This is a genomic window from Pseudomonas sp. HS6-2 (assembly GCF_049325675.2).
Lineage (GTDB): Bacteria > Pseudomonadota > Gammaproteobacteria > Pseudomonadales > Pseudomonadaceae > Aquipseudomonas > Aquipseudomonas putida_N.
This window is the reverse complement of the sequence record NZ_CM143906.1, coordinates 1751183-1981868: the sequence shown is the minus strand read 5'-3', so window position 1 is coordinate 1981868 and position 230686 is coordinate 1751183. Positions and strand designations below refer to the sequence as shown.

The 230686-nt window shown below is 63.4% G+C and carries 202 protein-coding genes and 1 other RNA gene (1 of these 203 only partly in view); 75 read left to right on the top strand and 128 right to left on the bottom strand.

From position 1 onward, the window contains the following. From ACOKS3_RS09220 to ACOKS3_RS09190, 7 genes are all read left to right on the top strand, one after another. Positions 1-832: the final stretch of an extracellular solute-binding protein gene (locus ACOKS3_RS09220; protein ID WP_422763272.1), read on the top strand. 998 nt of this gene lie to the left of the window's left edge; only the last 832 of its 1830 coding nucleotides appear in the window; its start codon lies off the left edge, out of view; it ends in the stop codon at positions 830-832. Beyond that, positions 829-2655, top strand: coding sequence for an extracellular solute-binding protein (locus tag ACOKS3_RS09215; RefSeq protein ID WP_422763271.1), 1827 nt, complete (start codon positions 829-831; stop codon positions 2653-2655). The genes ACOKS3_RS09220 and ACOKS3_RS09215 overlap by 4 nt, the downstream gene beginning before the upstream one ends. 1 nt (position 2656) lies before the next feature. After that, positions 2657-3730: a microcin C ABC transporter permease YejB gene (locus tag ACOKS3_RS09210; RefSeq protein WP_103446638.1), complete on the top strand. Its 1074-nt coding sequence runs from the start codon at positions 2657-2659 to the stop codon at positions 3728-3730. A gap of 1 nt (position 3731) precedes the next feature. Further along, the gene (locus ACOKS3_RS09205; RefSeq protein WP_422763270.1) at positions 3732-4751 is read left to right on the top strand and encodes an ABC transporter permease; all 1020 of its coding nucleotides are present in this window, start codon (positions 3732-3734) and stop codon (positions 4749-4751) included. A gap of 1 nt (position 4752) precedes the next feature. Beyond that, entirely contained in the window at positions 4753-6351 is a 1599-nt protein-coding gene (locus ACOKS3_RS09200) for an ABC transporter ATP-binding protein (RefSeq protein WP_422763269.1), read from the top strand. A 264-nt stretch (positions 6352-6615) separates the two neighbouring features. Beyond that, positions 6616-9546: an aminotransferase gene (locus tag ACOKS3_RS09195; RefSeq protein WP_422763268.1), complete on the top strand. Its 2931-nt coding sequence runs from the start codon at positions 6616-6618 to the stop codon at positions 9544-9546. A gap of 63 nt (positions 9547-9609) precedes the next feature. Beyond that, on the top strand, positions 9610-10515 hold the full coding sequence (locus tag ACOKS3_RS09190) for a LysR family transcriptional regulator (RefSeq protein WP_103446634.1): 906 nt from the start codon (positions 9610-9612) through the stop codon (positions 10513-10515). 134 nt (positions 10516-10649) lie between these two features. On the opposite strand, the gene ACOKS3_RS09185 is transcribed toward ACOKS3_RS09190, so the two are convergent. The 14 genes from ACOKS3_RS09185 to ACOKS3_RS09120 form a co-directional block, all read right to left on the bottom strand. After that, positions 10650-11345, bottom strand: coding sequence for a response regulator (locus ACOKS3_RS09185; RefSeq protein WP_103446633.1), 696 nt, complete (start codon positions 11343-11345; stop codon positions 10650-10652). Beyond that, positions 11342-13996, bottom strand: coding sequence for a DUF4118 domain-containing protein (locus ACOKS3_RS09180; RefSeq protein ID WP_422763267.1), 2655 nt, complete (start codon positions 13994-13996; stop codon positions 11342-11344). Before ACOKS3_RS09180 ends, ACOKS3_RS09185 begins: the two co-directional genes overlap by 4 nt. A 123-nt stretch (positions 13997-14119) precedes the next feature. After that, positions 14120-14665 carry a potassium-transporting ATPase subunit KdpC gene (kdpC, locus tag ACOKS3_RS09175; protein WP_103446631.1) on the bottom strand — a complete coding sequence of 182 codons (546 nt, stop codon included), beginning with the start codon at positions 14663-14665 and terminating at the stop codon, positions 14120-14122. Positions 14666-14675: 10 nt separating this feature from the next. Further along, the gene (kdpB, locus tag ACOKS3_RS09170) at positions 14676-16730 is read right to left on the bottom strand and encodes a potassium-transporting ATPase subunit KdpB (protein WP_103446630.1); all 2055 of its coding nucleotides are present in this window, start codon (positions 16728-16730) and stop codon (positions 14676-14678) included. A 10-nt stretch (positions 16731-16740) separates the two neighbouring features. After that, positions 16741-18435, bottom strand: coding sequence for a potassium-transporting ATPase subunit KdpA (gene kdpA / locus ACOKS3_RS09165; RefSeq protein WP_103446629.1), 1695 nt, complete (start codon positions 18433-18435; stop codon positions 16741-16743). A gap of 9 nt (positions 18436-18444) precedes the next feature. Next, positions 18445-18534 carry a K(+)-transporting ATPase subunit F gene (gene kdpF, locus ACOKS3_RS09160; RefSeq protein WP_033696222.1) on the bottom strand — a complete coding sequence of 30 codons (90 nt, stop codon included), beginning with the start codon at positions 18532-18534 and terminating at the stop codon, positions 18445-18447. Positions 18535-18651: 117 nt separating this feature from the next. Next, entirely contained in the window at positions 18652-19698 is a 1047-nt protein-coding gene (locus ACOKS3_RS09155) for an AI-2E family transporter (protein WP_103448223.1), read from the bottom strand. Positions 19699-19710: 12 nt separating this feature from the next. After that, entirely contained in the window at positions 19711-20505 is a 795-nt protein-coding gene (locus ACOKS3_RS09150; protein WP_103446628.1) for a DUF4892 domain-containing protein, read from the bottom strand. A 109-nt stretch (positions 20506-20614) separates the two neighbouring features. Further along, positions 20615-21469, bottom strand: a complete 855-nt coding sequence (locus ACOKS3_RS09145) for an alpha/beta hydrolase (protein ID WP_103446627.1) — start codon at positions 21467-21469, stop codon at positions 20615-20617. Then, positions 21466-22257: an alpha/beta fold hydrolase gene (locus tag ACOKS3_RS09140; protein WP_103446626.1), complete on the bottom strand. Its 792-nt coding sequence runs from the start codon at positions 22255-22257 to the stop codon at positions 21466-21468. Before ACOKS3_RS09140 ends, ACOKS3_RS09145 begins: the two co-directional genes overlap by 4 nt. A 92-nt stretch (positions 22258-22349) precedes the next feature. Further along, the gene (locus ACOKS3_RS09135) at positions 22350-22736 is read right to left on the bottom strand and encodes a hypothetical protein (RefSeq protein WP_374755297.1); all 387 of its coding nucleotides are present in this window, start codon (positions 22734-22736) and stop codon (positions 22350-22352) included. A 98-nt stretch (positions 22737-22834) separates the two neighbouring features. Continuing rightward, positions 22835-23293: a phosphohistidine phosphatase SixA gene (gene sixA, locus ACOKS3_RS09130; RefSeq protein WP_103446624.1), complete on the bottom strand. Its 459-nt coding sequence runs from the start codon at positions 23291-23293 to the stop codon at positions 22835-22837. Further along, positions 23290-23637: a DUF4389 domain-containing protein gene (locus ACOKS3_RS09125; RefSeq protein ID WP_103446623.1), complete on the bottom strand. Its 348-nt coding sequence runs from the start codon at positions 23635-23637 to the stop codon at positions 23290-23292. The genes sixA and ACOKS3_RS09125 overlap by 4 nt, the downstream gene beginning before the upstream one ends. Before the next feature lie 15 nt (positions 23638-23652). After that, a complete protein-coding gene (locus ACOKS3_RS09120) occupies positions 23653-24678 on the bottom strand; it encodes an NAD(P)H-dependent glycerol-3-phosphate dehydrogenase (RefSeq protein ID WP_103446622.1) in 1026 nt (341 codons plus the stop codon). A 442-nt stretch (positions 24679-25120) separates the two neighbouring features. Here ACOKS3_RS09120 and ACOKS3_RS09115 point away from each other — a divergent pair, with 442 nt between their 5' ends. The 5 genes from ACOKS3_RS09115 to fabB all read left to right on the top strand — a co-directional run bounded on the left by ACOKS3_RS09115 (position 25121) and on the right by fabB (position 32036). After that, a complete protein-coding gene (locus ACOKS3_RS09115) occupies positions 25121-27268 on the top strand; it encodes a TonB-dependent receptor plug domain-containing protein (RefSeq protein WP_181004465.1) in 2148 nt (715 codons plus the stop codon). Next, the gene (locus ACOKS3_RS09110) at positions 27268-28158 is read left to right on the top strand and encodes an ABC transporter substrate-binding protein (protein WP_103446620.1); all 891 of its coding nucleotides are present in this window, start codon (positions 27268-27270) and stop codon (positions 28156-28158) included. Before ACOKS3_RS09115 ends, ACOKS3_RS09110 begins: the two co-directional genes overlap by 1 nt. Continuing rightward, positions 28155-30086, top strand: a complete 1932-nt coding sequence (locus ACOKS3_RS09105) for an ATP-binding protein (RefSeq protein WP_422763266.1) — start codon at positions 28155-28157, stop codon at positions 30084-30086. The genes ACOKS3_RS09110 and ACOKS3_RS09105 overlap by 4 nt, the downstream gene beginning before the upstream one ends. Positions 30087-30288: 202 nt before the next feature. Next, positions 30289-30804, top strand: coding sequence for a 3-hydroxyacyl-[acyl-carrier-protein] dehydratase FabA (gene fabA, locus ACOKS3_RS09100; RefSeq protein WP_012315334.1), 516 nt, complete (start codon positions 30289-30291; stop codon positions 30802-30804). Between the two features lie 11 nt (positions 30805-30815). Then, positions 30816-32036, top strand: a complete 1221-nt coding sequence (fabB, locus tag ACOKS3_RS09095) for a beta-ketoacyl-ACP synthase I (RefSeq protein WP_103446618.1) — start codon at positions 30816-30818, stop codon at positions 32034-32036. 65 nt (positions 32037-32101) lie between these two features. Here the strand turns inward: fabB and ACOKS3_RS09090 are convergent, their stop codons facing one another. Beyond that, positions 32102-33106, bottom strand: a complete 1005-nt coding sequence (locus tag ACOKS3_RS09090; protein ID WP_103446617.1) for an amidohydrolase family protein — start codon at positions 33104-33106, stop codon at positions 32102-32104. Positions 33107-33221: 115 nt separating this feature from the next. Here ACOKS3_RS09090 and ACOKS3_RS09085 point away from each other — a divergent pair, with 115 nt between their 5' ends. Then, positions 33222-34085, top strand: a complete 864-nt coding sequence (locus ACOKS3_RS09085) for a pirin family protein (RefSeq protein ID WP_103446616.1) — start codon at positions 33222-33224, stop codon at positions 34083-34085. Between the two features lie 31 nt (positions 34086-34116). Here ACOKS3_RS09085 and ACOKS3_RS09080 read toward each other — a convergent pair whose 3' ends face one another. The 4 genes from ACOKS3_RS09080 to ACOKS3_RS09065 form a co-directional block, all read right to left on the bottom strand. Next, the gene (locus tag ACOKS3_RS09080; RefSeq protein ID WP_103446615.1) at positions 34117-34842 is read right to left on the bottom strand and encodes a dienelactone hydrolase family protein; all 726 of its coding nucleotides are present in this window, start codon (positions 34840-34842) and stop codon (positions 34117-34119) included. Positions 34843-34905: 63 nt separating this feature from the next. Then, on the bottom strand, positions 34906-36813 hold the full coding sequence (gene htpG / locus ACOKS3_RS09075; protein ID WP_103446614.1) for a molecular chaperone HtpG: 1908 nt from the start codon (positions 36811-36813) through the stop codon (positions 34906-34908). A gap of 69 nt (positions 36814-36882) precedes the next feature. Then, positions 36883-37365, bottom strand: coding sequence for a PaaI family thioesterase (locus ACOKS3_RS09070; RefSeq protein ID WP_103446613.1), 483 nt, complete (start codon positions 37363-37365; stop codon positions 36883-36885). Beyond that, the gene (locus ACOKS3_RS09065; protein WP_103446612.1) at positions 37362-37838 is read right to left on the bottom strand and encodes a PaaI family thioesterase; all 477 of its coding nucleotides are present in this window, start codon (positions 37836-37838) and stop codon (positions 37362-37364) included. The genes ACOKS3_RS09070 and ACOKS3_RS09065 overlap by 4 nt, the downstream gene beginning before the upstream one ends. A 154-nt stretch (positions 37839-37992) precedes the next feature. Between ACOKS3_RS09065 and ACOKS3_RS09060 the strand changes: the two genes are divergently transcribed. Then, the gene (locus tag ACOKS3_RS09060; protein ID WP_016393105.1) at positions 37993-38268 is read left to right on the top strand and encodes a hypothetical protein; all 276 of its coding nucleotides are present in this window, start codon (positions 37993-37995) and stop codon (positions 38266-38268) included. 66 nt (positions 38269-38334) lie between these two features. Here ACOKS3_RS09060 and ACOKS3_RS09055 read toward each other — a convergent pair whose 3' ends face one another. From ACOKS3_RS09055 to sdhC, 11 genes are all read right to left on the bottom strand, one after another. Further along, the gene (locus ACOKS3_RS09055) at positions 38335-39084 is read right to left on the bottom strand and encodes a DUF599 domain-containing protein (RefSeq protein WP_103446611.1); all 750 of its coding nucleotides are present in this window, start codon (positions 39082-39084) and stop codon (positions 38335-38337) included. Positions 39085-39266: 182 nt separating this feature from the next. Then, the gene (brnQ, locus tag ACOKS3_RS09050) at positions 39267-40580 is read right to left on the bottom strand and encodes a branched-chain amino acid transport system II carrier protein (protein WP_103446610.1); all 1314 of its coding nucleotides are present in this window, start codon (positions 40578-40580) and stop codon (positions 39267-39269) included. Positions 40581-40952: 372 nt separating this feature from the next. Then, on the bottom strand, positions 40953-41837 hold the full coding sequence (gene sucD, locus ACOKS3_RS09045; protein WP_016393102.1) for a succinate--CoA ligase subunit alpha: 885 nt from the start codon (positions 41835-41837) through the stop codon (positions 40953-40955). Beyond that, complete coding sequence (gene sucC / locus ACOKS3_RS09040) at positions 41837-43003, bottom strand: ADP-forming succinate--CoA ligase subunit beta (RefSeq protein ID WP_003254205.1); 1167 nt, start codon at positions 43001-43003, stop codon at positions 41837-41839. Before sucC ends, sucD begins: the two co-directional genes overlap by 1 nt. Positions 43004-43175: 172 nt before the next feature. Beyond that, positions 43176-44612 (bottom strand): dihydrolipoyl dehydrogenase, encoded by a 1437-nt coding sequence (gene lpdA, locus ACOKS3_RS09035; RefSeq protein WP_010954949.1) that lies wholly within the window; start codon positions 44610-44612, stop codon positions 43176-43178. Between the two features lie 93 nt (positions 44613-44705). Beyond that, positions 44706-45926: a 2-oxoglutarate dehydrogenase complex dihydrolipoyllysine-residue succinyltransferase gene (gene odhB, locus ACOKS3_RS09030; RefSeq protein ID WP_103446609.1), complete on the bottom strand. Its 1221-nt coding sequence runs from the start codon at positions 45924-45926 to the stop codon at positions 44706-44708. Positions 45927-45968: 42 nt separating this feature from the next. Beyond that, positions 45969-48800 (bottom strand): 2-oxoglutarate dehydrogenase E1 component, encoded by a 2832-nt coding sequence (locus tag ACOKS3_RS09025; RefSeq protein ID WP_103446608.1) that lies wholly within the window; start codon positions 48798-48800, stop codon positions 45969-45971. 246 nt (positions 48801-49046) lie between these two features. Next, the gene (locus ACOKS3_RS09020) at positions 49047-49751 is read right to left on the bottom strand and encodes a succinate dehydrogenase iron-sulfur subunit (RefSeq protein WP_012315348.1); all 705 of its coding nucleotides are present in this window, start codon (positions 49749-49751) and stop codon (positions 49047-49049) included. 11 nt (positions 49752-49762) lie between these two features. Then, complete coding sequence (gene sdhA / locus ACOKS3_RS09015) at positions 49763-51535, bottom strand: succinate dehydrogenase flavoprotein subunit (RefSeq protein WP_103446607.1); 1773 nt, start codon at positions 51533-51535, stop codon at positions 49763-49765. Between the two features lie 3 nt (positions 51536-51538). After that, the gene (sdhD, locus tag ACOKS3_RS09010; protein WP_027921320.1) at positions 51539-51907 is read right to left on the bottom strand and encodes a succinate dehydrogenase, hydrophobic membrane anchor protein; all 369 of its coding nucleotides are present in this window, start codon (positions 51905-51907) and stop codon (positions 51539-51541) included. Beyond that, the gene (gene sdhC / locus ACOKS3_RS09005) at positions 51901-52287 is read right to left on the bottom strand and encodes a succinate dehydrogenase, cytochrome b556 subunit (RefSeq protein ID WP_012315350.1); all 387 of its coding nucleotides are present in this window, start codon (positions 52285-52287) and stop codon (positions 51901-51903) included. Before sdhC ends, sdhD begins: the two co-directional genes overlap by 7 nt. A gap of 351 nt (positions 52288-52638) precedes the next feature. On the opposite strand from sdhC, the gene gltA reads away from it, so the two are divergent. Next, a complete protein-coding gene (gene gltA / locus ACOKS3_RS09000; protein WP_054899921.1) occupies positions 52639-53928 on the top strand; it encodes a citrate synthase in 1290 nt (429 codons plus the stop codon). A gap of 68 nt (positions 53929-53996) precedes the next feature. Here the strand turns inward: gltA and ACOKS3_RS08995 are convergent, their stop codons facing one another. The 9 genes from ACOKS3_RS08995 to ACOKS3_RS08955 all read right to left on the bottom strand — a co-directional run bounded on the left by ACOKS3_RS08995 (position 53997) and on the right by ACOKS3_RS08955 (position 60939). Beyond that, the gene (locus tag ACOKS3_RS08995) at positions 53997-54602 is read right to left on the bottom strand and encodes an START domain-containing protein (protein WP_103446606.1); all 606 of its coding nucleotides are present in this window, start codon (positions 54600-54602) and stop codon (positions 53997-53999) included. 33 nt (positions 54603-54635) lie between these two features. Next, the gene (locus tag ACOKS3_RS08990; protein WP_103446605.1) at positions 54636-54890 is read right to left on the bottom strand and encodes a YkgJ family cysteine cluster protein; all 255 of its coding nucleotides are present in this window, start codon (positions 54888-54890) and stop codon (positions 54636-54638) included. A 124-nt stretch (positions 54891-55014) separates the two neighbouring features. Next, entirely contained in the window at positions 55015-55479 is a 465-nt protein-coding gene (locus tag ACOKS3_RS08985; RefSeq protein WP_103448222.1) for a hypothetical protein, read from the bottom strand. A 67-nt stretch (positions 55480-55546) separates the two neighbouring features. After that, a complete protein-coding gene (locus ACOKS3_RS08980) occupies positions 55547-56989 on the bottom strand; it encodes an aminotransferase-like domain-containing protein (RefSeq protein ID WP_027921315.1) in 1443 nt (480 codons plus the stop codon). Between the two features lie 197 nt (positions 56990-57186). Next, positions 57187-57999: an OmpA family protein gene (locus ACOKS3_RS08975; protein ID WP_103446604.1), complete on the bottom strand. Its 813-nt coding sequence runs from the start codon at positions 57997-57999 to the stop codon at positions 57187-57189. Next, positions 57996-58349 carry a DUF4398 domain-containing protein gene (locus ACOKS3_RS08970; protein WP_422763265.1) on the bottom strand — a complete coding sequence of 118 codons (354 nt, stop codon included), beginning with the start codon at positions 58347-58349 and terminating at the stop codon, positions 57996-57998. Before ACOKS3_RS08970 ends, ACOKS3_RS08975 begins: the two co-directional genes overlap by 4 nt. 9 nt (positions 58350-58358) lie before the next feature. Further along, positions 58359-59180 (bottom strand): substrate-binding periplasmic protein, encoded by an 822-nt coding sequence (locus tag ACOKS3_RS08965; protein WP_103446602.1) that lies wholly within the window; start codon positions 59178-59180, stop codon positions 58359-58361. 79 nt (positions 59181-59259) lie between these two features. Next, positions 59260-60189 carry an electron transfer flavoprotein subunit alpha/FixB family protein gene (locus ACOKS3_RS08960; protein ID WP_103446601.1) on the bottom strand — a complete coding sequence of 310 codons (930 nt, stop codon included), beginning with the start codon at positions 60187-60189 and terminating at the stop codon, positions 59260-59262. Further along, positions 60190-60939 (bottom strand): electron transfer flavoprotein subunit beta/FixA family protein, encoded by a 750-nt coding sequence (locus tag ACOKS3_RS08955; protein WP_103446600.1) that lies wholly within the window; start codon positions 60937-60939, stop codon positions 60190-60192. A gap of 531 nt (positions 60940-61470) precedes the next feature. Between ACOKS3_RS08955 and ACOKS3_RS08950 the strand changes: the two genes are divergently transcribed. Further along, positions 61471-63153, top strand: a complete 1683-nt coding sequence (locus tag ACOKS3_RS08950; RefSeq protein WP_103446599.1) for an electron transfer flavoprotein-ubiquinone oxidoreductase — start codon at positions 61471-61473, stop codon at positions 63151-63153. Between the two features lie 71 nt (positions 63154-63224). Here ACOKS3_RS08950 and ACOKS3_RS08945 read toward each other — a convergent pair whose 3' ends face one another. The 3 genes from ACOKS3_RS08945 to ACOKS3_RS08935 form a co-directional block, all read right to left on the bottom strand. Further along, on the bottom strand, positions 63225-64550 hold the full coding sequence (locus ACOKS3_RS08945) for an MFS transporter (RefSeq protein ID WP_103446598.1): 1326 nt from the start codon (positions 64548-64550) through the stop codon (positions 63225-63227). 70 nt (positions 64551-64620) lie between these two features. Beyond that, positions 64621-65100: a histidine kinase gene (locus ACOKS3_RS08940; protein WP_103446597.1), complete on the bottom strand. Its 480-nt coding sequence runs from the start codon at positions 65098-65100 to the stop codon at positions 64621-64623. 170 nt (positions 65101-65270) lie between these two features. Beyond that, positions 65271-65747, bottom strand: a complete 477-nt coding sequence (locus ACOKS3_RS08935; protein WP_103446596.1) for a sigma-70 family RNA polymerase sigma factor — start codon at positions 65745-65747, stop codon at positions 65271-65273. A 204-nt stretch (positions 65748-65951) separates the two neighbouring features. On the opposite strand from ACOKS3_RS08935, the gene ACOKS3_RS08930 reads away from it, so the two are divergent. The 3 genes from ACOKS3_RS08930 to ACOKS3_RS08920 are packed head-to-tail and all read left to right on the top strand — an operon-like array spanning position 65952 to position 70502. Next, positions 65952-67118: an efflux RND transporter periplasmic adaptor subunit gene (locus ACOKS3_RS08930; RefSeq protein WP_103446595.1), complete on the top strand. Its 1167-nt coding sequence runs from the start codon at positions 65952-65954 to the stop codon at positions 67116-67118. Next, the gene (locus ACOKS3_RS08925; RefSeq protein WP_103446594.1) at positions 67119-69083 is read left to right on the top strand and encodes a MacB family efflux pump subunit; all 1965 of its coding nucleotides are present in this window, start codon (positions 67119-67121) and stop codon (positions 69081-69083) included. It begins immediately after the preceding gene. A 3-nt stretch (positions 69084-69086) separates the two neighbouring features. Further along, positions 69087-70502, top strand: coding sequence for an efflux transporter outer membrane subunit (locus ACOKS3_RS08920; protein ID WP_103446593.1), 1416 nt, complete (start codon positions 69087-69089; stop codon positions 70500-70502). A gap of 39 nt (positions 70503-70541) precedes the next feature. Here the strand turns inward: ACOKS3_RS08920 and ACOKS3_RS08915 are convergent, their stop codons facing one another. From ACOKS3_RS08915 to ACOKS3_RS08880, 8 genes are all read right to left on the bottom strand, one after another. Further along, a complete protein-coding gene (locus ACOKS3_RS08915; protein ID WP_103446592.1) occupies positions 70542-71933 on the bottom strand; it encodes an aspartate aminotransferase family protein in 1392 nt (463 codons plus the stop codon). 216 nt (positions 71934-72149) lie between these two features. Continuing rightward, positions 72150-73472, bottom strand: coding sequence for an ATP-binding protein (locus ACOKS3_RS08910; RefSeq protein ID WP_103446591.1), 1323 nt, complete (start codon positions 73470-73472; stop codon positions 72150-72152). Next, entirely contained in the window at positions 73469-74164 is a 696-nt protein-coding gene (locus ACOKS3_RS08905) for a response regulator (protein WP_103446590.1), read from the bottom strand. The genes ACOKS3_RS08910 and ACOKS3_RS08905 overlap by 4 nt, the downstream gene beginning before the upstream one ends. 249 nt (positions 74165-74413) lie before the next feature. Then, complete coding sequence (locus ACOKS3_RS08900; RefSeq protein WP_103446589.1) at positions 74414-74980, bottom strand: nucleotidyltransferase family protein; 567 nt, start codon at positions 74978-74980, stop codon at positions 74414-74416. Next, on the bottom strand, positions 74977-75948 hold the full coding sequence (locus ACOKS3_RS08895; RefSeq protein WP_103446588.1) for an XdhC family protein: 972 nt from the start codon (positions 75946-75948) through the stop codon (positions 74977-74979). The genes ACOKS3_RS08900 and ACOKS3_RS08895 overlap by 4 nt, the downstream gene beginning before the upstream one ends. Before the next feature lie 3 nt (positions 75949-75951). After that, positions 75952-77163, bottom strand: a complete 1212-nt coding sequence (locus tag ACOKS3_RS08890; protein WP_103446587.1) for a cytochrome c — start codon at positions 77161-77163, stop codon at positions 75952-75954. A gap of 2 nt (positions 77164-77165) precedes the next feature. Further along, entirely contained in the window at positions 77166-77702 is a 537-nt protein-coding gene (locus ACOKS3_RS08885) for a (2Fe-2S)-binding protein (RefSeq protein WP_103446586.1), read from the bottom strand. Beyond that, entirely contained in the window at positions 77695-80526 is a 2832-nt protein-coding gene (locus ACOKS3_RS08880) for a xanthine dehydrogenase family protein molybdopterin-binding subunit (protein WP_422763264.1), read from the bottom strand. Before ACOKS3_RS08880 ends, ACOKS3_RS08885 begins: the two co-directional genes overlap by 8 nt. A gap of 284 nt (positions 80527-80810) precedes the next feature. Between ACOKS3_RS08880 and dsbD the strand changes: the two genes are divergently transcribed. From dsbD to dsbG, 3 genes are read left to right on the top strand one after another with little or no spacing between them, the layout of a single operon-like run. Then, complete coding sequence (gene dsbD, locus ACOKS3_RS08875) at positions 80811-82523, top strand: protein-disulfide reductase DsbD (RefSeq protein ID WP_103448221.1); 1713 nt, start codon at positions 80811-80813, stop codon at positions 82521-82523. Further along, positions 82523-83359 (top strand): TlpA family protein disulfide reductase, encoded by an 837-nt coding sequence (locus ACOKS3_RS08870; RefSeq protein WP_103446584.1) that lies wholly within the window; start codon positions 82523-82525, stop codon positions 83357-83359. Before dsbD ends, ACOKS3_RS08870 begins: the two co-directional genes overlap by 1 nt. A gap of 1 nt (position 83360) precedes the next feature. Further along, entirely contained in the window at positions 83361-84119 is a 759-nt protein-coding gene (gene dsbG / locus ACOKS3_RS08865; RefSeq protein ID WP_103446583.1) for a thiol:disulfide interchange protein DsbG, read from the top strand. A gap of 133 nt (positions 84120-84252) precedes the next feature. On the opposite strand, the gene ACOKS3_RS08860 is transcribed toward dsbG, so the two are convergent. Continuing rightward, the gene (locus ACOKS3_RS08860) at positions 84253-97194 is read right to left on the bottom strand and encodes a non-ribosomal peptide synthetase (protein WP_463581476.1); all 12942 of its coding nucleotides are present in this window, start codon (positions 97192-97194) and stop codon (positions 84253-84255) included. A 295-nt stretch (positions 97195-97489) separates the two neighbouring features. Between ACOKS3_RS08860 and ACOKS3_RS08855 the strand changes: the two genes are divergently transcribed. Beyond that, the gene (locus ACOKS3_RS08855) at positions 97490-98020 is read left to right on the top strand and encodes an RNA polymerase factor sigma-70 (protein WP_422763262.1); all 531 of its coding nucleotides are present in this window, start codon (positions 97490-97492) and stop codon (positions 98018-98020) included. Between the two features lie 54 nt (positions 98021-98074). Here ACOKS3_RS08855 and ACOKS3_RS08850 read toward each other — a convergent pair whose 3' ends face one another. Together ACOKS3_RS08850 and ACOKS3_RS08845 are read right to left on the bottom strand one after the other, a co-directional pair. Beyond that, positions 98075-99088 carry a GNAT family N-acetyltransferase gene (locus tag ACOKS3_RS08850; RefSeq protein ID WP_103446580.1) on the bottom strand — a complete coding sequence of 338 codons (1014 nt, stop codon included), beginning with the start codon at positions 99086-99088 and terminating at the stop codon, positions 98075-98077. A gap of 65 nt (positions 99089-99153) precedes the next feature. Next, positions 99154-99954, bottom strand: a complete 801-nt coding sequence (locus tag ACOKS3_RS08845) for a substrate-binding periplasmic protein (RefSeq protein ID WP_103446579.1) — start codon at positions 99952-99954, stop codon at positions 99154-99156. A gap of 163 nt (positions 99955-100117) precedes the next feature. On the opposite strand from ACOKS3_RS08845, the gene ACOKS3_RS08840 reads away from it, so the two are divergent. Both ACOKS3_RS08840 and ppnP read left to right on the top strand, forming a co-directional pair. Further along, the gene (locus tag ACOKS3_RS08840) at positions 100118-100669 is read left to right on the top strand and encodes a 3'-5' exonuclease (protein WP_103446578.1); all 552 of its coding nucleotides are present in this window, start codon (positions 100118-100120) and stop codon (positions 100667-100669) included. A 76-nt stretch (positions 100670-100745) separates the two neighbouring features. Further along, complete coding sequence (gene ppnP, locus ACOKS3_RS08835; protein WP_103446577.1) at positions 100746-101030, top strand: pyrimidine/purine nucleoside phosphorylase; 285 nt, start codon at positions 100746-100748, stop codon at positions 101028-101030. A 64-nt stretch (positions 101031-101094) separates the two neighbouring features. Here the strand turns inward: ppnP and ACOKS3_RS08830 are convergent, their stop codons facing one another. After that, positions 101095-101787, bottom strand: a complete 693-nt coding sequence (locus ACOKS3_RS08830) for an alpha/beta family hydrolase (RefSeq protein WP_422763261.1) — start codon at positions 101785-101787, stop codon at positions 101095-101097. A gap of 51 nt (positions 101788-101838) precedes the next feature. On the opposite strand from ACOKS3_RS08830, the gene ccoN (ACOKS3_RS08825) reads away from it, so the two are divergent. The 16 genes from ccoN (ACOKS3_RS08825) to ACOKS3_RS08750 all read left to right on the top strand — a co-directional run bounded on the left by ccoN (ACOKS3_RS08825) (position 101839) and on the right by ACOKS3_RS08750 (position 117395). After that, a complete protein-coding gene (gene ccoN, locus ACOKS3_RS08825; RefSeq protein ID WP_060508208.1) occupies positions 101839-103263 on the top strand; it encodes a cytochrome-c oxidase, cbb3-type subunit I in 1425 nt (474 codons plus the stop codon). A 13-nt stretch (positions 103264-103276) separates the two neighbouring features. After that, entirely contained in the window at positions 103277-103885 is a 609-nt protein-coding gene (ccoO, locus tag ACOKS3_RS08820) for a cytochrome-c oxidase, cbb3-type subunit II (RefSeq protein ID WP_054884101.1), read from the top strand. 5 nt (positions 103886-103890) lie between these two features. Continuing rightward, entirely contained in the window at positions 103891-104097 is a 207-nt protein-coding gene (locus tag ACOKS3_RS08815; protein ID WP_054884102.1) for a cbb3-type cytochrome oxidase subunit 3, read from the top strand. Then, positions 104094-105035, top strand: a complete 942-nt coding sequence (gene ccoP / locus ACOKS3_RS08810; protein WP_422763260.1) for a cytochrome-c oxidase, cbb3-type subunit III — start codon at positions 104094-104096, stop codon at positions 105033-105035. The genes ACOKS3_RS08815 and ccoP (ACOKS3_RS08810) overlap by 4 nt, the downstream gene beginning before the upstream one ends. 424 nt (positions 105036-105459) lie before the next feature. Then, entirely contained in the window at positions 105460-106902 is a 1443-nt protein-coding gene (gene ccoN, locus ACOKS3_RS08805) for a cytochrome-c oxidase, cbb3-type subunit I (RefSeq protein WP_085677877.1), read from the top strand. Next, the gene (gene ccoO / locus ACOKS3_RS08800) at positions 106902-107510 is read left to right on the top strand and encodes a cytochrome-c oxidase, cbb3-type subunit II (RefSeq protein WP_054884105.1); all 609 of its coding nucleotides are present in this window, start codon (positions 106902-106904) and stop codon (positions 107508-107510) included. Before ccoN (ACOKS3_RS08805) ends, ccoO (ACOKS3_RS08800) begins: the two co-directional genes overlap by 1 nt. Before the next feature lie 5 nt (positions 107511-107515). Continuing rightward, the gene (locus ACOKS3_RS08795) at positions 107516-107707 is read left to right on the top strand and encodes a CcoQ/FixQ family Cbb3-type cytochrome c oxidase assembly chaperone (protein ID WP_027921276.1); all 192 of its coding nucleotides are present in this window, start codon (positions 107516-107518) and stop codon (positions 107705-107707) included. Next, positions 107704-108684 (top strand): cytochrome-c oxidase, cbb3-type subunit III, encoded by a 981-nt coding sequence (gene ccoP, locus ACOKS3_RS08790; protein WP_422763259.1) that lies wholly within the window; start codon positions 107704-107706, stop codon positions 108682-108684. The genes ACOKS3_RS08795 and ccoP (ACOKS3_RS08790) overlap by 4 nt, the downstream gene beginning before the upstream one ends. Positions 108685-108993: 309 nt before the next feature. Continuing rightward, a complete protein-coding gene (gene ccoG / locus ACOKS3_RS08785; protein ID WP_422763258.1) occupies positions 108994-110409 on the top strand; it encodes a cytochrome c oxidase accessory protein CcoG in 1416 nt (471 codons plus the stop codon). Between the two features lie 17 nt (positions 110410-110426). Then, positions 110427-110957 (top strand): FixH family protein, encoded by a 531-nt coding sequence (locus ACOKS3_RS08780; protein WP_103446572.1) that lies wholly within the window; start codon positions 110427-110429, stop codon positions 110955-110957. Positions 110958-111038: 81 nt separating this feature from the next. Further along, the gene (locus ACOKS3_RS08775) at positions 111039-113510 is read left to right on the top strand and encodes a heavy metal translocating P-type ATPase (RefSeq protein WP_422763257.1); all 2472 of its coding nucleotides are present in this window, start codon (positions 111039-111041) and stop codon (positions 113508-113510) included. After that, the gene (gene ccoS / locus ACOKS3_RS08770; RefSeq protein WP_103446570.1) at positions 113492-113707 is read left to right on the top strand and encodes a cbb3-type cytochrome oxidase assembly protein CcoS; all 216 of its coding nucleotides are present in this window, start codon (positions 113492-113494) and stop codon (positions 113705-113707) included. Before ACOKS3_RS08775 ends, ccoS begins: the two co-directional genes overlap by 19 nt. Beyond that, positions 113700-114383, top strand: coding sequence for a sulfite exporter TauE/SafE family protein (locus ACOKS3_RS08765; RefSeq protein WP_422763256.1), 684 nt, complete (start codon positions 113700-113702; stop codon positions 114381-114383). Before ccoS ends, ACOKS3_RS08765 begins: the two co-directional genes overlap by 8 nt. A 105-nt stretch (positions 114384-114488) precedes the next feature. Then, complete coding sequence (gene hemN, locus ACOKS3_RS08760; protein ID WP_422763255.1) at positions 114489-115871, top strand: oxygen-independent coproporphyrinogen III oxidase; 1383 nt, start codon at positions 114489-114491, stop codon at positions 115869-115871. A gap of 185 nt (positions 115872-116056) precedes the next feature. Further along, complete coding sequence (gene fnrA / locus ACOKS3_RS08755; RefSeq protein WP_060508220.1) at positions 116057-116791, top strand: Crp/Fnr family transcriptional regulator FnrA; 735 nt, start codon at positions 116057-116059, stop codon at positions 116789-116791. A 55-nt stretch (positions 116792-116846) separates the two neighbouring features. Next, complete coding sequence (locus ACOKS3_RS08750; RefSeq protein WP_009683910.1) at positions 116847-117395, top strand: adenine phosphoribosyltransferase; 549 nt, start codon at positions 116847-116849, stop codon at positions 117393-117395. 35 nt (positions 117396-117430) lie between these two features. Here ACOKS3_RS08750 and recR read toward each other — a convergent pair whose 3' ends face one another. The 3 genes from recR to dnaX form a co-directional block, all read right to left on the bottom strand. Next, complete coding sequence (recR, locus tag ACOKS3_RS08745; protein WP_054884114.1) at positions 117431-118033, bottom strand: recombination mediator RecR; 603 nt, start codon at positions 118031-118033, stop codon at positions 117431-117433. Positions 118034-118180: 147 nt separating this feature from the next. After that, on the bottom strand, positions 118181-118516 hold the full coding sequence (locus tag ACOKS3_RS08740; protein WP_027921266.1) for a YbaB/EbfC family nucleoid-associated protein: 336 nt from the start codon (positions 118514-118516) through the stop codon (positions 118181-118183). 64 nt (positions 118517-118580) lie between these two features. Further along, a complete protein-coding gene (dnaX, locus tag ACOKS3_RS08735; protein WP_422763254.1) occupies positions 118581-120593 on the bottom strand; it encodes a DNA polymerase III subunit gamma/tau in 2013 nt (670 codons plus the stop codon). A gap of 123 nt (positions 120594-120716) precedes the next feature. Here dnaX and ACOKS3_RS08730 point away from each other — a divergent pair, with 123 nt between their 5' ends. The 3 genes from ACOKS3_RS08730 to ACOKS3_RS08720 all read left to right on the top strand — a co-directional run bounded on the left by ACOKS3_RS08730 (position 120717) and on the right by ACOKS3_RS08720 (position 122454). Beyond that, complete coding sequence (locus ACOKS3_RS08730) at positions 120717-121484, top strand: substrate-binding periplasmic protein (RefSeq protein ID WP_103446566.1); 768 nt, start codon at positions 120717-120719, stop codon at positions 121482-121484. A gap of 580 nt (positions 121485-122064) precedes the next feature. Then, positions 122065-122256, top strand: a complete 192-nt coding sequence (locus tag ACOKS3_RS08725; protein WP_103446565.1) for a hypothetical protein — start codon at positions 122065-122067, stop codon at positions 122254-122256. An 18-nt stretch (positions 122257-122274) separates the two neighbouring features. Continuing rightward, complete coding sequence (locus tag ACOKS3_RS08720) at positions 122275-122454, top strand: hypothetical protein (RefSeq protein ID WP_103446564.1); 180 nt, start codon at positions 122275-122277, stop codon at positions 122452-122454. Between the two features lie 73 nt (positions 122455-122527). Here the strand turns inward: ACOKS3_RS08720 and ffs are convergent. The 5 genes from ffs to ACOKS3_RS08695 form a co-directional block, all read right to left on the bottom strand. After that, an RNA gene (ffs, locus tag ACOKS3_RS08715) (signal recognition particle sRNA small type) lies at positions 122528-122624 on the bottom strand. 197 nt (positions 122625-122821) lie between these two features. Next, a complete protein-coding gene (gene ligA / locus ACOKS3_RS08710; RefSeq protein ID WP_422763253.1) occupies positions 122822-125152 on the bottom strand; it encodes an NAD-dependent DNA ligase LigA in 2331 nt (776 codons plus the stop codon). 100 nt (positions 125153-125252) lie between these two features. After that, positions 125253-126143 carry a cell division protein ZipA gene (zipA, locus tag ACOKS3_RS08705; protein WP_103446562.1) on the bottom strand — a complete coding sequence of 297 codons (891 nt, stop codon included), beginning with the start codon at positions 126141-126143 and terminating at the stop codon, positions 125253-125255. Positions 126144-126347: 204 nt separating this feature from the next. Further along, positions 126348-129836: a chromosome segregation protein SMC gene (smc, locus tag ACOKS3_RS08700; protein WP_422763252.1), complete on the bottom strand. Its 3489-nt coding sequence runs from the start codon at positions 129834-129836 to the stop codon at positions 126348-126350. 3 nt (positions 129837-129839) lie between these two features. Beyond that, positions 129840-130499, bottom strand: coding sequence for a GntR family transcriptional regulator (locus ACOKS3_RS08695; RefSeq protein WP_103446560.1), 660 nt, complete (start codon positions 130497-130499; stop codon positions 129840-129842). A 267-nt stretch (positions 130500-130766) separates the two neighbouring features. Between ACOKS3_RS08695 and xdhA the strand changes: the two genes are divergently transcribed. The 4 genes from xdhA to guaD all read left to right on the top strand — a co-directional run bounded on the left by xdhA (position 130767) and on the right by guaD (position 136847). Then, a complete protein-coding gene (xdhA, locus tag ACOKS3_RS08690; RefSeq protein ID WP_103446559.1) occupies positions 130767-132221 on the top strand; it encodes a xanthine dehydrogenase small subunit in 1455 nt (484 codons plus the stop codon). Continuing rightward, entirely contained in the window at positions 132214-134613 is a 2400-nt protein-coding gene (gene xdhB, locus ACOKS3_RS08685) for a xanthine dehydrogenase molybdopterin binding subunit (protein ID WP_422763251.1), read from the top strand. Before xdhA ends, xdhB begins: the two co-directional genes overlap by 8 nt. A gap of 73 nt (positions 134614-134686) precedes the next feature. Continuing rightward, positions 134687-135532, top strand: coding sequence for a xanthine dehydrogenase accessory protein XdhC (gene xdhC / locus ACOKS3_RS08680; protein WP_103446557.1), 846 nt, complete (start codon positions 134687-134689; stop codon positions 135530-135532). A 10-nt stretch (positions 135533-135542) separates the two neighbouring features. Then, complete coding sequence (guaD, locus tag ACOKS3_RS08675) at positions 135543-136847, top strand: guanine deaminase (RefSeq protein ID WP_422763250.1); 1305 nt, start codon at positions 135543-135545, stop codon at positions 136845-136847. On the opposite strand, the gene aqpZ is transcribed toward guaD, so the two are convergent. Then, complete coding sequence (aqpZ, locus tag ACOKS3_RS08670; protein ID WP_103446555.1) at positions 136844-137542, bottom strand: aquaporin Z; 699 nt, start codon at positions 137540-137542, stop codon at positions 136844-136846. The genes guaD and aqpZ overlap by 4 nt on opposite strands. Positions 137543-137697: 155 nt before the next feature. Beyond that, positions 137698-138453: a GntR family transcriptional regulator gene (locus tag ACOKS3_RS08665; RefSeq protein ID WP_103446554.1), complete on the bottom strand. Its 756-nt coding sequence runs from the start codon at positions 138451-138453 to the stop codon at positions 137698-137700. A gap of 284 nt (positions 138454-138737) precedes the next feature. Between ACOKS3_RS08665 and ACOKS3_RS08660 the strand changes: the two genes are divergently transcribed. After that, entirely contained in the window at positions 138738-140087 is a 1350-nt protein-coding gene (locus tag ACOKS3_RS08660; protein ID WP_103446553.1) for an NCS2 family permease, read from the top strand. A 242-nt stretch (positions 140088-140329) separates the two neighbouring features. Here the strand turns inward: ACOKS3_RS08660 and uraH are convergent, their stop codons facing one another. Beyond that, entirely contained in the window at positions 140330-140683 is a 354-nt protein-coding gene (uraH, locus tag ACOKS3_RS08655; RefSeq protein ID WP_054884130.1) for a hydroxyisourate hydrolase, read from the bottom strand. 376 nt (positions 140684-141059) lie between these two features. Between uraH and puuE the strand changes: the two genes are divergently transcribed. The 7 genes from puuE (at position 141060) to ACOKS3_RS08620 (ending at position 148066) form a co-directional block, all read left to right on the top strand. After that, complete coding sequence (gene puuE, locus ACOKS3_RS08650; protein ID WP_422763249.1) at positions 141060-141986, top strand: allantoinase PuuE; 927 nt, start codon at positions 141060-141062, stop codon at positions 141984-141986. Next, a complete protein-coding gene (uraD, locus tag ACOKS3_RS08645) occupies positions 141986-142501 on the top strand; it encodes a 2-oxo-4-hydroxy-4-carboxy-5-ureidoimidazoline decarboxylase (RefSeq protein WP_103446552.1) in 516 nt (171 codons plus the stop codon). The genes puuE and uraD overlap by 1 nt, the downstream gene beginning before the upstream one ends. A gap of 52 nt (positions 142502-142553) precedes the next feature. Beyond that, entirely contained in the window at positions 142554-143057 is a 504-nt protein-coding gene (locus tag ACOKS3_RS08640) for an ureidoglycolate lyase (RefSeq protein ID WP_054884133.1), read from the top strand. Positions 143058-143102: 45 nt separating this feature from the next. Beyond that, positions 143103-144431, top strand: a complete 1329-nt coding sequence (locus ACOKS3_RS08635; RefSeq protein WP_103446551.1) for a urate hydroxylase PuuD — start codon at positions 143103-143105, stop codon at positions 144429-144431. A 214-nt stretch (positions 144432-144645) separates the two neighbouring features. Next, positions 144646-146001 (top strand): nucleobase:cation symporter-2 family protein, encoded by a 1356-nt coding sequence (locus ACOKS3_RS08630; protein WP_103446550.1) that lies wholly within the window; start codon positions 144646-144648, stop codon positions 145999-146001. 144 nt (positions 146002-146145) lie between these two features. Continuing rightward, the gene (locus tag ACOKS3_RS08625) at positions 146146-146931 is read left to right on the top strand and encodes an outer membrane protein OmpK (protein ID WP_103448220.1); all 786 of its coding nucleotides are present in this window, start codon (positions 146146-146148) and stop codon (positions 146929-146931) included. Between the two features lie 352 nt (positions 146932-147283). After that, complete coding sequence (locus ACOKS3_RS08620) at positions 147284-148066, top strand: outer membrane protein OmpK (protein WP_103446549.1); 783 nt, start codon at positions 147284-147286, stop codon at positions 148064-148066. Between the two features lie 67 nt (positions 148067-148133). Here the strand turns inward: ACOKS3_RS08620 and ACOKS3_RS08615 are convergent, their stop codons facing one another. Beyond that, positions 148134-148445 (bottom strand): hypothetical protein, encoded by a 312-nt coding sequence (locus ACOKS3_RS08615; protein ID WP_103446548.1) that lies wholly within the window; start codon positions 148443-148445, stop codon positions 148134-148136. A gap of 152 nt (positions 148446-148597) precedes the next feature. Between ACOKS3_RS08615 and ACOKS3_RS08610 the strand changes: the two genes are divergently transcribed. Continuing rightward, positions 148598-150541 carry an LTA synthase family protein gene (locus ACOKS3_RS08610; RefSeq protein ID WP_103446547.1) on the top strand — a complete coding sequence of 648 codons (1944 nt, stop codon included), beginning with the start codon at positions 148598-148600 and terminating at the stop codon, positions 150539-150541. A 4-nt stretch (positions 150542-150545) separates the two neighbouring features. Here the strand turns inward: ACOKS3_RS08610 and ACOKS3_RS08605 are convergent, their stop codons facing one another. Then, the gene (locus tag ACOKS3_RS08605; RefSeq protein WP_103446546.1) at positions 150546-151460 is read right to left on the bottom strand and encodes a DUF808 domain-containing protein; all 915 of its coding nucleotides are present in this window, start codon (positions 151458-151460) and stop codon (positions 150546-150548) included. Between the two features lie 306 nt (positions 151461-151766). Here ACOKS3_RS08605 and ACOKS3_RS08600 point away from each other — a divergent pair, with 306 nt between their 5' ends. From ACOKS3_RS08600 to ACOKS3_RS08590, 3 genes are all read left to right on the top strand, one after another. Continuing rightward, positions 151767-152852 (top strand): NAD/NADP-dependent octopine/nopaline dehydrogenase family protein, encoded by a 1086-nt coding sequence (locus ACOKS3_RS08600; protein ID WP_146048965.1) that lies wholly within the window; start codon positions 151767-151769, stop codon positions 152850-152852. Positions 152853-152860: 8 nt separating this feature from the next. Then, positions 152861-153742, top strand: a complete 882-nt coding sequence (locus ACOKS3_RS08595; protein WP_103446544.1) for a DMT family transporter — start codon at positions 152861-152863, stop codon at positions 153740-153742. 92 nt (positions 153743-153834) lie between these two features. Then, positions 153835-154446, top strand: a complete 612-nt coding sequence (locus tag ACOKS3_RS08590) for a TetR/AcrR family transcriptional regulator (RefSeq protein WP_422763248.1) — start codon at positions 153835-153837, stop codon at positions 154444-154446. A gap of 107 nt (positions 154447-154553) precedes the next feature. On the opposite strand, the gene ACOKS3_RS08585 is transcribed toward ACOKS3_RS08590, so the two are convergent. Continuing rightward, positions 154554-154994, bottom strand: a complete 441-nt coding sequence (locus ACOKS3_RS08585; protein WP_008091653.1) for a GlcG/HbpS family heme-binding protein — start codon at positions 154992-154994, stop codon at positions 154554-154556. Positions 154995-155251: 257 nt separating this feature from the next. On the opposite strand from ACOKS3_RS08585, the gene gcl reads away from it, so the two are divergent. The 8 genes from gcl to ACOKS3_RS08545 all read left to right on the top strand — a co-directional run bounded on the left by gcl (position 155252) and on the right by ACOKS3_RS08545 (position 164649). Next, entirely contained in the window at positions 155252-157027 is a 1776-nt protein-coding gene (gene gcl, locus ACOKS3_RS08580; RefSeq protein ID WP_103446542.1) for a glyoxylate carboligase, read from the top strand. 54 nt (positions 157028-157081) lie between these two features. Further along, on the top strand, positions 157082-157864 hold the full coding sequence (gene hyi / locus ACOKS3_RS08575; RefSeq protein ID WP_103446541.1) for a hydroxypyruvate isomerase: 783 nt from the start codon (positions 157082-157084) through the stop codon (positions 157862-157864). 49 nt (positions 157865-157913) lie between these two features. Next, positions 157914-158807: a 2-hydroxy-3-oxopropionate reductase gene (locus ACOKS3_RS08570; RefSeq protein WP_103446540.1), complete on the top strand. Its 894-nt coding sequence runs from the start codon at positions 157914-157916 to the stop codon at positions 158805-158807. Between the two features lie 136 nt (positions 158808-158943). Next, positions 158944-160218, top strand: a complete 1275-nt coding sequence (locus tag ACOKS3_RS08565) for a glycerate kinase type-2 family protein (protein WP_103446539.1) — start codon at positions 158944-158946, stop codon at positions 160216-160218. After that, the gene (gene pyk, locus ACOKS3_RS08560; protein ID WP_103446538.1) at positions 160215-161630 is read left to right on the top strand and encodes a pyruvate kinase; all 1416 of its coding nucleotides are present in this window, start codon (positions 160215-160217) and stop codon (positions 161628-161630) included. Before ACOKS3_RS08565 ends, pyk begins: the two co-directional genes overlap by 4 nt. A 182-nt stretch (positions 161631-161812) precedes the next feature. After that, complete coding sequence (locus ACOKS3_RS08555) at positions 161813-162685, top strand: urea transporter (RefSeq protein ID WP_422763247.1); 873 nt, start codon at positions 161813-161815, stop codon at positions 162683-162685. Between the two features lie 45 nt (positions 162686-162730). Further along, positions 162731-163555: an ion transporter gene (locus tag ACOKS3_RS08550; RefSeq protein ID WP_103446536.1), complete on the top strand. Its 825-nt coding sequence runs from the start codon at positions 162731-162733 to the stop codon at positions 163553-163555. A gap of 92 nt (positions 163556-163647) precedes the next feature. Continuing rightward, entirely contained in the window at positions 163648-164649 is a 1002-nt protein-coding gene (locus ACOKS3_RS08545) for a sulfate ABC transporter substrate-binding protein (protein WP_103446535.1), read from the top strand. Between the two features lie 60 nt (positions 164650-164709). Here the strand turns inward: ACOKS3_RS08545 and ACOKS3_RS08540 are convergent, their stop codons facing one another. Together ACOKS3_RS08540 and ACOKS3_RS08535 are read right to left on the bottom strand one after the other, a co-directional pair. After that, positions 164710-165636 (bottom strand): class I SAM-dependent methyltransferase, encoded by a 927-nt coding sequence (locus ACOKS3_RS08540; protein ID WP_103446534.1) that lies wholly within the window; start codon positions 165634-165636, stop codon positions 164710-164712. Positions 165637-165669: 33 nt separating this feature from the next. Continuing rightward, the gene (locus ACOKS3_RS08535) at positions 165670-166566 is read right to left on the bottom strand and encodes a DMT family transporter (protein ID WP_422763246.1); all 897 of its coding nucleotides are present in this window, start codon (positions 166564-166566) and stop codon (positions 165670-165672) included. A 133-nt stretch (positions 166567-166699) separates the two neighbouring features. Here ACOKS3_RS08535 and ACOKS3_RS08530 point away from each other — a divergent pair, with 133 nt between their 5' ends. The 3 genes from ACOKS3_RS08530 (at position 166700) to ACOKS3_RS08520 (ending at position 169872) form a co-directional block, all read left to right on the top strand. After that, positions 166700-167137 carry an Lrp/AsnC family transcriptional regulator gene (locus ACOKS3_RS08530; protein ID WP_103446532.1) on the top strand — a complete coding sequence of 146 codons (438 nt, stop codon included), beginning with the start codon at positions 166700-166702 and terminating at the stop codon, positions 167135-167137. Positions 167138-167594: 457 nt separating this feature from the next. Continuing rightward, complete coding sequence (locus ACOKS3_RS08525; protein ID WP_422763245.1) at positions 167595-169127, top strand: NCS1 family nucleobase:cation symporter-1; 1533 nt, start codon at positions 167595-167597, stop codon at positions 169125-169127. A 16-nt stretch (positions 169128-169143) separates the two neighbouring features. Further along, positions 169144-169872, top strand: a complete 729-nt coding sequence (locus ACOKS3_RS08520) for an aspartate/glutamate racemase family protein (protein WP_103446530.1) — start codon at positions 169144-169146, stop codon at positions 169870-169872. A gap of 102 nt (positions 169873-169974) precedes the next feature. Here ACOKS3_RS08520 and ACOKS3_RS08515 read toward each other — a convergent pair whose 3' ends face one another. From ACOKS3_RS08515 to ccmA, 17 genes are all read right to left on the bottom strand, one after another. Further along, positions 169975-171168 carry a D-amino acid dehydrogenase gene (locus ACOKS3_RS08515; RefSeq protein ID WP_103446529.1) on the bottom strand — a complete coding sequence of 398 codons (1194 nt, stop codon included), beginning with the start codon at positions 171166-171168 and terminating at the stop codon, positions 169975-169977. A 44-nt stretch (positions 171169-171212) separates the two neighbouring features. Further along, positions 171213-171875 (bottom strand): histidine phosphatase family protein, encoded by a 663-nt coding sequence (locus ACOKS3_RS08510; protein WP_422763244.1) that lies wholly within the window; start codon positions 171873-171875, stop codon positions 171213-171215. A 577-nt stretch (positions 171876-172452) separates the two neighbouring features. Beyond that, entirely contained in the window at positions 172453-172791 is a 339-nt protein-coding gene (locus ACOKS3_RS08505; RefSeq protein WP_422763243.1) for an FKBP-type peptidyl-prolyl cis-trans isomerase, read from the bottom strand. 39 nt (positions 172792-172830) lie between these two features. Next, positions 172831-173772 (bottom strand): DMT family transporter, encoded by a 942-nt coding sequence (locus ACOKS3_RS08500; RefSeq protein WP_422763242.1) that lies wholly within the window; start codon positions 173770-173772, stop codon positions 172831-172833. Between the two features lie 97 nt (positions 173773-173869). Next, positions 173870-174277, bottom strand: a complete 408-nt coding sequence (locus ACOKS3_RS08495; protein WP_422763241.1) for a GFA family protein — start codon at positions 174275-174277, stop codon at positions 173870-173872. Between the two features lie 77 nt (positions 174278-174354). After that, positions 174355-175143: a PhzF family phenazine biosynthesis protein gene (locus ACOKS3_RS08490; protein WP_103446525.1), complete on the bottom strand. Its 789-nt coding sequence runs from the start codon at positions 175141-175143 to the stop codon at positions 174355-174357. Between the two features lie 47 nt (positions 175144-175190). After that, positions 175191-176129: a 2-hydroxyacid dehydrogenase gene (locus ACOKS3_RS08485; protein ID WP_422763240.1), complete on the bottom strand. Its 939-nt coding sequence runs from the start codon at positions 176127-176129 to the stop codon at positions 175191-175193. A gap of 235 nt (positions 176130-176364) precedes the next feature. Beyond that, entirely contained in the window at positions 176365-176784 is a 420-nt protein-coding gene (locus tag ACOKS3_RS08480) for a hypothetical protein (RefSeq protein WP_103446523.1), read from the bottom strand. 12 nt (positions 176785-176796) lie between these two features. After that, the gene (gene ccmI / locus ACOKS3_RS08475; protein ID WP_103446522.1) at positions 176797-177987 is read right to left on the bottom strand and encodes a c-type cytochrome biogenesis protein CcmI; all 1191 of its coding nucleotides are present in this window, start codon (positions 177985-177987) and stop codon (positions 176797-176799) included. Then, complete coding sequence (locus tag ACOKS3_RS08470) at positions 177980-178456, bottom strand: cytochrome c-type biogenesis protein (RefSeq protein WP_103446521.1); 477 nt, start codon at positions 178454-178456, stop codon at positions 177980-177982. The genes ccmI and ACOKS3_RS08470 overlap by 8 nt, the downstream gene beginning before the upstream one ends. After that, a complete protein-coding gene (locus ACOKS3_RS08465; protein ID WP_103446520.1) occupies positions 178453-178989 on the bottom strand; it encodes a DsbE family thiol:disulfide interchange protein in 537 nt (178 codons plus the stop codon). Before ACOKS3_RS08465 ends, ACOKS3_RS08470 begins: the two co-directional genes overlap by 4 nt. Next, positions 178986-180959, bottom strand: a complete 1974-nt coding sequence (locus tag ACOKS3_RS08460) for a heme lyase CcmF/NrfE family subunit (RefSeq protein ID WP_181004515.1) — start codon at positions 180957-180959, stop codon at positions 178986-178988. The genes ACOKS3_RS08465 and ACOKS3_RS08460 overlap by 4 nt, the downstream gene beginning before the upstream one ends. A gap of 11 nt (positions 180960-180970) precedes the next feature. Further along, positions 180971-181426, bottom strand: coding sequence for a cytochrome c maturation protein CcmE (gene ccmE, locus ACOKS3_RS08455; RefSeq protein WP_103446518.1), 456 nt, complete (start codon positions 181424-181426; stop codon positions 180971-180973). Then, positions 181423-181599 carry a heme exporter protein CcmD gene (gene ccmD, locus ACOKS3_RS08450; protein ID WP_103446517.1) on the bottom strand — a complete coding sequence of 59 codons (177 nt, stop codon included), beginning with the start codon at positions 181597-181599 and terminating at the stop codon, positions 181423-181425. Before ccmD ends, ccmE begins: the two co-directional genes overlap by 4 nt. Next, a complete protein-coding gene (locus tag ACOKS3_RS08445; RefSeq protein WP_103448219.1) occupies positions 181596-182363 on the bottom strand; it encodes a heme ABC transporter permease in 768 nt (255 codons plus the stop codon). The genes ccmD and ACOKS3_RS08445 overlap by 4 nt, the downstream gene beginning before the upstream one ends. Before the next feature lie 45 nt (positions 182364-182408). Further along, the gene (gene ccmB / locus ACOKS3_RS08440) at positions 182409-183086 is read right to left on the bottom strand and encodes a heme exporter protein CcmB (protein WP_371263234.1); all 678 of its coding nucleotides are present in this window, start codon (positions 183084-183086) and stop codon (positions 182409-182411) included. Beyond that, on the bottom strand, positions 183074-183706 hold the full coding sequence (ccmA, locus tag ACOKS3_RS08435; protein WP_103446516.1) for a cytochrome c biogenesis heme-transporting ATPase CcmA: 633 nt from the start codon (positions 183704-183706) through the stop codon (positions 183074-183076). Before ccmA ends, ccmB begins: the two co-directional genes overlap by 13 nt. A gap of 132 nt (positions 183707-183838) precedes the next feature. On the opposite strand from ccmA, the gene fliK reads away from it, so the two are divergent. The 4 genes from fliK (at position 183839) to ACOKS3_RS08415 (ending at position 191486) form a co-directional block, all read left to right on the top strand. Beyond that, entirely contained in the window at positions 183839-185398 is a 1560-nt protein-coding gene (gene fliK / locus ACOKS3_RS08430) for a flagellar hook-length control protein FliK (protein ID WP_103446515.1), read from the top strand. Further along, positions 185395-185736 (top strand): EscU/YscU/HrcU family type III secretion system export apparatus switch protein, encoded by a 342-nt coding sequence (locus ACOKS3_RS08425; RefSeq protein ID WP_103446514.1) that lies wholly within the window; start codon positions 185395-185397, stop codon positions 185734-185736. The genes fliK and ACOKS3_RS08425 overlap by 4 nt, the downstream gene beginning before the upstream one ends. A 71-nt stretch (positions 185737-185807) precedes the next feature. Then, positions 185808-188564: a dermonecrotic toxin domain-containing protein gene (locus ACOKS3_RS08420; RefSeq protein ID WP_422763239.1), complete on the top strand. Its 2757-nt coding sequence runs from the start codon at positions 185808-185810 to the stop codon at positions 188562-188564. 72 nt (positions 188565-188636) lie between these two features. Then, entirely contained in the window at positions 188637-191486 is a 2850-nt protein-coding gene (locus ACOKS3_RS08415) for a dermonecrotic toxin domain-containing protein (protein ID WP_422763238.1), read from the top strand. Between the two features lie 60 nt (positions 191487-191546). Here ACOKS3_RS08415 and ACOKS3_RS08410 read toward each other — a convergent pair whose 3' ends face one another. The 41 genes from ACOKS3_RS08410 to ACOKS3_RS08210 all read right to left on the bottom strand — a co-directional run bounded on the left by ACOKS3_RS08410 (position 191547) and on the right by ACOKS3_RS08210 (position 230505). Continuing rightward, on the bottom strand, positions 191547-191942 hold the full coding sequence (locus ACOKS3_RS08410) for a DUF2802 domain-containing protein (protein ID WP_103446511.1): 396 nt from the start codon (positions 191940-191942) through the stop codon (positions 191547-191549). A gap of 1 nt (position 191943) precedes the next feature. Beyond that, positions 191944-192423 carry a chemotaxis protein CheW gene (locus tag ACOKS3_RS08405; RefSeq protein WP_016393802.1) on the bottom strand — a complete coding sequence of 160 codons (480 nt, stop codon included), beginning with the start codon at positions 192421-192423 and terminating at the stop codon, positions 191944-191946. Between the two features lie 43 nt (positions 192424-192466). Beyond that, complete coding sequence (locus ACOKS3_RS08400) at positions 192467-193351, bottom strand: CheW domain-containing protein (RefSeq protein ID WP_103446510.1); 885 nt, start codon at positions 193349-193351, stop codon at positions 192467-192469. Then, positions 193348-194139 (bottom strand): ParA family protein, encoded by a 792-nt coding sequence (locus tag ACOKS3_RS08395; RefSeq protein WP_103446509.1) that lies wholly within the window; start codon positions 194137-194139, stop codon positions 193348-193350. Before ACOKS3_RS08395 ends, ACOKS3_RS08400 begins: the two co-directional genes overlap by 4 nt. Positions 194140-194311: 172 nt before the next feature. After that, positions 194312-195157: a flagellar motor protein MotD gene (gene motD / locus ACOKS3_RS08390; protein WP_103446508.1), complete on the bottom strand. Its 846-nt coding sequence runs from the start codon at positions 195155-195157 to the stop codon at positions 194312-194314. Positions 195158-195160: 3 nt separating this feature from the next. Then, a complete protein-coding gene (locus tag ACOKS3_RS08385; protein WP_103446507.1) occupies positions 195161-195901 on the bottom strand; it encodes a flagellar motor protein in 741 nt (246 codons plus the stop codon). Then, positions 195901-197031 (bottom strand): protein-glutamate methylesterase/protein-glutamine glutaminase, encoded by a 1131-nt coding sequence (locus ACOKS3_RS08380; RefSeq protein WP_103446506.1) that lies wholly within the window; start codon positions 197029-197031, stop codon positions 195901-195903. Before ACOKS3_RS08380 ends, ACOKS3_RS08385 begins: the two co-directional genes overlap by 1 nt. A 47-nt stretch (positions 197032-197078) precedes the next feature. Further along, a complete protein-coding gene (locus ACOKS3_RS08375) occupies positions 197079-199298 on the bottom strand; it encodes a chemotaxis protein CheA (protein ID WP_422763237.1) in 2220 nt (739 codons plus the stop codon). A 12-nt stretch (positions 199299-199310) separates the two neighbouring features. Beyond that, complete coding sequence (locus tag ACOKS3_RS08370; RefSeq protein WP_422763236.1) at positions 199311-200099, bottom strand: protein phosphatase CheZ; 789 nt, start codon at positions 200097-200099, stop codon at positions 199311-199313. A gap of 18 nt (positions 200100-200117) precedes the next feature. Further along, entirely contained in the window at positions 200118-200492 is a 375-nt protein-coding gene (locus tag ACOKS3_RS08365) for a chemotaxis response regulator CheY (RefSeq protein ID WP_103446503.1), read from the bottom strand. A 104-nt stretch (positions 200493-200596) separates the two neighbouring features. Continuing rightward, positions 200597-201337: an RNA polymerase sigma factor FliA gene (gene fliA / locus ACOKS3_RS08360; protein WP_103446502.1), complete on the bottom strand. Its 741-nt coding sequence runs from the start codon at positions 201335-201337 to the stop codon at positions 200597-200599. Then, positions 201334-202167 carry a flagellar synthesis regulator FleN gene (gene fleN / locus ACOKS3_RS08355; RefSeq protein WP_103446501.1) on the bottom strand — a complete coding sequence of 278 codons (834 nt, stop codon included), beginning with the start codon at positions 202165-202167 and terminating at the stop codon, positions 201334-201336. Before fleN ends, fliA begins: the two co-directional genes overlap by 4 nt. Before the next feature lie 93 nt (positions 202168-202260). Beyond that, entirely contained in the window at positions 202261-203568 is a 1308-nt protein-coding gene (gene flhF, locus ACOKS3_RS08350) for a flagellar biosynthesis protein FlhF (RefSeq protein WP_103446500.1), read from the bottom strand. An 11-nt stretch (positions 203569-203579) separates the two neighbouring features. Then, entirely contained in the window at positions 203580-205709 is a 2130-nt protein-coding gene (flhA, locus tag ACOKS3_RS08345) for a flagellar biosynthesis protein FlhA (RefSeq protein ID WP_103446499.1), read from the bottom strand. Between the two features lie 216 nt (positions 205710-205925). Next, complete coding sequence (gene flhB / locus ACOKS3_RS08340) at positions 205926-207068, bottom strand: flagellar biosynthesis protein FlhB (RefSeq protein ID WP_422763235.1); 1143 nt, start codon at positions 207066-207068, stop codon at positions 205926-205928. A gap of 2 nt (positions 207069-207070) precedes the next feature. Beyond that, positions 207071-207847 carry a flagellar biosynthetic protein FliR gene (fliR, locus tag ACOKS3_RS08335; RefSeq protein ID WP_103446497.1) on the bottom strand — a complete coding sequence of 259 codons (777 nt, stop codon included), beginning with the start codon at positions 207845-207847 and terminating at the stop codon, positions 207071-207073. Between the two features lie 7 nt (positions 207848-207854). Then, on the bottom strand, positions 207855-208124 hold the full coding sequence (gene fliQ / locus ACOKS3_RS08330; RefSeq protein ID WP_103446496.1) for a flagellar biosynthesis protein FliQ: 270 nt from the start codon (positions 208122-208124) through the stop codon (positions 207855-207857). 21 nt (positions 208125-208145) lie between these two features. Then, complete coding sequence (gene fliP / locus ACOKS3_RS08325; RefSeq protein WP_103446495.1) at positions 208146-208901, bottom strand: flagellar type III secretion system pore protein FliP; 756 nt, start codon at positions 208899-208901, stop codon at positions 208146-208148. Continuing rightward, positions 208901-209347, bottom strand: a complete 447-nt coding sequence (gene fliO / locus ACOKS3_RS08320) for a flagellar biosynthetic protein FliO (RefSeq protein WP_181004514.1) — start codon at positions 209345-209347, stop codon at positions 208901-208903. The genes fliP and fliO overlap by 1 nt, the downstream gene beginning before the upstream one ends. A 12-nt stretch (positions 209348-209359) precedes the next feature. Then, positions 209360-209824, bottom strand: coding sequence for a flagellar motor switch protein FliN (gene fliN / locus ACOKS3_RS08315; protein ID WP_103448218.1), 465 nt, complete (start codon positions 209822-209824; stop codon positions 209360-209362). 47 nt (positions 209825-209871) lie between these two features. After that, the gene (gene fliM, locus ACOKS3_RS08310; protein WP_027921190.1) at positions 209872-210840 is read right to left on the bottom strand and encodes a flagellar motor switch protein FliM; all 969 of its coding nucleotides are present in this window, start codon (positions 210838-210840) and stop codon (positions 209872-209874) included. Positions 210841-210849: 9 nt separating this feature from the next. After that, on the bottom strand, positions 210850-211347 hold the full coding sequence (fliL, locus tag ACOKS3_RS08305) for a flagellar basal body-associated protein FliL (RefSeq protein WP_103446493.1): 498 nt from the start codon (positions 211345-211347) through the stop codon (positions 210850-210852). Between the two features lie 172 nt (positions 211348-211519). Continuing rightward, a complete protein-coding gene (locus tag ACOKS3_RS08300; RefSeq protein WP_103446492.1) occupies positions 211520-212824 on the bottom strand; it encodes a flagellar hook-length control protein FliK in 1305 nt (434 codons plus the stop codon). Positions 212825-212895: 71 nt separating this feature from the next. Beyond that, positions 212896-213243, bottom strand: coding sequence for an Hpt domain-containing protein (locus tag ACOKS3_RS08295; RefSeq protein WP_103446491.1), 348 nt, complete (start codon positions 213241-213243; stop codon positions 212896-212898). Positions 213244-213303: 60 nt separating this feature from the next. Continuing rightward, positions 213304-214995 carry a fused response regulator/phosphatase gene (locus ACOKS3_RS08290; protein WP_103446490.1) on the bottom strand — a complete coding sequence of 564 codons (1692 nt, stop codon included), beginning with the start codon at positions 214993-214995 and terminating at the stop codon, positions 213304-213306. A gap of 8 nt (positions 214996-215003) precedes the next feature. After that, positions 215004-215309 (bottom strand): STAS domain-containing protein, encoded by a 306-nt coding sequence (locus tag ACOKS3_RS08285; RefSeq protein ID WP_103446489.1) that lies wholly within the window; start codon positions 215307-215309, stop codon positions 215004-215006. A gap of 169 nt (positions 215310-215478) precedes the next feature. After that, positions 215479-215931, bottom strand: a complete 453-nt coding sequence (gene fliJ, locus ACOKS3_RS08280) for a flagellar export protein FliJ (protein WP_103446488.1) — start codon at positions 215929-215931, stop codon at positions 215479-215481. A gap of 6 nt (positions 215932-215937) precedes the next feature. Further along, complete coding sequence (gene fliI, locus ACOKS3_RS08275) at positions 215938-217296, bottom strand: flagellar protein export ATPase FliI (RefSeq protein WP_103446487.1); 1359 nt, start codon at positions 217294-217296, stop codon at positions 215938-215940. After that, positions 217286-218047 (bottom strand): flagellar assembly protein FliH, encoded by a 762-nt coding sequence (fliH, locus tag ACOKS3_RS08270; protein WP_103446486.1) that lies wholly within the window; start codon positions 218045-218047, stop codon positions 217286-217288. The genes fliI and fliH overlap by 11 nt, the downstream gene beginning before the upstream one ends. A 54-nt stretch (positions 218048-218101) precedes the next feature. Beyond that, entirely contained in the window at positions 218102-219121 is a 1020-nt protein-coding gene (fliG, locus tag ACOKS3_RS08265) for a flagellar motor switch protein FliG (protein ID WP_060508302.1), read from the bottom strand. After that, positions 219114-220889, bottom strand: a complete 1776-nt coding sequence (fliF, locus tag ACOKS3_RS08260) for a flagellar basal-body MS-ring/collar protein FliF (protein WP_103446485.1) — start codon at positions 220887-220889, stop codon at positions 219114-219116. The genes fliG and fliF overlap by 8 nt, the downstream gene beginning before the upstream one ends. A gap of 15 nt (positions 220890-220904) precedes the next feature. Then, complete coding sequence (gene fliE, locus ACOKS3_RS08255; RefSeq protein WP_103446484.1) at positions 220905-221237, bottom strand: flagellar hook-basal body complex protein FliE; 333 nt, start codon at positions 221235-221237, stop codon at positions 220905-220907. 107 nt (positions 221238-221344) lie between these two features. After that, complete coding sequence (locus ACOKS3_RS08250; RefSeq protein WP_422763234.1) at positions 221345-222721, bottom strand: sigma-54-dependent transcriptional regulator; 1377 nt, start codon at positions 222719-222721, stop codon at positions 221345-221347. Next, the gene (locus ACOKS3_RS08245; RefSeq protein WP_103446482.1) at positions 222721-223938 is read right to left on the bottom strand and encodes a sensor histidine kinase; all 1218 of its coding nucleotides are present in this window, start codon (positions 223936-223938) and stop codon (positions 222721-222723) included. The genes ACOKS3_RS08250 and ACOKS3_RS08245 overlap by 1 nt, the downstream gene beginning before the upstream one ends. A gap of 141 nt (positions 223939-224079) precedes the next feature. After that, positions 224080-225555, bottom strand: a complete 1476-nt coding sequence (fleQ, locus tag ACOKS3_RS08240; protein ID WP_103446481.1) for a transcriptional regulator FleQ — start codon at positions 225553-225555, stop codon at positions 224080-224082. A gap of 167 nt (positions 225556-225722) precedes the next feature. Beyond that, entirely contained in the window at positions 225723-226019 is a 297-nt protein-coding gene (locus ACOKS3_RS08235; protein WP_103446480.1) for a flagellar protein FliT, read from the bottom strand. Positions 226020-226033: 14 nt separating this feature from the next. Beyond that, positions 226034-226429 carry a flagellar export chaperone FliS gene (gene fliS, locus ACOKS3_RS08230; RefSeq protein ID WP_103446479.1) on the bottom strand — a complete coding sequence of 132 codons (396 nt, stop codon included), beginning with the start codon at positions 226427-226429 and terminating at the stop codon, positions 226034-226036. Between the two features lie 134 nt (positions 226430-226563). Next, positions 226564-227964 carry a flagellar filament capping protein FliD gene (gene fliD / locus ACOKS3_RS08225; RefSeq protein ID WP_103446478.1) on the bottom strand — a complete coding sequence of 467 codons (1401 nt, stop codon included), beginning with the start codon at positions 227962-227964 and terminating at the stop codon, positions 226564-226566. 78 nt (positions 227965-228042) lie between these two features. Next, on the bottom strand, positions 228043-228402 hold the full coding sequence (locus ACOKS3_RS08220) for a flagellar protein FlaG (RefSeq protein WP_103446477.1): 360 nt from the start codon (positions 228400-228402) through the stop codon (positions 228043-228045). Between the two features lie 71 nt (positions 228403-228473). After that, the gene (locus ACOKS3_RS08215) at positions 228474-229316 is read right to left on the bottom strand and encodes a flagellin domain-containing protein (RefSeq protein ID WP_103446476.1); all 843 of its coding nucleotides are present in this window, start codon (positions 229314-229316) and stop codon (positions 228474-228476) included. 253 nt (positions 229317-229569) lie between these two features. Continuing rightward, positions 229570-230505: a ketoacyl-ACP synthase III gene (locus ACOKS3_RS08210; protein ID WP_103446475.1), complete on the bottom strand. Its 936-nt coding sequence runs from the start codon at positions 230503-230505 to the stop codon at positions 229570-229572. Positions 230506-230686: the final 181 nt, after the last annotated feature.

Below are 230686 nucleotides of genomic sequence, written 5' to 3'. Positions count from 1 at the left end.
CTTCAGCGACCCCAGGGTGCGCCAGGCGCTGGGCCTGATGCTCGATTTCGAGTGGACCAACCGGGCGCTGTTCAGCAGCGCGTACCGCCGTGCCACCAGCTACTACCCCAACAGCGAGCTCGCCGCCAGCGGCGTGCCCACCGGTAAGGAATGGCTGCTGCTGGCACCGTTCCGTGACCAGCTGCCCGACAAGCTGTTCACCCAGCCCTACCAGGTCAGCCACACCGACGGGCGCGGCATTGGCCGCCAGACCCTGCGCCAAGCGCTGGGCCTGCTCAATCAGGCTGGCTGGAAGCTCGACGGCCAGCGCCTGGTCAACGCCAAGGGCCAACCGTTCAGCATGGAGCTGCTGCTGGTGAACCCAAGCCTCGAACGCATCCTGCAACCTTATGTCGAAAACGTGGCCAGCATCGGTATCGATGCGCGCTTGCGCACGGTGGACCGTGCCCAGTACAAACAACGCCTGGACCAGTTCGACTTCGACATGATCCTGATGACCTTGAACCAGACCTTGAGCCCGGGCCTCGAACAGTGGCTGTACTTTCATTCCAGCCAGGCCTCGACCAAAGGCAGCAAGAACTATGCAGGGGTCAAGGACCCGGTGGTCGACCACCTGCTCAACAATTTGCTGGCCGCACGCACCCGCGACGATCAGGTCGCCGCCGCCCGCGCCCTGGACCGCGTGCTCTCATGGCAGTACTACATGATCCCCAACTGGTACCTCGACAATCACCGCCTGGCCTACCGCAACCGGTTCGCCTTCATCACCACGCCGCCCTACACCCTCGGGCTGAATACCTGGTGGATAAAGCCTTCGGAGAAAGCCCAATGAAGCCGACGCTACGCCTGGCCTGCAGCCTGCTGTTCGCCTGCCTGAGCCTGCCCGCGCTGGCTGCGCCGCAACACGCGCTGACTTTGTACGACGAGCCGCCGAAATACCCGGCCGACTTCAAGCACTTCGACTACGTCAACCCCGACGCGCCCAAGGGCGGCACCTTCCGTCAGTCCAGCTTCGGTGGCTTCGACAGCCTCAACCCGTTCATCAACAAAGGCATCTCGGCCGACAACGTCAGCATCATCTACGACACCCTGATGCGTCAGAGCCAGGATGAGCCGTTCACCGAATACGGCCTGGTCGCCGGCAAGATCGAGAAGGCCCCGGACAACAGCTGGGTGCGCTTCTACCTGCGCCCCGAGGCACGCTTCCACGATGGCCACCCGATGCGTGCCGAAGACGTGGTATTCACCTTCAACACCCTGATCAAGGACGGCGCCCCGCTGTACCGCCAGTACTACGGGGATGTGGCTGAAGTGGTCGCAGAAGACCCACTCAAGGTGCTGTTCAAGTTCAAGCACAACAATAACCGCGAGCTGCCGCTGATTCTCGGCCAGCTGCCGGTGCTGCCCAAGCATTGGTACGAAGCCCGCGAATTCACCCGTGGCAACCTCGAACCGCCGCTTGGCAGCGGCCCGTACAAGGTCGCCGAGGTCAAGGCCGGGCGCTCGATCCGCTACGAGCGGGTCAAGGATTACTGGGCCAAGGACCTGCCGATCAACCGCGGGTTCTACAACTTCGACGCCATGACCTTCGATGTCTACCGTGACACCAACGTGGCGCTGGAGGCACTCAAGGCCGGGGCCTTCGACTACGAACTGGAGATGAGCGCGAAGAACTGGGCGACCGCGTACGACGTTCCCGCCGTACGCGATGGCCGCCTGATAAAGGAAGAAATACCCAACGGCAACCCGGTGGGCATGCAAGGCTTCGTCTTCAACCTGCGCAAGCCGGTGTTCCAGGACGTGCGTGTACGCAAGGCACTCAGCCTGTTGTTCGACTTCGAATGGACCAACAAGCAGCTGTTCAACGGCGCCTACATTCGCACCGACAGTTACTTCGAGAACTCCGAAATGGCCGCCAGTGGCCTGCCCTCGCCGGCCGAGCTGAAAATCCTCGAACCGCTGCGCGGCAAGGTCCCCGAGCAGGTGTTCACCGAGGCCTTCGCCAACCCGACCAGCGACGGCAGCGGGATGATCCGCGAGCAACAGCGCCAGGCCTACAAGCTCCTTCAGGAAGCCGGCTGGAAGATCGTCGACGACAAGATGGTCGACAAGGATGGCAAACCGGTCAGCATCGAGTTCCTGCTGGCACAGACCCAGTTCGAACGCGTGCTGCTGCCGTTCAAGCGCAACCTCGCCGACTTAGGGATAGGCTTCGAGATCCGCCGCGTGGACGTCTCGCAATACATCAACCGCCTGCGCTCGCGTGACTTCGACATGATCGTTGGCGGCTTTGCGCAATCCAATTCGCCCGGCAACGAACAGCGCGAGTTCTGGTCCAGCTCTGCCGCCGACAACCCCGGCAGCCGCAACTTCATCGGCCTGCGCGACCCGGCCATCGATCAACTGGTGGAGGAACTGATCAATGCCGACTCGCGCCAGAGCCTGATCGACCACTGCCGCGCCCTCGACCGCGTGCTGCAATGGGGTTACTACGTGGTGCCCAACTGGCATATCAAGACCAATCGGGTGGCCTACTGGAACCACATCGGCCACCCCAAGGTATCGCCCAAGTATGACGTCGGCATCGACACCTGGTGGGTCAAACCGGACGTGACACCAGCGGTCACCGAAGCCCCTGCGGACGAGGCCAACTGACATGCTGGCCTATATCCTGCGCCGCCTGCTGCTGATCATCCCGACCCTGTTCGGCATCCTGATCATCAACTTCATCATCGTCCAGGCCGCCCCCGGCGGCCCGGTGGAGCAGATGATCGCCAAGCTCGAAGGCTTCGAGGGCGCCACCAGCCGCATCGCTGGCGGCGGCGCCGAAGTTTCGGTGGCCGGTTCCAACTACCGCGGCGCCCAGGGCCTGGACCCGGCGCTGATCGCCGAGATCGAGCATATGTACGGCTTCGACAAGTCAGCGCCCGAACGCCTGTGGATCATGGTCAAGAACTACGCCACCCTGGACTTCGGCAACAGCTTCTTCCGTGACGCCAAGGTCATCGACCTGATCGCCGAGAAGATGCCGGTGTCGATCTCGCTGGGGCTGTGGAGCACGCTGATCATGTACCTGGTGTCGATCCCGCTGGGCATCGCCAAGGCCGTGCGCCACGGCAGCCACTTCGACGTCTGGACCAGCTCGGCGATCATCGTCGGCTACGCCATCCCGGCGTTCCTGTTCGCCATCCTGCTGATCGTGCTGTTCGCCGGTGGCAGTTACTTCGACTGGTTCCCGCTGCGCGGCCTGACCTCGAACAACTTCGAGGAGCTGTCCACCACGGGCAAGGTGCTCGATTACTTCTGGCACCTGGTGCTGCCGATCACCGCCCTGGTGATCGGCAACTTCGCCACCATGACCCTGCTGACCAAGAACAGCTTCCTCGACGAGATCAACAAGCAGTACGTGGTTACCGCCAAGGCCAAGGGCCTGAGCCGGCCGCGCGTGCTGTATGGGCATGTGTTCCGCAATGCCATGCTGCTGGTGATCGCCGGCTTCCCGTCGGCGTTCATCGGCATCTTCTTCACCGGCTCCCTGCTGATCGAGGTGATCTTCAGCCTCGATGGCCTGGGCCTGATGAGTTTCGAAGCGGCCATCAACCGCGACTACCCGGTGGTCTTCGGCACCCTGTTCATCTTCACCCTGCTCGGGCTGGTGGTGAAGCTGATCGGCGACCTGACCTACACCCTGGTCGATCCACGCATCGACTTTGCCAGCCGGGAGCACTGACATGGCCCTGTCCCCCCTCAACCGCCGGCGCTTCGAGCGTTTCAAGGCCAACCGCCGAGGCTGGTGGTCACTGTGGCTGTTCCTGATCCTGTTCGGCCTGAGCCTGGGCGCCGAGCTGATCGCCAACGACAAACCGATTGCCGTGCGCTACGAAGGCTCGTGGTACTTCCCGGCATTCAAGCGCTACCCGGAAACCACCTTCGGCGGTGAATTCCCGCTGGAAGCCAACTACAAGAGCCCGTACATCCGCGACCTGCTGGAGAAAAAAGACAGCTTCGTGGTCTGGGCGCCGATCCCGTTCAGCTACCAGAGCATCAATTACGACCTGCGCGTACCGGCTCCGGCGCCGCCCTCGGCGGACAACTGGCTGGGTACCGACGACCAGGGCCGCGACGTGCTGGCGCGAGTGATCTACGGCTTCCGCGTGTCGGTGCTGTTCGCACTCACCCTGACCGTGCTCAGTTCCATCGTCGGCGTCATTGCTGGCGCCCTGCAGGGTTTCTACGGCGGCTGGGTGGACCTGGCCGGGCAGCGCTTCCTGGAAATCTGGTCCGGCCTGCCGGTGCTGTACCTGCTGATCATCCTCGCCAGCTTCGTGCAGCCCAACTTCTGGTGGCTGCTGGGTATCATGCTGCTGTTCTCGTGGATGAGCCTGGTGGACGTGGTACGCGCGGAGTTCCTGCGCGGGCGCAACCTTGAATACGTGCGCGCGGCCCGAGCCCTGGGCATGCGCAACGGCGCGATCATGTACCGGCACATCCTGCCCAATGCCATGATCTCGACCATGACCTTCATGCCGTTCATCCTCACCGGTGCCATCGGCACCCTTACCGCGCTGGACTTCCTCGGCTTCGGCCTGCCCCCCGGCGCACCGTCGCTGGGCGAGTTGGTGGCGCAAGGCAAGTCCAACCTGCAAGCCCCGTGGCTGGGCATCAGCGCCTTCGCCGTGCTGGCGATCATGCTGAGCCTGCTGGTGTTCATCGGCGAATCCGCCCGCGATGCCTTCGACCCGAGGAAGTGAAATGAGCGAACAGAACCTGATCGAAGTGCGCGACCTGGCGGTGGAGTTTGTCACCGGCGAGCAGGTCAACCGGGTGGTCGACGGCATCAGCTTCGACATCCGCAAGGGCGAGACCCTGGCCCTGGTCGGCGAAAGCGGCTCGGGCAAATCCGTCACCGCGCACTCGATCCTGCGCCTGCTGCCCTACCCCCTGGCCCGCCACCCCAGGGGCAGCATCCGCTATGAAGGCAAGGACCTGCTGCAGCAGAACGAGAAGACCCTGCAACGTATTCGCGGCAATCGCATCGCGATGATCTTCCAGGAACCGATGACCTCGCTGAACCCACTGCACTGCATCGAGAAGCAGATCAACGAAATCCTCCTGCTGCACAAGGGCCTGACCGGCAAGGAAGCCACAGCGCGCACGCTTGAGCTGTTGGAAATGGTCGGCATCCCTGAACCGCGCAAGCGCCTGAAGGCCCTGCCTCACGAACTGTCCGGCGGCCAGCGTCAGCGGGTAATGATCGCCATGGCCCTGGCCAACGAGCCGGAGCTGCTGATTGCCGACGAGCCGACCACGGCGCTGGATGTGACTGTGCAGTTGAAGATCCTCGACCTGTTGAAAAAGCTGCAGGCAAAGTTAGGGATGGCCTTGCTGCTGATCAGCCACGACCTCAACCTGGTACGGCGCATCGCCCACCGCGTGTGCGTGATGCAACACGGGCAGATCGTCGAACAGGCCGAGTGCGCCACGCTGTTCAGTGCCCCGCAGCATCACTACACGCAGATGCTGATCAATGCCGAGCCCAGCGGGTTGCCGGCGCATAACCCGGTAGGGGCGCCGCTGCTGGAGGTGAATGACCTGAAAGTCTGGTTCCCGATCAAGAAGGGGCTGCTGCGCAAGACGGTTGACCACGTGAAGGCGGTGGACGGGATCAACTTCAGCCTGCCCCAGGGGCAGACGCTGGGGATTGTTGGCGAATCCGGGTCAGGCAAGTCGACTCTGGGGCTGGCGATTCTGCGGTTGATCTCCAGCCAAGGCGGTATCCGCTTTCATGGCCAACAGCTCGAAGGGATGAACCAGAAGGCAGTGCGGCCGCTGCGGCGGGAAATGCAGGTGGTGTTCCAGGACCCCTTTGGCAGCCTGAGCCCGCGCATGTGTGTGGCGGATATCGTCGGCGAAGGGCTGCGGATTCACAAGATCGGCACGCCGGAGGAACAGGAAGCCGCAATCGTTGCGGCGCTGGAGGAAGTGGGGCTGGACCCGCGCACTCGCCATCGCTACCCCCATGAGTTTTCCGGTGGTCAGCGCCAGCGGATCGCCATTGCCCGCGCGTTGGTGTTGAAGCCGGCGCTGATCCTGCTGGATGAGCCGACCTCAGCGCTGGACCGCACGGTGCAGCGTCAGGTGGTGGAATTGCTGCGCAATCTGCAGGCCAAGTACAACCTGACATACCTGTTCATCAGCCATGACCTGGCGGTGGTGAAGGCGCTAAGCCACCAGTTGATGGTGATCAAGCATGGGCATGTGGTGGAGCAAGGCGATGCGCGGGAGATCTTCCATGCGCCGCAACACGTTTATACGAAACAATTGTTGGAAGCGGCATTTTTGGGGGAGTGATACGGGGGCCTGCCTGCAGAATGCATGAAGCTCTATTAGATCGAGCGCCGCGCGGACGGCGCTCGATCTCAGCTACTCTGCAAAAACCAAGGCATGCACCTGTCAGCCCTACTGCAATCCCTTGGCAGGCCCACTCACCGGCAAGCGAACACCGGAACTCAGACGGTTTCAGTCATCAGAAATTCTGATCACGATCGTCTTTCATCATCAGCCAGATCGGGAATAGATTCTCCACCGTCAACCCCAGCAGCAACGGTAGAGCCCATGCCCAGCCCACAACAAAAACCCGCCTCCCCTGCCCTCGACACGCTGATCCAGCGTTCTGGCCTGCCCAGCCCCACTCTCAGCGAAGCCCAGGCGCATACACTGCTGCAAGCGCACTACGGCCTGGATGGCGACCTGACAGCTCTGGGCAGCCAGCAGGACCTGAACTTCCGCGTGGACACAGCGCAAGGGCGCTTCGTGCTCAAGGCCTGCCATGGCAGCTATGCCGAGGTCGAACTGCAGGCGCAGCATGCCGCCCTGACCTACCTGCGCGAGCGGGGCTTGCCAGTACCCGCCGTGCAAGCTGCGCAGGATGGCGAAACCTTGCTGGCAATGGACATCGACGGGCAACCCCTGCGGGTGCGCCTGCTCGACTACATCGACGGCCAGCCACTGACCCGCCTCAAGCACATGCCGCCACGCCTGATGGCTGAACTGGGCAGGCTGTGCGCACGGCTCGACCAGGCCTTGGTCGGTTTCGACCACCCTGGCCTGGAGCGCACCCTGCAATGGGACCCGCAACATGCCCAGGCGCTGATCGAACACCTGCTGCCAGTGCTGCAGGATGCCAGCCAACGCACCCGTATCGAGCAGGCCACGCGCCTGGCCAGCAAGCGCCTGGCACCCTTGGCGCAGCGGCTGCCGACCCAGGCCGTGCACCTGGATATCACCGACGACAACACCGTGTGGGCCCGCGACGAGCAGCGCCAGTGGCAACTGCAGGGCGTGATCGACTTCGGCGACCTGTCGCGCACCTGGCGCATCGCCGACCTGTCAGTGACCTGCGCAGCCTTGCTGCACCATGCCGAAGGCGACCCGCTGCGTATCCTGCCGGCGGTCAGCGCCTACCAGGCCCTCAACCCACTGACCGAGGCTGAACTGCGTGCCTTGTGGCCGTTGGTACTCAACCGTGCAGCGGTGCTGGTGCTGAGCAGCGCGCAGCAACTGGCCGTGGACCCGGACAACCAGTACACCCGCGACAACGTCGCCCATGAGTGGGAAATCTTCGATACCGCCACCGCCGTGCCATTCGCCTTGATGGAGGCGGCCATTCTCCAGGCGGCCGGTCTGCAGGCCGATGCCGCCGACCTGACGGGCTGTGCGCCGCTGCTCCCCGAGTTGGCCGGGCAAGCGGTCAGGCGAATCGACCTGGGCGTGCTCAGCGCGCACTGCGAAGCCGGCAACTGGGAACAGGCGGGCTTCGACCAGCAGCTGCTGAGCTCGCAACCTGCACCGGCCTGCAGCCTGCACGGCCAGTATCGCCTGTCACAAACCCGTGTCGATCGCCCCGAAGAGCCTGCCACCTGCGCGCTGGGCGTGGAACTGCATGTGTCCAATGGCAGCCCGGTTCAGGCGCCGGAAGCAGGCATCTGGCAACGTCACGGCGACGGTCGCGGCTGCCTGCGCACGCCACAATGGGCCTTGTGGTTACAAGGCCTGGAAGAGGCCCCGGCGGATGGCCAGACCGTGACGAAAGGGCAATCGCTGGGCAGCAGTTGCGGCTTTCTCAGTGTCCAGCTGTGCCTTGACACCCACATCCAGCCGCCGTTCTTCGCTACTCCGTCGCAAGCTGACGCCTGGCTGGCCCTGTGCCCGTCGCCTAGCGCGCTGCTGGGCTTCGATTGCGACGCCGAACCATTGCCCGACCCACAGGCCCTGCTGGCCCGTCGCGATGCCAGCTTCGCCCGCTCGCAGAAGCACTACTACACGCAGCCGCCGCAGATCGAACGCGGCTGGCGCAATTACCTGATCGACCTGCAAGGTCGCTCGTACCTGGACATGCTCAACAACGTCGCCGTGCTCGGCCATGGCCACCCACGCATGGTCGCCGAGTCGGCACGCCAGTGGTCGCTGCTCAACACCAACTCGCGCTTCCATTACGCCGCCATCACCGAGTTCTCCGAGCGCCTGCTCGACCTCGCACCCGAGGGCTTCGACCGGGTGTTCATGGTCAACAGCGGCACCGAGGCCAACGACCTGGCGATCCGCCTGGCCTGGGCCTACAGCGGCGGCCGCGACCTGCTCAGCGTGCTGGAGGCCTACCACGGCTGGTCGGTGGCCACCGATGCCATTTCCACCTCCATCGCCGACAACCCCCAGGCCCTGGAAACCCGCCCCGACTGGGTGCACCCGGTGGAGGCACCGAACACCTTCCGCGGCCGCTTCCGCGGTGCCGACACGGCGACCGACTACCTGCGCGATGTCGACGCCAAGCTGGCCGACCTCGATGCCCGTGGCCGCCAGCTGGCCGGCATCATCTGCGAACCGGTGTACGGCAATGCCGGGGGCATTTCGCTGCCGGCCGGTTACCTGCGCCAAGCCTATGCCAAGGTCCGCGCCCGCGGTGGCGTGTGCATCGCCGACGAAGTGCAGGTCGGTTATGGCCGCCTGGGCGAGTACTTCTGGGGCTTCGAGGAACAGGGCGTGGTGCCCGACATCATCACCATGGCCAAGGGTATGGGCAACGGCCAGCCGCTGGGTGTGGTGATCACCCGCCGCGAGATCGCCGAGGCACTGGAGGCCGAGGGTTACTTCTTTTCCTCGGCCGGCGGCAGCCCGGTGAGCTGCCGCATCGGCATGGCGGTACTGGACGTGATGCAGGAGGAAGGCCTGTGGGACAACGCCCGCGACACCGGGCGCTATTTCAAGGCGCGCCTGCAGGCGCTGGTCGACAAGCACCCGCTGGCTGGCGCGGCGCATGGTTCGGGCTTCTACCTGGGGCTGGAGCTGGTGCGCAACCGTGAAACCCTGGAGCCGGCGACCGAGGAAACCATGCTGCTGTGCGACCGCCTGCGCGAACTGGGGATCTTCATGCAGCCGACCGGCGACTACCTGAACATCCTCAAGATCAAGCCGCCGATGTGCACCACCCGGGCGAGCGTCGACTACTTCGTCGACAGCATTGACCGGGTGCTTGGCGAAGGCCTGTAAGGGGGCTGTCAAGCGGGCCGGCGAGTGTTCATACTTTCCGGCCTCCTTCTCAGGTTTGCGGACATGGCCTTCAGCAGCGACTCCCTGGCAATTTTCCTCGCAGTGCTGGAAGCGGGCTCATTCTCTGCCGCCGCGCGCAAGCTGGGGCGGGTGCCGTCGGCCGTGAGCATGGCCATCGCACAACTGGAGGCAGAGCTGGACCTGGCTCTGTTCGACCGCGCTACACGTAAAGCCTTGCCCACCAGCGCCGCCCTGGCGCTGGAGCCGCAAGCCAGGCAGGTGATCTGCCAGCTCAACCTGCTCGACGCCCAGGCCCTGCAACTGCATCAGGGGCTGGAAAAACGCCTGACCATCGCCATGGCCCCGGAGCTGCAGACCGGCCGCTGGAGCCAGCCGCTGGAAACCCTGGCGAAGGAGTTCCCCAGCCTGGAGATCGAAGTGCGCTCGGCGACCCAGACCGAGGCGGTGCGCTTGCTGCATGAGGGCAGCGTGCAACTGGCGCTGGTGTTCGAACGCCCGGGGATCGATGAGCGCGAGTCCTTTCTCGAAGCGGGCAGCCAGTTGCTGGTGGCTGTCGCTTCACCGCGTCATCCTGCAGGCAGCAACAGTGGCACGCCGCTGCCTGAAGAAGCGTTTGCCGAACAGCGGCAGATCATCGTGGCTTCGGGCAAGGCCACCGGCTCGGACCCGCGCATGGTGCTGTCGCGGCGGATATGGTTGACCGACAGCTATCTGGCGACGCTCGACCTGGTGCAGTCCGGCCTGGGCTGGGCCTACTTGCCGCAGCCGCTGGTGGAGCCGTTGATCGCTTCGGGGGCACTGGCCGAGGTGCGGTTTGACAACATGGCCAGCCGGTTGCGGCTGTGGGTGGACATCATCTGGCTGAAGCCGCGGCCGTTGGGGCTGGGTGCCAGGCGCTATCTGGAAGTCATGCGCCAGCTGTTCGAGAAAGAACCCCCCAGGGCTTGATATCACGCATATCTCCTGTAGGAGCGGGCTTGCCCCGCGAACACCGGCGGAGCCGGTGCCATGCATATCACGGGATGGCACCGGCTCCGCCGGTGTTCGCGGGGCAAGCCCGCTCCTACAGGGTGCTGCTTCATTCATGAAAGCGGGGCCACCAGGCGGTAGCCCACCCCGGCCTCGGTAATGATGAAGCGTGGCGCCGTCGGGTCATCGCCAAGCTTCTGCCGCAAATGCCCCACCACGATCCTCAGGTAGTGGGTGTCGTCGACATGGGTCGGTCCCCAGATGTCCTTGAGCAATTGCTGCTGGGTAATCACCCGCCCTGGATGCCCCGCCAGCTGCGCCAGCAGTGCGTACTCCTTGCGCGTCAGCGCGATCTCCACACCCTCCAGGGTCACTTTGCGGAAGGCGAAATCCACCACCAGCGGCCCGAAGCTCGCCGTCACTTCGCTGCCGCCCGACTGCGGCACCTGGCGTAGCAGCGCACGCACGCGGGCCAGAAACTCCTGGATGCCGAAAGGCTTGGTCACATAGTCATTGGCGCCGCCATCCAGCGCATCGACCTTCTGCACCTCGCTGGCCCGCACCGACAACACCAGCACCGGCACCGCGCTCCACTCGCGCAACTCGCGCAGCACCTGCTGGCCGTCCATGTCGGGCAGGCCGAGGTCGAGCACCACCAGGTCGGGCTTGGCCAGCGCGGCCTGGGCCAAGCCTTCGCTGCCGGTGGCGGCTTCGATCACCTTGTAGCCCTGGGAGCTGAGGCTGATGCGCAGGAACTTGCGGATCTGTGGTTCGTCGTCGATGACCAACAGGGTGGCGGACTGGCTCATGGTGTTTCGCTTTCGGCTTCGGGTTGCTGGGGCAGCGGCAAGCATAGAGTGATGCAGGTGCCGTGGCCATCGATGCCTTCGCCTACCAGGATCTGCCCGCCGTGGGCACCGATCATGCCCTGGCAGATCGCCAGGCCCAGGCCGGTGCCCTGCCCACCACGGTCGCCACGGGCAGCGGTGTAGAACATGTCGAAGATCTTCTCGCGTTCGGCCACCGGGATACCGGGGCCCTGGTCGCTGACGGCGAAGTGCAGCTGCTCGTCGTGCACCGAAACCTGCAGGTCCAGGCGACCTTGCGCGGGCGAGAAGCGTGCGGCGTTTTCCAGCACATTGATCAGCGCCTGCTCGATCAGCGCGGCGTGCACGAACAGCAACGGCAGCTCGCCGGGCACCTCGGTGTGTACGTGCAACGGCGCCAGCACCGCGCGCAGCCGGTTGAGGGCACTGCCGACAATATCAGCCGGGGCCACCCAGTCGCGGGCAAGCTTGAGGCCGCCGTGGCCGAGGCGGGTCATGTCGAGCAGGTTCTGGATGTAGCGGTCCAGGCGTTCGGCTTCGTTGCGCGTGCCTTCGAGCAGCTCGCGGCGATCTTCAACGGGGATCGCCTCGCCAAGCGCCAGCAGGCTGTCGATACTGCCGCGCATGGCTGTCAGTGGGGTGCGCAGGTCGTGGGACACGGAGGCGAGCAAGGCACTGCGCAGCTGCTCGGTTTCGCCGTGCAGGCGGGCGGCTTCGAGCTGTTCGGCCAGCCTGGCACGAGCCAGGGCCTGTGCCAGGGGTTGGCCAAGGGCCATCAGCAAGCGCCGACGCTGGGCAGTCAACGGCTCGCCAGAGCGTGGGCGCACCCCGAGCAGGGCCAGGGGCTGATCGTCAACTGCCAGCGGCCACCACCACCAGCGCCCGTTGGGCAAGGTATCACTGCCGTGGCCTGCAGCCTGGCCATGCTGCCAGGCCCACTCGGCGGCGGCACGTTCGTTATCGCTCAAGACCTGGGTTTCACCGCTCGCCAGGTGCAGCAGCCCTTCGCTGTTGCGCTCCAGCAGGCACACCTGCACGTCTTTCCAGCCATTGAGGTGGCGACCGGCGGCGTTGAACACAGCCTGGCGGTCAGTGGCCACGGTCAGGCGACGCGACAGGTCGAGCAGCTGGTTGGTCTGCGCCTGGGTTTCGCGCAGGGCCTGCAACTGGCTGCGCTGGCGGGCCGCGAGGTTGCCGGTGAGGGCCGCCATGAGCAGGAAGAACACCAGCGTCAGCACGTCTTCCTCGCGCTGGATGCTGAACGAGAAGTTCGGCGGAATGAACAGGAAGTCGTAGGTCAGGAACGACAGCGCCGCACAGGCCAGCGCCGGGCCCAGGCTGCTGCGCACGGCCACCAGCAGCACGGCGGCGAGGAACACCAGCGAGATGTTGGGCAGCGCCAACACGCTCGACACGCCCCAGGCCAGGCCGGCGGCCAGCACCGTGGCCACCAGCGCCAGCAAGTAATGACGCCAGACCCACACCCGGCTGACCGCCGCACGCGCCGGCCGTGCCTGGCTGTCGCGGTCGAGCACATTGATCTCCAGGCCATGGCTTTCGCGCAGCAGCCGGGTGGCGACGCCGGCGCCGAACAGGCGACGGCGCAGCCGGTCACGGGATTGCCCGACCAGCACCAGGCTGGCGCGACGCTCGGCGGCGTGCTGGATCAAGGTCCGCGCCACCTCGCCGGCACGCAGCAACACCACCTCGCCCCCCAGGCGCTCGGCCAGTTGCTGGGCCGCCTGCAGGCGCTGGCGGGCAGCTTCGTCACGCAAGCGGCCGTTGTCGACGTGCACCAGGCTCCACGGCAGATGACGGCGCTGGGCTACACGGCTGGCGTGGCGCACCAGGCGCTCGGCCTGCTCATCGCCATCGACGCCCACCAACAGGCGCCCACGCAAGGCAGGCGCCGCTTCGCCACGCAAACGGTAACCGTGGGCCAGGTCGGCATCGACCTGGGCGGCGGCGGTCTGCATGGCCAGCTCGCGCAGGGCAGTAAGGTTGGTTTGCGAGAAGTACGCATCGATGGCGGCCCGTGCCTGCTCCGGCACATACACCTTGCCTTCGCGCAGGCGTTCGAGCAGTTCGCGCGGCGGCAGGTCGATCAACACCAGCTCGAAGGCTTCCTGCAGCACCCAGTCCGGCAGCGTTTCGCGCACATGCACGCCGGTAATGCCGCGGACCTTGTCGTTGAGGCTTTCCAGGTGCTGGACGTTGACCGTGGTGTACACGTCGATGCCGGCGGCGAGCAGCTCTTGCACGTCCTGCCAGCGCTTGGCGTGACGGCTGCCGGGGGCGTTGGTGTGGGCCAGTTCGTCGACCAGGACCAAGGTCGGCGCGGCCTTGAGCAGGCCGTCGAGGTCCATTTCCTCGAGGGTGACACCGCGGTATTCGCTGCGCAGCAAGGGCTGCTGGAGCAGGCCGCCAAGCAGCGCTTCGGTTTCGCTGCGGCCATGGGTTTCGACTACCCCGGCCAGCACTTGCACGCCTTGGCGTTGCTGGGCGTGGGCGGCCTGGAGCATGGCAAAGGTCTTGCCCACGCCTGGGGCGGCACCGAGGAAGACCTTGAGCCGACCGCGACCGCTGCGTGGGAGGGTGGCCAACAGCGCGTCTGCGCGGGTGGAGTCACTCATGTTTCATCCTTTGTTCTGCACTTACGTCTCGGACCTCATCGCGAGCTTTGCTCGCTCCTACGGGCGAACGCATTCCCCCGTAGGAGCGAGCAAAGCTCGCGATGAGGCCCGCAACCTAGCCCATTAGAGGCGATCAAGCGCCTGGTTCAAGGCCAGCACATTGACCACCGGTGGCCCGATCAATGGGTGGAGGGTGGCCTCTTCCAGCAAGGCTTGCAAGCGCTCCACCGGTATCTGCCGCGCCGCCGCTACCCGAGGAATCTGGTAGGCCACCGCTTGCGGTGGCAAGTGCGGGTCGAGGCCGCTGCCGGAGGTGGTCAGCAAGGCCTGCGGCACCGGCCCCAACTGTGCCTGGTATAGCGCTGCAGCATCGCCCTTGACCCGTTCGGCCAGAGCCGGATTGCTCGGTGCCAGGTTGCTGGCGCTGCTGGCCACGGTGGCAAAAGCACCCGCCGAAGGCCGTGAATGGAACCAGCCATCGCCCTGGAAATCCTGGGCGATCAAGGCCGAACCCCGCACCTGCCCGCGCTCATCGCGCACCAGGCTGCCATTGGCCTGCTCGGGGAATGCCAGCTGGGCAACCCCGGTCACCGCCAGCGGGTACAGCGCGCCAGTGACGACCGTCATCAGCAGGATCAGGCTCATCGCCGGGCGTACGTAACTGTTCATGGTGGCCTCCTCAGACCAGGTGCAAGGCATTGAGCAGCAGGTCGATCAGCTTGATCCCGGCAAACGGCACGATGATGCCGCCCAGCCCGTAGATCAGCAGGTTGCGCCGCAGCAGGTGCGCCGCGCTCGCCGCCTGCACACGCACACCGCGCAGTGCCAGCGGGATCAGCACGATGATGATCAACGCGTTGAACACGATGGCCGAGAGGATCGCGCTCTGCGGGCTGGCCAGGTGCATCAGGTTGAGCACGCCGAGTTGCGGGTAGATGGCAGCGAACAGCGCCGGCAGGATGGCGAAGTACTTGGCCACGTCATTGGCGATGGAGAAGGTAGTCAGCGCTCCGCGGGTCACCAGCAGCTCCTTGCCCACCTGCACCACGTCCAGCAGCTTGGTCGGGTCGCTGTCCAGGTCGACCATGTTGGCCGCCTCGCGCGCCGCTTGGGTTCCATCGTTCATGGCCATGCCGACGTCTGCCTGGGCCAGCGCCGGGGCGTCGTTGGCGCCGTCGCCGCACATCGCCACCAGGCGGCCGTCGTTCTGCTCCTGGCGGATGCGTGCCAGTTTCTTCTCCGGCGTGGCTTCGGCGAGCACATCGTCCACGCCGGCCTCGGCCGCGATGGCTGCGGCGGTCAGCGGGTTGTCACCGGTCACCATCACAGTGCGGATGCCCAGCTTGCGCAGCTCGGCAAAACGCTCGCGGATGCCCGGCTTGACCACGTCCTTGAGGTGGATCACGCCGAGCAGGCGTTTATCCAGGCACACCAGCAACGGGGTGCCGCCGCTCTGTGCGATCCTCTCAACTTCACGGGCCAATGCGGTGGGCAGGTCCAGGCGCTGCATACCGACGAAGGCCAGCACGGCATCGACGGCGCCCTTGCGATAGCGGTGCTGCTGGAAGTCGATGCCCGACAGGCGCGTCTCGGCGCTGAAGGCGATGGCCTGGTACTGCCCAGCTGACGGTTCGATGAAGTCGTGCAACTGGCGCAGGTACTCGACGATCGACTTGCCCTCGGCAGTGTCGTCGGCCAGCGAAGCGAGCAAGGCACCCTCCCCCAGCTCCTTGGCGGTCACGCCCTGGGCCGCGTGCAGGGCGCTGCAGCGGCGGTTGCCGAAGGTGATGGTGCCGGTCTTGTCGAGCATCAACGTATGCACGTCGCCGGCCGCCTCCACTGCGCGGCCGGAGCGGGCGATCACGTTCAGGCGCACCAGGCGGTCCATGCCGGCGATGCCGATGGCCGAGAGCAGGCCGCCAATGGTGGTGGGGATCAGCGTCACCAGCAGCGCGGCGAGGAAGATCAGCGGCAGGCTGCCGCCGGCGAAATGGGCGAATGGTTGCAGGGTCACCACCACGATCAGGAAGATCAGGGTCAGACCGATCAGCAGGATGTCGAGGGCGATTTCGTTGGGGGTCTTCTGCCGCTTGGCGCCTTCGACCAGGGCGATCATGCGGTCCAGGGTCGACTCGCCGGGGTTGCTGGTGATGCGGATCAGCAGCCAGTCGGAGACCAGCCGGGTGTTGCCGGTAACGGCTGAGCGGTCACCGCCGGATTCACGGATGACCGGCGCGGACTCGCCGGTGATGGCCGCTTCGTTGACCGCCGCGATACCTTCGAGCACCTCACCGTCGCCGGGGATCATCTCGCCAGCCACCACACGCACCACATCGTCTTTGCGCAGCGCCGTGGCCGCGACGCTCTCGAAACTCCCATCGCGTTTGCGGCGCTGTGCCGTCAGCCCCTGGCTACCGGCCTTGAGGCTATCGGCGCGAGCCTTGCCACGGCCCTCGGCGAGGGCCTCGGCAAAGTTGGCGAACAGCACGGTGAACCACAGCCACAGGGCAATCTGCACGGCAACACCGGTGCTGACGCCATTGCCAGGCGCGAAGCACAGCGCGGTGGTGAGGATGGCCGTCAGGGCGACCACCAGCATCACCGGCGCCCGTTTTAGCTGGCGCGGATCGAGCTTGACGAAGGCCTGCACCAGCGCCGGCCGCCACAGGGCCGCAAAGCGGGTCTGGTCCTTGGCACTGTGTGAGGCTTTCACTTCAGGAATGGGCATGTTCATGGATGATTCCTCAGAAACCCAGGCTCAGTTGTTCGGCGATTGGCCCGAGGGCCAGGGTCGGCAGGAAGGTCAGGCCACCGACCAGCAGGATTGTCACCAGCAACAGGCAAGCGAACAGCGGGCCATGGGTGGGGAAGCTGTTGCTGCCCTGGGGCACGCTCTTCTTCGCCGCCAGGCTGCCGGCCAGGGCCAGGATCGGCAGGATGTAGCCGAAGCGGCCGATCAGCATGGCCAGGCCGATCATCACGTTGTGATACACCGTGTTGGCGCCAAACCCGGCGAACGCCGAGCCATTGTTGGCGGTGCCTGAGGTGTAGGCGTACAGCAACTGACTGAAGCCGTGGGCGCCCGGGTTGCTCACTGCACCTGCCGGGCCTGGCAGGCTGGCGGCGATGGCGCCAAGCACCAGCACGCCCACCGGCATCACCAGCAAGGTCGCCACCAGCAGCTGCACCTCCCGCGCTTGCAGCTTCTTGCCCAGGTATTCTGGCGTGCGGCCAATCATCAATCCGGCCAGGAACACGGCGATCAGCACGAACAGCAGCATGCCGTAGAGCCCGGCGCCGACGCCGCCGAAGATCACTTCACCCACCATCATGTTGACCATCGCGACCATGCCGGTCAGCGGGTTGAGGCTGTCGTGCATGGCATTGACCGAGCCATTGGAGGCCGCTGTGGTGGTCACGGTCCACAGCACCGAGCCGGTGGTGCCGAAGCGGCTCTCCTTGCCTTCCATCGGCGCGCTCTGCTGCACCTGGGCGCTTTCCAGCGCCGTATTCGGCTGGTATTCCGACCACAGCGCCGTACCGCCACCCAGCAGGAACAGCGCGAGCATACAGGCGATGATGGCGCGGCTCTGGCGCAGGTCCTTGACGTAGTGCCCGAAGGTGAACACCAGCGCCACCGGGATCAGGATGATCGAGGCCACCTCGAACAGGTTGCTCCAGGCCGTGGGGTTTTCGAACGGGTGAGCCGAGTTGACGCCGAAGAAGCCGCCACCGTTGGTGCCCAGCTGCTTGATGGCGATCTGGCTCGCGGCCGGGCCCAGTGGGATGGTCTGGTCGGCGCCTTGCAGGGTCACGGCATGGGCGTAGTCGGCGAAGGTCTGCGGCACGCCCTGCCATACCAGCAGCAGCGCCAGCAGCAAGCACAGCGGCAGCAGGCCGTAGAGGGTAGCGCGGGTCATGTCGACCCAGAAGTTGCCCAAGCTGGTGGTAGAACGGCGGGCGATGCCGCGGCACAGCGCAACCAGCACGGCCAGGCCAGTGGCAGCGCTGACGAAGTTCTGCACGGTCAGTCCGAGCATCTGGCTCAGGTAGCTGACCGACGCTTCACCGCTGTAGGCCTGCCAGTTGGTGTTGGTGACGAAGCTCACCGCTGTGTTGAAGGCCAGCGACCACTCTTGGCCAGGCAGGTGCTGCGGGTTGAGTGGAAGGTAGCCTTGCAGCAGGAGCACGCTGAACAGCAGCAGGAAGCCGGCCAGGTTGAAGGCCAGCAGGGCCAGCATGTACTGCTTCCAGTTCTGCTCCTGGTCGGCGCGCACGCCAGCCAGGCGGTAGCAGCCCTGCTCAACCGGGCCAAGCACGGGCGTCAGCCAGGTGCGCTGCCCTTCCATGACCTTGTAATAAAAGCGCCCAAGCCAGGGTGCTGGCAGCAGCACAATGGCGAAGAAGGCCAGCAGCAAAAGGTAATCGTAACTGTGCATGGCCGCTCCCTAGCTGCGATCGGCGCGCAGCAGCGCTACCAGCAGGTAAACCGCCAAGGCCACTGCCAACAGCAGTGACAACCCGTCGAGCATGTACATGAGTGGAACTCCCCCGTGGTGCGGCCAGGGCCGCTTTGGGGGAATTGTCTGAGGGATGGGCGTAAAGGGACGAGACCAGAGGGTGGGACTGGCTATAAAGAATGCGTAAAAACAGCCTTACTGTGGGGTTTGCGCCGAGTTACGGCTCCAGTCCAGCAGCAGGCTGTAACCGACTGCCAACAAGGTCGGCCCGATGAACAGGCCGATAAAGCCAAAGGCAAGCAAACCACCAAACACACCCAGCAGCACGATGACCAGCGGCAGGTTGCCGCCGCGGCTGATCAGGTACGGTTTGAGCACGTTGTCCACGCCGCTGATGACGAAGGTGCCCCAGATACCGAGGAATACCGCCATGCCGTATTCGCCCTTCCACACCAGCCAGCCCGTCGCCGGGATCCAGGCCAATGGCGGCCCCATCGGGATCAGGCTGAGCATGAAGGTCACCAGGCCCAGCACGATTGCCCCAGGCACTCCGGCAATCAGGAAACCAATCAGTGCCAGCAGCGCCTGGGCTGCCGCCGTGCCAATCACACCGTTTACTACCCGCTGGACGGTCCCGGCCACCAGCTCCAGGTAGTAATCGGCCCGCTCGCCCACCAACCGGTGCAGCAGCCGCAGCACGAAAGCCGACAACCGCGGCCCGTCACGGTAGAAGAAGAACACGAACACCAGGCTCAGGGTCAGCTCCAGCACTCCGCTGCCGATCTGCGCACTGCGCGCCAGCAGCCAATTGCCGACCTGCCCCAGGTACGGCTTTATCGACTGCAGCAAAGCCGCGCCTTGCTGATCGAGGGATTGCCACCAACTGACCAGGCGCTCGCCCACGAAGGGAATGCCGCCCAGCCAGTCAGGTGCATCGGGCAGGCCATCGACCTGCACGTCACGCACAAAGGCGGTGGCGTCGCGGATGTGGTCGGCCAGGTTGAAGCCCAGCCACACCAGCGGCAAGGCAACGATCAGGATCCAGGCCGTGGTCAGCAGGCTGGCGGCCAGGGTTTCACGCCCCCCCAGCACACGCGTCAGCAGGCGCATCAGCGGCCAGCTGGCGAACGCCAGGATAGCCCCCCACAGCAGCGCGGAGATGAACGGTGCCATGACCCACAGGGCGGCACCCAGCAGCGCCAGCAGCAGAATCTGGATCAGCAGGCGGTCATTATTGGCCATGGCGGCGCTCACTCAACGAATCAGTTCCAGGTGCAGGCCATCGGTGGGTGCATTGCCGACTTCGAGGCGGCCATCACGCACACCTGCCTTCACCAGTTGCTCGCGCCAGGCCTCGGCCTGGACGCCACTCAGGCTCGCGCGCATGGTGCTGTCGAGGTTCAGGCTGCGCGCCAGCAAGGTCACCCAGCTGTCCTGCGGCGCAGCCAGGTCAGGGTAGTCGAGCTTGCCGGTGTCACGCATTTCGCGCAGCACCGTGGCGGCGGTGGGCAGTATCTCACCCAGCGGGCTGCTGGCGACGAACTCTTCCACATGCAGATAGGCGCGACGGTTGCCACGGGTGACGCTGTACAGTGCAACCAGGGTGTCGGCCTCCTCGGCCGAGCGGCGCAGCAGGATGAACGCCTGCTGCTCGTCACCGCCGTTCAGCCGGGCATTGGCAAACACGTCGTTGGCCCACAGGCTGCCTTCGCCGCAATCGCGGCCCTGGCACCAGAACAACGGATAGCCACCGTCATGCTGCAGCGCCTCGCGGGCGCTGGTGAAGGCTTCGCGGGCGCTGCGCTCGACCGGCAGCTCGTAGGTGACCGAACTGACCTGGCCACGGCTTTCGATCTTGTCTTCGACACGCAGGCGGCCACTGATCTTGCGCAGCGGGCCCATGGGGTAGACACGTTCCTGCTCCACGGCCGGGCGCTGGTCGACCACCTTGGCGTCCACAGGCACGGGCAGGCTGCCGGCCCACAGCAAGGGGCTGGCCAGTGCGAGGCAGGTGGCGATGGCAGTACGCATGGAAACGGGGGCGCTCATCGGCGACCCAAGCGGCGCGGCGCGCCGGGTTGAAGCTCCAGGATGTCTGGCAGTTGCATGGTTGTCTCCCTGTTCAACCCGCCAAGCCTCGACACTTGTCCGGTGCAAGTCAAGCAAAGCCAAAGAAGCGATTGAAACAGTCTGCGACAAGGGCCGCGCCCTCTTCGTCGTTCAGGTGCAGGTGATGCCCACCGGGCAGCACGGTCTGCTCAAAGGGTAGCTGCTCCAGCAGTTCGGTGTGGCGCACCAGCATGCCGTCGGCCGCCACCACCAGGCTGGCAGGGCAGCTCACTCGCCGCACGTAGGCCATGGCCTGGCCCTGGCTCAGGCGTACCGGCGATGGAAGGGTCAGACGGCTGTCGCTGCGCCAGCTGTAACCACCGGGCACCGGCATCAGGCCGCGCTGGGCCAGGCGCTCGGCGGCTTCGCGGCTGACCGCGACCATGCCCTTCATGCGCGCCTGCACGCCCTCTTCCAGGGTCGGGTAAACGGACTTGCGCTTGCCATCGAGGCGCAATTGGGCCTGCAGGGCCATGCCCAGGCGCTCACCGGCATCCTGCTCGGCGCCGGTCGGGGGGATGACACCATCGATCAGGGCAAGGTGGCTGACCCGGTCTGGCAAGGCGCCGGCCAGTTGCACCGAAATGATCGCGCCCAACGAATGCCCGAGCAGGGCAAAACGCTGCCAGCCCAGTTGCTCGGCCACCCGCAGCACATCGTGGGCGTAATCGGCCAAGGCATAACCCGCGCCCAATGGGCGATGCTCGGAGTATCCGTGCCCGGCCAGATCGAGGGCGACGATGCGCAGGCCCTTCAACTGCGGGGCCAGGCGGGAGAAGCTGTTGGCGTTGTCCAGCCAGCCGTGCTGGGCGATCACCGGCAGGCCATCCTCCGGGCCGAACAGGTGCGCGGCCAGCTCGATGTGGCCCAGGCTCAGGCGCACTTCCTCGACCTGCGTGCTCATGCCTGGCTCCAGCGATCGAACAGGCCCTTGATCAGGCTGGCCGTGTCGGTCGGCCGTTCCAGCGGGAACATGTGCCCGCCCGGCACACTATGGTATTCGCCCCGCGGCATGCCGCGCACCGCCAGTGCGTGGTGGCGGCGGATGACGTTGCTGCGCTCGCCACGTACCATCGCCAAGGGCACCTGCAACTGGCGTGCAGGCGCCGGGCTGGCGTGCGGGATATTGCGGTAGATGCTGATCTCCGTGGCCGGGTCGAAGCGCAGGCGCAAGCCTCCTACATCCGCTTGCAGACCATGTTCGAGGTAGGCTTCCAGGCAATCCGGGTCAAAGTGGCGGAACAGCGACTTGCTGGCAAAGTAGGCGCGCGCGCTGTCACGGTCGGCAAAGGCTTCACGCCGCCCCAGGGTACGGCCGGCCGGTGTGATACGGTCGATGAAGCCAAAGCGCTTGGCGGTGCGCAGCAGCCACTGGTCTGCGCGGGTCAATACCGGTGAGTCGAGCATCACCACGCCGCGGTACAACTCGGGCCGGCGCAAGGCGGCGTGCAGGTGCAGCACGCCGCCCAGCGAATGGCCGACGCCCCACACCGGCGCCGCCGCCTGCTGCACCAGGTGATGCAGCAGTTCGTCGACCAGCTGCTGCCAGTTGTCGTCCACCGGAAAGCGCGGGTCATGGGCGTGCTGGGCCAGATGACTGACCTGATAATCCGGCGCCAAGGCGGCGAACAGTTTGCCGTAGGTGGCCGAGGGAAAACCGTTGGCATGAGCGAAGAAGATCTGCTGCGACATGGCGCCTGGTCCGGACGGGGATGATGGCTCATTGTCGGCATCGCGCCGGCACTCGGCAACGTCTGTAAATGTCATCGCCAAGGGCAATCAGGTCATGCCGACTGGTCGAAACTGGCCAGCGAGCGGCGCAGGCAGGCTTGCATGTAGGCAATCTGCCCTTCCAGTGCCTCACGGGCCAGGCGTTGGTCCCGGACATCGAGTTGCAGCCGGCGCAGGGCCAGGCAGCTGGTCTGCAGCAGGTGGGACATGCGTACGCAGGACTGCTGCAGTTCGTGCAGGTCCTGCTCGACCAGCAGGTTGTCCATGGGGCGCTGCTCGACTGTGTTACGCACTCTGCCCATCAGGTGATGGAACTTGGCGTCGGCGGCCTCGCGCAACAGGGCGTACCGGGCGAAATCGAGACGGTTGTCACGCTGTACGGCTTCGATAGTGGGCTGCAGATCCAGAGAGCGCAACAGCTCGTGCATCAACCCGCTCATTCAACGCTCCCTGCCCTGTCATCTACTGATCAAATTGGCGCCAAGCATCCGTTTGATCCAAATGGCTGGCAACTGGCAAAAATGCCAGTTGCTCCCGATCACTCTGGCGAACTAAGCACGCGCAACGTCATCAGCCCAGCCAGGGGCCAGTCGCCTTCCAGCTCCGCCAGACTGGCAGTGCTCATGGGCGCCGGTTGCTGAACATGGCCATGCTCGAGCATGCCGACCAGCGAGCCCACCAGTGGCTGGTGGCTGACCAGCAACACATGCTCCAGGCCCAGGCGTTCGACCTCGCCGATCACCTGCCGCACGTCGCTTTCAGGTGTCAGCCATGGCACGGTGCGAACGGGCTCGGCGAAGCCCAGGGTGTCATGCACCAGCGCCGCCGTCTGCTGTGCCCGCACATACGGGCTGGCGATGATCGCCTGCAACGGCTGGCCAAGCAGCCGGGCCGCGCTGTGCAGCACCTGCTCGCGGCCATGGCCGGTCAGGCGCCGCTCAGCGTCGGTGTTGGCGCGCGGCTCCGCCTCGCCGTGGCGCAACACCCACAGCTTCACAGCTTGGGCTCCTCGTCACGTACCGGGTGCGGTGCCGGGGCCACGGCGTGGGGCGCCTCGCCTTCCGGGGCACGGGCTGCCGGCCAGTCGGCGAACGGCCAGGGTTTCTGATCCGTGTGGAAGGTACCAAAACGGCCAATCTGCGCCAGGTACTGGCTCAGGCTGTCACCGAAGTTCATCAGGCTGGCGCTCGGTGCGCCATACACCAGGCGGTAGATCAGCTGCACCAGTACCAGGCCGCCGAGCAGCAGCTCGGCCAGTTGCCAGACCACCAGGAACACCAGCATCCACAGCACCCGCAGGATGATCGACTCGCGCTGGGCGCGCTCGGGGGTATCGTTCATGTGCTGCTCCTTCGCTTAGTTGAAACCACTGATGGAAATGAAATCGACGTCGGTCTTGGGCTCGGCGCGCATCAGTTGCTCGATCACCTGGTTCAGCGTGCAGCCTTCGAACAGGATGGCGTGCAGGCCGGCCACCAGCGGCATGTAGACCTGCACTTGCTGGGCCTTGGCCTTGAGCACCTTGAGCGTATTGACCCCTTCGGCCACTTCGCCCAGGCGACTGACGGCCTGCTCCAGGCTCAGGCCCTGACCCAGGGCGTGGCCGACCTGGTAGTTGCGGCTCTTGGGCGACGAGCAGGTGACGATCAGGTCACCGACACCCGCCAGGCCCAGGAACGTCATGGGGTTGGCACCCTGGCTGACGGCAAAGCGGGTCATCTCGGCCAGCGCACGGGTGATCAGCATGCTCTTGGTGTTTTCGCCCATGCCCAGGGCCACAGCCATGCCGGCAATGATGGCGTAGACGTTCTTCAGCGCACCGCCCAGCTCGACGCCGAAACGGTCGCTGCTGGCGTAGACCCGGAACGTGCGCCCGTGCAGCACGGCCTGCACGCGCTGGCACAGCTCATCGTCTTCACTGGCGACCACGGTGGCGGTCAGTGCATGCTCGGCAATCTCGCGAGCCAGGTTGGGGCCGGAGAGCACACCGATGCGGGCTTCGGGGGCGATTTCCTCGAGGATCTGGCTCATCAGCTTGAAGCTCTGCGCTTCGATGCCCTTGGTCAGGCTGACCAGGTATTTGCCACGCAGCAGCTCGGCATGGGGCGCCAGCACGCTGCGCAAGGCACTCGAAGGCAGCGCGACGAAAATCAGGTCGCTGGCTTGCAAGGTGGCCAGCAGGTCGTTGACCGGCTCGACCCCGTCCTGCAGGCGGATACCCTTGAGGTAGCGCGGGTTCTCGCGATTGACCCGCATCGCCTCGGCCTGCTCGGGGTCGCGCATCCATTGGCGTACCGGCACGCCATTCTCGGCCAGCAGGTTCGCCACGGCGGTGCCGAAGCTGCCGCCTCCCAGAACTGCAACAGGTTGCTGTTCAGTCATATTCAATCCGTTAAAGCCATTAAGTTAAGTGGCGACCCACTCATTATACGGGTCGCCTGCTACAGAACCAGTGGTGGGTTCTTGGGTTGGGCGGGGGATTTTCAGCGCCTGTGAGATCGAGCGCCGCCCGCGCGGCGCATCGCGAGCTACGCTCGCTCCTACGTTTGTTTTTGGCCAGTAACGCCTGTGGCAGGCGCGCGCGTCGGCCTTGTTGGTACGACGTGATAGCGCGCCATGCGCCAAGGCGTCCGCGCGCAAATCCCACTGGAGGCATTGGCCTGAAATAAACGTAGGAGCGAGCGCAGCTCGCGATGCGCCGCGCGGGCGGCGCTCGATTTGTGCCCCACTGCAAATCCCAAGGCAGGCACCTCCCAATCCAAACACCATCACCAGCCCGCAAATCCAACGCAGCCCACTGGCAAAACCCCCAAGGTCAGTTACCATGCCTGTTTCAATCCTGAGACAAGGCTGTCCTGTGTTCCCTGGCCCGCCCCCTTACCCTCACCTGCTGCTGCTGACAGCCCTGATCGGCGGCTCGGCCATGGCCGACGATTTGTTCATCGACAACACCGACCTGCCGCAGGTTCTGACCGCCACGCGCCTGAAACAATCCCCGGCGGCGGTACCAGGTAGCATGACCGTACTCGACAACGAGCTGATTCGCGCCAGCGGTGCCCGCGACATCCCCGAACTGCTGCGCCTGGTACCGGGCATGATGATCGGCTACGGCGCCGGCAACCAGCCGACCGTCAACTACCACGGCAGCAACGTCAACGATGCACGGCGCATGCAGGTGCTGATCGACGGCCGCTCGGTGTACCGCGCAGGCCTGGCCACGGTGGACTGGAGCGACATCCCGGTCGCCATCGAGGACATCGAACGAATCGAGGTGTTCCGCGGCCCCAATACCGTCAGTTACGGCGCCAACGCACTGATGGCAGTGGTCAACATCCTCACCCGCAACCCGGCCGACAGCCACGGCACGCGCATGAAACTGACCCGCGGCCAGGATGGCATCAACGACTATTACCTCAGCCACGGCTTCGGCTGGGACGGTGGCGACATGCGCCTGTCGGTGTCCGGCCAGCAGGACGATGGCTTCGACAAGAACCAGTTCGGCCAGGACTACCGTGACAGCCGCCGCCTGAACCGTTTCAACCTCAGTGTCAGCCACGTCCTGGCACCAGACCAGACCCTGGAATGGCAACTGGCGGCCAAGGAAGGCAGCAACCAGCGGCCGTATACCTACCAGCCGGTGTTCCCCTACGTCACCCAGGCCGGCGACAACGCCGACGTCAATGCCAAGGACTATGCCGGTTCGGTACGCTGGAACATCGACTTCAACCCCGAGCACAGCCTGTATGTGCAGGGTTCGGCCCAGCTTTTCGATCGCCAGCAGGTCTGGCGTGCCTGCGATGCGGCGCTGTCGTTCAGCCCCGAGTTGACCCGCCTGTGGCAGATGAATCCCGACTTCGCCGAAAAGGTCGCCCGCGGGGCGAACAACCCGCCAAGCAGCAGCAACCCCGAAGAACAGGCGCTGGTCGATGCGATCAAGGACCAGTGGAACAATCAGGGTGGCAAGAATGTAGTCTGCGGCGATGTCGACCAGAGCACCCGCGAGACCCGCTATGACCTGGAAGTACAGGACACCCTGAGCCTGACAGACAGCCTGCGCCTGCTCAGCGGCATGAATTACCGCTATGACCGCGCCGATTCGCAGACCTACTTCGACGGCAGCATCGACGACCAGACCTGGCGCCTGTTCGGCCAGCTGGAATGGCGCGCCGACGAGCACTGGATTCTCCAGGGCGGCGCGATGTTCGAAGACTCGCGCCTGTCCGGCAGCTCGCTGACCCCGCGCATGGCGGTCAACTACCTGATCACGCCGCGCCACGGCCTGCGTGCAGTGTACTCCGAAGCCGTGCGCTCGCCGGACATGTTCGAGAACAACGTCAACTGGAGCTACACGGTCAAGAACCTGAGCCCCGCTGCATTCGGCCAGCGCAATGCCGAATACTTCGTCAAGACCCGCGGCCCTGGCGACCTCGAACAGGAACGCATGCGCTCGCGCGAGCTGGGCTATAACGGCTACTTCAGTGACTTCGACCTGAGCATGGATGTGAAGCTGTTCTACGACGAGATCACCGGAATGATCAGCGAGCCCCTGAAGAACAACCAGTACATCGCCAGCAATGCCAACAAGGCCCGCTTCAGCGGCAGCGAGGCGCAACTCGACTGGCGCCTGGCGCCACGCGACCGCCTGCGCCTGACCTATGCCTATGTCGATGCCTGGGCCAGCAACCCCGCCGACCGTCGCCTCAGCGCCCGCAACAGTGGCTCGGCCGGCTGGATGCGCGAATGGGGCGAGGGTTGGTCGAGCGCGCTGTTCTATTACGGTGATGACGCCCTCAACACGTACCGCTACGAACGCGTTGACCTGCGCGTGGCCAAGCGCTTCCGTATACAGGACAGCACCCTGGAGCTGGCCGCGCTGTGGCAGCAACGCCTGGACGACCAGCCCACCACGGTGGAGCAGAACCGTTATGACAGCCGCCACCGCCTGAGCGTCAGCGCGGAGCTGGAGTTCTGATGGCCCGGCTGCTACGCCTGCTGCTGTTCTGCCTGTGGCCACTGGGTACGCTGTCTGCCAGCGAAATCCTGCTGGTCGGCGGCGACGACCAGCCTGGCTTTCGCAGCTTTGTCGAAGCCCTGCAAGCCCGCCGCAGCCATGACCAAGTGCGTTTCAAGAGCATTGCCGCACTGCCCCGCCCCGCTCAGCTCAAGGCCGACGTGCGCCTGGTGCTGCTCGACAACAGCGCGCTGGAGTGGCGCCTGAGCGACAACAACGGGCCACCTGCGCTGGCCATGCGCGTCAGCCGGGTACAGGCTGAACAACGCCTGGGAAAGTCGCGCCCTGCTTACCTGACCCTGCTGTGGAGCGACGCGCCGCTGGCACGGCAACTGCGCCTGGCCCACTACCTGTTGCCACAGGCCCAGCGCATTGGCGTGTTATACGGTAAGCACAGTCAGTTTCTGCTCGACGAACTGCGCCAGGCGGCACGCCCGCTGGGCCTGGAGATCGTCGCCCAGGACTGGCCGGACCAACGCGACAGCCGCCCCCTGCAACACCTGCTGGCCAGCAGCGACGTGCTGTTGGGCCTCGATGACCCCGACCTGTACAACTCCAAGACCGCGAAGAACCTGCTGCTTAGCAGCTACGGCCGACAGATGGCGCTGATCGGCCCGAATGCCGGCTTCGTGCGCGCTGGCGCACTGGCCAGCACCTACAGCGACCAGGACGACTGGCTGGCAGTGCTCGACCGGTTGCTCGACCAGCCTCCGGCCCACTGGCCGCGCAGCCTTTACCCGGCGCTCTATGCCGTCAGCGGCAACCAGCAGGTAGCGCGCGCCCTGGGCCTTGAACCGATCGATCCGAACGCCACCGCCAAGGCCTTGGCCGAAGGAGAACCCACCCCATGAGCAAACGCCTGAGCTGGGACATCCATACCCGCACCCAGATCATCAGCCTGGGCCCGGCATTGTTGCTGACCTTGCTGTTGATCAGCTTTTTCACCTTCGTACGGATCCAGGATTTGCGCCAGGAGCTGAACCACACCGGTCAGCTGATTGCCAACCAGCTGGCACCGGCATCCGAGTACGGTGTGATCTCCGGTAACAATGAAGTCCTCGAAGGCCTGATGCGCGCCACCCTGAGCATCCCTCACGTACGCTTCCTCGAAGTACAGGACAGCCGCAACCACATCCTGGTGTACGTCGAGCAGCAGGACGAGAGCAACAACCGGGCGCAGCAGGTGGAAGTGTTCCAGGCGCCGATCCGCCTGCAGCAGATCCGCCTGGACAGCGACTTCCTGCAACAAGGCAAAGCGCCGACACCGGCCATTGGAGACGACTACCTGGGCCGGGTGATCGTCGGCATGTCGGACGATGCCTTCAGCCAGCGCCAGCAGGAAATCGTGATCAAGGCGGCCATCCTGGCGCTGTTCGCCCTGCTGTTCACCTTCCTTCTTGCCCGCCGCCTGGCCATGAGCCTGGCCAAGCCGATCAGCGACATGAGCCATGCGGTCAAGGCCATCCAGCAGGGCGAATACAACGCACCGCTGCCGGTGGTCGACGACAGCGAACTCGGCCACCTGGCGCGGCATATCAACAACCTCGCCAATGCCCTGGACCAGGCCAGCGCCGAACAGAAGCAGGCCATCGCCCAGCTGATCCAGGCGCGCGAGGAAGCCGAAGAGGCCAACGGCGCCAAGTCGGAGTTCCTGGCCATGATGAGCCACGAATTGCGCACCCCCATGAACGGCGTGCTGGGCATGCTGCAATTGCTGGAGACCACCCAGCTGACCAGTGAACAGGCGGATTACACCGCGGTGGCCAGCGAGTCCACCGGGCATTTGCTGAAGGTCATCAATGACATCCTCGACTTCTCGCGTATCGAACGCACGACGCTGCAGCTTGAGCACATCGACTTCAACCTGGTTGAGCTGATCGCCAGCAGCGTGCAGTCGTTCCAGCACAGCGCCCAGCAGCGCGGCCTGGAACTGCACCTGCAGTTGCCGGCAGAGGGCACACAGCCGCAGGTGGTCGGCGACCCGACGCGCATCCGCCAGATCCTCCTCAACCTGATCGGCAATGCCCTGAAGTTCACCGAGCGCGGCCAGGTGCAGGTCGAGGCGCACTGGCAACTGCTCGACCGGCAATTGCTGTGGATCACCTGCAGCGTACGTGACACCGGTATCGGCATCGACAGCGAGCGCCTGGAAATGATGTTCGTCGCCTTCCAGCAGGCCGACAGCTCGATTTCGCGGCGCTATGGCGGCACCGGCCTGGGCCTGTCGATCGCCCGTACCCTGGCTGAACGCATGGGCGGCAAGCTGCGCGGTGAAAGCCGCGAAGGGCTGGGCTCGACCTTTACCCTGGAAATGCCACTGCCGCTGGCCAGTACCACATCGGCAACGCTACCCGGCAGTTCGGCGGCCAATGCACCGCTTGAGGTCGGCAAACGCATCCTGCTGGTGGAGGACAATCCGGTCAATCAGAGCGTCATCGAAGCCATGTTGCGCAGCCTGGGGATGGAGGTCAGCGTGGCCCACGACGGGCTTCAGGCGGTGGAGCAGGTCAGCCAGCAGCCGTTCGCCGCGGTGCTGATGGATTGCCGCCTGCCCCATATGGATGGCTATGAAGCGACCCGGCGTATCCGCCTGTTGCCGGCCTGCGCCCAACTGCCGATCATCGCCTTGACCGCCAATGCCCTGCAGGGCGACCGCGAACGTTGCATGGCCGTCGGCATGAATGATTACCTGAGCAAACCGTTCCGCCGCACCGAGTTGCAGCGGGTATTGCAACGCTGGTTGCCTGGACGGACAGCAGCGACTGGCGATAAATGCTAAAGTGCGGCAGTCTTAAGTACTGGACAGGACCTTGTTCGGACCTGAAAATAGACGTTTCAGTGCACACCTGTACTTCTTTCGCCAGGTGCACTGTGACTTTCACCACAACGCAATAGTCTACCTGTAGGCTGCCGTCCCAGAAGCAAGAAGGGTCGGCCGGGAAGATTCATCCCCTGCCACAGGGGGTTATTGAGGAGCTCGCATGACCAAACAACACGCCTTTACTCGGGAAGACCTGCTGCGCTGCAGTCGCGGTGAGCTGTTCGGCCCAGGTAATGCGCAACTGCCCGCGCCGAACATGCTGATGGTCGATCGCATCACCCATATCAGTGAAGAAGGCGGCAAGTACGGCAAAGGTGAATTGGTCGCCGAGCTGGATATCACCCCGGACCTGTGGTTCTTCGCCTGCCACTTCGAAGGCGACCCGGTAATGCCGGGCTGCCTGGGCCTCGACGCCATGTGGCAGCTGGTCGGCTTCTTCCTCGGCTGGCAAGGCCTGCCGGGCCGTGGCCGCGCGCTGGGTTCGGGCGAAGTGAAATTCTTCGGCCAGGTACTGCCGACCGCCAAGAAAGTCACCTACAACATTCACATCAAGCGCGTCCTGAAGGGCAAGCTGAACATGGCCATCGCCGATGGCTCGGTCAGCGTTGATGGCCGCGAGATCTACACTGCCGAAGCCCTGCGGGTCGGCGTGTTCACCTCCACTGACAATTTCTAAGGGTTATTCGCATGCGCCGCGTCGTTATCACTGGTCTGGGCATCGTATCGTGCCTGGGCAATGACAAAGCTACCGTCACCGAAAACCTGCGCAACAGCCGTCCGGGTATCCGTTACAACCCGGAATACAAGGAACAGGGGCTGCGTAGCCAGGTTTCCGGCTCCATCGACCTCAACCTCGAAGAACTGATCGACCGCAAGGTCTACCGCTTCGTCGGCCACGCCGCTGCCTACGCCTACCTGGCAATGCAGGATGCGATCAAGGACTCGGGCCTGACCGAAGAGCAGGTTTCCAACCCGCGTACCGGCCTGGTTGCCGGCTCCGGCGGCGCCTCGACCCTGAACCAGATGGAAGCGCTGGATACCCTGCGCGAGAAAGGCGTCAAGCGCGTCGGCCCGTACCGCGTCACCCGCACCATGGGCAGCACCGTTTCGGCGTGCCTGGCCACCCCGTTCAAGATCAAGGGTATCAACTACTCGATCTCGTCGGCCTGTGCCACTTCCGCACACTGCATCGGCACCGCCCTGGAGCAGATCCAGTGGGGCAAGCAGGACATCGTCTTCGCCGGTGGCGGTGAAGAAGAGCACTGGAGCCAGTCGTTCCTGTTCGATGCCATGGGCGCACTGTCGACCAAGCGCAACGAAACCCCGGAAAAGGCTTCGCGCGCCTACGACGCCGACCGTGACGGCTTCGTCATCGCTGGCGGCGGCGGCATGGTCGTGGTCGAAGAGCTGGAACATGCCCTCGCCCGCGGCGCCAAGATCTACGCCGAAATCGTCGGCTACGGGGCCACTTCCGACGGCTACGACATGGTCGCACCGAGCGGCGAAGGCGCCATCCGCTGCATGCAGCAGGCGCTGTCCACCGTCGACACCCCGATCGACTACCTGAACACCCACGGCACCTCCACCCCGGTCGGCGACGTCGCCGAGATGAAAGGCGTGCGTGAAGTGTTCGGCGACAAGGCACCGAAAATCAGCTCGACCAAGAGCCTGTCGGGCCACTCGCTGGGCGCCGCCGGTGTGCACGAGGCGATCTACTGCCTGCTGATGATGGAAAACAACTTCATCGCCGGCTCCGCCAACATCGACGAGCTGGACCCTGAAGTTGCCGACCTGCCGGTACTGCGCAAGACCGAAGAAAACGCCAAGATCGACACGGTCATGAGCAACAGCTTCGGCTTCGGCGGCACCAACGCCACTCTCGTGCTCAAGCGCTGGACTGGCAAATAAGACGCTGCTGCGGTAACTGAAAACGCCCCGACTGGTTCGGGGCGTTTTCATTTGTATAGCCTGTACTACTTGTTCCTGGGCAACACCGCCAGAAAGTTATCCCGGGCCACTTTGTTGGCCACCTCTTCGGGCAAAGCATCCAGAAACGGCACAAACCCGTGCATCTGCTCCCCCAGGCTGCCAAACCGGCCCACCACATCCGAGCCCAGCATGAACCGGTCCGGATACCGTTCGACCAGTGCCAACCACTCTTTGCGCGGCACGCCCTGCTCGTCCAGCAGATACGGCTGCAGCACACTCCACGACAGATCCACATACAGGTTCGGATAGTCCGCCAGCAACCGCGTCAGCACCGGCAGAAGAAACTCCATGCAGATCTGGTGTCGATGAATCTCCGCGCTGCTCCCCGCATGCGCCCAGATGAAGCGGGTATGCGGATGATTGCGCAGCGGCTCTTCGATCTCCGCCAGGTACAGCGGATTGCGCTCTCGCTTGGAGGTGATGTTCGAGTGCAGCAACACCGGCATGTCGCGCTCCGCCGCCAGGTGGTAAATGCGGGTCATCGCTTCGTTGTTGGCCCGCGGTGTATCGCCACTTGTGAGCGCGGTCAGGTCGTCATGGCGCGTGAAAACCTCACCGATCCCCTGCCACAGCCCAGGGTTGAGTTCGAGCATGCGCTCGATATGGCTGACGGCATTCTTGTCTACCGGATTGAAACCGGTCAGAAACGGATGGAAACGCTTTCGCTGCTCGGCCGGTAATTTTTCCAACGCGGCAGCTACGTAGGTATCGGTCGCGCTGTACCAATAGGCCTCGGCATCGTCGCCAGCGTAGTAGCGCGGGCGCTTGGGTTCGTCTTCATGCCATTTCTTGGCCACCGGAATACCGGAAATCATCGAATGCTCGACACCAGCATCATCCATGGCCTTGATCAGCGCCGGCATGCCTTCGGTTTCCTGAAAGAAATCCACGTAGTGCAGATGAGCATCGCTGAAGCGATAGTCACGGGCCTGCGCCGCCTGGCATAGCCAGCCAGACAACAGCATGCAGGCCAGCGTTCTGGCAATCATGGGCAACCTCCTTTTGCGGGCATCAGCAGGGTAGACCGGGCCGCCAGCGCAACGGTTCAGCATTGCCCGGCAAACCGCTATGCTTGGGGCATTTCCACCTCGCCTGGAGCCCGCCATGAGCAGCCCCCTGATCATCCGCCCACGCGCCGAATCGGTCGAGGGCCAGCCGATCCTGCGCCCGCTACCCTCGGCCCAGTGCCGCAGCGTCGGCCCGTTCGTGTTCTTCGACCATATGCTTGAGACCGACTATGCACCGGGCCATGGCATGGATATCCGCCAGCATCCGCATATCGGCCTCTCCACCCTCACCTACCTGTTCGAAGGCGCGATCCTGCACAAGGACAGCCTCGGCTCGGAGCAGCGCGTGCTGCCGGGTGATGTGAGCTGGATGACCGCCGGCAAAGGTGTGGCGCATGTCGAGCGCACGCCTGAGGACGCCTTGGCCCATGGCTCACGCTTGCACGGGCTGCAGGTGTGGCTGGCCTCGCCACAGCCGCTCGAACAGGGCGAGCCGAGCTACAGCCATCATCCGGCGGCAAGCCTGCCGGTCAGTGATAACCTGGGCGTGCGCATCTGCATGATTGCTGGCAGCGGGTTCTGCCTGGAATCACCGGTGCCGGTGCTCTCTCCTACGCTCTATGCACATGTGCTGATGCAGCCGGCTACCACGCTGGTGGTGCCTGAAGAACATGTGCAACGGGCGCTGTACCTGCTCGACGGTGAGCTGTTCATGGGCGGTGAATCGGTCGAGACCTGTAGCCTGGTCGTACTGCCAGAGGGGGAAGCGGTCACGCTGTATGCCGAGGAAGAATGCCAGTTGGTGCTGATAGGCGGGGACCCGCTGGATGGGCCGCGGCGTATGAACTGGAATTTTGTGGCCAGTGATGGGGAGCTGATCGAGCGGGCCCGGGCCAGGTGGGCTGCGGGGGATTGGCCAGTCGTGCCCGGGGAGACTTCGAGAATCGAGTTGCCTCGCTAGACTGGGGCCGCGCTGCGGCCCCAAAGAGCGATCAGCGCTGGAACACTTCGCTGAGCAGGTTGTGCATCGAGCGGAACGCCCGCTCCGAAGTACGGCGGTCGTACTGCATCTTGCCCGGCACATTGGCACTCGGATCAGTGAACGAGTGCACCGCGCCACCGTAGCTCAACAGCTGCCAGTCCACCTTGGCCGCGTTCATTTCGACTTCGAACGCCGGCAATTGCTCCTTCGGCACCAACGGGTCGGAAGCACCGTGCAGTACCAGCACCGAGCCCTTGATACGCTTGGCATCTTCCGGGTTCGGAGTGTCCAGCGTGCCGTGGAATGACACCGCCGCTTTCAGGTCGGCCCCGGTACGGGCCAGCTCCAGGGCACAGCAGCCACCGAAGCAGAAGCCGAATGTGGCCACCTTGCCCGGCTCCAGCAGCGCCTTGGACTGCCCCAGCAACTGGTCCAGCGCTTCCTTCATGCGCTTGCGCAGTTCTCCGCGGTCGTCCTTCAGCGGCATCATCGCCGCCCCTGCCTCCTCGGCATTAGAGGGACGCACCGACTGCCCATACAGGTCGGCAATCAGTACCACATAGCCCTTCTCGGCCACTTCCTTGGCGATACGCTCGGCACCTTCGCCGATGCCCATCCAGTTCGGCGCCATCACCAGGCCTGGGCGGCCCAGAGCACCTGGCTCGTAGACCAGGCGGCTTTCATAGGCCTTGCCGGACAGGTGATAGACCAGCGATTCGACGATTACCTTGCTCATCAAGCACTCCTTAGGCACTCACTAAAAAAAAGCCCGCCGAAGCGGGCTTTCCTGTGCATCAACTCAAGCAGACAGCTCGACCAGCAGCTTGTTCAGGCGACGAACGTAAGCCGCCGGGTCCTTCAGGCTGTCACCTGCCGCCAGCGCGGCCTGATCGAAGAGGATGTGCGACAGTTCGGCGAAGCGGTCTTCGCTCTGCTCGTTGTCCAGCTTCTCGATCAGCGGGTGAGTCGGGTTGAACTCGAAGATCGGCTTCGAATCCGGCACCTTCTGGCCGCTGGCTTCAAGGATCTGACGCATCTGAAGGCCCAGGTCCTGTTCGCCGATGGCGAGGATCGCCGGCGAGTCGGTCAGGCGGTGCGACACGCGCACTTCGGCGACGCTGTCACCCAAGGCACCTTTCAGGCGCTCGACCAGGCCTTCCTTGCCCTTGGCCACTTCTTCCTGGGCTTTCTTGTCCTCTTCCGAGTCCAGCTTGCCGAGGTCCAGGTCGCCACGGGCAACGTCGACGAAGGCCTTGCCATCGAACTCGTTGAGGTAGCTCATCAGCCACTCGTCGATGCGGTCGGTCAGCAGCAGGACCTCGATGCCTTTCTTGCGGAAGACTTCCAGGTGCGGGCTGTTCTTGACCTGCGCGTAGGACTCGCCGGTGAGGTAGTAGATCTTGTCCTGACCTTCCTTGGCGCGCGCCAGGTAGTCAGCCAGGGCAACGCTCTGCTCGCCGCTGTCGTCCTGGGTGGAGGCAAAGCGCAGCAGGCCGGCGATCTTTTCCTTGTTGGCGAAGTCTTCAGCCGGGCCTTCCTTCAGTACCTGGCCGAAGTTTTTCCAGAAGCCCTTGTACTGCTCAGGCTCGTTTTTCGCCAGCTTCTCCAGCATATCCAGCACACGCTTGGTCAGCGCGGTCTTCATCGAGTCGATGATCGGGTCTTTCTGCAGGATCTCGCGGGAGACGTTCAGCGACAGGTCATTGGAGTCGACCACACCCTTGATGAAACGCAGGTACAGCGGCAGGAACGACTCGGCCTGGTCCATGATGAACACGCGCTGAACATACAGCTTCAGACCGCGCGGCGCTTCGCGCTGGTACAGGTCGAACGGTGCACGGGCCGGCACGTACAGCAGCGAGTTGTATTCGAGCTTGCCTTCGACCTTGTTGTGGCTCCAGGCCAGCGGGTTCTCGAAATCATGGCCGATGTGCTTGTAGAACTCCTGGTATTCCTCGTCCTTTACCTCGGAGCGCGAACGGGTCCACAGGGCGCTGGCGCGGTTGACGGTTTCCCATTCCTGCGCTGGCTTTTCTTCACCTTCGGCGGCTGCAGCCTGCTCTTTGGGCAGCTCGATCGGCAGGGCAATGTGGTCGGAGTACTTCTTGACCACGTTGCGCAGGCGCCAGCCATCGGCGAACTCCTGCTCGTCCTTCTTCAGGTGCAGGACGATGCGGGTGCCACGCTGCGGCTTGTCGATGGTGGCGACTTCAAATTCACCCTCGCCCTTCGACGACCAGTGCACGCCTTCGGTAGCTGGCAGGCCGGCACGGCGGCTGTACACATCGACCTTGTCGGCAACGATGAAGGCCGAGTAGAAGCCAACACCGAACTGACCGATCAGGTGCGAGTCCTTCTTCTGGTCACCGGTGAGGTTCTTCATGAAGTCGGCGGTGCCGGACTTGGCAATGGTGCCCAGGTGGGCAATGACATCTTCACGGCTCATGCCGATGCCGTTGTCCTCGAGGGTGACGGTACCGGCGTCCTTGTCGAAGCTCAGGCGGATCTTCAGGTCGGCGTCGGTCTCAAGCAGCTCTGGCTTGGCCAGGGCCTCGAAACGCAGCTTGTCGGCGGCGTCGGAGGCGTTGGAGATCAGTTCACGCAGGAAGATTTCCTTGTTCGAGTACAAGGAGTGAATCATGAGGTGCAGCAGCTGCTTTACCTCGGTCTGGAAGCCTAGTGTTTCCTTTTGAGCCTCAACACTCATGGTCTTCAAAACTCCGATCTGATGGCAGTGACGCCTAGCGGCCGACATGGCCTGCTTTAACGGCGGATGTCATGCAGATGGGGGCTGCCCGGACGATTTCAAGGGCTTTTCCGGCTCGATCTTGAAATGCGCGCGGGCGGTGGCGATCGGCGACTGTCGATCTGCCTGCCAGGCGGTGATGGCAACGTTGGTCACCCGCCGCCCCTGACGCCACAGCTGGCACTGGGCGTAGGTGTCACGAAAATGCCCGGCGCGCAGGTAGTCGATGGAGAAATCAATGATCTTCGGAATGCTCGCGCTCTCGCTATAGATCAGCAGATACAGGGCTGCGGAAAGCTCCATGAAGCCAGCAATGACACCACCATGGATGGCCGGCAGCAACGGGTTGCCGATGTTGTCCTGGCTGGCCGGCAAGCGGAACAGCAGGTCGTCGCCCTCGCGCTGGCACTCGATGCCGATCAGCCCGGCGTAAGGGATCAAGGCCAGCAAGGGGCCATAGTCGCCGACCGCGTGGGCTGCGTTCAATTGCTGACGAACGTGTTCAGGGATCATGCCCCACCCTCCTTCAGGCTGTTGCCGAAACGGATGCCACCCTTGATCTCCTGGCCCAGGCGCATGAAGGTGCCGACCACCTGGCAGATCGGCTGCTCGGGGTCGTCCTGGTAGGCGGTGCCGCGGGTGAAAATGACGTCACGGGTCACGCGATAGCAATGTGCATGGCCGTAGATCGGCTTGCCGGGGGCGGACGGGTGCATGTAATCGATGCGCAGATCGAGCGTCGGGCACACCTCGAAGCGCGGCAATACGCACAACGTGGCCATGCCGCAGGTGGTATCCATCAACGTGGTCAGAGCACCACCGTGCACCGCGCCGGTCTGCGGGTTGCCGACGATCGCTGGCGACCAGGGCATGACCAACGTCATACCTTCACTGTCAGCATGGGCAACGCGCATCTGCAACCGTTGGCAATGTTTCAATGCCGAGAGAAAACGCTCAGCCATGGCCAACAAGCTTTGATCGTTCATAGGCGAGGTCCATAAGCACTGCCGCAGCGGCATAAAATCAATAAAAAGTCTATATACAACGGGGTGTTATATATCTGTAACCTCTGCGGAACTTATTCCGCATGGCTGAACTCGAAGGAACAAGTCAATTATTCCACCAAGGAGAAACACCCCCATGCGTAAACCTTTTGCTTTTGCTCTGATGCTGGCTGCTGCCATGGGCCTGGCTGCTTGCGATAAAGCGAGCGAAGACAAAGCCCAAGACGCACAGCAACACGCCGAGCAAGCCCAGGAAAAGATGGGCGAAGCTCAGGATAAAATGAACGACGCAGCCAAGGAAAACGCCGAAGCCGCCAAAGATCAGGCTGAAGCCGAGAAGAAGGCCGCCGAAGAGGCCGCCCCGGCTACTCCGGCGCCGGAAACCGCGCCTGCCGAACCTGCCAAGCAGTAATCGAGCGAATAAAAAAACCCGACATTGTCGGGTTTTTTTGTGCTTGCCTTTAGTAGATTAAACGTTTCAGTTAATACTACTGGAACTTTCCCTGGGCATGTCTGTCAGTGCACTTTCGGTTGGCGTGAACACCATGACGTCCAATACATCGGAATGGAACTCACGGCGATACAGAATCAGCACTACACCGACACTCACGACCATGAACAGCCAGGGGCTGATGAACCAGGTCAGCATGGCCATGCCGAAGTAATAAGAGCGCAGGCCAAAGTTGAACTGGTTGGCTGCCAGCGACAGCACCCGTGCGGCACGCGAGGCAAAGGCCTTGCGCTCCTGCTCGTTGACCTGGCGCTCGCCGATCATCGGCGCGGACCCCACCAGCACGGCAGCAAAGTTGTATTGACGCATGCACCAGCTGAAGGTGAAGAAGGCGTAGACGAACACCATGGCCAGGCACAGCAGCTTGATCTCCGACATGCCCTGGGACGCCTGCTGCACCAGCGGCAGGTCGGCGAGCAACGACAGCGCGCGATCCGAAGCGCCCAGTACGGTGAGGATGCCGGCGAGGATGATCAGGGTACTGGAGGCAAAGAACGACGCATTGCGCTCCAGGTTGCCGATCACGCTGGCGTCGGCGATACGGTTGTCGCGCAGCAGCATGCGGCGCATCCAGTCTTCCCGGTACAGGTGCAGCACGCTGGCCAGGCACGCGGTGTCGCGGCCTTTCCAGATGGCATAGCGGGTGTAGCCGCCCCAGCAGAGGGCGAACCAGCAGACGGCCAGGAGGTTGTGGAGGTTGCTTTGGATGAAATTCATGCAGGATTCCCGAGGGCCAGGTGCATAAAGAATAGTGACCGGGTTTCGACGCCCACAAGCGGCAAAAGGCACACACTGAAACGAAAAAGCCCCGCATCCTGTCAGATGCGGGGCTTTCGAGTCTCCACCCTTGGCGAGCACCCTACGGCTTGTGGCCGGTGCCGACCTCAGGCTTCAACGTCTCAGGCCAACGCTTCGCGCGGCTTGCCGAGCATGCGGTCGCAGGCCACGGCGCCAACCAGCGTCACCACCGATGGCACCAGCCAGGCAAGGCCCTGATCGCTAAGCGGCAGGTGCGCCAGAACGTCCGGCAACACATGGGCAATATCGCTCCCTTTGATCGCGTCGACCATGCCGAACACCAGCGACACCAGCATCACCGGGGCCAGGATGCGGGTCGGCGAATTCCACAGGTCCTTCACGAAGCTCAGGCCCACCACCACGATGCATGGCGGATAGATGGCGGTCAACACCGGGATCGAGAACATGATCAGCTTGGTCAGGCCCAGGTTGGAGATCAGCAGCGAGAAGCCTGCCAGGATCACCACCAGAGCACGGTACGACAGCGGCAAAATCTGGCTGAAGTACTCGGCGCAAGCGCAGGTCAGGCCCACCGCCGTCACCAGGCACGCCAAGGCGATCAGCACCGCGAGGAAGCCGCTGCCCAAGGAGCCGAACGTGTGCTGCACGTAGGCGTGCAGAACGGCTGCACCGTTGGTGGCATCAGCGGCGATGTCGTGGCTAGTGGCGCCCAGGCGGAACAGGCTGACGTACACCAGCGCCAGGCCGACACCGGCAATCAGGCCGGCGATGATGGCGTAGCGGGTGATCAGCTTCGGCGACTCAACACCGCGCGAGCGGATGGCGTTGACAATGACGATACCGAACACCAGGGCACCGAGGGTGTCCATGGTCAGGTAGCCATCGGAGAAGCCCTTGGAGAACGCAGCGGCGGCATAGGCCGGCTGCGCTTCACCAATGGTCCCGGCCGGCAGGGCGAAGGCCGCGATGCCCAGCACCGCCAGGGCGATGATCTTCAGCGGCGCGAGGAAGCGGCCAACGGTGTCGAGCAACTTGCCCGGGTACATGGACACGGCCAGTACCACGGCGAAGTACACCAGGCTGTAGATGAACAGCGCCGTCGGGCTTTCACCCGTCAGCGGTGCCACGCCCACTTCGAACGATACGGTCGCAGTACGCGGTGTCGCGAACAGCGGGCCGACCGACAGGTAGCACACGGCCGCCAGCAGGCCACCGAAGAACTTGCCGATCGGGCTGCTCAAGGCGTCCATGCCACCACCGACCTTGGCCAGGGCGACCACGGTGATGACCGGCAGGCCGACGGCAGTGACCAGGAAGCCCAGGGCCGCCATCCACACGTGCGGGCCAGACTGCAGACCGACGATAGGCGGGAAGATGATGTTGCCAGCGCCTACGAAAAGCGCAAACGTCATAAAGCCAAGCGCCAGGATATCCTGGCCTTTGAGAACTTTCATTTAAGGTAGTACCACACTGCTGAAATCGGGATTCGAGAGGGGATTTCCCTTTGGATGAGGGAAATGCTGCCCGGCTTGATAGGCCAGACCCGTTTAGCGTGTCGTTCCCTTTTGGGGTACGGGCACAGAGTGAACGCGTAGATTAACCGTTTTACCCGGTAAACGCACTGATACAGTGCTGCTTGTCCGATGTGCGTATATGTTTGTCGTCTGTGTGACCGGAGACAGTAGGAATTATCACCATATTGAAACTTTCGTCTGCGCGAAAATTCCTATCAAACCCATCGAAAAACCTAACTGCCTGTTCGACCTGCAGAAACGACAAAGGCCACCCGAAGGTGGCCTCTGTGCGCGTGGGGGGTGTAGCAGGTATTACTTCTTGGCTTCCCAGCCGGTCAGCTCGGCCAGGGCCTTGCCGATGTCAGCCAGGGAACGCACGGTCTTCACACCAGCGTCCTGCAGCGCGGCGAACTTCTCGTCCGCAGTGCCTTTGCCACCGGAGATGATGGCGCCAGCGTGGCCCATGCGCTTGCCCGCAGGTGCAGTAACACCGGCGATATAGGAAACGACTGGCTTGGTGACGTTAGCCTTGATGTAGGCCGCCGCTTCTTCTTCAGCCGAACCGCCGATCTCACCGATCATGACGATCGCTTCGGTCTTCGGGTCTTCCTGGAACAGCTTCAGGATGTCGATGAAGTTGGAGCCTGGGATCGGGTCGCCGCCGATGCCCACGCAGGTCGACTGGCCGAAGCCGGCGTCGGTGGTCTGCTTGACCGCTTCATAGGTCAGGGTGCCGGAACGCGAAACGATACCGACCTTGCCCGGCAGGTGGATGTGGCCTGGCATGATGCCGATCTTGCACTCGCCCGGAGTGATGACGCCTGGGCAGTTAGGGCCGATCAGGGTCACGCCCAGCTCGTCGCACTTGACCTTGGCATCCAGCATGTCCAGGGTAGGAATGCCTTCGGTGATGCAGACGATCAGCTTGATGCCGCCGAAGGCAGCTTCCAGGATCGAGTCCTTGCAGAAAGGAGCCGGAACGTAGATGACCGAAGCATCAGCGCCGGTAGCTTCCACGGCTTCCTTGACGGTGTTGAACACCGGCAGGCCCAGGTGGGTGGTGCCACCCTTGCCTGGAGTAACGCCGCCGACCATCTTGGTGCCGTAGGCGATGGCTTGTTCGGAGTGGAAAGTACCCTGCGAGCCGGTGAAGCCCTGGCAGATGACTTTGGTATCTTTATTGATCAGGACGCTCATTACTTGCCCTCCGCAGCTTTGACAACTTGTTGAGCAGCGTCGGTCAGGCTGGTGGCCGCAATGATGTTCAAACCGCTTTCTGCCAGTACTTTAGCGCCCAGTTCGGCATTGTTGCCTTCAAGGCGAACGACAACCGGAACCTTGACGCCGACTTCTTTCACTGCGCCGATGATACCTTCGGCAATCATGTCGCAGCGAACGATGCCGCCGAAGATGTTGACCAGAACGGCCGCGACATTGCTGTCGGACAGAATGATCTTGAACGCTTCGGTAACGCGCTCTTTGGTAGCACCGCCGCCCACGTCGAGGAAGTTGGCTGGCTTGCCGCCGTGCAGGTTGACGATGTCCATGGTACCCATGGCCAGGCCGGCACCGTTGACCATGCAGCCGATGTTGCCTTCGAGGGCAACGTAGTTCAGTTCGAACTTGGCAGCGTGGGCTTCACGGGCATCGTCCTGCGACGGGTCGTGGAAGGTCTTCAGCTTAGGCTGACGGTACATGGCGTTGGCGTCGATGTTGATCTTGGCATCGAGGCAGTGCAGGTCGCCGTCGGCCTTGATCACCAGCGGGTTCACTTCCAGCAGGGCCAGATCGTGATCCTTGAACAGCTTGGCCAGGCCAACGAAGATCTTGGCGAACTGTTGAACTTGCTTGCCTTCCAGACCCAGCTGGAACGCCAGTTCACGACCCTGGAACGGCTGAGCGCCAACCAGTGGGTCGATGGTAGCCTTGAGGATCTTCTCAGGAGTTTCGTGAGCAACTTTCTCGATGTCCACGCCACCTTCGGTGGAAGCCATGAACACGATACGGCGGCTCGAACGATCCACTACAGCGCCCAGGTACAGCTCTTTGGCGATGTCAGTGCAGGATTCGACCAGAATCTTGGAGACGGGTTGACCGTTGGCATCGGTCTGGTAGGTAACCAGATTCTTGCCCAACCACTGTGCAGCGAACGCCTTGGCGTCTTCCTTGCTGCGAACCAGCTTGACGCCGCCCGCTTTACCGCGACCACCCGCGTGAACCTGGGCTTTTACTACCCACTCGTTCCCGCCGATCTTGTCGCAGGCTTCTGCAGCTTGCTCAGGGGTATCGACAGCGAAACCCTTGGAAACTGGCAGGCCGTATTCAGCGAACAGCTGCTTACCCTGATACTCGTGAAGATTCATGCTTTTTACCGTCTTCGTTAGGTACTGCGCTTCGGCGCTGCGCCATTGCTGGCGCCGCACCACCTGTGACCATTGACCCCGGGTTTTCCCGTGTAGTCCGGTCCGGCGGACGTTCCGCGGTGAGTCATGCGCGCAAGACTCACGACGGGCAGCCCGCCGTGGTTTCTTATAATTAACGCTTCTTACGGTTGGCCACGTGAATGGCGCCGCCATTCACTGCCAGCGCTGCTTCATGCAACGCTTCGGACAGGGTTGGATGGCTGAAGACCATCATGCCCAGATCCTCGGCACTGGTGCCGAATTCCATTGCGATTGCGCCCTGCTGTACCAGTTCGGCAGCCGATGGGCCAATCACGTGAACACCCAGGACGCGGTCGGTCTTGGCGTCGGCGATGACCTTGACGAAACCACCGGTATCGTTGGCTGCCATCGCACGGCCGCTGGCCGCGAACGGGAAGGTGCCTACGTTAACCTCAACACCCTCGGCCTTCAAGGCTTGTTCGGTCTTGCCGACCCACGCGATTTCCGGGTGGGTGTAGATGACCGACGGGATCAGGTCGTAGTTCATCTGAGCCTTGTGGCCCTTGATGCGCTCGACGACCATGATGCCCTCTTCCGAGGCCTTGTGCGCCAGCATCATGCCACGCACCACGTCACCGATGGCGTATACGCCCGGAACGCTGGTAGCGCAGTAGTCATCGACGAAGATGTAGCCACGCTCGTCGATGGTCACGCCGCTGTCGGAAGCCAGCAGATCGGTGGTCACCGGACGACGGCCGACCGCGACGATCAGCTTGTCGAAGGTGATCTTCTGCTCGCCTTCGGCGTTGGTGTAGGTCACTTCGACTTCGTTGCCGTTGACTTTCGAGCCAGTGACGCGAGCGCCCAGCTTGATGTCCAGGCCTTGCTTGGTCAGGGTCTTCTGGGCTTCTTTCGACACGGCGGTGTCGGCAGCCATCAGGAAGGTGTCCAGGGCTTCCAGGACGGTGACTTCAGCACCCAGGCGGGCCCATACCGAGCCCAGCTCCAGGCCGATCACGCCTGCACCGATCACGCCCAGGCGCTTCGGTACGGCCTGGAACTCCAGGGCGCCGGTGGAGTCGACGATGACGTTCTGGTCGACCGGAGCCGGCGGAATGTCGATCGGACGCGAGCCGGAAGCGAGGATCACGTTCTCGGCTTCGATGACTTCGGTGGTGCCGTCAGCCTTGGTGACTTCGACCTTCTTGCCAGCCAGCAGCTTGCCGTGGCCCTGGATCGAGGTAACGCCGTTGGCCTTGAACAGAGTGGCAACGCCACCGGTCAGGTTCTTCACGATGCCAGCCTTGCGGCCGACCATCGCGGCGACGTCCATCTTCACTTCGCCAGTGGAGATACCGTGGACGTTGAAGCTCTCTTTGGCTTCCTTGTACTTCCAGGAGCTGTCCAGCAGCGCCTTGGACGGGATGCAACCTACGTTCAGGCAGGTGCCGCCCAGGGCCAGCTTGCCCTCGGCGTCGGTGTACTTCTCGATACAGGCAGTCTTCAGACCAAGTTGTGCGGCCTTGATGGCAGCAACATAGCCGCCAGGACCAGCACCGATTACCACTACGTCGAATTTCTGGGTCATAAAAGATTCCTTATCAGCTACAAGCTACAGGCCGCGAACCGCGCGGCATGGCTTCTCGCGAAGCCAGGGCCGGCACGGTACGCAGCCAGAGGGTTAGATGTCCAGCAGCAGGCGAGACGGATCTTCCAGCAGGTTCTTGATGGTGACCAGGAAGGTTACCGCTTCCTTGCCATCGATCAGGCGGTGATCGTAGGACAGTGCCAGGTACATCATCGGGCGGATAACCACTTGGCCGTTGATGGCCATCGGACGCTGGATGATGTTGTGCATGCCGAGAATCGCGGCCTGCGGCGGGTTGACGATCGGAGTCGACATCATCGAACCGAAGGTACCGCCGTTGGTGATGGTGAAGGTGCCGCCGGTCATTTCTTCGATGGCCAGCTTGCCGTCACGAGCCTTCTTGCCGAAAGTGGCGATGCCGTTTTCGATTTCAGCCAGGCTCATCGATTCGGCGTTACGCAGTACCGGCACCACCAGGCCACGGTCGCTCGACACGGCAACGCCGACGTCGGCAAAGCCGTGGTAGACGATGTCGTTGCCGTCGATCGAGGCGTTGACTGCCGGGAAGCGCTTCAGGGCTTCGGTGGCGGCCTTGACGAAGAACGACATGAAGCCCAGGCGTACGCCGTTGTGGGTCTTCTCGAACAGGTCCTTGTACTTCGAACGCAGGGCCATGACTTCGGTCATGTCGACTTCGTTGAAGGTGGTCAGCATGGCCATGTTCGACTGGGCTTCGACCAGACGCTCGGCGATCTTGGCGCGCAGGCGGGTCATCGGCACGCGCTTCTCGGTGCGGTCGCCAGCGGCAACGACAACCGGGGCAGCAGCGGCAGCAGCAGGCTTGGCCGCAGGAGCCGGAGCCGACTTCTTGTTGGCGACGGCGGCGACGACGTCTTCCTTGGTGATGCGACCACCTTTGCCGGTGCCGGCGACGGTAGCCAGGTCGATACCGCTCTCTTCAGCCAGCTTGCGAGCGGCTGGAGCAGCGATCGGGTCGTCTTCGCCAGCGTCGGCGGCAGCAGCGGCAGCCGGGGCAGCAGCGGCCGGAGCAGCAGCTGGAGCAGCGGCGGCAGCACCACCTTCAACGATCGAACCCAGCACTTCGTCGGACAGGACGGTGTCGCCCTCACCCTTGACGATCGCGCCCAGCACGCCGTCGGCGGTGGCCAGCACTTCCAGGACGACCTTGTCGGTCTCGATGTCGACGATCAGCTCGTCACGCTTGACGGCATCGCCCGGCTGCTTGTGCCAGGTGGCAACGGTGCCATCGGCAACCGATTCCGGGAAGGTTGGGGCTTTGATCTCGATAGCCATTATCTGTGTTTCCTTAAATTCGGTTTCAGGTGCGCGAAGGCATTAAACAGTGAAGGCGTCTTGCAGCAGTTTTTCCTGCTGTTCGGCGTGCTTCGATGCGTAACCACAGGCTGGCGCGGCGGAAGCGTCGCGGCCGGCGTATTCCAGGACCAGCGCCTTGTTGTGGCGGCCCAGAATACGGCGCATGTGGTGCTGACTGCTGTACCAGGCGCCCTGGTTCATCGGTTCTTCCTGGCACCAGACCGCATGCTTGAGGTTGGTGTATTGCGCCAGGATTTCGACCAGGTCGTCTTCCGGGAACGGATACAGCTGCTCCAGACGCAGGATCGCGATGTCTTCACGGCCTTCGGCACGGCGTTTTTCCAGCAGGTCGTAGTAGACCTTGCCGCTGCACAGGACCAGGCGTTCGACCTTGGCCGGATCGAGGCTGTCGATTTCCGGGATCACGGTCTGGAACGAGCCTTCTGCCAGGTCTTCCAGGGTCGAGATGGCCAGCTTGTGGCGCAGCAGCGACTTCGGCGTTAGGACCACCAGCGGCTTGCGCAGCGGGCGAATGACCTGGCGACGCAGCAGGTGGTAGATCTGTGCCGGGGTGGTTGGTACGCAGACCTGGATGTTGTGCTCGGCGCACAGCTGCAGGTAACGCTCCAGACGCGCGGAGGAGTGCTCCGGGCCCTGCCCTTCATAACCGTGTGGCAGCAGCATGGTCAGACCGCACAGGCGGCCCCACTTGTGCTCACCGCTGGTGATGAACTGGTCGATCACTACCTGGGCACCGTTGGCGAAGTCGCCGAACTGGGCTTCCCAGATCACCAGCGCGTTCGGCGTGGTGGTCGAGTAGCCGTATTCGAAGGCCAGTACTGCCTCTTCCGACAGGAAGGAGTCGTACAGGTCGAAACGTGGCTGGCCCGGGAACAGGTTCTTCAGCGGTACGTAGGTGCTGGCGTCCTTCTGGTTGTGCAGCACCGCGTGACGGTGCGAGAAGGTGCCACGGCCGATGTCCTGGCCGGTCATGCGGATCGGGTGACCTTCGAACTGCAGGGTGGCGTAAGCCATGGTCTCTGCATAACCCCAGTTGATCGGCAAGCCACCGGCCTGCATCTTCTGGCGATCTTCGTAGATCTTCGCGACCTGACGCTGGACGACGAAGCCTTCCGGCAGTTCCAGCAGCTTGGCCGACAGGTCCTGCAGGGTCTTGAGGTCGAAGCGGGTGTCGTGACGCGCGGTCCAGGCATGGCCCAGGTACGGGCGCCAGTCAACGAACAGCTCGCGGTTCGGCTCCTTGACCAGGCTCTTCACCACGTGCAGGCCGTTGTCCAGGGCGTTGCGATATTCGTCGATCTTGGCCTGAGCACGCTCGGCGTCGATGCGACCGGCCTGGATCAGCGCCTCAGCGTACAACTCACGAGTCGTGCGCTGCTTGGTGATCTGCTGATACATCAGCGGCTGGGTGCCGTTCGGCTCATCGGCCTCGTTGTGGCCGCGACGACGGTAGCAGACCAGGTCGATGACCACGTCACGCTTGAACTGCATGCGGTAATCGATGGCCAGCTGGGTCACGAACAGTACCGCTTCCGGATCGTCACCGTTGACGTGCAGGATCGGCGCCTGAATCATCTTGGCGACGTCGGTGGCGTACTCGGTGGAACGTGCGTCCAGCGGGTTGCTGATGGTGAAACCAACCTGGTTGTTGATCACGATGTGCACGGTTCCGCCGGTCTTGAAACCGCGGGTCTGCGACATCTGGAAGGTTTCCATGACCACGCCCTGGCCGGCGAATGCAGCGTCGCCGTGGATCGAGATCGGCAGAACCTTGTCACCCACGGTGTCGTTGCGACGGTCCTGACGGGCGCGCACCGAACCTTCCACCACTGGCGAGACGATTTCCAGGTGGGACGGGTTGAACGCCATGGCCAGGTGAACTTCGCCACCCGGGGTCATCACGTTCGAAGAGAAGCCCTGGTGATACTTCACGTCACCGGAGCCCAGCTCGTTCATCTTCTTGCCTTCGAACTCGTCGAACAGCTCGCGCGGGTTCTTGCCGAAGGTGTTGACCAGCACGTTCAGACGGCCGCGGTGGGCCATGCCGATCACGACTTCCTTGGTGCCATAGGAGCCGGAGCGCTGGATCATCTCGTCCAGCATCGGGATCAGGCTTTCGCCGCCCTCGAGGCCGAAACGCTTGGTGCCTGGGTACTTGGTGCCCAGGTATTTCTCAAGGCCTTCACCGGCAGTCACGCGCTCGAGCAGGTGCGTCTGCACGTCGACCGAGAATTCCGGACGGCCACGCACGCTTTCCAGGCGCTGCTGGAACCAGCTGCGCTGCTCGGAATCGACGATATGGGTGAACTCGGCGCCAATGGTGCGACAATATGTCTTCTGGAGTGCCTCGAAGATGTCGCGTAGGCTCGCCTCCTCTTTGCCGATGAACAGGTCGCCGGCACGGAAGGTCGTATCAAGATCGGCATTGGTCAAGCCGTAGTGATTGATCGACAGGTCTACAGGCGCAGGTCGCTGCCACAACCCCAACGGGTCGAGCTTGGCAGCCTGATGGCCGCGCATACGATAGGCCTGGATCAGTCGCAGAACTTCAACCTGCTTCTTCTCGTGTTCTGTGCTCACGCTCCCGGCGGAAACCGGTTGGGCGCGGCGCTGGTTCTTTGCCAGCAGTACGAAATGGTCGCGGATCGTCGAGTGCGATACATCGGTAGCGGTGCTGCCGTCGGCTGGCAACTTCTGGAAGTAAGTGCGCCACTCTTCTGGCACAGCGTTAGGGTCGTGCAGGTAGAGCTCGTAGAGCTCTTCCACATATGCAGCGTTACCACCTGAAAGGTGGGCGCTATCCCACATGCGCTGCATCACGCTTTCTTGCATGCTTGGTCACCCTCGGTTAGGGGACTGATCGGCGAGAGCCACAGCAAACCTGGAAAAGTCCGAATAAAGCGACTGAGCCACGCCACTTGGATCCTGCTGATTTTCCGGGTACCAGCCCGGAAAGCCCCTGCTGGTCTCATATCTTCATAGGTATCGAGCGCGGGCTTTGTGGGCCCTTGCTCAGGTTTTACCTCAGTGCGGGCTCACCACCCGCACCTCGGCTTACTGCAGTTACAACGCTTTGTATCAGGTGCCGCTTTGCAGCAGCATGTTACGTACGTGACCGATTGCCTTGGTAGGGTTCAGACCCTTCGGGCAAACGTTGACGCAGTTCATGATCCCGCGGCAGCGGAATACGCTGAACGGGTCATCCAGGGACGCCAGGCGCTCCTGGGTCTTGGTGTCACGGCTGTCGGCCAGGAAGCGATAGGCCTGCAGCAGGGCGGCCGGGCCCAGGAACTTGTCTGGGTTCCACCAGAACGACGGGCAGGAGGTCGAGCAGCAAGCGCACAGGATGCACTCGTACAGACCGTCCAGCTTGTCGCGGTCTTCCGGCGACTGCAGACGCTCGATGGCCGGAGCCGGGGTGTCGTTCTGCAGGAACGGCTTCACCTTCTCGTACTGCTTGTAGAAGATGCTCATATCGACCACCAGGTCACGAATGACCGGCAGGCCTGGCAGCGGACGCAGAACCAGCTTGTTGCCCTTGACCACGCCCGACAGCGGGGTGATGCAGGCCAGGCCGTTCTTGCCGTTCATGTTCATACCATCGGAACCGCAAACGCCTTCACGGCAGGAGCGACGGTACGAGAATCCCTCGTCCTTCTCCTTGATCAGCGCCAGCACGTCCAGCACCATCAGGTCCTTGCCGCCGGTATCGACGTCGAACGACTCCATCTTGGGCGCCGAGTCGGTATCCGGGTTGTAACGATAAACTTCGACTTTCAACATAGCAGCCACCCTTAGTAAGTCCGGACTTTTGGTTCGAAGGCTGGAACAGTCTTCGGCGCAAAGTTGACGCCACGCTTGGCGACGCGCTTCTCACCCGGGTAGTACAGGGTGTGGCACAGCCAGTTTTCGTCGTCACGGTCTTCGAAGTCTTCACGGGCGTGAGCGCCGCGGGACTCTTTACGGGCTTCGGCCGCAATGGCGGTAGCTTCGGCGACTTCCAGCAGGTTCTGCAGCTCCAGCGCTTCGATACGCGCGGTGTTGAAGGCCTGGGACTTGTCGTTGATCTTGACGTTGGCGATGCGCTCGCGCAGGCCGGCCAGCTGCTCGATACCCTTCTGCATGTATTCGCCAGTGCGGAATACACCGAAGTAGTTCTGCATGCAGCTCTGCAGCTCGCGCTTCAGGCTGGCAACGTCTTCGCCGGATGTACGCTCGTTGAGCTTGTTCAGGCGGTTCAGCGCAACATCGATGTCGGTGTCGCTGGCGTCGAGGTGTTCGATGCCATCGCTCAGCGCCTTCTCCAGGTGCAGGCCGGCAGCACGGCCGAACACCACCAGGTCGAGCAGCGAGTTGCCGCCCAGGCGGTTGGCGCCGTGTACCGATACGCACGCCACTTCACCTACGGCGAACAGGCCAGGAATGATGTGATCCTTGCCTTCTTCGTCCATGGTGATGGCCTGGCCATGAATGTTGGTGGCTACACCACCCATCATGTAGTGGCAGGTTGGAACGACCGGCACCGGCGCGACGACTGGGTCGACGTGGGCGAAGGTCTTGGACAGTTCGCAGATACCTGGCAGGCGGCTGTGCAGCACTTCCTCGCCAAGGTGGTCCAGCTTCAGCAGTACGTGGTCCTTGTTCGGGCCCACGCCATTGCCGGCGATGATTTCCTTGACCATGGAACGGGCAACCACGTCGCGGCCGGCCAGGTCTTTGGCGTTCGGCGCGTAACGCTCCATGAAGCGCTCGCCGTGGGCGTTGATCAGGTAGCCACCCTCACCGCGGCAGCCTTCGGTGACCAGTACACCGGCGCCGGCGATGCCGGTCGGGTGGAACTGCCACATCTCGATGTCCTGTACCGGTACGCCTGCACGCAGGGCCATGCCGATACCGTCACCGGTGTTGATCAGGGCATTGGTGGTGGAGGCGTAGATACGGCCTGCACCGCCAGTGGCCAATACGGTGGCCTTGGACTTGATGTACATGGTTTCGCCGGTTTCGATGCAGATCGCGATCACACCGACAAAGGCGCCTTCCTGGTTCTTCACCAGGTCAACGGCGTAGTACTCGTTGAGGAAAGTGGTACCGGCTTTCAGGTTGCCCTGGTACAGGGTGTGCAGCAGCGCGTGACCGGTACGGTCGGAAGCGGCGCAGGTACGGGCGGCCTGGCCACCTTTACCGAAGTCCTTGGACTGGCCACCGAACGGACGCTGGTAGATACGGCCGGTTTCGGTACGCGAGAACGGCAGGCCCATGTGGTCCAGCTCGAAGACCGCAGCCGGGCCTTCCTGACACATGTATTCGATAGCGTCCTGGTCACCGATGTAGTCGGAACCCTTGACGGTATCGTACATGTGCCAGCGCCAGTCGTCGTTCGGGTCAGCCGAAGCGATGGCGCAGGTGATGCCGCCCTGGGCGGATACAGTGTGCGAACGGGTCGGGAAGACCTTGGTGACTACGGCAGTCTTGTGACCGCCCTGGGCCAGCTGCAGCGCTGCGCGCATGCCGGCGCCGCCGCCACCGATGATGATGGCGTCGAAGGAAATGGTTGGAATGCTAGCCATGGATCAGATACCCCAGAGAATCTGCACACCCCAGACGAAGTAAGCGAACATCGCAACGCCGCATACCGCCTGGAACAGGAAACGAATCGCAGTCGCCGACTTGCCGAACGACATCGGCGTCAGGTAGTCGGTGGCGATGGTCCACATGCCGACCCAGGCGTGGGCGCCCAGGGCAACGAGGGCCAGCAGACTGAAAATGCGCATCGCGTTGTTGGAGAACAGACCATGCCACTGGGTGTAGTCGATGCCTGGGTGGCAGACCACGTAGCCGATCAGGAAGATGAAGTAAGCCGCGAGAACGACCGCCGATACGCGCTGCGCCATCCAGTCATAGAGGCCCGAACGCGACAGGTTCGTGACATTGGTTACCATACCCAAACTCCCACCAGAACGATCAGCACCACGGAGATGACGATCACGATTTTCGAGCCCAGCTTGCCGCCTTCCAGCGTCTCACCGATACCCATGTCCATGATCAGGTGGCGTACACCTGCCACGAGGTGATAAAGCAGGGCGGACAGCAGACCCCAGGTCACGAACTTGGCCAGCGGACTGGTCAGACACGCCTTCACCTCACCGAAGCCTTCCTCGGAACCCAGCGACTTGCCCAGTGCATAAAGCATGATGGCAAGGCCGAGGAACAGGATGACGCCGGAGATACGGTGCAGAATGGACGTGTACGCAGTGACAGGAAGCTTGATGGTCCTTAGGTCTAGGTTTACAGGTCGTTGGCTTTTCACGGCTTTTTTCACACTGAAGAGCCCCTAGCGAATCAGGGCAAAGTTGTTGGTAAGTGTACTGGTCAGGTACCCACCACCCAGGGAACGGCGACCCCCAGCAGTTCGGGCTTGCAAGCCCCTGGGAGTCGGGTGCCGAGTATAGACAGTTAGGCTGCTTATGACAACGTGACGGGGTAGCCCAAATAGCGGATTGCCTTTAGCGAGCAAAAGGCGTAAACGGGCGAGAAATTCTAGAAAAAACAGGCTTCAGAGGGGCTTTCAACCAGCCTTTAGGCAAATTGACATTCGAATTTACTTCTCTATAGTGGTGCGGGCCCTGCGTGGGGGGCTGTCTGATGATTTCAAGCATTAATAGGAGGCCACATGGCTGACAAAAAAGCGCAGTTGGTCATCGAGGGCGCTGCCCCCGTCGAGCTGCCCATTTTAACCGGCACCGTTGGTCCTGATGTAATCGACGTCCGCGGGTTGGGGGCCACTGGTCACTTCACCTTCGACCCTGGTTTCATGGCGACCGCCTCGTGCGAGTCGAAGATCACCTACATCGACGGCGACAAGGGCGTGCTGCTGCACCGCGGCTACCCGATCGAACAGCTCGCCGAGAAATCGGACTACCTGGAAACCTGCTACCTGCTGCTCAACGGCGAACTGCCGAATGCCGAGCAGAAGGCCCAGTTCGTCAGCACCGTCAAGAACCACACCATGGTTCACGAGCAGCTGAAGTCCTTCTTCAACGGTTTCCGCCGCGACGCTCACCCGATGGCGGTGATGTGCGGTGTGGTCGGCGCCCTGTCGGCGTTCTACCACGACTCCCTGGACATCAATAACCCGCAACACCGCGAAATCTCCGCGGTGCGCCTGGTCGCCAAGATGCCGACCCTGGCCGCGATGGTTTACAAGTACTCCATGGGCCAGCCGATGATGTACCCGCGCAACGACCTGTCGTACGCGGAAAACTTCCTGCACATGATGTTCAACACCCCGTGCGAGATCAAACCGATCAGCCCGGTGCTGGCCAAGGCAATGGACCGGATCTTCATCCTCCACGCCGACCACGAGCAGAACGCCTCCACCTCCACCGTGCGCCTGGCAGGCTCCTCGGGCGCCAACCCGTTCGCCTGTATCGCTGCTGGTATCGCCGCACTGTGGGGCCCGGCCCACGGCGGTGCGAACGAAGCGGTCCTGACCATGCTCGATGAAATCGGCGATGTCTCGAACATCGACAAGTACATCGCCAAGGCCAAGGACAAGAACGACCCGTTCAAGCTGATGGGCTTCGGTCATCGCGTCTACAAGAACCGTGACCCGCGCGCCACCGTGATGAAGAAGACCTGCGACGAAGTCCTGGGTGAACTGGGCATCAAGAACGATCCGCAGCTGGAACTGGCCATGCGCCTGGAAGAGATCGCCCTGACCGATCCGTACTTCATCGAGCGCTCGCTGTACCCGAACGTCGACTTCTACTCGGGCATCATCCTGAAAGCGATCGGCATTCCGACCAGCATGTTCACCGTGATCTTCGCCCTGGCACGTACTGTCGGCTGGATCTCGCACTGGAAAGAAATGCTCTCCAGCCCGTACAAGATCGGCCGCCCTCGCCAGCTGTACACCGGCGAACTGCAGCGCGACATCGTCGAGCTGAAGGACCGCAAGTAAGCCTTACCCGCCGAACGCAAAAAAGGCTGCCCCATGGCAGCCTTTTTTATTGCCTTGCCGGGCCGAGCTCAGTTCTTCTCGGCCAGTTCACGCAAGCCTTTGAGGGTATTGAACGGCGAATCGACCACGAACTTGTTGGCGATCATCGATGGCACGCTACCGCCCGGTTCGGTGTGCACCTGGTAAGTCACTTCAGTGCTGTCACCCTTGGGTACCAGCTTCCAGAAGCCCTGCACCTTGGCCACCCGTACGAAGCCTTTCTCTTCCGGGATGTAGGTCGGTTCTTCGACCAGATTTCGGGTCAGGCTGCCGTCAGCCCCCTTGATGGTGGTGACACGCAACACGGAGTCACGCGGCGTCACCGGCCACGGCGTATTGAACTGGGTGTAGGTCCAGCTCTGGTCGCCTTCGTGCTTGAGCAACTTCTGCGACTTGCACTCGTGAATCCACTTGCAAGCCCCAGCCACGTCTTCCTGTAGCGCCTGGACCTTGGCCAGCGGCGCCTTGATCAGGGTCACGCCCTGGTAGGCCTTGTACTTGGAGCCCGGCACCTCACTGAGCGAGACCTTGATGCCCTCCTCGTCCTTGGCCACCTGCCAGTTTTCGGCCCAGGCAGCCGGCGCCAGCAGGACACCCATGCCACACAGCAGTGCAATACGCTTGAACGATCTCATCATGTTTATCCTTGTTGTCGAAGATCCAGCCTCTCACGCCGCCGTTATCTGCTCCCACCAACCAAGAATCCTGATTGCCTCGTCGCGGTCATTGCCGCACACCTCGATATCCGCCTTGAAACCGCCACACACCGCCGGCCGCTCGGGCTTACCGAACAGGTCGCAGAGGTTTTCCGCTGTCAGGTGCAGGCAGCGCTCGCCCGCCGGCTTGCCCTGGGGCATGCGCGGCAGCGCCGAGCTGATGGACGGGGCAATGCAGCAGGCACCACAACCCTCACGACACTTCATGGCTGAATCAGGACTCCCTGGAGCAAAACGGGACGATCGTCCCTGGATAGTAACCGCTCAAACATGCGTTTTAAATTGGCAACCCGATGAAAACGGCCGTGACCCGGCAGTCAGTTGAGCAAGCTCAGTTGCGGAACTGGAAATCGATCGCCGCGCCTTCCACATCGTGCCGGCTTTCGTTGCGCAGCTGCAGCTGCATCTCATTGCTTATCAACCGGCCGTTGAGCTGAAACGGGCTGTCGTTGGTTTCCGGCTTTTCCGTGAACATGGCGGGCAGCAAAGGTTTGCGGCGGGTCGAAGGATCGCCCACTTCAGGCTCGAGATTGTTCACCATCTCGGTCGGCAGACTCAGGTCCAGCTTGGCTTTGGGCAATGGTTGCGTGACCGACTTGCTGACCGGTTTCTTGGGCTTGGGCTTGGGCTTGGGCTTGGGCTTGGCCTTGGCGACCGCTGGCTTGGCTTTGGCTACAGGCTTTGCCGCCTTGTCATGCCCTGCTTGCGCCTGGGCAGCAGCCTGCGCAGCCTGGACTACAGGCAGGCACAACGGCGCAATACAGATCATCAGGGCGACACTACGCAACAGATTCATGGACATCAACAGGCAGGCGGAATTGTAAAAGTGCGTATGCTCCCTGTTCCGCCCGCTACTGGCAAGCCTACAAAAGTGAGGGCTGCGATTCTCTGCACAATTGCTGGGCCAAAAGCCCGAGCGTGATGACCGCCCGCTCGGCCTCCTTGTTCCATGGAATGCCACAGTTGAGCCGGATGCAGTGGTTGAACTGCTCGGTGTTACTGAAGATCAGCCCAGGCGCGATACTGATGCCCTGCTCCAGTGCACGCACATGCAGTTCCTGCGTGTTCACCCGCCCCGGCAGGCTGACCCAAAGGATGAAACCGCCGGTTGGCCGGGTCATCTGGGTACCTTCCGGGAAGTGCTGCTGAACCGCCAGCTGGTAGGCACTGAGGTTCTTGCGATACTCCTGGCGGATATATCGCAAATGCCGGTCGTAGCCACCGTTCTCCAGGTACGCCGCCACACCCATTTGCGTCACGCTGCACGCCGAGTGGGTAGTGAACGTCTGCAGGCGCTGGATTTCATCCTGATAACGCCCCGCCACCATCCAGCCGACCCGCACCCCGGGCGAAAGGGTCTTGGAAAAGCTCGAGCAGTAGATGACCCGGTCCAGCCGATCGAAGGCCTTGAGCGCCTTGGTCTTGCCCTGCTCGAACATCAGTTCGCCGTAGATGTCATCTTCGACGATCTGGATATCGAAGTCCGATGCCAGGCGCAGCAACTGCTTCTGCCGCTCCTCTGGCACAGTGCCGCCCAATGGATTGCTCAGGCGCGTGGTCAACACCAAGGCCTTGATCGACCACTGATTGGCGGCCAGTTGCAAAGCTTCAAGGCTGATGCCGGTGGACGGGTCACTGGGGATCTCGATCACCTTCAACCCCAACAGGTCCGCCAACTGCAGGAGCCCGTAATAGGTTGGCGACTCGGCCGCGATCAGATCACCCGGGCGGGTCAGCACCCGCAGCGACATCTGCAACGCATCGACACAGCCATGGGTGACGATCACCTCACGCGGGTCGACCAGCACGCCGGCATCACGCATGCGAATCGCGATCTGCCGGCGCAGTGGCTCGAAGCCGGGGCTGAACATGTAGCTGAAGGCACGCGGGCTGTGGAAGCGGGTGACCTTGGCGATCTGCTGGTGCAAGGCGCGCACCGGCAGGTAATCGACGTGCGGCACCGCAGCGCCGAATGGGAACACGCCATCGCGGCGCGCCTCGGTCAACACCTGCTGGATGATGCTGGCACGCGTGACCAGGCCAGGGCGCTCGACCCGGGCGATGTCCGGCGTCTGCGCGGTCAGGGCGGGCGTCTGATGCACGTAGTAGCCCGACTGCGGCCGGGCACGGATCAGCCCCTGATCCTCGAGATTGGCGTAGGCCTGCAACACCGTGGCATGGCTGACGTTGAGCTGGGCGCTCATCTTGCGCACGGACGGTACGCGCTCGCCTGGCTGGTAGACACCGCGACGGATGTCGTCGGCCAGTTGCTGGGCGATACGCTGGTACAGCAGCAGGTTGGTCATGGCGGTATCTCGACGCGCAGGCGGCTCGTTATTCTTGTACGACTCACTGACGGTAGAGCATACCGTAACAGTTGCAAAGTGTACTGGGACAGATGGCTAAGTAGTCAACAATACCGTTGCGTGACACCTGTCGAAACGATTAATCCGCGCCATGCCGATGGAAGCCGGGGCCGCTTTGCGGCCCCTTTTCAAGGTGTTCAGCGCGCTGGCGCGAGTCTACCCTTATCGTCAGAGAAGACGATTTCCACCCGGCGATTCTGCGCCCTGCCCCGCTCCGAAGCATTGGCCTCGATCGGGTACTGGTCGCCATAGCCTTCGACCTGCAGGCGTTTCTCGTCGATCCCCAGGTCGACCAGCATGTCTGCCACCGACTGGGCACGATCACGCGACAGCTTGAGGTTATCTTCTGGCGTACCGGTGCTGTCGGTATAGCCCTCGATCCGCACCACGCGACGCGGATTGAGCTGGAGGAACTGCACCAGCTTGAGCACGGTGCGGCTGGCAGAATTTTTCAGGTCGGCACTGCCGGTGTCGAACAGCACGTCACTCAGGGTCATCACCAAGCCTCGGTCAGCCTGCTCCGAGGCCAACGCGGCAATCTGGTTCTCCACCCATTTGCCCTGCTGCTGCACACTGGCCAGCTTGGCCTCGCGCAAGGCCAACTGCAGGCGCTGGCGTTCGAGGTCGAGCTTGGCCCGACGCTCCTCGCTCAGCGCCAGCTTGGCGTGCTCGCTGGCAATCTCGCTGTAGCGCTGGCTCAGGTAGGCATAATGGCGCACATCGCTGCCCGTACCGATGTAGCCGGAAAGGCGCTCGGCGCGGGACAGCGACTCACCGGCACGGATCACGTCACGCGGGGCGCTGCGCAGCACGTCGGCATCGTCCTTGACCTTCTGGAAGGCCACGGTCGCGTCATCCAGTGCCGCCGAACTGCGCTGGCTGGCGCAACCCTGCAAGCCGGCCGTCAGCACCAGCAGTGCAAGCGCGGTTTTCGCATTCAGACGCATCATGGCTGCACCTCCAGTTGCTTGCGCAGGCGCTTGACCCGCGTTTGCAGCAGCTGAAGCTGCTCTTCGCTCTTCTGGTTCAGCACCTGCGCCTCGGCCAGACGGGCATCCAGCTCGGCCTGTTCGGCACGCAGGCGTGCGTCACGGTAGTCCTCGGTCAGCATGTTGGTCTTGGCCCGGGCGAACTTGTCTTCGGCCAGCTTCAGCGCTTCGACCTGGTCGGTGGCACCGACTGCCTTGGCCTGCTCCAGCGCCTGCTCGGAAATTCGCATCTGCTCATTGGGCGCCGGGTCATTGGCGCAGCCGGCCAGGCCGAGCATGGCCACGGCTAGGATCAGGGATTGGGTTCTCACGCACTCTTCCTAATGTTTTGGGGCGTCCGCCTGCACTTGCATCTGCGCTTTCCAACGCTCGACATTACGTTGCAGCACGGCTTCGGACGCACCGGAGATCGGCAATTCTGTCAGCTTTTTCGCCAATTGCCCACGCAACCACGCGTCATTGCAGGCCGAATTGTGCGACAAGGCCAGGTACAGGCCCGGGCGGTCCACTGGCAAGCCACGCGCGATGAGGTTGTTGCTCATGCCCAGGCTTTGGGTCATGGCCATGCCCGAGTAGCGCCCGGCCAATACATAATCGACCTGGCCCAGCACCAGTTTCTGGAAGGCCTGGGTGAGGTTCTGCGCCGACACCAGCTTCAGCTGGGCCTTGGCGAAGGCAGTGAACGCCGGGGTCAGGCGCGCACGCTCGGACAGGCTGCCCTGATACTTGGCCAGGTCGGCCGGACCTTCGAACGCCAGCGTGGCGTCGTGGCGCGTCCAGACCAGGTATTCATTGAGCTGCAAGGGCGGGTGGATGTAGTCCAGCGCCGTCAGCTGCTCCACTTGCATGGGGGTATCGAGCAGCAGATCCATGCGCCCACTGCGCACCTCTTCCAGCGCCTGGTCGCGCCGGCCGGCACTGAGCACCTCGACTTTCACCCCCAGCTCGCCAAGTACCTGGCGCAGCAGGTCGACATTGGCGCCGATCAGGTGCTTCGGGTCGCTCGGGTCTTGCCAGGCATACGGCGGTGCGTCCGGGCTGCCGGTTGCCACCAGTCGCTCGCACTTGCCTGCCGCCATCACCACCGGCGACAGCAGCGTCACCATGCATGCCAGCACCCTGCCCGCTTCGCGCAACACCATCCTTCACTCCTTGCCCGGCAACAAAAAAGCCCGGCCCTCAGTGCGAGGGCCGGGCTTCTTTATAAGTGAAGCAGGCGGATCAGACCAGCTTTTCCAGCTCCGGAACGGCTTCGAACAGGTCGGCGACCAGGCCGTAGTCGGCTACCTGGAAGATCGGCGCTTCTTCATCCTTGTTGATCGCGACGATCACCTTGGAGTCCTTCATGCCGGCCAGGTGCTGGATCGCGCCGGAGATACCGACGGCGATGTACAGCTGTGGCGCAACGATCTTGCCAGTCTGGCCGACCTGCATGTCGTTCGGCACGAAGCCTGCGTCCACCGCGGCGCGCGAGGCACCGACGGCAGCGCCAAGCTTGTCGGCCAGGCTGTACAGGTGCTTGAAGTTGTCACCGTTGCCCATGCCACGGCCGCCGGAAACGACGATCTTGGCAGCGGTCAGCTCTGGGCGGTCGGACTTGGCCAGTTCTTCGCCAACGAAGGCCGAGATGCCGGCGTTGTGCGCAGCAGCCACCGCTTCAACGGCAGCCGAGCCACCTTCGGCGGCCACGGCGTCGAAGCCGGTGGTACGCACGGTGATGACCTTGACCGAAGCGCTCGATTGCACGGTGGCAATGGCGTTGCCGGCGTAGATCGGGCGCTTGAAGGTGTCGGCCGATTCAACCGAGATGATCTCGGAGATCTGGTCAACGTCCAGCAGCGCGGCAACGCGTGGCAGGATGTTCTTGCCGTTGGTGGTGGCCGGGGCCAGCACGTGGCTGTAGCCTTTCGCCAGCTCGACGATCAGCGGCGCGACGTTTTCTGGCAGGGCGTGGGCGTAGGCGGCGTTATCGGCAACCAGCACCTTGGCCACGCCAGCGATCTTGGCAGCGGATTCGGCGACGCCGCCGACGTTTGCGCCTGCGACCAGCACGTGGATATCACCACCGATCTTGGCGGCAGCGGCGACGGTGTTCAGGGTGGCCGGGGCTACGGCACCGTTCTCGTGTTCAGCGACAACCAGGATAGTCATTTAGATTACCTTCGCTTCGTTCTTCAGCTTCTCGACCAGTTCGGCCACCGATTTGACCTTGATGCCAGCGCTGCGGGCAGCCGGCGCTTCGACTTTCAGGGTCTTGTTGGTGGAGGCGAGGGACACGCCCAGCGCGTCTGGAGTCACGGTCTCCAGCGGCTTTTTCTTGGCCTTCATGATGTTCGGCAGCGACGCGTAGCGTGGCTCGTTCAGGCGCAGGTCGGTGGTGACGATGGCCGGGAGGTTCAGCGAAACGGTCTGCAGGCCGCCGTCGATTTCACGGGTGACGTTCAGCTTGTCGCCAGCGACTTCGACCTTGGAGGCGAAGGTGCCCTGGGCAAAGCCGGTCAGCGCGGCCAGCATCTGGCCGGTCTGGTTGTTGTCACTGTCGATGGCCTGCTTGCCGAGGATCACCAGTTGCGGCTGCTCCTTGTCGACAACGGCTTTCAGAGCCTTGGCCACGGCCAGGGAATTCAGCTCGTCAGCGACTTCGACCAGGATCGCGCGGTCGGCACCCAGGGCCAGGGCAGTACGCAGCTGCTCCTGAGCGGTGGTCGGGCCGACGGAGACGACGACAATCTCGGTCGCGACGCCCTTTTCCTTCAGGCGTACGGCTTCTTCCACGGCGATTTCGCAGAAGGGGTTCATGGACATCTTGACGTTAGCAAGGTCGACGCCGGAGTTGTCCGCCTTGACGCGAACCTTGACGTTGTAGTCGACCACTCGTTTGACAGCTACAAGAACCTTCATGGATTCCTCGTTACTCTCCGGTGAATAGATAGTCGCCTGGGGCAGAGCCCGGCGATGCGCGTGGGTACAAGGGCACCTCTGAAAACGTACCGGGAGGAGCAAACTTCATGGTGACCGAACAGTCTTGTCGCGACTGTTGCGGCAAATACCCACGGGTCATTTTCTGTGGTGGCGTGTAAACTCCACTACAAACCGGCCAAAGGCCGCAAAACCCTGCTTCACACCTGGTCTTTAGAGGTGTACCTGCGCCAGGCTGCAAGCCTACGGCGAACGTAAAACCGCTCGTATCTTGACCGCAACACCCAATCCGGTCAATACGGCAAATCGGTCACCTTCCAGCCGCGTTCCAGTGATTTTACTGGGCTCCGGCAAATTCAAACAAACGTTTGTATTGGACCCGTTAAGTGGTGTAGATATAATGCGCGCCAAGACAAAACGGTGTAGTCCGCCCTTTGCGTAGCTACAGTTTCGCGCCAGTGAAGCGCCGCTGCACGCAAGCACCCATAAGACAAAGCAACAGCACGAGCCTTGATGAGTAGGAGAGAACCTGTGGAACGCGAATACATGGAATTCGACGTGGTCATCGTCGGCGCAGGCCCTGCGGGCTTGTCCGCCGCCTGCCGCCTGAAGCAGAAGGCCGCCGAAGCCGGTAGCGAGATCAGCGTCTGCGTGGTGGAAAAAGGCTCCGAAGTAGGTGCTCATATTCTTTCCGGCGCGGTGTTCGAACCCCGCGCCCTGAACGAGCTGTTCCCCGACTGGAAGGAACTCGGCGCGCCGCTCAACACCGAAGTGAAGCGCGACGATATCTATGTGCTCAAGGACGCCGGCAGCTCGACCAAGGTCCCAGACCTGTTCGTGCCCAAGACCATGCACAACCACGGTAACTACATCATCTCCCTGGGCAACCTGTGCCGCTGGCTGGCCCAGCAGGCCGAAAACCTTGGCGTAGAAATCTACCCGGGCTTCGCCGCCCAAGAAGCGCTGTTCGACGAAAACGGCGTAGTCCGCGGTATCGTCACCGGTGACCTGGGTGTCGACCGTGAAGGCAATCCGAAGGACGGCCTGTATACCCCAGGCATGGAACTGCGCGCCAAGTACACCCTGTTCGCCGAAGGCTGCCGCGGCCATATCGGCAAGCAACTGATCAAGCGCTTCAACCTCGACAACGAAGCCGACGTCCAGCACTACGGCATCGGCCTGAAGGAAATCTGGGAAATCGACCCGGCCAAGCACGAGCAGGGCCTGGTGGTGCACACCGCTGGCTGGCCGCTGGACGTGACCAGCAAGGACAACACCGGCGGCTCGTTCCTCTATCACCTGGAGAACAACCAGGTGGTGGTCGGCCTGATCGTCGACCTCTCCTACGCCAACCCTTACCTTTCCCCGTTCGACGAGTTCCAGCGCCTCAAGCACCACCCGGTGATGAGCCAGTACCTCGAAGGCGGCAAGCGCATCAGCTACGGTGCCCGCGCCATCTGCAAAGGCGGCCTGAACTCGCTGCCGAAAATGGTCTTCAACGGCGGCGCGCTGATCGGTTGCGACCTCGGCACCCTGAACTTCTCCAAGATCAAGGGCAGCCACACCGCGATGAAATCCGGCATGCTCGCCGCCGAGGCAGTAGCTGATGCACTGGCTGCCGGCCGCGAAGGTGGCGACCTGCTCGACGGCTACGTCAGCGCCTTCAAGGCCAGCTGGCTGTACGAAGAACTGTTCGCCAGCCGCAACTTCGGCCCGGCACTGCACAAGTTCGGCCCGCTGCTCGGTGGCGCCTTCAACTATGTCGACCAGAACTGGTTCAACGGCAAGCTGCCGTTCACCCTGCACGACACCAAGCCAGACTATGCCTGCCTCAAACTCGCTGCCGAGTCGAAGAAGATCGACTACCCGAAACCGGACGGCAAGCTCAGCTTCGACAAGCTCAGCTCGGTATTCCTCTCCAGCACCAACCACGAAGAGGAACAACCCTGCCACCTGAAGCTGACCGACCCGAACGTGCCGATCGCCAGCAACCTGCCGCTGTACGACGAACCGGCCCAGCGTTACTGCCCGGCGGGCGTGTACGAAGTGGTCAGCCAGGAAGACGGCAGCAAGCGCTTCCAGATCAACGCGCAGAACTGCGTGCACTGCAAGACCTGCGACATCAAGGACCCGGCCCAGAACATCACCTGGGTCACCCCTGAAGGCGCTGGCGGGCCGAACTACCCGAACATGTAAGGCCACTGCCCTTGCAGCAACAAAAAGCCCCCGGCTCGAGAGAACCGGGGGCTTTTTCGTATCGGCTGCTGCTACTTGTCAGCACATATGATCGGCATCGGCTCGGCGGCAAATGCCAATGGTTCACGACGGCCGAAATACGAGGCCGTCAGCAGCCCCACCGAGCCCATGATCAGGCAGAAGCCGACACACACCCACGGGCTCCACGGCATCAGTGCAATCAACGCCAGCGGCGTGGTACTGGCCCACAGGGCGTAAGCCACGTTGTACGTGAAGGAAATCCCCGAAACGCGGATCTCGGCAGGGAACAGCCCGACCATCACCGACGGCACCACGCCCACCACACCGCAGGCCAGCCCAGCCAGCGCGTAGGCCAGCCAGGTCATGCCCCACTGCCCCACCAGGCTGGCGTACAGCGCAGCGATGCCCAACGGCAGCATCACGCTGTAGATCATCAGTGCGCGCCAGGCGCCCAGGCGGTCGACCAGCAACCCGGCCAGCACACAGCCGATATTGAGGAAGACGATGCCCACGCTGCTCAGGGCGAAGGTATGCCCCGCCGTCATGCCAAAGCGTTGCTGCATCACAGTCGGGGTAATCACCACCAGCACCACGACTGCGGAAGTCAATACGCAGGTCAGCAGCGCCGCCGGGATCAACGCCGAGCGGTGCTCGCCCAGCACCCGTCGTAGCGGAAACTTGACTGGTTGCTCCTGACGTTCGCGCAAGGCCAGGAACACCGGGGTCTCGCTGAGCCAGCGGCGCAGCCACACACCGATCACGCCAAACACCCCACCGAGCAGGAACGGATAACGCCAGGCGTAATCGAGAATCTCCTGCGGCGTGAACACGTGAGCCAACAGTGTGGCCGTCAGCGCACCCAGCAGGTAACCGAAAGTCAGCCCTGCCTGCAGGAAGCCCAGGGCATAGCCACGACGACCGTTTGGCGCATGCTCGGCGACGAAGGTCCACGCGCTCGGCACTTCACCACCTACAGCGGCGCCTTGCAGGATGCGCAGGGCCAGCAGGATCAGCGGGGCCGCATAGCCGATGTCGGTATACGTCGGCATCACCCCGATCAGCAGGCACGGCAAGGCCATCATCAGGATGCTCAGGCTGAACACCCGCTTGCGCCCGAGGTGGTCAGCGAAATGCGCCATCAGGATGCCGCCCAGCGGTCGCGCCAGGTAACCGGTGACGAAGATGCCAAAGCTCTGCAGTAGGCGCAGCCACTCGGGCATTTCCGGCGGGAAGAACAGCTGGCTGAGGGTCAGGGCAAAGAACACGAAGATGATGAAATCGTAGATTTCCAGCGCGCCGCCCAGTGCCGCCAGGCCCAGGGTCCGGTGGTCGCCGCGGCTGAACCGGGGCGGGCGAGCGGTATCGATGGCAGTCATGGCAGGGGTCCGCAGATCGGCAAAGGGCAAGAGGATAGCAAATGCCCGCAGCCTTGCCCCAGCCACGCCACTAACGGCTGAAGACGGTGTGGCCGAAGTTCCTGGGCTTGCGCGTATAGGCCGCGCCACCCGCCAGCCCGGAAGGCAGGGCAATCTTGCCGACCAGCACCGGGCTGTCGATGATCGCCATGAACGATTGCAGCGCGTCGTTATCCGGCACCTGTGGCAGGCTCACGCTGACAGCCTGGCGCTCGGTCTGTGGCACGACAGGCACTTTCAGGTGTTGCGAATGGTAAAGCAGGGCATGCTGGATCTGCGTGCTGACCCGGCAGAAGCGTGCCAGGTCGACGCCAGCATGGCTGGCCAGCTCGATGTTGCCCAGCAGCAGGTTGAACGGTTGCAAGGCGCACTGCACCAGGCGCTGCAACTCTTCAAACGACTCGACCGGGGCAATCCGGTAATAGCCGAGGCCATTGAGCAGTTTTTCCAGCTGCAGGCGCTGCTGCGGGTGCTCATCGGCAATCAGGATGCGCAGGGTCTTGTTTGTCATTGTCGGACCTGGGCCGTCAGGTGAAAAGGGACAGCTCCCTGACCAAACTGCGCCAGAAACAGGCAACCACCAAGGCTGTACCTGGAGGGGTCAATTTAGATACTTGTCGGGAAAGCGAGAGAAATCAAGTGGCCATCACACAGAATTTTCACTTGCCCTTCACCCCACGTTCAGGACTCCCACTGCCGCATGCGCACACGGCAGTGCTTCATGGCGTTGACGATGTGCTTTTCCACCAGGCTGCGCGAGATGCCCAACCGCTCTGCAATCTGCTGGTGTGACAGACCATCGAGCTTGCGCAACAGAAAGCAGTCGCGGCACACCTTGCTCAGCTCATCCAGGGCCTTTTGCATCATGGCCAGGCGCTGGTCGAGTTGCATGTCCTGCTGCAGTTCTGCGCTGAGAAAGCGCCCATCGGCCTCCAGCGCATCCAGTGATTCGGCCTGGCGCACCTGATGGCGCCGGTGCCGGTCGACCACCAGGTTAAGTGCCGTACGGTAGAGAAACGCCCGCGGATGCTCGATCTGCCCGCTGTCGGTCCGCTCAAGTACCCGCAGATAGGCATCGTGGGCAACGTCCTCCGCAGCTTGGCGGTTGCCCAGGCGGGCACAAAGGAAGCTCACCAGTTCGCGATAATAATGTTCCACAACAGCACCTGAAATCGTCCTTGCAACCCACGTGCGGGACTGAGTGATACCGGGCTGTGATAGTACAAATTATAACTATTCTCAGCAACACGCCCTCCACCCCCTCATTCAGGCTAAATCCGCCTGCTCAGCCTTCGTTTATCTGGGACTTCGGTGCGCACCTCGATTGGCAGCGCGTGACCACTACCCAGGCTGGAAGTCCGCATGAGCCGTTTAACCTCCCCCCGCCGCCAGCTCATCCTCGCTGGCGTGGGCCTGCTGAGCCTGGGCTGCCTGCTAGCCTGGCAAGCCCTGCCCGTCGGCGCACAACCGCTCGGTACCGTCACGGTCACGCGGGCAGACATCGAAAGCAGCGTGACCGCCCTGGGCACCTTGCAGCCCCGGCGCTACGTGGATGTGGGCGCCCAAGCTTCGGGGCAAATCCGCACACTGCACGTGGAAGCGGGCGACCCGGTGCGCAAGGGCCAACTGCTGGTCGAGATCGACCCCTCCACCCAGCAGGCTCGGCTGGATGCCGGGCGCTTTTCGATCGACAACCTCAAGGCCCAGCTCGCCGAGCAGCGTGCGCAGTTCGAGCTGGCCAACCAGCAGCTCAAGCGCCAGCGCAAGCTTGCCGCCGCAGGCGCCACCCGCGATGAGGACGTCCAGGCCGCTGCTGCCCAGCTCAAGGTCACCCAGGCGCGCATCGACATGTTCCAGGCGCAGATCCGCCAGGCCCAGGCCAGCCTGCGCAGCGACGAGGCGGAACTGGGCTACACGCGCATCTATGCGCCGATGGACGGCACCGTGGTAGCCGTCGACGCCCGCGAAGGCCAGACCCTCAACGCCCAGCAACGCACGCCGCTGATCCTGCGCATCGCCAAGCTGTCACCCATGACCGTCTGGGCCCAGGTCTCCGAAGCCGACATCGGCAAGGTCAAGCCAGGGATGACCGCCTACTTCACTACCCTGTCCGGCGGCAAGCGCCGCTGGAGCAGCACGGTGCGGCAGATTCTGCCGATCCCGCCCAAGCCACTCGAACAAGCCAGCCAGGGCGGTGGCAGCCCGGCCAGTGCTGGCAGCACCGGCAACCAGGTGGTGCAGTACACCGTGCTGCTGGATGTCGACAACCCGGATGGTGCGCTGATGGCCGACATGACCACCCAGGTGTTCTTCGTCGCCGGCCAGGCCAGCCAGGTCCTTACCGTGCCACTGGCCGCGCTGGACGAACACGGCGGCCTGTTCATGGCACGGGTGCTCGACCGGCACGGCAAGGTGGTGCAGCGCCAGGTGCGCACCGGCCTCAGCGACCGCCTGCGCGTTCAGGTGCTGGACGGGCTCAGCGAAGGCGAGCAACTGCTGATGGGCGCCCCCAGCGCCAGCGGAGGCTGAATGACTGCGCCGCTGATCGAACTGGTCGATATCCGCAAGTCCTACGGTGGCCAGGACAGCCCCAAGGTCGATGTGCTGCGCGGCATCAGCCTGTGCATCCACCCCGGCGAGTTCGTCGCCATCGTCGGTGCATCCGGCTCGGGCAAGTCGACCTTGATGAACATACTCGGCTGCCTCGACCGCCCGACGTCCGGCAGCTACCGCTTCGCCGGCAAAAACGTGGCCAAGCTGGGTAGCGATGAACTGGCCTGGCTGCGCCGCGAGGCGTTCGGCTTTGTGTTCCAGGGCTACCACCTGATCCCTTCGGGCTCGGCCCAGGAGAACGTCGAGATGCCGGCCATTTATGCCGGCACACCCGCCAGCGAGCGGCATGCCCGCGCCGCCGCCCTGCTCGCCCGCCTGGGCCTGGCCAGCCGCAGCGCCAACCGCCCGCACCAGCTCTCGGGTGGCCAGCAGCAACGGGTGTCGATCGCCCGGGCGCTGATGAACGGCGGTCATATCATCCTTGCCGACGAGCCCACGGGTGCGCTCGACAGCCACAGCGGCACCGAAGTCATGGCGCTGCTCGACGAACTGGCCAGCCAGGGCCATGTAATCATCCTGATCACCCACGACCACAAAGTGGCGGCGCGGGCACAGCGGGTGATCGAGATCCGCGACGGCCAGATGATCAGCGACACCGCGACCGACCAGGCGCCCAGCGCTCCGCGCCAAGCCTTGCAAGCCGTCGACCTGCGCCAGCGCCTGGACCGTGGCGCGACCCAGCGCGGGGCCTGGAAAGGTGAGTTGGTCGAAGCCCTGCAAGCCGCCTGGCGGGTCATGTGGGTAAACCGCTTTCGCACCGCCCTGACCCTGCTCGGCATCGTCATCGGGGTCGCCTCGGTGGTGGTCATGCTGGCCGTCGGCGAAGGCAGCAAGCGCCAGGTGATGGCGCAAATGGCCGCCTTCGGTTCGAACATCCTCTACCTCAACGGCAAGCCCGCCACCCTGGGCGAACCCGCTGGCACCATTACCCTCGACGACGTCGCCGCCATCGGCCAGCTGCCGCAGGTCCGGCAGATCATGCCGGTGCTGGGCGAAAAGGTGATGGTGCGCCACGGCAACAACAGCCAGCGCTTCTACGTGGGCGGCAACAACAACCAGTTCCCGCTGATCTTCAACTGGCCGGCGGTCGAAGGGGCGTTCTTCACCGATGCCGACGAAGCCAGTGGCGCGGCAGTGGCCGTGATCGGCCAGAAAGTCCGGGAAAAGATGCTCGCAGCTGACCGCGACCCACTTGGCCAGTACCTGCTGATCGGCAATGTGCCGTTCCAGGTCATCGGCATTCTCGCCGGCAAAGGTGCCAGCTCCGGCGACCAGGATGCCGACGGGCGCATCGTGGTGCCTTACTCGGCAGCGGCAATCCGCCTGTTCGGCCAGCGCGACCCCGATTACATCACCGTCGCCGCCGTCGACGCGGCACGGGTCGATGAAACCGAAGCTGCCGTCGACCGCCTTCTACGCCGGCGCCACCAGGGCCGTCACGATTTCGAGCTGACCAACTCGGCCGCGCTGATCCAGGCCGAGGCGCGCACCCAGAACAACCTGTCGCTGATGCTCGGTGCGATTGCCGCGATCTCGCTGCTGGTCGGTGGCATCGGGGTGATGAACATCATGCTCATGACCGTGCGCGAGCGCACCCGCGAAATCGGCATCCGCATGGCCACCGGCGCACGCCAGCACGACATCCTGCGCCAGTTCCTCAGCGAAGCGGTGATGCTGTCGATGGTCGGCGGCATGGCCGGCATCGGCTTGGCCCTGCTGACCGGTGGTGCATTGATGATGGGCAAGGTTGCCGTGGCCTTCACCCTGCCCGCCATGCTCGGTGCGTTCTCCTGCGCCGTTCTCACCGGCATCGTGTTCGGCTTCATGCCGGCCCGCAAAGCCGCCCGACTCGACCCGGTCAAAGCCCTTACCAGCGAATAGTCCATGACCCTGCCAAGCCGCATCAGCCTGTTGTCCCTGTGCCTAGGCCTCGCCGCCTGCAGCCTGACGCCCGCGCCATCCAGCGGCATCGCTGCACCCACCGCCTGGCAAGGCGAAACCCTCCAGCCCTCTGCCAGCCTGCCTTCGGCGCAGTGGTGGCAGGCCTTTGACAGCACCGAACTGGACCACCTCATCGAACGCGCCCGGTCGAATGCCCACGACCTTGCCGCCGCCGCTGCGCGCGTGCGCCAGGCCCAAGCCAAGGCGGTGATCGCCGGAGCGCCGCTGCTGCCGGAGCTCAGGTTCGAGCTCGACGGCAGCCGCCAGCGCCTGCTGCATGGCGAGGGCTATGACCAACTCGATGTCAGCAAGTACGAGCGAACCAGCACGTCGTTCGGCATGCAGCTGGTCGCCAGCTACGAGATCGACTTCTGGGGAGGCCTGCGCGCTGCGCGCTCGAGCGCCCTGTACAGCCTCGACGCCAGCCGCTTCGATCGCCAGACGGTCGAACTGACGCTGGTCAGCAGCGTGGCCAACAGTTACCTGCAGGGCCTGGCCCTGGAAGAACAGCTGCGCATTGCCCGCCTCAACCTGCGTAACGCCCGTGATGTCCTGGCGCTGGTCGAGACACGTCAGCGCGCCGGCTCCGCGACGCGCCTGGAACTGGCCCAGCAGCGCAGCCTGGTGGCCGCTCAGGAGCGGCAAGTGCCGCTGCTCGAACAGCAGTGGCAGGACAACCGCGTTACCCTGGCCACACTGCTAGGCGACCCGGTCCAGGCCCTGCCCACCACGGCTGAAGCGCTGGCAACCGTGAACTGGCCGCGCATTGGCAGCGGCATACCCAGCGAACTGCTCGCCCGCCGTCCGGACATCGCCGCTGCCGAAGCACGCCTGGCCGCCGCCCACGCCAATGTGCAGGTGGCCAGGGCCGCCCTGCTGCCGAAAGTGACCCTAGGCGCCAACATTGGCACCGGCGCACGCACCCTGCCCGAGGTCTTCGACAGCTCTTATTACACCCTGACCGCCGGCCTGGTCGCGCCGATCTTCAATAATGGCCGGCTGCGAGCGGCGCAACAATTGGCCCAAGCCCAGCAGGACGAGCTGCTGGAAAGCTACCGCAGCAGTATCCTGGCCGGCTTCGCCGATGTCGAGAAGGCCCTCAATGCCATCCACGGTGTTGAGCAGCAGCGCCACTGGCAGGACCAGGAGGTCGAACAGGCACGCCTGGCCTTCGACCTGGCCCAACGGCGCTACGCGGCCGGGGCCGAGACCCTGCTGAGCGTGCTCGAAACCCAGCGCACGCTCTATCTCGCACAGGACCAGCAGGCACAGTTACGCCTGGCTCGCCTGCAGGTCAGCGTGGCGCTGTACAAGGCGCTGGGGGGTGGCTGGCAGGTAGCGAACGCGGACAACGGTTGATTCGCCGTACGAGAGGGCCGCGGCGCGGCCCTCCCGGACTCAAATGGAGGCGGCCACTGCTTCGGCAAAGCGCTGCGCCACCTCGTCTACCTGTTGCGCACTGATGATCAGTGGCGGCAGGAAGCGCACCACGGCGCCATGGCGCCCGCCCAGTTCGAGGATCAGCCCACGCTTGAGGCATTCGCGCTGGACCTTCGGTGCCAGCACCCGATTGGCAGGCGGGTGGCCAAGAGTATCCGGCTGACCTTGTGGGTCGACCAACTCCACCCCAAGCATCAGGCCACGGCCACGGATATCACCCAGTTGTGGATAATCCCGTTGCAGCCGCTGCAGATGCTCACGCAAGCGCAGGCCCATGGCCTCGGCATGTTCGGCCAGGCGGTGCTCGACCAGGTAGTTGATCACCGCCGAACCGGCGGCCATGGCCATCTGATTGCCGCGGAAGGTGCCGGCATGGGCGCCTGGCTTCCAGGTATCCAGCCAGTCGCGGTACACCACCACCGCCAGCGGCAGGCTGCCACCAATGGCCTTGGACAGCGTGACCACATCCGGCACGATGCCGGCATGCTCGAAAGCAAACATCCGCCCGGTCCGGGCGAAGCCGCTCTGGATCTCGTCGACGATCAATGCCACGCCAGCCTGTTCGGTGATGCGCCGCACAGCCTTGAGCCACTCGATGTCGGCCGGGATCACCCCGCCCTCACCTTGCACAACTTCAAGGATCACCGCCGCCGGCAGCGGCACGCCGCTCTCCGGGTCCAGCAACAGGTTTTCCAGGTAATGCAGGTTGGCCTTGACCCCGGCTTCACCGCCCAGGCCGAACGGGCAACGGAAGTCGTAGGGGTACGGCATGAACTGCACGCCATTGCTCAGCAGCGCGCCCAGTGGCTGCTTGGGACCGTGGCTACCCATCAGGCTCAGCGCACCTTGGCTCATGCCGTGATAGGCGCCCTGGAAGGCCAGCACGGTACTGCGCCCGGTGGCACCGCGCACCAGCTTGAGCGCCGCTTCCACCGCGTCGGTGCCGGTCGGCCCGCAGAACTGCACCTTGGCCTCGCGGCGCAAGGCCTCGGGCAGGATACCGAACAGGTCCTGGACAAAACGGTCCTTGACCGGCGTGGTCAGGTCCAGGGTGTGCAGCGGCAGTTCGTCAGCCAGCACGCGCTGAATAGCCTCGATCACTACCGGGTGGTTGTGGCCCAGGGCCAGGGTGCCGGCGCCGGCCAGGCAGTCGATGAACTGGCGGCCTTCGACGTCCTCGACGTGGATGCCACGGGCGCGCTTGAGCGCCAGCGGGATGCGCCGAGGGTAGCTGCGGGCGTTGGATTCCTGTTGCTGCTGGCGCAGCAGCAGGGGCGATTCCCTGAATTCGTACAAAGGATGCGGCGCTCTGGCCGGCGGGACCTGGGCAAGGCTGGTAGCGGTGGACATGGGTGAATCCTCGCAAGCAAGCGAATGGGCAGTTATCGCTTGGGAAACGCTTGAGTGCGGGGAGGATTTAGCGGTTGTTGCGGGAATTTCCTCAGCCTGTACCGGCCTCTTCGCGGGACAAGCCCGCTCCTACAGGTACTGCACAGGGCTGGAGGTGCATGCCGTACCTGCAGGAGCGGGCTTGTCCCGCGAAGGGGCCGGCACAGGCATTGAAGATCAGCTGGCCGAACGCGCAGGCACCTGCAGCAGAACCCGCAACCCATCTTGGCGACTGTCGAACCTGAGGCTGCCGGCACAGCGCTGCACGATCGCCTGAACGATCGCCAACCCCAGCCCACACCCCCCACTCTGCCCGTTGCGCCAGAAGCGCTCGGTCAGGTGCTGCAGATCGCCATCCGCAATGCCCGGCCCATGGTCGCGCACCATGAAGCCCACCTGCCCATCGGCCATTTGCACTTCCAGCTCCACCTCGGTATCGCCGCCATGGCGCAGGGCGTTGTCCAGCAGGTTGCGCAAGGCCGCTACCGCCAGCGGCGCAGGCATGCCCAGGTAAATCTGCGTGGCCTCCTGCGGCAGGTGCAGGACGATGCGCCGATTGTCACCGCCGCCAGCATCCTGCACCGCCTGGCGGGCAACCTGCTCGGCGCTGCACTGCACACCGTCCTCGAACGACAGGCTGCCCTCGACCCGCGCCAGCATCAGCAGCTGTTCCAGGGTCCGGTGCATGCGGTCGGTGCCTTGCTCGGCATGTTCCAGCGCCTGCTCGCGCACCGCGCCATCGGTCATTCGCGCCACCTGCAGGTGGGTCTTGATCGCGGTCAGCGGGCTGCGCAGTTCGTGGGCGGCATCGTCGGTCAGGCGCCGTTCGCGCTCGATGGTCTGGGCGATGCGCAGGAACAACTGGTTCTGGGTGTCGAGCAAGGGTTGCAGCTCGCTGGGCAAACCGGCCACCTGCAGCGGCTCGACACTGTCGGCACGCCGCCGTCGCAGAGAGTCGCGCATGCGATTGAGCGGTTCCAGGCCTTTGCCCAGGCCGATCCACAGCAGCCCGAGGCTGCCGAGCAAGGCCATCAGCACCGGTGCCGAGGCGGCCAGCAGAATCGACTGGTTCAGTGCCTCGCGCTCCATGTGCCGGTCGGCGGTGGTGATGCGCACGTCACCGTGGTTGTAGGTGAAGGTGCGCCACAACGCACCATCGATGGTCTGGTCACGGAAGCCGCTGCGCTGGTCGTCCATGGCGCCGTCATGCTTGTGGTTGCTGGCGAGGATCTCGCCGCGCAGGGAACTCACCTGGCAGGCCATGCCGTCGGGCACGCTCAACTGGTCGGCGGAAAAGTGCGCGTCCTCGCCCTTGGCCGCCAGCGGTTGCGGCAGCTGGTCGATCAGCCCGGCGACCATGCGCGCCGACGCCACCAGGCGCTGATCGAGGGAGAACATCATCTGCTGGCGCAGGTCGCGCAACATCCACGCCGCTGCCAAGGCCCAGATGATGATGAAGGCGCTACCGAGGATCAGGCTGAGGCGTACCCGCAGGCTCATGATGCGCTTCTCTTGGAGGTTTGCTCTGGCGCCTGTGCCGGCCCCAGGCGATAACCCAGGCCACGCACGGTCTCGACGATGCTGTTGCCAAGCTTTCGCCGCAGGTGATGGATATGCACATTAAGCGCGTTGCTCTCGACTTCGTCGCTGAAGCCGTACACGCAGTCCTTCAGCTGTTCACTGGACAGCACTCGGCCGGGGTTCTGCAGCAATGCCTGGAGCAGCGCCTGTTCACGTCGCGACAGGTCGACCGGCTGGCCGGCCAGGGTCGCCTCGCAGCTGCTCGGGTCGTAGCGCAGCGGGCCATGCTCGATCACGTTGACCGCCCGCCCCGCCACCCGGCGTAACAAAGTGTGCAGGCGCGCCGCCAGTTCGCGCAGGTCGAAGGGTTTGAGCAGGTAGTCGTCGGCGCCGGCCTGCAGGCCATCGACCCGGTCGGTGACCGCATCGCGTGCGGTGAGCACCAGCACGGGCAGGTCCACACCTTGCTGGCGCAGGCGGCGCAGCAGTTTCAGCCCGTCTTCGTCGGGCAGGCCGAGGTCGAGGATCATCACGTCGAACTGCGCCGCTTGCAGCAGGGCCCGGGCGCTAGCGGCATTGGCCACACGGTCGACGGTGAGGCCCTGGGCGGTGAGGCCGGCGCAGATGCCGCTGGCGATCAGGTCGTCGTCCTCGCAGAGCAGAACGTGCATGGTGGGGCTCCCGGAGTGGTGTGGCAGGGATTGCACTATGGAGGGATTAAGAGGGGATTATGGACCCTTGCAGGTTGATTGGGGATGAGCCAAGAGCTGGCCCATCACTCTAAATAGACTTTTCCTAGAACTGACTCAGGAACTTCCGAGCCCGCTTCATGATGTGATTATCACTGCACAAAACTGGCATCGCCGAGCAGATGGCAATGCTCGTCGCCGGCAACGCCCTCAGATGAGTAGAACCGACGCTCATTGGCGCAGTGCATCGGGCGTATCGACATCCCGCAGCACACCAGCATCCTCGACCGCCAGCCTGACGCAACGGTCCGGATGGGCCCTCACGACCGACCGCGCCCCTTCATCGCCCGTCAGCCGCGCAAGCGCTGGCCAAAAATCACGCCCGAACAGCACCGGATGGCCCTGCTGCCCGTCATGACACGGCAGAACAATCGTCGACCCACCGGCCTCGCGTGCAAGCAAGCCCAGGGTCGCGGGCTCCACCCAGGGCATGTCACCCAACAGGATTGCCACCGCCTGTGCCTCGCTGTCGACCAGCGAAGCGGCGCCAGCCGCCAGGCTATGGCCCAAGCCCTGCGTGAAATCGGCACTGCCGATGACCCGGCAAGCCGACGGCAACCCCAGCTCCTCTCCCCGCTCGCCGTCACGCAACACTACCCGCACGTCATCGAACACCGTGCAGGCACGTTCGACACTGTGCACCAGCAAGCTGCGACCATCCGCCATCAGCGCGCGGCGCTTGTCAGCACCGAAACGCACGCTGCTGCCAGCCGCCAGCACCAGCGCCACCACACTCACAGCGCCGCCCGCCCGATGCCGTTGCGCAGGCGCAGGATATCGGCGAGCACCGCCAGGGCAATCTCGGCCGGAGTCTTGCTGCCCAGGTTGAGGCCGATTGGCGCGTGAATCCGCGCCAGTTCATCGTCGCCCAGGCCGCCGATGCGCTGCAAACGTTCGCGACGCTTGTCGGAGGTGGCCTTCGAGCCCATCACGCCAATGTAGAACGCTTCGGTCCGCACCGCTTCAAGCATGGCCAGGTCATCGATTTTCGGATCATGGGTCAATGCAACCACCGCCGTGTCGGCATGGCAACCGCCATTGGCGATGAACTCCGACGGCAGCTCACGGCGCACCTCGACGCCGTCCAGCACCACGCCTTCAAGCACCTCGTCACGCGGGTCACAGAGGATGACTTCAAAGCCCATGCCTTTACCGAACTCGGCACAGAAATGCGCGACGCTGGAATACCCAGCCAGCAGCAGGCGCTGGGCGGCACCGACACGCAAACGCACGCGGCCGCTTTCACGCTCCACGCGCGGGCCCTGGCGGTGGTCGTCGCTGAGCTGGCGATCACCTTGCGGCAGGCTCACCTCGCGCAGCAACCGGCGCTGCCCGCGCAGTGCACCTTCCAGCTCACGCAGGTGGGCCTGCACGTCACAGTCAGCCGGCAGGTTCTCCACCAGCACCTCGAGCACGCCGCCACAGGGCAGGCGAATGCTCGAACGCGGGTCGCTACCATCGCCATAGCGCACGATGGCAATCGGCTCGGGAAACTCACCCCGCCCCACACGTTCGAGGAAATCATCCTCGACGCAACCGCCCGACAGCGAACCCAGCCACTGGCCGCTGGCGTTGACCGCCAGCAGCGAGCCCGGCGCACGCGGCGCCGAGCCGTACGTAGCGAGCACCGTGCACAACCACACCCGCTGGCCATTGCACGACCACTGCAGCGCCTGGCTGATCACCTGGAGATCGAGATGCTGCACGGTTTACTCCGCCTTCAGCTCGGCGAGCTGCTGTACGGTCAGGTCGCCGGGCAATCCACCCCAGGCCTGGCGCAGGTAGTTGACCATGTCCGTCACTTGCTGATCGTCAAGCTTGTCGGCAAAGCCCGGCATCGGCTGCATGCGCTCGAAGCCGGTGAACTGCTGCTCACGGATGCCGTCGCGGATGGCCTTGACCAGGTTGCGCGAGTCGCTCTGGCGCAGCACCGTGTTGCCGTCCATGGCCACCGCAATGTGTGGCTTGCCCTTGCCGTCGACACCATGGCAGCCGGCGCAGACATTGAGGTACTGCTGATGGCCGCGCTTGGCGCTGTCACTCATCTGCTCCAGGGCAACGGCCTTGATCTGCTTGGCCGGCGGCGGCTGGTCGCCGAGCAGGTAGGTGGCCATGGCCGCCAGGTCGGCGTCTTGCAGATGCTGGGTGCTGTGGTGCACCACCGGGAACATTTCGTTGAACATGCTGCCCTGGGCACTGATACCGTGCTTGAGGAAGGTAGTCAGGTCCGGCTGGGTCCAGCCGCGGTCGGCCAGGTCCTGGGCCAGCAGGCTCGGCGCCAGGTAGCCACCGAGCAAGCCACCGCTCAGGCGCTGGTCCTGCTGCAGCGCACCGATAGGGTTGCGCGGCGTGTGGCACTCGCCGCAGTGGCCCATGACCTCGACCATGTACTGCCCGCGCTGCCAGGCCGGGCTTTTGCCCTCGGTCGGCTGCAGTTGCACGCTCTTGCCATAGAGCATGTTCCAGCCGGTCAGCCCCAGGCGCACGTTGAACGGGAAGCTCAACGCCGTCTGCGGCGCCGGGCGATTGATCGGCGGTACGGTCATCAGGTAGGCGAGGATCGCATCGGAATCCTCGCGCTTGATCAGGTGGTACGAGGTGTACGGCATCGCCGGGTAGAGGTTGGCGCCATCCTTGCGCTTGCCCTCGGTGACTGCGGCGAAGAATTCGTCGGCCGTATAGTTGCCGATACCGTACTGCTTGTCCGGGGTGATGTTGCTGCCATAGATGGTGCCGAACGGCGAATGGATCGGCAGGCCACCGGCGAACGGGGCACCGCCTTCGGCCGTATGGCAGGCCATGCAGTCGGCGGCACGGGCCAGGTATTCACCGCGCTTGACCTGCGCCACATCGGCCGCCTGGGCCAGTGAAGCGACGGCAAGGCCCAGGGCCAGCGCGAGCGTGCTACGAACGATGCCCATGCTCAACCCTCCTTGACCAGGCCAAGGTCATTGAGCACCGTGCGGGTAGCGTCGTAGTAACGCACGTACCCGGTGCAGCGGCAGATGTGGTGGCCGAGGCTGGCTTCAATACGGTCTTCCACTTCGCTCTTCTTCAGCGGCTGGCGCTGGGCGGTTTCCACCAGCACCGTGGCGGCGTTGACGAAGCCCGGCGCGCAATAGCTGCACTGGAAGGCGAACAGGTCGACGAACTTCTGCTGGATCGGGTTCAGCGTCAGGTCACCGGCCTCGTCCTGCTTGGCATGGCCTTCGATGGTGCGGACCTTCTTGCCCTCGAAGTAATGCGCGCCGGTGATGCAGGTGCGCACTTCCTCACTGGTGCCGTCGGGGTTGTCGACGATCACCACGCAGGCATGGCAGATGCCCTGGCCGCAGCCCAGGCGCGAACCTGTAAGGTTCTGGTGTTCGTGCAGGTAGTCGATCATCGCCAGGTCATCAGGGACCTCGACCGGGCCGACCGGTTGACCGTTGAGGGTCAGTTGCAGTGGACGGTTAGCCATTGAGGGCCTCCTTGATACGGGCTGGGGTGATGGGAAGATCGCGCACGCGCTTGCCAATGGCATGCGCCACGGCGTTGCCGATGGCACCGACGACCGGGATCATCACCACTTCGGCGATGCCCTTGGACGGGTCGGTCGGTGACAGCGGCGGGAGGATTTCGCTGGTCTGTTTCCACACCGCCACATCCCGTGCGTGCGGCAGGCGGTAGCGGTTGAAGTTCCAGTCGCCCTCCCCGGGCCCGCCCTCGTACAACGGCATTTCTTCGGTCAGTGCATGGCCGATACCCATGGCGATACCGCCTTCGAGCTGGCCCTTGACCAGTTCCGGCACCAGTACACGGCCACACTCGACCCAGCTGTGGTGGTTGAGCACCTCAACCTCGTGGGTGCCCTTGTTGACCTTGACCTCGACGATGGTCGCCACCGGGCTGTAGTAAGTGACCATGGCATTGTTCAGCTGAGTATCCGGGTAGGCGGCGTTCTGCCGGTCGAGCAGGTGGTAGCCATGGCTGCTCATCTGCGCCTTCTTGGCATTGACCGCGCCGTCGCCGTACTTCACCGCCACGGCATCGAGCGGGAAGCGCTCGCGCACGCCGTCGATGACGAAGTCGGCCTCGGCCCAGCTCCAGCGGTTGAAACCGTGCACGCTGACGCCAGTGACCAGCCCCATCTCATGGGCCTTCTGTGCCAACTGGGCGAACGGGATCGGCGACAGGCCATTGCCTGTAAGCTCGCCGTTGACCCACACCGCGTTCTCGCGACGCACCACCAGCGGGTTGGCTTGGCCGCCGTACGGGCCCTGGCTCCAGATGGCCATCGCCGCCGGCCACAGGCCATGGTTGAACAGCACGCGGGCCGCTTCACGGGTGGCGTGGCTGAAGTAGAACGCCGAGTTGGTCGCCGACGATGGCGAAGCCAGCTTGCCGACCCAGCGCGGGTTGCGCAGCGCGCTGTCCTGCTCGGGCTGGCTGATCAGATAAGGGTTGCCGCTGGTGGTCAGCTGCAACTCCGGCCATTCGGTGACTGCCGTCTTCACCTCGTCGGCCGAGCGGCCGAGGAAGTCGCTGACCACCAGCGCCTGGGAGGTGGACATGCCAGTGCCCAGTTCGGTGCCGATGTGGCGCAGGCTGATGCGCCCATCAGCGGTGAACTCGACGCTGGCCATCGGCGCCTCGGAGCCGGTACCGAAATCCTTCTGGCAGATGGCGAAGCCGACGCCGTACCAGTGGTCCGGATCCTTGGCGTCTATCTGCTGCTTGCGGGCATCGCGATTGCGCCACCAGTCGTGCACGGCGGCCTTGTCAAGGATCTCGTACAAACGCAGGGCACCGGCCGGGACCGCTCCCTGAGTGTTCTTCATGCCCGACTTCAGTGCGTTGGCACGGCGCAGGTCGATGGCATCGACGCCCAGGCGACCGGCGATTTCATCCACCATCATCTCGGTGGCGGCCATGCTCTGCAGGGTGCCGTAACCGCGCATGGAGCCTGCCTCGACGCCGCGCGAGTAGTAGGCAGTCACCGACAGGTCGTTCTGCGGCATGTAGTAGATCGACTGCGCCGCAGTGGCGCCCACCGCAGCCACCGACGGGCTGTAGTTGATGCGCCCGCCGCCGTCGCAGCTCATGTCGGCGCGGAAGATCTTGAAGCGGTTGTCCTTCTTGTCCACGGCCAGCTGATAGCGGATGTCGAAGGCATGGCGCTTGATGCCGCTCTGGAACTGCTCGTAGCGGTCGTTGGCCAGGCGGATCGGCACACCGGCGCCATACAGTGCGGCCACGGCGGCGTAGAAGACGAAGATGTTGTTGTCTTTTGAGCCGTAGCCCACGGTGTAGCCAGGGTGCATGTTGAGCGTGTTCAGGGCGAAGCGCGACGGTTTGATCATGTGCACGCATTCCTGCGCCACTTCGAACGGGCACTGGGTCGCGACCACGAAGTGCAGCGTGCCGGTCGCCGGGTCGTACCAGCCGTTGCCGTTGTCTGGCTCCAGCGCGGCAGGCTCGATCAACGGCGTCTTGTAGCGCTCGTCGAACACCAGCCAGTCCTCGGGCGGGTTGTCCAGTTGCTCGCCCATGCGCTTGGCGTAGAACAGGCCCTGCTCGGTCAGGTCGCCATGCTGGTTGGGTTGCTTGGACCACACCGGTTTGCGATTGAGGATGGTCGGGAACAGCATGGAATTCTTCAGGCTGGAGAATTCATCGTCGTCGAACGGCGTGGCGCCGCCCACACGCACGAAGCGGAAGCTGCCATAGGGGTCACGCTGGTACAGCGGAGCCTGGGCGCCGTACTGGATCGCCTTGTCATTGAACTGCAGCTTGCGCTTGGCCTGCCGGAAGCGCTCGAAGTCGTGCCAGATCAGGATCGCCACCGGGTGGCCGATGAACATCGGCACCTGGCCGGGCGGCAGCAGCGGGTCGGGCGAATGGGCCTCGGGCCAGGCGATGCCATCCTTGGCCAGGTCGGCGGCGGTGACGACACGGTCTGGCTGCAGGTCAGCGCCGAGCAGGCTGAGGTCATGGCCGGCATAGATGCGGTCGACCTTGGTTGCCTTGAGCAGCAGCGCATGGCCTTGCTGGGTCGGCCAGCCGGGCATGTCCTTGGCGCGGATGTCGCGGGCGAAGACCTTGTTGCCACAGACCTTGGACAGCGCGTCGTTACGGAAACGCGCCTTGCCGTCATGGTTCATCCACTTTTGCGGCGAGGTGGTGACGCGCTCCTCCATCAGGGCGGCGAACGCCTGGCTGCCGAGTGGCGCCATGGTCACGCCGACACCAGCGATCAGGCCGCCTTGCAAGAAGGCGCGCCGGGAAATATCACGGTTGGACATGCTTGATCCTCTGGGCAGAAGAGTTTCTGCCCATGCTTTTTTTGATTCTTGTGCGGGGGACTCGGAAGGGTGAGAACCTTGTCACGCGGGCCAGGAAAAAACTGACTTGTGCGTCAACTTTACAACAAGAATATGGGCATAAGCAAAGTCAAGCCGACAATATGTCGCGGCGTGTCGAGGAGCGACATGCGGCACCGTCGCAACAGCGTCGGCAGGAACGGTTAACCTTGGGTTAATCAATCGCAGCCAGCATGGCCACCATTCCGTATTGCCAAGGCGAAGACATGCGCATCCTTTTGCTCTTCCTGACGTTTCTCCTGGCTGGCCCGTTGCAGGCCAACCCGTTCGACGCCAAACCCGACTTCCTGCCGGTCAACCAGGCGTTCGTGCTCACTCACGACCGCCAGGCCGATGGCCAGATGCGCCTGTATTTCCAGATCAAGCAGGGTTACTACCTGTACCAGAAGCGCTTGAAATTCGACGGCTTGACTGCTGAGCAGCAGCCGCAACTCCCCCCCGCCCTTAATCACCATGACGAGTTCTTTGGTGACAGCGCGGTCTACCGCGACCAGCTCGAACTGCTGATACCAGCCAATGCCCAGGGCCAGTTGCGCCTGGGCTGGCAGGGCTGTGCCGATGCCGGCCTGTGCTACCCGCCGCAGACCACCGCCATTGACCTGGGCGGCAGCGCGACCCCGGCCGCCGAACAAGCCAGCGACCAGGCACTGGCCAGCGGCCTGCAAAGCGCCAGCCTGGCCTGGAGCCTGCTGGCGTTCTTCGGCCTCGGCCTGCTGCTGGCCTTCACCCCTTGCTCGCTGCCGATGCTGCCGATCCTCGCTGGGCTGGTCCTGGGCAACGGCGCCAGTGCCCGGCGTGGCTGGCTGCTGGCAGGGGTGTATGTGCTGAGCATGGCGCTGGTGTATGCGGCCCTGGGTGTGGTCGCGGCACTGCTGGGGGCCAGCCTGCAGGCATGGCTGCAGCAACCCTGGCTGCTGGGCAGCCTGGCCGGCTTGTTCATCGTCCTCGCCCTGCCGATGTTCGGTGCTTTCGAACTGCAACTGCCGGCCGCCCTGCGCGATCGCCTCGACCGCGCAGGCCAAGGCACCCGTGGTGGCAACCTGTACGGCGCAGCGCTACTGGGCGCCCTTTCCGGCCTGCTGCTCGGCCCCTGCATGACCGCGCCACTGGCCGGTGCGCTGCTGTTCATCGCGCAAAGCGGCGATGTGCTGCAAGGTGCGCTGGTGCTGTTCAGCCTCGGCATGGGCATGGGCGTGCCGCTGCTGTTGCTGGTGACCCTCGGAAATCGCTACCTGCCGCGCCCGGGCGCATGGATGAACCGAGTCAAGGGCGTGTTCGGCTTCGTGTTCCTGGCCATGGCCCTGTACACCGTGCGCAGCCTGCTCGCCGCCCCCGTGTTGCTGGCACTGAGCGGTGCCTGGCTGATCGCCCTGGGCTGGGCCATGTGGCCGGCGTTGCAGCGCTTGCCGGCGCTACGTGCCGTCCCGCTGCTGGGCGCCTTGTGGGGTGGCCTGCTGCTGGTCGGCGCTGCTGCGGGGGGCGACGATCTGTGGCAACCGTTGCGACCGTTCGCCGGTGGCACCGCAGTCGCTACCGTGCAGAAGGCCGACGAGCACTTCGTCACGGTCAGCAGCCCCGAAGCCCTGCAACGCGAACTGGATGCCGCCAAGGCACGCGGCCAGTGGGTGATGGTCGACTACTACGCCGACTGGTGCGTGTCGTGCAAGGTCATGGAAAAGCAGGTGTTCACCCGCCCCGACGTGCAAACCAGCCTGGCCGGCGTGCACCTGCTGCGCCTGGACGTGACCGCCGACTCCGCCGCCAGTCGCGCCCTGCTGCAGCGCTACCAGGTACCCGGCCCGCCGAGCATCATCTGGCTCGGCCCGGAAGGCGAAGAGCGCCGCGCACGGCGCATCACTGGTGAGGTGGATGCCGCCGCGTTCCTGCAACACTGGACCCAGACCCGGAGCCAAGGCTGATGCTGACGGTAACCCTCGGGCCGCTGACAATGGCCCTCAACCACCTGCTGATGCTCGCCGCCCTCGGCGTGGCCTGCCTGGTCGGCTGGTGGGTCGCGCGGCGGGGCGGCGAAAGCCCGGAATCTGCGCTGTTCAACCTGTTTCTGGTCGGATTGCTGTGCGCCCGCCTGGGGTTCGTGCTGGCCTACTGGCCGATGTACCGCGACGACCTGGTGCAAGTCATCGACATCCGTGACGGCGGCTTCCTGCTCTGGTCGGGCCTGGTCGGCATCGTCCTCGCCACCCTCTGGCAGGGCTGGCGCCAGCCTGGCCTGCGGCGCCCGCTGGGCTGGGCACTGTTCAGCGGTGCGCTGTTCTGGGGCCTGACCAGCCTGGGCAGCCACCTGTACAGCAAGGGCACCGCACTGCCCGAATTGAGCCTGCGCAATGCCACTGGCCAGTCGGTGGCCCTGCACAGCTACCGTGGCAAGCCGCTGGTGATCAATATCTGGGCCACCTGGTGCCCGCCCTGCCGCCGGGAAATGCCGGTGCTGCAACAGGCCCAGGGGGAATACCCCCACGTGACCTTCATCTTCGTCAATCAGGGCGAAACACCGGAAAACGTCACGACCTTCCTCGCTACCACCGGGCTGAGCCTGACCCATGTGCTGTTCGACGGCACCGGCGCGCTGGCCCAGCGGGTCGGCTCGATGGCCCTGCCCACCACCTTGTTCTACGACGCCGACGGCCGCCTGATCGGCAGCCACCTCGGCGAGCTGTCGCGGGCCAGCCTGCGTCATGCCCTGGAACCTTTCGAGCGGGCCAAGCTGCCCGCCCCTGCCGCACAAGGAAACTGACATGCGATTGACTGCCCTGCTGCCCCTGTCCCTGGCCCTGCTGGCCGCCCCGCTGGTGCAGGCCGAAGACCTGCCCAAGGCGATCCAGCAACTGCAAGCCAAAGGCGCCGAGATCAAGGGCAGCTTCGATGCGCCCAACGGCCTGACCGGCTATGCCGCCGAGTACCAGAACAGTGCCCTGGCGCTGTACCTGACGCCAGACGGCAAGCACGTGCTGGTCGGCAGCCTGTTCGACGAACAGGGCAAGGACCTCAGCGCCGAGCCGCTGCAGAAGCTGGTGTATGCGCCGATGAGCAAGGCAATCTGGGCGAAGATGGAGAAAACCGCCTGGATCGCCGACGGCAAGGACAGTGCGCCGCGCAAGGTATACCTGTTCAGCGACCCCAACTGCCCGTACTGCAACATGTTCTGGGAGCAGGCGCGGCCCTGGGTAGAGTCGGGCAAGGTGCAGTTGCGCCATATCATGGTCGGCATCATCCGCGAGGACAGCCCGGGCAAGTCGGCAGCCCTGCTGGCCGCCAAGGACCCGGCCAAGGCGCTGCATGAGCATGAAAAAGCGGGCAAGGCGAGTGCCTTGAAGCCGCTGGACAAGGTGCCAGATGCCGTGCAGCAGAAGCTGGCGGCGAACATGGCGTTGATGGATGAGATGGGGCTACAGGCAACCCCGGCGATCTTCTATCAGGATGAGCAAGGCAATCTGCAGAGCCAGCAAGGCGCACCTCGGCCCGAATTGCTCGGGAAGATTCTCGGCAAGCGCTGACACCTCGATTGCCTGAGCCGGCCCTTTCGCGGGACAAGCCCGCTCCTACAGAAACCCCACAAAATTCAAGCCTTGCGGAGTACCTGTAGGAGCGGGCTTGCCCCGCCAATGGGGCGCAAAGCGCCCCCCCGATCTACAGCCCTTCCAGCTCGGCCATCAGGTCACTGAGCCGATCAGCCTTCGCCTCATCCACCACGCTACCCTGCAACCCGCGCACATACTCGGCCAACTCCTCCACCGTGCTGCACTCGAACATCGCCCGCAACGGCACGTTCAGCTGCAACTGCTTCTGCACCCGCGAGGCGATTTGCGTGGCCAACAGCGAATGCCCGCCGAGCTCGAAGAAGTTGTCATGCACCCCGACCCGCTCGGCCTTGAGCACGTCGGCCCAGATACCGGCCAGCACTATCTCCAGTTCATCCCGCGGCGCCTGGTAAGCCTGGCTGTGCTGCCCACCGATCTCGATGGCCGGCAACGCCTTGCGATCAAGCTTGCCGTTGGCGTTGTGCGGCAGGCTGGCGAACCAGCCCCAGTGCAACGGCACCATGTACTCCGGAAGCTCCCCGCGCAGGCGCTGCTTGACCAGTTCCAGCAACGCGGCATCGGCGACCACACCCTGGTGCGCCACCAGATAGCCAACCAGATGCTTGCCATTGGCACCTTCCTGTACCCCCACCGCCGCATCACGAATCTCGGCCTGCTCGTGCAGGCGCGCCTCGATCTCGCCCAGCTCGATACGGTAACCGCGGATCTTTACCTGGTGGTCGATGCGCCCGACATACTCCAGCACCCCGTCCGGGCGCTGCCGCGCCAGGTCACCGGTACGGTACAAGCGTTCACCCGGCGCCCCGTGCGGGTGCGGGATGAACACCAGTGCCGTGCGCACCGGGTCGCCAACATAGCCACGGCCGACGCCAGTGCCGGCCACGCACAACTCGCCCACCGCCCCCAGCGGGACCAGGGTCTGGTCCTCGCCGTACAGGTACAGCCGGTTGTTGTCGGTCGGCGTGCCAATCGGCAGGTAGCTGCCGCGGGTCGAAGCCATGTCGACGCGGAAGTAGGCCACGTCATCCGAGCACTCCGCCGGGCCGTAGGCATTGACCAGGCCGATCTGCGGATAACGTTGCAACCATTGCGCAGCCAGCTCCGGCGGCATCGCCTCGCCAGTCGGCAACATCCAGCGCAGGCTATCGAGCGCCTGATGATCGCTGGCCAGCATGCCCTGGATCAGCGATGGCACGCTTTCCAGCACCGTGATGCCGGTGGCCTGCACATGCGCCAGCAAACCTTGCGGGTCATGGGCGATGGCGTTCGGCACGATCTCTACCCGGGCGCCGAACAACGGCGCGGCGAGGAATTGCCAGACCGAAATGTCGAAGCTCTGCGAGGCGGTCTGGGCGATCACGTCATGCTCGCTCAAGGCCAGGTACGGCACCTTGCTCAGCTGGTTGTTGAGCATACCGTGCTGCTCGACCATCACGCCCTTGGGCAGCCCGGTGGAACCGGAGGTGTAGATGACGTAGGCCAGGTTGTCCGGCCCACTGTGGATGCCCGGGTTGTGGCTGGCGATGCTGCTGCCCTGTACCTCTTCCCATACCAACAACTGCGGCCGCGTCCCCCCCTCAAGTTGTCCCAGCAACTGGCGCGCTTGCTCGGCACAGGCCGCGCTGCACACCAGCACCGGCGTGCGGCTCAGCTCGACGATACGTTGCAGGCGCGCCGATGGCAGGCCCGGATCCAGCGGCAGGTAGCCGGCGCCGGCCTTGAAGCTGCCGATAATCATGCCCAGCAGCGGCAAGCCACGTTCGGCCAGCAGGGCAACCGGCTGGTCGATGGCCACGCCCGCAGCAACCAGGGCATGGCCCAGGCGGTTGGCCGCGAGGTTCAGCCCGGCATAGTCATAAGACGCTTCGAGGCATCGAGCGACGGTTCGCTCAGGGTGGGCAGCCACTTGCGCTTCGAAAAGTGCCACGTAGCTCTGTTCCAGCGGATAAGCGTGCCCGGTGCGGTTGCAGTCGTCGAGCAGGAAGCGCTGTTCGTCCTCGCCCAGCAACGGCAGCTCACTCACCTCCCCTTCAAAGCCTTGCACCAGCGCCAGCAGCAGGCGCTTGAACTCGGCCAGCAGGCGCTCGACGGTCGGGTAGTCGAAGTAGCGCTGGTCGAATGACAGGTGCAGGCCCAGGTCATCGCCCGGGTAGCACACCGCCGTCAACGGGAAGTTGGTGTGGGTGCGGCCGGAGTCGGAGCTGGCGTTGAGGTGCTGGGCGTGGTCGAGCACCGCCGTTTCCACCGGGGCGTTCTCGAACACGAACAAGCTGTTGAACAGCGGATGGCCCTTGGGCAGTTCACTGCAGTCCTGGATCGCCACCAGCGGCAGGTACTCGTACTCGCGCAGCTCCATGTTGCGCTCCAGCACGCCCTGCAGCCACTGGCGCACGGTGCGGCGCTGGCCTGGTTCGGGCAGTTGCACGCGCAGGGCGATACTGTTGATGAACAGACCGACCGTGCGCTGCATCTGCGGCAGGCTCGCCGGGCGCCCGGCCACGGTCACGCCGAAGGCCACGTCGCGATCACCGCTGTAGCGCGCCAACACCAGCGCCCAGGCCGCCTGGGCGAAGGTGTTGATGGTCAGCTGATGGGCCTGGGCCAGTTCGCGCAGGCGCACGCCATCACTCACCTCCAGGCGGGTGTAGCAGTCGCCCACCAGCATGCCGTCACCGGCGTGGTCATTGCGCAGCGGGCGGTCGCTGGGGAGTGCCGTGGCGCGCTCGAAACCGGCCAGGTTGGCCTGCCACCAGCTGCGCGCTTCGTCCATGTCCTGGCGTTGCAGCCAGCCGATGTAGTCGCGGTAGCGCGGCGGCACCGGCAACGAGGCCTGACGGCCTTCGCCGAGGGCCTGGTAGAGCACGAAAAAATCGTTCATCAACAACGAACGGCACCAGGCATCGATGAGAATGTGGTGGTTGCTCATCATGAACCAGTAGCGCTCGTCATCCACCCGCACCAGGCGCAGGTGGAACGGCGCCTCCTGCAGCAGGGCAAAGCCGGCTTCCCGCTCCTCTTTGTGCAGGGCCTGCAGGCGCGCCTCCTGGGCCGCCTCATCAAGGCCGCGCCAGTCCTGATAGTCCACCGGCGTGTTGCCCGGCTTGTGGATGATCTGCAGCATGGTCTCGCCAGCATTCCAGCTGAACGAGGCGCGCAGGGCTTCGTGACGTGCCACCACGGCCTGCCAGGCCTGGGCGAAACGTTGCGGGTCGAGGGCGCTGTTGATGCGGTAGCGGTCCTGCATGTAGTACAGGCCGGTGCCTGGTTCCAGCAGGGTATGCAAGAGCATGCCCTCCTGCATCGGCGTCAGCGGGTAGACGTCTTCGATCTGCGCGGCGGGAACCGGCAGCGCGTCGATCTGCTGCTGGCTCAGGTGCGCCAACGGGAAGTCCGAGGGCGTGAAACTGCCGTTGCCATCGGCCAGGCAGTGGCTGACCAGCGCCAGCAGCTCCTGGCGATAGGCTTCGGCCAACTGCGCGATGGTGCGCTCGTCATAGCGCTCGCGGCTGTAAGTCCAGCGCAGTTGCAGGGCACCGCCATAGACCTGGCCGTCGATGCTGAGCCAGTTCGGCAGCGGCGCATCCAGATCATGAGCCAGGCCGGCCGGCGCATCCAGCGGCAGGAACAAGGCGGCCTCGTCGAACTGCTGGTCGAACTGGCCCAGGTAGTTGAAGGTGATGCGCGCTTGCGGCAACGCCGCCATGCTTTCGCGGCTGACAGCATCGCCCAGATAGCGCAGCACGCCGTAGCCCAGCCCCTTGTGCGGCACCTGACGCAGCTGTTCCTTGATGTGCTTGATCGAGGTGGCACGCGCGGCATCGTCGTCGCCGGCCTGCGGGTTGAGGCGCAGCGGGTAGGCGTTGGTGAACCAGCCGACGCTGCGGGTCAGGTCCATGTCTTCGAACAGGCCATCACGGCCGTGGCCTTCGAGTTGCACCAGCACTTCCTGGTCACCGCTCCAGCGGCACAGGGTGCGGGCCAGCGCGGTCAGCAGCAGGTCGTTGACCTGGGTGTGGTAGGCCGCCGGCGCCTGTTGCAGCAACTGCCGGGTCTGCCCCGCGTCCAGGGCGATTGCCAAGGTGTCGGCATGCCGGTGCAGGTTGCCACCCTGCGGGTGATCGCACGGCAGCTCATGGCGCACGCCGCCAAGCTGGCCTTGCCACCAGTCCAGCTCGTCGCGCAGCGAATCGCTGACGGCGTAGCTGGCCAGGCGCGCGGCCCAGTCGGCCATGGCGTGGGTCTTGGCCGCCAGTGGCTGGCCGCGATACAGCGCCTGCAGGTCTTCGAGCAGCACGCGCCAGGACACACCGTCGACCACCAGGTGGTGGATCGCCAGCAGCAGGCGCTGGGTGCCCTGCCCGTCACTGACCAGCAAGGCGCGCAACAGCGGGCCCCGTTCCAGGTCGAGGCTGCGTTGCACGTCGGTATACAGCGCCTGGCAGTCGGCGAAGTCGGCGACCGTGGCGGTCCACAACAGTTGCTCGGCAGACACCGCAGCGAAGGCCGCCTGCCCCTGGGTGAAGCGCAGGCGCAGGCTGTCGTGGTGCGCTACCAACGCCGCCAGGGCCTGCTCCAGGGTGGCGCGGTCCAAGGGTTGGCGTGCCTCCAGCAGCACCGCTTGGTTCCAGTGCTGCGGCTGGGCCACAGCACTGTCGAAGAACCACTGCTGAATCGGCGTGAGGCCGCTGCGCCCTTCGCGCGGGCGCTGTTCGATGCTGCTCGGCGCGGCGCTGCGGCTGACCACGGCCGCCAGGGTCTGGATGGTCTGGTGCTGGAACAGGTCACGCGGGGTGAACTGCAAGCCCAGTTGGCGCGCGCGGCTGACCACCTGAATGGACAGGATCGAGTCGCCACCGAGTTCGAAGAAGTTGTCCTGCACACCCACACGGGACAGGTTGAGCACTTCGCGCCAGACGTGCGCCAACTGCTCCTCCAGCTCATTGGCCGGGGCCTGGTAATGCTGGCGGGCCTGCTCCAGGTCCGGTGCCGGCAGTGCGCGGCGATCGAGCTTGCCGTTGCCCATCAGCGGCAGGCGCTCCAGCAGCACCAGGTGCGCGGGCACCATGTAGTCCGGCAGATGCTGACGGGCATCGGCCTTGACCGCTTCGCGCAGTGCGGACTGAGCCTCGCTGTCGGCAGTGGCCTGCTGGCACACCAGGTAACCGACCAGTTGTTTGCCACCTGGCAGGTCGAGGGCCAGGACCACGGCCTCGTCGACATCGGCATGGTCCTGCAGGCGGCTTTCGATTTCGCCCAGCTCGATACGGAAGCCGCGGATCTTCACCTGCAGGTCGGCACGGCCGACGTATTCCACCAGACCATCGGCACGCAGGCGCACCAGGTCGCCGGTGCGGTACAGGCGCCCGCCATCGCGGCTGAACGGGTCGGCGACAAAGCGCTCGGCGCTGAGGCCCGGGCGGTCGTGGTACCCCTGGGCCAGGCCCGCACCGCCGACGTAAAGTTCGCCGATTCCCCCTTGCGGCAGCAAGGCCAGGTCCTCGTCGAGGATGTACGCCGTGCGGGCACCGATCACCCGGCCGATTGGCACGCTGCCAGCGTCGGCGGGCATCACCTCCGGCGCCAGGCAGGCCAGCGGCATGACCACGGTTTCGGTGGGGCCGTAGGCGTTGAAGAACTGCTGCGGGGCAAAGGCCTGACGAATGCGCTGCAGGTGCTCGCCAGTCAGCGCTTCGCCGCCAGTGATCACTAGCCGCACTGGCAACTGCTCGCCCTGGCCGGCCAGGTACTGGGCCAGCTGGCTGCCGTAGCTCGGGGTGAAACCGAGCACGCTCACCTGCTGCTCGCGCACCAGCTGGCAAATATCTTCGGCACCCCACTGGCCCTGAGCGCGCAGCACCACGCGGGCGCCGCACAGCAGCGGTACCAGCAAGCGTTCGCTGGCCGCATCGAAGTTGATCGAGTAGAAGTGCAGCTCGCAGTCATCGCTGCGCATGCCGAAGGCGTCGATCACCGCCTGGCAGTGCATGGCGATTTCACCGTGGCTGACCACCACGCCCTTGGGCTTGCCGGTGGAGCCGGAGGTGTAGATCAGGTAGGCCTGATGCTGCGGCAGGTTGAGGTTGTCCAGCGGCGCATCGCTGTAGGCACACAGGCTCGCGGCGTCGTCTTCCAGGCTCCAGCGCGCCACGCCGTCAGGCAGTTCAGCAAGGGTTTCGAGCAGCGCGCGCTGGCTCAGCAGCAGGCCGATGCGACTATCCTCGATCATGTAGCGCAGGCGGTCGAGCGGGTACTCTGGGTCGAGCGGCACATAGGCGCCACCGGCCTTGAGAATGGCCAGCAGGCCGACCACCATCTCCAGCGAACGCTCCAACGCCAGGCCCACCCGCACCTGCGGGCCAACCCCACGTTCACGCAGGGCACGGGCCAGGCGGTTGGCCTGCTGGTCGAGCTCGGCGTAGGTCATGTGCTGGCCGGCGAAGGTCAGTGCACCCGCTTTCGGCGTACGCGCAGCCTGGGCGGCAAACAGGCCGTGCAGCGTCTGGTCGAGGGCGAAGCCCTGTTCGCCCTGCAACTGGCCGACCAGCACTTGCTGCTCGGCATCGGCCAGCATCGGCAGTTCGCACAGGCGCTGCTGCGGGTTGTCGAGCAGGCCGACCAGCAGCTGCTGCCAGTGCTCGGCCATGCGCGCGATGCGCGGCTCGTCGAACAGGTCGCGGCTGTAGGTCAGGCAGCAGCCCAGGCGGCCGTCGAGGTCGGTGACCTCCAGGTACAGGTCGAACTTGGTGGCGCTGGCATCGTTGACCAGGTAATCCACCTGCATGCCGGCCAGCTCACGGCTCTGCTGGAAGGCCCAGCGCTGCACGTTGCACATCACTTGGAACAGCGGGTTGTAGGCGCTGCTGCGCGGCGGCTGCAAAGCCTCGACCAGCTGGTCGAATGGCAGGTCCTGGTGCGACTGGCCTTCGATGGCGGCCTGGCGCACCTGGTCGAGCAGGGCGGTGGCGGTCATTTGCCCGTCCAGTTCGCAGCGCAGCACCTGAGTGTTGAGGAAGGCGCCGATCAGGCCTTCGCTTTCCGGGCGGATACGGTTGGCCACCGGTGCGCCGATGCGCAGGTCGCGCTGGCCGCTGTAGCGGTGCAACAAGGCAGCCAGCGTGGCAGTCATGGTCATGAACAGGGTCAGGCCGCGCTGATTGTTGAACGCATGCACGCGGGCGACCAGTGCCGGGTCGAGGTCGAAGCGGTACAGCTCGCCACGGTGGCTCTGCACGGCCGGGCGTGGGCGGTCGGCGGGTAGCGCCAGCACCGGGTGCTCATCGCCGAGGCGGGCTTTCCAGTAGGCCAGCTGACGTGCGCCCTCGCCGCTTTCCAGCCATTGCCGCTGCCACACGCTGTAGTCCAGGTATTGCACTGGCAGCGGCGTCAGTGGCGACTCGCGGTCATCGACGAAGGCTTCGTATAGCTCGCCCAGTTCGCGGGCGAAGATGTCCATGGCCCAGCCCTCGGTGACGATGTGGTGCAGGGTCAGCACGAAGTAGTGTTCACGGTCCTCAGTCTTGGCCAGGCAGGCGCGTAGCAGCGGGCCGCGCTCCAGGTCGAATGGCTGGTGGGCCTGGTCGTCAGCCAGTTGCTGCAAGCGCCGCTGACGGCTATCGGCCGGCAGGGCCGTGAAGTCATGCCAGTCCAGTTGCAGCCCGCTGTCGTCGGCCACGCACTGGTACGGCACGCCATCGATGCTGGGGAAGGTGGTACGCAGGGTCTCATGGCGCACGATCAGCGCCTGCAGGGCGCGTTCGAAGGCATCCACATGCAGCGTTCCACGTAAACGCGCCATGCCGCCAACGTTGTAGGCGGGGCTGTCCGGCTCCATCTGCCAGAGGAACCACATACGCTGCTGCGAGTACGACAGCGGCACGGCCTGGCGGCGGTCGACCCGGACGATTTCACCTTGCTGGTTGCGCTCACCGGTAGCGCGGATGCGGGCGATCTCCTCACAGAACGCGGCCAGTTCGCTGGCCTCGAACAGCGCCTTGAGCGGCAGCTCGACATCACAAGCCAGGCGGGTGCGCGAGACGATCTGGGTGGCCAGCAGCGAGTGACCACCGAGGGCAAAGAAGTCGTCATGCAGGCCGACCTGCTGCAGATTCAGCACTTCGCGCCAGATGGCCGCCACCTGCTGCTGCAGTGCAGTCTGCGGTTCGACATGTTGGCGTTGCTGCCAGACGGGTGCAGGCAGCGCTTTGCGCTCGACCTTGCCACTCGGGCCCAGCGGCATGTGCTCCAGGCCGATCAGTTGGGCCGGCACCATGTACGCCGGTAACTGCTTGGCCAAGGCGGCCAGCAAGACCTCGGACGGTGCGCTGCCGCTGTAGTAACCGACCAGCTGTGCACCGATCGCGTCCTGGTGAATCAGCACCAGTGCCTGTTCGACACCCGGCTGAGCCAGCAGGCATGCCTGCACTTCTTCCGGCTCGACGCGGAAACCCCGCACTTTGACCTGCTGATCGAGACGCCCGAGGTATTCCAGGGCTTCACTCTGCGCCTGCCAGCGGGCGCGGTCGCCACTGCGGTACAGGCGCGCGCCGTTACCATCGGCCTGGGGCACGAAACGTTCGGCAGTCAGGCCCGGGCGGCCCAGGTAACCCCGGGCCAGACCGGCACCGCCCAGGTACAGCTCACCCGGCACGCCAGGCGCAGCCAGCTCAAGCTCATCGTCCAGCACCCGGCAGAGCACGTTAGCCAGCGGGCGACCGATCGGCGAGCGCTCGCCATCTTCAGCCTGGCAATGCCAGTGGGTGACGTTGATGGCGGTTTCGGTCGGCCCGTAGCGGTTGTGCAACTGCACCTGTGGCAGCAACTGCAGCACACGGTCACGCAGCTTCGAAGGCAGCGCCTCGCCACCGGAGAACAGCCGGCGCAGGCTGCTGCAGCCAGCGGCCAGCGGCTCCTGCACGAACACCTGCAGCAGCGGCGGCACGAAGTGCAGCGTGGTCACGCAATGCTGCTGCACCAAGGTGGCGATGCGCTGCGGGTCGCGGTGCTCGCCGGGGCCGGCCAGCACCAGTTTGCAGCCGGTGATCAGTGGCCAGAAGCATTCCCACACCGACACGTCGAAGCTGATCGGTGCCTTCTGCATCAGCACATCACTGGCATCCAGCGCATAGCGGCCCTGCATCCACTGCAGGCGCTCGGCCAGGGCAGCATGGGTGTTGCCCACGCCCTTCGGCTGGCCGGTGGAGCCGGACGTGTAGATCACATAGGCCAGGTTGTCGCCGTGCAAGTGCAGGCCCGGCGCCTGGCTTGGCCAGCTGTCCAGGTGCAGTTGGTCGAGGGCGATGGCGCTGACGCCGTCGACCTGCGGCAGCGTGCCAAGCAGGCTGCTATGGCTGAGCAACAGGCTGGCCTGGCAGTCGCCGAGCATGTAGGCCAGGCGCTCGGCCGGGTAGTCGACATCCAGCGGCACGTAAGCGCCGCCCGCCTTGAGGATGGCCAGCAGGCCGACCAGCAGCTGCGGCGAACGCTCGACCGCGATGGCCACGCAGGTGTCGGGGCCGACGCCTTTGTCGCGCAGGTAGTGCGCCAGGCGGTTGGCCTGCTGGTGCAGCTCGGCGTAGTCGAGGCTGCCGCCTTCCCAGACCAGCGCGGTGCGCCCCGGGGTCAGGCGGGCCTGTTCGTTGAGCTGCTCGACCAGCAGCCGTTGCGGGGCAGGCGCGGGTGCCGCACCCCATGCCAGCAGTTGCTGGCGGCCCTGCTCGTCCAGCAGCTGTACGTCACCCAACGGCAGTTGCGGTTGCGCGCAGACTTGCTCGAGCAGCGCCAGCAGGTGCTGGGCCAGGCGCTTGACGGTGCTGGCTTCGAACAACTCGGCGGCGTAGTCGAAGGCCAGGCTCAGGCGACCCTGATGGTCTTCCTCACTGTGCAGCTGCAGGTCGAACTTGGCTTCGCGGCTGTGCCACGGCAGCTCTTCGGCGAGCAGGCCTGGAAGACGGCGTAATGCTGAAAGGTCACGCTGCTGGTGGTTGAACATGACCTGGAACAGGCCCTGCTCGCGGGCTTCGGGCAGGGCTTCGAGCAGTTGCTCGAACGGCAGATCCTGGTTGGCCTGGGCGTCGAGGGTCACCCCGCGCACCTGGGCCAGCAGCTGGGCGAACGGCAGGCGGCCATCCAGCTGCGCACGCAGCACCTGGGTGTTGATGAAGAAGCCGACCATGCCCTGGGTTTCCTGGCGCGGGCGGTTGGCATTGGGCACGCCGACGCGGATATCACCCTGGCCGGTGTAGCGGTGCAGCAGGCCTTGCCAGGCGGCCAGCAGGACCATGAACAGGCTGGCCTGCTGTTCGCGGGCCAGGCCCTTGAGGGCGTCGGCCAGCCTGGCCGGCACTTTCACGCTCAAGCGCGCGGCGCGGTTTTCATGCTGGCTGGAGCGCAGCTGGTCCGGGTACAGGTCGAGCACTGGCGAGTCATCGCCCAATGCGGCTTTCCAGTACGACAGCTGGCGTGCGCTTTCGCCCTCGGCCAGCCACTGGCGCTGCCAGCTGCCGTAGTCGGCGTAACCCAGTGTCAGCGCAGGCAGCTTGGCGTCCAGGCCCTGGCGACGGGCGGCATACAGCTTGGCGAACTCGTCGAGCAGAATGTTCAGCGACCAGCCGTCGGCGACGATGTGATGCAAGGTCACCCACAGTTGGTGGTCTTCGTCGTCCAGGCGCACCAGGGTCACACGCAGCAGCGGGCCCTGGGTCAGGTCGAAGGGCTGTTGCGCCTCTTGCTCGCGGCGCGAGATCACCTGTTCAGGCGCCAGCCCTTCCAGATCCAGGCGCTGAAGGGTGAAAGGCTGCTCCGCCAGGACGCGCTGCAACGCCTGCCCATCCTCCTCGCTGAATACCGTACGTAGCGATTCGTGGCGTGCTACCAGCGACTGGAATGCTGCTTCAAGTGCGGCTTGATCCAGCTCGCCGCGCAGGTGCAGCCCGGCGGGAATGTTGTAGGCCGCAGACTGCGGCTCAAGCTGCCAGGTCAGCCACAGGCGGTTCTGTGCCAGCGACTGCGGCAAGGCCTGGCCACGGTGCAGCGCCGTGATAGCGATGGACTCACCAGCACCTTCAGCAAGGATGGCGGCCACCGCAGCGCTGTACTCGGCCAGTGTCGGCGCCTCGAACAGGGTCCGCAGGCTCAGCGCGATACCCAGCTCGTCCGCCAGGCGGGCAGTGACCTGGGTGGCCGCAATGGAGTTGCCACCCAGCAGCAGGAAGTGATCGTCCGCGGCAACCGCCTCGACCTTGAGGAACTCGCGCCAGATACCGGCAATGCGCGCTTGCAGGTCATCGCCGGTTGCTGTCTCTGCAACAGACCCGGCAGCCGCGGGGAAGCGCGCATAGCAATCCAGGCTGCCATCATTCATGCGCAGGCGGCAGGCCGAACGCTGCAGCTTGCCGCTGGAGGTCTTCGGCAATGCACCCGGGTTGAGCAGCAGGACTACGGACGGTGCCTGACGACAGGCCTCGGCGGTCACCTGGCGCAGGGTCTTGATCAGGTCTTCGGGCTTTACCGCCTTTTGCACGTTGCGGCTGATTTCCACCGCCACGCCGATGCCCTCCTCGCCCTGGTCGTCGACAGCGAACACGGCCACCCGCCCCTTGCGCAGGACTTCGACCTCACGCTCCAGGGTCTTTTCCAGGTCCTGCGGGTAAAGGTTTTGACCGCGAACGATCAGCATGTCCTTCAGGCGCCCGGTGACGAACACTTCGCCGTCGCGCATGAAGCCCAGGTCACCGGAACGCAACCAGGTCTGGCCGTCCATTTCGACGAAGGTGCGGGCCGTGGCCTCAGGGTTGCGCCAGTAACCCAAGGCGATGCTCGGGCCGCCGGCCCAGATCTCGCCGACCTGGTTGTCGCCCAGCACTTCAAGTTGCTGCGGCTCGACGATGCGCACCGCGTGGCCAGGCTGCGGGTAGCCGCAGCTCATCAGCACATTGCCCTTGCCGGCTTCGGCACGGTTGGCGGCCAACGCATGGCTGTCCAGTTCCAGCGCGCCGATGCCCTGGCCACGGCGCCTGCCGCTGACGAACAAGGTGGCTTCGGCCAAGCCATAGCTGGCGAAGAAGCTGCTCGTCTGGAAGCCGCAGGCGGCGAACTTCTCGGCGAAGGTGGCGAGACTGTCCTGGCGGATCGGCTCGGAGCCGGAATAGGCCACACGCCAGCGGCTCAGGTCGAGGCCGGCCAGGGCCGCCTCGCTGACCCGTTCGCTGCACAGCCGGTAGGCGAAGTCCGGCCCTCCGCTAATGGTGCCGCCGTATTCGCTGATGGCCTGTAACCAGCGCAGTGGCCTGGCGAGGAAGTAGCCCGGCGACATCAGCACGCACGGCACGCCACTGAAGATCGGCTGCAGCAAGCCGCCGATCAGCCCCATGTCGTGGTACAGCGGCAACCAGCTGACGATCACATCGTCCGGGTTGAGGTCGATGCCGAAGCCGGTGCGGATCAGTTGCTCGTTGGCCACCAGGTTGCCGTGGCTGACCTGCACGCCCTTGGGCAGTGCGGTGGAGCCGGAGGTGTACTGCAGGAAGGCGATGTCGTGCCCATTCAACACCGGCTCGCGCCAGCACTCGGCCAATGCCGGATCAAGCGCATCCACTGCCAGCAGTTCGGGCGCGTTGTCGCCGGCCAGGGCTTCGAGACCCTGCAGGCTGTCGTGCAGCGCACCGACGGTCAGCAGCAGACGCGGTTCGGCGTCGTCGATGATCGACAGCAGGCGCTCCTGATGATGGCGGCGTGACGACTCCGGTGGATAGGCCGGCACGGCAATGATCCCGGCGTACAGGCAACCGAAGAACGCCGCCACGTAGTCCGGGCCGCTGGGGAACAGCAGCACGGCCCGCTCGCCGAAGCTGGCGCGGGCCTGCAATGCCGCGGCGATGGTGCGCGCATGCGCATCCAGGTCGCGGTAGCTGAGCACGGCCTGCTCGCCGGGGGCATCGGCCAGAAAGCGCAGGGCGATGCGGTCCGGGGTCTGTGCGGCGCGTTGCGCCAAGGCCTGGACCAGCGAGAGCGGGAGTTCGAAGGCGTCCGTCATGGGGAGTTCCTGCCAGTGTCTGGTTGAGTCGGGCTGGCTGCCCCGCACAAGGTCGGCGGGCAGCGGCAGCGGCCGGATATACACAGGGGAACGGATGGGCGCGGCGGGAAATTAGCGGTGTGAGCGGGGGCGCAAGTTGAAATGCGTCGCGCCATTCTGCTTAGAACTTAAACTAATAGAAACTCATTAACTTTCGTATTTGACAATCATTATCATTCTGAATAGTTTGTCGCACGTCGTAGGAAGCTTCCCCAAATGGGGTGCTCCCTTCCCCCTCCGAGACAAGGTGATTTCCATGGCGGAACAACTATCCACAAGTAAGTGCGATTCACCATTACTCCAGGCATTCGCCAACAATCGCAGTATTTTGGTCAAGATCGCAGCCCGCATCACCGGCTGCCGCTCGCGCGCCGAGGACGTGGTGCAGGATGCCTTCTTCCGGCTCAGCGCCGCCCCGCAGATCACCTCGTCGTTCAAGGCGCAGCTCAGCTACCTGTTCCAGATCGTGCGCAACCTGGCCATCGACCATTACCGCAAGCAGGCGATGGAGCTGAAGTATTCCGGCAGCGAAGAGGAAGGCCTGAACGTGGTCATCCCGAACGCTTCGCCCGAGGCCACGCACATCAACCTGGCTGCGCTCGAGCACATCGCCGAGGCGCTCAACGAACTGCCGCAACGCACCCGCTATGCCTTCGAGATGTACCGCCTGCACGGTGTGCCGCAGAAGGACATCGCCAAGGAACTGGGCGTGTCGCCGACCCTGGTCAACTTCATGATTCGCGATGCGCTGGTGCACTGCCGCAAGACCGCCAACCGACAAGCCTGATACATCCGCGTCGCCTGCTTCGCGGGCTTACCCCGCGAAGCAGGCGACGCGGACTCAGACCAATTTGCAGCGATCGAAGAACCGCTCCCGCCCCAGGATCATCAGTGCCGCGCGCTTGTGCGGGAAGTCGAATTCCTTGTCGCAATGGAAGCACTGATCGTGCATGTAGCCGATCATCTTGCCGTTGTCGGCACGGGGCTCAGCCACCACCCGCTGGGTGCGCGGGTCATCCAGGAACAAGTAGTGCACCAGTGCCGAAAGCCAGCTGGCGACCTTGTGCGGGCCACGGTGCGTCTCCTCCCCCACCAGCATGTGGATGCCACGGTCGTAATCATCGGCCGGGTAGAACGGCGCAATGCGATCCTCCTTGGCCCAGTACGCTTCGAAGTAGGCAAATGGCTGATCATCAAAACAGCCGATCAGGGTCAGGGTATGCGGGTCGGCCTCCAGCTTGGCCAGGTATTCGCGGTGCTGCTCCAGTGAACCCGCTTCCTGCCAGAACTTCTCCACCCGCGGGTTGTTCTGCCAGCGGTTGAAACGCTCGAGGTCCTGGTCGATTTCCAGGGTGCGCAACGACACCCAGGCACCCAGCCGCGCATCGAAGCGGCGATACACCTCGCCACGCGGCTTGGGAGCCCGGCGCGGATGGCGCTTGCCGTCACTGAACTGCATCTGCTGCGGGTAGACACCGCCACTCGAACTGCCCAGCCACGGCTGCGGCAACTGCCAGAACAATGCGCGCTCGCACAGGTAGACGCTGGCGACTTCGCCGGCCAGCAACAAACCGCTGGCCAAAGCTTGCGGCACACTGGAAGGCAGATGCACGGCAAGGCGCTGGCGAGCAGGATCGCGGGACAGCAGCCAATAGCAGGCAGCCCACAACGCCTGCTGCGCTCGCTCCGAGCAGAGGCTTTGGACATACACTTGCAGCGTTTCGCCTGGCTCCAGACGCAGCTGGATCAATGGCCGCCCGTCAAGGGTCAGGCTCAACCGACTGTCATCCTCCTCGGCATCGAGGCTGCGCCAGCGGGGTAAAGACAGAGGCTGCGAAGCGGCATCGAACGGCATGGTCTTGGCTCACGAAAGAATGAAAGAAAGGCTCACCTCTGATGACGCGCCCATACCCGGGGAATTTAGTCGTTCGGCGCGGCGACGGTGATCCGGTAGGGCTGGAAGATGCGCGTCAATTCGCCCGTGTCGCGCAGGTAGCGCAGCAGCTCGGCGAACTTCTGATCGGTGATCGGGGCACCGGGACGCAGCAAGGCATAGTGGTGGTAGACCTGATCGATGCGCTGCGAGGCGATCAGCTGATTGAGGCTGTCGGGGTTGCGGGCCAGGAAGTCGCTCAGGTACGAGCGCGTTACCAGGGCAATGTCGGCACGGCCAGCCTGAACCATGAGCAGGTTGCTGTCATGGGAATAAGTGAGCGTCGCGTTGTAGGCCTTGCGCAGGTAGTTGGGGTCAGGGTTGAAGTTGGCGAAGGCGTAGTGATAGCCGTTGAACAGCGCCAGGCGCTTGCCACCCAGGCTGTCGAAGTAATGCTGGTCACGGCCATTGAGCTTTCTGGCGACGAACACTTCGGCATCCTCCAGGCCCATGTCCACCGTCTGGTGCGGAATCTGCTGCCAGCCCCATTCGGGGTTCTCGAAGATCGCCATGTCGGTGCGGCCTTGCTGGAAATCACCAAAGCGCCGCTGAATGGAGGTGGGCACCAGGACGAAGTGGTAGTCGGGCTGCAAGCGGTTCAGCGCCTCGACCAGCTGGGGCAGCAAACCGGTGTCGGCACCCTGCTCCGGGCGCACGGTATAAGGCGGGAAATGCGCGGCGCCGATCTTCACGTCGATGGCGTCGGCAGCCCACGCCGGCACCGCCAGCCAGGCTGCAGCAAGCATCATCAGGGTGGAGATTACCTTCAGGCCGGGCGCTGGAGTCAAAGCGGACGCTCATCACGGTTCATACCTGGATGCGCTTAAGCTAGGCGTTTTCCTGGCATGGCACAACTGCTGGTTATGCCAAAGTGAGGGCATTTTGCCAGGGGATGCCGTGTGGCCAGACATTGGCTACGCTGCTTTGGCATGTATGGCGAGGGAGCCTGGTATGGGCCACTGGTTGGTGATCGACCTGGAAGCCACCACCGATGACGGTGGCTGGCCGGTCACGGAGATGGAAATCATTGAAATTGGCGCCAGCCTGGTAACCCGCGAAGGCCGTGAAGTGGACCACTTCCAGCGCTTCGTGCGGCCTCGGCGACGGCCGCAGCTGACGCCGTTCTGCCGCGAGCTGACGCACATAAGCCAGGCCAGCGTCGACAGCGCTGCGGCCTTCCCCGAAGTGTGGGCGCGTTTCGAACGTTGGCTGGGGCACCACCGCGGGCAGTTGCAGGCCTGGGTCAGCTGGGGCGACTACGACCGCCAGCAGCTGTTGCAGGAATGGCGCCAGCATGAGGTCGACAGCCTGCTGCGCGAGCTGCCGCACATCAACCTCAAGCAGCGCTTCGCCAAGGCTCGCCACCTGCAGCGCCCGACCGGGCTCAATGGCGCGCTGCAGCTGGCGGGCATGCACTTCTGCGGGCAGCAGCACCGAGCCCTGGAGGATGCGCGCAACACCGCACGCCTGCTGCCCTTGAGCCTGCCCGCGAACGACACTTGAAAGCAGATGACGGAGCGAATGGGCTTGGGCATACTGGCCAGCCCTTTTTCACCCCCCCTTCTTTCAGGAGTCGCCCATGTTCCAGGTCAACGAGTACTTCAACGGCACCGTCAAGTCGATCGCCTTTACTGGCGCAGAAGGCCCTGCCACCGTGGGCGTGATGGCCCCGGGCGAATACGAGTTCGGCACCGCCAAGCGTGAAATCATGCATGTGGTTTCCGGTGCCCTGACCGTGAAGCTGCCGGGCAGCGACAACTGGGAAACCTTCAACGCTGGCGACAAGTTCAACGTGCCGGCCGACAGCAAGTTCCAGCTGCAGGTGAAAGTGGATACCGCCTACCTGTGCGAGTACCGCGACTAAGCGCCAGCCTGTACCGGCCCCTTCGCGGGGCGGCGATCCGACTTGCCCCGCGAAGAAGCCAACATCACTCCTTCAGGAAACCCGCCACCTTTTCAGCCGCCGCCTGCAAGTGCTGCTCATGGCTGAACCCCGAAGCCTTCAGCGGCTTCAGGTCATGATCCCCCGCCACCAGCCAGCTCACCTCGATCGCCGGTGACAGCGCATACCCCTCCACCACCTCCCGATTGCCCAGCGCATCGCGCTCTCCCTGCACGATCAACGTGCGCGTCTTCAGCTCGGCCAGGTGCTCGACCCGGGGCTTCTCCGGCTTGCCCACCGCATAGAACGGATACCCCAGGCACACCAGCGCATCAACCCCCAATTCATCGGCCAGCAGGCTGGCCATGCGCCCCCCCATCGACTTGCCGCCAATGGCCAGCCTGCCCGTGACCAAAGGTCGCACCTGCCTATACACCTCGCGCCAGCATTCCAGCAGCACCTTCTGCGGATTGGGCGGCCGTTTGCCGCCGCCGTTGCGCCGCTCGGCCATATAGGGAAACTCGAAGCGAACCACCCCAACCCCAAGCGCCGCCAGCCTTTGCGCCATCTCAATCATGAACTCGCTGTCCATCGGCGCACCTGCGCCGTGGGCCAGGATCAGGCACGCGGACGCACGCCCTTCCCCTCTATTTCGCGGAGGATCGCAGCGCAAGCCTGGGACATTTCCGACTTGCGCCCATTGATCCCCGTCAATACCGGCACTTTGCCCATTACTCATGCTTGCCTCGCTGTAAAGCCTGCCAAAATAACCGTGGATGGGAACCCATACATGAACACAACCAGCAGTACCGCCTATAACTACAAGGTGGTCCGCCAATTCGCCATCATGACGGTGGTGTGGGGAATCGTCGGGATGGGGCTCGGCGTCTTCATCGCCGCCCAGCTCGCCTGGCCTTCCCTCAACTTCGACCTCCCCTGGACCAGCTTCGGCCGCCTGCGACCCCTGCATACCAATGCGGTGATCTTTGCCTTCGGCGGCTGCGCCTTGTTCGCCACCTCCTATTATTCGGTGCAACGCACCTGCCAGACCACCCTGTTCGCACCAGGCCTGGCCGCGTTCACCTTCTGGGGCTGGCAACTGGTGATCCTGCTGGCGGCCATCACCCTGCCGCTGGGCTACACCAGTTCCAAGGAATACGCCGAGCTGGAGTGGCCGATCGACATCCTGATCACCATCGTCTGGGTCTGCTACGCCATCGTGTTCTTCGGCACGCTGATGAAACGCACCACCAAGCATATCTACGTGGGCAACTGGTTCTTCGGCGCCTTCATACTCACCGTGGCACTGCTGCACATCGTCAACAACCTGGAGCTGCCGGTCAGCCTGACCAAGTCGTACTCGGTCTATGCCGGCGCCACCGACGCCATGGTGCAGTGGTGGTACGGCCACAACGCGGTGGGCTTCTTCCTCACCGCCGGCTTCCTCGGGATGATGTACTACTACGTGCCCAAGCAGGCCGAACGCCCGGTGTATTCCTATCGCCTGTCGATCGTGCACTTCTGGGCGCTGATCACCCTCTACATCTGGGCCGGCCCGCACCACTTGCACTACACCGCCCTGCCGGACTGGGCGCAGTCGCTGGGCATGGTGATGTCGCTGATCCTGCTGGCACCGAGCTGGGGCGGCATGATCAACGGCATGATGACCCTCTCGGGCGCCTGGCACAAACTGCGCAGCGACCCGATTCTGCGCTTCCTGGTGGTGTCGCTGGCGTTCTACGGCATGTCCACCTTCGAAGGCCCGATGATGGCCATCAAGACGGTCAACGCCCTGTCCCACTACACCGACTGGACCATCGGCCACGTACACGCCGGCGCCCTCGGCTGGGTGGCAATGATCTCGATCGGCGCGCTCTACCACACCATCCCGAAAGTGTTCGGCAAGCAGCAGATGCACAGCCTGGGCCTGATCAACGCGCACTTCTGGCTGGCGACCATCGGCACCGTGCTGTACATCGCCTCGATGTGGGTCAACGGCATCGCCCAGGGCCTGATGTGGCGCGCGGTCAACAGCGACGGCACGCTCACCTACTCGTTCGTGGAAACCCTGGTGGCCAGCCACCCAGGCTTCATCGTGCGCTTCGTCGGCGGCGCGATCTTCCTCAGTGGCATGTTCCTGATGGCCTGGAACACCTGGCGCACCGTGCGTTCGCCGGCGCTCGACGCCGCCCCTGCGAACGCCCAGCTGGCTTGAGGAGACCTGCCTGATGAAACATGAAGTCATCGAGAAAAACGTCGGCCTGCTGGCCCTGCTGATGGTGTTTGCCGTGAGCATCGGCGGCCTGACCCAGATCGTCCCGTTGTTCTTCCAGGACGTCACCAACAAGCCGGTCGAAGGCATGAAGCCCTACACCGCGCTGCAACTGGAAGGCCGCGATATTTACATCCGCGAAGGCTGCGTTGGCTGCCACTCGCAGATGATCCGCCCGTTCCGCGCCGAAACCGAACGCTACGGCCACTACTCGGTCGCCGGCGAAAGTGTCTGGGACCACCCGTTCCTGTGGGGCTCCAAGCGCACCGGGCCGGACCTGGCCCGCGTCGGCGGCCGCTACTCGGACGACTGGCACCGCGCGCACCTGTACAACCCGCGCAACGTGGTACCGGAATCGAAGATGCCGTCGTACCCGTGGCTGGTCGCCGAAAAGGTCGACAACAGCCACACCGACACCAAGATGCGCACCCTGCGCACCCTGGGCGTGCCGTACACCGACGAAGACATTGCCGGCGCCCGTGACGCCGTCAAGGGCAAGACCGAGATGGACGCCCTGGTCGCCTACCTGCAGGTGCTTGGCACCGCGATCAAGAACAAGAGGTAACCACCATGGAAATGGACATCGGCATGATCCGTGGCCTGGGCACCCTGGTAGTGATGATCGCCTTCATCGGCCTCTCACTGTGGGTATTCAACCGTCGCCGCGACCATGATTTCGCCGAAGCGCGCCTGCTGCCCTTCGTCGACGACCGCCTGCCCCCCGCCGGGCAGGAACCTGCTGCCATGACTGCGGCTGTGAGGAGCAAAGCGCAATGACCACCTTCTGGAGTACCTACGTCAGCGTACTGACCATCGGCAGCCTGATCGGCCTGGCCTGGCTGTTGCTGTCGACCCGCAAGGGCCAGAGCAACAGCACCACCGACCAGACCATGGGGCACAGCTTCGATGGCATCGAGGAGTACGACAACCCGCTGCCCAAGTGGTGGTTCTGGCTGTTTGTCGGCACCTTGGTGTTCGGTGCCGGTTACCTGGTGCTGTATCCGGGCCTGGGCAACTGGAAAGGCATCCTGCCGGGCTACGAGAATGGCTGGACCGGTACCAACGAGTGGCAGAAGGAGATGGAAAAGGCCGACGCCAAGTTCGGCCCGATCTTCGCCAAGTACGCCGCCATGCCGGTCGAGGAAGTGGCCAAGGACCCACAGGCGCTGAAAATGGGCAGCCGCCTGTTCGCCTCCAACTGCTCGGTGTGCCACGGCTCGGATGCCAAGGGCGCCTACGGCTTCCCCAACCTGACCGACAAGGACTGGCGTTGGGGCGGCGAGCCGGAGACCATCAAGGCCTCGATCATGAATGGCCGCCACGGCGTGATGCCGGCGTGGGTCGAGGTGATCGGCGACCAGGGCGTGGCGGATGTCGCCGCGTTCGTGCTGACCAACCTCGACGGCCGCAGCCTGCCGCAAGGGGTCAAGGCCGACCCGGTCAAGGGCAAGGAACTCTTCGCCAGCAACTGCGTGGCCTGCCACGGGCCTGAAGGCAAAGGCACTCCGGCAATGGGCGCGCCGAACCTGACCCACCCGCAGGCGTTCATCTATGGTTCGAGCTTCGCCCAGTTGCAGCAGACCATTCGCTACGGCCGCCAGGGGCAGATGCCGGCCCAGGCGGAGATCCAGGGCAATGACAAGGTGCACCTGCTGGCAGCCTATGTGTACAGCCTGTCGCAGAACGGCGCCGCTGAAGCGGTGAGGGCCAAGTGAGTTCGCCGAGAGAGAATCGGCGCCTGTGAGATCGAGCGCCGCGCGGGCGGCGCTCGATCTGCGCCCCACCACAACACACCAGCCTTACCTCCGCACTCCCCCCTCCCTTGCACCCCCTCCGAACAGAACTAAGCTTGTTGCCACAGTGGGCTTCGCTCCGAAAGGTCCGAAGCAGACGCGGCGCACAGCCTGATGCCGCCCCCGGAAAAAGCTTGACCGATCGATCAGAAAAAGATGAAAAACGGTACACATTACAAATATTTATTTGTGTACAATCGCCCCGACCCTCTCGCCGCGGGACACCGGCGAGAGGGCCCGGACACGGGTCGGCGCAAGGATCCTTGCGTTGCCATAACCCAAGTGGTTATCGATACTGGCGCCGATTTTTCGACCAACAAGAACACCAAAACCGTGGAACCTTAGAATGAGCACAGCAATCAGTCCGACTGCTTATAACTATAAGGTCGTCCGCCAGTTCGCCATCATGACGGTGGTCTGGGGGATCCTTGGCATGGGCCTGGGCGTCTTCATCGCCTCGCAACTGGTGTGGCCGCAACTGAACCTGGACCTGCCCTGGACCAGCTTCGGCCGCCTGCGCCCGCTGCACACCAACCTGGTCATCTTCGCCTTCGGTGGCTGTGCGCTGTTCGGCACCAGCTACTACGTGGTGCAGCGGACCTGCCAGACCCGGCTGATCTCCGACAGCATGGCCGCCTTCACCTTCTGGGGTTGGCAGGCGGTGATCGTCGGCGCGCTGATCACCCTGCCGATGGGCTTCACCACCACCAAGGAATACGCCGAGCTCGAGTGGCCGCTGGCGATCCTCCTGGCCATCGTCTGGGTCACCTACGGGCTGGTTTTCTTCGGCACCATCGTCAAGCGCAAGACCAAGCACATCTATGTCGGCAACTGGTTCTACGGCGCCTTCATCGTGGTTACCGCGATGCTGCACATCGTCAACCACATCTCGCTGCCGGTGAGCCTGTTCAAGTCGTACTCGGCCTACGCCGGCGCCACCGACGCGATGATCCAGTGGTGGTACGGCCACAATGCGGTGGGCTTCTTCCTCACCACCGGCTTCCTCGGGATGATGTACTACTTCGTGCCCAAGCAGGCCGAGCGGCCGATCTACTCCTATCGCCTGTCGATCGTGCACTTCTGGGCGCTGATCACCCTGTACATCTGGGCCGGCCCGCACCACCTGCACTACACCGCGCTGCCAGACTGGGCGCAGTCGCTGGGCATGGTGATGTCGATCATCCTCCTGGCGCCGAGCTGGGGCGGCATGATCAACGGCATGATGACCCTCTCGGGCGCCTGGCACAAACTGCGCACCGACCCGATCCTGCGCTTCCTGGTGGTGTCGCTGGCGTTCTACGGCATGTCCACCTTCGAAGGCCCGATGATGGCCATCAAGACTGTGAACTCGCTGTCGCACTACACCGACTGGACCATCGGCCACGTGCACGCCGGTGCCCTTGGCTGGGTGGCGATGATCTCGATCGGCGCGGTCTACCACATGATCCCGAAACTCTACGGCCGCGAGCAGATGCACAGCGTCGGCCTGATCAACGCGCACTTCTGGCTGGCGACCATCGGTACCGTGCTGTACATCGCCTCGATGTGGGTCAACGGCATTACCCAGGGCCTGATGTGGCGCGCCATCAACGATGACGGCACGCTCACCTACTCCTTCGTCGAAGCCCTCCAGGCCAGCCACCCTGGCTACATCGTCCGCGCCCTGGGCGGTGCGTTCTTCGCCACCGGCATGCTGCTGATGGCCTACAACGTGTTCCGTACCGTACGTGCCGCCAACCCGGCACAGGCCGAGGAAGCCGCCAAGATCGTCGTCGTGGGAGCGCACTGATGAAGCATGAAGCCGTCGAGAAGAACATAGGCCTGCTGGCCTTCTTCATGGTCATCGCCGTGAGCGTCGGTGGCCTGACCCAGATCGTCCCGCTGTTTTTCCAGGACGTCACCAACAAGCCGGTCGAAGGCATGAAGCCGCGCACCGCGCTGGAAGTCGAAGGCCGCGACATCTACATCCGCGAAGGCTGCGTTGGCTGCCACTCGCAGATGATCCGCCCGTTCCGCGCCGAAACCGAACGCTACGGCCACTATTCGGTCGCTGGCGAAAGCGTCTGGGACCACCCGTTCCTGTGGGGCTCCAAGCGCACCGGGCCGGACCTGGCCCGCGTCGGTGGCCGCTACTCCGATGACTGGCACCGCGCGCACCTGTACAACCCGCGCAACGTGGTGCCGGAGTCGAAGATGCCGGCCTACCCGTGGCTGGTCGAGAACAAGCTCGACGGCAAGGACACCGCGAAGAAGCTGGAAGTATTGCGCACCCTCGGCACGCCTTACAGCGACGCCGACATTGCCGGCGCCCGCGACGCGGTCAAGGGCAAGACCGAAATGGACGCACTGGTCGCGTACCTGCAGGGTCTTGGCACCATCATCAAAAGCAAACGGTGACGCTGATGGATATCGGGATGATTCGCGGCCTGGGCACCGTCGTGGTGATGGTGGCCTTCGTGGGCCTGGCACTGTGGGTGTTCAACCCACGGCGCAAGAAGGACTTCGACGAAGCGACCCAACTGCCCTTCGCGGATGATCCCGGGGCCAGCAAGCACGTCGAGCAAGCAAAAGCTTCTGGGAGCAAACAACAATGACAACCTTCTGGAGTCTGTACGTTACCGTCCTGACCCTGGGCACCATCTTCTCGCTGACCTGGCTGCTGCTGTCGACCCGCAAGGGTCAGCGCGAAGAGGTCACCGATGAAACCGTCGGGCATGCCTTCGATGGCATCGAGGAATACGACAACCCACTGCCAAAATGGTGGTTCTGGCTGTTCGTCGGCACCATCATCTTCGCCCTCGGCTACCTGGTGCTGTACCCAGGCCTGGGCAACTGGAAAGGCATCCTGCCGGGCTATTCGTACCTGGATACCGACAAGCAGACCGAGTTTTCCAACGGCCAGCCGGGCTGGACCGGCGTACACGAGTGGGAAAAGGAAATGGCCAAGGCCAACGCACGCTTCGGGCCGATCTTCGCCAAGTTCGCAGCGATGCCGATCGAAGAAGTCGCCAAGGACCCGCAGGCGCTGAAAATGGGCGCACGGCTGTTCGCCTCGAACTGCTCGGTGTGCCACGGTTCCGACGCCAAGGGCGCCTACGGCTTCCCCAACCTGACCGATCAGGACTGGCGTTGGGGCGGCGAGCCGGAAACCATCAAGACCACCATCATGGGCGGCCGCCACGGGGTAATGCCGGCCTGGGGTGAAGTGCTGGGCGAACAGGGCGTGGCCGATGTCGCCGCGTTCGTCACCAGCAAGCTCGATGGCCGCACGTTGCCGGAAGGCGCCAAGGCCGATGCCGAAAACGGCCAGAAGCTGTTCGCCGCCAACTGCGTGGCCTGCCACGGGCCTGAGGGCAAGGGTACCCCAGCCATGGGTGCGCCAAACCTGACCCACCCGCAGGCGTTCATCTACGGCTCGAGCTTTGCCCAGCTGCAACAAACCATTCGCTATGGTCGCCAGGGGCAGATGCCGGCGCAGGAACAGCTGCAGGGTAATGACAAGGTGCACTTGCTGGCAGCTTATGTGTACAGCCTGTCGCACCAGCCGGAGGCCGCTCAACAGGCCGAGTGAGGCAGGCCAGGCCTTTTCGCGGAACAAGCCCGCTCCTACACAGGAATTCCACACACCTGTAGTAGCGGCGGTGCGGCGATCCGACTTGCCCCGCGAAGAGGCCGGCAAAAGCAGCACTAGATGACCTGGATCAATTGACACCCGCCATAACACGATTCACACCACGAACCCAACGCGACTAAAGGTCGCAGCGCGATCCCATATCGCCACCAGCGGCGTATCATGGATCGCAGAGCGCTAGCAGAATGCGCGAGACTGCGGCCGGCACGCACTGGCCGCAGCGTTTCTCCACTGCCGTGGGACTTGATGATGAGCAAGCAAATTCCGGTACATGACGTCACCCCGCCTGCCAACAAAGGGAAGGATTACGTCGACCTCTACGCCTCTCGCGAGAAAATCTACACCCGCGCCTTTACCGGCATCTTCCGCAGGCTGCGGATGGTCGGCGGCGCCGTGTTGTTCCTGCTCTACTTCGGCACCGTTTGGCTGAACTGGGGCGGCCACCAGGCCGTGTGGTGGAACCTGCCGGAGCGCAAATTCTACATCTTTGGCGCCACCATCTGGCCCCAGGACTTCATCCTGCTCTCGGGCATCCTCATCGTCGCCGCCTTCGGCCTGTTCTTCATCACCGTGTTCGCCGGCCGCGTATGGTGCGGCTACACCTGCCCGCAAAGCGTGTGGACGTGGATCTTCATGTGGTGCGAAAAAGTCACCGAGGGTGACCGCAACCAGCGCATGAAGCTCGACCGCTCGCCCATGAGCGGCAACAAGTTTCTGCGCAAGTTCGCCAAGCACAGCCTGTGGCTGCTGATCGGCTTCGTCACCGGCATGACCTTCGTCGGCTACTTCTCGCCGATCCGCGAACTGCTTACCGAATTTTTCACTGGCCAGGCCGATGGCTGGGCCTACTTCTGGGTCGGCTTCTTCACCCTGGCTACCTACGGCAACGCTGGCTGGCTGCGCGAGCAGGTGTGCGTGTACATGTGCCCCTACGCGCGTTTCCAGAGCGTGATGTTCGACAAGGATACCCTGATCGTTTCCTACGACCCGCGCCGCGGCGAAACCCGCGGCCCGCGCAAGAAGGACATCGACTACAAGGCCAAGGGCCTGGGCGACTGCATCGACTGCACCATGTGCGTGCAGGTTTGCCCGACCGGCATCGACATCCGCGACGGCCTGCAGATCGAGTGCATCGGCTGCGCGGCGTGCATCGACGCCTGCGACAGCATCATGGACAAGATGAACTACCCCAAGGGGCTGATCAGCTACACCACCGAGCACAACCTTTCGGGGCAGAAGACCCACATGCTGCGCCCACGCCTGATCGGCTATGCGGTGGTGCTGCTGGTGATGATCATCGCTCTGGGCACCGCCTTCGCCACCCGCTCGCTGGTGGGCTTCGACGTCAGCAAGGACCGCGTGCTGTACCGCGAGAACGCCCAGGGCCGGATCGAGAACGTGTACAGCCTCAAGGTGATGAACAAGGACCAGCGCGACCACGTCTACGTGCTGGACGCCGCCGGCCTGCCCGACCTGCGCCTGGAGGGCCAGCGCGAAATCCGCGTGGCCGCCGGCGATATCGTCAGCCTGCCGGTACAGCTGTCGATCGCGCCAGAGAAGCTGCCCTCGACCACCAACGAAATCACCTTCATCCTCAAGAGCGCCGACGACAGCGCCGCCAAGGTTGAAGCCAAGAGCCGCTTCATCGGCCCACAGATCCGCTGACAAAGAGAACCCTGACAATGCCTGCCGCCACCGCCGCCAGCCCTTGGTACAAGCACCTCTGGCCCTGGATCATCATCGGCATCCTGACCACCTCGGTGTGCCTGAGCCTGACCATGGTCAGCATTGCCGTGCACAACCCGGACAACCTGGTCAACGACAACTACTACGAGGCCGGCAAAGGCATCAACCGCTCGCTGGACCGTGAGTTGCTGGCCCAGACCCTCAACCTCAAGGCCAGCGTGCACCTGGATGAGCTGACCGGCGAGGTGGACGTGCGCCTCAAAGGCAACAGCGACCCGCAGAACCTGGAGCTGAACCTGATCTCCCCAACCCAGCCGGACAAGGACCGCAAGGTGCTGCTCAGCCGGGTGGAGTCCGGGCGCTATGTCGGGCAGCTGGATGACAAGGTCGACGGGCGCCGGTTCGTGGAACTGCTGGGTAGCCAGGACGATCATGTATGGCGGTTGTTCGAGGAAGAGAAGGTCGAACATGGCGTGACCTTGCAGCTGGGCGATGAAGCGCTCCAGGGCGCCGAACACCAACAGTAGCCACATCATCATTCGCTGAGGGGGGCAGGCAAGCCCGCCCCCACAGGGATTGCCATCTGCCCCACCAGCCGTGCCTGCCTTATGACCCAACCCACCCCTTGCTACCACTGCGCCCTGCCCGTCCCCGCCGGCAGCCGCTTCACCGCCGTGGTCCTCGGCGAGCCCCGGCAGTTCTGCTGCCCCGGCTGCCAGGCGGTGGCCGAGTCCATCGTCGCCGGCGGTCTGGAGCACTACTACCAGCACCGCAGCGACAGCAGCGCCAACCCCGAGGCACTGCCGAAACAACTGCAGGACGAACTGGCCCTATACGACCGCAGCGATGTGCAGCAGCGTTTCGTCCGCCATGCCGGCGACCTTTCCGAGGCGACCTTGCTGGTCGAGGGCATCAGCTGCGCCGCCTGCGGCTGGTTGATCGAAAAGCACCTGCGCAACCTGCCCGGCGTCGCCGAAGCCCGCCTGAACCTGTCCAACCACCGCCTGCTGCTCAACTGGTACGACCAGCAGCTGCCGCTGTCCCGGCTGCTCGCCGAACTGCGCCAGATCGGCTACGCCGCTCACCCGTACCAGCCCGACCAGGCCGCCGAGCAGCTCGCCAGGGAGAACCGCAGCGCCCTGCGCCGCCTAGGCGTGGCCGGGCTGCTGTGGTTCCAGGCGATGATGGCGACCATGGCCACCTGGCCGGAATTCAACATCGACCTGTCGCCAGAGATGCATACGATCCTGCGCTGGGTCGCGCTGTTTCTGACCATCCCCATCGTGTTCTACAGCTGCGCACCGTTCTTCAAGGGCGCCGCGCGCGACCTGCGCACCCGCCATCTGACCATGGACGTGTCAGTGTCGCTGGCCATCGGCCTGGCCTTCGGCGCCGGCATCTGGACGGCCGTGACCGGTAGCGGCGAGTTGTATTTCGATACCGTCGGCATGTTCGCCCTGTTCCTGCTCACGGGCCGCTACCTCGAGCGCCGCGCCCGCGAACGCACGGCCGCTGCCACCGCGCAGCTGGTCAACCTGCTACCGGCCTCATGCCTGCGCCTGGACAGCTACGGGCGGGCCGAACGCATCCTGCTCGGTGAACTGCAGAGTGGCGACACCGTGCAGGTGCTGCCTGGCGCGGTGATCCCGGCCGACGGGCGCATCGTCGAAGGGCGCTCCAGCGTCGACGAATCGCTGCTGACCGGCGAGTACCTGCCACAACCACGGCGGGCCGGCGAGCGCGTCACCGGCGGCACGCTGAACGTCGAGAGCACACTGAGCGTGGAAGTCGAAGCCCTCGGCCATGACTCGCGCCTGTCCGCCATTGTCCGCCTGCTTGAACGCGCGCAGACAGAGAAACCCCGGTTGGCGGAAATCGCCGACCGCGCCTCGCAGTTCTTCCTGCTGTTCTCGCTGCTGGCCGCCGTGGCCATCGGCGCGTGGTGGTGGTACCTGGACCCGACACGGGCCTTCTGGATCGTTCTGGCCATGCTGGTGGCGACCTGCCCGTGCGCCCTCTCGCTGGCCACCCCGACCGCGCTCACGGCCGCCACCGGCACCCTGCACAAGCTTGGCCTGCTGGTGACCCGCGGCCATGTGCTTGAGGGCCTGAACCAGATCGACACGGTGATTTTCGACAAGACCGGCACCCTCACCGAAGGCCGCCTGACCCTGCGCAGCATCCGCCCACTGGCGGCCCTGCCGGCCGACCGCTGCCTGGCCCTCGCCGCCGCCCTCGAGAACCGCTCCGAGCACCCGATTGCACGCGCCTTTGGCCGCACCGCCGCCCCCGCCGACGACGTGCAGACCGTCCCCGGGCTCGGCCTTGAAGGCAGAGTCGACGGCCAGCCGCTACGCATCGGCCAGGCCACGTTCGTCTGCGCCTTGAGTGGCGCCGAAATCCCCACCGTGCCGGAACCTCGCGGCCAGTGGCTGCTGCTGGGCGACCGCCAGGGCCCGCTGGCCTGGTTCGGCCTCGATGATCGCCTGCGCGAAGACGCCCCGGCCCTGCTCGCGGCCTGCCAGGCACGCGGCTGGCGCACTTTGTTGCTATCTGGCGACAGTTCGCCGATGGTCGCCGAGGTGGCCGCGCAATTGGGCATCGACCAGGCCATCGGCGGCCTGCGCCCGGATGACAAGCTGGACCGCCTCAAGGCTCTGCAGGCCTCCGGGCGCAAGGTGCTGATGCTCGGCGACGGGGTCAACGATGTGCCAGTGCTGGCCGCTGCCGACATCAGCATCGCTATGGGCAGCGCCACGGACCTTGCCAAGACCAGCGCCGACGCGGTACTGCTGTCCAACCGCCTGCAGGCACTGGTACAAGCCTTCGACCTGGCCCGCCGCACCCGCCGCAACATCCTCGAGAACCTGCTCTGGGCGACCCTGTATAATGGCCTCATGTTGCCGTTTGCCGCGCTTGGCTGGATCACCCCGGTATGGGCGGCCATCGGCATGTCGGTCAGCTCGCTGATCGTGGTGCTCAATGCCCTGCGTCTAACCCGCTTGCCTGCATCTGCTGGCTTGCCCGCGAACGACACAGCCGCTTACGGAAGGAAGTCGCCATGCCCGCCCTCTATGTGATGATTCCTGCCGCCCTGCTGTTGGTTGGCGTGGCGGTATACATCTTCTTCTGGGCAGTGGACAGCGGCCAGTACGACGACCTTGAAGGCCCGGCCCACAGCATTCTCTTCGATGATCAGGACCCGCGCCACCAGGCGGCCGTCAAACCCGAAGAAAGCGCAACGCCAGACGACAAGGAAACACCACCCCGTGCCTGACCTGCTTCCCCTGCTCGGCTCGGCACTGGTGCTTGGCCTGCTCGGCGGCGGGCATTGCCTGGGCATGTGCGGCGGCCTGATGGGCGCACTGACCCTGGCCATTCCCCCCGAGCAACGCGGCAGGCGCCTGCGCCTGCTGATGGCCTACAACCTGGGGCGCATCCTCAGCTATGCCTGCGCTGGCCTGCTGCTGGGCCTGGCGGGCTGGGCCCTGGCCAGCAGCCCGGCGGCCATGGCCTTGCGCGTGGTGGCTGCGTTGCTGCTGATCGCCATGGGCTTGTACCTGGCCGGCTGGTGGAGCGGGCTGACCCGCATCGAAGCGCTGGGCCGAGGGCTGTGGCGGCATATCCAGCCGGCCGCCTCGCGCCTGATGCCAGTGTCCAGCATACCCCGCGCACTGCTGCTGGGGGCGCTGTGGGGCTGGCTGCCATGTGGCCTGGTGTACAGCACCTTGCTGTGGGCGGCCAGCCAAGGCAATGCGGGCTACAGCGCGGCGCTGATGCTGGCATTCGGGTTGGGTACCTGGCCGATCCTGCTGGCCACGGGGCTGGCGGCAGAGCGGGTAAACGCCTTGTTGAGACGGCGCAGTGTGCGCATGGCTGGCGGGGTACTGGTGATCCTGTTCGGTATCTGGACCTTGCCCGGCCCGCACCAGCATTGGCTCATGGGCCACTGACGGGGTCTGCTCTGCTGCCCCTGTATGCCTTGATACAAATCAACACAGTTTCCTACAGACGGCCATAGACTCCGGACACTGCTGCATCATCCGGGGACCGCCCACATGCTCGCCGACCTACGTTGGGATGCCGACCTGATCCGTCGCTACGATCTCGCCGGCCCACGCTACACCTCCTACCCGACCGCGGTGCAACTGCACAGCGAGGTAGGTTCGTTCGACCTGCTCCACGCCCTGCGCGAGAGCCGCCGGGCCGTGCGCCCGCTGTCGCTGTACGTGCACGTGCCGTTCTGCGCCAACATCTGCTACTACTGCGCCTGCAACAAGGTCATCACCAAGGACCGTGGCCGCGCCGCGCCCTACCTGCAGCGCCTGGAGCAGGAGATCCAGCTGATCGCCTGCCACCTGGACCCTAAACAGCGCGTTGAGCAGCTGCATTTCGGCGGCGGCACACCGACCTTCCTCAGCCATGTGGAACTGCGCCAGCTGATGGCCACCCTGCGCCAGCACTTCAACCTGCTGGATGACGATTCCGGCGACTACGGCATCGAGATCGACCCGCGCGAAGCCGACTGGTCGACCATGGGCCTGCTCCGCGAACTGGGCTTCAACCGCGTCAGCCTCGGCGTGCAGGACCTCGACCCAGCCGTGCAGCGTGCGGTCAACCGCCTGCAGAGCCTGGAGCAGACCCGCACCCTGATCGAGGCAGCCCGCACCCTGCAGTTCCGCTCGATCAACCTCGACCTGATCTACGGCTTGCCCAAACAAACCGTGGAAGGCTTCGCCCGCACCGTCGACGAAGTGATCCGCCTGCAACCCGATCGCCTCTCGGTGTTCAACTACGCCCACCTGCCCGAGCGCTTCATGCCGCAGCGGCGCATCGACAGCAACGACCTGCCGGCCCCGGCAGAGAAGCTCGAGATGCTGCACAACACCATCGAACAGCTAACCGCCGCTGGCTACCGCTACATCGGCATGGACCACTTTGCCCTGCCCGACGACGAACTGGCGATCGCCCAGGAAGAAGGTACCCTGCAGCGTAACTTCCAGGGCTATACCACCCACGGCCATTGCGACTTGATCGGCCTGGGGGTATCGGCAATCAGCCAGATAGGCGACCTGTACTGCCAGAACAGCAGCGACCTCAACACCTACCAGGACAGCCTGTCCAACGCCCAGCTGGCGACCCAGCGCGGGCTGGTCTGCAACCACGACGACCGCCTGCGGCGGGCCGTGATCCAGCAGCTGATCTGCCATTTCGAACTGGACTTCGAGCCGATCGAAGCGGCCTTCACCGTCGATTTTCGCGGCTATTTCAACGATCTTTGGCCCGAACTGCAAACCATGCAGCGCGATGGCCTGATCAGCCTGGACGTCAAGGGCATCCGCATCCTCCCTGCTGGGCGCCTGCTGGCGCGCTCGGTGTGCATGGTGTTCGATGCCTACCTGGCGATGCAAAACCGCCAGCGCTTCTCGCGGGTAATCTGATTACGGAGTCAATCGACCACATGGACATGCCCCCTGGGGCTGGCACACTATGGGCTGACAAGGACTCCCGGCATTTTCCCGCCGGGGTTTCGCCAGTTCGCTTCAAAGTAGCGCAGACTGGCCTACACCCTCGTCGTGAGTTACCCTTACGACTTATGTGTGCTTTCCCACAAGGATCGATTCAAATGTCCGAGCCAGTCAAACTGCGCGCCCACAACCAGGCCCATTGCAAGGACTGCAGCCTGGCCCCCCTGTGCCTGCCTCTTTCGCTCAACCTGGAAGACATGGATGCACTGGATGAAATCGTCAAACGCGGGCGCCCGCTGAAAAAAGGCGAGTTCCTGTTCCGCCAGGGTGACAATTTCGGCTCGGTTTATGCCGTACGTTCCGGCGCCCTCAAGACCTTCAGCCTGAGCGACAGCGGCGAAGAACAGATCACCGGCTTCCACCTGCCCAGCGAGCTGGTCGGCCTGTCCGGCATGGACACCGAGGCCTACCCGGTGTCGGCCCAGGCCCAGGAAACCACCTCGGTCTGTGAAATCCCCTTCGAGCGCCTCGATGAGCTCTCCGTTCAGCTGCCACAGCTGCGCCGCCAGCTGATGCGGGTGATGAGCCGTGAAATTCGCGACGACCAGCAGATGATGCTGCTGTTGTCGAAGAAGACCGCCGACGAGCGCATCGCCACCTTCCTGGTCAACCTGTCCGCCCGCTTCCGCGCCCGTGGTTACTCGGCCAACCAGTTCCGCCTGAGCATGTCGCGCAACGAGATCGGCAATTACCTGGGCCTGGCGGTAGAAACCGTGTCGCGGGTGTTCACCCGCTTCCAGCAGAACGGCCTGATCCGCGCCGAAGGCAAGGAAGTGCACATCCTCGACCCGATCCAGCTGTGCGCGCTGGCCGGTGGTGCAATCGAGGCCTGAGGCCGGCGTTTAGCGGGTATACTTGGGCATTCGTTTTCCCAGGATACCCGCAACAATGCACAGCGACGCCTTCGACCTCAAAGCCCTGATCCGCCCGGTAGTGGACTTCCCCAAGCCCGGCGTGATCTTCCGCGACATCACCCCGCTGTTCCAGTCGCCGCGCGGGCTGCGCTACGTGGCCGACCAGTTCATCGAGCGTTACGTCGAGGCTGAGTTCAGCCACATCGGCGCCATGGATGCGCGTGGCTTCCTGATCGGCTCGATCATCGCCCACCAGCTGAACAAGCCGCTGATCCTGTTCCGCAAGCAGGGCAAGCTGCCGGCTGACGTCTTGAGCGAGGGTTACCAGACCGAGTACGGCGAAGCGTTCCTGGAAGTGCATGCCGACAGCCTGTGCGAAGGCGACTCGGTGCTGATCTTCGATGACCTGATTGCTACCGGTGGCACCCTGCTGGCGGCCGCCAACCTGGTGCGTCGCACCGGGGCGCAGGTATTCGAGGCGGCGGCGATCATCGATCTGCCGGAGCTGGATGGCTCGCGCCGGCTGCAGGCGGCCGGGGTGCCGACCTTCTGCCTGACCGAGTTTTCCCTGAGCGAGTACTGAGTTTCTGATTGGGGCCGCTTTGCGGCCCCTGTGACTCAAAGCGAGATTGGCTTGCGCCCGGCAAAAGCGTGGGCCAGGGTGCCGCCATCCACCAGCTCCAACTCCCCGCCCAACGGCACGCCATGGGCAATACGCGACGCCACCAGCCCTTTCTCGTTCAGCAACTGGGCGATGTAATGTGCCGTCGCCTCACCCTCCACGGTCGGGTTGGTCGCCAAGATCACCTCGGTAAAGCTGCCCTGCTCTTCGATCCGCGCCATCAACTGCGGCACTCCGATCGCCTCAGGCCCCAGGCCATCGAGCGGCGACAGGTGCCCCTTGAGCACGAAGTAACGCCCGCGATAGCCAGTCTGCTCCACCGCATACACATCCATCGGCCCTTCCACCACGCACAGCTGCGTGTCGTCACGGCGCGGGTCGCTGCACTGCGGGCACAGCTCCTGCTCGGTCAGGGTCCGGCACTGGCGGCAGTGCCCTACCCCTTCCATGGCCTGGCTCAACGCCTGGGCCAGGCGCAGGCCGCCGCTGCGGTCACGCTCGAGCAGCTGCAGGGCCATGCGCTGGGCGGTTTTCTGGCCGACGCCCGGGAGGGTGCGCAGGGCGTCGATCAGTTGGCGGATCAGGGGGCTGAAGCTCATGGGAAATGCCTGATAAATCAATGAGAGGCGGTTTATACCCAGCGCAGGCATGGGCGTCAAATCAGTAGACCCTGTGAGCGAGCCATTTGCACAGGCAAAAAAAAGCCGCCGCGGTTACCCAGCGGCGGCTCTGTGCAACGCGATGCCTTAGAACGGCATCTTGAAGCCCGGCGGCAATTGCATGCCAGCGGTCATGTTGCCCATCTTGTCCTGGCTGTTCTGCTCGATCTTGCGCACAGCGTCGTTCAGCGCAGCGGCGATCAGGTCTTCCAGCACTTCCTTGTCGTCCTCGTCGGTCGACATCAGGCTCTGGTCGATGCTGACACGCTTGACGTCGTGACGACCGGTCATCACCACGCTCACCAGGCCGCCACCGGACTGGCCGGTGACTTCGGCGTTGGCCAGCTCTTCCTGCATCTTCTGCATCTTTTCTTGCATCTGCTGGGCCTGCTTCATCAGGCCGGCCATGCCACCTTTCATCATGGGGGTATACCTCGATTGGGTCATGTGATGCGGCCCGGCGAGGGGCCGGCCGCATGGTTATCGATTACTGGCCCTGGCTGACCAGGGCGTCTACAGGCTCAATAGTATCCTGTCGCACCGTGGCACCGAACTGCTTGATCATCTGCTGGATCAACGGATCCTGCTCGATCGACAGCACCGCGTCCTGCTGGCGCTCGGCACGCTTGCGTGAGGCTGCCTGGGCCGGGGTCTCCTGCTCGGGGCGAATCAGCTCGATCCGCAGGTTCAGGGTGCGCCCCAGGTGCTGGTTGAGCGCCTCGTTCAGCCGGCGTTGCTGGGTGGTATTGAACAGCGCGCCCTGGCCTGGGTCCAGGTGCAGCAGCCAGTCGTCGCCGTCGGCGGCCATCAGCGTACAGTTTGCAGCGATGTTGCCTGTCATGCCGGACACAGGCAACTGTGGGAATAATTCCAGCCATTGCAGGGCCAGGCCGGTCGCGGGCTGAGCAGCCGGCAGTGGCTCGGGGGCGGCGGCAGGTGCTTCCTCCTGAACGTGTTCGGCCAGCTCGTCGAGGTAGCTGAAGCCTACCGGGTCGCTTTCGCCACCGTAGTAGTCCTCATCCATGGGCGGCTCGTCGTCGCGGTCCATGCCAGCCGAAGCGTAGGCGGACGGGTCGAAGGGCGGCTCGTCGTAGGCCGGCTGGGCGTTCTGCGAGGCTGCAACCGGAGCGGGTGCTGGCTCGGGCGCAGGCGCAGCAGCAGGCTCCTCCCAGGGCAGGTCGATGACCTCCTCCACCACCGGCTCAGGCGCGGCAACTTCTGGCTCTGGTTCAGGCTCTGGCTCCACAACCGCTGCGGCCTCAGCCTGCGGGGCCGGCGCCACGGGCGCAGGCTGCGGCGGCTCAACGGCGGGCGCCTCGACAGCAACGGCTGGCGCTGCCACCGGGGTTGCCGGATCAGCTGTGGCCTGGCTGATCCCCACTGGCTTTAGCACCGGTTTCGGCGCATCGTCGGTATCTGCCGGGCGGAACGCCAGCATGCGCAACAGGACCATTTCGAAACCGCCCCTCGGGTCCGGCGCCAACGGCAGGTCGCGGCGCCCGATCAGGCCCATCTGGTAGTAGAACTGCACATCTTCGGCCGGTAATGCCGAGGCCAGCGCCAACACCCGGTCGCGATCGCCCTGGCCGTTGTCGACCGCCTCGGGCAGCGCCTGGGCAATGGCCACGCGGTGCAGCACATTGAGCATTTCGGCCAGCACGCCGCTCCAGTCCGGCCCCTGCTCGGCCAGGTTGCGCACGGCTTCGAGCAGCGCCCGCGCATCACCTTCGAGCAGCGCCTGCAGCACGCCATAGACCTGGCCATGATCGAGGCTGCCGAGCATGGCGCGCACATCGGCGGCCAATACCTTGCCCTCGCCGAAGGCGATGGCCTGATCGGTCAGGCTCATGGCGTCCCGCATCGAACCATCGGCCGCACGGCCGAGCAGCCACAGGGCATCCGGCTCGAACGGCACGTTCTCGGCCTGCAGCACGTGGCTCAGATGCTCGACCACCCGCTCCGGGCTCATGTTCTTCAGCGAGAACTGCAAGCAGCGCGACAGGATGGTCGCCGGCAGCTTCTGCGGGTCGGTGGTGGCAAGGATGAACTTGACGTAGGGCGGCGGCTCTTCCAGCGTCTTGAGCAAGGCGTTGAACGAGTGGGTGGAGAGCATGTGCACTTCGTCGATCAGGTAGACCTTGAAGCGCCCACGGCTTGGCGCGTACTGCACGTTATCGAGCAGTTCGCGGGTGTCCTCGACCTTGGTGCGGCTCGCGGCGTCGATCTCGATCAGGTCGACGAAGCGGCCCTCGTCGATCTCCCGGCATACCGAACAGGTGCCACAGGGCGTGGAGGTGATGCCGGTCTCGCAGTTGAGGCATTTGGCGATGATTCGCGCAATGGTGGTCTTGCCCACACCCCGCGTACCGGTGAACAGGTAGGCGTGGTGCAGGCGCTGGTTGTCCAAGGCATTGATCAAGGCCTTGAGCACATGGGTCTGGCCGACCATTTCGCGGAACGAGCGCGGACGCCATTTACGTGCAAGAACCTGATAACTCATCGAAAAACCATCGCAGCCTGATCGAGCGGAAGATCGCTAATGCTAGCGGAGCGGGGGCAAAATTGCACCCTGCACGGCTCGTCTAAGCTAAGCAACTGGCGCGCTGTTCAAGGAGGATGTGCATTGCGACGTTTGCTGGCCCTGCTATTGCTCTGGACCACCCACAGCCTGGCGGACCTCCCGGTGCTGCGCTTTTCCGTGGCCGAGAGCTGGAGCATGCCACTGGTACGGGTCGAAGGCGACCAGCCGGTGGAGGGCCTGGTATTCGACCTGATCCAGGCACTGGCCCGGGAGGCCGGCGTGCGCCCGGAGTACCACGTGATGGCCCGCCTGCGCCTGCAACAGGCAATGGATGCGGGTGACATCGATGTGCGCTGCTATGTGAGCAGCCAGTGGTTCAATGATCGGCCGGGGAATTTCGTCTGGAGCATTCCGTTGATTCTGCAGCGCGACGTGCTGGTCGGGCGGCCTGGCGACGCCACCCCTGCTCGCCCTGAACAACTGCCACCGCAGGCGATCGGCACGGTGCTGGGGTATGCCTACGGCACCTTGGAGCCGCTGTTTGCCCAGGGGCGCCTGCTGCGGGAGGACAGCCGCAGCCAGCAACTGGCGCTGCAGAAGTTGCAGGTCGGGCGGTATCAGCATGCGGTGAGCAATGAGCTGTCATTGCAGTGGTTCAACCAGGGTTTGCCGGCCGGGCAGCGGCTGCAGGTGCAGGCCGTGCTGGAGGAACAGGCGCTGGGGTGCATGGTGAGGAATGATCCGGCGATACCGACCCAGGGGGTTTTGCGCGCCCTGGTGCGGATGAAGCAGTTGGGGGAAATCGACAGGATTGTTCAGAGGTATGGGGCAGTGGGGTATTCAGAGGAGATTTCGGTGGTTCAGCCTTGAGCCGGATGGAAATCCAACCTTCAGCACATATTCCATCGGGACAATGCTCTCGCTGATGGCCTGTGACAGGACTTTGCCTGGTTTAAAGTCAAGGTTATGGGGTGGGTCTGGAACAATCTTTTCCATAACAGCTCCGTGTTGATTGTGCTGCGCTCCTTTTGCTTCCACGCAGAAGGGTGGCAGCTGTACACGGGGTGGAAGACCAGGTACACGGCAAACCCGGCAGGTACGAATACCTCCCGCGCACAGCTGCCATAACGACAACCGCCAGTGTACTTGCTGGGCTTCCACACCCGATCGCCGAACCGACAGCGACCACAAAATGCTAAAGGGCGGGCTTCCCAGGGACAATCAGACGGGTGGCGACAAGTTGCGTTGGATAATTCTTCAGGAGATGAATGCTTGTAGGAGATTTCTCTTTTTGTCCCAGGAAAACTTCCCGTGAGCACTGCAGCCCTTGAGTTACCGAGGTTTTAAGTCCACAGAAACTACAGCGACATCTGAAACGAACGATTTCCCTAGGCAAGGAAACAGAACAAAATAGCCGCACACGCTTTTCGCTATTGCAAAAGGAAGCCTCATGCGTCAGGACGACCGTGACAATCTGGAACTCGACAAATTACTGATCGAAAAACAGAGGCTCAGCGCTGAAGCCCGAAAATTTACTGCCGAAGTGAACAAGCTCAACCGTGAGACCTTCTGTTATCCCTTCATCGTCGGTTCCACCACATTGGCAGCCCTGAGCGGAATCATCAGCCTTCTGATCAAATAATCACCCAGAGGAACAACCATGCGACGCTCCATTCAGGAAATACGCGAGGAAATGTACCTTGAGATCGAGGCACTGCAAGAAGACATGCGCAAAGCCAGAAACGCCTCCCCTTGGGAAGTGCTGATACCTTTTGGCATGGGAGCAGGGTTTTCGTTGATCGTGATCGTTGTCGGCACCTGGATCATGCGACAGCTGTAAGCAGCGATCAAAAGATGGAAGAGGTGATGCGCAGGGCCGAATGATTTTTTTCAAACCCCGAAAATGGAGGCGTCCCCACCAGCCACACCCCGGCACTCGATGTTCCCGCTATGGCTGCTCCCTTCCGGGCCTGACCAGGTTAACGGGTAATCAATGCGGGGGGACCGATGGGGCCACCACTACACAGCTCGCCAAGCAGCGAGCCGCGCCATTGTACCGGTCTGGGGCGAAGATACAACCTCTAGGGTGAGAAAAAGTCATCATTTCTCAATGACTTGTCAGAGTTGCGCATGGCAGGGCCTGCCTCTTCGCGGGTAAACCCACCCCCACAGGCACCTCATATGCCTGTAGGAGCGGCCGCAAAAGGTCAGACAGTGATGCCCTGCTCCGCCAGGAAGGCTACGAAAGCCTCTTCATCCAGCACCTTCACCCCAAGCTCACTGGCCTTGGCCAGCTTGGAACCCGCACCAGGGCCAGCCACCACACAGTGGGTCTTGCCAGAGACGGAGCCGGCCACCTTGGCGCCTAGCCCCTCCAGCTTCTCCTTGGCGATGTCGCGGCTGAAGCGCTCCAGGGACCCCGTCAGTACCCACGTCTGGCCAGCAAGTGGCAGGCCTTCGGCCACCTTCTTCTCGCTGCTCCAGTGCATACCGAAGGCCAACAGCTGGGCTTCGATATCTCGGGCCAGCTTTTGGTTGGCCTCATCCTTGAAGAACTCGCGCACCGCATCGGCCTGCTTCGCCGCCAGGGCCTGGCGCAGGTCGATGCCGTCCGCAGCGATGATCTTGTCCAGGCTGTCGAGCTTGGCGACCAGCTTCTCGGCACCGGTCGGGCCGACCGAGGCGATGTCCAGCTTGGCGATCATGCCGGCAAGGGTCGTGCTGGCGGCGAACTCGGCAGCCAACTCGCCTTCATCCTGCAGCTGCATGCCACAGGCCAGCAACTGCTCGATGACCTTGCGGTTGTGCTCGTCCTCAAAGAAGTTGTGGATCTCGTAGGCAACTTCCAGGCCGATGTCCGGCAGGTAGGTCAGCACCTGCGGCAGCGCCTGCTGCACGCGGGCCAGGCTGCCCAGCGAGCGGGCCAGGACCTTGGCGGTCTCCTCGCCGACATCCGGTATGCCCAAGGCGTAGATGAAGCGCGCCAGGCTCGGGCGCTTGCTGGCTTCGATGGCGTCCAGCAGCTTCTTGCTGGAAACCTCGGCAAAGCCCTCCAGGCCGACGATCTGATCGAATTCCAGCCTGTACAGGTCGGCCGGCGAGCTGATCAGGCCTTCATCCACCAGTTGCTCGACGCTTTTCTCGCCCAGGCCATCGATGTCCATGGCGCGGCGCGAGACGTAATGAATGATCGCCTGCTTGAGCTGGGCAGCGCAGGCCAAGCGGCCGACGCAGCGGTACACGGCACCTTCACTGGTGGTTTCCTTGCCCTTGCTGCGCTTGACCAGCTGGGTTCGCTCGACCTGCGAGCCACAGACCGGGCATTCGCTCGGCACCAGTACCGGGCGCGCATCTTCGGGACGGCGCTCAAGTACCACCTGCATGACCTGCGGGATCACGTCACCGGCACGGCGGATGATCACCGTGTCACCGATGCGCAGCCCCAGCCGGGCGATTTCGTCCATGTTGTGCAGGGTGGCATTGGACACCGTCACACCTGCCACTTTGACCGGCTTCAGGCGCGCCACGGGCGTGACCGCGCCGGTACGGCCGACCTGGAATTCCACGTCCAGCACTTCGGTGAGCTCTTCCATGGCCGGGAACTTGTGGGCAATGGCCCAACGCGGCTCACGCGCGCGGAAACCCAGCTCGCGCTGGGCAGCCAGGCTGTTGACCTTGAACACCACGCCGTCGATTTCATACGGCAGGCTGTTGCGCCGCTCGGCAATGTCTCGGTAGTAGGCCAGGCACTCTTCAATACCGGCCGCATGCCTGAGCTCGCGACTGATCGGCAGCCCCCACTGCTTGAGTTGCTCAAGGATGCCGATGTGGCTTTCGCCGATGCTCTCGGAAACCTGCCCGACGCCGTAGCAGCAGAATTCCAGCGGGCGGCTGGCGGTGATCTTCGAATCCAGCTGGCGCAGGCTGCCGGCAGCGGCGTTGCGCGGGTTGGCGAAGGTCTTGCCGCCCGCTTCAGCCTGGGCAGCATTGAGGCGGTCGAAACCGGCCTTGCTCATGTACACCTCACCGCGCACTTCAAGCACGGCGGGCCAGCCTTCGCCCTGCAGCTTCAGCGGGATGTTGCGCACGGTGCGCACGTTGGCGCTGATGTCCTCGCCGGTGGTGCCGTCGCCACGGGTGGCACCCTGCACCAACTGGCCGTCACGGTACAGCAGGCTCACCGCCAGGCCATCGAGTTTCGGCTCGCAGCTGAAGTCCACCGCGCCAGGCTGGTCAAGCCCCTCGACCACCCGGCGGCCGAACTCGCGCAGGTCGCCTTCCTCGAAGGCATTACCCAGGCTGAGCATCGGCACTTCATGACGTACCTGACTGAAGGCTGCCAAGGCAGTGCCGCCGACACGCTGGGTGGGCGAGTCGGGGGTCACCAGGTGCGGGTGCTCGGCTTCGAGCGCCTTGAGTTCGTTGAACAGGCGGTCGTATTCGGCATCGGGCACGCTCGGCTCGTCGAGCACGTAGTAGCGGTAGTTGTGCTGGTCGAGTTCGGCGCGCAGTGCGTGGATTCGGGTTTCGGCGGTCATTTTTCAGGTTCTCTTGCAAAGCAAAAGAGCAGCCCAGGGCTGCTCTTGCGCTTGAAACAGGGTGGGCGAGACCGAGGCCAGGTCCGCCCACTTGGGCACATCAGCGTTTCTGGGTCAGCGCACGGCGCTCGAACTCGACGATGCGCTGGCGGTAGTGCTCGATGGTCTGGGCGGTCAGCACGCTGCGCTGGTCGTCCTTCAGTTCGCCATTCAGCTCGTGGGCCAGCTTGCGCGCAGCCGCCACCATCACATCGAAGGCCTGTTTCGGATGACGTGGGCCTGGCAGGCCGAGGAAGAAGCTCACGGCACGGGTGCTGAAGTGGTCGATGTCGTCCAGGTCGAAGATGCCCGGCTTGACCGCGTTGGCCATGGAGAACAGCACTTCACCGTGACCGGCCATGCTTTCGTGGCGGTGGAAGATGTCCATCTCGCCGAAACGCAGGCCGCTTTCAAGGATGTTCTGCAGCAGGGCCGGTCCCTTGAAGCCGCCTTCGTCGCGGGAAATCACGCTGATCACCAGCACTTCCTCGACCGGTGGCAACTCCTTGGTTGCATTGCCGGTGGCAGCAAAGCCGCTGCTGCGGGTATTGTCGGCGGCGAAATCTTCGTCGGCATCGGCGAACAGGTCGGGTTCACGCGGCTCGGCAGCCAGGTTCAGGTCGCCCTGCTGCTGCGCTTCTGCCGGGCGCTTACCGCGCTTGCTGGCCTTGGCCGGCTTCGGCTCGCGCTCACGTTCGCGCTCACGCGCCGGTGCACTGAGCGACGGCAGGTCGGCCTCGTCCAGTTCAGGCTCCTTCTGGGCATCCAGCACCCGCGACGGGCCGAGCACTTCAGCGTTGCCCTCCTCGTCCGGCAGGTTGGAATAACTGCGATCCAGACGGAATTTCAGCTTGCCTTTTCCGCCGCGCATGCGGCGCCAGCCGTCGAAAAGAATACCGGCGATGACAATGACGCCGATGACGATCAGCCACTCGCGCAGACCGATTTCCATGTAATCCCGTGCCTCTATAAAAATATGCTTGAAAACAAAGGGTTCAAAGCCCTTTAACACGTGGCGCCAACTCTATGTTCTGACAGGCGTTTTACCCACGCAAAAAACGAGTGACATTAAGCTAGCACGACCAAAGACAACTTTACACCGTCTGTCGCACATGACAGGGGCATTTGCCTACAGTTTTCGCCCTATCTTCGCTCATCAGGCGTCTACCATGGCCAGGGCCTCCTCCACATCAACTGCAACAAGACGTGAGCAACCGGGCTCGTGCATGGTCACCCCCATCAATTGATCCGCCATCTCCATGGCAATCTTGTTATGGGTGATGTAGATGAACTGCACGCTCTCACTCATTTCCTTGACCAGCCGGGCGTACCGCCCGACGTTGGCATCGTCCAGCGGCGCATCGACCTCGTCGAGCATGCAGAACGGTGCGGGGTTCAACTTGAAGATGGCAAACACCAGCGCCAATGCGGTCAGTGCCTTCTCGCCGCCGGACAGCAGATGGATGGTGCTGTTCTTCTTGCCCGGCGGACGCGCCATGATCGTCACCCCTGTATCGAGTAGATCTTCGCCCGTCAGTTCCAGATAAGCGCTGCCACCACCGAAAACTTTTGGAAAAAGTGCCTGTAATCCGGCATTTATCTGATCAAAGGTATCCTTGAAGCGGTTGCGGGTCTCCTTGTCGATCTTGCGGATTACGTTTTCCAGGGTCTCCAGAGCCTCGACCAGGTCGGCATCCTGGGCGTCCAGGTAACGCTTGCGCTCGGACTGTTGTTCGTACTCCTCGATGGCGGCCAGGTTGATCGCACCCAGGCGCTGGATGCGGCCTTCGACCTGCTCCAGTTCCTGCTCGGTGCCCTGCTCGCTGGCATCGGCCTCGACGGTGGCGAGCACGCCCTGCAAATCGTAGCCGTCGGCCAGCAATTGTTCCTGCAGCGTTTTGCGGCGGATATCCAATCCCTGGCTCTCCAAGCGCATCTGTTCCAGTTGACCGCGCAACAACTGGGCTTGCTGTTCGGCTTGGGTGCGGCGCTTTTCGGCATCGCGCAGTGCGCGATCGGCCTCATCCATGTGCAGGCGTGCCAGGCGCATTTCTTCGTCGACGCTCATGCGCCGCTCCAGCAACTCTTCGAGCTTCAGGCGCAGCTCTTCGAGCGGCGCCTCACCTTCTTCGAGGTTCAGGCTCAGCTGCTCCTGGCGCTCGCTCAGGCGTGCCGCCTGCTGCTCCAGGCGCTCCAGGGCCTGACGGGTGGAGTCGTGCTGCGCACGCAGCGAACCCAGGCGTACGGCCAGCTGGTGGGCGTGGCCCTTGTGCTGACGGGCCTCCTGGCGGATACGATCGAGGCCTTCGCGCAGGGTGTCGCGGCGCGCCATCAGCTTTTCGCGCTGCTCGGTGTCCTGGGCCATCAGGTCCAGAGCCTCCTGCAGCACCAAGCGCGCCTCGCCCAGCTGCTCCTGCTCCAGGGCTCGCTGCTCCTGAAGCTCGATCAGTTCTTCCTGCAAGCGACGGCGACGTAGCTCCACCTGCTCGGCGCGGGCGCGGCCAGCGGAGAGGCTGGCCTTGAGCTCGCCATGCTGGCGGCTTTCATCCTGAGTGCGGCGGCGCAGCTGTTCACGCTGCTCCTCCAGCTCGAGCTGCTGCTCGCGGGTTGCCTGAAGCTGCTGGTCCAGCTGCTCCAGCGCTGCTTCAAGCTCAAGCTGTTCCTGACCCAGGCGCTCGATTTCCTGGCCACGGGCAAGCACGCCACCTTGGGCCTCGCCACCCCGGCTGACGCGCAGGAAATGGCGGCCAACCCAGTAGCCATCCCGGCTGACCAGGCTCTGCCCTTCAGCCAATGCGGCGCGCCGTGCCAGGGCCTCGGCAAGGTCTTCGACCGGCTGTACCCGGCCCAGCCACGGAGCCAGGTCGATGTGCCCTTCGACCTTGTCGAGCAGGCTGCCGGGCAGACGCTCACTGTCACCAGCTGCCAGCAACAGGCGTAGCTCGCCCTGCTCCAGGCCGCTGAAGTCCAGCCCGGCAAAATCATCCAGCAGCACGGCCTGCAGATCGGCACCGAGCACGGTTTCCACCGCCAGCTCCCAACCCGGCTCCACGCGCAGGCCCTCCGCCAGGCGCGGGCGCTGCTCCAGGCCTTGCTCGCGCAGCCAGTCGGCGGCGCCGACGCCCGGCTCTAGCGCAGCCTGCTGCAGCGCCTCCAGCGAAGCCAGGCGGCCGCCGAGGCGTTGCAGGTCACCCTGTTGCTGTTGTTGGGCATGGGTGGCTTGCTGCAGTTGCTCGCGCACGCTTTCCAGGCGCTCGACTACCTGTTCCTCCGACAACTGCAACTCTTCGAGCAGCATCTCGCTGCTGGCCAGTTGCTCGGAGAGATCGATCAGAGTGGCATCCTGTGGCTCCACACCCAGTTGCTCGCCTTCCTCGACCAGCTTGCGCTGTCGATCGGCCAGGCGCTCCAGGCTGGTTTCCAGCTGCTGCAGGCGCGCCTGCTGTACTTCGGCCTGACGCCGTGGCTCGGCAGAGCGGGTATTGAAGCCGTCCCACTGCTCCTGCCAGCCGTGCATGCCCAGTTCGGCCTCTTCGAGGGTAGCGGCGGACTCTTCGGCGGCGGCCAGGGTCAGTTCCTGCTCCGGCTCGAGCACGGCCAGCTCTTCACCCAGGGTGGCCAGCAGGGTGCGGTCATGGCCCAGGTGGGATTCGGTTTCCTGACGGGTGCGCTCGGCTTCCTTGAAGTCGTCCTGCAACTGGCGCAGGCGCTGCTGGCCGTGCTGGATGCTCTGCTCTACCCGGGCGATATCACCGGCCACCGAATAGAAGCGGCCCTGTACCTGGTTGAAACGTTCAGATAACTCATGGTGGCCGTCACGCAGGCGCTCGATGCTGGCATCGGCATTGCGCTGCTCGGCAACCAGCGCCTCATGGGCAATGTCCTGATCGCCGATGGCCGTCTCGCGCTGGCGCACACGCTCGTCCAGGTCGCGCCAGCGCAATGCCGACAGGCGCGCCTTGAGCTGGCGTTCCTGGGCCTTGTATTCGCGATACTTCTCGGCGGCCTGGGCCTGACGGTGCAGGCGTTCGAGCTGGCGTTCCAGCTCTTCGCGCAGGTCGGTCAGCCGCGCCAGGTTCTCCTGGGTGCGACGGATGCGACTCTCGGTCTCGCGGCGGCGCTCCTTGTACTTGGAGATGCCGGCCGCCTCTTCGATGAAGTTGCGCAACTCTTCGGGCTTGGCTTCGATCAGCTTGGAGATCATGCCCTGCTCGATGATCGAGTAGCTGCGCGGGCCCAGGCCGGTGCCGAGGAAGATGTCGGTGATGTCCCGACGGCGGCATTTGGTGCCGTTCAGGTAATAGCTGTTCTGCCCGTCGCGGGTGACCTTGCGGCGAATGGAAATCTCCGCATACGCGGCATATTCACCCAGCAAGGTGGTTTCGCTGTTGTCGAACACCAGTTCGATACTGGCCTGGCTCACCGGCTTACGGCTGGTGGAGCCATTGAAGATGACGTCGGTCATCGACTCGCCGCGCAGGTTCTTCGCCGAACTCTCGCCCATCACCCAGCGCACCGCGTCGATGATGTTGGACTTGCCGCAGCCGTTGGGCCCGACCACGGCCGCCATGTTGCTGGGGAAGTTGACCGTGGTCGGGTCGACAAACGACTTGAACCCGGCCAGGCGAATGCACTTCAGGCGCATCGGTCAGCCTCGGGCCAGCGCCGCCAGCACCAGTTCGCAGCTGCGCTGGCCATAGGCGGTGAGCACCTCGCGGATGCGCGACAGGTCACGGGCAACCACGGCTTCGAGCAGGCGGGCGAACAGGTCGAGGTAGTCGTCCATGTTGGCCTGGCGCTGATCCAGGGCCAGGTAGTAGGCACGACTCATGGCCGGCTGCAGGTTTTCCACGGTTTCCTGCAGATAAGGGTTGTCGGCGAAGGGGTAAGCAGCGCGCATCACCGCGAAGCTCTCGGCGACGAACACCTTGATGTCCTGATGATCGCGTGCCTGCTGCAGGCGCTGCTGGATGTCCAGAAACGGGCGCAGGTCGGCTTCCAGGCGCCATTTCTGGGCAACGGCGTTGCCCAGCAGGATGTAGAACTCGCCCATCAGAGTGCACAGGCTGCGCACGCTACGCTCGTCCAGTTCGGTGACATGGGCGCCACGTCGCGGCAAGATCGCGACCAGATGGCGACGTTCGAGGATCAATAACGCTTCGCGCACCGAGCCGCGGCTGACGCTGAGGGCCTGGGTGACCTTCTGCTCCTGGATCCGCTCACCGGGCGCAAGCTCGCCGCGAATGATGCGTTCGGCCAGGTAATCGGCAATCTGCTCGGAGAGGCTGTCCGGCGCCTTGAACGTCATGGTTTTCCTTCAAAATCATTGAACTGGGCACAAGGGAGCGATTGTAGCGCACTTGCCCAGCGCACGCGCAGAGGGGCATGGCGCTTTATTTGGCCCGCCAGGCAGCCGGCCACACGGCGCGATCTATGCTTGTGATAGGGGCACTGAATTCGGCTGGGCATCGACATACGCAATTTCCTGACCTTTGAGTCAGAAAAATATTGACCACTGCGACAGGTCTGCTTATTGTCCGCCCAACAACAATAAAACCATTGCGAGGCCATCCCCGTGATCCAGTTTCTCGTCAACCAGGAGTTGCGTAGTGAGCATGCCCTGGACCCGAACATGACGGTGCTGCAGTACCTGCGTGAGCACCTGGGCAAACCCGGCACCAAGGAAGGCTGCGCCAGTGGCGACTGCGGCGCTTGCACCGTGGTGGTCGGCGAGCTTGTCCAGGATGAACAGGGCGAGGACAGCCTGCGCTACCGCAGCCTGAACTCCTGCCTGACCTTCGTTTCCTCCTTGCACGGCAAGCAACTGATCAGCGTCGAAGGCCTCAAGCACAACGGCCAACTGCACAGCGTGCAGCAGGCTATGGCCGATTGCCATGGCTCGCAATGCGGCTTCTGCACCCCCGGTTTCGTCATGTCGCTGTTCGCCCTGCAGAAGAACAGCCAGGGCGCCGACCTGCACCAGGCCCAGGAAGCTCTGGCCGGCAACCTGTGCCGTTGCACCGGTTACCGCCCGATCCTCGACGCCGCCGAGCAAAGCTGCCGCCTGCCCTGCCGCGACCAGTTCGACGCCCAGCAGGGGCAGACCATCGCCCGCCTCAAGGCTATCGCCCCGACCCAGACCGGCGAGCTCAACAGTGGTGACAAGCGCTGCCTGGTGCCACTGACCGTGGCCGACCTGGCCGACCTGTACAGCTCGCACCCTGAAGCCCGCCTGCTGGCCGGTGGCACCGACCTGGCGCTGGAAGTCACCCAGTTCCACAAGACCCTGCCAGTGATGATCTACGTCGGCCACGTCGCCGAACTCAAGCGCATCGACAAGACCGCCAGCCATCTGGAAATCGGCGCCGCCACCCCGCTCACCGACTGCTACGGCGCACTCAACCAGGAATACCCCGACTTCGGCGACCTGCTACACCGCTTCGCCTCGCTGCAGATTCGCAACCAGGGCACCCTCGGCGGCAACATCGGCAACGCCTCGCCGATCGGTGACTCGCCGCCCCTGCTGATTGCCCTGGATGCGCAGGTGGTGCTGCGCCAAGGCGAGCGCCAGCGGGTCATGCCGCTGGAAGACTACTTCATCGACTACCGCATCACGGCCCGCCAGGACAGCGAGTTCATCGAGAAGATCATCGTGCCACGCGCCAGCAACGACTGGGCCTTCCGTGCCTATAAAGTGTCCAAACGCCTGGACGACGATATCTCCGCCGTGTGCGGCGCCTTCAACCTGAGCATCGAAGACGGTGTGGTCAGCGGCGTGCGCATCGCGTTTGGCGGCATGGCGGCCATTCCGAAACGCGCCCGCGCCTGCGAAGCCGCCTTGCGCGGCAAACCGTGGAACCAGGCCAACGTCGAACGCGCCTGCCAGGCCCTGGCCGAAGACTTCACCCCGCTCAGCGACTTCCGCGCCAGCAAGGAATACCGCCTGCTGACCGCGCAGAACCTGCTGCGCAAGTACTTCATCGAACAGCAAACGCCCTACATCGAGACCCGGGTGACCGACTATGTCTAACCATCACGTAGCCAAGAGCCAGGCCGAGATGGCCGAACTGTTCAGCCAGGACCTGACCACCGGGGTCGGCCGCAGCGTCAAGCACGACAGCGCCGACAAGCATGTATCGGGCGAAGCGCTGTACATCGATGACCGCCTGGAATTCCCCAACCAGTTGCATGTCTATGCGCGCACCGCAGACCGTGCCCATGCGCGCATCGTGCGCATTGACACCACGCCCTGTTACGCCTTCGAAGGCGTGCGCATCGCTATCACCCACGAAGACATCCCGGGCCTGAAGGACATCGGCCCGGTGGTCGCTGGCGACCCGTTGCTGGCCATCGACAAGGTCGAGTTCTTCGGCCAGCCGGTGCTCGCCGTGGCGGCCCGCGACCTGGATACCGCGCGGCGTGCGGCCATGGCCGCCATCGTCGAGTACGAAGACCTGGAGCCGGTGCTGGACGTGGTCGATGCCCTGCGCAAGAAGCACTTCGTGCTCGACAGCCACACCCACCAGCGCGGCGATTCGGCCGCCGCCCTGGCCAGCGCCCCGCACCGCCTGCAAGGCACCTTGCACATCGGCGGCCAAGAGCACTTCTACCTGGAAACCCAGATTTCTTCGGTGATGCCCACCGAGGACGGCGGCATGATCGTCTACTGCTCCACGCAAAACCCCACCGAAGTGCAGAAGCTGGTCGCCGAAGTGCTCGACGTGCCGATGAACAAGGTGGTACTGGACATGCGCCGCATGGGCGGCGGCTTCGGCGGCAAGGAAACCCAGGCGGCAAGCCCGGCCTGCCTGTGCGCGGTGGTCGCGCGCCTGACCGGCCAGCCAACCAAGATGCGCCTGCCGCGGGTCGAAGACATGACCATGACCGGCAAGCGCCACCCGTTCTATGTGGAGTACGACGTCGGCTTCGACGACGACGGCCGCCTGCACGGCATCAACCTCGACCTGGCCGGCAACTGCGGCTACTCGCCCGACCTGTCTGGTTCGATTGTCGACCGCGCCATGTTCCACTCCGACAACGCCTATTACCTGGGCGATGCCACCGTGCACGGTCACCGCTGCAAGACCAACACCGCCTCCAACACCGCCTACCGCGGCTTCGGCGGCCCGCAGGGGATGGTCGCCATCGAACAGGTGATGGATCACATCGCCCGCCACCTGGGCCGCGACCCGCTGGCCGTGCGCAAGGCCAACTATTACGGCAAGAGCGAGCGCAACGTCACCCACTACTACCAGACTGTCGAGCACAACATGCTCGAAGAGATGACCGCCGAACTGGAAGCCAGCAGCGACTATGCCGAGCGCCGCGAGTCGATCCGCCGTTTCAACGCCAACAGCCCAGTGCTGAAGAAAGGCCTGGCGCTGACCCCGGTCAAGTTCGGTATCTCGTTCACCGCCACCTTCCTCAACCAGGCCGGTGCGCTGATCCACATCTACACCGACGGCAGCATTCACCTGAACCATGGCGGCACCGAGATGGGCCAGGGCCTGAACACCAAGGTGGCACAGGTGGTGGCGCAGGTGTTCCAGGTCGACTTCAGCCGCATCCAGATCACCGCCACCAACACCGACAAGGTGCCCAATACCTCGCCGACCGCCGCTTCGAGTGGCGCCGACCTGAACGGCAAGGCCGCCCAGAACGCCGCCGAGATCCTCAAGAAGCGCCTCACCGAGTTTGCCGCACGGCACTACCAGGTGACCGAGGAAGACGTCGAGTTCCGCAACGGCCACGTGCGCGTGCGTGACCAGATCGTCAGCTTCGAGCAATTGGTGCAGCAGGCCTACTTCGCCCAGGTGTCGCTGTCGACCACCGGCTTCTACCGCACGCCGAAGATCTACTACGACCGCAGCCAGGCGCGCGGCCGGCCGTTCTACTACTTCGCCTTCGGCGCCGCCTGCGTGGAAGTGATCGTCGACACCCTGACCGGTGAGTACAAGATGCTGCGCGCCGACATCCTGCATGACGTGGGCGACTCGCTGAACCCGGCCATCGACATCGGCCAGGTCGAAGGCGGCTTCATCCAGGGCATGGGCTGGCTGACCACCGAAGAGCTGGTGTGGAACGCCAAGGGCAAGCTGATGACCAACGGCCCGGCCAGCTACAAGATACCGGCGGTGGCCGACATGCCGCTGGACCTGCGGGTGAAGCTGGTGGAAAACCGCAAGAACCCGGAAGACACCGTGTTCCACTCCAAAGCCGTGGGCGAGCCGCCGTTCATGCTTGGCATCGCTGCCTGGTGTGCGCTCAAGGACGCCGTGGCCAGCATTGCCGACTACCGCGTGCAGCCACAGGTGGATGCGCCGGCGACGCCGGAGCGGGTTTTGTGGGGTTGCGAGCAGATGCGCAAGGCGGTGGCCGACGCCCAACCCGCCGAAGCCGAACTCGAAACCGTGACTCACTGACAACGCAGGCCCGTGTGGGAGCGGGTTTACCCGCTCCCACAGCGACCGCGTCGATCTCTAGAGAGGTTGAATCATGCACCAATGGATCAACGCCCTCGCCGACCACCAGTCCCGCGGCGAAGCCTGCGTGCTGGTGACCATCATCGAGGAGCGCGGTTCGACCCCACGCAACGCCGGCTCGAAGATGGTCGTCAGCGCCACCGGCCTGTTCGACACCATCGGCGGCGGCCACCTGGAATACAAGGCCCTGCACATCGCCCGGCAGATGCTCGCGGAGCACCGCAACACCCCGCACCTGGAGCGCTTCAGCCTCGGTGCCAGCCTCGGCCAGTGCTGCGGCGGCGCCACCGTGCTGCTGTTCGAGCCGATGGCTGCGGTGCAGGCGCACATCGCCGTGTTCGGCGCGGGCCATGTCGGCCGTGCTCTGGTACCCTTGCTCGCCGCGCTACCCTGCCGGGTGCGCTGGATCGACTCGCGTGAACAGGAATTCCCCGAACTCATCCCCAACGGGGTGAGCAAGGTCGTCAGTGAAGAACCGGTCGACGAAGTCGCGGATTTGCCGCCAGGCAGCTACTGCATCGTCATGACCCACAATCACCAGCTCGACCTGGAACTGACCGCCGCCATTCTCAAGCGCAACGATTTCACCTGGTTCGGCCTGATCGGCTCGAAGACCAAGCGGGTCAAGTTCGAGCACCGCCTGCGCGAGCGCGGTTACGACGATGCCGTGCTGGCGCGCATGCGCTGCCCGATGGGCCTGCCCGAGGTCAAGGGCAAGCTGCCGATCGAGATTGCCGTGTCCATCGCCGGTGAAATCATTGCCACCTACAACGCCTGCTTCGGCCAGCACGACGCTGCCGCCAACGCCGGCCCTATTGCCCAGTTGCTGCCGCCCTCCCGGCGCAGCCAAGCCATTTGACGAGTGTGTTATGACCGTTACCCGCAAAGCCTACCGTGCCGCCATCCTGCACAGCATCGCCGACCCGGCCGAGGTAGGCCTGGACGCTTCCCATGAGTACTTCGAGGACGGCCTGCTGGTGATCGACGATGGCCGCATCAGCGCCGTCGGCCCTGCCAGCGAGCTGCTGCCGAACCTCGCAGCCGACATCGAGGTGGTGCATTACCAGGACGCGCTGATCACCCCGGGCTTCATCGATACCCACATCCACTTCCCGCAGACCGGCATGATCGGTTCCTACGGCGAACAGCTGCTGGACTGGCTGAATACCTACACCTTCCCTTGCGAGAAGCAGTTCGCCGACAAGGACCACGCCGACAAGGTGGCGAAGATCTTCCTCAAGGAACTGCTGCGCAACGGCACCACCACCGCCCTGGTGTTCGGCAGTGTGCACCCGCAGTCGGTCAATGCCCTGTTCGAAGAAGCTGAGTGCCTGGACCTGCGGATGATTGCCGGCAAGGTGATGATGGACCGCAACGCCCCAGACTACTTGACCGACACCGCCGAGTCCGGTTACACCGAAAGCAAGCAGTTGATCGAGCGCTGGCACGGAAAGGGTCGCCTGCACTATGCCGTGACCCCACGCTTCGCGCCGACCAGCACGCCGGAACAACTGGCCTTGGCCGGTCAGCTGCTGAAGGAATACCCGGGCCTGTACATGCACACCCACCTGTCCGAGAACCTCAAGGAAATCGACTGGGTGAAGGAGCTGTTCCCCGAGCAGAAAGGCTACCTGGACGTCTACGACCACTTCCAGCTGCTCAGCGAGCGCTCGGTGTTCGCCCACGGCGTGCACCTGTGCGACAGCGAATGCCAGCGCCTGGCGGAAACCGGCTCGGCCGTGGCCTTCTGCCCGACCTCCAACCTGTTCCTCGGCAGCGGCCTGTTCAACCTGCCCCAGGCCGAGCGCTTCAAGGTCAACGTAGGCCTCGGTACCGACGTCGGCGCCGGCACCAGCTTCTCGCTGCTCAACACCCTGAACGAGGCGTACAAGGTGATGCAGCTGCAAGGCGCGCGGCTGCACCCGTACAAGTCGCTGTACCTGGCCACCCTCGGTGGCGCGCGTGCACTGCGCCTGGACGACCGTATCGGCAGCCTGCGCCCGGGCAACGATGCAGACTTCGTGGTGCTCGACTACAAAGCCACGCCGCTGCTGGACTACCGCATCCAGCAGTCCAGCAGCATCGAGGAAACCCTGTTCGTGCTAACCACCCTGGGTGACGACCGCACCGTGCGCGAAACTTACGCCGCCGGGCGTTGCGTGCACCAGCGCTAAGGTTCTTTCGCCAGGCCCCGGTACAGCGCGCCGCCGATCGCAGCTCCGATCAGCGGCGCCACCCAGAACAGCCACAGCTGCTGCAATGCCCAGCCGCCGACGAACAGTGCCGGCCCAGTGCTGCGCGCGGGGTTGACCGAGGTATTGGTCACCGGGATCGAGATCAGATGGATCAGGGTCAGGGCCAGGCCGATGGCAATCGGCGCGAAGCCTGCCGGGGCACGCGCGTCGGTGGCGCCCATGATCACCACCAGGAACATCGCGGTCATCACCACTTCACTGACAAAGCCCGCGCCCAGCGTGTAGCCGCCAGGCGAATGGTCGGCGTAGCCGTTGGACGCAAGGCCCGAGGACAGCTCGAAGCCGGCCTTGCCGCTGGCGATGAGATAGATCACGCCAGCGGCCAGGATGGCGCCGATCACCTGGGCGATCACATAGGGCAGCAGCTCTTTGGCCGGGAAGCGCCCACCGACCACCAGCCCGAACGACACGGCGGGGTTGAGATGACAACCGGAGATATGACCGATGGCAAAGGCCATGGTCAGCACGGTGAGACCGAAGGCGAAGGCGACACCCAGCACACCGATGCCGACGGGAGAACTGGCTGCGATTACGGCACTGCCACAACCACCAAGAACCAACCAGAAGGTGCCGACCATCTCGGCCCCCATCCGTGTACCCAGAGACATGGTCATCGACCTTTCCTCAAGTAGTGGAACGCAATGGACGCGCAAGCCCAACTGCTTGATGAAGGTTTGCTCACAAAAATTTAGCAGAGGTTTAGCTATTTTGTAGGATCGCCGCACCGCCGCTCCTACAAAGACCGCAGCCCTGCCGCCCAGGCAAACGATCAACCCTTGGCGGATGCCTTGGGCTTTTTCAGCAGGTGGGAGAACACCGCATGCAGATCGTCCGAGGCGCTTTCCTCGTCCAGGTTCAGCTTGCTGTCGATATGGTCCATGTGGTGCATCATCAGGCTCACCGCCTGTTCGGCATCACGCGCCTCAATCGCATCGATCAGTTGCATGTGCTCGTCGTATGAGCAGTGTGAGCGCGTGCCGGTCTCATACTGGGCAATGATCAGCGAAGTCTGCGACACCAGGCTGCGCTGGAAGCTGACCAGCGGGGCGTTGCCTGCGGCTTCGGCCAACTTGAGGTGGAACTCGCCGGAAAGGCGGATACCGGCGCCACGATCGCCACGGGAGAAGCTGTCGCGCTCCTCGCGGACCATCTGGCGCAGTTCGTTGAGCTGCTCCAGCGTCGCGTGCTGCACGGCCAGTTCGGTAATGGCACGTTCGACCATGCGCCGCGAGAAAAACACCTGACGCGCCTCTTCCACCGTCGGGCTGGCCACCACGGCACCGCGGTTCGGCCGCAGCAGCACCACGCTTTCGTGGGCCAGGCGCGACAGGGCGCGGCGGATGATGGTGCGGCTGACGCCAAAGATCTCGCCCAGCGCTTCCTCGCTCAACTTGGTGCCCGGCGCCAATCGCTGCTCGAGGATCGCCTCGAAGATGTGCGCGTAGACGATGTCGTCCTGGGTACCACTGCGGCCGGCCTTGCCAGTGCGCGCAGGTTTTTTCAGAGGTTGCAGCTGTTCGTTCATGGGCTCTCGAGGCACGAAGAGAAAGTATGGCGCCATTGTACACAGGCTGAGGCGATTCCGCAGGGGGCGTTTTACCTATATAGCCGTTATACGACGCATTGCGCACACAAAAGATAAAACATTATTTGCATTCTTTGTACACAAAAGCATAATCCACCAAGCAACTTCTTGACCCGTAAGTCAACAAACGCGTCAGTCGTCTGCCTTCCCTCGCGGAGCCACCAAGTGCGTTGCTCAGGACCCTGGCTCCAACAACAACAAGAAAGACTTGAGGAGTACTCGCTGTGGAAAGCCGCAAATCCGAAGCCCCTGCGCTGGATCTCGCGCCACCGCTCGAAACGAGTTGGCTGGAACGGATTTTCAAACTCAAGCAACACGGCAGCACTGTCAGAACCGAACTGATCGCCGGTGTGACCACCTTCATCACCATGGCCTACATCATCTTCGTCAACCCCAACATCATGGCCGACGCCGGCATCGACCATGGTGCAGCTTTCGTCGCCACCTGTATCGCCGCCGCGCTGGGCTGCCTGCTGATGGGCCTGTACGCCAACTGGCCGGTGGGCCTGGCGCCAGGCATGGGGTTGAATGCCTTTTTTACCTACACCGTAGTTGGCACCATGGGCTACAACTGGGAAACGGCGCTGGGAGCGGTGTTCGTCTCGGGCGTGCTGTTCATGTTCCTGACCTTGTCACGCGTGCGCGAATGGCTGCTCAACAGCATCCCGGTGAGCCTGCGCCATGCGATGGGGGCCGGCGTCGGATTGTTCCTCGGGCTGATCGGCCTGAAGACCGCCGGCATCATTGTCGACAGCCCGGCCACCCTGATCAAGCTGGGTTCCCTGCATGAGCCGGGGCCGCTGCTGGCGGCGCTGTGCTTCCTGTTGATCGCCATCCTCAGCTACAAGCGCGTGTTCGGCGCGATCCTGATCAGCATCATCGGCGTCACCCTGGCTGGCTGGGGCCTGGGCCTGGTCAAGTTCGGCGGGGTGATGTCGATGCCTCCGAGCCTGGCACCGACCTGGATGGCCATGGACGTGGCCGGCGTGTTCAACGTCAGCATGATCAGCGTGGTGCTGGCGTTCCTGTTCGTGCATATGTTCGACACCGCCGGCACCCTGATGGGTGTGGCGCAGCGTGCCAATCTGGTGGCGCCGGATGGCCGTATCGAGAACCTGTCGCGGGCGTTGAAGGCTGATAGTGCTTCGAGCGTATTTGGCGCCGTGGTCGGTGTACCGCCGGTGACCAGCTATGTGGAAAGTGCTGCGGGTGTGGCCGCTGGTGGCCGCACAGGCCTGACGGCTGTGGTAGTAGGCATTCTGTTCGTTGCCGCGATGTTCTTCGCACCACTGGCCGGAATGATTCCTGCTTACGCGACTGCCGGCGCGCTGATCTATGTGGCGATGCTGATGATGGGCAGCATGGCACACATTCATTGGGATGAAGCGACTGACAGCATTCCGGCGATCGTCACGGTGATCATGATGCCGCTGACCTTCTCGGTTGCCGACGGTATCGCCCTGGGCTTCATCAGCTATGTTGCGTTGAAGGCGGGGACCGGCAAATACAAGGAGATCTCCGCCAGCCTCTGGGTGCTGTGCGCGATCTTCATTGCCAAGTTCGTGTTCCTCTGACCCTCACCGCACCAACCAAGGGCGCTTCGGCGCCCTTTCTTTATTTCTATAGCCTGTACCGGCCCTTTCGCGGGACAAGCCCCCTCCTACAGTGATTGCGTATTCCTGTAGGAGCGGCGGTGCGGCGATCCGACTTGCCCCGCGAAGAGGCCGGCACAGGCATTACAAAAACAGCAGACGAAAAAAAGCCCGCCAGTGTGGGAGCGGGCCAAAGGACCTACGAAGATTCTTCTAGCGACCAACTAGCTTCCGCGATAGGTCGAATAGCTGTACGGCGAGATCAGCAGCGGCACGTGGTAGTGCTCCTGCTTTTCATCGATGCCGAAACGCAGCACGACAACATCCAAAAACGCAGTGTCCGGCAGCTGGACGCCGCGGGCACGGTAGTAGGCGCCAGCGCTGAACTGCAGCTGGTAGACGCCGGTACGGTAATCGTCACCTTGCAGCAGCGGTGCGTCGACGCGGCCATCGCTGTTGGTCAGGGCAGTGTTCACCAGCTCCAGCTGCTGGCCTTCGACGCGGTACAGCTCGACCTTGATCGAGCTGCCTGGGCAGCCATGCGCGGCATCCAGTACGTGTGTGGTCAAACGTCCCATCTGCTTGTCGCCTCTTGTTCAATCTATGGGCAAAAAATACACAGCCAACGCCCCAACTTAGGGCCTGCGATGTGCGGGAATGACGCCATTAAGACATTTCATCACCGGATTGTACACAATTTTTTGATCCCTCCCGTCGCAACCCCGCCAATCAGCCCTTCAGTCGCAAATACAGGCGGCGCACGGACGTCAATGTCATTAACTGACCATTCAGGCAGGTTTCTTGCAACACGTTCTCAAGCGACAAAAGGGAAGAAATGCGGAAAAACAGGCTTACAAAAGATTTCAGAAGTTGTATACAATCAGCCCATCCGGTGGTGCGACATCCCGACGCGGCCCGCCCACCCCGCACCAACACACAAGAAGGAAGACTGCAGTGAGCGCTGACTACCCTCGCGACCTGATCGGTTACGGCAACAACCCTCCTCACCCGCAATGGCCGGGCAACGCTCGCATTGCGCTGTCTTTCGTCCTCAACTACGAAGAAGGCGGCGAACGCAACATCCTGCACGGTGACAAAGAGTCCGAAGCCTTCCTGTCCGAGATGGTAGCCGCCCAGCCCCTGCAGGGTGCGCGCAACATGAGCATGGAATCGCTGTACGAGTACGGCAGCCGCGCCGGCGTGTGGCGCCTGCTCAAGCTGTTCAAGGACAGCGGCGTTCCACTGACTATCTTCGCCGTGGCCATGGCCGCCCAGCGCCACCCCGATGTGATCCGCGCCATGGCCGAAGCCGGCCACGAGATCTGCAGCCACGGCTACCGCTGGATCGACTACCAGAACATGGACGAGGCCCAGGAGCGCGAGCACATGCTCGAAGCCATCCGCATCCTCACCGAACTCACCGGCGAACGCCCAGTGGGCTGGTACACCGGCCGCACCGGCCCGAACACCCGCCGCCTGGTGATGGAGGAAGGTGGCTTCCTCTATGACAGCGACACCTACGACGACGACCTGCCCTACTGGGAGCCGAACAACCCGACCGGCAAGCCGCATCTGGTGATCCCGTACACCCTGGACACAAACGACATGCGCTTCACCCAGGTGCAGGGCTTCAACTGCGGCGAGCAGTTCTTCCAGTACCTGAAAGACGCCTTCGACGTGCTCTACGCCGAAGGTGCCGAAGCCCCGAAGATGCTGTCCATCGGCCTGCACTGCCGCCTGGTCGGCCGCCCGGCACGCCTGGCCGCGCTCAAGCGCTTCGTCGATTACGCCAAGAGCCACGACCGGGTCTGGTTCGCCCGTCGCGTGGACATCGCCCGCCACTGGCACGCCACCCACCCGTACAAGAAAGAGAACGCATGATGACCGCCTTCAAGACCCTCAAGCCATCCGCCCTGGACCGTGACGCCTTCGTCAAGGTATTCGCCGATATCTACGAGCATTCGCCGTGGGTCGCCGAAAAAGCCTACGACCTGGGCCAGCTGGGCGAACTGGACGAGATCGAGGCGCTGCACCAGCGCATGAGCGACATCCTGCTCAGCGCCAACCATGCCGACCAGCTGGCGCTGATCAACGCTCACCCGGACCTGGCCGGCAAGGCCGCCATCCAGGGCGAGCTGACCGAATCGAGCACCAACGAACAGGCCGGCGCCGGCATCCACGAGTGCACCGCCGAAGAGTTCGCCCGCTTTACCGAACTGAACGATGCCTACAAGGCCAAGTTCCAGTTCCCGTTCATCATGGCGGTCAAAGGCAGCAACCGGCACCAGATCCTCGCCGCCTTCGAAAAACGCATCCACAACGATACCGATGCCGAATTCAAGGAAGCCCTGGCACAGATCAACCTGATCGCCCTGTTCCGCCTGCTGCAGCTGTAAGCAACAGCCGAACCCTTATTTTAGAAAAACGAACAATAGAAGAGATAACCGCATGCGCACCCTGATGATCGAGCCCCTGACCAAAGAAGCCTTCGCCGAATTCGGAGACGTGATCGAAACCGATGGCAGCGACCACTTCATGATCAACAACGGCTCGACCATGCGCTTTCACAAGCTCGCCACGGTCGAGACCGCCGAGCCTGAAGACAAGGCGATCATCAGCATCTTCCGCGCCGACGCGCAGGACATGCCGCTGACCGTACGCATGCTGGAGCGCCATCCGCTGGGCAGCCAGGCTTTCATCCCGCTGCTCGGCAACCCCTTTCTGATCGTGGTCGCGCCGGTTGGCGATGCACCTGTATCAGGCTTGGTCCGTGCCTTCCGTAGTAACGGCAGGCAGGGCGTTAATTACCATCGCGGCGTCTGGCACCACCCGGTGCTGACGATCGAAAAGCGGGATGACTTCCTGGTGGTTGATCGCAGTGGTTCTGGCAACAACTGCGATGAGCATTACTTCACCGAGGAACAGATGCTGATCCTCAATCCCCACCAATAAGAAAAGGTCGGTCATCGTTCACGGTGATCGGCAGAGGTACATACTGTGGAAGCACACCTTCACGAATGGCTGAACCTGAGCATTCGCTGGGTTCACATGATCACCGGCGTGGCCTGGATCGGTGCATCGTTCTACTTCGTCTGGCTGGAGAACCACCTGAACCGAAGCAACCCGCGCGATGGGTTGTCGGGTGATCTCTGGGCGATTCACGGCGGTGGTATCTACCACCTGGAGAAATACAAGCTCGCCCCCCCGAAAATGCCCGAGAACCTGCACTGGTTCAAATGGGAAGCCTACTTCACCTGGATGTCCGGTATCGCCCTGCTGTGCGTGGTGTTCTACTGGAACCCGAGCCTGTACCTGCTGGCACCCGGCAGCACCCTGAGCGGTGCCGAAGGCGTGGCCATCGGTATCGGTTCGCTGGTTGCCGGCTGGTTCATCTACGACTTCCTGTGCGACTCGCCGCTGGGCAAGCACCCTGCCCTGCTCGGCGCCGTACTGTTCGTCCTGATCATCGCCGCCTGCTTCGGCTTCAGCCTGGTGTTCAGCGGCCGTGGTGCGTACCTGCACACCGGTGCGATCATCGGCACCATCATGGTCGGTAACGTGTTCCGCATCATCATGCCAGCCCAGCGCCAGCTGGTGGCGGCGATCGAGAACAACCAGACCCCGGACCCGGTACTGCCAGCCAAGGGCCTGCTGCGTTCGCGTCACAACAACTACTTCACCCTGCCGGTGCTGTTCATCATGATCAGCAACCACTTCCCGAGCACCTACGGTAGCCAGTACAACTGGCTGATCCTGGCTGGCATCGCAGTAGCCGCGGTACTGATCCGCCACTACTTCAACACCCGCCACGACAGCAACAAGTACGCCTGGACCCTGCCGGTCGGCGCCCTGGCGATGATCTGCCTGGCCTACGTCACCGGCCCCAAGCCGATCGCCGTCAGCCCTGAGCAGGCCGCAGCGAAGGTCGAGTACCAGCCGCTGCCAGCCACCGCCGTCGGCGGCAAGACCGCTGCCGAGTTGCGCGCCGAGGAAGCCGCCAAGGCCGCCGAAGCCCCTGCCGCGCCAGCCGAGGCTCCGGCCCAGGCGACCGCACAGGCCGCCGGTGGCGACTTCGACAAGATCCACAAAGTCATCCAGGAACGCTGCAGCGTGTGCCACTCGTCGAAACCGACCAGCCCACTGTTCAGCGCAGCACCTGCCGGCGTGATGTTCGACACCCCGCAGCAGATCCAGGCCCAGGCCGCGCGCATTCAGGCGCAAGCGGTTGCCAGCCAGATCATGCCGCTGGGCAACATCACCCAGATGACCGCCGAAGAGCGCAAGCTCGTCGGTGACTGGATCGCCAAAGGCGCTCAGGTCAACTGATCCACCCTCTCCTGCCTGGGCGTCCGCGCGCCCAGGCGGGGGCGGCCTTGCGCCGCGAAGAGGCCGGCAACCCCGGCCTCGCCCTTATAGATTCATGCAACAAGCAAGCATCGAGCGTTCGACTGCGTGCGGGACCCCCAGGCTGCCTCCATCGGGCCTGCCGTATGCGACTGGCGCTTGGATCCGAGAATAAAAACAAAACTCGAGGTGCTGCATGTCCGAGTCACGCAAGGCGTACATTCCAGTTGCGCCGCCGCGACAGCCTCTGCCCCTGTTCCAACTGTTCCTGGTTGGCCTGCAACATGTGCTGCTGATGTACGGGGGTGCGATTGCCGTCCCTCTGATCATCGGCCAGGCCGCTGGTTTGTCTCGTGAAGAAGTCGCTTTCCTGATCAACGCCGACCTGCTGGTCGCCGGTGTCGCCACCATCATCCAGTCGTTCGGTATCGGCCCGGTCGGGATCCGCATGCCGGTGATGATGGGTGCCAGCTTCGCTGCCGTCGGCAGCATGGTGGCCATGGCCGGCATGCCGGGCGTAGGCCTGCAGGGGATCTTTGGCGCGACCATCGCTGCCGGGTTCTTCGGCATGCTGATCGCGCCGTTCATGTCCAAGGTCGTACGGTTCTTCCCGCCGCTGGTCACCGGTACGGTGATCACCTCGATTGGCCTGTCGCTGTTCCCGGTGGCAGTCAACTGGGCCGGTGGCGGCCAGAACGCCGCGACCTTCGGTTCGCCGATCTACCTGCTGGTGGCTGGCCTGGTGCTGGCCGTCATCCTGTTGATCAACCGCTTCATGCGCGGCTTCTGGGTCAACGTGTCGGTGCTGGTGGGCATGGGCCTGGGCTACATCCTGGCCGGCTCCATCGGCATGGTCGACCTGTCGGGCCTGAGCGACACGCCGTGGCTGCAAGTGGTGACGCCACTGCACTTTGGCATGCCGACCTTCAGCCTGGCGCCGATCCTGTCGATGTGCCTGGTGGTGGTGATCATCTTCGTCGAGTCCACCGGCATGTTCCTCGCCCTGGGCAAGGTGACAGACCGTGAAGTGACACCAGGGATGCTGCGTCGCGGCCTGTTGTGCGATGCCGGTGCGTCGTTCATCGCCGGCTTCTTCAACACCTTCACCCACTCCTCGTTCGCCCAGAACATCGGCCTGGTGCAGATGACTGGCGTGCGTTGCCGCTACGTCACGATCACGGCAGGTGCACTGCTGATCGCGCTCAGCCTGCTGCCCAAGGCGGCCTACCTGATCGCCTCGATCCCGCCTGCAGTACTGGGCGGCGCGTCCATCGCCATGTTCGGCATGGTCACCGCCACCGGGATCAAGATCCTCCAGGAAGCCGACATCGGCGACCGCCGCAACCAGCTGCTGGTGGCGGTGAGCGTCGGCTTCGGCCTGATCCCCGTGGTCAAGCCGGAGTTTTTCGCGCAGATGCCGCAGTGGATGGAACCCATCACCCATAGCGGGATCGCCATGGCCACGGTCAGTGCCCTGGTGCTCAACGTGCTGTTCAACATCCTCGGTGGTGCCGAGCGCGCCGTGCACAACGACGCCTGCCACGAGCATTGAGCCCTGAGCGGGGCGGCGCAGTTTGCCGCCCCTGCTCATTTTCCGCAGTAACCGCTTCACCGTCGGCCCGCCGGAATGGGCCGCTCGGGGCGCCTGCGCGCCGAAAAAACCGCCAACAAAAACAATAAGTCCGGGAATCACAACATGAAGCGCACCACCTCGTCCCTGCTGCTGGGCAGCAGCCTGCTGGCCACCCTCCCCGCCCATGCAGGCGATTGGCTGCTGTGGCACGGCGAAAGCCTGACGTACTTGTACGGCAAGGACTTCAAGATCAACCCCGATATCCAGCAGACCATCACCTTCGAACACGCCAACAAATGGAAGTACGGCGACACGTTCTTCTTCGTCGACAAGATCTTCTACAACGGCAAGGCCGACCCCGGCAAAGGCGAAGACACCTACTACGGCGAGTTCAGCCCACGCCTGTCGTTCGGCAAGATCTTCGACCAGAAGCTCGCCTTCGGCCCGATCAAGGACGTGCTGCTGGCGATGACCTACGAACGTGGCGAAGGCGACAACGAGGCCTACCTGATCGGCCCCGGCTTCGACCTGGACATTCCCGGCTTCAACTATTTCACCCTGAACTTCTATGTGCGTAACACCGAGGGTGACCGCCCCGGTGACAACGTCTGGCAGATCACCCCCGGCTGGTCCTACACCATCCCTGTGGGCAGGTCCGATATTCTGATCGACGGCTACATGGACTGGGTCACCGACAACGACCAGAACCACCGTGGCACCTACCACGCCAACCTGCACTTCAACCCGCAGATCAAGTACGACCTGGGCAAGACCCTGAACATCGGTGCCAAGCAGCTCTACGTCGGCTTCGAGTACAGCTACTGGAAGGACAAGTACGGCATCGACAGCCGCGGCAACCTGGACAGCAATCAGAGTGTCGCCAGCGCGCTGATCAAGGTACATTTCTGAAAACCTGATCAATCGCCCAGGTTTGAATCACTGTGCTCCAGGACGGAGCACTTGAGGCGCGGCGCGCAAGCCAGTAATCTGCGCGCCCCCTCGATCAAGGCAGGATGGATTCTGCCTGCGTTTACTGACCGCTCAGTCAATGAATTCGGGCGGTTGGCCAACGTGTTGCCAGCCTGAAAGACCCTTTTCATCCGTTCAGAACGAAGTCGAGCAGGAAGGTTTCGCCAACCCAGGAAAGTTGGCTCGACCCTTGCCAAACAGCTGTGGCCTATCGAAAAAAGCTGACTCAAAAGACAAAAAAGCGCCAACAACGAGCGCTGACAATAGATCAATCAAGGGAGCGACACTCGCAATGCGTACCATCAATAGCCTGATTCTCGCGGGCGGCCTGCTGGCCTGCGGCACCACCTTCGCCGGCGACCTGCTGCAGTGGCAGAACAACAGCCTGACCTACCTGTGGGGCAAGAACTTCAAGGTCAACCCCGATACCCAGCAGACCTTCACCTTCGAGCACGCCGATGGCTGGAAGTACGGCGACAACTTCTTCTTCGTCGACAAGATCTTCTACCAGGGCAAGAAGGACGCCAACAACGGTCCCAACAGCTACTATGGCGAGTTCAGCCCGCGCCTGTCGTTCGGCAAGATCTTCGACCAGAAGCTCGAGTTCGGCCCGGTCAAGGACGTGCTGCTGGCCGCGACCTACGAGTTTGGCGAGGGTGACGTCGAGTCGTACCTGATCGGCCCAGGCTTCGACCTGAACATCCCCGGTTTCGACTACTTCCAGCTGAACTTCTACAACCGCATGCCTGAAGGCAGCCGCGCGGGCAACAATGTCTGGCAGATCACCCCGGTCTGGTCCTACACCATTCCGGTCGGTGATTCTGACGTACTGATCGACGGCTTCATGGACTGGGTCGTCGACAACGACGAGAACCGTCACGGCACCTACCACGCCAACCTGCACTTCAACCCACAGATCAAGTACGACCTGGGCAAGGCCCTGCACCTGGGCGAGAAGCAGTTGTATGTGGGTGTCGAGTACGACTACTGGAAGGACAAGTACGGCATCAAGGACAGCGATGGCTTCACTACCGACCAGAACACCATGAGTTTGCTGGTGAAAGTGCACTTCTGATTCGGCTTGAACGTGAAAGCGCCGCCCTCTGGCGGCGCTTTCACAATCACGATTTGTAAGTTAAAGCTTACAACTTTTTAAGACTTATCTTGCTTAAAACCAAAACTGCCTTATAAGTCAAAAACAGGGCCGACGGCAATGCCATGCCAAAACCCAGCAATATCAACTCCACTTCGTGGTGCGGGATGACCCGAAAGATGTCCAACACCAGCACTGCTGCATTGATCGCCAATGCCAGGCCGAACATCGCACAGCACTTGTAAAGGGCCTGAGCGTCGGCGCTTCGCAGCAGGAAGCCAAAGCCCAGAGCCCCCCACGCCAGCGCCGTGAGCAGGTAGAGCGCCAGGTGGTAGGCGTCGTATGTCAGTACACCGAACATGTGATGTGCCCTCCCGAGCAAATCTGAAATGGCAAGTTACGACTATAAAGCCATCGCCTTCGCCTGCACTGCAAATTTTTGACATTATTTTTGCAATTTTTAGACTAAACTCGTTGCCCTCGCCCAACCAAGAAAGAAAACAGGCCAACTTGATGCGTACTCCCCTCGCCGCGCCATGGCGCTATCTGCTGCTACTCTGCTCAACCTGGTTCGGCATCTTCCTGCTGACACGTTTCATATTGCTGGCCACACATCTGGATGAGGTCAGCGGTAATTATTTCTCGATCTTCTTCGACGGTGCCCTCTACGACCTGAGCTTCCTCATTTACACCGCCCTGCCACTGGGCGTGTACCTGGTCCTGTGCCCGAATGCCTTGTGGCGCTCGCGTGCTCACCGCTGGCTGCTCGCCGGCTTGTGGGTGGTCAGCCTGTTCGTGATGCTGTTCGTCGCCGTGGCCGAGTGGCTGTTCTGGGACGAGTTCGGCGTACGCTTCAACTTCATCGCGGTCGACTACTTGGTCTATTCCAAGGAAGTGCTGGACAACATCCGCGAGTCCTACCCTCTGCCCACGCTGCTCAGCAGTATCGCGGTGGCCGCGGTCCTGCTCGCCCTGGTGCTGCGCAAGCCGCTGGCCCGAGCCCTCGCAGCCCCCGCCACCACCTCACGCCAGCGCTGGTCCGGGCTGGGCGTGCTGGCGGTGCTGGTCGGCCTGAACATCGTGGTGATCGATCAGCAGTTCCCGCGCGGCCAGGGCGGCAACGCCTACCAACGCGAACTGGCCAGCAACGGCCCGTACCAGTTCTTCGCCGCCTTCCGTAACAACGAACTGGACTACACCCAGTTCTACGCCAGCCTCGGCGCCAGCGAAGTCGGTGCGCAGATGCACCAGGAACTGGCCGAACCCAACGCCCGCTTCCAGGGCCAGGAACCTCAGGACATCCGCCGCCACGTCAGTGCCAGCGGTGAACAGCGCACCCCGAACATCATCCTGGTGACCATCGAGAGCTTCAGCGCCAAGTACATGGGCAGCAACGGCGATGCGCGCAACCTCACGCCAAACCTCGACGCCCTGCGCCGCGAGAGCCTGTATTTCAACAACTTCTACGCCACCGGCACCCGTACCGACCGCGGCCTGGAAGCCATCACCCTGTCGATACCGCCCACCCCGGGCCGCTCGATCGTCAAGCGCATCGGCCGCGAAAGCGGCTACGCCAGCCTTGGCCAGCAACTCACCGCCAAAGGCTACGATGCCGTCTTCGTCTATGGCGGGCGCGGTTACTTCGACAACATGAACGCGTTCTTCAGCGGCAATGGCTACCGCATCGTCGACCAAAGCAGCGTCGATGAAAGCGAAATCAGCTTCAAGAACGCCTGGGGCATGGCTGACGAGGACCTGTACCGGCAGACCCTCAAGCTGGCCGATGCCGATTACGCCCAGCAGAAGCCGTTCTTCCTGCAACTGATGACCACCTCGAACCACCGCCCCTACACCTACCCGGACGGCCGCATCGACATCCCGTCAGGCGACGGCCGCGAAGGCGCGGTGAAGTACACCGACCATGCCATCGCCCAATTCCTCAAGGAAGCCAAGGGCAAGCCATGGTTCGACAACACCCTGTTCGTCTTCGTCGCCGACCACACGGCCGGCAGCGCCGGGGTCGAGGACCTGCCGGTGAACAACTACCAGATCCCGCTGTGGATCTACGCGCCGAAAATGATCGAGCCCCGCGAAGACAACAAGCTGGCCAGCCAGATCGACCTAGCGCCTACTCTGCTGGGCCTGCTCAACTTCGACTACACCTCGACCTTCTTCGGCCGCGACCTGCTCAAGCAAGACGACCTGCCGCCACGCGTGCTGATCGGCAACTACCAGCACCTGGGGCTGTTCGACGGCAACAACTTGGCCATTCTCAGCCCACGTGGCGGCATGCGTGTGCATGAGGATGCCCTGGGCAAGAGCCACGAAACCACGGTCGCCAGCGACAACCCGCTGATCCGCCGGGCGATCGCCTACTACCAGAGCGCGGCCTACGGCTTCAGCCAGGGCCTGCTGGCCTGGAACCCTGAGGAGCAAGGCGTCGCAGCCGACAAGTGAGCCCTCATGTGGCGGGCCGCAGCGCCCGCCACAGTTTCCCCGCAACAGCTACCACTGCCAGTACAACGGCCCCGGCCAGCACACCGGCCATGCCATTGAGCAGGCCGCTGGTCAGCGCCCCTCCGCGCCCTTCGCTGAACGCCTCTATCGCGTGATGCAGCGGCGCCACCCCGTGTACCAGGATCCCGCCACCGACCAGGAACATCGCGGCGGTGCCGATCACCGACAGGCTTTTCATCATGTAGGGCGCGGCCCGCAGGATGCCGTTGCCGATCGAACGGGCCAGCGCTGAAGACTTCTGGGTCATCCACAGCCCCAGGTCGTCTAGCTTGACGATACCGCCCACCAGCCCATACACACCGATGGTCATGACCACTGCGATGCCCGACAGCACGATGATCTGCTGCGTCAGCGGCGAATCGGCGACGATACCCAAGGTAATGGCGATGATTTCCGCAGACAGGATGAAATCGGTACGCACCGCACCCTTGATCTTGGCTTTCTCGAACGCCACCAGATCGACAGTGGCATCGGCCACGGCCTCCTTGCGCGCCTCGTGCTGCAACTCGTCTTCTTCCTTGCTGTGCAGGAACTTGTGCGCCAGCTTCTCGAAACCCTCGAAGCACAGGTAGGCGCCGCCAAGCATCAGCAGCGGCGTCACCGCCCAGGGGATGAACGCGCTGATCAGCAGCGCCGCTGGCACCAGGATCGCCTTGTTCACCAGCGACCCCTTGGCCACCGCCCACACTACCGGGAGCTCGCGCTCGGCGCGCACGCCGGTGACCTGCTGGGCATTGAGCGCCAGGTCGTCACCCAGCACGCCTGCGGTCTTCTTTGCCGCGACCTTGGTCATCACCGAAACATCGTCGAGCACCGTGGCGATGTCGTCGATCAGTACCAGCAGACTGCTTGCGGCCATGGAAAACGCTTCCTTACGGTTTAAAGCCGCAGCATACCCCGCGCCGTTCAAGGTTCCCAGTCACCGCCCAAGCTCTGTTCGCTCCGCAACAGCAGCAACTGCCGGGTCGCACCGCTTGCTGGCTGGCCACCCCGGCGTGCAGCCTGCCCCGCCATTGCCCGGTTGGCGGCTACCCGCGAACGAACTACAGATCAAAACGAACAGGACCACACCTCAAGACAATTACGCCTAATCAATCCCTTGGCCAGCAACCGCAGAATCACTCGAACAAGCGTTGTCCCAACCTCAATCAAGCGGAACAAAACAGTGAATATAAGCATTATCGGTTGCGGCCATGGCGGCCAGGCACTGGCCGCGCACCTCACCTTGCTCGGCCACTCGATCACACTCTATGCAGATGAACAACATCCCGGCGACCTGCATGGCATCCATGCCCATACCATCACGCTCACGGGCAGGATCAAAGCGACAACCACGCTTACCGCCATGACCACCGATATCGAAATGGCCGTGCGAAATGCAGACATCATCTATTTGTCCCTGCCAACCCATGCGCACTTGCCGCAGTTTCGCAAGATGTTGCCATTTCTGGTCGACAATCAGATCATCGTCTCGCTAGCCGGCAACTTCAGCGCTCTTTATTTGTACAGGGAACTCAGGCGGCAGCCGCACGCACCGGCCATCCATATAGCAGATACCGCTTCACTGCCATATGCCTGCCGAGCGCATCGCCCCGGCCATGTCGAAATCATCGAAATCAAGCGGTCGATGCAACTGGCGGCAATGCCGGCCAAGAGCACACCCTTCATCATGACCAAGCTGTCGGCAAGCTTCCCATGCAAGCTAAGCGCCAGCACCTCTGTCCTGGAACTTGGTCTGAATATCACCAGTGCAATCAGCCACCCCACGGTAATGATCACCAACGCCGGGCGGATTGGCGAAGGCCAGGCAGAGTTCTACTTTTACAAAGAGGGTATCGGCGCCAGTACGGCAAGGCTGATCCAGGCCCTGGACAACGACAGAATCAACATAGGCCAACGCTACGGTCTGCAACTACCGAGCTACCTGGACAACATGAACAGCTTTTACGGGTATGACTTCAGCACCATCCACGGCTTCTTCACGCAATCCCCGGCACACAATGCACTGAAACTCTGCCCTGCCTCGGTGAACAACAGATACCTCACTCAGGATATCCCCTACGTAATGCTGCCGTGGTACAGCCTGGGTCTGCATGCCCACTACGACTCTGCCGTAATGAAATCACTCATCACCCTGTCGTCTTTACTCAACGACACCTGCTATTTCTCCCAGGGCAGGGCAATCGCCAAAGACCTTTTCAACGGCATGAGCATGGATGATATCCAGCAGTACATGCAGTATGGGGCCTGACTTCCATCATGAATGATTTCCGCAAGGCAACCCTGTACATGCTGGCGGCCTATGCCAGCATCGTGATCATGAGCGGCATGGTCAAAGAGGCGTCGAACCATGATGTTCCGCCCACCCAGACACTGTTCTTTCGCTTTTTTCTCGGCCTTCTGTTCACGGTGCCACTGATCATCAGGGAGCGGGCATTCAGTTGGCGAATCCTTGACTTCAGGTCCAGCATGGTGCGAAACGGAGCCGGTCTGTTGAGCATGCTTTTCATGTTCTACAGCCTCAAGTACCTGCCGCTCTCGACCGCCATAATCCTGTCAAATACATCAGCATTTTTTGCGCCGCTGTTCATCTTGATCATCTACAAGAAGAAAACCTCACTGGCCACACTGGCCTGTACCGCCGGTGGGTTCGTCGGCGTCTGCATGCTGCTTTATGAACCTGGCCTGGGCGAAAGCCGCTTGCCCTACCTGCTGACTGCGCTGCTGGGTGCGATTTTCGCCGCTCTCGCCTACATGGGCGTCAAATCCCTGAGTCGTCAACACTCAGCGCTGAACATCATTTTCTATTTCTTCCTTAGCGGAACGGTGATTCTGCCGTTTACCTACACCTCGGACTGGGTTGTGCCTTCAGCGCACGAAGCACTGCTTCTTGGCCTCGTCGGTGTGTTCGGCCTCGGCTTCCAACTGTTCGCGACCAAAGCCTTCGCCTTGGCAGAAGTCAGTGAAATCACCCCATTTATCTTCATCAGTGTCATCCTGTCGGCGATATCGGATTGGGTACTCTGGGGTACGGTTCCCGATACCAGGTTCTGGATCGGAACTGCCGTGATTCTGATCAGCCTGCACACGCTGAGCGTATTCAACAGGCAGCAGACGCGCGCTGCCCGCAAATCTGCCTGACTTTCATCAACGCAAGCGGTTCCTCGCATGGGTGCTCTGTCCAGCGGTTCTTGATAACATCCTCGCTCGCAGCGTCAAAGGACCGTCCCACCATGAGCACCATCCGCGAGCGCAACAAGGAACTGATCCTGCGCGCAGCCAGTGAAGAATTCGCTGACAAAGGTTTCGCCGCCACCAAGACCAGCGATATCGCCGCCAAGGCCGGCCTGCCCAAGCCAAATGTCTATTACTACTTCAAATCCAAGGACAACCTCTATCGCGAGGTCCTGGAGAGCATCATCGCGCCGATCATGCAGGCCTCGACGCCGTTCAATGCCGACGGGGATCCGAAAGAGGTGTTGAGTGCGTACATCCGCTCGAAGATCCGCATTTCGCGTGACCTGCCCCATGCCTCGAAGGTGTTCGCCAGCGAAATCATGCATGGCGCACCACACCTGTCGCCGAACCAGGTGGAGCAGTTGAACGAGCAGGCCCGGCACAACATCGAGTGCATCCAGCGCTGGATCGACCGCGGACAGATCGCCCATGTCGATGCCCACCACCTGATGTTCAGCATCTGGGCCGCGACCCAGACCTATGCCGATTTCGATTGGCAGATTTCCGCAGTGACCGGCAAGGCCAAACTGGCCGACAGTGACTACGATGCTGCGGCTGACACCATCATTCGCATGGTGCTCAAGGGCTGTGAGCCCGGGGTAGCCTGAAGCTCAGTGGTGGCTTCTTCGCGGGACAAGCCCGCTCCTACATAAGATCGCGTTCCCCTGTAGGAGCGGGCTTGTCCCGAGAATAGGCCGGTACAAGAGATAGAGATTTAAGCCGCTACACCCGCGTCAGCCTTCAACCCCACCTCTTCGATCGCACTGATCGCGCACTGCTCGTCGATATCCGACGTATCGCCGCTGATCCCCACCGCTCCCAGCACCTTGCCGTCCTGATCACGAATCAGCACACCGCCCGGTGCCGGCACCACTGGCCGCTCGCCCAGGCCGTTCAACGCCGCGAAAAACGCCGGCCGCTGCTGCGCATCCAGCGCCAGCAGGCGCGAGCCCTTGCCCAGGGCAATCGCACCCCAGGCCTTGCCGGTAGCCACTTCCGGCCGAATCAGGCTGGCGCCGTCCTCGCGCTGCAAGGCCAGCAGATGCCCGCCGGCATCGAGCACGGCCACGGTCAGTGGCGCTGCATTGATCTTGCGGCCCGCCGCCAGCGCGGCGTTCACCAGGCTGACAGCGACTTTCAGGTTCAAAGCGTTCATGGAAAGGTCCTCTTCTTGTTGTGAGAAGCCCTGAGGGCAGGTGAAAAACCGATGAGTCAATAGAACACAACTGAATCTTTTTTTGTATACAATAAATTGAAACGATCGTATGCGAGATCGCAAACCGCCGTTTTCACGGGCGCTCGAACGAAAGCCAGCTTGTCCGACGAAAACCCGTTGACCTGAGCGGCCAGCCATGAATACACTCTGGCACAAAGCAAGTTGTATACAATTACAAAATCGATGAGGCACAAACCATGAGCAAAATGAGAGCAATCGATGCAGCCGTTCTGGTCATGCGCCGTGAAGGTGTAGATACCGCGTTCGGCATCCCGGGGGCTGCCATCAACCCGTTGTACTCGGCCCTGAAGAAAGTCGGTGGCATCGATCACGTCCTCGCTCGTCACGTCGAAGGCGCCTCGCACATGGCCGAGGGCTACACCCGTGCCAACCCAGGCAACATCGGCGTGTGCATCGGCACCTCCGGCCCTGCCGGCACCGACATGGTCACCGGCCTGTACAGCGCCTCGGCCGACTCCATCCCGATCCTCTGCATCACCGGCCAGGCACCCCGTGCCCGCCTGCACAAGGAAGACTTCCAGGCCGTCGACATCACCAACATCGTCAAGCCGGTCACCAAGTGGGCCACCACCGTTCTGGAGCCAGGCCAGGTGCCTTACGCCTTCCAGAAGGCCTTCTATGAAATGCGCACCGGCCGCCCGGGCCCTGTGCTGATCGACCTGCCGTTCGACGTGCAGATGGCCGAAATCGAATTCGACATCGACGCCTACGAGCCATTGGCAATCAACAAGCCGTCCGCTACCCGCGTACAGGCCGAGAAAGCCTTGGCCCTGCTCAATGACGCCGAGCGCCCACTGCTGGTAGCCGGTGGCGGCATCATCAACGCCGACGCCAGCGACAAGCTGGTCGAGTTCGCCGAACTGACCGGCGTACCGGTGATCCCTACCCTGATGGGCTGGGGCACAATCCCGGACGACCACGCACAGATGGTCGGCATGGTCGGCCTGCAGACTTCGCACCGCTACGGCAACGCCACCCTGCTGAAGTCCGACCTGGTGTTCGGTATCGGTAACCGTTGGGCCAACCGCCACACCGGATCCGTCGACGTCTACACCGAAGGCCGCAAGTTCGTGCACGTGGACATCGAACCGACCCAGATCGGCCGCGTGTTCACCCCGGACCTGGGTATCGTTTCCGACGCCGGCAAGGCGCTGGACGTGTTCCTCGAAGTGGCCCGCGAGTGGAAAGCCGCTGGCAAGCTGAAGTGCCGCAAGGCCTGGCTGGAAGACTGCCAGCAGCGCAAGTCGAGCCTGCAACGCAAGACCCACTTCGACAACGTGCCGGTCAAGCCGCAGCGCGTGTACGAAGAGATGAACCAGGTGTTTGGCAAGGACACCTGCTACGTCAGCACCATCGGCCTGTCGCAGATCGCTGGCGCGCAGTTCCTGCACGTGTACAAGCCACGCCACTGGATCAACTGCGGCCAGGCCGGCCCGCTGGGCTGGACCATCCCTGCCGCGCTGGGCGTGGTCAAAGCCGATCCGAAGCGCAAGGTCGTCGCGCTGTCGGGTGACTACGACTTCCAGTTCATGATCGAAGAACTGGCCGTCGGTGCGCAGTTCAACCTGCCGTACGTCCACGTCCTGGTGAACAACGCCTACCTGGGCCTGATCCGTCAGGCACAGCGTGGCTTCGACATGGATTACTGTGTACAACTGGCGTTCGAGAACATCAACTCGACCGACGCTGCCACCTACGGTGTCGACCACGTTGCGGTGGTCGAAGGCCTGGGCTGCAAGGCCATCCGTGTGTTCGAGCCGGCCGAGATCGCCCCTGCCCTGCTCAAGGCACAGAAGATGGCCGAAGAGTTCCGCGTGCCGGTCGTGGTCGAAGTGATCCTCGAGCGTGTGACCAACATTTCCATGGGCACCGAGATCAACGCGGTCAACGAGTTCGAAGACCTGGCCCTGGTCGGCAACGACGCGCCAACCGCCATCTCGATGCTCGACTGATCGCCTGACGCCCCCAGGCTTGCCCTGGGGGCCTTCATCGCAAGGAGACAACCCATGCCTCGCTTCGCTGCCAACCTGTCCATGCTGTTCACCGAACAGGACTTCCTGGCCCGCTTCAAGGCTGCCGCCGACGCTGGCTTCAGCGGCGTCGAATACCTGTTCCCATACGACTTCAGCGCTGCCGAAATCAAGCAGCAGCTGGACGCCCACGGCCTGACCCAGGTGCTGTTCAACCTGCCGGCGGGCGATTGGTCGAAAGGTGAGCGCGGTATCACCTGCCACCCTGACCGCGTCGAAGAATTCCGCGCTGGCGTAGACAAGGCCATCGAGTACGCCAAGGTCCTGGGCAACACCCAGGTCAACGCCCTGGCCGGTATCCGTCCACAAGGCCTGCAGTGCGCCGACGTGCGCAAGACCTTCGTGGAAAACCTGCGCTACGCCGCCGACAAGTTGAAAGCTGCCGGGATCCGTCTGGTCATGGAAATGATCAACACCCGCGACATCCCCGGCTTCTACCTGAACACCACAAAACAGGCGCTGGAAATCCAGGCCGAAGTCGGCAGTGACAACCTGTTCCTGCAGTACGACATCTACCACATGCAGATCATGGAAGGTGACCTGGCTCGCACCATGGAAGCCAACCTGAAACTGATCAACCACATCCAGCTGGCCGACAACCCGGGCCGCAACGAACCAGGCACTGGCGAGATCAACTACCGCTTCCTGTTCGAACACCTGGACCGCATCGGCTACCAGGGCTGGGTGGGCGCGGAATACAAGCCGCTGACCACCACCGAAGCGGGCCTGGGCTGGCTGAAAACGCACAACGCGATCTGAATCACTGCTCCCACTGGGAATGCGAACAAATATAAAGAGGTAATTTCTCATGGCTAAAATCGGTTTCCTCGGCACCGGCATCATGGGCAAGCCCATGGCGCAGAACCTGCAAAAAGCAGGTCACAGCATCTTCGTTTCCACCCACCACGACGCTGCCCCGGCCGACCTGATCGCCGCTGGCGCAGTGGCCCTGGCCAACCCGAAAGAAGTGGCCCAGGAAGCTGAATTCATCATCGTCATGGTCCCGGACACCCCGCAGGTCGAAAGCGTCCTGTTCGGTGAAAACGGCGTCGCCGAAGGCGTGGGCCCGAACAAGGTGGTGATCGACATGAGCTCGATCTCCCCTACCGCCACCAAAGCCTTCGCCGAGAAGATCAAGGCCACCGGCGCCGCCTACCTGGACGCCCCGGTGTCCGGCGGTGAAGTCGGTGCCAAGGCCGCGACCCTGAGCATCATGGTCGGTGGCTGCCCGAAAGCCTTCGAGCGCGCCCAGCCGCTGTTCGAAGCCATGGGCAAGAACATCACCCGCGTCGGTGGCAACGGCGACGGTCAGACCGCCAAGGTGGCCAACCAGATCATCGTCGCCCTGAACATCCAGGCCGTGGCCGAAGCCCTGCTGTTCGCCGCCAAGAACGGCGCCGACCCAGCCAAGGTGCGTGAGGCCCTGATGGGTGGCTTCGCTTCGTCGAAGATCCTCGAAGTGCATGCCGAGCGCATGATCAAAGGCACCTTCGACCCAGGCTTCCGCATCAACCTGCACCAGAAGGACCTCAACCTGGCCCTGCAAGGCGCCAAGGAACTGGGCATCAACCTGCCCAACACCTCCAATGCCCAGCAAGTGTTCAACACCTGCCAGGCCCTGGGCGGCGGCAACTGGGACCACTCGGCGCTGATCAAAGGCCTGGAGCACATGGCCAACTTCTCGATCCGCGACGACAAGTAAGACGTTCACACCCTTGAGCCTGCGACCACAGGCTCAAGGGTGACCCCGAGCAACACCCGCCCCTGGTTCGGCCTGCACGGAGGCAGTTCCAGGGGCGTTTTCGATTCTGCAGAACAACAATAAATGGGAGCCTGCCATGTCGGTCGATCCGCAAAAACTTCTCCGCGACCTGTTCGACACAGCCATCGCCGCCGCCCACCCACGCCAAGTCCTCGAACCCTACCTGCCCGCCGACCGTAGCGGCCGGGTCATCGTCATCGGCGCCGGCAAGGCCGCTGCCGCCATGGCCGAAGTGGTCGAAAAGAGCTGGCAGGGCGAGGTCTCCGGGCTGGTCGTGACCCGCTACGGTCACGGCGCCAACTGCCAGAAGATCGAAGTGGTCGAAGCCGCCCACCCGGTCCCCGACGCCGCCGGCCTGGCCGTGGCCAAGCGCGTGCTGGAGCTGGTCAGCAACCTCAACGAAGAAGACCGCGTCATCTTCCTGCTGTCTGGCGGTGGGTCCGCCCTGCTGGCACTGCCTGCCGAAGGCCTGACCCTGGCGGACAAGCAACAGATCAACAAGGCGCTGCTCAAATCCGGCGCCACCATCGGCGAGATGAACTGCGTGCGCAAGCACCTCTCGGCGATCAAGGGCGGCCGCCTGGCCAAGGCCTGCTGGCCAGCCACCGTCTACACCTATGCGATTTCCGACGTGCCTGGCGACCTGGCCACCGTCATCGCCTCCGGCCCGACCGTGGCCGACCCGAGCACCTCGGCCGATGCCCTGGCGATCCTCAAGCGCTACAACATCGAAGCACCGAAAGCCGTCATCGACTGGCTCAACAACCCCGCCTCGGAAACCGTCAAGGCCGATGACCCGGCCCTGGCCCGCAGCCACTTCCAACTGATCGCCAAGCCCCAGCAATCGCTCGAAGCCGCCGCAGTGAAAGCCCGCCAGGCCGGTTTCAGCCCGCTGATCCTCGGTGACCTGGAAGGTGAATCGCGCGAAGTCGCCAAGGTACACGCGGGCATCGCCCGGCAGATTGTGCTGCACGGCCAGCCGCTGAAGGCGCCCTGCGTGATCCTCTCCGGCGGTGAAACCACCGTCACCGTGCGCGGCAACGGCCGTGGCGGGCGCAACGCCGAGTTCCTGCTCAGCCTCACCGAAAGCCTCAAGGGCCTGCCGGGCGTGTATGCCTTGGCCGGTGACACCGACGGCATCGACGGTTCGGAAGAAAACGCCGGCGCCTTAATGACCCCGGGCAGCTATGCCCGCGCCGAAGCCCTGGGCCTGTCGGCAAGCGACGAGCTGGACAACAACAACGGCTATGGCTACTTCGCCGCGCTCGATGCACTGATCGTCACCGAGCCGACCCGTACCAACGTCAACGACTTCCGCGCCATCCTGATCCTCGAGACTGCCCAATCATGACGCCTGATAAAAAAGTAAAGATCCTCGCCACCCTCGGCCCTGCGATCAAAGGCATCGACGACATCCGCCAGCTGGTCGAAGCCGGGGTGAACATCTTCCGCCTCAACTTCAGTCACGGTGAGCACGCCGACCACGCCCTGCGCTACCAGTGGATCCGCGAAGTCGAGCAGCAGCTGAACTACCCACTGGGCATCCTCATGGACCTGCAAGGGCCGAAGCTGCGCGTCGGCCGCTTCGCCGAGGGCAAGGTCCAGCTGCAACGCGGCCAGGCCCTGCGCCTGGACCTGGACAAGACCCCAGGCGACAGCCGCCGGGTCAACCTGCCCCACCCGGAAATCATCGCGGCGCTGGAGCCAGGCATGGACCTGCTGCTCGACGACGGCAAGCTGCGCCTGCGGGTGACCGCCAAGCACAATGACGCCATCGACACCGAAGTGCTGAACGGCGGCGAGCTGTCTGACCGCAAGGGCGTCAACGTGCCGCAAGCGGTGCTCGACCTCTCCCCGCTCACCGAAAAAGACCGCCGCGACCTGGCCTTCGGCCTGGAACTGGGCGTGGACTGGGTAGCCCTGTCGTTCGTGCAGCGCCCGGAAGACATCGTCGAAGCGCGCCAGCTGATCGGCGACCGCGCCTATCTGATGGCCAAGATCGAGAAGCCCTCGGCGGTCGAGCAACTGCAAGCCATCGCTGAACTGGCGGATGCGATCATGGTTGCCCGTGGCGACTTGGGCGTGGAAGTGCCGGCCGAAAGCGTGCCGCAGATCCAGAAGCGCATCATCGGCACCTGCCGCCAGCTGGGCAAGCCGGTCGTTGTAGCCACCCAGATGCTCGAATCGATGCGTTTCTCGCCAGCACCGACCCGCGCCGAAGTCACCGACGTGGCCAACGCCGTCGCCGAAGGCGCCGACGCGGTGATGCTGTCGGCCGAGACCGCCTCGGGTGACTACCCGCTGGAAGCCGTGCAGATGATGAGCAAGATCATCCGCCAGGTGGAGAACGGCCCGGACTACCAGGCCCAGCTCGACGTCGGCCGGCCGAAGGCCGAGGCCACCGTATCGGACGCCATCAGCTGCGCGATCCGCCGTATCAGCGGCATCCTGCCGGTGGCGGTGCTGGTCAACTACAGCGAGTCGGGGGCGTCGACCCTGCGTGCCGCCCGCGAACGGCCACGGGCGCCGATCCTCAACCTGACGCCGAACCTGGCCACCGCCCGCCGCCTGAGCGTGGCCTGGGGTGTGCACTCGGTGGTCAACGACCGCCTGCGCCAGGTCGACGAGGTGGTTTCCACCGCGCTGGAGATTGCTCAGGCTCAGGGTATGGCCAGCCGTGGTGACACGCTGCTGATCACTGCCGGCGTGCCTTTCGGCAAGCCGGGTTCGACTAATACCTTGCGGATCGAGACCCTGGCCTGAGATCGCCGGGGGCGCTCTGCGCCCCTTTCGCGGGTCAAGCCCGCTCCTACAGAAGAATGCGATTCCCTGTAGGAGCGGGCTTGACCCGCGATGGAGGGCAAAGCCCTCCCAACACACCAAACCTGCGGAAAACCGAGGCCCAAAGAGGCCCACCGCTCCCCATCAACCCTTGCTGACTGCCCATGTACACCAAGAATTTCGTCAACCCGTGCCCCGACTGGGCCACGGCGCTGCTCAACGGCTTCAGCCAAGTGCTGCTGCTGCGCAACCCCCTGTGCGGCCTGTGCTGCCTGCTGGCCATCCTGCTGACCGCCCCCGACCTGGTCGGCGGTGCCCTGCTCGGCGCCCTGTCAGGCCTGCTCACCGCCCAACGCCGCGGCTACGACCGCGCCGACCGCCAAGCCGGGCTGTACAGCTACAACGGCGTGCTGATCGGCATCCTGATCAGCGCCGTGCTGCCCTGGTCGGTGATCCTGCCGGCGCTGATCATCGCCGCCGGCGGCCTGTCGAGCATCATCACCCATCAATGGCGCAAGCGCGGCGGCAAGCTGCTGGTCGCCTATACCGCACCGTTCGTGCTGCTCGGCTGGGTTGCCCTGCTGTTCGCAAGCCCCGCGCCCAGCGGCTTCGTCGAGGCAGAACCTGCCTATGCCCTGGCGCGTGGCGTGGGGCAGATCTTCCTGCTCGACCAACCGCTGGCCGGGTTGCTGATCATTATCGGGATGCTCATTGCCAACCCCTATGCGGCGATGTGGGCCGTGCTCGGTTCAGCCATTGGCGGCGGTGTGGCACTGCTCGCAGACCAAGCCCAAGCCGCATGGCTCGGCATGTACGGCTTCAATGCCGCGCTGGCAGCGTTGGCGTTCAGCCGCCAGGGTGAAAGGCCTTGGGTAACGTTGCTGGCCATTGCCCTGGCCCTGCTGCTGCAACCGTTGTTCAAGCTATTGCCTGTCTCCGGTTTGACTGCGCCCTTCGTCGCTGCTTGCTGGCTGATGCATCTGGGCAGCCACCTGGCCCAGCCCCGACAGCGCAACCCCAGCCGCTTGCACAGCTGAAACGCAGCCCCTAGGCTCTGCCCATCGCAATTGTGGAACGAGCCAATGAACAACCCTGCGAGCCTGCGCGAGCAGCTCTACGTCATCGTCTTCCAGACCGACACCGTGGCTGGAAGACGCTTCGACAAAATCCTCCTGCTGATCATCCTGGCCAGCCTGGTCACGGTAATCCTCGACAGCATCGACGATGTGCACCAGGGCTACGCCGGCCTGCTGGCCGCCATCGAATGGGGCTTCACCGCGATCTTTCTGGCCGAGTACCTCACCCGCCTGTACTGCTCGCCCAAGCCCTTGCGCTATGCCTTCAGCTTCTACGGCCTGGTCGATTTGCTGGCGATCGTGCCGGGGATCATCGCCCTGTACTACAGCGACGCCCAGTACCTGCTGATCATCCGGGTGATACGGATGCTGCGGATCTTCCGCGTGCTCAAGCTCAGCCCCTACCTCAAGCAGGCGCATTACCTGCTGGAGGCGCTGCGCGGCAGCAAGCAGAAGATCATCGTATTCCTGGTCACCGTTTCGACGCTGGTGACCGTGTTCGGCACCTTGATGTATGTGATCGAAGGGCCGGAACATGGCTTTACCAGCATCCCCAAAGGGATCTACTGGGCCATCGTCACGCTCACCACGGTGGGATTTGGCGACATCGTGCCAAAGACACCGCTGGGGCAAGTGCTGTCGTCGTTGGTGATGATCACCGGTTACTCGATCATTGCCGTGCCGACCGGGATCTTTACCGCCGAGCTGGCCAATGCCATGCGCGGCGAGCAGCTGCAACATGACTGCCCGACCTGCAGCAAGAAGACCCATGAGCATGGCGCGGCATTCTGCTCGCGCTGCGGTAATGTGCTGTTTCCAAAAACCGAATAAGCAAAGAGCCATTCGGTCTTTAATCGTTCAAGAACCAAACGTTATAGTTGCTGGCAAATTGCCAAACATTTGAACCAGAACAAGGAAGCAACGTGAAAAGACTCTTCACCGCCTCGCTGCTCGCCGCCGGCCTGGCCTTGGGCAACCTCGCCCAGGCTGCCCCGACCCTGCTGAACGTTTCCTATGACGTGATGCGCGATTTCTACAAGGACTACAACCCGGCCTTCCAGAAGCACTGGGAAGCCGAGCACAACGAGAAGGTCAATGTGCAAATGTCCTTCGGCGGCTCGAGCAAGCAGGCGCGTGCAGTGATCGATGGCCTGCCGGCCGATGTCATCACCATGAACATGGCCACCGACATCAACGCCTTGGCCGACAACGGCAAGCTGGTGCCGGACAACTGGGTGACCCGCCTGCCGAACAACAGCGCGCCGTTCACCTCGGCCACTGTGTTCATCGTGCGCAAGGGCAACCCCAAGGCCTTGAAGGACTGGCCTGACCTGCTCAAGGACGGCGTGCAGGTGATCGTGCCCAATCCCAAGACCTCGGGTAACGGCCGCTACACCTACCTGTCGGCGTGGGGCTATGTGCTCAAGCAAGGTGGCGATGAAACCAAGGCCCGCGAATTCGTCGGCAAGCTGTTCAAGCAGGCGCCAGTGCTCGACACCGGTGGCCGTGCCGCCACCACCACCTTCATGACCAACCAGATCGGCGACGTACTGGTTACCTTCGAGAACGAAGCCGAGATGATCGCCCGCGAGTTCGGCCGCGATCAGTTCGAAGTGGTCTACCCGAGCGTGTCGGCCGAGGCCGAACCGCCGGTGAGCGTGGTCGACAAGGTGGTGGCCAAGAAAGGCACCCAGGCCGTGGCCGAAGAATACCTGAAATACCTGTGGTCGCCGGCGGCCCAGGAAATCGCCGCGCAGAACTACCTGCGTCCGCGTGATGCGACCGTGCTGGCCAAGTACAACGACCGCTTCCCGAAAGTCGACTTCCTGTCAGTAGAGAAGACCTTTGGTGACTGGCGTACCGTGCAGAAAACCCACTTCAACGACGGTGGCGTGTTCGACCAGATCTATACCAACCAGCAGTAATTTATGTATGCAGGACCGGCCTCTTCGCGGCTTTAGCCGCGGAGGCCGGTAAAGGCAACATCAAACCTGGCGGAATACCAGAGCCTTCAGCCCTCCCGCCGGGTCCACATCTGGAAACTCCGGCGGATTTTCCAGCCGCTCGACGAAGGCCAGCGAAGGCGCCTGCTCGGCCATCCCCTCGATCAGAAACTCCGGCCCGATCCCCGGGTCGTTGACGCATGCCAGCACCGTCCCACCTTCACTCAGCAATTCCGGCAGTCGCCGCAGGATCTTGGCGTAATCCTGGGTCAGCACGAAGCTGCCGCGCTGGAAGGTCGGCGGGTCGATGATGATCAGGTCGTAAGGCCCGTACTTGCGCACCTTGCCCCACGACTTGAACAGCTCATGCCCCAGGTAGGCGACCCGCGACGCATCGTGCCCGTTCAGCCGGTGGTTATCGCGCCCCCGCGACAGCGCCGACTTGGCCATGTCCAGGTTCACCACCTGCTCGGCACCGCCAGCAATCGCCGCCACCGAAAAGCCGCAGGTATAGGCGAACAGGTTGAGCACGCGCTTGCCCGCCGCCTGCTCACGCACCCAGCGCCGGCCATAGCGCATGTCGAGGAACAGGCCGTTGTTCTGCCGCACGCCCAGGTCAAGCAGATAGTTCAGGCCATCCTCGACCACCTCGCGCTGCTGGCAAGGCTCGCCCAGCAGCCACTGGCCCGGGCTGTCGGGCAGGTAACGGTGCTGGATGAGGATCGCTTGGCCGGCCCACTGCGGGTGTACGGCCAGGTTGCGCAGCATGGCTTCGAGCTCACCCAGCTGGCCCTCGGGCGGTTCACGGAACAGTGCCACCGACAGCACACCCTGCAGCCAGTCCACCGTGACCTGCTCCAGACCCTCCCAGCAACGGCCACGGCCATGGAACAGCCGGCGGGTTTCCGTGGGGGCGGGGTCAAGGGCAGCGAGCAGGTGCTGTTCGAGGGTGTGGATCGGCGAAGTCATGGCGGGTCGCAAGCAAGTGAAAAGGCCGCCATTCTACCCCTTGGCCGGCACTTGTGCAGAACGGAACCACCAGCCTTGCTGCATGCCCGCTGCCGCCAGCAGAATCAACGCCACCCCCAGCCACTGCAGCGGTGCCAGACGGTGCCCGAAAGCCACCCAGTCGACCAGGATCGCGGCAATCGGGTAAATAAACGACAGCGCACCGGTCAATGCCGTGGGCAAGCGTTGGATCGCGCTGTAGAGCAGCACATACATCAACCCGGTGTGGACCATGCCCAAGGTCACCAGACTGGCCAAGGCAGGTGGCTCGCCAGGTAGCCCGCCCAGCTTCACCCACGGCGCCAGCAGCAATACCCCGGTGGCAACCTGGATCAACGCGATCAGGTGAGGTGGCGTGCCTTTCAGCCGTTTGATGATCAACGCGGCAATCGCATAGAGGAACGCCGCGCCCAGCGCCAGGCCAATACCTTGCAAGTAGTCCTCACCACTGGCCTGCCCCGCGCCATGGGCACTGACGATCGCCAACATGCCAAGGAATGCCACGCTCAGCCAGGTAACCTTGGCGGCGGTGATCTTCTCGCCCAGGAACAGCGCCGCCAGCCCCACCAGCATGAACGGCTGGACGTTGTATACCGCCGTGCCGATGGCAATCGACGCCCGCGAATAGGAGGCAAACAGCAGCACCCAGTTACCAACGATGGCCACCCCGCTGGCGATGGCCAACAGGGATGCCATACGGGTTATCACACCAGGCTTGAGAAAACCGTAAGCCGCGCAGATTGCCAGCAAGGTGCCGGTACCGAACACGCAGCGCCAGAACACCACCTCCAGTACGGGCTGCCCCGACACCAGCACGAACCAGCCGATGGTCCCGGAAATCAGCATGGCGGCGACCATTTCCAGCGAGCCACGGCGCAATGAACTGTCCATCTCACACCTCCCTTGGATGATGGCCATAGTATGCGGAGGGTCGCCTTACGCCTTCCAGCTGAAATCCAAGGCAGATCAGCCGGTTTACCTTTACTATCAAGGCAAATTTCCCGATTTGCCTGATGAGACAAACATGACCGACGCCATCGACCAACTGCTGATCAATGCCTTGATGGAAGATTCGCGCCGCTCGCTCAAGGCCCTGGCGCAGATCAGCGGCCTCTCGGCCCCAAGCGTCAGCGAGCGCCTGCGCCGCCTCGAAGAACGCGGCGTACTGCGTGGCTACACCGTGGAAGTCGACCCGCGCAGCTTCGGCTACCAACTGCAGGCGATCGTGCGCATTCGCCCGCTGCCGGGGCAGTTGCAGGAAGTGGAGCGTCAGATTATCGCCATCCCCGAGTTCACCGAGTGCGACAAGGTCACCGGCGAGGACTGCTTCATCGCACGGCTGCATGTGCGCTCGATGGAGCAGCTAGACACCCTGCTCGACCGCATCAATGTGCTGGCCGAAACCAACACCGCGATCATCAAGAAGAGCCCGGTGAAGAGGCGCTTACCGCCGATGGACTGAGTGTATCCATTCGAAAGAGATACTGACTATTTTTTGTACACAATAATGTCACCATAGGTGCCATTTTTGTGTGCACTTTCTCAGGTAACGCCCCAATACGTTACACATCCTGCGCAACTAATTTTGACCAATTGATCAACTAATCAGCCAACTAAAATTTAAAGCTGTTCATTTGGTCAACTTATATTTCCTTTATTTCATCAACTTAATTTTCAACTGCTTAGATTCAAATTAGTGGCTACCTGAGACTCGCTTATTCCCTGGCATGGAACTCGCTTTTGTGTGTTCGTGTTTTGTATACAAATTCTACGAAACATAAATACACAAGAACTCGCGACGCCGATCCAACGCCGGCCGCCGCGCCCAGAACCCAGTGATGCCAAGCTGCACCGACGAGATGGCGAGCCCGTGCGCATGCCCGCTCATCGCAGTCCACGTGCATCAGGAGCCTGCCGGAATGAGTACCAGCCTCGACCTTGCCCCTGAACTATCCGTCGCCAGCACCAGCCCCTCTTCCACCCTTGCAGGCGATATGCCGCCACTTGGCCTGAGCCCACGCCTGCACAACCGAGACCTCGCACCCACCCGTATCGAAGGCCGCCGCTGGGGCCGCTACAGCATCTTTGCGCTGTGGACCAACGATGTGCACAACATTGCCAACTACTCCTTCGCCATGGGCTTGTTCGCCCTTGGCCTGGGCGGCTGGCAGATCCTGCTGTCGCTGGCGATCGGCGCGGCACTGGTGTACTTCTTCATGAACCTGTCTGGCTACATGGGGCAGAAGACCGGGGTACCGTTCCCGGTGATCAGCCGCATCGCCTTCGGCATCCATGGCGCGCAGATCCCGGCGCTGATCCGTGCGGTCATCGCCATCGCCTGGTTCGGCATCCAGACCTACCTGGCCTCGGTGGTGCTGCGCGTGCTGCTCACCGCCGTGTGGCCGCAGGTCGCCGCCTATGACCACGACAGCATCCTCGGCCTGTCGAGCCTGGGCTGGGTATGTTTCGTGGCGATCTGGCTGGTGCAGCTGGTGATCCTCGCCTACGGCATGGAGATGGTGCGCCGCTACGAGGCCTTCGCCGGTCCGGTGATCCTGCTGACCGTGGCCAGCCTGGCGGTGTTCATGTACTTCAGGGCCGATGCGCGCATCGCCTGGTCGGTGGCCGAGCCGCTGACCGGCTATGAGATGTGGCGCAACATCTTCGCCGGTGGCGCCCTGTGGCTGGCGATCTACGGCACCCTGGTGCTGAACTTCTGCGACTTCGCCCGCTCCTCGCCGTGCCGCAAGACCATCCGCGTCGGTAACTTCTGGGGCCTGCCGGTGAACATCCTGGTGTTCGCCATGATCACCGTGGTGCTGTGCGGCGCGCAGTTCCAGATCAACGGCCAGATCATCGACAGCCCGACCCAGATCGTCGCCAGCATCCCCAGCACCCCGTTCCTGGTGCTCGGCTGCCTGGCCTTCCTGATCGTAACCGTAGCGGTGAACATCATGGCCAACTTCGTCGCGCCGGCGTTCGTGCTGAGCAATCTGGCGCCCCGCCACCTCAACTTCCGCCGCGCCGGGCTGATCAGCGCGACCCTGGCTGTGTTGATCCTTCCCTGGAACCTCTACAACAGCCCACTGGTGATCGTGTACTTCCTGTCCGGCCTGGGCGCCCTACTCGGCCCGCTGTACGGGGTGATCATGGCCGACTACTGGTTGCTGCGCAAAGGCTGCATCAACGTGCCGGAGCTCTACACCGAGCACCCGACCGGTGCCTACCACTACAGCAAGGGCATCAACCTGCGTGCCGTGGTCGCCTTCGTGCCCGCTGCACTGCTGGCCATCATCCTGGCGCTGGTGCCGAACTTCCATGGCATCGCGCCGTTCTCCTGGCTGATCGGCGCCGGTATCGCCGCTGCGGTGTACCTGTTGATCGCCCCGCGCAGCCGCCAATACCACGATGTCAGCGGCGAGTGCATTGCCGTCGACCACAGCAGCCATTGATCAAGGAGGACTGCCTATGCGTATTCTGATCGCCAATGTAAACACCACCGAAGCCATCACTGAGGCCATCGCCGAGCAGGCGCGCAGCGTCGCCGCGCCCGGCACGGAAATCATCGGCCTGACCCCCTGGTTCGGCGCCGAATCGGTGGAAGGCAATTTCGAGAGCTACCTGGCTGCCATCGCCGTTATGGACCGGGTGCTGGCCTACGACGGCCCCTACGATGCCGTGATCCAGGCCGGCTACGGTGAGCATGGCCGCGAGGGCCTGCAGGAATTGCTCGACGTACCGGTGGTGGACATCACCGATGCCGCCGCCAGCACCGCCATGTATCTGGGCCACGCCTATTCGGTGGTGACCACCCTGGACCGCACCGTGCCACTGATCGAAGACCGCCTGAAGCTTTCCGGGCTGTATGACCGTTGTGCCTCGGTACGGGCCAGTGGCCTGGCGGTGCTGGAACTGGAAGCAGACCCGCTACGCGCGGTGGAGGCCATCGTCGAGCAGGCCGAACGTGCTGTGCGTGACGACAAGGCCGAGGTGATCTGCCTGGGCTGCGGCGGCATGGCCGGACTGGACGAGCAGATTCGCCAGCGTACCGGGGTGCCGGTAGTCGATGGCGTGAGCGCGGCGGTGACCATTGCCGAGTCGCTGGTGCGGATGGGGCTCAGCACCTCCAAGGTGCGCACCTATGCCACACCGCGGACGAAGAAGGTGGTGGGCTGGCCGATGAAGTTCGGGCGGTAATACCGCTTCGTCTGTGCCGGCCTCGTCGCGGGGCAAGCCCGCTCCTACAGGTCCGGCGCGATCCTGTATGCGCGGGCTTGTCCCGCGAAGAGGCCAGTACAGTCAACACAGTAATCGAGCCAACCGCTCGCCACTGCCACAGGCCAAGGTAAACCCCAAGGCCCCATGCCCCAGGTTCAGCCACAGGTTGCGATAGGCGCAAGCCCCGACGATAGGCACTCCGGTCGGCGTCGCCGGTCGCATCCCCGCCCATTCCACCGCCCCCGCGTAATCCGCCGCCCGCGGCAATGTCTCCAGCGCCTGTCGACGCATGCTGTCGAGCCTGCGCGCATCCACCGTTTCGTCGTAGCCGACGATATCCACCATCGCCGCTACTCGCAGTTGCTGGTCGAGCCGCGCGTAAACGATCTTGCGTTCGTAGTCAGTAATGCTTAGCTCAGGCGCCCGATGCTCCGCTGTGATCGCTGCCGTCAGGCTGTAACCCTTGAGCGGATAGACCGGCAGCCGCAACCCCGGTAGCGCCAGCCCAGCACTTCGATGGCCGGCGCATAGTACCAGGCGCTCGACATCCATCTGTTCACGCCCTAGCTGCAGTGCCACCACCCGATCATCACGGCTGATCAGCCGCGTGACCGGCCTACCCAGTAGGAATTGGCACTGCCCGGATGCACGCAATCGCTCCGCAAGCCGCTCGCAGAATCGATGGCAATCGGCGACTTCCTCATCCGGGGTCAGCACGGCGCCGATAAAGGGCGCATCGGCCAACGCCGGCTCCAGCGCCCTGACTTCGCTGGCACCGAGCACTCGTTGACGATCCGGATCGAGCAGATGCTCGCGCCCATGGGCGAACGCCCGCTCACTGCGAAAGGCCACCAGCTTGCCGTTCTGCCGCCAGGCGAAATCACTCAGGCCATCATCTTCACGCCAGCATTTCAGGGTGGCCTGGCTGTGCAAGGCCAACTCCAGCAGCTGTGCGGCGTTACGGCGATTGACGCTGCTGCGGCAAGCCATCACGAACGCCAACAACCAGCGCCATTGGGCAACGTCCAGGCGCAAGCGCAGGCGCAGTGGCGAGTCACCCCGCAATAACCAGCCAAGCGCCTGCCACGGCACACCGGCATCGGCCAACGGCGCCACATAGCGATAGGAAAGCTGCCCGCCATTGGCGAAGCTGGTCGCCGAGGCCAACTGGTCTCGCGCCTCGACCAGCACCACCGACAGGCCTTCGCGCACCAGCGCATAGGCCGTCGCCAGGCCGACCACGCCACCACCGATTACCGTCACCCGTTGCGTCATTGCCCTTCCCTGTCCTGGCTCCTTGCCAGGACAGTAACAGCGGATCAGGTCGGGCAGCTATGGGCACCGCCATTCAGGCCCTGGCGAACGTTGCGGCTGAGCAGGCTGGCCTTGCCGTCGTGCCAGGTCAGGGTGAGGACGTAGAGGGTATCGAAATCGTCGCCGCTCCAGTCCTTGGTGATCACCCGCTCATCGCCCAACGCCTTGCCGGCCACGGCGTTGATCAGCTCCGGCAGGTAGCCATGAGACCAGGCGGTATAGACGGTGGCATTACGGTACTTCTCGCTGAGCAATTCGTCGGCGAGTTCGTCGGTGTCGTTGGCGCCGAAGTCGATATTGACCGGCAACCCCAGGCGTATGGCGCTGGGCGTGATGGTCATCAGCGGGCGGATGTAGCTGTAGCTCTGGTCCTGGCTGCCTTCCTCGACATGCCGCGAGGGGTTGGCCGCAAACACATAATCCGCCTTGCCGAAACGCTCCGGCAACAAGGTGGCCAGGTCCAGCGCGCGATTGAGGCCCTGGCAGTTCAGTTGCCCCAGGCCTTCACCGGGCTTTTCGGCATGGCGCAGGAATACCAGCGTCTGGGTGCCGTCGACCGGTTGAGCACGGCTCTCGACCACTTCCAGTGTCAGCGGCACAGCCGCAGCGACGAGCGCCAGGCTGAGCAACAGGTGGCGGCGACGTCGAAAGAAAGATGGCAACTTCATGCAAGCAGGCTCTTGTGGCAAAAGGTATCTGGATACCCGCCACATTGCCCCGTGGCCTATGCCGCGAGGCATCCGTGTTAGTGATCGCCATCCTTGGCAACGAGCAGGACTCAGAGTGTCCGCAACCCGTTTGGTTCCTCCCTGAGTGTGGATGCCGTTCCCTAGGCAAGGATTACGTTAGAGCAGACGTGTTGCGGAATTATGTCGAGTGCGAATCGGTGATGACTACATCGAAGACCTGCTCGATCACCTGTTTCGGCCCCTGGTTCAGACTCCAGGTAAAGAACACGAGAAACCCGAGCAAGAAGACGCTGAGAACAGAGCCGACGAGACTCTGAGCGACGCCCAGCCAAAATCCCGGTTTGGCATTTCTGATTTCGATGCTGGCCTTTTGGGAGTAGAAGCGATCAAGCTCAGCAGCCTGGGTGGCAATCGATGCGTCCAGAAAACCCTTAACAAGCTGGCTCGCCTGATTGCGATAGCTTTCCAGCTGCGACCGTCCGCAGAAAGCACCACAATCAGATGCAGGTCAACAGATTGTGTAGTCCTTTTCCGCCCACTGTAGGACGTGAACTACTCAATCATCCCGCGTCAGCACTTCCAGCAATTCGATCTCGAAGGTCAGGTCCGAATTCGGCGGAATCGCCCCCACGCTACGTTCGCCATACCCCAGGTACGCTGGCACCTGCAGCTTGCGCTTGCCGCCCACGCGCATGCCCATCAGCCCTTGGTCCCAACCTTTGATGACACGGCCGGTGCCAATCACGCACTGGAACCGCTTGCCGCGCGACCACGACGAGTCAAACTCGCTGCCGTCGGCCAGCCAGCCGGTGTACTGGGTGGTGATCAGGGCGCCTTTGACAGCGGCTTTGCCGTCGCCTTCGACGAGGTCGGTGATCTGCAGTTCGCTGCTCATGGGCATGCTCCAACGCTGAAATTCAAGGGCGCCCTTTTCTCAGGAATGAACCGGTTTGGCAAGCTCGCGTGGTGATCCATGCTGACGCATCGACCACAGCACCCCGCCGACCACCAGCATGATCGCCGCCGCTTCCAGCAGGCTCGGCCCGGCTTGCCGCCAAAGGAAGGCATACAACAGCGCGAACAGGGTCTCGAATACGATCAGCTGCCCGCTCAAGGTCAGCGGCAGGCGCTTGGATGCAGCGTTCCACAGCGCCGTGGCCAACCAAGAACCCAGCACGGCGCAGCCCAGGCATGCGGCCCAGAACAGCCACCAACGCGCCATCGGCGCCTCGACCTGCAGCTCCTGCGGCTGCCACATCGCCAGGGCGGCGACCATCAGCAGGCTGCTCAGGCCGGTCAGCACACCGATCAGCACCGACCACTGGTGACTGTCGAAATGCCCGCTCTGCTTGAGATAACGGCTGTTCTGCACCGCGTACCAGGTCCAGCAGGCCAGCGCGGCCAAGGCGTAGAGCAGCCCCATGAGCTTGTCGCCGATATTGCCCGGGGCGAAGGCAAAGGTCTGCAGGTTGATGCACAGCATCCCGGCAATGATCAGCGCCAGCGGGCCGATCAGCCGCCGGATCGGCACTGCGCCACTGTCGTTGCGGCCATACAGGGTGATGGTCAGCGGCAGCACACCGACAATCAGCGAGGCAGGTGCCACGCCCAGGCGCTGGATTGCCGCCACCAGGCAGATGAAGTACAGCAGGTTGCCGACCACTGCCAGGCGCAGCAGCATCCAGCCGTCCGCCAGGGTCAGCTGGCGCAACTGCCGGGCCATCGGCACCGCCAGCAGCAATGAGATCAGGCCGACCATCGCATAGCGCACGCTGCTCAACAGCATCGGGTTGAACTCCGGCAACAGCTCCGGAACCATCAGTACCATGCCCCATAACGCACCGGCCCCGCCGGCATACATCACACCGCGCTTCACGCTTTACGCTCCTGTTCCTGGATGCGCGCAGGCTAACGCTGTGCAGCGCTGGCGGCAAAGGATCTTTGCGCATGCAGGCATTCCCGCGGGCAATGGCTCAGCCGAACTGCTCGAAGGCTTCCTCGCCGGTCAGTTCCGTGGTCTGATTGGCGAAGCAATACCAGGCGGGTTTCTGCTCGACGAAGATCTGCAGGTCGAAATCCCAGGCCTCGTCGCCGTCCAGCAGGCCCACAGGCACCGCATAGTGGTCCTTGTCCTTGAGCCGGTAATACAGGTGCGTGCCGCAACGGCTGCAAAAGCCACGCTGGGCCCACTCGGAGGAATCGTAGACCGCCGGCGCCCGCCCCTCGAAGACCGGCGCTTGGCTGCAGTCAACGACCAGCAGCGGGCCGCCGGTCCATTTGCGGCACATACTGCAATGGCATGCGCTGATGTGGGTGTTGTCGACAGTGACGCGCAGACGGGTTTCACCGCAGAGGCAGCTACCGCTTTTTGCCAGGGTCATGGTGGGGCTCCTTGCAGGTTGGGCCAGCAAGTATAGATCGGGCCCCACACCACAGCGCCCGCAGCCCACCCGTTCGGTCAGATGAACACGTTGCCGCGCAGGTACAGCGCCGCACGCCCGCTGATGATCACCCGGCCAGTGCCGGGCACTTCACAGTGCAGCTGCCCTTTGCGTGCCCCGCCCTGCTCGCAGCTCAGCGACGACTTGCCCAGCCGCTCGGCCCACACCGGCGCCAGCGAGGTATGCGCAGAGCCGGTAACCGGGTCTTCATTGACGCCGACTCGCGGGCCGAACCAGCGGGTGACGAAGTCGAAACCACGGCCAGCGGCAGTGACCGCGATGCCACGCACTTCGAATGCCGACAAGGCGACGAAATCGGGCTTCAGCGGGTCGAGCAGCGCGGCGTCATCGACCACCACCACATAGTCGTCAGAACGGTAGACGGCCTTGGCCGCGCTCAGGCCCAGCGCCTCCAGCAAGCCGGCTGGCACCTCCACGGCTTGCGGCTGCTTGGCCGGGAAGTCCATGGCCAGCAGGCCGTCGGCGCCACGGCTGACCCGCAACTCGCCACTGCGGGTGTTGAAGCACAGCACTTCGGTTTTCTCGCCCAGCTGTTCGAACAGCACGTAAGCCGAGGCCAGTGTGGCGTGGCCGCACAAGTCGACCTCAACGGTGGGGGTAAACCAGCGCAGGTCGAAGCTCTCACCATTGCGCACGAAGTAGGCCGTTTCCGACAGGTTGTTCTCTTCGGCGATGCGTTGCAGCACATCGTCCGGCAGCCAGCTTTGCAGCGGGATCACCGCCGCTGGGTTGCCACCAAAAGGCTCGGCGCAGAAGGCATCGACCTGGAAAATTTCGAGTTGCATCAAACGCTCCTTGTGATCCGGGCAATACCGGGTGGGTATTGAAAAGGTTACGCGCGGACCGGCGTGAGCACCGGTTCGCCGGCAAAGAAGGCCTGCAGGTTGCGCAGCACCAAGGCCACGGTATCACGTGCGGCCTCGGGCGACTGACCAGCCACATGGGGCGTGAGCACCGTGTTGCCAAGGGCCTTCAGGGCATCAGGCACGGAGGGTTCGTCATCGAACACATCGAGCGCGGCGCCGGCAAGCCGGCCTTGTTCAAGGGCTGATACCAGCGCCCGGGTGTCGACCACGCTGGCCCGGGCGATATTCACCAGGTAACCCTCCGCGCCCAGCGCCTCGAGCACCTGGGCATCGACCAGGTGGCGGGTATTGGCGCCACCGGGGGTGGCGATGACCAGAATGTCGACAGCCTCGGCCAGGTGCAACGGGCTGTCGTACCAGGTGTACGGCACGTCCGTTCGCGGGGTGCGGCTGTGGTAGCTGATGTTCATGTCGAAGCCCAGGCTGGCGCGCTTGGCGATGGCCTGGCCGACCGCGCCGAGGCCCAGCAGGCCCAGGCGCTTGCCGCTGACTGAAGGGCTGATCACCCGGTTCCACTCGCCACGACGCGTACTGGCGTCGGCATGAGGAATGTCGCGCAACAGCGCCAGCAGCATGGCCAGGGTGTGGTCGGCGACGGCCGCGGCATTGGCGCCGGCGCCATTGGTGACAGTGATTCCACGGGCGGCAGCGGCGGCCAGGTCGACCTGCTCGTAACCAGCACCGATCACGCAGATGATCTGCAGCTTGGGCAAGGCAGCGATCTCAGCAGCGGTCAGGCCCAACGGGCCTCGGGTCAGCACGGCGTCGATCTCGCCGGCATGGCGCTGGATGGCGTCGGTACGCATTTGCGGGGATGGGGCACGAATCAGTCGGTAGCCGGCCTGTTCGAGTAGTGGCAGATAATCGTCGACGGTTTCTACCAGTACTAGGATTGTCTTGCGCATGCCACCCTTCCTTTGAGTTTCAGAGAGGCATTATGCGGAGTAACTGGCCGGTACAGTCAATTGGGAAAACAGCGGGAAACTGTACTGTAGGGGTTGGGTGGGTTTGAGAGCGTGTCAGGGCTTCCAGGTGTTCGCCGGGAGAGTTGCAGCGGCTGTGAGATCGAGCGCCGCCCGCGCGGCGCTCGATCTCTCAGGAGCTAAACCTCTAAAGGCGAACACCTGCAAGCCTCAAAATTTACTGCCCGTAAGCGCGCCCCAACCCACCCGGCACACCGCTGCTGTCGGTTTCTTGCCATGGGCCATCCGGGTTCAACGACCAGCTCCAGCCATTGTCATAGCGGTAGTAGGTACGCTGCCGGTAAAAGACATTGGTCTTGTTCTCCAGCACATACACCCCAAGCTTCGGATCCCAGTGGCTGGCGCCACCCGGCGGCGGCGCGAAGCTGGCCGAAGTGCGTGGCATCGGCTTGGGAATCGCCGCTGGCTTGCTCGGCTGGGTCGACGGCTGGCCGCCTGGCAACGGTTTCACTGCGGGCCCCTGGTGCGGTGGCGCTGTCTCGATCGGCGGCGACGGCTGCTCATACGGTTGATGCGCCGTACACGCGGACAACCCCAGGGCCAGGGTAATCAGGGTCAAGCGGACGGTGCTGTGCATGGCGTTGTTCTCTTACTGGTCTGGGCTGTCAATGGTCAGGTGCTGGGTGGCCTGGGTGGTATTGGCCAGAGGCGCACCCTGGCCGATCCATTCGCCGCGGGTCGGCTGGCCGGCGCGCGATACTCGTGCAACCAGTTGGACTTCGGCGAATTGGGACAGTTTCATCTGCGGCAGCATAGCGTCAGCATCGGACAATTCCACCTCCAGCGGCAATTGCGCCACGGTCACCCGCTTGGCCGCCAGCGGCATGGGCGGGCCATTGCTGGCACGGGCGAAGATGAACACGGTGTCGTCAGGCTTGACCTTGTCCTTGAGCGCCGCCGCCAGTTCCACCCGCACCTTCAGGCGGGCTGTCGTAGTGGCCTGGGCTTTGCTGCCGGTGCTGCCCAGCCGCTCCGCGGCGCGGTCGATGCCACCTTGCAGTGCCGCCCGCGAGGCATCGCCTTCGGGCAATTGCGCCAGCAGTCGGTTCCAGTAGTCGATGGCTTCCTGGTAGCGCTCACCCTCGAAGGCGGCGATGCCCCGCAAGCCAAGGCTGGTGACCTCGTTCGGGTCGGCCTTGAGCGCTTCGTCGGTCAGCGCCTGCACCTGCGCGCTCCATTTCTTGTCGGCGGCGAAGTACAGCGCCTGGGCCCACTGGCCGAGCAGTTCTGGCTGGCGACCGGCCAGGGCGACGGCGCGCTCGTAGGCCCGTGCCGCGTCGGCCGGGCGTTGCTGGGCCATGTAGGCACGGCCAAGGAAGTACAGGCCTTCGGCCGAGTCCGGCTGGGCCTGCACGGCACGCTCGAGACGCGTGGTCATTTCGTCCATGGTCTTCGGTGCAGCGGCGAATTCCTGGGTCAGCTCGACCTTGTCCGCCGCGCCAAAGTGCAGGTACAGTCCCAGTGCCAGTACTGGCACCAGTACGGCCGCCAGCAATGGCAGGGCCTTGCCCAGGTGCCCCTGGCGTGCAGGTTCTGCGCCTTCGGTATCGGCCAGCAGCTCACGGGCCGCCTCATCGCGGCCCTTGGCCATTTGCGCCTGGTCGAGCACGCCGGCGGCCTGCTGGGCGGCCAGTTCGGCTACGCGCTCCTGGTACAGGGCGACGTTCAAAGCGGTGCGGTCTTCTTCCTGCTGCTGGCGACGGCCACGCAGGATCGGGATCAGCAGAAAGCCGAGGGCGGCGAGCAGCAGCAGGCCCGCGCTAAGCCAGAATTCAGTCATGGGTCTGTTCTTTTTCCAGCAGTTTGGCGAGACGCTCGCGTTCTTCGACGGACAGTTCCTGTGCGGCCTGGCTTGCCGGGCCACGGCGACGGCGGACGATCACCGCCAGCACCACGAAACCACCGGCCAGCAGGATGCCCGGGCCGAACCAGAGCAGCCAGGTGCGGCCGCTGAGCGCCGGCTTGTAGCGCACGAAATCGCCATAGCGATCGACCATGAAGTCGACGATCTGCTGGTTGCTCTTGCCTTCGCCGAGCATGCGGAAGATCTCGCGGCGCAGGTCGGCGGCGATCGGTGCGTTGGAGTCGGCGATGTCCTGGTTCTGGCACTTGGGGCAGCGCAGTTCCTTGGTCAGTTGCTGGTAACGCTCGCGCTCGGCGTCATCGCGGAACTGGTAGGTATCGATGGCCGCCTTGGCCACGCCGGCCAGGCTCATGCCCAGCACGGCGGCTGCCAGCCAGCGCCTCATGGCTTGGCCTCGTCGACCAGGCCCTGGTATAGCGGCGCCAGCTGCTCGCGCCACACGTCGGCGTCGACGATACCGACGTGCTTGTAGCGGATGATGCCCTTGGCGTCGATGAGGAAGGTTTCCGGTGCGCCATACACGCCCAGGTCCAGCCCCAGGCTGCCCTGCTCGTCGCGGATATCCAGCTGGTACGGGTTGTGGAACTCGGCCAGCCATTTCTGCGCGGCTGCGTTGTCGTCCTTGTAGTTGATACCGTGGATCACCACGCCCTGCTGGGCCAGCTGGTTCAGGTACGGGTGCTCGACCTTGCACGACGGGCACCAGGTGGCCCACACGTTGACCAACGCTGGTCGGCCATGCAGGTCGGCCTGGGTCAGGTTGCGCTCACCCTGGGTCGACGCCAGGGCAAACGCCGGGAACGGTTTGCCGATCATCGCCGACGGCAACTCGTCGGGCTTGAGGAACAGCCCTTTGTAGAGGAAAACCGCCATCAGCAGGAATACCGCCAGTGGCACGACCATGATCCAACGCTTCATGCAGCAGCTCCAGACACGCCCAGGGCTTCGCGCACCCGGGTCTTGACCTTGACGCGATAGCGTCGGTCGAAGGCCGCCAGCAACCCGCCCAGGCCGGTCAGCAGACCGCCCAGCCAGATCCAGCGGACATAAGGCTTGATATGCACGCGCACCGCCCAGGCGCCGTTCTCCAGTGGCTCGCCCAGGGCAACGTACAGGTCACGGGTGAACCCGGCATCGATGCCGGCCTCGGTCATCATCGACTGCTGCACGGTGTACAGGCGCTTTTCCGGGTGCAGGGTGGTCACTTCACGGCCGTCGCGGGTGACCACGATGGTGCCCTTGTCGGAGATGAAGTTCGGCCCCTCGAAGTGCTTGGCGCCCTCGAACAGGAAGTGGTAACCGCCCAGCTCGACGCTCTCGCCCGGCGCCATGCGCAGGTCGCGCTCGGCGCTGTTGTTGCTCGACAGCACCACGCCCAGGGCACACACTGCCAGGCCCAGGTGCGCCAGCTGCATGCCCCAGTAGCTGCGGGAAAGGCCCTGCACGCCCTTGGCCAGGCCCTTGTGGCGGGTCTTGTCGACGATGTCACGCAGCCCGCCGAGCACCACCCAGGCCGCCAAGGCGAAGGCGCTGAGGACCGGCCAGTCGAGATCGTCGACGATGAAGCCCGCGACCGGCGCCAGCACCGCGCTGCCAATCAGCACCGGGGTCATCATTTTCGCCAGCCACTTGCCGGGGGTGTCCTTCCAGCGCACCACCACCCCCACACTCAGCACCACCATCAGCAGCGCCATCAGCGGCAGGAACAGGGCATCGAAGTAAGGTGGGCCGACCGACAGCTTGGCCCCGGTCAGGGCATCGAGCACCAGTGGGTACAACGTGCCCAGCAGGATCATCGAAGCCGCCACCACCAGGATCAGGTTGTTGGCCAGCAGCAGGGTTTCACGCGACCACAGGGCGAAGCCGACCTGGCTCTTGACCACCGGGGCGCGCAGGGCGAACAGGGTCAGCGAGCCACCTACCACGAACAGCAGGAAGATCAGGATGAACACGCCACGCGCCGGGTCGGCAGCGAACGCGTGCACCGAGGTCAGCACGCCGGAACGCACCAGGAAGGTCCCCAGCAAGCTCAGCGAGAACGCGGCAATCGCTAGCAGCACGGTCCAGCTCTTGAATACCCCGCGCTTTTCCGTCACCGCCAGCGAGTGGATCAGCGCAGTGCCCACCAGCCACGGCATGAACGAGGCGTTTTCCACCGGGTCCCAGAACCACCAGCCGCCCCAGCCCAGTTCGTAGTAGGCCCACCACGAGCCCAGGGTGATGCCGACGCCGAGGAAGGCCCAGGCGACGATGGTCCATGGCCGCGACCAGCGCGCCCAGGCCGCGTCCAGGCGCCCGCCGAGCAGCGCGGCGATGGCGAAGGCGAAGGCCACCGAGAAGCCCACATAACCCATGTACAGCATCGGCGGGTGGACGATAAGGCCGAAGTCCTGCAGCAGTGGGTTGAGGTCACGGCCGTCGGTCGGCACCTGCGGCAGCAGGCGCTGGAACGGGTTGGAGGTGATGATCAGGAAGCTCAGGAAGCCGACGCTGATCATGCCCATGACCGCCAGCACACGTGCCAGCATGACCTGCGGCAGTTGCCGCGAGAAAATCGACACCGCAAAGGTCCAGCCACCGAGGATCAGCGCCCACAGCAGCAACGAGCCCTCGTGGGCGCCCCAGACGGCACTGAACTTGTAGTACCACGGCAAGGCACTGTTGGAGTTGCTGGCCACGTAGGCGACCGAGAAGTTGTCGGTCATGAAGGCGTGGGTCAGGCAGGCAAAGGCAAACACCAGGAAGGTGAACTGGCCCCAGGCGGCCGGGCGCGCCAGGCTCATCCACAGGCTGTCGCCCCGCCAGGCACCGAGCAGCGGCACCGTGGCCTGCACGGCGGCGAAACAGATCGCCAGGATCATCGCCAGCTGGCCGAGTTCGGGGATCACCAGCGCCGCGTTCATGGCTTGGCCCCCGCACCGTTGGCCGCCTGGCCGCTTTCCTTAAGGGCCTTGGTGACCTCGGGTGGCATGTACTTCTCGTCGTGCTTGGCCAGCACTTCGTCAGCCACTACCACGCCGTCGCCATTGAGCTTGCCGAGGGCGACGATGCCCTGCCCTTCACGGAACAGGTCCGGCAGGATGCCGCGGTAGGTGATCGGTACCGACTTGTTGAAGTCGGTGACCACAAAACGCACGTCGAGGGAATCGGAGGAACGCTGCACCGAGCCCTTCTCGACCATGCCGCCGGCACGAATGCGCGTGTCCAGCGGCGCTTCGCCGTTGGCGATCTGGGTCGGGGTGTAGAACAGGTTGATGTTCTGCTGCAGGGCGCTCAAGGCAAAGCCGACGGCAACCGCAACCCCGACCAGCAGGCCGAGGATAATGAACAGGCGTTTCTTGCGCTGCGGATTCACTGGTGGTTCTCCCGGCGCAGACGGCGCGCCTCATCTTGCAGGTAGCGACGGCGGGCCAGCAGCGGTGCAGCGACATTCAGCGCCAGCACCGCCAGGCAGATGCCATAGGCCGACCAGACATACAGGGCATGGTGGCCCATGGCGAGAAAATCGCCGAAGGAAGCGAAACTCATCGCGCGGCCCTCCGCCCCAGGCTGTTCAACACTTCATCCTTGACCCAACTGGCGCGTGCCTCACGCTTGAGCACTTCGAGGCGCATGCGCAGCAGCAGCACGGTACCGAAGAAGCAATAGAAACCCAGCGCCGTGCACAGCAGCGGCAGCCACATTTCGGCCGGCATCGCCGGTTTTTCGGTGAGGGTGAAGGTCGCGCCCTGGTGCAGGGTGTTCCACCACTCCACCGAGTACTTGATGATCGGAATGTTGATGACACCGACGATGGCCAGCACCGCGCAGGCCTTGGCCGCGCTGTCGCGGTTGCTGATAGCCTGGCCCAAGGCAATGATGCCGAAGTACAGGAACAGCAGGATCAGCATCGACGTCAACCGTGCGTCCCAGACCCACCAGCTGCCCCAGGTCGGCTTGCCCCAGATGGCCCCGGTGACCAGCGCCACGGCGGTCATCCAGGCACCGATTGGGGCTGCGCATTGCAGGGCGACATCGGCCAGTTTCATCTTCCAAACCAGCCCCACCACTCCCGCCACTGCCAGCAGTACATAGCAGGACTGCGCCAGCATCGCCGCCGGCACGTGGATATAGATGATGCGGAAGCTATTGCCCTGCTGGTAGTCCTCAGGGGCGAAGGCCAGGCCCCAGACCACGCCGGTGACCAGCAGCAGCACGGCGGAAACGGCCAGCCATGGCAGCATGCGGCCGCTGATGGCGTAGAACCATTTCGGCGAACCCAGTTTGTGGAACCACGTCCAGCTCATTTTCATCAGGTACATCCAGGGTATTAGCCGGGCTTGAGAGCCCGGGACTCGTTATTCGCCGACGCTGATCTTCAGGCCGGCCGCTATCGCAAAGGGCGCCAGGGTAACCGCCAGGGCTGTCAGGCTGGCGAGCCAGAGCAGGTGGCCAGTGGCTGGCATATTTTGCAATGCCGCCTGCAGTGCACCACTGCCCAGGATCAATACAGGGATATACAACGGCAGAATCAGCAATGCCAGTAACAAACCACCGCGCTTGAGACCGACCGTCAGCGCCGCGCCAACAGCGCCCAGCAGGCTCAATACCGGCGTGCCCAGCAGCAGCGAGCCGAGCAGCACCGGCAGGCAGTGGCTGGGCAAGCCCAGCATCAGCGCCAGCAATGGCGCCAACAATACCAGCGCCAGCCCGGAAAAGATCCAGTGCGCCAGCACCTTGGCCAGCACCAGCATGGCCAGCGGGTGCGGCGACAGCACCCACTGCTCCAGCGAACCGTCCTCGAAGTCGCTGCGGAACAGGCCGTCGAGCGACAACAACACGGCCAGCAAGGCCGCGACCCAGACCAGTCCAGGCGACAAGGTTTGCAACAATTGGCTTTCAGGCCCCACCGCCAGCGGGAACAGCGCCACGACGATGGCGAAGAACACCAGCGGGTTGGCCAGCTCTGCCGGGCGGCGGAACAGCAGGCGCGCTTCACGGCGCAGCAACAGGATGAATACGCTCATGCCGCCCATTGCCCCAGATTGAGTTCCCGGTAGCCGGTCGGCTTGCGTTCCAGCGTGTGGTGCGTCGTCAGCACCACCGTGCCGCCCTGTTCACAGTGGGCGGCCAGGTGCGCTTCAAGCTGGGCCACGCCCTGCTTGTCGAGGGCGGTAAAGGGTTCGTCGAGGATCCACAGCGGCGGGCTGTCCAGGTGCAGCCGGGCCAGGGCCACGCGGCGCTGCTGGCCGGCAGACAGGGTATGGCAGGGAACGTCTTCGAAACCACGCAGCCCGACCGCTTCGAGTGCCGACCAGATGGCTTCAGGGGTGGCCGGTTGGTGCAGCGCACAGAGCCAGGTGAGGTTCTCCTCCGCCGTGAGCAGGTCCTTGATACCGGCGGCGTGGCCGATCCACAGCAGGATGCTGGCCAGGGCGTCGCGCTGTTCGCCGAGCGGCTGGCCACCCAGCAGGATCTGCCCGGCAGTCGGCTGCATCAGCCCGGCCAACAGGCGCAGCAGGCTGGTCTTGCCGCTGCCGTTGGGGCCGCTGATCTGCAGCATGTCGCCGGGGCGCAGCTCGAAATCGAGATGCTCGAACAACAGGCGCCAGTCGCGCTCGCAGGCCAGGCCCACGGCTTGGAGGTGAAGGGTCACGGATTCGCCTTATCTATATGCTTCTCAAGTCGCCCAGCTCGCTGCCGTTATACTGGCAGTGACAGGCGGCAGGCATTATTACATGTGCTGCCACGCTGCCAAGAGGGCGGGCTCCACAGGTTGTATACAATCATGACTGAAATCAATAGTCTCGGCGCACAAACCGCCATCAATCCGCAGGCGATCAAGGCCCAGCTGACCGGTGAGCTGCTCAACCTGACCCAGGCCCAACCCGGCCTGCTCAAGCCCGGCGAAACCGCTCAGGCCGAAGTGCTGGCGATGCGTCAGAGCGGCAGTACCTTCCAGCTGGTGCTGCAAGTGATTCAGGCCAGCGGCAGCCAGACCCAGCTCCAGGCCACTGCCAGCCAGCCGTTCGCGCAAGGCAGCCAGTTCACCATCAGCCAGCCAGAGAGCAACCGCCTGGCCGTCATGGTGCAGCAAGCCAGTGCCAGCAACGTTGCCACCCTCACCCAGCTCGATACCAGCAAGGTGCCGGTCGGTACCCTGCTGCAGGGCAAGGTCCTGACCAACCAGCCACTGCCGCAAAGGGCGGGCGAAGTGGCCAGCTTCCGCTCGCTGGTGAGCCTGCTCAACACTGCCCAGGCCGGTGCCACGCTGACCATCGACAGCCCGCGCCCGCTGCCGATCGGTAGCCTGCTCAGTGCCCTGGTACAAGGTGACCAGTCGCTGCGTTTCATGCCACTAAGCGGTCGCCAGGAGCAATTGAACATCGCCCAGCAGCTGCTGACTCAGCAGGGTCGCCAGGCTTCCCTGCCCGGCCTGCTCAGCGCGCTGCAGCAGATTGCCAACAGCCCGGGTAGTGACAGTGAACTGCGCAGCACCGCCAGCAACCTTCTGGCCAGCTTGCCGGATGCCCGCCAGCTCAGTGACGGCAAGGCGCTCGCCCAAGCCTTGAGCAACAGCGGCGCCTTTCTCGAGGCCAAGTTGCTCGGCGGCCTCAGCGCCAGCGTGGCCACCGATCTCAAGGCACAACTGGTGCGGCTGGTGGCGCAGGCCTCGGTCAGCGCGCTGGCCAATCCGGTGACCGCCGCCAGCACCCTGGCCCAGGCGCTGCCGGCCATGGCCCGCAGCGCACTGGGCATGCTCGACCGGGTCAGCCCAAGGACACCGCCAGGCGCATTCCCGCTGCCCTCACGGTTGCTGCAGGCCATGGAAAACGAAGGCGACCTGCAGCAACTGCTGCGCCTGGCCGCCGCTGCCATCTCGCGCCTGCAAAGCCACGCTTTGAGCAGCCTGCAGCAATCCGGCACGCTGGATAACGGCAACCTCCAGACCACCTGGCAAACCGAAGTACCCGTCCGCCACGGACAGGAGTTCATCCCTCTGCAAGTGAAACTGCAGCGCGAAGAAACCCCGGAACAACAGGCCGAGCGTCAGCAGCGTGACCAGCAAGACCCACTGCAGGCGCTATGGCGGATCGACCTGGCCTTTGATCTTGCTCCATTGGGCCCGCTGCAAGTCCAGGCACAACTGGTTCAAGGGCGCCTGTCCGGTCAGTTGTGGGCCGAGCGCGAGCAGACCGCGCGGCTGATCGAGAGCCAGCTCGGTGCACTGCGCGAACGCCTGCTGGCCCGCGGCCTGGAGGTCGGTGACCTGGAATGCCACCCCGGCATTCCACCACAGGGCCCGCGCACGCGGGTGGAGCAACGCTGGGTGGATGAAACCGCATGACCCACAAGCAACCGCGCCAGGCCATCGCCCTCAGTTACGATGGCCAGCAAGCCCCCACGCTGACCGCCAAGGGCGATGACGAGCTGGCCGAAGCCATCCTGGCCCTTGCTCGCGAGCACGAAGTGCCGATCTACGAAAACGCCGAGCTGGTGCGCCTGCTGGCCCGCCTGGAACTGGGCGAACAGATCCCCGAAGCGCTGTACCTGACCATCGCCGAAATCATTGCCTTCGCCTGGCAATTGCGTGGCCGGGTTCCGGTCGGCTTCAGCGAAGAGCCCGCCGCCGAGCGCGACATCACGCCCGACCCATTGCGCCTGCCACCAGGCCGATCCCTGTAGATATCTACCGCAGCCAGCGAGCCTCGTCGTCGCAGCCTTGCCCGTTCTTCCAACCGAGCAAGGTAAACCCCATGTCTGCCAGCAGAATCAACGCCAGCGGTGTGCAGTACGTCCGCGACCACTTGAGCAACATGCCACGCCCCGATCGCGAGGCCAATCGGCGGATCCGCCAGTGGCTGGCCCAGCGTGGCCTCGACCTCGACCCCGAACAGATCGATGTCGTCACCCTGCATTACCGCGCTGATGGCCCGCGCACCTACCTGGCGGCAGTGACCCAGCGCCAGAGCCTGGCACAGGCGCTGCTGGGCAACTGGCAAGGTGAATCCAACAATGATCTCCTCGATGCCCTGATCAAGCCCTCTTGGGCCGGTACCCTGCCCGACGGCCCGTTGCGCATGGTCGAAACCTTGCCAGCGCCAACCCTCAACCACTCTGGCGCGGCATACGAAGTGTTCAATGGCCTGTTCCGGCGAACCGAGCCCGCCCGTTACGACGCCTCGACGCACCTTCCGATAGCCGCCGAGGCCTTTCAACAGTTCATCACCGCGCTGGACTTCCACACGCCATTCAAAGCCATGCTGGATGATTACTGGCGCAACCATCTGCACAGCTACCGATTGTCCAGCAAGCTCAATTTCGTCGCCGCCTGCAATCTTCAGGTCGCACAAGGCAGCCTGAGCAATGCCGGACGCCACCTGGCCTGGCGTGCCGCCGACCTATTGCCGCGAGGCCAAGGCCTGCGCCTGAGCACCCTGAACATCTATGGCTACGCGGCAACCGACCTGTTGTACATCAACGACGCCAGTAGCGATCTGACCCTACTCTATGCCCCAGGCAACAGCGCTCCGTTGCTGGAGTTCGCCAGTGAAACGCTACTCAAGGACTGGGTTGGCCAACAATGCAAGGTCCCCGCCAGCCGCCAAGCACTCAGGCAGCACTTCAGACTGGCCGACGGCCCCCAGGGCCTGGACTTCAGTGGTCTCGATACCGCCCTGGAAGGCTTGGGCGAATATCCCCGCAGGCATCGTTTGCCGCCGGAGCACGGTTTTTTCAACGACGATGGCACCTGGTCGCCCCGCGACTATGTGAACTATCGGCCTGGCAAATACAGCCCCAGAATCACTGGCGACCTGTTCCAGGCCCTGGCTGAGCGGCAGCGCCAGCGCAGCTACGACGATGCCGACTTCATCATCACCACCGACAGTGACGTCACCAAGGCACGTTGGCGCACCTACCTGAACACCACGCTCAACCTGCTGGCGCCGCTGAGCCTTGTGGTACCTGGCCTGGCACCGCTGCTGGCGGTCGGTGGTATCGCCCAGCTCGGCCTTGGGCTGGACCAGGCCATCAATGGCAAGGGCCTGCAAGACAGGCACGACGGCGTGGCCGAAATCGCCTGGGGCCTGCTCAATGCCATGCCGCTGATCGTGCACGGGGTTGCCCGCAGCAAGGTGCTGTTCGAAAGCAAGAGCGACCGTTTCGTAGTGCCAAGCCGCATCAACGATCAGCTCGGTTACCCGCTCAGCCCGCTTTCGCCGCCGCACCTGCCAAACGTCGATATCGCGCCGTACTTCCACATCCCTGACCCCATCCCGCCATTGCCGGAAGGCGATCAGGCCGTGGCTGACTCGGTGATACGGGTCCCTCGCTACGATGGCACACCGGATAACCTCGACACGCGTATCAATACCTACAACGCACGCGTCATCTACGACATGGAGCGAGACGCGTTCATTCAGGACAACGCGCTCAATGAAGTCGACCCGGTTGCCTACATAGCCCGCCCTGGCAGCCACGATCTGGTCCCGGCAGCTGCCGGTCGAGAAGTCAGCAACGCTACACGCATGCGCACCCTTCGGGCACTGGGCGTCGACTTGCCACTGCCGGTGGATTTTCCTCTAGTACCGGACGAGAGTAGCCAGGCCATCCCGAAAACGATCTCCTGCCTTTGGGTTGGCGACAAGGTGCTCAGCCCGTCGCTCATCGCCAACCTGGCAAGCAACGCCGCACGCGCCAACGACAGCGCCTACGCTATCCGTTTGTTCCTTTCCGCTGAGTCGCCATCGGCCTACGCCGAAAACCTGCGCCTCCTCGCCGAACACGCCCCGGGCCTGCAGGTGCTGCCGCTGGAAGAGCAAAGCTTCTTCCGCACCTTCCAGCAAAGCCGATACTACGCCCAGTACCAGGCTGCGCTGGACGGCAACGGCGGAGTGGCGTGCAACTTCGCCTCAGCTTCCGACGTCCTGCGCTACCCCATGCTGCACCATGAAGGTGGGCTGTACATGGATGTGGACGACTACCTGCTGGCAGCGGGCGAACCGCCCCTGGTCGTCGACGGGCACCCCGTCGGCAACCCTGGCGAACCGCTTGAGCAGGTTGCACTGCTCACCGCCCCGGATGGCCTGCTGCTGCCGCCCCCCATGTCCAACGAGAAAATGAGCATGAACTGCCTCTACAACACCAGCGTGATCGGCAGCCATGCAGGCAACCCCACGCTCGAGGCAATTTCCGAGGAAATGCTCGCTCGTTACCAGGCCAATCGGGATTTCTACGACAGTAAGCCGAGCCTGGCCGAAGACCCTGCTGGCTTCTATCGCTACGCCAAGCGCCTGAGCTACCTGACAGGGCCTGACCTGCTCACCCGTGTTGTCGATCAACGCCTGCCGGTTCTGCGCACCCTGCGCCAGATCATGAACTTGTACAACATGCCGCGTATCCATTCATGGCAGTTCATTGAACTTGATCAATACCAACAAGCATTGCGCAACTTGCTACCACTGAACCGCTCGGTCAAGGTCGGCGGCAACCACTCCTGGGCCACGACCTGAGTACATACATACCCCTTACGGCGCCGGGCCTGCGTCCATCATGCAGGCCCCACCACAATGGCAGGTCAGCACATGACGACTCAATTGCACCCTTCCGGGATCCGGCACGCACTCGACCATCTCACCCATATCCCGCGCCCCGACCGGCTCAGCATCGAACGAATACGGGAGTGGGCCAAGGCCCAGGGTCCGGACTTCGATCCCGATACCGCCTTGGCGGTGACCCTGCATTACAAGCCCAACCCTGAAGGAGGATGGCTTGCCAAGGTCGTCGAGCAGCTACCCCTCGGCCAGGCGGTGTTGTCAAAGTGGCAAGAGCAGCCCGACAACCTGCAGTACATCGCGCTCAGCACCTATGGCGTGCTCGACTTTCTCGGGCTCCTGCGCGACTGGAGCCTGCCTCGGGAGAGCTGGGCCAGGGCGTTTGCCCAAGGGCACGTGCAGATCGTCGATGAGCTCCCGGAGGGCGGTCTGTTCGGCGCGCTGGATGATTACGCGGTCTATCAAGGCCTGTTCCGCAAGACGCAGCCCATGCGGTATACCCAGCAAACTCAGATCGCCACCGATACACATGCATTTCAAACGTTCATCTGGGAACTGGACCTGCACGATGAGTACATCGCCAGCCTCGACGACTACTGGCAACACAAGTTCGATGATTATGCGACGCTGTCCCAGGTGAATTTTCTCGCGGCCTGCAACAAGCAGGTAGAGGAAGGCAGCCTGAGCGAAGCAGGTTGCGACCTGGCCTGGCGGGCGATTGGCATCGTACCCGATGGGGAAGCCTCGACAGAGCATGCAGGCACCGTAGAAACACGCATGCTTAACATCTATGGCTATGTCGCCACCGATATCCCGTGCGTTACGGATCGGAACTCGGGGCTGACCTTGCTCTACGTACCCGGCAATTCATCGCCTTTGCACGAGTTCGAGAACACCAGTGCGATGAAAGCCTGGCTGGTGCAACAGTGCAAGGACAGCGAAACGCGCAGGTCATTGCTGACGCACTTTCGCCTCCAGGACTTTCCAACCGGGCTCGGCTACACAGGGCTGGAAGATACCCTCAAAGGGCTGGCCAGTTACCAAGGGCCGCGCTTCCTGTATGTCAACAACCTGGTCATCCCGGCCAGCGGCTGGTCAACGCAGTACATCAACCACAAGGTCGACGAGTACAGCCCGCTGATAACCGACGGCCTGTTCAGCCACATCACCTCGCGGCTACGGCAGCGAAGCTACGAAGATGCCCGATTCCTGATCACGACCAACAGCGATGTCATCAAGGCCAGATGGCGAGGCTACCTGAATCAGACGATGACCCTGCTAGCCCCATTGACCTTGGTGGTACCAGGCTTGGGATGGGTGGTTGCCATTGGCGGAATCACCCAGCTCGGCCTGGGCCTGGATGAAGTCATCAATGGCAAGAATCTTGAAGAAAAAACCGATGGCGCCCTGAACGTCGCGTTTGGAGCACTGTGCGCCCTGCCGTTGGCGGACAAGCTATGGTCCGCCAGCAAGAAGGTTTTCCAGACACAATTCGATGGATTCGTCGCCCCTGGCAGAATCAATGGACAGATCGGCTACCCGCTCAGCCCGACAAGGGCACCCAGGCCGCGCTGGACCGGTGACAACTTCAAGGCATTCTTCGAGCAGCCGGTCCCCGTCGAGCCACTTCCCGAACCCCAGCGGCAAATGCTGATCAACCGCCAGACCACCCACGTCGGCATGGACACGCTCGTGGATGTACGCGACCCGGCAACGCATTGGCTGTATGAACTGGAAACGGACGCTTTTGTGAAGACAAGCGATATCGGACACCCCTCGCCCACACGCTATGTCGCGGAGCACACGCAATTGCGTGCCTACCAGGCAGATATCGATGGCCCGCGTTTCGTCACCAATGCCATGCGTGAAAGCACGCTGCGCAATCTTGGCATAGAAATAAACCTGCCCATCGAAGTACCCAGGGTTCCAGAGGTCAACCAGGCACACATTCCCAAGCGAGTGGTGCACCTGTGGATCGGCGACAAGCCCCTGACAGCCGGCATGCTCACACGCATCGGGCGCAATTCCAGTTTGCTCAAGGATGCCGGTTACGGTCACTACCTCTATCTGTCCGAGCAAAACGCCGCCGCCTTCAACCAGAATGCCCGTGCACTGGCCGTCGCCGCACCCGACCTGCAAGTGCTTCCCCTTGAGCGACAAGGGTTCTACACCAACATGGGATACACCAGGCAATTCTACGATGCCGCCATGGAGGGCCCTGCGCGAGGTTCCTCCCATGTGACGGCCGCCAACGACATGCTCAAGTATCATGCGCTGTACCAGGATGGCGGCCTGTACATGGACATCGACAATGACCTGCTGGCCCCCCCCTCCCATCCTTTGGCGGCAGGCATCATCAACGACGCTTCAGCCAACGACTGGATCGGCAATGTACCGCTGCGAACCACCGCCGACGGGCTATTGCTGGAACAGCCGACATCGAACCCGTTCAGGGGCGCTCATCAGCAATACAACACCAGCGTGATCGGTAGCCATCCGCGCAACCCGACCCTGATGGAGGTCATTAACACGATGAACCTCAAGCTCGATTCCAGGCCCGGATTCTTCACTCAGAATAAGCACTGGCCGGCCAAGGGCGCCCATGCACCCAGATTCGCTACCTATGCCAAAGCCCTGAGCGAGCTCACCGGCATTGGTATGTTCAATGAGGCTGTGGACCATAGCCTGCCTGCACTGCGGCAGATGAAAAAGATCTACAAGCTGCTCAGTTGTCCCTTGCTGAACCCGCCCACCTTGCTGGGGGCCGACCTTCACCCTGTTTCGACCGAAGAGCTGCAGAACACGCTGCAATCACTGTTCCGTGTTTCACGGGTAGTACGCGTCAACAACGGGTTTGGTTGGCGTAATCTGAATCACTGACGTAGCGCGTCGCGCACAGAGCCAGAAAACCAAAGGGCGCCTTCCGACGCCCTTCGTGTTTCACTCGCCGCGGTGCAGCTTGCTCATCAACTCCGCCTCGGCCTGGGTCAGGCCGCAGGTCTCGGTGAGTTCCGCCACGCTCGCCCCCATGCCCACCAGCTTGGCGGCCTGGGTAAAGGTCACGCTGTTGGGGTCGCGCTGCTCCAGCTGCTGCAGCTTCTCTGGCAGCGGTGCCACGGTCGCGCGCAGTTCATGGATGGCCTCACCCATGCGCACGGTGCCGTTCTGGTAGTCGTCCAGGCGCTTGGCCAGGTCCTTGATGCGCTGGTCTCGCAGGGCATCGCCCACGGCCTGCTGCGCCGCCAGTTCGCGCTGGCGCTTGCTGTAGTTGAGGAAGAACCACAGGCTCAAGGCCCACAGCAGCGCCAGCAAGATTACCGCCACCTCGAAGATCAACTCAGATGTTCTCCAGCTCGGACCACTCTTCCTCGGTCATCATCTTGTCCAGCTCGACCAGGATCAGCAATTCGCCGTTCTTGTTGCACACGCCCTGGATGAACTTGGCCGACTCTTCATTACCCACGTTCGGCGCGGTTTCGATTTCCGACTGACGCAGGTACACCACCTCGGCCACGCTGTCGACCAGGATGCCGACCACTTGCTTATCAGCCTCGATGATGACGATGCGGGTGTTGTCGGTCACGTCCGACGGCATCAGGCCGAAGCGCTGGCGAGTGTCGATCACCGTCACCACGTTGCCGCGCAGGTTGATGATGCCCAACACATAGCTTGGCGCGCCCGGCACCGGAGCGATCTCGGTGTAGCGCAGTACTTCCTGCACCTGCATGACGTTGATGCCGTAGGACTCGTTGTCCAGACGGAAGGTTACCCACTGCAGGATCGGATCTTCAGAACCTTGCGCAGACGACTTTTTCATTCCCCTAGCCCTCTAAATCCGCTGTTGGCGGTTGTGTTCGGTGTCATTTCTGTTTGGCATGCAACTGCTTGACCGCGCCGCTGGCGATCAGCTCGGCCAGTGCGGCGACGTCGAGCAGTGCACACATGTGTTCGATGACCGTGCCGGCCAACCAGGGACGCTGGCCACGCTGGCTGCGCCACTTGATCTCGGCGGGGTCCAGGCGCAGCGAGCGGCTGACCTGATGCACCGCCAAGCCCCATTCGTAGCCCTGCACGGAAATCACATAATTCAGGCCCTGGCGGAAGTCGTCGCGGTAGCGGTCGGGCATGACCCAGCGCGCGGTGTCCAGCACCTTGAGGTTGCCGGCCTGGCAGGTCAGGATACCCAGGAACCAGTCCGGCTGGCCGAACAGCGGTGTCAGCTCCTGGCCTTCCAGGCTGTAGATCGAACCCAGGCAAACCAGCGGCACCGCCAGGGTCAGCCCGGCAACGTCGAACAGCAGGCACTCGAACGGCTCGGCAGCCCAGGCCGGGCGACCATCGACGCTGGCCGGTGGGGCTGGCGTGTCGGCCATGCCTGCCGCTGGCAGATGCACGTCCACCAGGGGGGCAACCGGCTCTGGCGCTGGCACCTCGGTCAGCACCGGGATGCTGGCCTCAGCCACCACTTCAGTTTCGACCACGGCCACCACCGGCTGCTCTACCGGCAGCACGGCTGGCAGCACCTTCACCTGCGGCTCGGCAAAAGGCCTGGCTGCGGGAGTTGGATGGCGAGCGTCCCGCGCCTGCTCTTCGCGCACGGCGGCGGCGAATTCGTCGTTGGCCATGGGCGCCTGGGCAGGCGTTGCCAGGTCGATGATATCCTCGGCCTCGGTGGCCTCCTGCAACAACCCATCGAGGTAGGACTGCAGGGCCAGTTGCGGCTTGGTACCCACAGGCCGGTTCATGAAGCCACCTGCGCGGCCGGCTTGTAGGTGAGCATGTGCTTGAGCAGTGCCCGGTAGGCGATCACGCCACGGCTCTTGCCATCGAACTGCGACGGCGTGACGCCATTGCGGCTGGCATCGCGCAGGCGCGTATCGACCGGGATGTAGCCCTGCCACACCTGGTGTTCATAGGTATCGCGCAAAACCTTGAGGGTGCCCAGCGAAGCCTGGGTACGGCGGTCGAACAGGGTCGGCACGATCTGGTAAGGCAGCGCTTGCTTGCGCGAGCGGTTGATCATGGCCAAGGTGCCGATCATGCGTTCCAGGCCCTTCACCGCCAGAAACTCGGTCTGCACCGGGATCACCAGCTGCTGGCTGGCTGCCAGGGCGTTGACCATCAGCACGCCGAGCAAGGGCGGGCTGTCGATCAGCGCAAAGTCGAAATCCTGCCATAACTGCGCCAGACTCTTGGCGATCACCAGGCCCAGGCCACTCTGCCCGGGCGACTGACGCTCCAGCACGGCCAATGCGGTACTCGACGGCAGCAGCGAGATACGCTCATCGCTGGTGGGCAGCAACAGCTGCCCCGGCAGACCTTCGGGCACGCTGCCCTTGTGCAGGAACAGGTCGTAGCAGCTGTGCTCCAGGGCATCCGGGTTGTGCCCGAAATAGCTGGTCATCGAGCCATGCGGGTCGAGGTCGACGACGACCACGCGCTTGCCCGCCTCGGCCAGCAGGCCGGCCAGGGCGATGGTGGTCGTGGTCTTGCCCACGCCGCCTTTTTGATTGGCTACTGCCCAGACTCTCATAGGACAACTCTTGACTCATTGATTGTTCCCCCTCCCTGTAGGAGAGGGCTTGTCCCGCGAACACGGGCGCAGCCCGTGCCATTCACCGCGTCGCCTCATTCGCGGGACAAGCCCGCTCCTACAAAGACCGCGCCGCGTAACCACGACAACCCGGTGCCGGAGAATTGGCGAATTACTGCCGTGCGGCTGGCGGTGCACTTTGTGTGCCAGCCCGGCGCAAGGCTGAGTCCGGGGTGGCATTGGCACTGCCTGTGCCGGTCAGGCTGCGGCGCACTTCGAGGTTACGGGAAATCACCAGCACGACCCGGCGATTGCGCGCACGCCCTTCGGCGGTGTCGTTGCTGGCCACCGGTTGGTACTCGCCATAGCCCACCGAGGCCATGCGCGCCGGGTTGACCCCTTCCATGGCCAGCAGGCGCACGATGCTCGCCGCCCGCGCCGCCGACAGCTCCCAGTTGGTCGGGTACTGCGCCGTGCGGATCGGCAGGTTGTCGGTGAAGCCCTCGACGTGCACCGGGTTGGCGAACGGCTTGAGGATGTTGCCGACTTTCTCGATGATGGTGAATGCCTTGTCACTGGGCATGGCATCGCCACTGCCAAACAGCAAGGACGAGTTGAGCTCGATCTCCACCCACAGCTCGTTGCCGCGCACGGTCATCTGGTCGGACTTGATCAGGTCGCCGAAGGCATCGCGCACGTCGTCGCTGATGGCCTTCAGCGGGTCAATGCTGGTCTGGGCCAGGCCCGCATCGGTCTGCTCGCTGTCCTTGATCAAGGGTTCTGCCGGTTTCACGCTGAGCGGCTGCTCATCGCCAATCGGGATCGGCTTCATGCTCCGCTCAGGGTCGTTGAACACCCCGAGCAGCGCTTGCGAGATGACCTTGTACTTGCCCTCGTTGATCGAGGAGATCGAATACATGACCACGAAGAAGGCGAACAGCAAGGTGATGAAGTCGGCGTACGACACCAGCCAGCGTTCGTGATTCTCGTGCTCCTCGGTATGACGGCGACGGCGCATGGCTTACTCCATGAAGCCTTGCAGCTTCAATTCGATCGAGCGCGGGTTCTCGCCCTCGGCGATCGACAGCAGGCCTTCGAGCAGCATCTCGCGGTAGCGCGACTGGCGCATGACGATGGCCTTGAGCTTGTTGGCGATCGGCAGCAGGATCAGGTTGGCACTGGCCACGCCGTAGATGGTGGCGACGAAAGCTACGGCAATGCCGTTGCCCAGCTGCGACGGGTCGGCCAGGTTGCCCATGACGTGGATCAGGCCCATGACCGCACCGATGATACCGATGGTCGGGGCGTAGCCGCCCATGCTCTCGAACACCTTGGCGGCCTGGATATCACGGCTTTCCTGGGTCAGGAAGTCGACTTCGAGGATGCTGCGGATCGATTCAGGCTCGGCACCATCGACCAGCAGTTGCAGGCCCTTGCGGGCGTACGGGTCGGGTTCGGCATCGGCCACGCCTTCCAGGCCGAGCAGGCCTTCCTTGCGCGCCGTCAGGCTCCAGTTGACCACCCGGTCGATCCCACCGGCCAGGTCGACCCGCGGCGGGAAGAAGATCCAGCGCAGGATCTGCAATGCGCGCTTGAACGCCGACAGCGGCGACTGCAGCAGTGCCGCCGCCAGGGTGCCACCGAGCACGATCAGGCCTGCCGGGCCATTGAGCAAGGCACCGACGTGGCCACCTTCAAGGAAGTTGCCACCGACGATGGCGACGAACGCCAGGATCAGGCCAATCAGGCTGAGCACATCCATCAGACACAAGCCTCGACCAGGTGTTTGCCGATTTCATCCAGGCTGTACACCGCGTCCGCCAGGTTGGCTTTGACGATGGCCATGGGCATGCCGTAGATCACACAGCTGGCCTCATCCTGGGCCCACACGGTACTGCCGCCCTGCTTGAGCAGGCGCGCGCCTTCGCGACCATCGGCGCCCATGCCGGTGAGCACCACTGACAGCACCTTGTCGCCGTAGGACTTGGCCGCCGAGCCGAAGGTGATGTCCACGCACGGCTTGTAGTTCAGGCGCTCGTCGCCCGGCAGGATCTTCACCGTGCCACGGCCGTCGATCATCATCTGCTTGCCGCCTGGGGCCAGCAGCGCCAGGCCCGGGCGCAGCATGTCGCCGTCCTCGGCTTCCTTGACGCTGATCTTGCACAGCTTGTCGAGGCGTTCGGCAAATGCCTTGGTGAAGGCGGCGGGCATGTGCTGGATCAGCACGATCGGCGCCGGGAAGCTCGCCGGCAGCTGGGTCAGCACCCGCTGCAGGGCCACCGGGCCGCCGGTCGAGGTACCGATCGCCACCAGCTTGTAAGGCTTGCGCTTGGGGGCCGGGGCATGCGCCGCGGCCGCTGCCGGTACCGCCGCACGGGCTGGCGCGGCAGGACGGACCGGCGCGGCGCTGGCCAGGCTGCTGGCGGGTGCATGGCTGGCGGCCGGCGCAGCTGCGCTGACCGGTGCATGGCTGGTGTAGCCGCCGAAACGGCGGTTGCTGCGCGAGATGGTATGCACCTTCTCGCACAGCAACTGCTTGACCTTCTCCGGGTTGCGCGAGATGTCTTCGAAGTTCTTCGGCAGGTAATCCACCGCACCGGCATCCAGCGCGTCGAGGGTGACGCGGGCGCCTTCATGGGTCAGCGAGGAGAACATCAACACCGGCGTCGGGCAGCGCTGCATGATGTGCCGCACGGCGGTGATGCCATCCATCATGGGCATTTCGTAGTCCATGGTGATGACATCGGGTTTGAGCGCCAGTGCCTGGTCGATCGCTTCCCTGCCGTTGGTCGCGGTGCCGACCACCTGGATCGTCGGGTCCGCCGAGAGGATTTCCGAAACGCGGCGGCGGAAGAAACCGGAATCATCCACCACCAGGACCTTGACTGCCATAAACACTCCATTAGGCGGCGCCACCCGCCAGGGTGCGCCGCCGAAAATCAGATACGCCGTGCCGCGTAACGCTTGAGCATGCTCGGCACGTCGAGAATCAGCGCGATACGGCCGTCACCGGTGATGGTGGCGCCAGACATGCCCGGGGTGCCCTGCAGCATCTTGCCCAGCGGCTTGATCACCACCTCTTCCTGGCCCACCAGCTGGTCGACCACGAAGCCGATACGCTGGGTACCGACCGAGAGGATCACCACATGGCCCTCGCGCTGCTCCTCATGCACCTGGCCCTGAACCAGCCAGCGCTTGAGGTAGAACAGCGGCAGTGCCTTGTCGCGCACGATCACCACTTCCTGGCCGTCGACCACGTTGGTGCGCGACAGGTCGAGGTGGAAGATCTCGTTGACGTTGACCAGCGGGAAGGCGAACGCCTGGTTGCCCAGCATCACCATCAGGGTCGGCATGATCGCCAGGGTCAGCGGCACCTTGATGACGATCTTCGAGCCCTGGCCCTTGGCCGAGAAGATGTTGATCGAGCCGTTGAGCTGGGAAATCTTGGTCTTCACCACGTCCATGCCGACACCGCGGCCGGACACGTCGGAGATCTCGGTCTTGGTCGAGAAGCCCGGGGCGAAGATCAGGTTGTAGCAGTCCGACTCGCTCAGGCGATCGGCCGCGTCCTTGTCCATCAGGCCTTTTTCCACGGCCTTGGCGCGCAGGATGCTCGGGTCCATGCCCTTGCCGTCGTCGGAGATCGACAGCAGGATGTGGTCGCCTTCCTGCTCGGCCGACAGTACCACGTGGCCGGTCCGGGCCTTGCCAGAGGCTTCACGCTCATCCGGCATCTCGACACCGTGGTCGACCGCGTTGCGCACCAGGTGCACCAGCGGGTCGGCCAGGGCCTCGACGAGGTTCTTGTCGAGGTCGGTCTCTTCACCGACCAGCTCCAGGTTGATCTCTTTCTTCAGTTGCCGAGCCAGGTCGCGGACCAGGCGCGGGAAGCGGCCGAAGACCTTCTTGATCGGCTGCATGCGGGTCTTCATCACCGCGGTCTGCAAGTCGGCGGTGACCACGTCGAGGTTGGACACGGCCTTGGACATGGCCTCGTCGCCGCTGTTCAGGCCCAGGCGCACCAGGCGGTTACGCACCAGCACCAGTTCGCCGACCATGTTCATGATCTCGTCCAGGCGCGCAGTGTCGACACGCACGGTGGTTTCCGCTTCGCTGGCAGGCTTTTCCGCGGCCGGAGCCGAACTGCGGGCCGGCGCGGCCGGCTTGGCGGCGGCAGCAGGTACAGCGGCAGCCGGGGCTGCAGCAGGCCTGACGACCGGTTGGCTTTGCGCCACGGCCGCAACCGGCGCTGCCGCGGTGACAGGCGCTTCGGCAGCAACGGTTTCACCGGTGAACTTGCCCTTGCCGTGCAACTGGTCCAGCAGCGCTTCGAACTCGTGCTCGGTGATCTCGTCACTGCTGGCGGGCGCGACAACGCTTTCCACTGCCGCAGTGCCAGCCGGCAAGGCATCGGCCTGGAAGGTGCCCTTGCCGTGCAACTGGTCCAGCAACGACTCGAATTCTTCGTCGGTGATTTCGTCGCTCACCGGCGCACTGGCATCGACCACCGCTTCGGCAGCGGCCACTTCGGGCGAGAACTGGCCCTTGCCATGCAACTGGTCGAGCAGCGATTCGAACTCGGCGTCGGTGATGTCGTCACCTGCGCCGCCCAGGGTCTCGCCCTGCATCTGCGCTTCGGCAGCGGCCGCTTCGGCCTTGACCGCGTCGAGCGAGTCGAGCAGCTGCTCGAACTCGGTGTCGGTGATGTCCGCCTCGGCGGCCACCGGCTCCGCTGCAGCCTCGACCACTGCTGCCGGGGCATCGGCGCTGGCAGGTTCCGCCAGGCGCGACAGGGCCGCCAGCAGCTCCGGGGTGGCCGGGGTCACTTCGCTGCGCTCACGCACCTGGCCGAACATGCTGTTGACCGTGTCCAGTGCCTCGAGCACCACGTCCATCAGTTCCGCGTCGACCCGGCGCTCACCTTTGCGCAGGATGTCGAACACGTTCTCGGCGATGTGGCAGCACTCCACCAGCTCGTTCAGCTGAAGGAAGCCGGCGCCCCCTTTTACAGTGTGGAAACCGCGAAAGATTGCATTGAGCAGGTCGGCATCGTCGGGCCGGCTTTCCAGCTCGACCAGTTGCTCGGACAGTTGCTCAAGAATTTCGCCGGCTTCTACCAGGAAATCCTGAAGGATTTCTTCATCGGCGCCGAAGCTCATTAAACGTGCTCCTTAAAAACCCAGGCTGGACAGCAGATCGTCGACGTCGTCCTGACCGGACACAACGTCTTCACGCTTATCGGCATGAATCTGCGGACCTTCACCCCGAGTCGGATGTTTTTCTTCATCTTTTTCAGCGCGCAGCTGCTGGTGGTCGTGTTCGATACCGGCAAACCGGTCGACCTGGCTGGCCATCAGCACGAGCTTGAGCAGATTGCTTTCCACTTCGGTCACCAGCGCAGTCACGCGCTTGATCACCTGGCCAGTCAGGTCTTGATAGTCCTGGGCCAGCAGAATGTCGTTGAGGTGGCCGGCGACCTTGCGGTTGCCCTCGGCGCTGTGCGTCAGGAAACTGTCGACGCGCTTGACCAGCTCGCGGAACTCCGGCGCTGCGACTTCGCGGCGCATGAAGCGCTGCCAGTCGACGCTCAGGCCTTGCGCCTCGGCAGCCAGGTCGTTGAGCACCGGCGTGCTCTCCTCCACCAGATCCATGGTGCGGTTGGCGGCACCCTCGGTGAGCTTGACCACGTAGGACAGGCGCTCGGTGGCATCGGTAATCTGTGAGACTTCCTCAGCCTGCGGCATACGCGGGTCGATCTGGAAGCTGACGATCGCGCTGTGCAGCTCACGGGTGAGCTTGCCGACTTCCTGATACAGGCCACGGTCGCGGGTCTGGTTGAGCTGATGAATCAGCTGCACCGCCTCGCCGAAACGCCCCCGTTCCAGGCTCTCGACCAGCTCCTGAGCATGTTTCTTCAGGGTCGATTCGAACTCCCCCAAAGACGTCTGTGTTGTTTCCATGGCGCCCCCTGACGTAACTCAGCCGTTGACGCGTTCGAAGATCTTCTCGATCTTTTCTTTGAGCACCTGGGCGGTAAATGGCTTGACCACGTAACCGTTTACGCCGGCCTGGGCCGCTTCGATGATCTGGTCGCGCTTGGCTTCGGCAGTCACCATCAGCACCGGCATGGTCTTCAGCCGATCGTGGGCACGGACCTTGCGCAGCAGATCGATACCGGACATGCCCGGCATGTTCCAGTCGGTCACCAGGAAGTCGTAATGGCCGCTTTCGAGCATCGGCAGCGCGGTGGTGCCGTCATCGGCTTCATCGGTGTTGGTGAAGCCCAGGTCACGCAACAGGTTCTTGATGATCCGCCGCATCGTCGAAAAGTCGTCAACGATGAGGATTTTCATGTCTTTGTTCAAGTAGACCTCCAAGCAGTCTCAAACGCGCTCGGCCCCGAGCACGCGTATTCATATTCGGTACAACGTGGAAAACGACTGCAACGACCCCGGGCTCAACGCGCCCGCCATTCCCCCAGGCGGCTGCGCAGGCGCGCGGCACACTGGCTGTGCAACTGGCTGACTCGCGATTCGCTGACCCCCAGCACCTCACCGATTTCCTTGAGGTTCAGCTCTTCGTCGTAGTACAGCGCCAGCACCAGGCGCTCACGCTCCGGCAGGTTGGCGATCGCATCAGTCAGGGCAGCCTGGAAGCGCTCGTCTTCCAGATCGCGCGACGGCTCGACCTGGCCACTGGCGCCGTCCTCGTGCAGCCCTTCGTGCTCGCCGTCCTGCAACAGGTCGTCGAAACTGAACAGGCGGCTCCCCAAGGTATCGTTCAAAATCCCGTAGTAATCATCGAGACTCAATTGGAGTTCGGCAGCAACTTCATGATCTTTAGCGTCGCGGCCAGTTCTTGCTTCCACGGCGCGCATCGCGTCACTGACCATGCGCGTATTGCGGTGCACCGAACGCGGTGCCCAATCGCCCTTGCGGACCTCGTCGAGCATCGCCCCGCGGATGCGGATGCCGGCGTAGGTTTCGAAGCTGGCGCCCTTGCTGGCGTCATACTTGTTGGCCACTTCCAGCAGGCCGATCATGCCGGCCTGGATCAGGTCCTCGACCTGGACGTTGGCCGGCAGGCGTGCCAGCAAGTGGTAGGCGATGCGCTTGACCAGCGGCGCATAGCGTTCCACCAGCTCGAACTGGGCGTCTTTCGACGCCTTGCTGTACATCTTGAAGCCGCTCGCGTTCATAGCACGGGTCCTGCGCTGGTGGGTTGCACCAGGCGCTCGACAAAGAACTCAAGGTGCCCGCGCGGATTGGCTGGCAGCGGCCAGCTGTCGACCTTCTGTGCGATGGCCTTGAAGGCCAGGGCACACTTGGAGCGAGGGAAGGCCTCATACACCGCACGCTGCTTCTGCACCGCCTTGCGCACGCTCTCGTCGTACGGCACGGCGCCGACATATTGTAGGGCGACGTCAAGGAAGCGGTCGGTGACCTTGGTCAACTTGGCGAACAGGTTGCGCCCTTCCTGCGGGCTCTGCGCCATGTTGGCCAGCACGCGGAAACGGTTCATGCCGTAGTCGCGGTTGAGCAGCTTGATCAGCGCGTAGGCATCGGTGATCGAGGTCGGCTCGTCGCACACCACCAGCAGCACTTCCTGGGCCGCGCGCACGAAGCTGACTACCGAGTCACCGATACCCGCAGCGGTGTCGATCACCAGCACGTCGAGGTTGTCGCCGAGCTCGCTGAAGGCCTGGATCAGCCCGGCATGCTGGGCCGGGGCCAGGTGCACCATGCTCTGGGTGCCGGAGGCGGCCGGCACGATGCGCACACCGCCAGGCCCCTGCAACAGCACATCGCGCAGCTCGCAGCGCCCCTCGATGACATCGGCCAGGGTGTGTTTTGGGGTGAGACCCAGCAATACGTCAACATTGGCCAGGCCAAGGTCGGCGTCCAACAACATCACCCGGCGGCCGAGTTCGGCCAGTGCCAGGGACAGGTTCACTGAAACGTTAGTCTTGCCGACGCCACCTTTGCCACCGGTGACGGCGATCACCTGGACGGGATGCATGCTACCCATGTTCGTTGTTTACCTTGTCTCGCTTGGACCCAAGCCACACGCGGGGTAGTACTGCCAACCCCGGAATGTAGGTACTTTGCATACGCTTCATCCTCAACCTGCGCGCCGCGGGTTGTGGTAGAGATCAGCGAACATGTCGGCCATCGCCTCTTCGCTGGGCTCGTCCTGCAACTGCACGTTGACCGCGCGGGTCACCAGCTGGTGCGGGCGCGGCAGGTGAAGGTCGTCAGGAATGCGCGGGCCGTCAGTGAGGTAGGCCACGGGCAGTTCATGACTGATGGCCAGGCTCAGCACGTCGCCGAGGCTCGCCGTTTCATCGAGTTTGGTCAGGATACAGCCAGCCAGGCCGCAGCGCTTGTAGCTGTGGTAGGCAGCGGTCAGCACCTGCTTCTGGCTGGTGGTAGCCAGCACCAGGTAATTCTTCGCGGCAATGCCACGCCCGGCCAGCGTTTCCAGTTGCATGCGCAGGGCCGGGTCGCTGGCCTGCAGGCCAGCGGTATCGATCAACACCACGCGCTTGCGCAGCAATGGCTCCAACGCGGCTGCCAGCGACTGGCCCGGATCGACGTAGGTCACTGGCACATTGAGGATGCGCCCCAGGGTCTTGAGCTGCTCCTGGGCCCCGATGCGGAAGCTGTCCATGCTCACCAAGGCCAGGTTCTGCGGGCCGTACTTGAGCACGTAACGCGCCGCCAGCTTGGCCAGGGTGGTGGTCTTGCCCATGCCGGCCGGGCCGACCATGGCGATCACCCCGCCCTCTTCGATCGGTTCGACCTGGGGCACTTCGATCATCCGCGCCAGGTGCGCGAGCAGCATGCGCCATGCTTGGCGCGGCTCTTCGATCTCATGGGTGAGGTCGAGCAGCTCGCGGGCGATCGGGCCGGACAGGCCAATGCGCTGCAGGCGACGCCAGAGATTGGCCTGGGCCGGTTTGCTGCCCTGCAGCTGGTTCCAGGCCAGCGAGCCGAGCTGCACTTCGAGCAGCTCACGCAGCCCCGACAGCTCCGAACGCATGGCGTCGAACAGGCGCGGGTCGACCGGGGCCGGGGCAGGCGCGGCAGCGGCTGCCGGGGCATCGACATGTGGTTCGATCAAGGGCTCGGCAGCGGTGAGCGACTGGCCGGCGAACAATTGGCGGCTGCCTTCGGTGGCCTCGGCGCGGTTGTCCAGCTCGGCCTGGGCAGTGGCAATGCGCGACTGGGTCTTGCGCAGTTCTTCTTCCAACTCGACGTTGGGCACGCGCGGCGCCAGCGCGGATAGTTTGTAGTCCAGCGCGGCGGTCAGCTCGACACCACCGGCGATGCGACGGTTGCCGATGATGGCGGCATCGGAGCCCAGCTCATCACGGACCAGCTTCATGGCCTGACGCATATCGGCGGCGAAAAAACGCTTGACTTGCATAACCCACTACCTCAGCCGTTGGGGCCCACTGTGGCAACGATGGTGACTTGCTTGTTATCCGGTATTTCCTGATACGCCAGAACATGCAAATTCGGTACAGCCAGGCGACCGAAACGCGACAACATGGCACGGATCGGGCCAGCTACCAGAAGAATGGCCGGTTGGCCTTGCATTTCCTGGCGCTGGCAGGCGTCGATCAGCGAACGCTGCAGCTTTTCGGCCATGCTCGGCTCAAGAAGAACACCGTCTTCCTGACCTTGCCCGGCCCTTTGCAAACTATTGAGCAAAATCTGTTCCAACCTTGGCTCAAGGGTGATCACAGGCAGCTCGGACTCAACGCCGACAATGCTTTGGACGATGGCACGACACAATCCGACGCGCACTGCCGCCACCAGCGCGGCGGTATCTTGACTCTTGCCGGCATTGTTGGCGATGGCCTCGGCAATACTGCGGATGTCACGCACCGGCACTTGCTCGGACAACAACGCTTGCAGGACCTTGAGCAGCCCCGACAAGGAAATGACACCGGGCACCAGCTCTTCAGCAAGTTTAGGCGATGCTTTCGACAATACCTGCAACAGCTGCTGGACCTCTTCATGGCCGATCAGCTCGTGGCAGTGCTTCTGCAGGATCTGGTTGAGGTGGGTGGCAACCACGGTACTGGCATCGACCACGGTGTAGCCCAACGACTGCGCCTGGGCGCGCTGGCCGATGTCGATCCACACCGCCTCCAGGCCGAATGCCGGGTCGCGCGCGGCGATACCGTTGAGGGTGCCGAATACCTGGCCGGGGTTGATCGCAAGCTCGCGGTCCGGGTAAATCTCGGCCTCGGCCAAGATCACACCCATCAGCGTCAGGCGATAGGCACTGGGCTGCAGGTCGAGGTTGTCGCGGATGTGCACGGTCGGCATGAGGAAGCCCAGGTCCTGGGAAAGCTTCTTGCGTACGCCCTTGATCCGCGCCAGCAGCTGGCCACCCTGATTGCGGTCGACCAGCGGAATCAGGCGGTAGCCGACTTCCAGGCCGATCATGTCGATCGGCGTCACGTCGTCCCAGCCCAGCTCCTTGGTATCCAGTGCGCGCTGCGGCGACGGCAACAAGTCCTGCTGACGCTGCGCTTCCTTCTGCGCTTCGAGCTTGACCTTCTGCTGCTTCTTCCACACCAGGTAGGCGCCGCCACCGGCCAGCAGGCCGAGGCTGAGGAAGGCGATGTGCGGCATGCCCGGCACCAGGCCCATGATGATCATCAGTCCCGCAGACACACCCAGCGCCTTGGGCGAGTCGAACATCTGGCGGTTGATCAGCTTGCCCATGTCCTCGGAGCCCGAGGCACGGGTAACCATGATCGCGGCAGCAGTGGACAACAGCAGTGATGGCAATTGCGCCACCAAACCGTCACCGATGGTCAGCAACGCATAGACCTTGCCGGCATCGCTGAAAGACATGTTGTGTTGCAGCATACCGATCAGCATGCCGCCGATCAGGTTGATGAAGAGGATCAGCAGGCCGGCGATGGCGTCACCGCGAACGAACTTGCTGGCACCGTCCATCGAACCGTAGAACTCGGCCTCCTGGGCCACCTCGGCGCGGCGCATCTTGGCCTGGGCCTGGTCGATCAGGCCGGCGTTGAGGTCGGCGTCGATCGCCATCTGTTTGCCGGGCATGGCGTCGAGGGTGAAGCGCGCGCTCACCTCGGAAATACGCCCGGCACCTTTGGTCACCACCACGAAGTTGATGATCATGAGGATGGCGAACACCACCGCACCCACGACGTAATTGCCACCGATCACCACCTCACCGAAGGCCTGGATCACTTTACCGGCAGCGCCGTGGCCTTCCTGGCCATGGAGCATGACCACCCGCGTGGAGGCCACGTTCAGCGCCAGGCGCAGCAAGGTCGCCACCAGCAGGATGGTCGGGAACGCAGCGAAATCCAGCGGGCGCAAGGCATACACGCACACCAGCAGGACCACGATCGACAAGGCGATATTGAAGGTGAAGAACACGTCGAGCAGGAACGGCGGTATCGGCAACATCATCATTGCCAACATCACCAGCAGCAGCAACGGCACGCCCAGGTTGCCCCGGCCGAGCCCGGCCAGGTTGTTGCGGGCGTTGCTGATTAACTGAGTGCGATCCACCGCGAGTCCTCTTGATGCAAAACTTTGACGCCCAAGGGGCGCTTGGGCGTGGCTCTGCAAGAAGCTTTCCAACTTTGCTCGACTATGGATTTATGTTGCCTGTACCGGCCTCTTCGCGGGGCAAGCCCGCTCCTACAGGATTTGCGCCACATCCAGGATTTGCACTGAACCTGCAGGAGCGGGCTTGCCCCGCGAAGAGGCCGGTACAGGCTGGAATCAGTTGTCGCGACGCAGATCAGGCGGAATCGGCAGGTCTTCTTTAAGCGGCTCAGGCCGCTTGCCCTTGCCAGCGCGGTACTGGCGAATCTGGAACACATAGGCCAGCACCTGCGCCACCGCCAGGTACAGCCCCGCCGGGATTTCCCCCTCGACCTCGGTGGAGTAGTAGATCGCCCGCGCCAGGGCCGGCGATTCGAGAATCTGGATCTTGTGCTCGACGCCGATCTCGCGAATCTTCAAGGCGATGAAATCGGTGCCCTTGGCCACCAGCAACGGCGCCACCCCACCCTTCTCCGGGTCGTATTGCAGGGCCACGGCATAATGCGTCGGGTTGGTGATAATCACGTCAGCCTCAGGCACGGCGGCCATCATGCGCCGCTGCGACACCTCTCGCTGCAGCTGGCGGATGCGCTGCTTGACCTCGGGCTTGCCTTCGCTGTCCTTGTACTCGTCCTTGATCTCCTGCTTGGTCATCTTCAGCTTCTTGTGGGTCTGCCACAGCTGGAACGGCACGTCCGCGGCGGCAATCAGCAGCAACCCGGCCGCCATCCACAAAGCACTCCAACCGACCACCTGGACACTGTGGATGATCGCCTGCTCCAGTGGCTCGTTCGCGATTGCCAGCAGTGCCTGGCGATCATTGCCCAACACCACCAGCGCAACGATCAGGATCACGAAGAACTTGGCCATCGCCTTGAGCAGTTCGGTCAGCGAGTTCAGCGAGAACATGCGCTTGATGCCCGACAACGGGTTCATCCGGCTGAACTTTGGCTGCAACAGGCTCCCGGAAAAGATGAACCCGCCGAGGACAATGGGTGACACGAATGCGATCACAAACAGCAGCATGAGAATCGGCTGCACCGCCCAGATGGCCATCTTGCCCGACGCCAGCAGAAACATCCCCATCGACCGCTCATCGGTAATCACCTCGCGTGTCAGCGAGAAATTCAGCTGCATCAACGTCATCAGCGTTTCTGCCAGATTGCCGCCAAACGCCAACAGAGCGCCCGCGCCAGCAAGCGTCGAAGCGACCGTATTGAGCTCCTTGGAACGGGCGATTTCACCTTTTTCACGCGCATCCCGCTTGCGCTTGTCGGTAGGTTCTTCCGTCTTGTCCTGACCGCTCTCGCTTTCAGCCATGCTCAGCGCGCCCTTGCCATTTCACGCAGCCACTGCAGCGCTTCACTGGCCAACGCCTGGTAGTGAGAAAGAATATCGGCCAAGCCCACCCAGAAGATGCCCATACCCAGCACCAGCGTCAGCGGGAAGCCGATGGAGAAGATGTTCAACTGCGGCGCGGCACGGGTCATCACACCAAACGCGATGTTTACCACCAGCAGCGCGGTGATCGCTGGCAGGATCAGCAACAGGCCAGCACCGAATACCCAGCTCAAACGCCCGACCATTTCCCAGAACTGACCGACTACCAGCGCGTGCCCCACCGGCAAGGTGGTGAAGCTTTCGGTCAAGACCTCGAACACCACCAGATGACCATTCATCAGCAGGAACAACACACTCACCAGCATGGTCATGAACTGGCTGATCACGGCCACGTTGACCCCGTTGGCCGGGTCGACCATGGAGGCGAAAGCCATGCCCATCTGCACGGCGACGATCTGCCCAGCAATGACGAAGGCCTGGAACAGCAACTGCAGGGAGAAACCGAACAACGCGCCAACAATGACCTGCTCGCCACACAACAGCAGGCCGCGCAGACTCAGCGGGTCGAATTCGGGCAACGGCGGCAGAGCCGGCACAATCACCACAGTGATGGCCACCGCCACGTAAAGGCGGATGCGCGCCGGCAGCATGCGCGTACCGAAGATCGGCATGGTCATCAGCACCGCAGTCACCCGGAACAGCGGCAGGATGAAGGTGGCAACCCATGTGCCAATCTGCGCGTCGGTCAGCTCCAGCATGGCAGGTTCAACCGATCAGCTGCGGGATGCTGGTGTACAGGCCGGTGATGTACTCCATGAACTTCTGCACCAGCCAGGGCCCGGCGACGATCAGTGTGACCAGCATCACCAGCAGGCGCGGCAGGAAGCTCAAGGTCTGCTCGTTGATCTGCGTGGCCGCCTGGAACATCGCCACGATCAGGCCGATCAGCAGGCTCGGTATCACCAGGATGGCAACCATCAGGGTGGTCAGCCACAGCGCGTCACGGAACAGGTCGACAGCAACTTCAGGTGTCATGCAGGGCTCTCCTTGGCGGCGTCAGACGCCGCCGAAACTGCCGGCCAAGGTACCCATGATCAGCGCCCAGCCATCGACCAGGACGAACAGCATGATCTTGAATGGCAGCGAGATGATCAGCGGCGACAGCATCATCATACCCATGGCCATCAGCACACTGGCCACCACCATGTCGATAATCAGGAACGGGATGAAGATCATGAAGCCGATCTGGAACGCGGTTTTCAACTCCGAAGTGACGAACGCCGGCACCAGGATCGTCAGCGGGACTTGGTCGGGGCCGGCGATGTCGGTGCGCTTGGACAGGCGCATGAACAGGTCGAGGTCGCTCTGCCGGGTCTGCGCCAGCATGAAGTCCTTGAGCGGGCCCTGGGCCTTCTCGATGGCCTGCTGGGCCGTCATCTTCTCGCTCAGGTACGGCTGCAAAGCATCCTGATTCACTCGGTCGAACACCGGCGCCATGATGAACATGGTCAGGAACAGCGCCATGCCGGTCAGCACCTGGTTCGAGGGCGTCTGCTGCAGGCCCAGGGCCTGACGCAGGATCGAGAACACGATGATGATGCGGGTGAAGCTGGTCATCAGGATGACGAACGCAGGAATGAAGCTCAGCGCCGTCATGATCAGCAGGATCTGCAGGCTGACCGAATACTCCTGCTGCCCGTCCGCAGTGTTGGACAGGGTGATGGCCGGGATCGACAGCGGGTCGGCGGCCAGGGCCAGCGGCGCGGCCAGCAGCAGCGCCAGGGTCACTACAATGCGCAGCGCGCTGCTCATCACTTCTTGTCCTTCTGATCCTTGCCCATCAGCTCCATCAGCCGCTGGGCAAATTCCGGCGTCGCCTGGCGGGCGCTGGCGGGCACTTCGACGGGCTCGGCCAGCACATGCAAGGCCTCGATGCTGCCGGGGGTATGGCCGATGAGGATCTGCTCCTTGCCGACCTGCACCAGCAACAGCCGGTCACGCGGGCCGATGACGCGACTGCCGACGACCTCGATCACCTGGCCGCCCTTGGGCGTGGCGCCCTGCATGCGGCGCAGCGCCCAGGCCAGGAAGAAGATCAGCCCCACCACCAGCAACAGGCCAAACACCATCTGCGCCAGCTGCCCACCCAGGCTGCCAGGCGCAGCGGCCGGCGCCGCAGCCGGGCTGGCTGCAGGCGTGGCGGCGGCGATGGCCAGGTCGCTGACCAGTAGCGTGGCCAGGGCCATCACGGCCCGCATCGTGCCCTTCACTCAGCGCAGCTTCTTGATACGTTCGCTGGGGCTGATCACGTCGGTCAGGCGGATGCCAAACTTCTCGTTGACCACGACCACTTCGCCATGGGCGATCAGCGTGCCATTGACCAGCACATCGAGCGGCTCACCGGCCAGGCGATCGAGCTCGATCACCGAACCCTGGTTGAGCTGCAGCAGGTTGCGGATGTTGATTTCGGTACTGCCCACTTCCATGGAAATGCTTACCGGAATGTCCAGGATGACATCCAGGTTCGGGCCTTCGAGGCTGACGTTCTCGTTCGGCCGCGGCGAGCTTGCAAACTCTTCCATCGGCAGGCGACCGGCACCGGGCTTGCCGCCGTCACCGGCGAGCAGCGCGTCAATATCGGACTGGCCGGCATCACCGGTTTCTTCCAGGGCCGCAGCCCATTCATCGGCCAAGGCCTGGTCTTCCGGGGAAGTGATCTCGTTTTCGTTAGCCATGATGTCCTCGACAGGCATTCAATTCTTTAAGAGCGACCGGCACGCGTTCAGCGGCGCTCGATCGGGTCGATGATCTGCAGGGCCAGGTTGCCCTTGTGCGAGCCCAGGCGCGCCTTGAACGACGGCACGCCATTGGCGCGCAGTACCAAGTGCTCGGGCAGCTCCACCGGGATCACGTCGCCGGCCTGCATGTGCAGGATGTCGCGCAGCTTCAGCTGGCGGCGGGCAACCGTGGCGGTCAGCGGCACGGAGACGTCCAGCACGTCCTCGCGCAGGGCCTTGACCCAGCGCTCGTCCTGGTCGTCGAGGTCGGACTGGAAGCCGGCATCGAGCATTTCCCGCACCGGCTCGATCATCGAATAGGGCATGGTCACATGCAGGTCGCCGCCACCACCGTCCAGTTCGATATGGAAGGTCGACACCACCACCGCCTCGCTCGGGCCGACGATGTTGGCCATGGCCGGGTTGACCTCGGAGTTCATGTACTCGAAGTTGACCGGCATGATCGCCTGCCAGGCTTCCTTGAGGTCGACGAAGCACTGGTCCAGCACCATGCGCACCACGCGCAGTTCGGTGGGGGTGAATTCGCGACCCTCGATCTTGGCGTGACGGCCGTCACCACCAAAGAAGTTGTCCACCAGCTTGAACACCAGCTTGGCGTCGAGAATGAACAGCGCGGTGCCACGCAGTGGCTTGATCTTGACCAGGTTGAGGCTGGTCGGCACGTACAGCGAATGCACGTACTCGCCGAACTTCATCACCTGCACGCCGCCTACCGCCACATCCGCAGAGCGGCGCAGCAGGTTGAACATGCTGATGCGGGTGTAGCGGGCGAAACGCTCGTTGATCATTTCCAGGGTCGGCATGCGACCCCGCACGATCCGATCCTGGCTGGTCAGGTCGTAGCTTTTGATGCTGCCAGGCTCGGCAACGCTCTCGGTCTGTACCAGACCATCGTCGACGCCATGCAACAGGGCATCGATCTCATCCTGGGACAGCAGGTCCTGTACGGCCATTGCGGACTCCTACTGCAATACGAAATTGGTGAACAGCAGCTGGTCGACCACCGGCTTGCCGACTTCCTTCTGCGCCACTTCCTGGACCACCGCGGTGGCTTTCTGACGCAGCATCTCCTGCCCAACCGAACTGGCCGCCAGGGTGTCGAAGCCCTGCCCGGAGAACATCATCACCAAGTTGTTGCGGATCACCGGCATGTGCACCGAGAGTGCATCCAGGTCGGCCTGACTACGGCCTTGCATGGTGATGCTCAGCTGCATGTAGCGCTGACGGCCGTTCTGGTTGAAGTTGACCACGAAGGCAGGCGCCAGCGGCACGTAGATCGCAGGGGCCTTGACGGTGGTGGCGGCCGCTTCAGGGGCCGGTGCCGATTCACTCTTGTGCATGATGAACCAGGTGGCACCCACCGACAGGCCGACTGCCAGCAGCAGGGCCAGCACCAGCAGCAGGATCAGCTTGAGTTTGCCTTTTGCGGCGGGGTCTTTCACTGCGTCGCTCTTCGCCATGCCAATAATCCGTCGTCCATCGGGGTTTCAAAGGAGGATGACGTGGCTTGAGCAAGTGTTATGCCATGTTTGGTTCGAGAGGTGTGTCGCCTTTGCGATCGAGCGCAGCTCGCGACGCGCCGCGCGGGCGGCGCTCAATCTCACCGGCGCTGCAGATCCCAAGTCAGCTCCATCAGGCGTAGTAATCGACCGCACTGTCGCCAATGACTACCTGCTGCTCGACAGCCCGGGAGGCCTCGCCCAGCCCACTCTGCTCGCCCTCACCACCCTGCGCCCGGCGCGCGGCCACCCCGGACAGCTGCGAGCCATCCTGTTGCGCCTGCTGCTGTTGCTGGCGCGACTGGTCGGCGACATTCACGTCCGGCTGTGCCAGCCCCTGCTGGGCAAACAGCTCGCGCAGGCGATAAACCTGGCTGTCCAGCGCATCACGCACACCCGCATGGCCACTGACGAAGGTGATCTGGGTAGACTGGTCGGTCGCGACATTGACCCGGATATCGAGGCGCCCGAGCTCAGCGGGCTCCAGCTGGATGTCCGCCGACTTCAGGTTCTGGCTGGACAGGTACATGACCCGATTGACCAAGCCCTCGGCCCACGCGCCCTGGTTCATCTGCAATGGCTGATGGAGCGGGTTGGCGCTGACCGGCACGGCATTGGCGGTCTTGGCGGTAACGGCCTGGGTCAGGCTGGCCAGGCGGTTGGCGAAGTCATCGACACGGGTATCGCTACTGGCGCTCTTGGTGTCCTTGAGCCCGTCTTCAAGCAACGCGCCAAAAGCCTTGTCGCCGGTCTCGGACTTTCCTGCCTCGCCCTCGACCTTCTCGATCAGGGTCGCCAACGGATTGACGGCCGCCTGCCCATCATCGGACCGGGTTTTGCCAGGTTCGGCAGCGTGCGCCGACGTCGTGCCTTTGGCCTGGGCGTTCTGCTCCAGGGCCAGGCGCAACGTTGGCAGGTTGGCCAAGGGGTCGGCATCCGGATCGAAGGCTTCGCCCTCGGGCTGCTCGGGCAATGGCTCGGCAACCGCTGCCGCCGGAGGCTGCTGGATAGCCGCCTGCAACACCGGCGCCACTGCTTCGGCCTGGGCCTGCAGCAACTGCGCACCGGGCTGCGCATCGGTCACCTGCCCCGCCACCAGATTGGCATCGAGCGAGCCTGAGTCGCTGGTGGCTGCAGCATCGGTGGCCTGCGACGCATCGTCTGCTGGCAATTTGTTGCCGCCATCGGCAACCGTCGGTTTGTCGTCGGCCTGCTTCTTGCCGCCCTGGGCAACGTCGGGTTTGTCCTTTGGATTGGGCTGAGCAACCTTGTCATTGCGAGCGGGTGTCTTGTCACGCGCCTGCCCCGCCATGACCTGATCGAAGCCGCCGCCTAGTCCGCCCGCCACCTGCAGCGGCTTGTCCACCCGCGAGGAGCCCGCGTTCGACGGCTTGCTCAGGGAGCTGGCTTGCAACAAAGGGTTAGGTGCGACAGGCATTGAGCGGTCTCCGCGCCAGAAACTGAAATATCATCTGGCCATGGAGAGGCAAAACTCGCGCCAACTTTCCATCAATTAGCCGAAACGCGCTCACGCTCGCTGCGATAGAAGCACTGCACCTCCAGGTATTCCTCGTCGATCCGGTGGATCAGGTCTTCGATGCCATACAGCGGCCGCACCTTCACGCGCTCTTCAAGCTGCTGGCACAACCGGGCAAGGCCGACAGCCCCCATGTTGCTGCTGCTGCCCTTGAAGCTGTGCGCGGCCATGCCGAGCTCATCGGCGCTCTTGGCCTCATGCAGCTGGCTCAAACGCTGCTCGGAATCTTCCAGAAAGGTTTCCAGCAGCTGCAGGTAGCCATCTTCCATGACCTCCTGTAGCTCGCTGAGTACCTTGTGATCGATATGCATGTCAGTCACTTGTTCACTCCTTGATCAAGCCGGATTATGCCTGAGCCGCCCCGCGGCCCTCCATACGCATCACCAATCGAACTGAACGCGCGCACAGCGGCCGCCTTCACTCCACTCGGCACGGCTGCCAAGCCGCTGCACCAGGTTCAGCCCGCGCCCGCTCAATTGCTGTTCATGGGACGGACGCGACAATACGCGCTGCACGTCGAACCCCGCACCACTGTCGCGGACCTCGATGGTGAGACGCCCACCCGCCCCCGAGGGTTCCACCTTCAGGTCGATGCGCACGAAGCCCTCAGCCAACACCACCAGGCGCCGGGCCCGCTCCTGATAGTAGTTGGCAAACCCCTGTACATCACGCTTGAGCCGTGAGTCCAGGCCCAGCACACCATGCTCCAGGGCATTGGAATACAACTCGCTGAGCACACTGTGCAAGGCGCCGGTACGCGGTCGCAGTCCGTGTATTTCCTGCAACAACTGCACCAGGTAAGGCACCGGGTTGAATCGCTTGAGGCTTTCGCCACGCAACTCGAACCCCAGCACCCAGTCCAGCGGGCTGGAGCGCCCGCTGTCGGAATACAGAGTCGGCGCAGGCACCCGGTCTTCGCTACTGAACATGCGAATGTCACACAGACTGATGTCATCCCGAGGCCGCCCGCCGAAATGTTCCAGGGCATGCATCACTTCATCGAACAACTGCGCCGGGTCACGATTGGCGGCCAGCACCTCGCGCAGGCGCTCGACTCCGAACAGGCGTTCCTGCTCATCTGCGGTATCAACCACGCCATCGGACAGCAGCAGCAGCCGCTCTCCCGCCGCCAACGGCAGCACTTCGGTGCTGTCATCGAAGCGCTCCGGTGCCAGGATGCCCAGCGGCAGATGACGCGAACCCAGGCAGCCGAGCACTTCGCCGTCGGCCGACAGCCGGTAGCCGTCCGGCATGCCGCCATTCCACACCTCCACCGCACCGCGCTGCACACTCAGGTTGAGCAGCAGCGCGCAGCAGAACATGTCCACGGGCAGGATGCGCTTGAGCTTGGCATTCATCTCGCGGAGCATCTGCGCCAGGCCGTAGCCTTTCGCAGTCATGCCGTAGAACACTTCCGCCAGCGGCATCGCGCCAACTGCGGCCGGCAGGCCATGGCCGGTGAAATCCCCCAGCAGCACATGCATGTCACCGGACGGGGTGAACGCGGCCAGCAGCAAGTCGCCATTGAACAGCGCATAAGGTGACTGAAGGTAACGGATGTTCGGCGCCGTGATACAGCCGGAATGCGCGACCTTGTCGAACACCGCCTTGGCCACCCGCTGCTCATTGAGCAAGTGGTGATGGTGACGGGTGATCTGATCCCGCTGCTCGAGCACGGTCGCCTGCAAGCGGCGCAGGCGGTCCATGGCGCGGATCTTCGCAGCGAGGATCACCGCACTGTAGGGCTTGGCCATGAAGTCGTCGCCCCCGGCCTCCAGGCAACGCACCAGTGCATCCTCCTCGTTCAGCGAAGTCAGGAAGATGATCGGCACCAGCGCCTCGCCGGCCAGCGCCTTGATCTGCCGCGCCGCCTCGAAACCATCCATCACCGGCATCAAGGCGTCGAGCAACACCAGCTGCGGGCGCTTCTCGGCAAACAGCGCCACGGCCTGCTCGCCATTTTCCGCCGTGTACACATGATGGCCCTGGCGACGGACGATCTGCGCCAGCAGCAGGCGGTCGACCGCCCCGTCCTCGGCCACCAGCACGGTCAATGCCTGTTCGGCCGGCATCTGGGCACTCAACTGATGTCGAACAGTTTTTCGAAATTGGAAATGGCCAGGATCTTGCGCACGTCGGAGCTGGCATGCACCACGCGCACGTCCGAGTCGTCACCGCCGGCATGATCACGCAGCAACAGCAGCATGCCCAGCGCAGAGCTGTCCAGATAGGTGGCGTCCTTCAGGTCGACCACCACTGAGTCGGGCCTGTCAGGCTGGCGTTCGTAGGCATCACGGAATTCCTGATGCTTGCCGAAATCGAAACGCCCCTTGACCTTGATCGTGAGCTTTTTCCCGTCCTGCGAAAAATCAGTCTCGACTGCCATGCTAGCGATTCCTTCGATGATGGCGAATGCAACTCTTCAAGGTTTAGCAGCCCGTGGCAGGACTGGCAAGGCAAGCCTGTACCGGCCTCTGCGCGGGGCAAGCCCGCTCCTACAGGGGATCACGCGTTCCTGTAGGAGCGGGCTTGCCCCGCGAAGAGGCCGGTACAGCTTACATATGTCCCTGCCTGGGCAAACGCTGCGACAGTTCGTCCAGCAAGCGCTGCTCGCGCTTGTCTTCAGCCCGCCGCGCCTCGTCCATGTAGCGCTGCACCAGCTTGCGCAACCCTTCCACCCGGGCATAGGCCTGCTGCCAGGTGCCACGGGCATTCTTCAGGTTGTTCTCATGCCAGGCCAGGCTTTGCCGCTGCTGGGTCATGGCTGTTTCCAGCTGGGCCAGGAAGCGCTGGTAGTTGAGCAGCCAACTACCATTCACCCCTTGCCCGCCACGATTGATCCACTGCGCCTGGTAACCTTCGCGGAACGATTCCAGCTCGGTCAGCTTGGCCTGAGCCTGAACCACCTGCTGCTGGAAGTGCCCCACGCGCTGGGCAGCCTTGCGCTCCGCCTCTTCGGCCATGTTGACCACAGGGGCCAGGCGCGTGGCACGACCGGGCAGGCTCATGGCCTATCAGCCCTTTGCTGGAGGCGTGAAGATCGCCCCCAGTTCGTCGCGGCTCTGGCCCATGCCGACATTCTCGTCCAGGCCCTGGCGCAGGAAGTCCACCAGCCTGGGCTGCAAGGCAATGGCCAGGTCGGTTTCCGGATCGCCGCCGGCGACATAGGCGCCCACGCTGATCAGGTCGCGGCTCTGGGACAGGCGCGACCACAGTTGCTTGAATTTCTGCGCCTGGCGCAAGTGGTCGGCATCCACCACCTGCGGCATGACCCGGCTGATCGAGGCCTCGATGTCGATGGCCGGATAATGACCTTCCTCGGCCAGGCGCCGCGACAGCACGAAGTGGCCGTCGAGCACGCCCCGCGCCGAGTCGGCGATCGGATCTTGCTGGTCATCGCCCTCGGACAACACGGTATAGAAGGCGGTGATCGAACCACCGCCGGGTTCGCCGTTACCGGCGCGCTCCACCAGTTTGGGCAGCTTGGCGAACACCGACGGCGGGTAGCCACGCGTGGCCGGCGGCTCGCCGATGGCCAGGGCAATTTCGCGCTGGGCCTGGGCAAAACGGGTCAGCGAGTCCATCAGCAGCAGGACGTTCTTGCCCTTGTCGCGGAAGTACTCGGCAATGCGCGTGCAGTACATGGCGGCGCGCAAGCGCATCAGTGGCGCATCGTCAGCAGGCGATGCCACCACCACCGAGCGCTTGAGCCCCTCCTCGCCGAGGATGTGCTCGATGAATTCCTTGACTTCGCGACCCCGCTCGCCGATCAGGCCAACCACGATGATGTCCGCCTCGGTGAAGCGGGTCATCATGCCCAGCAACACCGATTTACCCACACCGGTACCTGCGAAAAGCCCCAGGCGCTGGCCGCGACCGACGGTGAGCAGGCCGTTGATGCTGCGAATGCCCACGTCCAGCGGCGTGCTGATCGGGTCACGGTTGAGCGGGTTGATGATCGGACCGTCCATCGGCACCCAGTCTTCGGCACGCATGCCGCCCTTGCCGTCGAGGGCGCGCCCGGCACCGTCGAGCACCCGGCCGAGCATGCTCATGCCCATGGGCAGACGACCACTGTCGTCCAGCGGCACCACGCGCGCACCTGGCGCGATGCCGGCAATGCTGCCCACCGGCATCAGGAATACTTTGTTGCCGGCAAAGCCCATCACCTCGGCTTCGACCTGCACCGGGTGGTAGCTGTCGTCGTTGATCACCAGGCAACGCCCGCCCACCGCGGCGCGCAAACCTTCGGCTTCGAGGGTGAGGCCGACCATGCGCAACAGGCGACCTTCGACCACCGGCTGCACCGGTAGCTCGATCGCCTCGGCGTAGCCCCCCAGGCGCTTGCCAAAGCTGGTGCGGTCAAGGCGCATCGCGGGTGTCCAGTTCGACCGACATGTCCGCCGCCGCCGGGTGCAGGGCCTGGTCGTGCAGCTGGTCGAACAGTTGCGCCACGGCTTTTTCGATGCGGGTTTCCATGGTCGCGTCGATGCGGCTGTGCAGCGTCTCGATGCGGCAGCCGCCTGGCAGCAGGGCTTCGTCTTCGAGCAGCTTCCAGCTCTCCTCATGGCGTTCGCGCAAGGCCTTGGCAAGCTCGAAATCCTGCGGATTGAGGTGGATGCGAATGTTGTCGGCCCCCATCGGCAGCAGCTTCAGCGCTTCGCGCAGCACCTGGGTAATCTGCCTGGAGTCGCTGCGCAGCTCCCGGCCGACGACCTGGCGCGCCATGTGAGCAACCAGATGCACCATGCTGCGCTCGATCTGCGTGTCCTGCTCGGCGATCGGCTCCAGCAGATGCCCCATCAGCTGCTCCAGGCTGGCCAGCTTGACGGCGAGCGCCTCCTCGGCCTCCTGGCGCACCTTCAGTTGCGTGCTGTGAAAGCCCTCACGCTCGCCGGTGGCGAAGCCTTCGTTGTAGGCCTCCTGGCGGATCGCTTCGAGTTCTTCGAGGGTCAGCGGCTGGACTTCTTCCAGCGGCACCTCTTCGACTTCTTCGACGACTTCCGGCTCGGGCTCGGGTTCCGGCTCAGGCTCCGGGTCGAAGCTGGGCAGCGCCCAGACATCGACGCCCTCGAGGTCGCGGGCACGGATCAGGTCGCTGGGATGGGATTCTTTGGTGGGCATGTTTTCAGCTACTCAAAACCAACAAGGCCCCTGCACATATCAGGGGCCTGTGGATCAGATCATTTCCTCGGCACCCTTGCCGCCGAGCACAATCTCGCCGGCCTCGGCCATGCGTCGGGCGATGGTGAGGATCTCCTTCTGCGCCGTTTCCACGTCGCTGACGCGCACCGGGCCCTTGGCCTCGAGGTCGTCGCGCAGCAGCTCGGAAGCACGCTTGGACATGTTCTTGAAGATCTTGTCCTTGACCCGCTCGTCGGCACCCTTGAGCGACACCACCAGCACATCGGACGACACTTCGCGCAGCAGCGCCTGGATGCCGCGATCGTCGACATCGGCCAGGTTGTTGAAGACAAACATCAGGTCTTCGATCTGCTCCGACAGGTCGCTGTCGATCTCGCGGATCGCGTCCATCAGTGCACCTTCCACCGAGCTGTCGAGGAAGTTCATGATGTCGGCAGCGCGTTTGATACCGCCCAGGGTGGTGCGCGCCGCATTGGAGTTGCCCGAGAACTGCTTCTCGAGGATCTGGTTCAGCTCCTTGAGCGCCGCCGGTTGCACGGTATTGAGCGACGACACGCGCAGCACGATGTCCAGGCGCACCTTGTGGTCGAAGTTGCTCAGCACTTCACCGGCCTGGTCGGGGTCGAGGTAGGCGACCACGATGGCCTGGATCTGCGGGTGCTCGTAGCGGATCACATCGGCCACGGCACGTGGTTCCATCCACTTGAGGCTGTCCAGGCCGCTGGTGTTGCCACCGAGCAGGATGCGATCGACCAGGCCGTTGGCCTTGTCCTCGCCCAGGGCCTGGTTGAGCATCTTGCGAATGTAGGCATCAGAGCCGACGCCCAGGCTGGTCTGGTCGCCGACGATCTCGACGAACTCGCTCATCACCTGCTCGACCTGATCACGATGCACGGTGCCCATCTGCGCCATCGCCACACCGACCCGCTGCACTTCCTTAGGGCCCATGTGCCGCAGCACTTGTGCAGCATCGGTCTCACCGAGCGACAGCAGCAGGATCGCGGCCTTGTCGACACGGCTCAGCTTGGCGGTAATGGCTCGATTGTCACTCATCGGCGTTGATCCACTCTTTGACGACCTGGGCTACGCGGCCCGGGTCTTCGGCCACCAGGCCTTTGATTGCGTTGAGCTGTGCTTCGTAACCCTCGGTCGGGCTCGGCAACAGAATGCTTGACGGGCCACCGAGGCTGACACGGTCGTTGGCCAGTTCGCCATCCAGACCGATCATCCCGCCCAGTTCCATGTCGCTGTCCGCAGCAGCCTGCTTGCCGCCACCGGTGATGTTGTTGAGGACCGGACGCAGCACACCGAACACCAGCACCAGGATGAACAGCACGCCCAGCACCTGCTTGACGATGTCCCAGAACCACGGTTGCTGGTAGAACGCGATATCGGCGATCTCTTCGCCACGGTCGGCGGCGAACGGCACGTTGATCACGGTCACGCTGTCGCCACGGCTGGCATCGAAGCCCACCGCGTCCTGTACCAGGCGCGTGAAGCGCGCCAGGTCTTCGGCACCCCATGGGGCACGGGTGGTTTCGCCTTTGGCATCGACCTTGACCTGGTCGTCGACCACCACCGCCACCGACAGGCGGGTCAGGCGACCTTGCTGCTGGCGGGTGTGGCTGATGGAACGGTCCAGTTCGAAGTTCTTGGTGGTCTGCTCACGTTTGTCCGACGGGTACGGGGCCAGCATCGGCTGGCCGGTAGCCGGGTCCATGATCTGCTGGCCATTGGCATCCACCAGTGGCTGACCTGGCTGGATGGCACCGGCCGGCGCCGCAGCGCCACCGGTGGTTTGCGGCGCCGACGCCGGGCCTGGCGGCTGGTTGCTCAGCGCGCCCGGCACGCCCTGCGGGCCCTGGCTGCTGGCGCGTTGTTCGTTGACCGCCTGTTCGCTGCGCAGCGCCGGCTGGTCCGGGTTGAACTGCTCGGAGGTCGACTCGACCGCACTGAAATCCAGGTCGGCGGACACTTCTGCCTTGTAGCGGTCATTGCCAAGCACCGGCTGCAGGATGTTGTGCACACGCTGAGTCAGCATGCCTTCCATGCGGCGGCTGTAGTCGAACTGCTTGCCGGCCATGGTCAGCGCGGTGTCCTGCAGCTGCTCGGAAAGCAAATTGCCGCGCTGGTCAACCACGGTGACTTGCGACTTGTCCAGCTCGGGCACACTGGTGGCGACCAGGTTGACGATGGCCATCACCTGACCGGCTTCCAGCGAACGGCCCGGATACAGCTCAACCAGTACCGAGGCGCTTGGCTTGCGCTCGTCACGCACGAACACCGAGCTTTTCGGGATCGCCAGGTGCACGCGAGCGGCCTTGACGTTGTTCAGGCTGGAAACGGTACGCGCCAGCTCACCTTCCAGGCTGCGGCGATAACGGGTGGCTTCCATGAACTGGCTGGTGCCAAGCCCCTGCTCTTTGTCGAGCAGCTCGAAGCCGACATTGCCATCGCTCGGCGCCACGCCGGCCGCTGCCAGTTTCAGGCGCGCACGGGAGAGGTCGTCGGCCTTGACCAGCAGAGCGCCGGAGTTGGGCTCGACGTGATAGGGGATGTCTGCGGAGGCCAAGGTATCCATGACCTGCTTGGTGTCCATGCCGGCCAAGCTGCCGTACAGCGGCCGGTAATCCGGCTGCTGCGACCACAGCACCACGGCGAAGCCGATCGCCACGCTCGCCGCCAATCCGACCAGCAGGCCGACCTGACGCAGCATGGGCATCTGCGAGATGTTTTCCAGGAACGCCATGTTGAACCGCGCTGGCTTGGAACCTGGCGCACCGCTCTTGGCGGGGGCGTTATCGACGACTGCTTCAGCCATGACTTACTTCCGTCCTCAAACCGGCATCTGCATGATGTCCTGGTACGCCTGGACCAGCTTGTTGCGCACCTGAGTCAACGCCTGCATGGACACGCTGGCTTTCTGCGAGGCGATCATCACGTCAGTCAGGTCGACACCGCTCTTGCCGATCTCGAAGGCATTGGCGAGCTGGGTTGACGCCTGCTGGGTCTCGCTGACCTTGCCGATGGCCTGGCCGAGCATGTCGGCAAAGGTGCTTTGGCCAGGCGCCAGCTCGGGGGCAACGGTGGCTTTGGGCAGCGACATGGCATCGGCCTGCATGGCCCGCATGTCCAACATCAGACGATTGAATTCAACACCTTGGCTCATGACCTTCTCTCTCCGGCGGCCGCATTTTTTTGACACTCATGCGGCGGATAGCCCTGAACTAGCAACTCATGTGCCAGCCCGAACCGCAAACATATAAATGACTGTCTTCAACCGAACAGACTGGCTTCCACGTCGAGCCCGGCATCACGCATCTGCGCCAGTTTGTAGCGCAATGTACGCGGGCTGATGCCCAGCTTTTCGGCAGCTTCCTTGCGCCGCCCACGCTCGGCACGCAGGGTGTCGATGATCATCTGGAATTCATGACGACGCATATCGTCGCCCAGGCCACCCGAATCAACCACCACCTCAGCAGATGATGGCGATATAGTGGCAACCACCCCAGCCGACAATGGAATGGCGCCTGCCAGACAAAAATCCGCCGCCTCGATCACCCCGCCCTGCTGCAAGATCAACGCCCGCTGCAAGGCGTTGTCCAGCTCGCGTACGTTGCCCGGCCAGGCATGCGCCTGCAGGCAGGCGCGCGCCTCGGCAGACAACCGCACCGGCGCGTGCTTCATCTTCGCCACGTGGCGCGCCAGCAGGCGTTCGGCCAGCGGCAGGATATCGCCACTGCGCTCGCGCAGCGGTTGCCAGGCCAGCGGGAACACCGAAAGGCGGTAGTACAGGTCTTCGCGAAAGCGCCCTGCCGCCACTTCACCTGCCATGTCGCGGTTGCTGGTGGCCAGCACCCGGATGTCCAGGGCGATCGGCTTGCGCCCGCCAACCCGTTCCACCTCGCGCTCCTGCAACACGCGCAGCAGCTTGGCCTGCAGCCCAAGGGGCATCTCGGAAATCTCGTCGAGCAGCAAGGTGCCACCCTCGGCCTGCTCGAACTTGCCGGCCTGGGCGGCAATGGCGCCAGTGAAGGCCCCCTTCTCGTGGCCGAACAGCGTGGCCTCGAGCATGTTGTCCGGGATCGCCGCGCAGTTGATCGCCACGAACGGCTGCGCCGCCCGCGGCGACTGCTGGTGGATATAGCGCGCCAGCACTTCCTTGCCAGTACCCGACTCACCGGAAATGAGCACGGTCGAGTCGCTGCGCGCCACCCGCGCAGCCAGCTCCAGCAACTGTCGACTGGCGGGCTCGCAGGCCACCGGCCCCTCATTGTCGGTCGCCGTCAGGCGCCCGGCAGCATGGCGCTCGACCAAGCTCAGCAAAGCCTTGGGCTCGAATGGCTTGACCAGATAATCCGCCGCCCCTTGGCGCATGGCCTCCACGGCACGCTCGACGGCCGCGTGGGCGGTCATCAGCAACACCGGCAACTGGGGTTGATGACGGCGCAGCTGCGCCAGCAACTGATGCCCATCCATGCCCGGCATGTTCACGTCACTGACCACCAGGCTGTAAGACTCGCCCTCCACTGCCTGCAGCGCCTCTTCGGCGCTACCGACCGCATCAAAGGCGAAGCCACCGATCTCCAGGGTATCGCTCAGCGCCTGGCGCAATACGCGGTCATCCTCGACCAGCAGCACCTTGATTGCCATCACACGACCTCCGTTGCCTGCCCGTCGATCAACGGCAGCTCAACCTTTACACAGGTGCCACGCCCGACCTTCGAGCGCAGCTGCAACTTGCCCTGGTGCGCACGCACCACGGCCTTGACCACCGCCAGCCCAAGCCCGGTGCCGGTGGCCTTGGTGGTCAGGAACGGTTCGCCCAGGCGCCCCAGCAGCTCGGCATCGATGCCACTGCCGGCATCGCTGATATTCAGGTGCAAGGTGCGCTCGCGGCGGAACAGGTGCACCTTGAGCCGGGCCGGGCTGTCACTGGCCTGCAGGGCGTTCTCGATCAGGTTGAGCAAGGCGCCGACCAAGGTGTCGCGATTGCACAGCAACTCGCCCAGGTGGCTGTCGCACTGCCAGCGCACGGCATGCCCTTGCACATGGGGCTGAGCCGCTTGCTGCAGGGCCTGGAACAAAGCCTTGGGGGTCAACCGATCACCCAGCGGCAGCTCGCCACGGGCAAACACCAGCATGTCGCGCACCTGGTGCTCCAGCTCGTGCAGGCGCTCCTTGAGGCTGCCAGCAAAGCGCTGGCGGGTTTCTGGCGCGAGCTCACGCTCGCTATCGGCCAGGTGGCTGGCATAGAGCATCGCCGCCGACAACGGCGTCCGAATCTGGTGCGCCAGCGAGGCGACCATACGCCCCAGTGAAGACAGGCGCTCATGCCGGGCCAACTGGTCCTGCAGGCGGCGGGTTTCAGTCAGGTCGTTGAGCAACACCAGCTGGCCAGGCTCGGCGTCCAGCGAGCGGGTGGCGATCGACAGGCGGCGGCCATCGCGCAGCGAGACCTCATGGCCATCGTCCTTGCGCGGGGCGAAGCTGCGCGCAATCACCTGGCGCCACAACTGGCCGACCACAGGCTCGCCGAGCATTTCGCAGGCCGCGGGATTGGCTTCACGCACCAAGCCTTGGTCATCGATCACGATCACCCCGCCTGGCAGCAGGTCGAGCAGGTTCTGCAGGCGGTTGGCCAGGCGTTCTTTTTCGTTCAGCTCGGCCATGCGCTGCGCGCCGACCACCGCCAGCTCACCCTTGAGCTCGCTGACGCGGGCTTCGAGCATGCTGTAGGACTGGTTGAGCTGGCTGGAAACCTGATTGAACAGGGCAAACGCCTGCTCCAGCCCCTGTCGACTCTCCTGTTCGACCGGGGTACGCCCCTGCAGATCGGGGACTCGGGAAAAGTGGGCGGCCTGGGGCATCGTGCTCTCTCGCGTGGCTGACCGTCATAAAAACGGTATGTTGCCAGCGGTGTAGCAATAGCCGTGCCGGGGATGGGGATTAGCGCTTACAGGCCCAACCTCTTCGCGGGCAAGCTCGCGAAGAGGCCGGCACAAGCGGAATCAGTCTTCCGCCTGGTCCTCGCCGCCCTGGCGGCTCATGCCGTACTTGCGCATCTTCTCGACCAGGGTGGTACGGCGAATGCGCAAACGTTCAGCCGCGCGTGCAACGATCCCGTTGGCATCGTCCAGCGCCTGCTGGATCAGACCCTGCTCGAGGCTGCCAAGGTAATCCTTCAGGTCCAGCCCCTCCGGTGGCAACATCGCATGGTTGCTGAAGTTCGGTGTGTGCCCGTTGATCGCCACGCGCTCTTCGAGATCACTGCGCAGGCTGTCGACCAGCTGCTCGTCTTCATCGTCGATATAGCGGAACTTCTTCGGCAGCTCCGACACCCCGATCACCCCGTACGGATGCATGATCGCCATGCGCTCGACCAGGTTGGCCAGCTCGCGGACGTTGCCCGGCCAGCCGTGGCGGCACAGCGACATGATCGCGGCCGAGTTGAAGCGGATCGAACCGCGCTTCTCGTGCTCCATGCGCGAGATCAGCTCGTTCATCAGCAACGGGATGTCTTCCACGCGCTCGCGCAGTGGCGCCATCTCGATCGGGAACACATTGAGGCGGTAGTAAAGGTCTTCGCGGAAGGTCCCGTCCTCGATCATGGTTTCGAGGTTCTTGTGGGTCGCCGCAATGATGCGCACATCGATGCTCTGGGTCTTGTTGCTGCCCACGCGCTCAAAGGTGCGCTCCTGCAGCACACGCAACAGCTTGACCTGCATCGGCAGCGGCATGTCGCCAATTTCGTCAAGGAACAGAGTACCGCCGTTGGCCAGCTCGAATCGCCCGGCACGGCTGGTGATCGCACCGGTAAAGGCGCCCTTCTCATGGCCGAACAGTTCGCTTTCCAGCAACTCGGCCGGGATCGCTCCGCAGTTGACCGGCACGAACGGCGCTTCGCGGCGCTTGGAGTGGTAGTGCAGGTTGCGCGCCACCACTTCCTTGCCAGTGCCTGACTCACCGAGGATCAGCACGCTGGCATCGGTATCGGCCACCTGCTGCATCATCTGCCGCACATGCTGGATGGCACGGCTGGTGCCGACCAGGCTGCGGAACAGGTTAGGCTCGCGCTGACGACCGCGCTCACGGGCCTGGTCGTACATCTCGCGGTAGACCTGGGCACGGTGCAGCGAATCGAGCAGCTGGCTGTAGCTCGGCGGCATCTCGAGGTTGGACAGAACCCGACGGCGCAACTCTTCCGGGTAGTCGGCAGAAGAAATTTCACCAATCAGCAGAACCGGAAGGAACTCATCCCAACCAGCCACTGTCTTAAGCTGCCCGAGGACACTGCCCGGGGCATTGACGGTACCGATGAGCACGCAGAGCACTTCACGACTCGAAGACAGGCTCCCTACGACCTGCTGCCAATCCTGGCTGGAGCATGGGAGGTTATCTTCGCCGAGAAAGTTCAGGACCACCGCCAGATCGCGGCGGCGGGCGCTGTCGTCATCGATCAGGAGAATCTTGGTTTCACGCCACATGCAATAGCAACTTCCCTAGTCATATCGGCGCCCTTATCAGGGCATGCTCGACATCTCCGACTGAATGGTCAGTGTTCGGACGTCTGAAATTCGAAAACAGCCACTAGTAAAGTCAAAAAAACCCGTGCAGTCAAATTAATGGCGCACGGCTTTCTGTTCATCTGTGGTCAACTGAACAGATGGTATACCTTGGCGGCGTTTTTCGCCTGACGGATTTGCGTCATCTCGTCGACTATTGATTGACGCTCGCCACTTGCAACGTCGATTAATTGCCGGTAAACGTCGAGCAGCTGTTCCAGGCTGTCGCGAACATCCGCTTCCTGGCCCTGGGCCTCACCCAGCACATCGCTGATGCGCAGGCGGCATTCCAGGTCCAGCTCGCCCACGGCATCCCAATCGCGCTTTTCCAGCGCCGTCAGCAGCAACTGACGGGTCTGTTCGATACGGGTGATCACATCGTTCATGTCATCCTCCTTGCTCAGGAAGCCGACGACTGGTCGCCGATTGCGTCCCAACCTTCCTTGACGGTAATGAGCAGACGCGCGACTTCGTCGATGATGGCGGGGTCGCTCTTGGCATTGGCCTCGATCAGGCGGCGGCTCATGTAGGTGTACAGGCTGTCCAGTTCTGCGAGGGTTTCCGCCTGGTTTTCCAGATCCAGACCTTCGCGCAGACCACCGATGATATCGATGGCCTTGCCGATCAGGATGCCCTTCTGGGCAATATCATTGCGCGCGATTGCACCCTTGGCCTGGGCCATACGGTCAAGCCCGCCTTGCATGAGCATTTGCACCAGGCGGTGAGGGCTGGCTTCGGATGTCTGGGCCACGCCGTTGACTTTCTGGTATTGCCGAAGGGCCAACATCGGGTTCATGGATCTACCTCGTTGCTGCGAAAAAGGTTGCTTGTACCCTGTGTATCGCCGGGACGTCAAAAAACTTTAGGGAAAAAGCCAAAAGCCCGGGGCATCCTGGGGACGCCGCCGGGCTTTTGGCAGAACTCGGAAAATCAGGACTTCTTAGCTTGTGCGTTGATCGCCTCGAAAATCGAGGTGATCTGATCGGCTTGGGCCTTCATCTTGCCCAAAGCCGTATCCAGCGCCACGTACTTCTTGGTCAACGACTCGGTCAGCGAGTCGGTACGGCGATCAAGAGCGGCCTGCTGGTCGCTGAGGTTCTTGGCAACCTTGTCCAGGCTCGCCTTGCGCGTTGCCAAACTGCCGTCAACGGCGTTATACGGGTCGATGGCCTTGTTCATGCGCTCGAACAGGCCATTAGTGCCAGTGAACAGGTTTTGCACTTCGCCGCCCAGTTTCTTGTCGTTCATCGCAGCGGTGAACTTGCTGCTGTTGAACTCGAGCGTGCCATCTTTCTGGGTATTGATACCCAGCTGACTCAGCGTGGTCAATTGGTCACCCGCACCTACCTCCGACAACACACTGCGAACATCGCGCAACAACGAGCGCGTGGTCGGGTCGTTGGTCAGAGAACCCAGCACCGTATTGCCATCATCATCGGTACTGGTGCTGGTCAGCGAAGTGATGGCCTTCTGCAGCGTGTTGTACGCATCGACAAAGCTTTGAATCGAAGTCTTGAGACCATCGTTATTCGCAGCGACCGTCACCTTGGTCGTCACGCCGGTCGCGCTGGCCCCGGTCAGATCAAGCTTGATACCACTGATGGCATCGCTGATGGTGTTCGTGGCGCTTTTCACCTCGAGCCCATCAATCATGACAACGGCGTCCTTGGCGACAGCAGTGATGAAGCCCGCACCGTTATCCGCCATGGACTTCGTTCCGTCGATCGCCAGCTCGGTAATACCGCTCACCGAAATGTCAGTTTCAGCGCCGGTGGTCGTGGAGCCAAGCACCAATCGCGCGCCGTCGGCGCCGGTGATAATGTTGGCGGAGAGCCCGTTGGCACCCAGTTCCTTGTTGATCTGGTCGCGCACGCTCTGCAGCGTAGCGCCCGCCCCCACCTTGACGGTGTAATCCTTATCACCCTGACTGATTATCAGGTCACCTTCAGGGATGGCAGTCGCTGCCCCGCCGGTAAAGGCCTGGCTCGCCACCTTGGAGCCGGTGGCAAGGTTTTTCACTTCGATATTGTAAGTACCAGCAACAGCTGTGTTGCTGGCGGTAGCCTTGACGATGGAGTCGCTCGCGGAAGTCGCGGCAAAAGCGTTGAATGACGGCGCGGTACTGTCATTCAGCTTGGACATGGCCGTGGTGAAAGCCGTAAGCGCACTACGCAGCGCGCCAACTCCTGAAATGTACGCGGTATTGTTGCTGGTCTGCCGAGTGATCTGCGCCTGTTTGGCCGCGGTATCGGATTTGACCAGAGCAGTCACGATCTCGGTGATATTGAGACCGGAACCCAGACCGGTACTGGGAATAATCGAGCTTGCCATGCTGTTGTCCCTCTCATCAGCGCGTCAGCCCCAATCCTGCGGACCGACATACACCACTTCATTGATGTTCGCCGCCAATCATACCTTGGCGTCGAACAGAACACTGTTGACATCGCTCAGACTGTGGGCGATCCGCAAGGCCTCTTCCGAGGGCAACTGACGAATCAGCTCACCGCTGTCGCTGGCGATGACTCTGACAACTATCTTGCCGGATTCTTCATCCGTGGAAAATTCCAGATTGCGCTGAGACGCCTTCAGGAACTTTTCGATCTCCGAGACAGCACTTTTGACCTTGGCGGCATCGTGCACCGTTTGCGTGTCTTTATGTGCATCATCGGTTTTACTCGCTTCCGTCGACCGTGCAACCGGTTTTTCGGCAACCTGCTCGGCCTTTTGTGTGGCCGGGTAAGACAGGTTCAGCTTGACGCTCATGTCCATGTCCACCACCTCGCAATGAAAAGGCGGGGAAGCGCCTCAATGTGCACTCCCCCGCCAATCACCATCACCGATTACTGAAGCAGCTTCAGTACAGCGGATGGCAGCTGGTTGGCCTGGGCCAGAACAGCGGTCGAAGCTTGCTGCAGAGTCTGCTGCTTGGTCATTTGAGCAGTTTCAGCGGCGAAGTCGGTGTCCTGCACACGGCCACGAGCGGCTTCGGCGTTTTCGTTGATGTTCTGCAGGTTGTTGATGGTGCTGGTCAGACGGTTCTGAGCGGCACCCAGGTCAGCACGGGTGCTGTTGATGGTCTGCAGAGCGGAGTCGATGGCGTTGACTGCGGCGCTGAAGGCAGCAGCGATGTCGCTGTCGGCACCGGAAATGGCGATCGAACCACTGTCTACGGACAGGGTAGCAGCAGTCAGGTCAGCCAGGGTGATGCTGATCTGGTTCTCGGAGCCGGTGTTGGAACCCACCTGGAAGCTCATGGTGACGCCACTGTTCAGCAGGTTCTTGCCGTTCAGCTGGGTGCTGTTGGCGATACGGGTCAGCTCGTCCGACATCGAAGCGAACTCTTTGTTCAGAGCGGCACGGTCGTCGGTGCTGTTGGACGAGTTGTTAGCCTGAACAGCCAGTTCACGCATACGCTGCAGAATGTTGGTCTGCTCTTGCATCGCGCCTTCAGCGGTCTGGGCGATGGAGATACCGTCGTTGGCGTTTTTGATTGCCATGGTCTGACCACGGATCTGCGAGGTCATGCGGGTAGCGATCTGCAGGCCGGCGGCGTCGTCTTTGGCGCTGTTGATTTTCAGGCCGGAGGACAGACGGGTCATCGAGGTGCTCAGTGCATCGGAAGCACGGTTCAGGTTTTTCTGAACGCCCAGAGAGGTGGTGTTGGTGTTGACGGTCAAAGCCATGACGAATTCCTCGTTGGATTGGGTACTACGGCTTCCGGCCTTGGCAATTCGCCGGGTGTGGCACAGAGAACCTTCGTAATAGTTATCTTCGTCAGGGCGGGTTTCTTTAGGGGATTTTCAAAAAAAAATTACTGGCATCCTGCCAGCCCAATGAAATCAAGGAGTTGACGCCAGATAACAGGCGCCTCCAACGTGCAGCGCAGAAAAGAAAACGCCGCCTGAAAGCGGCGGCGTCAATCACTGCGATGAGCGTTCAGTCACGGCGTTCAATGATTGCCGAGCCCCAGGACAGCCCCACACCAAAGCCACTGAGCGCCACTCGCTGGTGCTGCGAGCCCATCACGTGCTTTTCCAGCAACAGTGGAATGCTCGACGACACCGTGTTGCCGGTCTCGATCATGTCCTTGACGAACTTATGCCTGTGCTCGCCCTCAGCGAAACGCGCCGATACGGCATCGACGATGGCTGCGCTGCCCTGATGCAGGCAATACAGGTCGATATCGTCAGACTTCAACTCACTGGCATCGAGCAACTGCTGCAGGTGCGCCGGCACCTTGACCAGGGCGAAGTTGTAGACCTGGCGGCCGTTCATGAAGAACTTGCCATCGGTAGTACGCAAATGCTCGGCGCCCGCACCGTCGCTGCCGAACAGAGACTTGCCAAGCTGCCAGGTAGCCCCCTCACCCATCCAGGTAGCAGTGGCCGCATCACCAAACAGCATGGTGGTGTTGCGATCTTCGGGGTCGACGATCTTCGAGTAGGGGTCGGCGGTGATCAGCAGGCCGTTCTTCAGACCGGCGGCCTCCATGAAGCCTTTCATGGCGTACAAGCCGTATACGTAGCCCGAGCAACCCAGAGAGATGTCGAAGGCTGCGACAGCAGTGGTCAAGCCCAACTTGTGCTGTACGATCGCAGCAGTGTGAGGCAAGCCTTCGGCATCACCATTCTGAGTGACAACGATCACAGCATCAATGGATGCCGGGTCCAGCGTGGCATTGGCAGCGAACAGATTTTTGGCGGCCTCGACGCACAAATCGGAGGTTTCCTGGGTTACATCCTTGCGCGGCAAGAAGGTCGAACCGATCTTGCCGAAGATGAAATCCTGCTCCTTGCCGAATTTCGCACCCTGAGCGTAGTTGTCCAGGCCCTCAGCAGGCACGTAACTCGCAATGCTTTTGATGCCAATCATTGTGGCTTCCCAGTGAATATGGCGGAATTTCAGGGTTGCTGTGGCTTCGACAACCGGTCGCTAGCCGCGCCATCCCAGCACCCTCTTAATCTCAATAGATTAGAGATGCACGTTTCGACTGCCAAGTCACGACTGCACGCTCAATGGCAAAATCAGCTATTAAGTATCGCGCCAATGCCGC

Bases quoted from the DNA above. Each gene is read 5' to 3' on its own strand.
- ACOKS3_RS09215 (WP_422763271.1), top strand. From the start codon at position 829: ATGAAGCCGACGCTACGCCTGGCCTGCAGCCTGCTGTTCGCCTGCCTG.
- ACOKS3_RS09210 (WP_103446638.1), top strand. From the start codon at position 2,657: ATGCTGGCCTATATCCTGCGCCGCCTGCTGCTGATCATCCCGACCCTG.
- ACOKS3_RS09205 (WP_422763270.1), top strand. From the start codon at position 3,732: ATGGCCCTGTCCCCCCTCAACCGCCGGCGCTTCGAGCGTTTCAAGGCC.
- ACOKS3_RS09200 (WP_422763269.1), top strand. From the start codon at position 4,753: ATGAGCGAACAGAACCTGATCGAAGTGCGCGACCTGGCGGTGGAGTTT.
- ACOKS3_RS09195 (WP_422763268.1), top strand. From the start codon at position 6,616: ATGCCCAGCCCACAACAAAAACCCGCCTCCCCTGCCCTCGACACGCTG.
- ACOKS3_RS09190 (WP_103446634.1), top strand. From the start codon at position 9,610: ATGGCCTTCAGCAGCGACTCCCTGGCAATTTTCCTCGCAGTGCTGGAA.
- ACOKS3_RS09185 (WP_103446633.1), bottom strand. From the start codon at position 11,345: ATGAGCCAGTCCGCCACCCTGTTGGTCATCGACGACGAACCACAGATC.
- ACOKS3_RS09180 (WP_422763267.1), bottom strand. From the start codon at position 13,996: ATGAGTGACTCCACCCGCGCAGACGCGCTGTTGGCCACCCTCCCACGC.
- kdpC (WP_103446631.1), bottom strand. From the start codon at position 14,665: ATGAACAGTTACGTACGCCCGGCGATGAGCCTGATCCTGCTGATGACG.
- kdpB (WP_103446630.1), bottom strand. From the start codon at position 16,730: ATGAACATGCCCATTCCTGAAGTGAAAGCCTCACACAGTGCCAAGGAC.
- kdpA (WP_103446629.1), bottom strand. From the start codon at position 18,435: ATGCACAGTTACGATTACCTTTTGCTGCTGGCCTTCTTCGCCATTGTG.
- kdpF (WP_033696222.1), bottom strand. From the start codon at position 18,534: ATGTACATGCTCGACGGGTTGTCACTGCTGTTGGCAGTGGCCTTGGCG.
- ACOKS3_RS09155 (WP_103448223.1), bottom strand. From the start codon at position 19,698: ATGGCCAATAATGACCGCCTGCTGATCCAGATTCTGCTGCTGGCGCTG.
- ACOKS3_RS09150 (WP_103446628.1), bottom strand. From the start codon at position 20,505: ATGAGCGCCCCCGTTTCCATGCGTACTGCCATCGCCACCTGCCTCGCA.
- ACOKS3_RS09145 (WP_103446627.1), bottom strand. From the start codon at position 21,469: ATGAGCACGCAGGTCGAGGAAGTGCGCCTGAGCCTGGGCCACATCGAG.
- ACOKS3_RS09140 (WP_103446626.1), bottom strand. From the start codon at position 22,257: ATGTCGCAGCAGATCTTCTTCGCTCATGCCAACGGTTTTCCCTCGGCC.
- ACOKS3_RS09135 (WP_374755297.1), bottom strand. From the start codon at position 22,736: ATGAGCGGGTTGATGCACGAGCTGTTGCGCTCTCTGGATCTGCAGCCC.
- ACOKS3_RS09125 (WP_103446623.1), bottom strand. From the start codon at position 23,637: ATGAACGATACCCCCGAGCGCGCCCAGCGCGAGTCGATCATCCTGCGG.
- ACOKS3_RS09120 (WP_103446622.1), bottom strand. From the start codon at position 24,678: ATGACTGAACAGCAACCTGTTGCAGTTCTGGGAGGCGGCAGCTTCGGC.
- ACOKS3_RS09115 (WP_181004465.1), top strand. From the start codon at position 25,121: ATGCCTGTTTCAATCCTGAGACAAGGCTGTCCTGTGTTCCCTGGCCCG.
- ACOKS3_RS09110 (WP_103446620.1), top strand. From the start codon at position 27,268: ATGGCCCGGCTGCTACGCCTGCTGCTGTTCTGCCTGTGGCCACTGGGT.
- ACOKS3_RS09105 (WP_422763266.1), top strand. From the start codon at position 28,155: ATGAGCAAACGCCTGAGCTGGGACATCCATACCCGCACCCAGATCATC.
- fabA (WP_012315334.1), top strand. From the start codon at position 30,289: ATGACCAAACAACACGCCTTTACTCGGGAAGACCTGCTGCGCTGCAGT.
- fabB (WP_103446618.1), top strand. From the start codon at position 30,816: ATGCGCCGCGTCGTTATCACTGGTCTGGGCATCGTATCGTGCCTGGGC.
- ACOKS3_RS09090 (WP_103446617.1), bottom strand. From the start codon at position 33,106: ATGATTGCCAGAACGCTGGCCTGCATGCTGTTGTCTGGCTGGCTATGC.
- ACOKS3_RS09085 (WP_103446616.1), top strand. From the start codon at position 33,222: ATGAGCAGCCCCCTGATCATCCGCCCACGCGCCGAATCGGTCGAGGGC.
- ACOKS3_RS09080 (WP_103446615.1), bottom strand. From the start codon at position 34,842: ATGAGCAAGGTAATCGTCGAATCGCTGGTCTATCACCTGTCCGGCAAG.
- htpG (WP_103446614.1), bottom strand. From the start codon at position 36,813: ATGAGTGTTGAGGCTCAAAAGGAAACACTAGGCTTCCAGACCGAGGTA.
- ACOKS3_RS09070 (WP_103446613.1), bottom strand. From the start codon at position 37,365: ATGATCCCTGAACACGTTCGTCAGCAATTGAACGCAGCCCACGCGGTC.
- ACOKS3_RS09065 (WP_103446612.1), bottom strand. From the start codon at position 37,838: ATGAACGATCAAAGCTTGTTGGCCATGGCTGAGCGTTTTCTCTCGGCA.
- ACOKS3_RS09060 (WP_016393105.1), top strand. From the start codon at position 37,993: ATGCGTAAACCTTTTGCTTTTGCTCTGATGCTGGCTGCTGCCATGGGC.
- ACOKS3_RS09055 (WP_103446611.1), bottom strand. From the start codon at position 39,084: ATGAATTTCATCCAAAGCAACCTCCACAACCTCCTGGCCGTCTGCTGG.
- brnQ (WP_103446610.1), bottom strand. From the start codon at position 40,580: ATGAAAGTTCTCAAAGGCCAGGATATCCTGGCGCTTGGCTTTATGACG.
- sucD (WP_016393102.1), bottom strand. From the start codon at position 41,837: ATGAGCGTCCTGATCAATAAAGATACCAAAGTCATCTGCCAGGGCTTC.
- sucC (WP_003254205.1), bottom strand. From the start codon at position 43,003: ATGAATCTTCACGAGTATCAGGGTAAGCAGCTGTTCGCTGAATACGGC.
- lpdA (WP_010954949.1), bottom strand. From the start codon at position 44,612: ATGACCCAGAAATTCGACGTAGTGGTAATCGGTGCTGGTCCTGGCGGC.
- odhB (WP_103446609.1), bottom strand. From the start codon at position 45,926: ATGGCTATCGAGATCAAAGCCCCAACCTTCCCGGAATCGGTTGCCGAT.
- ACOKS3_RS09025 (WP_103446608.1), bottom strand. From the start codon at position 48,800: ATGCAAGAAAGCGTGATGCAGCGCATGTGGGATAGCGCCCACCTTTCA.
- ACOKS3_RS09020 (WP_012315348.1), bottom strand. From the start codon at position 49,751: ATGTTGAAAGTCGAAGTTTATCGTTACAACCCGGATACCGACTCGGCG.
- sdhA (WP_103446607.1), bottom strand. From the start codon at position 51,535: ATGGCTAGCATTCCAACCATTTCCTTCGACGCCATCATCATCGGTGGC.
- sdhD (WP_027921320.1), bottom strand. From the start codon at position 51,907: ATGGTAACCAATGTCACGAACCTGTCGCGTTCGGGCCTCTATGACTGG.
- gltA (WP_054899921.1), top strand. From the start codon at position 52,639: ATGGCTGACAAAAAAGCGCAGTTGGTCATCGAGGGCGCTGCCCCCGTC.
- ACOKS3_RS08995 (WP_103446606.1), bottom strand. From the start codon at position 54,602: ATGAGATCGTTCAAGCGTATTGCACTGCTGTGTGGCATGGGTGTCCTG.
- ACOKS3_RS08990 (WP_103446605.1), bottom strand. From the start codon at position 54,890: ATGAAGTGTCGTGAGGGTTGTGGTGCCTGCTGCATTGCCCCGTCCATC.
- ACOKS3_RS08985 (WP_103448222.1), bottom strand. From the start codon at position 55,479: ATGAATCTGTTGCGTAGTGTCGCCCTGATGATCTGTATTGCGCCGTTG.
- ACOKS3_RS08980 (WP_027921315.1), bottom strand. From the start codon at position 56,989: ATGACCAACCTGCTGCTGTACCAGCGTATCGCCCAGCAACTGGCCGAC.
- ACOKS3_RS08975 (WP_103446604.1), bottom strand. From the start codon at position 57,999: ATGATGCGTCTGAATGCGAAAACCGCGCTTGCACTGCTGGTGCTGACG.
- ACOKS3_RS08965 (WP_103446602.1), bottom strand. From the start codon at position 59,180: ATGGTGTTGCGCGAAGCGGGCAGGGTGCTGGCATGCATGGTGACGCTG.
- ACOKS3_RS08960 (WP_103446601.1), bottom strand. From the start codon at position 60,189: ATGACTATCCTGGTTGTCGCTGAACACGAGAACGGTGCCGTAGCCCCG.
- ACOKS3_RS08955 (WP_103446600.1), bottom strand. From the start codon at position 60,939: ATGAAGGTTCTTGTAGCTGTCAAACGAGTGGTCGACTACAACGTCAAG.
- ACOKS3_RS08950 (WP_103446599.1), top strand. From the start codon at position 61,471: ATGAGTAGGAGAGAACCTGTGGAACGCGAATACATGGAATTCGACGTG.
- ACOKS3_RS08945 (WP_103446598.1), bottom strand. From the start codon at position 64,550: ATGACTGCCATCGATACCGCTCGCCCGCCCCGGTTCAGCCGCGGCGAC.
- ACOKS3_RS08940 (WP_103446597.1), bottom strand. From the start codon at position 65,100: ATGACAAACAAGACCCTGCGCATCCTGATTGCCGATGAGCACCCGCAG.
- ACOKS3_RS08930 (WP_103446595.1), top strand. From the start codon at position 65,952: ATGAGCCGTTTAACCTCCCCCCGCCGCCAGCTCATCCTCGCTGGCGTG.
- ACOKS3_RS08925 (WP_103446594.1), top strand. From the start codon at position 67,119: ATGACTGCGCCGCTGATCGAACTGGTCGATATCCGCAAGTCCTACGGT.
- ACOKS3_RS08920 (WP_103446593.1), top strand. From the start codon at position 69,087: ATGACCCTGCCAAGCCGCATCAGCCTGTTGTCCCTGTGCCTAGGCCTC.
- ACOKS3_RS08915 (WP_103446592.1), bottom strand. From the start codon at position 71,933: ATGTCCACCGCTACCAGCCTTGCCCAGGTCCCGCCGGCCAGAGCGCCG.
- ACOKS3_RS08910 (WP_103446591.1), bottom strand. From the start codon at position 73,472: ATGAGCCTGCGGGTACGCCTCAGCCTGATCCTCGGTAGCGCCTTCATC.
- ACOKS3_RS08905 (WP_103446590.1), bottom strand. From the start codon at position 74,164: ATGCACGTTCTGCTCTGCGAGGACGACGACCTGATCGCCAGCGGCATC.
- ACOKS3_RS08890 (WP_103446587.1), bottom strand. From the start codon at position 77,163: ATGGGCATCGTTCGTAGCACGCTCGCGCTGGCCCTGGGCCTTGCCGTC.
- ACOKS3_RS08885 (WP_103446586.1), bottom strand. From the start codon at position 77,702: ATGGCTAACCGTCCACTGCAACTGACCCTCAACGGTCAACCGGTCGGC.
- ACOKS3_RS08880 (WP_422763264.1), bottom strand. From the start codon at position 80,526: ATGTCCAACCGTGATATTTCCCGGCGCGCCTTCTTGCAAGGCGGCCTG.
- dsbD (WP_103448221.1), top strand. From the start codon at position 80,811: ATGCGCATCCTTTTGCTCTTCCTGACGTTTCTCCTGGCTGGCCCGTTG.
- ACOKS3_RS08870 (WP_103446584.1), top strand. From the start codon at position 82,523: ATGCTGACGGTAACCCTCGGGCCGCTGACAATGGCCCTCAACCACCTG.
- dsbG (WP_103446583.1), top strand. From the start codon at position 83,361: ATGCGATTGACTGCCCTGCTGCCCCTGTCCCTGGCCCTGCTGGCCGCC.
- ACOKS3_RS08860 (WP_463581476.1), bottom strand. From the start codon at position 97,194: ATGACGGACGCCTTCGAACTCCCGCTCTCGCTGGTCCAGGCCTTGGCG.
- ACOKS3_RS08855 (WP_422763262.1), top strand. From the start codon at position 97,490: ATGGCGGAACAACTATCCACAAGTAAGTGCGATTCACCATTACTCCAG.
- ACOKS3_RS08850 (WP_103446580.1), bottom strand. From the start codon at position 99,088: ATGCCGTTCGATGCCGCTTCGCAGCCTCTGTCTTTACCCCGCTGGCGC.
- ACOKS3_RS08840 (WP_103446578.1), top strand. From the start codon at position 100,118: ATGGGCCACTGGTTGGTGATCGACCTGGAAGCCACCACCGATGACGGT.
- ppnP (WP_103446577.1), top strand. From the start codon at position 100,746: ATGTTCCAGGTCAACGAGTACTTCAACGGCACCGTCAAGTCGATCGCC.
- ACOKS3_RS08830 (WP_422763261.1), bottom strand. From the start codon at position 101,787: ATGAGTAATGGGCAAAGTGCCGGTATTGACGGGGATCAATGGGCGCAA.
- ccoN (WP_060508208.1), top strand. From the start codon at position 101,839: ATGAACACAACCAGCAGTACCGCCTATAACTACAAGGTGGTCCGCCAA.
- ccoO (WP_054884101.1), top strand. From the start codon at position 103,277: ATGAAACATGAAGTCATCGAGAAAAACGTCGGCCTGCTGGCCCTGCTG.
- ACOKS3_RS08815 (WP_054884102.1), top strand. From the start codon at position 103,891: ATGGAAATGGACATCGGCATGATCCGTGGCCTGGGCACCCTGGTAGTG.
- ccoP (WP_422763260.1), top strand. From the start codon at position 104,094: ATGACCACCTTCTGGAGTACCTACGTCAGCGTACTGACCATCGGCAGC.
- ccoN (WP_085677877.1), top strand. From the start codon at position 105,460: ATGAGCACAGCAATCAGTCCGACTGCTTATAACTATAAGGTCGTCCGC.
- ccoO (WP_054884105.1), top strand. From the start codon at position 106,902: ATGAAGCATGAAGCCGTCGAGAAGAACATAGGCCTGCTGGCCTTCTTC.
- ACOKS3_RS08795 (WP_027921276.1), top strand. From the start codon at position 107,516: ATGGATATCGGGATGATTCGCGGCCTGGGCACCGTCGTGGTGATGGTG.
- ccoP (WP_422763259.1), top strand. From the start codon at position 107,704: ATGACAACCTTCTGGAGTCTGTACGTTACCGTCCTGACCCTGGGCACC.
- ccoG (WP_422763258.1), top strand. From the start codon at position 108,994: ATGAGCAAGCAAATTCCGGTACATGACGTCACCCCGCCTGCCAACAAA.
- ACOKS3_RS08780 (WP_103446572.1), top strand. From the start codon at position 110,427: ATGCCTGCCGCCACCGCCGCCAGCCCTTGGTACAAGCACCTCTGGCCC.
- ACOKS3_RS08775 (WP_422763257.1), top strand. From the start codon at position 111,039: ATGACCCAACCCACCCCTTGCTACCACTGCGCCCTGCCCGTCCCCGCC.
- ccoS (WP_103446570.1), top strand. From the start codon at position 113,492: ATGCCCGCCCTCTATGTGATGATTCCTGCCGCCCTGCTGTTGGTTGGC.
- hemN (WP_422763255.1), top strand. From the start codon at position 114,489: ATGCTCGCCGACCTACGTTGGGATGCCGACCTGATCCGTCGCTACGAT.
- fnrA (WP_060508220.1), top strand. From the start codon at position 116,057: ATGTCCGAGCCAGTCAAACTGCGCGCCCACAACCAGGCCCATTGCAAG.
- ACOKS3_RS08750 (WP_009683910.1), top strand. From the start codon at position 116,847: ATGCACAGCGACGCCTTCGACCTCAAAGCCCTGATCCGCCCGGTAGTG.
- recR (WP_054884114.1), bottom strand. From the start codon at position 118,033: ATGAGCTTCAGCCCCCTGATCCGCCAACTGATCGACGCCCTGCGCACC.
- ACOKS3_RS08740 (WP_027921266.1), bottom strand. From the start codon at position 118,516: ATGATGAAAGGTGGCATGGCCGGCCTGATGAAGCAGGCCCAGCAGATG.
- dnaX (WP_422763254.1), bottom strand. From the start codon at position 120,593: ATGAGTTATCAGGTTCTTGCACGTAAATGGCGTCCGCGCTCGTTCCGC.
- ACOKS3_RS08725 (WP_103446565.1), top strand. From the start codon at position 122,065: ATGCGTCAGGACGACCGTGACAATCTGGAACTCGACAAATTACTGATC.
- ACOKS3_RS08720 (WP_103446564.1), top strand. From the start codon at position 122,275: ATGCGACGCTCCATTCAGGAAATACGCGAGGAAATGTACCTTGAGATC.
- ligA (WP_422763253.1), bottom strand. From the start codon at position 125,152: ATGACCGCCGAAACCCGAATCCACGCACTGCGCGCCGAACTCGACCAG.
- zipA (WP_103446562.1), bottom strand. From the start codon at position 126,143: ATGGAAATCGGTCTGCGCGAGTGGCTGATCGTCATCGGCGTCATTGTC.
- smc (WP_422763252.1), bottom strand. From the start codon at position 129,836: ATGCGCCTGAAGTGCATTCGCCTGGCCGGGTTCAAGTCGTTTGTCGAC.
- ACOKS3_RS08695 (WP_103446560.1), bottom strand. From the start codon at position 130,499: ATGACGTTCAAGGCGCCGGACAGCCTCTCCGAGCAGATTGCCGATTAC.
- xdhB (WP_422763251.1), top strand. From the start codon at position 132,214: ATGTCTAACCATCACGTAGCCAAGAGCCAGGCCGAGATGGCCGAACTG.
- xdhC (WP_103446557.1), top strand. From the start codon at position 134,687: ATGCACCAATGGATCAACGCCCTCGCCGACCACCAGTCCCGCGGCGAA.
- guaD (WP_422763250.1), top strand. From the start codon at position 135,543: ATGACCGTTACCCGCAAAGCCTACCGTGCCGCCATCCTGCACAGCATC.
- aqpZ (WP_103446555.1), bottom strand. From the start codon at position 137,542: ATGACCATGTCTCTGGGTACACGGATGGGGGCCGAGATGGTCGGCACC.
- ACOKS3_RS08665 (WP_103446554.1), bottom strand. From the start codon at position 138,453: ATGAACGAACAGCTGCAACCTCTGAAAAAACCTGCGCGCACTGGCAAG.
- uraH (WP_054884130.1), bottom strand. From the start codon at position 140,683: ATGGGACGTTTGACCACACACGTACTGGATGCCGCGCATGGCTGCCCA.
- uraD (WP_103446552.1), top strand. From the start codon at position 141,986: ATGACCGCCTTCAAGACCCTCAAGCCATCCGCCCTGGACCGTGACGCC.
- ACOKS3_RS08640 (WP_054884133.1), top strand. From the start codon at position 142,554: ATGCGCACCCTGATGATCGAGCCCCTGACCAAAGAAGCCTTCGCCGAA.
- ACOKS3_RS08630 (WP_103446550.1), top strand. From the start codon at position 144,646: ATGTCCGAGTCACGCAAGGCGTACATTCCAGTTGCGCCGCCGCGACAG.
- ACOKS3_RS08625 (WP_103448220.1), top strand. From the start codon at position 146,146: ATGAAGCGCACCACCTCGTCCCTGCTGCTGGGCAGCAGCCTGCTGGCC.
- ACOKS3_RS08620 (WP_103446549.1), top strand. From the start codon at position 147,284: ATGCGTACCATCAATAGCCTGATTCTCGCGGGCGGCCTGCTGGCCTGC.
- ACOKS3_RS08615 (WP_103446548.1), bottom strand. From the start codon at position 148,445: ATGTTCGGTGTACTGACATACGACGCCTACCACCTGGCGCTCTACCTG.
- ACOKS3_RS08610 (WP_103446547.1), top strand. From the start codon at position 148,598: ATGCGTACTCCCCTCGCCGCGCCATGGCGCTATCTGCTGCTACTCTGC.
- ACOKS3_RS08605 (WP_103446546.1), bottom strand. From the start codon at position 151,460: ATGGCCGCAAGCAGTCTGCTGGTACTGATCGACGACATCGCCACGGTG.
- ACOKS3_RS08595 (WP_103446544.1), top strand. From the start codon at position 152,861: ATGAATGATTTCCGCAAGGCAACCCTGTACATGCTGGCGGCCTATGCC.
- ACOKS3_RS08590 (WP_422763248.1), top strand. From the start codon at position 153,835: ATGAGCACCATCCGCGAGCGCAACAAGGAACTGATCCTGCGCGCAGCC.
- ACOKS3_RS08585 (WP_008091653.1), bottom strand. From the start codon at position 154,994: ATGAACGCTTTGAACCTGAAAGTCGCTGTCAGCCTGGTGAACGCCGCG.
- gcl (WP_103446542.1), top strand. From the start codon at position 155,252: ATGAGCAAAATGAGAGCAATCGATGCAGCCGTTCTGGTCATGCGCCGT.
- hyi (WP_103446541.1), top strand. From the start codon at position 157,082: ATGCCTCGCTTCGCTGCCAACCTGTCCATGCTGTTCACCGAACAGGAC.
- ACOKS3_RS08570 (WP_103446540.1), top strand. From the start codon at position 157,914: ATGGCTAAAATCGGTTTCCTCGGCACCGGCATCATGGGCAAGCCCATG.
- ACOKS3_RS08565 (WP_103446539.1), top strand. From the start codon at position 158,944: ATGTCGGTCGATCCGCAAAAACTTCTCCGCGACCTGTTCGACACAGCC.
- pyk (WP_103446538.1), top strand. From the start codon at position 160,215: ATGACGCCTGATAAAAAAGTAAAGATCCTCGCCACCCTCGGCCCTGCG.
- ACOKS3_RS08555 (WP_422763247.1), top strand. From the start codon at position 161,813: ATGTACACCAAGAATTTCGTCAACCCGTGCCCCGACTGGGCCACGGCG.
- ACOKS3_RS08550 (WP_103446536.1), top strand. From the start codon at position 162,731: ATGAACAACCCTGCGAGCCTGCGCGAGCAGCTCTACGTCATCGTCTTC.
- ACOKS3_RS08540 (WP_103446534.1), bottom strand. From the start codon at position 165,636: ATGACTTCGCCGATCCACACCCTCGAACAGCACCTGCTCGCTGCCCTT.
- ACOKS3_RS08535 (WP_422763246.1), bottom strand. From the start codon at position 166,566: ATGGACAGTTCATTGCGCCGTGGCTCGCTGGAAATGGTCGCCGCCATG.
- ACOKS3_RS08530 (WP_103446532.1), top strand. From the start codon at position 166,700: ATGACCGACGCCATCGACCAACTGCTGATCAATGCCTTGATGGAAGAT.
- ACOKS3_RS08525 (WP_422763245.1), top strand. From the start codon at position 167,595: ATGAGTACCAGCCTCGACCTTGCCCCTGAACTATCCGTCGCCAGCACC.
- ACOKS3_RS08520 (WP_103446530.1), top strand. From the start codon at position 169,144: ATGCGTATTCTGATCGCCAATGTAAACACCACCGAAGCCATCACTGAG.
- ACOKS3_RS08515 (WP_103446529.1), bottom strand. From the start codon at position 171,168: ATGACGCAACGGGTGACGGTAATCGGTGGTGGCGTGGTCGGCCTGGCG.
- ACOKS3_RS08510 (WP_422763244.1), bottom strand. From the start codon at position 171,875: ATGAAGTTGCCATCTTTCTTTCGACGTCGCCGCCACCTGTTGCTCAGC.
- ACOKS3_RS08505 (WP_422763243.1), bottom strand. From the start codon at position 172,791: ATGAGCAGCGAACTGCAGATCACCGACCTCGTCGAAGGCGACGGCAAA.
- ACOKS3_RS08495 (WP_422763241.1), bottom strand. From the start codon at position 174,277: ATGACCCTGGCAAAAAGCGGTAGCTGCCTCTGCGGTGAAACCCGTCTG.
- ACOKS3_RS08490 (WP_103446525.1), bottom strand. From the start codon at position 175,143: ATGCAACTCGAAATTTTCCAGGTCGATGCCTTCTGCGCCGAGCCTTTT.
- ACOKS3_RS08485 (WP_422763240.1), bottom strand. From the start codon at position 176,129: ATGCGCAAGACAATCCTAGTACTGGTAGAAACCGTCGACGATTATCTG.
- ACOKS3_RS08480 (WP_103446523.1), bottom strand. From the start codon at position 176,784: ATGCACAGCACCGTCCGCTTGACCCTGATTACCCTGGCCCTGGGGTTG.
- ccmI (WP_103446522.1), bottom strand. From the start codon at position 177,987: ATGACTGAATTCTGGCTTAGCGCGGGCCTGCTGCTGCTCGCCGCCCTC.
- ACOKS3_RS08470 (WP_103446521.1), bottom strand. From the start codon at position 178,456: ATGAGGCGCTGGCTGGCAGCCGCCGTGCTGGGCATGAGCCTGGCCGGC.
- ACOKS3_RS08465 (WP_103446520.1), bottom strand. From the start codon at position 178,989: ATGAAGCGTTGGATCATGGTCGTGCCACTGGCGGTATTCCTGCTGATG.
- ccmD (WP_103446517.1), bottom strand. From the start codon at position 181,599: ATGAGTTTCGCTTCCTTCGGCGATTTTCTCGCCATGGGCCACCATGCC.
- ACOKS3_RS08445 (WP_103448219.1), bottom strand. From the start codon at position 182,363: ATGAAAATGAGCTGGACGTGGTTCCACAAACTGGGTTCGCCGAAATGG.
- ccmB (WP_371263234.1), bottom strand. From the start codon at position 183,086: ATGGGCGGCATGAGCGTATTCATCCTGTTGCTGCGCCGTGAAGCGCGC.
- fliK (WP_103446515.1), top strand. From the start codon at position 183,839: ATGACTGAAATCAATAGTCTCGGCGCACAAACCGCCATCAATCCGCAG.
- ACOKS3_RS08425 (WP_103446514.1), top strand. From the start codon at position 185,395: ATGACCCACAAGCAACCGCGCCAGGCCATCGCCCTCAGTTACGATGGC.
- ACOKS3_RS08420 (WP_422763239.1), top strand. From the start codon at position 185,808: ATGTCTGCCAGCAGAATCAACGCCAGCGGTGTGCAGTACGTCCGCGAC.
- ACOKS3_RS08415 (WP_422763238.1), top strand. From the start codon at position 188,637: ATGACGACTCAATTGCACCCTTCCGGGATCCGGCACGCACTCGACCAT.
- ACOKS3_RS08405 (WP_016393802.1), bottom strand. From the start codon at position 192,423: ATGAAAAAGTCGTCTGCGCAAGGTTCTGAAGATCCGATCCTGCAGTGG.
- ACOKS3_RS08400 (WP_103446510.1), bottom strand. From the start codon at position 193,351: ATGAACCGGCCTGTGGGTACCAAGCCGCAACTGGCCCTGCAGTCCTAC.
- ACOKS3_RS08395 (WP_103446509.1), bottom strand. From the start codon at position 194,139: ATGAGAGTCTGGGCAGTAGCCAATCAAAAAGGCGGCGTGGGCAAGACC.
- motD (WP_103446508.1), bottom strand. From the start codon at position 195,157: ATGCGCCGTCGCCGTCATACCGAGGAGCACGAGAATCACGAACGCTGG.
- ACOKS3_RS08385 (WP_103446507.1), bottom strand. From the start codon at position 195,901: ATGGATGTGCTCAGCCTGATTGGCCTGATCCTGGCGTTCGTCGCCATC.
- ACOKS3_RS08380 (WP_103446506.1), bottom strand. From the start codon at position 197,031: ATGGCAGTCAAGGTCCTGGTGGTGGATGATTCCGGTTTCTTCCGCCGC.
- ACOKS3_RS08375 (WP_422763237.1), bottom strand. From the start codon at position 199,298: ATGAGCTTCGGCGCCGATGAAGAAATCCTTCAGGATTTCCTGGTAGAA.
- ACOKS3_RS08370 (WP_422763236.1), bottom strand. From the start codon at position 200,099: ATGGAAACAACACAGACGTCTTTGGGGGAGTTCGAATCGACCCTGAAG.
- ACOKS3_RS08365 (WP_103446503.1), bottom strand. From the start codon at position 200,492: ATGAAAATCCTCATCGTTGACGACTTTTCGACGATGCGGCGGATCATC.
- fliA (WP_103446502.1), bottom strand. From the start codon at position 201,337: ATGAACGCGAGCGGCTTCAAGATGTACAGCAAGGCGTCGAAAGACGCC.
- fleN (WP_103446501.1), bottom strand. From the start codon at position 202,167: ATGGGTAGCATGCATCCCGTCCAGGTGATCGCCGTCACCGGTGGCAAA.
- flhF (WP_103446500.1), bottom strand. From the start codon at position 203,568: ATGCAAGTCAAGCGTTTTTTCGCCGCCGATATGCGTCAGGCCATGAAG.
- flhB (WP_422763235.1), bottom strand. From the start codon at position 207,068: ATGGCTGAAAGCGAGAGCGGTCAGGACAAGACGGAAGAACCTACCGAC.
- fliR (WP_103446497.1), bottom strand. From the start codon at position 207,847: ATGCTGGAGCTGACCGACGCGCAGATTGGCACATGGGTTGCCACCTTC.
- fliQ (WP_103446496.1), bottom strand. From the start codon at position 208,124: ATGACACCTGAAGTTGCTGTCGACCTGTTCCGTGACGCGCTGTGGCTG.
- fliP (WP_103446495.1), bottom strand. From the start codon at position 208,901: ATGAGCAGCGCGCTGCGCATTGTAGTGACCCTGGCGCTGCTGCTGGCC.
- fliO (WP_181004514.1), bottom strand. From the start codon at position 209,347: ATGCGGGCCGTGATGGCCCTGGCCACGCTACTGGTCAGCGACCTGGCC.
- fliN (WP_103448218.1), bottom strand. From the start codon at position 209,824: ATGGCTAACGAAAACGAGATCACTTCCCCGGAAGACCAGGCCTTGGCC.
- fliM (WP_027921190.1), bottom strand. From the start codon at position 210,840: ATGGCCGTACAGGACCTGCTGTCCCAGGATGAGATCGATGCCCTGTTG.
- fliL (WP_103446493.1), bottom strand. From the start codon at position 211,347: ATGGCGAAGAGCGACGCAGTGAAAGACCCCGCCGCAAAAGGCAAACTC.
- ACOKS3_RS08300 (WP_103446492.1), bottom strand. From the start codon at position 212,824: ATGCCTGTCGCACCTAACCCTTTGTTGCAAGCCAGCTCCCTGAGCAAG.
- ACOKS3_RS08290 (WP_103446490.1), bottom strand. From the start codon at position 214,995: ATGCCGGCCGAACAGGCATTGACCGTGCTGGTGGCCGAGGACGGGGCG.
- ACOKS3_RS08285 (WP_103446489.1), bottom strand. From the start codon at position 215,309: ATGGCAGTCGAGACTGATTTTTCGCAGGACGGGAAAAAGCTCACGATC.
- fliJ (WP_103446488.1), bottom strand. From the start codon at position 215,931: ATGAGCCTGCCCGGTCGTGCCACGCGCCTGGCCCCTGTGGTCAACATG.
- fliI (WP_103446487.1), bottom strand. From the start codon at position 217,296: ATGCGCCTTGACCGCACCAGCTTTGGCAAGCGCCTGGGGGGCTACGCC.
- fliH (WP_103446486.1), bottom strand. From the start codon at position 218,047: ATGCCCACCAAAGAATCCCATCCCAGCGACCTGATCCGTGCCCGCGAC.
- fliG (WP_060508302.1), bottom strand. From the start codon at position 219,121: ATGAGTGACAATCGAGCCATTACCGCCAAGCTGAGCCGTGTCGACAAG.
- fliF (WP_103446485.1), bottom strand. From the start codon at position 220,889: ATGGCTGAAGCAGTCGTCGATAACGCCCCCGCCAAGAGCGGTGCGCCA.
- fliE (WP_103446484.1), bottom strand. From the start codon at position 221,237: ATGAGCCAAGGTGTTGAATTCAATCGTCTGATGTTGGACATGCGGGCC.
- ACOKS3_RS08250 (WP_422763234.1), bottom strand. From the start codon at position 222,721: ATGGCAATCAAGGTGCTGCTGGTCGAGGATGACCGCGTATTGCGCCAG.
- ACOKS3_RS08245 (WP_103446482.1), bottom strand. From the start codon at position 223,938: ATGCCCCAGGCCGCCCACTTTTCCCGAGTCCCCGATCTGCAGGGGCGT.
- fleQ (WP_103446481.1), bottom strand. From the start codon at position 225,555: ATGTGGCGTGAAACCAAGATTCTCCTGATCGATGACGACAGCGCCCGC.
- ACOKS3_RS08235 (WP_103446480.1), bottom strand. From the start codon at position 226,019: ATGAACGATGTGATCACCCGTATCGAACAGACCCGTCAGTTGCTGCTG.
- fliS (WP_103446479.1), bottom strand. From the start codon at position 226,429: ATGAACCCGATGTTGGCCCTTCGGCAATACCAGAAAGTCAACGGCGTG.
- fliD (WP_103446478.1), bottom strand. From the start codon at position 227,964: ATGGCAAGCTCGATTATTCCCAGTACCGGTCTGGGTTCCGGTCTCAAT.
- ACOKS3_RS08220 (WP_103446477.1), bottom strand. From the start codon at position 228,402: ATGGACATGAGCGTCAAGCTGAACCTGTCTTACCCGGCCACACAAAAG.
- ACOKS3_RS08215 (WP_103446476.1), bottom strand. From the start codon at position 229,316: ATGGCTTTGACCGTCAACACCAACACCACCTCTCTGGGCGTTCAGAAA.
- ACOKS3_RS08210 (WP_103446475.1), bottom strand. From the start codon at position 230,505: ATGATTGGCATCAAAAGCATTGCGAGTTACGTGCCTGCTGAGGGCCTG.